General features: G+C 69.5%; 199 protein-coding genes, 1 tRNA gene, 2 pseudogenes and 2 riboswitches (2 of these 204 running past the window's edge). Of the genes and pseudogenes, 107 read left to right on the forward strand and 95 right to left on the reverse strand.

Features of this window, described 5'->3' with window-relative positions; all coding sequences use genetic code 11:
• From PQV94_RS03540 to pntB, 5 genes are all read left to right on the forward strand, one after another.
• Nucleotides 1-717, forward strand: the 3' portion of a protein-coding gene (locus PQV94_RS03540; RefSeq protein WP_274287423.1) for an ABC transporter ATP-binding protein. 231 nt of this gene lie to the left of the window's left edge; 717 of the gene's 948 nt are visible here — the last part of the coding sequence; the start codon falls outside the window, past its left edge; the stop codon is at nucleotides 715-717.
• Nucleotides 714-1,757, forward strand: a complete 1,044-nt coding sequence (locus PQV94_RS03545; protein ID WP_274287424.1) for an ABC transporter permease — start codon at nucleotides 714-716, stop codon at nucleotides 1,755-1,757. The genes PQV94_RS03540 and PQV94_RS03545 overlap by 4 nt, the downstream gene beginning before the upstream one ends.
• A 34-nt stretch (nucleotides 1,758-1,791) precedes the next feature.
• On the forward strand, nucleotides 1,792-2,757 hold the full coding sequence (locus PQV94_RS03550) for an arsenic resistance protein (RefSeq protein ID WP_274287425.1): 966 nt from the start codon (nucleotides 1,792-1,794) through the stop codon (nucleotides 2,755-2,757).
• 110 nt (nucleotides 2,758-2,867) lie between these two features.
• Nucleotides 2,868-4,406 (forward strand): Re/Si-specific NAD(P)(+) transhydrogenase subunit alpha, encoded by a 1,539-nt coding sequence (locus PQV94_RS03555; protein WP_274287426.1) that lies wholly within the window; start codon nucleotides 2,868-2,870, stop codon nucleotides 4,404-4,406.
• Nucleotides 4,403-5,803: a Re/Si-specific NAD(P)(+) transhydrogenase subunit beta gene (pntB, locus tag PQV94_RS03560; protein ID WP_274287427.1), complete on the forward strand. Its 1,401-nt coding sequence runs from the start codon at nucleotides 4,403-4,405 to the stop codon at nucleotides 5,801-5,803. Before PQV94_RS03555 ends, pntB begins: the two co-directional genes overlap by 4 nt.
• On the opposite strand, the gene PQV94_RS03565 is transcribed toward pntB, so the two are convergent.
• Nucleotides 5,804-6,787, reverse strand: a complete 984-nt coding sequence (locus PQV94_RS03565; protein ID WP_274287428.1) for a GTP-binding protein — start codon at nucleotides 6,785-6,787, stop codon at nucleotides 5,804-5,806.
• Between the two features lie 77 nt (nucleotides 6,788-6,864).
• On the opposite strand from PQV94_RS03565, the gene ykgO reads away from it, so the two are divergent.
• The gene (gene ykgO, locus PQV94_RS03570) at nucleotides 6,865-6,987 is read left to right on the forward strand and encodes a type B 50S ribosomal protein L36 (RefSeq protein WP_137416250.1); all 123 of its coding nucleotides are present in this window, start codon (nucleotides 6,865-6,867) and stop codon (nucleotides 6,985-6,987) included.
• Nucleotides 6,988-7,014: 27 nt separating this feature from the next.
• Here ykgO and PQV94_RS03575 read toward each other — a convergent pair whose 3' ends face one another.
• Nucleotides 7,015-7,827, reverse strand: coding sequence for an SDR family oxidoreductase (locus tag PQV94_RS03575; protein ID WP_274287429.1), 813 nt, complete (start codon nucleotides 7,825-7,827; stop codon nucleotides 7,015-7,017).
• Between the two features lie 82 nt (nucleotides 7,828-7,909).
• On the opposite strand from PQV94_RS03575, the gene PQV94_RS03580 reads away from it, so the two are divergent.
• Nucleotides 7,910-8,551 (forward strand): TetR/AcrR family transcriptional regulator, encoded by a 642-nt coding sequence (locus tag PQV94_RS03580; RefSeq protein WP_274287430.1) that lies wholly within the window; start codon nucleotides 7,910-7,912, stop codon nucleotides 8,549-8,551.
• A gap of 57 nt (nucleotides 8,552-8,608) precedes the next feature.
• On the opposite strand, the gene PQV94_RS03585 is transcribed toward PQV94_RS03580, so the two are convergent.
• Nucleotides 8,609-8,684 (reverse strand) — tRNA-Met (locus PQV94_RS03585).
• A 292-nt stretch (nucleotides 8,685-8,976) separates the two neighbouring features.
• Here PQV94_RS03585 and PQV94_RS03590 point away from each other — a divergent pair.
• From PQV94_RS03590 to ligD, 3 genes are all read left to right on the forward strand, one after another.
• Nucleotides 8,977-11,403: an ATP-dependent helicase gene (locus PQV94_RS03590; protein WP_274287431.1), complete on the forward strand. Its 2,427-nt coding sequence runs from the start codon at nucleotides 8,977-8,979 to the stop codon at nucleotides 11,401-11,403.
• Between the two features lie 44 nt (nucleotides 11,404-11,447).
• On the forward strand, nucleotides 11,448-12,476 hold the full coding sequence (locus tag PQV94_RS03595) for an SseB family protein (protein ID WP_274287432.1): 1,029 nt from the start codon (nucleotides 11,448-11,450) through the stop codon (nucleotides 12,474-12,476).
• A gap of 77 nt (nucleotides 12,477-12,553) precedes the next feature.
• On the forward strand, nucleotides 12,554-13,576 hold the full coding sequence (gene ligD, locus PQV94_RS03600) for a non-homologous end-joining DNA ligase (protein ID WP_274287433.1): 1,023 nt from the start codon (nucleotides 12,554-12,556) through the stop codon (nucleotides 13,574-13,576).
• 4 nt (nucleotides 13,577-13,580) lie between these two features.
• Here ligD and PQV94_RS03605 read toward each other — a convergent pair whose 3' ends face one another.
• The 3 genes from PQV94_RS03605 to PQV94_RS03615 all read right to left on the reverse strand — a co-directional run bounded on the left by PQV94_RS03605 (nucleotide 13,581) and on the right by PQV94_RS03615 (nucleotide 17,092).
• A complete protein-coding gene (locus PQV94_RS03605) occupies nucleotides 13,581-14,612 on the reverse strand; it encodes an ATP-dependent DNA ligase (RefSeq protein WP_274287434.1) in 1,032 nt (343 codons plus the stop codon).
• 9 nt (nucleotides 14,613-14,621) lie between these two features.
• Complete coding sequence (locus PQV94_RS03610) at nucleotides 14,622-15,797, reverse strand: AI-2E family transporter (RefSeq protein WP_274287435.1); 1,176 nt, start codon at nucleotides 15,795-15,797, stop codon at nucleotides 14,622-14,624.
• Nucleotides 15,798-15,868: 71 nt separating this feature from the next.
• On the reverse strand, nucleotides 15,869-17,092 hold the full coding sequence (locus PQV94_RS03615; protein ID WP_274287436.1) for an acyl-CoA dehydrogenase family protein: 1,224 nt from the start codon (nucleotides 17,090-17,092) through the stop codon (nucleotides 15,869-15,871).
• A 94-nt stretch (nucleotides 17,093-17,186) separates the two neighbouring features.
• Between PQV94_RS03615 and PQV94_RS03620 the strand changes: the two genes are divergently transcribed.
• Complete coding sequence (locus PQV94_RS03620; RefSeq protein ID WP_274287437.1) at nucleotides 17,187-18,335, forward strand: pyridoxal phosphate-dependent aminotransferase; 1,149 nt, start codon at nucleotides 17,187-17,189, stop codon at nucleotides 18,333-18,335.
• Between the two features lie 136 nt (nucleotides 18,336-18,471).
• Here PQV94_RS03620 and PQV94_RS03625 read toward each other — a convergent pair whose 3' ends face one another.
• Nucleotides 18,472-19,140 carry a TetR/AcrR family transcriptional regulator gene (locus PQV94_RS03625; RefSeq protein ID WP_274287438.1) on the reverse strand — a complete coding sequence of 223 codons (669 nt, stop codon included), beginning with the start codon at nucleotides 19,138-19,140 and terminating at the stop codon, nucleotides 18,472-18,474.
• A 100-nt stretch (nucleotides 19,141-19,240) separates the two neighbouring features.
• Between PQV94_RS03625 and PQV94_RS03630 the strand changes: the two genes are divergently transcribed.
• From PQV94_RS03630 to PQV94_RS03645, 4 genes are all read left to right on the forward strand, one after another.
• Nucleotides 19,241-20,770: an FAD-dependent oxidoreductase gene (locus PQV94_RS03630; RefSeq protein ID WP_274287439.1), complete on the forward strand. Its 1,530-nt coding sequence runs from the start codon at nucleotides 19,241-19,243 to the stop codon at nucleotides 20,768-20,770.
• Between the two features lie 100 nt (nucleotides 20,771-20,870).
• The gene (sucC, locus tag PQV94_RS03635) at nucleotides 20,871-22,037 is read left to right on the forward strand and encodes an ADP-forming succinate--CoA ligase subunit beta (protein WP_274287440.1); all 1,167 of its coding nucleotides are present in this window, start codon (nucleotides 20,871-20,873) and stop codon (nucleotides 22,035-22,037) included.
• Between the two features lie 27 nt (nucleotides 22,038-22,064).
• Nucleotides 22,065-22,967, forward strand: a complete 903-nt coding sequence (gene sucD / locus PQV94_RS03640) for a succinate--CoA ligase subunit alpha (protein WP_137416260.1) — start codon at nucleotides 22,065-22,067, stop codon at nucleotides 22,965-22,967.
• An 83-nt stretch (nucleotides 22,968-23,050) separates the two neighbouring features.
• Nucleotides 23,051-23,491, forward strand: coding sequence for a nitroreductase family deazaflavin-dependent oxidoreductase (locus tag PQV94_RS03645; protein ID WP_274287441.1), 441 nt, complete (start codon nucleotides 23,051-23,053; stop codon nucleotides 23,489-23,491).
• 102 nt (nucleotides 23,492-23,593) lie between these two features.
• Here the strand turns inward: PQV94_RS03645 and PQV94_RS03650 are convergent, their stop codons facing one another.
• Nucleotides 23,594-25,042 carry an NCS2 family permease gene (locus PQV94_RS03650; protein ID WP_274287442.1) on the reverse strand — a complete coding sequence of 483 codons (1,449 nt, stop codon included), beginning with the start codon at nucleotides 25,040-25,042 and terminating at the stop codon, nucleotides 23,594-23,596.
• A gap of 111 nt (nucleotides 25,043-25,153) precedes the next feature.
• Here PQV94_RS03650 and PQV94_RS03655 point away from each other — a divergent pair, with 111 nt between their 5' ends.
• Genes PQV94_RS03655 through purH form a run of 3 tightly spaced genes read left to right on the forward strand, consistent with a single transcriptional unit; the run spans nucleotide 25,154 to nucleotide 28,701 of the window.
• A complete protein-coding gene (locus tag PQV94_RS03655; RefSeq protein WP_274287443.1) occupies nucleotides 25,154-26,461 on the forward strand; it encodes a cell division protein PerM in 1,308 nt (435 codons plus the stop codon).
• Between the two features lie 9 nt (nucleotides 26,462-26,470).
• A complete protein-coding gene (gene purN, locus PQV94_RS03660) occupies nucleotides 26,471-27,061 on the forward strand; it encodes a phosphoribosylglycinamide formyltransferase (RefSeq protein ID WP_274287444.1) in 591 nt (196 codons plus the stop codon).
• Between the two features lie 32 nt (nucleotides 27,062-27,093).
• Complete coding sequence (gene purH, locus PQV94_RS03665) at nucleotides 27,094-28,701, forward strand: bifunctional phosphoribosylaminoimidazolecarboxamide formyltransferase/IMP cyclohydrolase (RefSeq protein WP_274287445.1); 1,608 nt, start codon at nucleotides 27,094-27,096, stop codon at nucleotides 28,699-28,701.
• Between the two features lie 87 nt (nucleotides 28,702-28,788).
• On the opposite strand, the gene PQV94_RS03670 is transcribed toward purH, so the two are convergent.
• Complete coding sequence (locus PQV94_RS03670; protein WP_274287446.1) at nucleotides 28,789-30,213, reverse strand: dihydrolipoyl dehydrogenase family protein; 1,425 nt, start codon at nucleotides 30,211-30,213, stop codon at nucleotides 28,789-28,791.
• A gap of 511 nt (nucleotides 30,214-30,724) precedes the next feature.
• Here PQV94_RS03670 and PQV94_RS03675 point away from each other — a divergent pair.
• From PQV94_RS03675 to PQV94_RS03690, 4 genes are all read left to right on the forward strand, one after another.
• Nucleotides 30,725-32,215, forward strand: coding sequence for an AlkA N-terminal domain-containing protein (locus PQV94_RS03675; protein ID WP_274288213.1), 1,491 nt, complete (start codon nucleotides 30,725-30,727; stop codon nucleotides 32,213-32,215).
• Nucleotides 32,212-32,703: a methylated-DNA--[protein]-cysteine S-methyltransferase gene (locus PQV94_RS03680; protein WP_274287447.1), complete on the forward strand. Its 492-nt coding sequence runs from the start codon at nucleotides 32,212-32,214 to the stop codon at nucleotides 32,701-32,703. Before PQV94_RS03675 ends, PQV94_RS03680 begins: the two co-directional genes overlap by 4 nt.
• A gap of 292 nt (nucleotides 32,704-32,995) precedes the next feature.
• The gene (locus PQV94_RS03685) at nucleotides 32,996-34,804 is read left to right on the forward strand and encodes an ABC transporter ATP-binding protein (protein WP_274287448.1); all 1,809 of its coding nucleotides are present in this window, start codon (nucleotides 32,996-32,998) and stop codon (nucleotides 34,802-34,804) included.
• The gene (locus PQV94_RS03690) at nucleotides 34,801-36,612 is read left to right on the forward strand and encodes an ABC transporter ATP-binding protein (RefSeq protein WP_274287449.1); all 1,812 of its coding nucleotides are present in this window, start codon (nucleotides 34,801-34,803) and stop codon (nucleotides 36,610-36,612) included. The genes PQV94_RS03685 and PQV94_RS03690 overlap by 4 nt, the downstream gene beginning before the upstream one ends.
• Nucleotides 36,613-36,647: 35 nt before the next feature.
• Here PQV94_RS03690 and PQV94_RS03695 read toward each other — a convergent pair whose 3' ends face one another.
• Nucleotides 36,648-37,613 (reverse strand): acetylxylan esterase, encoded by a 966-nt coding sequence (locus PQV94_RS03695; RefSeq protein WP_274287450.1) that lies wholly within the window; start codon nucleotides 37,611-37,613, stop codon nucleotides 36,648-36,650.
• Nucleotides 37,614-37,742: 129 nt separating this feature from the next.
• Here PQV94_RS03695 and PQV94_RS03700 point away from each other — a divergent pair, with 129 nt between their 5' ends.
• Nucleotides 37,743-40,457 carry a cation-translocating P-type ATPase gene (locus PQV94_RS03700; RefSeq protein WP_274287451.1) on the forward strand — a complete coding sequence of 905 codons (2,715 nt, stop codon included), beginning with the start codon at nucleotides 37,743-37,745 and terminating at the stop codon, nucleotides 40,455-40,457.
• A 103-nt stretch (nucleotides 40,458-40,560) separates the two neighbouring features.
• Here PQV94_RS03700 and PQV94_RS03705 read toward each other — a convergent pair whose 3' ends face one another.
• Nucleotides 40,561-41,403: an endonuclease domain-containing protein gene (locus tag PQV94_RS03705; RefSeq protein WP_274287452.1), complete on the reverse strand. Its 843-nt coding sequence runs from the start codon at nucleotides 41,401-41,403 to the stop codon at nucleotides 40,561-40,563.
• A 236-nt stretch (nucleotides 41,404-41,639) separates the two neighbouring features.
• The gene (locus tag PQV94_RS03710) at nucleotides 41,640-42,092 is read right to left on the reverse strand and encodes a GNAT family N-acetyltransferase (protein WP_274287453.1); all 453 of its coding nucleotides are present in this window, start codon (nucleotides 42,090-42,092) and stop codon (nucleotides 41,640-41,642) included.
• Between the two features lie 180 nt (nucleotides 42,093-42,272).
• On the opposite strand from PQV94_RS03710, the gene PQV94_RS03715 reads away from it, so the two are divergent.
• On the forward strand, nucleotides 42,273-44,489 hold the full coding sequence (locus tag PQV94_RS03715) for an NADP-dependent isocitrate dehydrogenase (protein ID WP_274287454.1): 2,217 nt from the start codon (nucleotides 42,273-42,275) through the stop codon (nucleotides 44,487-44,489).
• A 56-nt stretch (nucleotides 44,490-44,545) separates the two neighbouring features.
• Here the strand turns inward: PQV94_RS03715 and PQV94_RS03720 are convergent, their stop codons facing one another.
• A complete protein-coding gene (locus PQV94_RS03720; protein WP_274287455.1) occupies nucleotides 44,546-45,991 on the reverse strand; it encodes a L,D-transpeptidase family protein in 1,446 nt (481 codons plus the stop codon).
• A 176-nt stretch (nucleotides 45,992-46,167) separates the two neighbouring features.
• Here PQV94_RS03720 and PQV94_RS03725 point away from each other — a divergent pair, with 176 nt between their 5' ends.
• The 6 genes from PQV94_RS03725 to nagB all read left to right on the forward strand — a co-directional run bounded on the left by PQV94_RS03725 (nucleotide 46,168) and on the right by nagB (nucleotide 52,325).
• On the forward strand, nucleotides 46,168-47,367 hold the full coding sequence (locus PQV94_RS03725) for an ROK family transcriptional regulator (protein ID WP_443192701.1): 1,200 nt from the start codon (nucleotides 46,168-46,170) through the stop codon (nucleotides 47,365-47,367).
• A gap of 62 nt (nucleotides 47,368-47,429) precedes the next feature.
• Nucleotides 47,430-48,698, forward strand: coding sequence for an extracellular solute-binding protein (locus PQV94_RS03730; protein ID WP_274287456.1), 1,269 nt, complete (start codon nucleotides 47,430-47,432; stop codon nucleotides 48,696-48,698).
• Between the two features lie 136 nt (nucleotides 48,699-48,834).
• The gene (locus PQV94_RS03735; RefSeq protein ID WP_274287457.1) at nucleotides 48,835-49,791 is read left to right on the forward strand and encodes a carbohydrate ABC transporter permease; all 957 of its coding nucleotides are present in this window, start codon (nucleotides 48,835-48,837) and stop codon (nucleotides 49,789-49,791) included.
• On the forward strand, nucleotides 49,788-50,630 hold the full coding sequence (locus PQV94_RS03740) for a carbohydrate ABC transporter permease (protein WP_274287458.1): 843 nt from the start codon (nucleotides 49,788-49,790) through the stop codon (nucleotides 50,628-50,630). Before PQV94_RS03735 ends, PQV94_RS03740 begins: the two co-directional genes overlap by 4 nt.
• Nucleotides 50,627-51,553 carry an ROK family protein gene (locus tag PQV94_RS03745; protein ID WP_274287459.1) on the forward strand — a complete coding sequence of 309 codons (927 nt, stop codon included), beginning with the start codon at nucleotides 50,627-50,629 and terminating at the stop codon, nucleotides 51,551-51,553. The genes PQV94_RS03740 and PQV94_RS03745 overlap by 4 nt, the downstream gene beginning before the upstream one ends.
• Complete coding sequence (gene nagB, locus PQV94_RS03750; protein WP_274287460.1) at nucleotides 51,546-52,325, forward strand: glucosamine-6-phosphate deaminase; 780 nt, start codon at nucleotides 51,546-51,548, stop codon at nucleotides 52,323-52,325. The genes PQV94_RS03745 and nagB overlap by 8 nt, the downstream gene beginning before the upstream one ends.
• A 108-nt stretch (nucleotides 52,326-52,433) precedes the next feature.
• Here the strand turns inward: nagB and PQV94_RS03755 are convergent, their stop codons facing one another.
• The 4 genes from PQV94_RS03755 to PQV94_RS03770 form a co-directional block, all read right to left on the reverse strand.
• Complete coding sequence (locus PQV94_RS03755; RefSeq protein WP_274287461.1) at nucleotides 52,434-53,798, reverse strand: FAD-binding oxidoreductase; 1,365 nt, start codon at nucleotides 53,796-53,798, stop codon at nucleotides 52,434-52,436.
• The gene (locus tag PQV94_RS03760; protein ID WP_274287462.1) at nucleotides 53,795-54,169 is read right to left on the reverse strand and encodes a YrdB family protein; all 375 of its coding nucleotides are present in this window, start codon (nucleotides 54,167-54,169) and stop codon (nucleotides 53,795-53,797) included. The genes PQV94_RS03755 and PQV94_RS03760 overlap by 4 nt, the downstream gene beginning before the upstream one ends.
• A 199-nt stretch (nucleotides 54,170-54,368) precedes the next feature.
• Entirely contained in the window at nucleotides 54,369-55,520 is a 1,152-nt protein-coding gene (nagA, locus tag PQV94_RS03765) for an N-acetylglucosamine-6-phosphate deacetylase (RefSeq protein WP_443192717.1), read from the reverse strand.
• Nucleotides 55,517-57,004, reverse strand: coding sequence for a family 20 glycosylhydrolase (locus PQV94_RS03770; RefSeq protein WP_274287464.1), 1,488 nt, complete (start codon nucleotides 57,002-57,004; stop codon nucleotides 55,517-55,519). The genes nagA and PQV94_RS03770 overlap by 4 nt, the downstream gene beginning before the upstream one ends.
• A 96-nt stretch (nucleotides 57,005-57,100) precedes the next feature.
• Nucleotides 57,101-57,184: riboswitch (ZMP/ZTP riboswitch) on the forward strand.
• A 36-nt stretch (nucleotides 57,185-57,220) separates the two neighbouring features.
• Here PQV94_RS03770 and glyA point away from each other — a divergent pair.
• Entirely contained in the window at nucleotides 57,221-58,495 is a 1,275-nt protein-coding gene (glyA, locus tag PQV94_RS03775) for a serine hydroxymethyltransferase (protein WP_234073474.1), read from the forward strand.
• Nucleotides 58,496-58,633: 138 nt separating this feature from the next.
• On the forward strand, nucleotides 58,634-59,518 hold the full coding sequence (locus PQV94_RS03780) for a bifunctional methylenetetrahydrofolate dehydrogenase/methenyltetrahydrofolate cyclohydrolase (protein ID WP_274287465.1): 885 nt from the start codon (nucleotides 58,634-58,636) through the stop codon (nucleotides 59,516-59,518).
• 19 nt (nucleotides 59,519-59,537) lie between these two features.
• Here the strand turns inward: PQV94_RS03780 and PQV94_RS03785 are convergent, their stop codons facing one another.
• Nucleotides 59,538-60,668, reverse strand: a complete 1,131-nt coding sequence (locus PQV94_RS03785; RefSeq protein ID WP_274287466.1) for an adenosylhomocysteinase — start codon at nucleotides 60,666-60,668, stop codon at nucleotides 59,538-59,540.
• A 197-nt stretch (nucleotides 60,669-60,865) separates the two neighbouring features.
• On the opposite strand from PQV94_RS03785, the gene PQV94_RS03790 reads away from it, so the two are divergent.
• The gene (locus PQV94_RS03790; protein WP_274287467.1) at nucleotides 60,866-62,176 is read left to right on the forward strand and encodes an amidohydrolase family protein; all 1,311 of its coding nucleotides are present in this window, start codon (nucleotides 60,866-60,868) and stop codon (nucleotides 62,174-62,176) included.
• Nucleotides 62,177-62,191: 15 nt separating this feature from the next.
• Here the strand turns inward: PQV94_RS03790 and PQV94_RS03795 are convergent, their stop codons facing one another.
• A complete protein-coding gene (locus PQV94_RS03795; RefSeq protein ID WP_274287468.1) occupies nucleotides 62,192-63,169 on the reverse strand; it encodes a PDR/VanB family oxidoreductase in 978 nt (325 codons plus the stop codon).
• A 118-nt stretch (nucleotides 63,170-63,287) separates the two neighbouring features.
• Between PQV94_RS03795 and PQV94_RS03800 the strand changes: the two genes are divergently transcribed.
• The 4 genes from PQV94_RS03800 (at nucleotide 63,288) to PQV94_RS03815 (ending at nucleotide 67,384) form a co-directional block, all read left to right on the forward strand.
• Nucleotides 63,288-64,502 (forward strand): amidohydrolase family protein, encoded by a 1,215-nt coding sequence (locus PQV94_RS03800; RefSeq protein ID WP_274287469.1) that lies wholly within the window; start codon nucleotides 63,288-63,290, stop codon nucleotides 64,500-64,502.
• Nucleotides 64,503-64,638: 136 nt separating this feature from the next.
• Nucleotides 64,639-65,961: an FAD-binding oxidoreductase gene (locus PQV94_RS03805; RefSeq protein WP_274287470.1), complete on the forward strand. Its 1,323-nt coding sequence runs from the start codon at nucleotides 64,639-64,641 to the stop codon at nucleotides 65,959-65,961.
• Nucleotides 65,958-66,743: a creatininase family protein gene (locus tag PQV94_RS03810; protein ID WP_274287471.1), complete on the forward strand. Its 786-nt coding sequence runs from the start codon at nucleotides 65,958-65,960 to the stop codon at nucleotides 66,741-66,743. Before PQV94_RS03805 ends, PQV94_RS03810 begins: the two co-directional genes overlap by 4 nt.
• The gene (locus PQV94_RS03815) at nucleotides 66,740-67,384 is read left to right on the forward strand and encodes a pyridoxamine 5'-phosphate oxidase family protein (protein WP_274287472.1); all 645 of its coding nucleotides are present in this window, start codon (nucleotides 66,740-66,742) and stop codon (nucleotides 67,382-67,384) included. Before PQV94_RS03810 ends, PQV94_RS03815 begins: the two co-directional genes overlap by 4 nt.
• Nucleotides 67,385-67,509: 125 nt before the next feature.
• Here the strand turns inward: PQV94_RS03815 and PQV94_RS03820 are convergent, their stop codons facing one another.
• Together PQV94_RS03820 and PQV94_RS03825 are read right to left on the reverse strand one after the other, a co-directional pair.
• The gene (locus PQV94_RS03820; RefSeq protein ID WP_274287473.1) at nucleotides 67,510-68,184 is read right to left on the reverse strand and encodes an NAD(P)H-dependent oxidoreductase; all 675 of its coding nucleotides are present in this window, start codon (nucleotides 68,182-68,184) and stop codon (nucleotides 67,510-67,512) included.
• Nucleotides 68,181-68,618: a MarR family winged helix-turn-helix transcriptional regulator gene (locus PQV94_RS03825; RefSeq protein ID WP_274287474.1), complete on the reverse strand. Its 438-nt coding sequence runs from the start codon at nucleotides 68,616-68,618 to the stop codon at nucleotides 68,181-68,183. Before PQV94_RS03825 ends, PQV94_RS03820 begins: the two co-directional genes overlap by 4 nt.
• 279 nt (nucleotides 68,619-68,897) lie before the next feature.
• Between PQV94_RS03825 and PQV94_RS03830 the strand changes: the two genes are divergently transcribed.
• Nucleotides 68,898-70,370 (forward strand): NAD-dependent succinate-semialdehyde dehydrogenase, encoded by a 1,473-nt coding sequence (locus PQV94_RS03830; protein ID WP_274287475.1) that lies wholly within the window; start codon nucleotides 68,898-68,900, stop codon nucleotides 70,368-70,370.
• A gap of 104 nt (nucleotides 70,371-70,474) precedes the next feature.
• Here PQV94_RS03830 and PQV94_RS03835 read toward each other — a convergent pair whose 3' ends face one another.
• The 4 genes from PQV94_RS03835 to PQV94_RS03850 all read right to left on the reverse strand — a co-directional run bounded on the left by PQV94_RS03835 (nucleotide 70,475) and on the right by PQV94_RS03850 (nucleotide 74,761).
• Complete coding sequence (locus tag PQV94_RS03835; RefSeq protein ID WP_274287476.1) at nucleotides 70,475-71,452, reverse strand: type IV toxin-antitoxin system AbiEi family antitoxin domain-containing protein; 978 nt, start codon at nucleotides 71,450-71,452, stop codon at nucleotides 70,475-70,477.
• 250 nt (nucleotides 71,453-71,702) lie between these two features.
• On the reverse strand, nucleotides 71,703-72,545 hold the full coding sequence (locus tag PQV94_RS03840) for a carbohydrate ABC transporter permease (RefSeq protein ID WP_274287477.1): 843 nt from the start codon (nucleotides 72,543-72,545) through the stop codon (nucleotides 71,703-71,705).
• Nucleotides 72,538-73,455: a carbohydrate ABC transporter permease gene (locus PQV94_RS03845; protein ID WP_274287478.1), complete on the reverse strand. Its 918-nt coding sequence runs from the start codon at nucleotides 73,453-73,455 to the stop codon at nucleotides 72,538-72,540. The genes PQV94_RS03840 and PQV94_RS03845 overlap by 8 nt, the downstream gene beginning before the upstream one ends.
• Entirely contained in the window at nucleotides 73,448-74,761 is a 1,314-nt protein-coding gene (locus PQV94_RS03850) for an ABC transporter substrate-binding protein (RefSeq protein WP_274287479.1), read from the reverse strand. Before PQV94_RS03850 ends, PQV94_RS03845 begins: the two co-directional genes overlap by 8 nt.
• Before the next feature lie 207 nt (nucleotides 74,762-74,968).
• Between PQV94_RS03850 and PQV94_RS03855 the strand changes: the two genes are divergently transcribed.
• From PQV94_RS03855 to PQV94_RS03865, 3 genes are read left to right on the forward strand one after another with little or no spacing between them, the layout of a single operon-like run.
• Nucleotides 74,969-76,390, forward strand: coding sequence for an LLM class flavin-dependent oxidoreductase (locus PQV94_RS03855; RefSeq protein WP_274287480.1), 1,422 nt, complete (start codon nucleotides 74,969-74,971; stop codon nucleotides 76,388-76,390).
• Between the two features lie 12 nt (nucleotides 76,391-76,402).
• Nucleotides 76,403-77,629 (forward strand): acyl-CoA dehydrogenase family protein, encoded by a 1,227-nt coding sequence (locus PQV94_RS03860; protein WP_274287481.1) that lies wholly within the window; start codon nucleotides 76,403-76,405, stop codon nucleotides 77,627-77,629.
• Entirely contained in the window at nucleotides 77,626-78,912 is a 1,287-nt protein-coding gene (locus tag PQV94_RS03865) for an acyl-CoA dehydrogenase family protein (RefSeq protein WP_274287482.1), read from the forward strand. Before PQV94_RS03860 ends, PQV94_RS03865 begins: the two co-directional genes overlap by 4 nt.
• A 70-nt stretch (nucleotides 78,913-78,982) precedes the next feature.
• Here PQV94_RS03865 and PQV94_RS03870 read toward each other — a convergent pair whose 3' ends face one another.
• The gene (locus PQV94_RS03870) at nucleotides 78,983-80,419 is read right to left on the reverse strand and encodes a helix-turn-helix domain-containing protein (RefSeq protein ID WP_274287483.1); all 1,437 of its coding nucleotides are present in this window, start codon (nucleotides 80,417-80,419) and stop codon (nucleotides 78,983-78,985) included.
• Nucleotides 80,420-80,543: 124 nt separating this feature from the next.
• Here PQV94_RS03870 and PQV94_RS03875 point away from each other — a divergent pair, with 124 nt between their 5' ends.
• Complete coding sequence (locus PQV94_RS03875) at nucleotides 80,544-82,424, forward strand: phosphoenolpyruvate carboxykinase (GTP) (protein WP_274287484.1); 1,881 nt, start codon at nucleotides 80,544-80,546, stop codon at nucleotides 82,422-82,424.
• Between the two features lie 187 nt (nucleotides 82,425-82,611).
• On the opposite strand, the gene PQV94_RS03880 is transcribed toward PQV94_RS03875, so the two are convergent.
• From PQV94_RS03880 to PQV94_RS03925, 10 genes are all read right to left on the reverse strand, one after another.
• Entirely contained in the window at nucleotides 82,612-84,507 is a 1,896-nt protein-coding gene (locus tag PQV94_RS03880; protein ID WP_274287485.1) for an ABC transporter ATP-binding protein, read from the reverse strand.
• A gap of 213 nt (nucleotides 84,508-84,720) precedes the next feature.
• A complete protein-coding gene (locus tag PQV94_RS03885) occupies nucleotides 84,721-86,160 on the reverse strand; it encodes an MFS transporter (RefSeq protein ID WP_274287486.1) in 1,440 nt (479 codons plus the stop codon).
• 197 nt (nucleotides 86,161-86,357) lie between these two features.
• On the reverse strand, nucleotides 86,358-86,711 hold the full coding sequence (locus tag PQV94_RS03890; protein WP_274287487.1) for a Fe-S protein: 354 nt from the start codon (nucleotides 86,709-86,711) through the stop codon (nucleotides 86,358-86,360).
• Nucleotides 86,712-86,761: 50 nt separating this feature from the next.
• On the reverse strand, nucleotides 86,762-87,235 hold the full coding sequence (gene ribH / locus PQV94_RS03895; RefSeq protein ID WP_274287488.1) for a 6,7-dimethyl-8-ribityllumazine synthase: 474 nt from the start codon (nucleotides 87,233-87,235) through the stop codon (nucleotides 86,762-86,764).
• Complete coding sequence (gene ribA / locus PQV94_RS03900; RefSeq protein WP_274287489.1) at nucleotides 87,232-88,503, reverse strand: GTP cyclohydrolase II; 1,272 nt, start codon at nucleotides 88,501-88,503, stop codon at nucleotides 87,232-87,234. Before ribA ends, ribH begins: the two co-directional genes overlap by 4 nt.
• Entirely contained in the window at nucleotides 88,500-89,129 is a 630-nt protein-coding gene (locus tag PQV94_RS03905; protein WP_274287490.1) for a riboflavin synthase, read from the reverse strand. The genes ribA and PQV94_RS03905 overlap by 4 nt, the downstream gene beginning before the upstream one ends.
• The gene (gene ribD / locus PQV94_RS03910) at nucleotides 89,129-90,184 is read right to left on the reverse strand and encodes a bifunctional diaminohydroxyphosphoribosylaminopyrimidine deaminase/5-amino-6-(5-phosphoribosylamino)uracil reductase RibD (RefSeq protein WP_274287491.1); all 1,056 of its coding nucleotides are present in this window, start codon (nucleotides 90,182-90,184) and stop codon (nucleotides 89,129-89,131) included. Before ribD ends, PQV94_RS03905 begins: the two co-directional genes overlap by 1 nt.
• A gap of 67 nt (nucleotides 90,185-90,251) precedes the next feature.
• A riboswitch (FMN riboswitch) is annotated at nucleotides 90,252-90,399 on the reverse strand.
• 64 nt (nucleotides 90,400-90,463) lie between these two features.
• Nucleotides 90,464-91,327, reverse strand: a complete 864-nt coding sequence (locus tag PQV94_RS03915; RefSeq protein WP_274287492.1) for an Fpg/Nei family DNA glycosylase — start codon at nucleotides 91,325-91,327, stop codon at nucleotides 90,464-90,466.
• A 31-nt stretch (nucleotides 91,328-91,358) separates the two neighbouring features.
• Complete coding sequence (locus tag PQV94_RS03920; protein WP_274287493.1) at nucleotides 91,359-91,925, reverse strand: GNAT family N-acetyltransferase; 567 nt, start codon at nucleotides 91,923-91,925, stop codon at nucleotides 91,359-91,361.
• A gap of 21 nt (nucleotides 91,926-91,946) precedes the next feature.
• Nucleotides 91,947-93,203: an alpha-hydroxy acid oxidase gene (locus PQV94_RS03925; protein WP_274287494.1), complete on the reverse strand. Its 1,257-nt coding sequence runs from the start codon at nucleotides 93,201-93,203 to the stop codon at nucleotides 91,947-91,949.
• A gap of 134 nt (nucleotides 93,204-93,337) precedes the next feature.
• On the opposite strand from PQV94_RS03925, the gene PQV94_RS03930 reads away from it, so the two are divergent.
• On the forward strand, nucleotides 93,338-94,069 hold the full coding sequence (locus tag PQV94_RS03930) for a FadR/GntR family transcriptional regulator (RefSeq protein ID WP_274287495.1): 732 nt from the start codon (nucleotides 93,338-93,340) through the stop codon (nucleotides 94,067-94,069).
• 752 nt (nucleotides 94,070-94,821) lie between these two features.
• Nucleotides 94,822-95,316, forward strand: a complete 495-nt coding sequence (locus PQV94_RS03935) for an endonuclease domain-containing protein (protein WP_274287496.1) — start codon at nucleotides 94,822-94,824, stop codon at nucleotides 95,314-95,316.
• Between the two features lie 488 nt (nucleotides 95,317-95,804).
• Here the strand turns inward: PQV94_RS03935 and trpS are convergent, their stop codons facing one another.
• From trpS to sdhC, 7 genes are read right to left on the reverse strand one after another with little or no spacing between them, the layout of a single operon-like run.
• Nucleotides 95,805-96,809 (reverse strand): tryptophan--tRNA ligase, encoded by a 1,005-nt coding sequence (gene trpS, locus PQV94_RS03940; RefSeq protein WP_267955102.1) that lies wholly within the window; start codon nucleotides 96,807-96,809, stop codon nucleotides 95,805-95,807.
• Between the two features lie 41 nt (nucleotides 96,810-96,850).
• Complete coding sequence (locus PQV94_RS03945; protein WP_274287497.1) at nucleotides 96,851-97,699, reverse strand: exodeoxyribonuclease III; 849 nt, start codon at nucleotides 97,697-97,699, stop codon at nucleotides 96,851-96,853.
• Between the two features lie 36 nt (nucleotides 97,700-97,735).
• Nucleotides 97,736-98,968, reverse strand: a complete 1,233-nt coding sequence (locus PQV94_RS03950; RefSeq protein ID WP_274287498.1) for a YihY/virulence factor BrkB family protein — start codon at nucleotides 98,966-98,968, stop codon at nucleotides 97,736-97,738.
• Nucleotides 98,969-99,009: 41 nt separating this feature from the next.
• Nucleotides 99,010-99,789 (reverse strand): succinate dehydrogenase iron-sulfur subunit, encoded by a 780-nt coding sequence (locus PQV94_RS03955; protein WP_274287499.1) that lies wholly within the window; start codon nucleotides 99,787-99,789, stop codon nucleotides 99,010-99,012.
• 2 nt (nucleotides 99,790-99,791) lie between these two features.
• On the reverse strand, nucleotides 99,792-101,621 hold the full coding sequence (gene sdhA / locus PQV94_RS03960) for a succinate dehydrogenase flavoprotein subunit (protein WP_274287500.1): 1,830 nt from the start codon (nucleotides 101,619-101,621) through the stop codon (nucleotides 99,792-99,794).
• A gap of 46 nt (nucleotides 101,622-101,667) precedes the next feature.
• Nucleotides 101,668-102,111, reverse strand: a complete 444-nt coding sequence (locus PQV94_RS03965) for a succinate dehydrogenase hydrophobic membrane anchor subunit (protein ID WP_274287501.1) — start codon at nucleotides 102,109-102,111, stop codon at nucleotides 101,668-101,670.
• On the reverse strand, nucleotides 102,111-102,545 hold the full coding sequence (gene sdhC, locus PQV94_RS03970) for a succinate dehydrogenase, cytochrome b556 subunit (protein WP_274287502.1): 435 nt from the start codon (nucleotides 102,543-102,545) through the stop codon (nucleotides 102,111-102,113). The genes PQV94_RS03965 and sdhC overlap by 1 nt, the downstream gene beginning before the upstream one ends.
• A 229-nt stretch (nucleotides 102,546-102,774) precedes the next feature.
• Between sdhC and PQV94_RS03975 the strand changes: the two genes are divergently transcribed.
• The 9 genes from PQV94_RS03975 (at nucleotide 102,775) to PQV94_RS04015 (ending at nucleotide 113,473) form a co-directional block, all read left to right on the forward strand.
• Entirely contained in the window at nucleotides 102,775-103,890 is a 1,116-nt protein-coding gene (locus PQV94_RS03975; RefSeq protein WP_274287503.1) for a mannose-1-phosphate guanylyltransferase, read from the forward strand.
• A 173-nt stretch (nucleotides 103,891-104,063) separates the two neighbouring features.
• Nucleotides 104,064-105,188, forward strand: coding sequence for a BMP family lipoprotein (locus PQV94_RS03980; RefSeq protein WP_443192702.1), 1,125 nt, complete (start codon nucleotides 104,064-104,066; stop codon nucleotides 105,186-105,188).
• 103 nt (nucleotides 105,189-105,291) lie between these two features.
• Nucleotides 105,292-106,806, forward strand: coding sequence for an ABC transporter ATP-binding protein (locus tag PQV94_RS03985; protein WP_274287504.1), 1,515 nt, complete (start codon nucleotides 105,292-105,294; stop codon nucleotides 106,804-106,806).
• The gene (locus PQV94_RS03990) at nucleotides 106,803-108,116 is read left to right on the forward strand and encodes an ABC transporter permease (protein WP_274287505.1); all 1,314 of its coding nucleotides are present in this window, start codon (nucleotides 106,803-106,805) and stop codon (nucleotides 108,114-108,116) included. The genes PQV94_RS03985 and PQV94_RS03990 overlap by 4 nt, the downstream gene beginning before the upstream one ends.
• On the forward strand, nucleotides 108,113-109,417 hold the full coding sequence (locus PQV94_RS03995) for an ABC transporter permease (RefSeq protein WP_274287506.1): 1,305 nt from the start codon (nucleotides 108,113-108,115) through the stop codon (nucleotides 109,415-109,417). Before PQV94_RS03990 ends, PQV94_RS03995 begins: the two co-directional genes overlap by 4 nt.
• Before the next feature lie 30 nt (nucleotides 109,418-109,447).
• Entirely contained in the window at nucleotides 109,448-109,849 is a 402-nt protein-coding gene (locus PQV94_RS04000) for a cytidine deaminase (RefSeq protein ID WP_137416324.1), read from the forward strand.
• Nucleotides 109,846-111,138: a thymidine phosphorylase gene (locus PQV94_RS04005; protein WP_274287507.1), complete on the forward strand. Its 1,293-nt coding sequence runs from the start codon at nucleotides 109,846-109,848 to the stop codon at nucleotides 111,136-111,138. The genes PQV94_RS04000 and PQV94_RS04005 overlap by 4 nt, the downstream gene beginning before the upstream one ends.
• Before the next feature lie 31 nt (nucleotides 111,139-111,169).
• The gene (locus PQV94_RS04010) at nucleotides 111,170-112,285 is read left to right on the forward strand and encodes an adenosine deaminase (RefSeq protein ID WP_274287508.1); all 1,116 of its coding nucleotides are present in this window, start codon (nucleotides 111,170-111,172) and stop codon (nucleotides 112,283-112,285) included.
• Between the two features lie 273 nt (nucleotides 112,286-112,558).
• Entirely contained in the window at nucleotides 112,559-113,473 is a 915-nt protein-coding gene (locus tag PQV94_RS04015) for a hypothetical protein (protein WP_274287509.1), read from the forward strand.
• A 336-nt stretch (nucleotides 113,474-113,809) separates the two neighbouring features.
• Here PQV94_RS04015 and PQV94_RS04020 read toward each other — a convergent pair whose 3' ends face one another.
• The 7 genes from PQV94_RS04020 to PQV94_RS04050 all read right to left on the reverse strand — a co-directional run bounded on the left by PQV94_RS04020 (nucleotide 113,810) and on the right by PQV94_RS04050 (nucleotide 120,388).
• Nucleotides 113,810-114,577, reverse strand: a complete 768-nt coding sequence (locus tag PQV94_RS04020; protein WP_443192703.1) for an alpha/beta hydrolase — start codon at nucleotides 114,575-114,577, stop codon at nucleotides 113,810-113,812.
• An 87-nt stretch (nucleotides 114,578-114,664) separates the two neighbouring features.
• The gene (locus PQV94_RS04025) at nucleotides 114,665-115,810 is read right to left on the reverse strand and encodes a mannitol-1-phosphate 5-dehydrogenase (RefSeq protein ID WP_274287510.1); all 1,146 of its coding nucleotides are present in this window, start codon (nucleotides 115,808-115,810) and stop codon (nucleotides 114,665-114,667) included.
• The gene (locus tag PQV94_RS04030; RefSeq protein WP_243226955.1) at nucleotides 115,807-116,238 is read right to left on the reverse strand and encodes a PTS sugar transporter subunit IIA; all 432 of its coding nucleotides are present in this window, start codon (nucleotides 116,236-116,238) and stop codon (nucleotides 115,807-115,809) included. Before PQV94_RS04030 ends, PQV94_RS04025 begins: the two co-directional genes overlap by 4 nt.
• 117 nt (nucleotides 116,239-116,355) lie before the next feature.
• Nucleotides 116,356-118,044, reverse strand: coding sequence for a PTS mannitol transporter subunit IICB (locus PQV94_RS04035; RefSeq protein ID WP_274287511.1), 1,689 nt, complete (start codon nucleotides 118,042-118,044; stop codon nucleotides 116,356-116,358).
• 36 nt (nucleotides 118,045-118,080) lie between these two features.
• Nucleotides 118,081-119,760 (reverse strand): phosphoenolpyruvate--protein phosphotransferase, encoded by a 1,680-nt coding sequence (ptsP, locus tag PQV94_RS04040; protein ID WP_274287512.1) that lies wholly within the window; start codon nucleotides 119,758-119,760, stop codon nucleotides 118,081-118,083.
• Nucleotides 119,761-119,771: 11 nt separating this feature from the next.
• Nucleotides 119,772-120,047 carry an HPr family phosphocarrier protein gene (locus PQV94_RS04045; protein ID WP_274287513.1) on the reverse strand — a complete coding sequence of 92 codons (276 nt, stop codon included), beginning with the start codon at nucleotides 120,045-120,047 and terminating at the stop codon, nucleotides 119,772-119,774.
• A 17-nt stretch (nucleotides 120,048-120,064) separates the two neighbouring features.
• Nucleotides 120,065-120,388 (reverse strand): PTS sugar transporter subunit IIB, encoded by a 324-nt coding sequence (locus PQV94_RS04050; RefSeq protein WP_274287514.1) that lies wholly within the window; start codon nucleotides 120,386-120,388, stop codon nucleotides 120,065-120,067.
• A gap of 159 nt (nucleotides 120,389-120,547) precedes the next feature.
• Between PQV94_RS04050 and PQV94_RS04055 the strand changes: the two genes are divergently transcribed.
• Nucleotides 120,548-122,458 carry a BglG family transcription antiterminator gene (locus PQV94_RS04055; RefSeq protein ID WP_274287515.1) on the forward strand — a complete coding sequence of 637 codons (1,911 nt, stop codon included), beginning with the start codon at nucleotides 120,548-120,550 and terminating at the stop codon, nucleotides 122,456-122,458.
• Nucleotides 122,459-122,793: 335 nt separating this feature from the next.
• On the opposite strand, the gene PQV94_RS04060 is transcribed toward PQV94_RS04055, so the two are convergent.
• From PQV94_RS04060 to PQV94_RS04070, 3 genes are read right to left on the reverse strand one after another with little or no spacing between them, the layout of a single operon-like run.
• Complete coding sequence (locus tag PQV94_RS04060) at nucleotides 122,794-123,387, reverse strand: GNAT family N-acetyltransferase (RefSeq protein ID WP_274287516.1); 594 nt, start codon at nucleotides 123,385-123,387, stop codon at nucleotides 122,794-122,796.
• Nucleotides 123,384-125,057, reverse strand: a complete 1,674-nt coding sequence (locus tag PQV94_RS04065) for a phospho-sugar mutase (RefSeq protein WP_274287517.1) — start codon at nucleotides 125,055-125,057, stop codon at nucleotides 123,384-123,386. The genes PQV94_RS04060 and PQV94_RS04065 overlap by 4 nt, the downstream gene beginning before the upstream one ends.
• Nucleotides 125,054-125,887: a purine-nucleoside phosphorylase gene (locus PQV94_RS04070; RefSeq protein ID WP_274287518.1), complete on the reverse strand. Its 834-nt coding sequence runs from the start codon at nucleotides 125,885-125,887 to the stop codon at nucleotides 125,054-125,056. Before PQV94_RS04070 ends, PQV94_RS04065 begins: the two co-directional genes overlap by 4 nt.
• An 89-nt stretch (nucleotides 125,888-125,976) precedes the next feature.
• Between PQV94_RS04070 and PQV94_RS04075 the strand changes: the two genes are divergently transcribed.
• Nucleotides 125,977-127,437, forward strand: a complete 1,461-nt coding sequence (locus tag PQV94_RS04075; RefSeq protein WP_443192704.1) for an NAD(P)H-quinone dehydrogenase — start codon at nucleotides 125,977-125,979, stop codon at nucleotides 127,435-127,437.
• A gap of 178 nt (nucleotides 127,438-127,615) precedes the next feature.
• Here PQV94_RS04075 and PQV94_RS04080 read toward each other — a convergent pair whose 3' ends face one another.
• Both PQV94_RS04080 and PQV94_RS04085 read right to left on the reverse strand, forming a co-directional pair.
• Entirely contained in the window at nucleotides 127,616-129,382 is a 1,767-nt protein-coding gene (locus PQV94_RS04080; protein WP_274287520.1) for an acetyl/propionyl/methylcrotonyl-CoA carboxylase subunit alpha, read from the reverse strand.
• Between the two features lie 99 nt (nucleotides 129,383-129,481).
• Complete coding sequence (locus PQV94_RS04085; RefSeq protein WP_274287521.1) at nucleotides 129,482-130,135, reverse strand: Maf family protein; 654 nt, start codon at nucleotides 130,133-130,135, stop codon at nucleotides 129,482-129,484.
• Nucleotides 130,136-130,226: 91 nt separating this feature from the next.
• Here PQV94_RS04085 and PQV94_RS04090 point away from each other — a divergent pair, with 91 nt between their 5' ends.
• From PQV94_RS04090 to PQV94_RS04105, 4 genes are read left to right on the forward strand one after another with little or no spacing between them, the layout of a single operon-like run.
• Nucleotides 130,227-131,504, forward strand: a complete 1,278-nt coding sequence (locus PQV94_RS04090) for a class I SAM-dependent RNA methyltransferase (protein WP_274287522.1) — start codon at nucleotides 130,227-130,229, stop codon at nucleotides 131,502-131,504.
• Between the two features lie 4 nt (nucleotides 131,505-131,508).
• Entirely contained in the window at nucleotides 131,509-132,171 is a 663-nt protein-coding gene (locus PQV94_RS04095; protein WP_274287523.1) for a response regulator transcription factor, read from the forward strand.
• Complete coding sequence (locus PQV94_RS04100) at nucleotides 132,161-133,399, forward strand: sensor histidine kinase (protein ID WP_274287524.1); 1,239 nt, start codon at nucleotides 132,161-132,163, stop codon at nucleotides 133,397-133,399. The genes PQV94_RS04095 and PQV94_RS04100 overlap by 11 nt, the downstream gene beginning before the upstream one ends.
• Nucleotides 133,396-134,442 carry a hypothetical protein gene (locus PQV94_RS04105; RefSeq protein ID WP_274287525.1) on the forward strand — a complete coding sequence of 349 codons (1,047 nt, stop codon included), beginning with the start codon at nucleotides 133,396-133,398 and terminating at the stop codon, nucleotides 134,440-134,442. Before PQV94_RS04100 ends, PQV94_RS04105 begins: the two co-directional genes overlap by 4 nt.
• Nucleotides 134,443-134,694: 252 nt before the next feature.
• Here PQV94_RS04105 and PQV94_RS04110 read toward each other — a convergent pair whose 3' ends face one another.
• Nucleotides 134,695-134,922, reverse strand: a complete 228-nt coding sequence (locus PQV94_RS04110; RefSeq protein WP_274287526.1) for an acyl-CoA carboxylase epsilon subunit — start codon at nucleotides 134,920-134,922, stop codon at nucleotides 134,695-134,697.
• The gene (locus tag PQV94_RS04115) at nucleotides 134,919-136,508 is read right to left on the reverse strand and encodes an acyl-CoA carboxylase subunit beta (RefSeq protein ID WP_443192705.1); all 1,590 of its coding nucleotides are present in this window, start codon (nucleotides 136,506-136,508) and stop codon (nucleotides 134,919-134,921) included. Before PQV94_RS04115 ends, PQV94_RS04110 begins: the two co-directional genes overlap by 4 nt.
• A 159-nt stretch (nucleotides 136,509-136,667) precedes the next feature.
• On the opposite strand from PQV94_RS04115, the gene PQV94_RS04120 reads away from it, so the two are divergent.
• From PQV94_RS04120 to PQV94_RS04170, 11 genes are all read left to right on the forward strand, one after another.
• Entirely contained in the window at nucleotides 136,668-137,462 is a 795-nt protein-coding gene (locus PQV94_RS04120) for a biotin--[acetyl-CoA-carboxylase] ligase (protein WP_274287528.1), read from the forward strand.
• 72 nt (nucleotides 137,463-137,534) lie between these two features.
• The gene (locus PQV94_RS04125) at nucleotides 137,535-138,092 is read left to right on the forward strand and encodes a PH domain-containing protein (protein WP_274287529.1); all 558 of its coding nucleotides are present in this window, start codon (nucleotides 137,535-137,537) and stop codon (nucleotides 138,090-138,092) included.
• Between the two features lie 74 nt (nucleotides 138,093-138,166).
• Nucleotides 138,167-139,303 carry a 5-(carboxyamino)imidazole ribonucleotide synthase gene (locus PQV94_RS04130; RefSeq protein WP_274287530.1) on the forward strand — a complete coding sequence of 379 codons (1,137 nt, stop codon included), beginning with the start codon at nucleotides 138,167-138,169 and terminating at the stop codon, nucleotides 139,301-139,303.
• A 109-nt stretch (nucleotides 139,304-139,412) separates the two neighbouring features.
• Nucleotides 139,413-139,880: a 5-(carboxyamino)imidazole ribonucleotide mutase gene (purE, locus tag PQV94_RS04135; protein WP_274288217.1), complete on the forward strand. Its 468-nt coding sequence runs from the start codon at nucleotides 139,413-139,415 to the stop codon at nucleotides 139,878-139,880.
• Nucleotides 139,877-141,355 (forward strand): LCP family protein, encoded by a 1,479-nt coding sequence (locus tag PQV94_RS04140; RefSeq protein WP_274287531.1) that lies wholly within the window; start codon nucleotides 139,877-139,879, stop codon nucleotides 141,353-141,355. The genes purE and PQV94_RS04140 overlap by 4 nt, the downstream gene beginning before the upstream one ends.
• Before the next feature lie 60 nt (nucleotides 141,356-141,415).
• The gene (locus tag PQV94_RS04145) at nucleotides 141,416-142,522 is read left to right on the forward strand and encodes a glycosyltransferase (protein WP_274287532.1); all 1,107 of its coding nucleotides are present in this window, start codon (nucleotides 141,416-141,418) and stop codon (nucleotides 142,520-142,522) included.
• Nucleotides 142,523-142,544: 22 nt separating this feature from the next.
• Complete coding sequence (locus tag PQV94_RS04150) at nucleotides 142,545-143,471, forward strand: glycosyltransferase family 2 protein (protein WP_274287533.1); 927 nt, start codon at nucleotides 142,545-142,547, stop codon at nucleotides 143,469-143,471.
• 53 nt (nucleotides 143,472-143,524) lie between these two features.
• Nucleotides 143,525-145,750: a glycosyltransferase family protein gene (locus PQV94_RS04155; protein WP_274287534.1), complete on the forward strand. Its 2,226-nt coding sequence runs from the start codon at nucleotides 143,525-143,527 to the stop codon at nucleotides 145,748-145,750.
• The gene (locus PQV94_RS04160) at nucleotides 145,747-146,991 is read left to right on the forward strand and encodes a glycosyltransferase family 9 protein (protein ID WP_274287535.1); all 1,245 of its coding nucleotides are present in this window, start codon (nucleotides 145,747-145,749) and stop codon (nucleotides 146,989-146,991) included. The genes PQV94_RS04155 and PQV94_RS04160 overlap by 4 nt, the downstream gene beginning before the upstream one ends.
• A gap of 49 nt (nucleotides 146,992-147,040) precedes the next feature.
• A complete protein-coding gene (gene rfaE2 / locus PQV94_RS04165; protein ID WP_274287536.1) occupies nucleotides 147,041-148,525 on the forward strand; it encodes a D-glycero-beta-D-manno-heptose 1-phosphate adenylyltransferase in 1,485 nt (494 codons plus the stop codon).
• 27 nt (nucleotides 148,526-148,552) lie between these two features.
• Complete coding sequence (locus PQV94_RS04170; RefSeq protein ID WP_274287537.1) at nucleotides 148,553-149,134, forward strand: D-sedoheptulose-7-phosphate isomerase; 582 nt, start codon at nucleotides 148,553-148,555, stop codon at nucleotides 149,132-149,134.
• Here PQV94_RS04170 and PQV94_RS04175 read toward each other — a convergent pair.
• The 8 genes and pseudogenes from PQV94_RS04175 to PQV94_RS04200 form a co-directional block, all read right to left on the reverse strand.
• A complete protein-coding gene (locus PQV94_RS04175; RefSeq protein WP_274287538.1) occupies nucleotides 149,131-149,655 on the reverse strand; it encodes a D-glycero-alpha-D-manno-heptose-1,7-bisphosphate 7-phosphatase in 525 nt (174 codons plus the stop codon). The two genes, PQV94_RS04170 and PQV94_RS04175, sit on opposite strands and share 4 nt — an antisense overlap.
• Before the next feature lie 98 nt (nucleotides 149,656-149,753).
• A complete protein-coding gene (locus PQV94_RS16170) occupies nucleotides 149,754-150,140 on the reverse strand; it encodes a sugar 3,4-ketoisomerase (protein ID WP_443192718.1) in 387 nt (128 codons plus the stop codon).
• Nucleotides 150,141-150,206: 66 nt separating this feature from the next.
• Nucleotides 150,207-150,356: pseudogene (locus PQV94_RS16175) on the reverse strand (DapH/DapD/GlmU-related protein); the annotation flags it as partial.
• Nucleotides 150,357-150,419: 63 nt separating this feature from the next.
• Nucleotides 150,420-150,668, reverse strand: a pseudogene (locus PQV94_RS16180) (WxcM-like domain-containing protein); the annotation flags it as partial.
• Complete coding sequence (locus PQV94_RS04185) at nucleotides 150,661-151,065, reverse strand: GtrA family protein (protein ID WP_274287540.1); 405 nt, start codon at nucleotides 151,063-151,065, stop codon at nucleotides 150,661-150,663. The pseudogene PQV94_RS16180 and the gene PQV94_RS04185, both read right to left, overlap by 8 nt.
• The gene (locus tag PQV94_RS04190; RefSeq protein ID WP_274287541.1) at nucleotides 151,062-151,991 is read right to left on the reverse strand and encodes a glycosyltransferase family 2 protein; all 930 of its coding nucleotides are present in this window, start codon (nucleotides 151,989-151,991) and stop codon (nucleotides 151,062-151,064) included. The genes PQV94_RS04185 and PQV94_RS04190 overlap by 4 nt, the downstream gene beginning before the upstream one ends.
• Nucleotides 151,988-153,100, reverse strand: a complete 1,113-nt coding sequence (locus PQV94_RS04195; protein ID WP_274287542.1) for a DegT/DnrJ/EryC1/StrS family aminotransferase — start codon at nucleotides 153,098-153,100, stop codon at nucleotides 151,988-151,990. Before PQV94_RS04195 ends, PQV94_RS04190 begins: the two co-directional genes overlap by 4 nt.
• Nucleotides 153,101-153,337: 237 nt before the next feature.
• Nucleotides 153,338-155,113 carry a hypothetical protein gene (locus PQV94_RS04200; RefSeq protein WP_274287543.1) on the reverse strand — a complete coding sequence of 592 codons (1,776 nt, stop codon included), beginning with the start codon at nucleotides 155,111-155,113 and terminating at the stop codon, nucleotides 153,338-153,340.
• Nucleotides 155,114-155,267: 154 nt separating this feature from the next.
• Here PQV94_RS04200 and PQV94_RS04205 point away from each other — a divergent pair, with 154 nt between their 5' ends.
• The 5 genes from PQV94_RS04205 (at nucleotide 155,268) to PQV94_RS04225 (ending at nucleotide 161,092) form a co-directional block, all read left to right on the forward strand.
• Complete coding sequence (locus PQV94_RS04205) at nucleotides 155,268-155,822, forward strand: hypothetical protein (RefSeq protein ID WP_274287544.1); 555 nt, start codon at nucleotides 155,268-155,270, stop codon at nucleotides 155,820-155,822.
• Between the two features lie 5 nt (nucleotides 155,823-155,827).
• Nucleotides 155,828-158,503 carry an LGFP repeat-containing protein gene (locus PQV94_RS04210; protein WP_274287545.1) on the forward strand — a complete coding sequence of 892 codons (2,676 nt, stop codon included), beginning with the start codon at nucleotides 155,828-155,830 and terminating at the stop codon, nucleotides 158,501-158,503.
• 190 nt (nucleotides 158,504-158,693) lie between these two features.
• On the forward strand, nucleotides 158,694-159,002 hold the full coding sequence (locus PQV94_RS04215) for a hypothetical protein (RefSeq protein WP_274287546.1): 309 nt from the start codon (nucleotides 158,694-158,696) through the stop codon (nucleotides 159,000-159,002).
• On the forward strand, nucleotides 158,999-160,126 hold the full coding sequence (locus PQV94_RS04220; RefSeq protein ID WP_274287547.1) for a glycosyltransferase family 2 protein: 1,128 nt from the start codon (nucleotides 158,999-159,001) through the stop codon (nucleotides 160,124-160,126). Before PQV94_RS04215 ends, PQV94_RS04220 begins: the two co-directional genes overlap by 4 nt.
• Nucleotides 160,127-160,228: 102 nt before the next feature.
• Nucleotides 160,229-161,092, forward strand: a complete 864-nt coding sequence (locus tag PQV94_RS04225; protein ID WP_274287548.1) for an NAD-dependent epimerase/dehydratase family protein — start codon at nucleotides 160,229-160,231, stop codon at nucleotides 161,090-161,092.
• 50 nt (nucleotides 161,093-161,142) lie between these two features.
• Here the strand turns inward: PQV94_RS04225 and PQV94_RS04230 are convergent, their stop codons facing one another.
• The 5 genes from PQV94_RS04230 to rfbA form a co-directional block, all read right to left on the reverse strand.
• Complete coding sequence (locus PQV94_RS04230) at nucleotides 161,143-162,372, reverse strand: ABC transporter ATP-binding protein (RefSeq protein WP_274287549.1); 1,230 nt, start codon at nucleotides 162,370-162,372, stop codon at nucleotides 161,143-161,145.
• Between the two features lie 4 nt (nucleotides 162,373-162,376).
• The gene (locus PQV94_RS04235) at nucleotides 162,377-163,288 is read right to left on the reverse strand and encodes an ABC transporter permease (RefSeq protein ID WP_274287550.1); all 912 of its coding nucleotides are present in this window, start codon (nucleotides 163,286-163,288) and stop codon (nucleotides 162,377-162,379) included.
• A gap of 72 nt (nucleotides 163,289-163,360) precedes the next feature.
• Entirely contained in the window at nucleotides 163,361-164,770 is a 1,410-nt protein-coding gene (locus PQV94_RS04240; RefSeq protein WP_274287551.1) for a bifunctional dTDP-4-dehydrorhamnose 3,5-epimerase family protein/NAD(P)-dependent oxidoreductase, read from the reverse strand.
• Nucleotides 164,771-164,775: 5 nt separating this feature from the next.
• Entirely contained in the window at nucleotides 164,776-165,774 is a 999-nt protein-coding gene (rfbB, locus tag PQV94_RS04245) for a dTDP-glucose 4,6-dehydratase (RefSeq protein ID WP_274287552.1), read from the reverse strand.
• Nucleotides 165,774-166,643 carry a glucose-1-phosphate thymidylyltransferase RfbA gene (gene rfbA / locus PQV94_RS04250; protein WP_274287553.1) on the reverse strand — a complete coding sequence of 290 codons (870 nt, stop codon included), beginning with the start codon at nucleotides 166,641-166,643 and terminating at the stop codon, nucleotides 165,774-165,776. Before rfbA ends, rfbB begins: the two co-directional genes overlap by 1 nt.
• 108 nt (nucleotides 166,644-166,751) lie before the next feature.
• Between rfbA and PQV94_RS04255 the strand changes: the two genes are divergently transcribed.
• From PQV94_RS04255 to PQV94_RS04270, 4 genes are read left to right on the forward strand one after another with little or no spacing between them, the layout of a single operon-like run.
• A complete protein-coding gene (locus PQV94_RS04255; protein ID WP_274287554.1) occupies nucleotides 166,752-168,695 on the forward strand; it encodes a DUF6541 family protein in 1,944 nt (647 codons plus the stop codon).
• A 22-nt stretch (nucleotides 168,696-168,717) separates the two neighbouring features.
• Nucleotides 168,718-169,464: a glycosyltransferase family 2 protein gene (locus PQV94_RS04260; protein WP_274287555.1), complete on the forward strand. Its 747-nt coding sequence runs from the start codon at nucleotides 168,718-168,720 to the stop codon at nucleotides 169,462-169,464.
• Nucleotides 169,461-169,862, forward strand: a complete 402-nt coding sequence (locus PQV94_RS04265) for a DUF2304 domain-containing protein (RefSeq protein WP_274287556.1) — start codon at nucleotides 169,461-169,463, stop codon at nucleotides 169,860-169,862. Before PQV94_RS04260 ends, PQV94_RS04265 begins: the two co-directional genes overlap by 4 nt.
• Nucleotides 169,859-170,791 carry a glycosyltransferase gene (locus tag PQV94_RS04270; protein WP_274287557.1) on the forward strand — a complete coding sequence of 311 codons (933 nt, stop codon included), beginning with the start codon at nucleotides 169,859-169,861 and terminating at the stop codon, nucleotides 170,789-170,791. The genes PQV94_RS04265 and PQV94_RS04270 overlap by 4 nt, the downstream gene beginning before the upstream one ends.
• A 3-nt stretch (nucleotides 170,792-170,794) precedes the next feature.
• On the opposite strand, the gene PQV94_RS04275 is transcribed toward PQV94_RS04270, so the two are convergent.
• Nucleotides 170,795-172,021, reverse strand: a complete 1,227-nt coding sequence (locus PQV94_RS04275) for an oligosaccharide flippase family protein (protein ID WP_274287558.1) — start codon at nucleotides 172,019-172,021, stop codon at nucleotides 170,795-170,797.
• Between the two features lie 32 nt (nucleotides 172,022-172,053).
• On the opposite strand from PQV94_RS04275, the gene PQV94_RS04280 reads away from it, so the two are divergent.
• Complete coding sequence (locus PQV94_RS04280; RefSeq protein WP_274287559.1) at nucleotides 172,054-172,824, forward strand: glycosyltransferase; 771 nt, start codon at nucleotides 172,054-172,056, stop codon at nucleotides 172,822-172,824.
• On the opposite strand, the gene PQV94_RS04285 is transcribed toward PQV94_RS04280, so the two are convergent.
• Genes PQV94_RS04285 through PQV94_RS04295 form a run of 3 tightly spaced genes read right to left on the reverse strand, consistent with a single transcriptional unit; the run spans nucleotide 172,794 to nucleotide 175,947 of the window.
• Nucleotides 172,794-173,885, reverse strand: a complete 1,092-nt coding sequence (locus PQV94_RS04285) for an acyltransferase family protein (RefSeq protein ID WP_274287560.1) — start codon at nucleotides 173,883-173,885, stop codon at nucleotides 172,794-172,796. The two genes, PQV94_RS04280 and PQV94_RS04285, sit on opposite strands and share 31 nt — an antisense overlap.
• Entirely contained in the window at nucleotides 173,882-175,018 is a 1,137-nt protein-coding gene (locus PQV94_RS04290) for an NAD-dependent epimerase/dehydratase family protein (protein WP_274287561.1), read from the reverse strand. The genes PQV94_RS04285 and PQV94_RS04290 overlap by 4 nt, the downstream gene beginning before the upstream one ends.
• Nucleotides 175,019-175,056: 38 nt before the next feature.
• Nucleotides 175,057-175,947 carry a glycosyltransferase family 2 protein gene (locus tag PQV94_RS04295; RefSeq protein WP_274287562.1) on the reverse strand — a complete coding sequence of 297 codons (891 nt, stop codon included), beginning with the start codon at nucleotides 175,945-175,947 and terminating at the stop codon, nucleotides 175,057-175,059.
• Nucleotides 175,948-176,035: 88 nt separating this feature from the next.
• Here PQV94_RS04295 and glf point away from each other — a divergent pair, with 88 nt between their 5' ends.
• The 3 genes from glf to PQV94_RS04310 are packed head-to-tail and all read left to right on the forward strand — an operon-like array spanning nucleotide 176,036 to nucleotide 178,737.
• Entirely contained in the window at nucleotides 176,036-177,172 is a 1,137-nt protein-coding gene (glf, locus tag PQV94_RS04300; protein WP_274287563.1) for a UDP-galactopyranose mutase, read from the forward strand.
• 30 nt (nucleotides 177,173-177,202) lie between these two features.
• Nucleotides 177,203-177,994 (forward strand): ABC transporter permease, encoded by a 792-nt coding sequence (locus PQV94_RS04305; RefSeq protein ID WP_274287564.1) that lies wholly within the window; start codon nucleotides 177,203-177,205, stop codon nucleotides 177,992-177,994.
• Nucleotides 177,994-178,737 (forward strand): ABC transporter ATP-binding protein, encoded by a 744-nt coding sequence (locus PQV94_RS04310; RefSeq protein ID WP_274287565.1) that lies wholly within the window; start codon nucleotides 177,994-177,996, stop codon nucleotides 178,735-178,737. The genes PQV94_RS04305 and PQV94_RS04310 overlap by 1 nt, the downstream gene beginning before the upstream one ends.
• Here the strand turns inward: PQV94_RS04310 and PQV94_RS04315 are convergent.
• From PQV94_RS04315 to PQV94_RS04330, 4 genes are all read right to left on the reverse strand, one after another.
• Nucleotides 178,722-179,699: a glycosyltransferase family 2 protein gene (locus PQV94_RS04315; protein ID WP_274287566.1), complete on the reverse strand. Its 978-nt coding sequence runs from the start codon at nucleotides 179,697-179,699 to the stop codon at nucleotides 178,722-178,724. The genes PQV94_RS04310 and PQV94_RS04315 overlap by 16 nt on opposite strands.
• Nucleotides 179,696-181,606: a glycosyltransferase gene (locus PQV94_RS04320; RefSeq protein ID WP_274287567.1), complete on the reverse strand. Its 1,911-nt coding sequence runs from the start codon at nucleotides 181,604-181,606 to the stop codon at nucleotides 179,696-179,698. The genes PQV94_RS04315 and PQV94_RS04320 overlap by 4 nt, the downstream gene beginning before the upstream one ends.
• Nucleotides 181,607-181,695: 89 nt before the next feature.
• A complete protein-coding gene (locus PQV94_RS04325; protein ID WP_274287568.1) occupies nucleotides 181,696-183,003 on the reverse strand; it encodes an O-antigen ligase family protein in 1,308 nt (435 codons plus the stop codon).
• Nucleotides 183,000-184,409 carry an O-antigen ligase family protein gene (locus tag PQV94_RS04330; RefSeq protein WP_274287569.1) on the reverse strand — a complete coding sequence of 470 codons (1,410 nt, stop codon included), beginning with the start codon at nucleotides 184,407-184,409 and terminating at the stop codon, nucleotides 183,000-183,002. Before PQV94_RS04330 ends, PQV94_RS04325 begins: the two co-directional genes overlap by 4 nt.
• A gap of 41 nt (nucleotides 184,410-184,450) precedes the next feature.
• Between PQV94_RS04330 and manA the strand changes: the two genes are divergently transcribed.
• The 4 genes from manA (at nucleotide 184,451) to PQV94_RS04350 (ending at nucleotide 190,462) form a co-directional block, all read left to right on the forward strand.
• A complete protein-coding gene (manA, locus tag PQV94_RS04335; RefSeq protein ID WP_274287570.1) occupies nucleotides 184,451-185,614 on the forward strand; it encodes a mannose-6-phosphate isomerase, class I in 1,164 nt (387 codons plus the stop codon).
• A 170-nt stretch (nucleotides 185,615-185,784) separates the two neighbouring features.
• Entirely contained in the window at nucleotides 185,785-186,111 is a 327-nt protein-coding gene (locus PQV94_RS04340) for a WhiB family transcriptional regulator (protein WP_274287571.1), read from the forward strand.
• Nucleotides 186,112-186,185: 74 nt separating this feature from the next.
• The gene (locus PQV94_RS04345; protein WP_274287572.1) at nucleotides 186,186-189,056 is read left to right on the forward strand and encodes a glycosyltransferase; all 2,871 of its coding nucleotides are present in this window, start codon (nucleotides 186,186-186,188) and stop codon (nucleotides 189,054-189,056) included.
• Nucleotides 189,053-190,462, forward strand: coding sequence for a DUF5719 family protein (locus tag PQV94_RS04350; RefSeq protein ID WP_274287573.1), 1,410 nt, complete (start codon nucleotides 189,053-189,055; stop codon nucleotides 190,460-190,462). Before PQV94_RS04345 ends, PQV94_RS04350 begins: the two co-directional genes overlap by 4 nt.
• Before the next feature lie 6 nt (nucleotides 190,463-190,468).
• Here the strand turns inward: PQV94_RS04350 and PQV94_RS04355 are convergent, their stop codons facing one another.
• On the reverse strand, nucleotides 190,469-190,906 hold the full coding sequence (locus PQV94_RS04355; protein WP_274287574.1) for a metallopeptidase family protein: 438 nt from the start codon (nucleotides 190,904-190,906) through the stop codon (nucleotides 190,469-190,471).
• Nucleotides 190,907-190,964: 58 nt separating this feature from the next.
• Between PQV94_RS04355 and PQV94_RS04360 the strand changes: the two genes are divergently transcribed.
• On the forward strand, nucleotides 190,965-191,174 hold the full coding sequence (locus tag PQV94_RS04360; protein ID WP_137416377.1) for a DUF3499 family protein: 210 nt from the start codon (nucleotides 190,965-190,967) through the stop codon (nucleotides 191,172-191,174).
• On the opposite strand, the gene PQV94_RS04365 is transcribed toward PQV94_RS04360, so the two are convergent.
• Nucleotides 191,171-191,995: an RDD family protein gene (locus tag PQV94_RS04365; protein WP_274287575.1), complete on the reverse strand. Its 825-nt coding sequence runs from the start codon at nucleotides 191,993-191,995 to the stop codon at nucleotides 191,171-191,173. The two genes, PQV94_RS04360 and PQV94_RS04365, sit on opposite strands and share 4 nt — an antisense overlap.
• Nucleotides 191,996-192,011: 16 nt before the next feature.
• On the opposite strand from PQV94_RS04365, the gene PQV94_RS04370 reads away from it, so the two are divergent.
• From PQV94_RS04370 to katG, 3 genes are all read left to right on the forward strand, one after another.
• A complete protein-coding gene (locus PQV94_RS04370; RefSeq protein WP_274287576.1) occupies nucleotides 192,012-193,007 on the forward strand; it encodes a stage II sporulation protein M in 996 nt (331 codons plus the stop codon).
• A gap of 82 nt (nucleotides 193,008-193,089) precedes the next feature.
• Nucleotides 193,090-193,521, forward strand: coding sequence for a Fur family transcriptional regulator (locus PQV94_RS04375; RefSeq protein ID WP_274287577.1), 432 nt, complete (start codon nucleotides 193,090-193,092; stop codon nucleotides 193,519-193,521).
• A gap of 20 nt (nucleotides 193,522-193,541) precedes the next feature.
• Nucleotides 193,542-195,785: a catalase/peroxidase HPI gene (katG, locus tag PQV94_RS04380; protein ID WP_274287578.1), complete on the forward strand. Its 2,244-nt coding sequence runs from the start codon at nucleotides 193,542-193,544 to the stop codon at nucleotides 195,783-195,785.
• Between the two features lie 122 nt (nucleotides 195,786-195,907).
• Here katG and PQV94_RS04385 read toward each other — a convergent pair whose 3' ends face one another.
• From PQV94_RS04385 to PQV94_RS04405, 5 genes are read right to left on the reverse strand one after another with little or no spacing between them, the layout of a single operon-like run.
• Nucleotides 195,908-197,215: a DUF58 domain-containing protein gene (locus PQV94_RS04385; protein WP_274287579.1), complete on the reverse strand. Its 1,308-nt coding sequence runs from the start codon at nucleotides 197,213-197,215 to the stop codon at nucleotides 195,908-195,910.
• A gap of 1 nt (nucleotide 197,216) precedes the next feature.
• Nucleotides 197,217-198,176 carry an AAA family ATPase gene (locus tag PQV94_RS04390; RefSeq protein ID WP_274287580.1) on the reverse strand — a complete coding sequence of 320 codons (960 nt, stop codon included), beginning with the start codon at nucleotides 198,174-198,176 and terminating at the stop codon, nucleotides 197,217-197,219.
• Nucleotides 198,173-199,315: a DUF4350 domain-containing protein gene (locus tag PQV94_RS04395; RefSeq protein WP_274287581.1), complete on the reverse strand. Its 1,143-nt coding sequence runs from the start codon at nucleotides 199,313-199,315 to the stop codon at nucleotides 198,173-198,175. Before PQV94_RS04395 ends, PQV94_RS04390 begins: the two co-directional genes overlap by 4 nt.
• On the reverse strand, nucleotides 199,312-199,947 hold the full coding sequence (locus PQV94_RS04400; RefSeq protein WP_274287582.1) for a DUF4129 domain-containing protein: 636 nt from the start codon (nucleotides 199,945-199,947) through the stop codon (nucleotides 199,312-199,314). Before PQV94_RS04400 ends, PQV94_RS04395 begins: the two co-directional genes overlap by 4 nt.
• Nucleotides 199,944-201,221, reverse strand: a complete 1,278-nt coding sequence (locus PQV94_RS04405; RefSeq protein ID WP_274287583.1) for a glycerophosphoryl diester phosphodiesterase membrane domain-containing protein — start codon at nucleotides 201,219-201,221, stop codon at nucleotides 199,944-199,946. The genes PQV94_RS04400 and PQV94_RS04405 overlap by 4 nt, the downstream gene beginning before the upstream one ends.
• Nucleotides 201,222-201,370: 149 nt before the next feature.
• Between PQV94_RS04405 and mtrA the strand changes: the two genes are divergently transcribed.
• The 5 genes from mtrA (at nucleotide 201,371) to hpf (ending at nucleotide 206,859) form a co-directional block, all read left to right on the forward strand.
• Complete coding sequence (gene mtrA, locus PQV94_RS04410; protein ID WP_274287584.1) at nucleotides 201,371-202,051, forward strand: MtrAB system response regulator MtrA; 681 nt, start codon at nucleotides 201,371-201,373, stop codon at nucleotides 202,049-202,051.
• Between the two features lie 2 nt (nucleotides 202,052-202,053).
• Nucleotides 202,054-203,736, forward strand: coding sequence for an MtrAB system histidine kinase MtrB (gene mtrB, locus PQV94_RS04415; RefSeq protein WP_274287585.1), 1,683 nt, complete (start codon nucleotides 202,054-202,056; stop codon nucleotides 203,734-203,736).
• Nucleotides 203,733-205,397: an LpqB family beta-propeller domain-containing protein gene (locus tag PQV94_RS04420; RefSeq protein ID WP_274287586.1), complete on the forward strand. Its 1,665-nt coding sequence runs from the start codon at nucleotides 203,733-203,735 to the stop codon at nucleotides 205,395-205,397. The genes mtrB and PQV94_RS04420 overlap by 4 nt, the downstream gene beginning before the upstream one ends.
• A gap of 92 nt (nucleotides 205,398-205,489) precedes the next feature.
• Nucleotides 205,490-206,134 (forward strand): ComF family protein, encoded by a 645-nt coding sequence (locus PQV94_RS04425; RefSeq protein WP_274287587.1) that lies wholly within the window; start codon nucleotides 205,490-205,492, stop codon nucleotides 206,132-206,134.
• A gap of 65 nt (nucleotides 206,135-206,199) precedes the next feature.
• Nucleotides 206,200-206,859, forward strand: coding sequence for a ribosome hibernation-promoting factor, HPF/YfiA family (hpf, locus tag PQV94_RS04430; protein WP_274287588.1), 660 nt, complete (start codon nucleotides 206,200-206,202; stop codon nucleotides 206,857-206,859).
• Between the two features lie 65 nt (nucleotides 206,860-206,924).
• On the opposite strand, the gene PQV94_RS04435 is transcribed toward hpf, so the two are convergent.
• Together PQV94_RS04435 and PQV94_RS04440 are read right to left on the reverse strand one after the other, a co-directional pair.
• A complete protein-coding gene (locus PQV94_RS04435) occupies nucleotides 206,925-208,244 on the reverse strand; it encodes a hypothetical protein (RefSeq protein WP_274287589.1) in 1,320 nt (439 codons plus the stop codon).
• A 56-nt stretch (nucleotides 208,245-208,300) separates the two neighbouring features.
• Nucleotides 208,301-208,873, reverse strand: a complete 573-nt coding sequence (locus PQV94_RS04440; protein WP_274287590.1) for a PadR family transcriptional regulator — start codon at nucleotides 208,871-208,873, stop codon at nucleotides 208,301-208,303.
• Nucleotides 208,874-209,093: 220 nt separating this feature from the next.
• Here PQV94_RS04440 and secA point away from each other — a divergent pair, with 220 nt between their 5' ends.
• Complete coding sequence (gene secA / locus PQV94_RS04445; RefSeq protein WP_274287591.1) at nucleotides 209,094-211,880, forward strand: preprotein translocase subunit SecA; 2,787 nt, start codon at nucleotides 209,094-209,096, stop codon at nucleotides 211,878-211,880.
• Nucleotides 211,881-211,920: 40 nt separating this feature from the next.
• On the opposite strand, the gene PQV94_RS04450 is transcribed toward secA, so the two are convergent.
• Nucleotides 211,921-212,379 carry an Lrp/AsnC family transcriptional regulator gene (locus tag PQV94_RS04450; protein ID WP_243227036.1) on the reverse strand — a complete coding sequence of 153 codons (459 nt, stop codon included), beginning with the start codon at nucleotides 212,377-212,379 and terminating at the stop codon, nucleotides 211,921-211,923.
• A 140-nt stretch (nucleotides 212,380-212,519) separates the two neighbouring features.
• On the opposite strand from PQV94_RS04450, the gene PQV94_RS04455 reads away from it, so the two are divergent.
• Nucleotides 212,520-213,746 carry a pyridoxal phosphate-dependent aminotransferase gene (locus tag PQV94_RS04455; protein WP_274287592.1) on the forward strand — a complete coding sequence of 409 codons (1,227 nt, stop codon included), beginning with the start codon at nucleotides 212,520-212,522 and terminating at the stop codon, nucleotides 213,744-213,746.
• A gap of 65 nt (nucleotides 213,747-213,811) precedes the next feature.
• Here PQV94_RS04455 and PQV94_RS04460 read toward each other — a convergent pair whose 3' ends face one another.
• Nucleotides 213,812-214,246: an Rv3235 family protein gene (locus PQV94_RS04460; protein ID WP_243227037.1), complete on the reverse strand. Its 435-nt coding sequence runs from the start codon at nucleotides 214,244-214,246 to the stop codon at nucleotides 213,812-213,814.
• 116 nt (nucleotides 214,247-214,362) lie between these two features.
• On the opposite strand from PQV94_RS04460, the gene PQV94_RS04465 reads away from it, so the two are divergent.
• On the forward strand, nucleotides 214,363-214,959 hold the full coding sequence (locus PQV94_RS04465) for a hypothetical protein (RefSeq protein ID WP_274287593.1): 597 nt from the start codon (nucleotides 214,363-214,365) through the stop codon (nucleotides 214,957-214,959).
• A gap of 5 nt (nucleotides 214,960-214,964) precedes the next feature.
• Here the strand turns inward: PQV94_RS04465 and PQV94_RS04470 are convergent, their stop codons facing one another.
• The gene (locus PQV94_RS04470; RefSeq protein ID WP_274287594.1) at nucleotides 214,965-215,246 is read right to left on the reverse strand and encodes a helix-turn-helix domain-containing protein; all 282 of its coding nucleotides are present in this window, start codon (nucleotides 215,244-215,246) and stop codon (nucleotides 214,965-214,967) included.
• A 114-nt stretch (nucleotides 215,247-215,360) separates the two neighbouring features.
• Between PQV94_RS04470 and PQV94_RS04475 the strand changes: the two genes are divergently transcribed.
• Genes PQV94_RS04475 through PQV94_RS04485 form a run of 3 tightly spaced genes read left to right on the forward strand, consistent with a single transcriptional unit; the run spans nucleotide 215,361 to nucleotide 218,767 of the window.
• On the forward strand, nucleotides 215,361-215,987 hold the full coding sequence (locus PQV94_RS04475) for an SAF domain-containing protein (protein WP_274287595.1): 627 nt from the start codon (nucleotides 215,361-215,363) through the stop codon (nucleotides 215,985-215,987).
• Complete coding sequence (locus PQV94_RS04480; protein WP_274287596.1) at nucleotides 215,984-217,264, forward strand: AAA family ATPase; 1,281 nt, start codon at nucleotides 215,984-215,986, stop codon at nucleotides 217,262-217,264. Before PQV94_RS04475 ends, PQV94_RS04480 begins: the two co-directional genes overlap by 4 nt.
• Nucleotides 217,265-217,273: 9 nt before the next feature.
• Nucleotides 217,274-218,767, forward strand: a complete 1,494-nt coding sequence (locus tag PQV94_RS04485; protein WP_274287597.1) for a sensor histidine kinase — start codon at nucleotides 217,274-217,276, stop codon at nucleotides 218,765-218,767.
• A 75-nt stretch (nucleotides 218,768-218,842) separates the two neighbouring features.
• Here the strand turns inward: PQV94_RS04485 and PQV94_RS04490 are convergent, their stop codons facing one another.
• Nucleotides 218,843-219,091, reverse strand: coding sequence for a WhiB family transcriptional regulator (locus PQV94_RS04490; RefSeq protein WP_121060093.1), 249 nt, complete (start codon nucleotides 219,089-219,091; stop codon nucleotides 218,843-218,845).
• Between the two features lie 245 nt (nucleotides 219,092-219,336).
• On the opposite strand from PQV94_RS04490, the gene PQV94_RS04495 reads away from it, so the two are divergent.
• The gene (locus PQV94_RS04495; RefSeq protein ID WP_274287598.1) at nucleotides 219,337-219,726 is read left to right on the forward strand and encodes a histidine kinase; all 390 of its coding nucleotides are present in this window, start codon (nucleotides 219,337-219,339) and stop codon (nucleotides 219,724-219,726) included.
• 3 nt (nucleotides 219,727-219,729) lie between these two features.
• On the opposite strand, the gene bcp is transcribed toward PQV94_RS04495, so the two are convergent.
• From bcp to aroA, 3 genes are read right to left on the reverse strand one after another with little or no spacing between them, the layout of a single operon-like run.
• Nucleotides 219,730-220,200, reverse strand: coding sequence for a thioredoxin-dependent thiol peroxidase (gene bcp, locus PQV94_RS04500; protein WP_274287599.1), 471 nt, complete (start codon nucleotides 220,198-220,200; stop codon nucleotides 219,730-219,732).
• Nucleotides 220,201-220,217: 17 nt separating this feature from the next.
• Nucleotides 220,218-221,261 (reverse strand): ribosome small subunit-dependent GTPase A, encoded by a 1,044-nt coding sequence (gene rsgA / locus PQV94_RS04505; RefSeq protein ID WP_274287600.1) that lies wholly within the window; start codon nucleotides 221,259-221,261, stop codon nucleotides 220,218-220,220.
• Nucleotides 221,258-222,589 carry a 3-phosphoshikimate 1-carboxyvinyltransferase gene (aroA, locus tag PQV94_RS04510; RefSeq protein WP_274287601.1) on the reverse strand — a complete coding sequence of 444 codons (1,332 nt, stop codon included), beginning with the start codon at nucleotides 222,587-222,589 and terminating at the stop codon, nucleotides 221,258-221,260. The genes rsgA and aroA overlap by 4 nt, the downstream gene beginning before the upstream one ends.
• Before the next feature lie 110 nt (nucleotides 222,590-222,699).
• On the opposite strand from aroA, the gene PQV94_RS04515 reads away from it, so the two are divergent.
• The 4 genes from PQV94_RS04515 (at nucleotide 222,700) to PQV94_RS04530 (ending at nucleotide 227,402) form a co-directional block, all read left to right on the forward strand.
• Nucleotides 222,700-223,296, forward strand: coding sequence for a sigma-70 family RNA polymerase sigma factor (locus PQV94_RS04515; protein WP_192900669.1), 597 nt, complete (start codon nucleotides 222,700-222,702; stop codon nucleotides 223,294-223,296).
• Nucleotides 223,293-223,538, forward strand: coding sequence for a zf-HC2 domain-containing protein (locus PQV94_RS04520; RefSeq protein ID WP_274287602.1), 246 nt, complete (start codon nucleotides 223,293-223,295; stop codon nucleotides 223,536-223,538). Before PQV94_RS04515 ends, PQV94_RS04520 begins: the two co-directional genes overlap by 4 nt.
• A 76-nt stretch (nucleotides 223,539-223,614) precedes the next feature.
• Nucleotides 223,615-226,104 (forward strand): bifunctional lysylphosphatidylglycerol flippase/synthetase MprF, encoded by a 2,490-nt coding sequence (locus PQV94_RS04525; protein ID WP_274287603.1) that lies wholly within the window; start codon nucleotides 223,615-223,617, stop codon nucleotides 226,102-226,104.
• On the forward strand, nucleotides 226,101-227,402 hold the full coding sequence (locus PQV94_RS04530) for an alpha/beta hydrolase (RefSeq protein WP_274287604.1): 1,302 nt from the start codon (nucleotides 226,101-226,103) through the stop codon (nucleotides 227,400-227,402). Before PQV94_RS04525 ends, PQV94_RS04530 begins: the two co-directional genes overlap by 4 nt.
• 60 nt (nucleotides 227,403-227,462) lie before the next feature.
• Here the strand turns inward: PQV94_RS04530 and PQV94_RS04535 are convergent, their stop codons facing one another.
• Nucleotides 227,463-229,670: the 3' portion of a multifunctional oxoglutarate decarboxylase/oxoglutarate dehydrogenase thiamine pyrophosphate-binding subunit/dihydrolipoyllysine-residue succinyltransferase subunit gene (locus PQV94_RS04535; protein WP_274287605.1), read on the reverse strand. The gene runs 1,476 nt beyond the window's last position; 2,208 of the gene's 3,684 nt are visible here — the last part of the coding sequence; its start codon lies beyond the right edge, outside the window; its stop codon occupies nucleotides 227,463-227,465.

Here is a 229,670-nt window from a genome sequence, read left to right on the forward strand (position 1 = left end):
AGCGTCCTCGGCTGGATGCCGGATGCTCTGGGCGCGTGGGGCGCGTTGACCGCGCGCGAGACGCTCGTCATGACGGGCAGGCTCTACGGCATGACGAAGGCGGATGCGGCCGCCCGCGCCAGTGCGCTTCTCGACCACGTCGGGCTCGGGCCGCTCGCGAGCGCGCCGGCTCGGGTGCTCTCGCGCGGACAGAAGCAGCGCCTCGGCCTTGCCCGCGCCCTGGTGCACGACCCACAGGTGCTGCTTCTCGACGAGCCGGCATCCGGACTCGATCCGCAGGCGCGTATCGATCTGCGGCGGCTACTGCGCGGTTTCGCCGCGGCGGGGCGCACCGTGCTCGTCTCGAGCCACGTTCTGGCCGAGCTCGAGGAGCTCGTGGACGACGCGGTCTTTCTCCGCGACGGAGCGTCCGTCGCCGCGCCGAGCGCATCGGCGGCGGTGCGTCCCTGGCGTCTGCGCGTGTGGGGGGAGCCGCCGACGCCCGTCGCGTTCGCTGCGGCGCTCGGCCGGCGCCCGCAGGACATCGGGCGGGACCGGGACGCCTTCGTCGTCGGGTTCGCCGGCGAACAGGACGCCGCGCAGGGGCTGCGCGCCATCATGGATGCCGGCATCGCCGTGACCGAGTTCGCCCCCGCCGTCGGTCGTCTCGAGCAGGCGTTCATGGATCTCTCCGACCCGGCGACCACTCGCCCTGCATCCGAGGAGGAGGGCGCATGAACGCGTCGCGACTGTGGACGATCACCGTCCTGGAGCTGACCCAGCGGGTGCGGTCTGTGGCCTGGTACGTGCTGCTGGGCGTCTTCGCCGTCATCCTGCTGGGCGTGACGGTGCTCTCCTTCCTTGCCTTCGGGATGTGGTCGGGCAGCGACGGGCCCGGCGGCGCGATCTACTCGGTCATCGTCTACATGGTGCTGCTGCTGGTACTGCTGGTGGCGCCGACGGTTGCGGGCAACGCCGTGAACGGCGACCGGGAGTCGGCGACCCTGGCGGCCGTCCAGGTGACGCGGGCCACGACCGGCGAGATCGTGTTCGGAAAGCTCCTCGCCGCTTGGATCACAGGCCTCGCCTTCCTCGCCGTCGCCGTCCCGTTCCTGATCGCCGCGACGGTCGCCGGCGGGGTCGCACCCGTGTCGCTCGTGGTCTCGTTGCTCGTGCTCATCCTCGAGATCGGCATCTTCGCCGCGATCGGCGTGGGGCTCAGCGCTCTGCTGGCCCGGCCGCTGTTCTCTGTGGCGTCGACCTACCTGGTCATGGCCGCGTTCGTGGTGGGCACGCTCATCGTCTTCGGTCTCGGCGGTATCGCCACGCGCACCGAGGTGACTCACTCGACGCGGTGGGGCACGGAGTACGACGCGAGTGGCGGGGTCGTCTCGTGCAGCCCGTGGGAGACCTATACGACCGAGGTGCCGCGCTTCGATCGGGTGTGGTGGGCTCTGGCTGCCAACCCGTTCGTCGTGATCGCCGACGCGACCCCGACGGTCTACGACCGCAACGGGTATCCGCAGGACCTCTTCGGGCAGATCGCCTCGGGCGTGCGACTGGCCCAGATCGCCCCGGAGACCGAGGTGCGCACCGACGGGTGCGAGAACCCCGAGCAGCCCTACCCGAGCACCGAGGAGCAGACGGCGGGACTCGCGCCGAGTTGGATGGTGGGGCTCGGCGTGCAGCTGCTGGTGGCCGGTCTGCTGTTCTGGGGCGGCTACCGCCGCACACGGACGCCGGCGCGGTCGCTGCCGCCGGGCACCCGCGTCGCCTGATCGGGGCGCCGCCGCGATACGGCAGGCTTGTCTCGTGCGCGGATGGGGGGAGTGGGCCGAGCGGCACCAGGTCGTGCTCTACCTGGCGGCGATCGCGGTCGGTGCCGTCGTCGGCCTGACGTCGCCCGCGAGCGCACCGGTGCTCGAAGCGGCGATCACGCCCGCACTGGCCGCGCTCCTGTACGCGACGTTCCTCGCGGTCCCCTTCGCGCGCATCGGGCAGGCGCTGCGCGACCGGCGCTTTCTCGTGGCCGTCCTCGCGCTGAACTTCGTGCTCGTGCCGATCGTGGTCTTCGCCCTCTCGCGTCTCGTCGCGCACGACGCGGCCCTGCTCGCGGGGGTGCTCCTCGTGCTGCTGACCCCCTGCGTCGACTACGTCATCGTCTTCGCCCACCTCGCCGGCGGTGCGAGGGAACGCCTGCTGGCGGCGACGCCGCTGCTCATGCTCGCCCAGCTCGTGCTCCTGCCGGGCTACCTCTGGATCATGGCGGGTCCCGACCTCGTCGGTGCGGTCGAGCCCGGTCCGTTCGTCGAGGCGTTCGGGCTGCTGATCGCGCTGCCGCTCGCGCTCGCCGCGCTCACCCAGCTGCTGGCGCGCACCCTCCGGCCGATCCGCCTCGTCGAGACCGGAGTGCTCGGGGCGATGGTGCCGTTGATGATGGTCGTTCTCGCGATCGTCGTGGGCTCGCAGGTGCACGCCGTGGGGGAGCGCCTCAGCAGCCTTGCCGGCGTCGTGCCCCTGTTCATCGCGTTCGCCGCGCTCGCCGCCCTGCTGGGACTGTTCACGGCGAGGTCCGTAAGGATGCGCAGACCCGAACGGATCGCGACGATCTTCAGCGGGGTGACCCGCAACTCGCTCGTGGTGCTTCCCCTCGCGCTCGCGCTGCCCGCATCCCTCTCGCTCGCCCCGCTCGTCGTGGTGACGCAGACGCTCGTCGAGCTCTTCGTGATGGTCGTGCTCGTGGCGCTGTTGCGGCGGCGCGCGGCTCGCGCACGGTGACCGCGACGGATTTCGCACGGTCGTGATGCTGGTGCGAACCGGGGTCCGCATGCTCGGATGAGTGCAGCGGCCCGCCGCGTCCCCACCGCCCCCGCACGAGGAGTCGCCCCATGACCCGCATCGGCATCGTCTCGGAGGGTGACGGTGAGAACCGTGTCGCCGCCACCCCGCAGACCGTCGGCAAGCTCATCGCGCTCGGTTACGAGGTCGTCGTCGAAGCGGATGTCGGCTCGCGCGCGTCGTTCCCCGACGCGGCCTACCGCGACGCGGGCGCGGTGATCGGAGACGCAAGGGAGACGTGGGGCGCCGACGTGGTGCTCGGCGTCGACGCACCGCGGGAGGACGAGATCGCGCGGCTGCGTTCCGGCGCGGTGCTCATCACGCAACTCTCGCCGGCGTTGAACCCCGCATTGGTCGACCGCTTGGCGGCGCAGGGCGTGACGGCCCTCGCGATGGACGCGATCCCCCGCATCTCGCGCGCGCAGTCGATGGACGTCCTCAGCTCGATGGCCAACATCTCCGGTTACCGCGCGGTGGTCGAGGCGGCGAACGAGTTCGGTCGCTTCTTCACCGGTCAGGTCACCGCTGCGGGCAAGGTGCCGCCGGCCAAGGTCCTCGTCGCCGGTGCGGGTGTCGCGGGCCTCGCGGCCATCGGGACCGCATCCAGCCTCGGCGCCATCGTGCGCGCGACCGACCCGCGCCCCGAGGTCGCCGACCAGGTGCGCTCGATCGGCGGGGAGTACCTCCCCGTGACGGTGTCCGCGCAGACGGTCTCGAGCGACGGCTATGCCCGCGCGACGAGCGAAGAGTACGACCGTGCCGCGGCGGCGCTCTACAGCGCGCAGACGGCCGAGGTCGACATCGTCATCACCACCGCACTGATCCCCGGGCGCGCCGCGCCGCGGCTGATCACGGCCGCGGATGTGGCCGGGATGCGGCCGGGCAGCGTGATCGTCGACATGGCCGCAGGGCACGGTGGCAACGTCGAGGGCTCGGTCGCCGATCAGCGCGTGGTGACCGAGAACGGCGTCGTGATCCTCGGCTACACCGACCTGGCGGGGCGCCTGCCCGCACAGTCGTCGCAGCTCTACGGCACGAACGTGCTCAACCTGCTGCGCCTGCTCACGCCCGGCAAGGACGGCGCTTTCGTCCTCGACCTCGACGACGTCGTGCAGCGTTCGGTGACCGTGGCTGCGGGAGGCGAGGTGCTCTGGCCGCCGCCGCCCGTCGCCGTATCCGCGGCACCCGTCGCGTCGCCGGCGCCGGCCGCATCCGTCGCCGAACCGCCGCCGCCGCGGCGCGGGCGGAAGCTCCTGCTGCTCGCGCTCGCCGCGCTCGCCCCGTTCGCGGTTGTGACCTTCGCACCTGCCCCGCTCCCGCAGCACATGACCGTGCTCGCGTTGTCGATCGTCGTGGGCTACTACGTGATCGGCAAGGTGCATCACGCTCTGCACACCCCGCTCATGAGTGTGACCAACGCCATCTCGGGAATCATCGTGGTCGGCGCGCTCACACAGCTCACGGTCCCCGAGCCGGTCGTGCAGATCCTCGCCGCTGCCGCCGTGCTGCTGGCGAGCATCAACATCTTCGGCGGCTTCGCTGTCACCCGTCGCATGCTCGCGATGTTCTCGAAGGGGACGAACCGATGACCGCTGCCGCCGTCGCCGGTGCCGCTTACCTCGTCGCGGCACTCCTTTTCATCCTCAGCTTGGCGGGGCTGAGCCGTCATGAGACGGCGCGCGCCGGCGCCGCATCCGGCATCGCCGGCATGGCGATCGCCCTGGTCGCGACGGTCGTCGTCACCGTCACGGGTGCGTTCTCGTCCGGTGCCGCAGCCCTCGGGCTTCCCTTATTGGTGGCAGCGGTCGCGGGGGGAGCGGCGATCGGGCTCTGGCGCGCCCGGTCGGTGGAGATGACCGGTATGCCCGAGCTCATCGCTCTGCTGCACAGCTTCGTGGGCCTCGCTGCCGTGCTCGTGGGCTGGAACGGGCACCTGCACGACGGCGGACTCACCGGCGCGCTGCGCGACATCCACCACGGCGAAGTGTTCGTCGGGGTGTTCATCGGCGGGGTGACCTTCACCGGGTCGCTCGTCGCGTACCTCAAGCTCTCGGGCCGGATGCCGTCGAAGCCCCTCATGCTGCCGGGGCGCAACGTGCTCAACCTCGGCGCGCTGCTCGTGTTCGCCGCACTCACCGTCTGGTACGTCATCACCCCGACGCTCGTGCTGCTGGTCGCGGTGACGGTCCTCGCTCTGGCGCTCGGCTGGCACCTCGTCGCCTCCATCGGCGGCGGCGACATGCCCGTGGTCGTCTCGATGCTCAACAGCTACTCCGGCTGGGCCGCAGCCGCGGCGGGATTCCTCCTCGACAACGACCTGCTGATCATCACCGGTGCTCTCGTGGGATCGTCCGGTGCGTACCTCTCGTTCCTCATGTGCAAAGCGATGAACCGCTCGCTGCTGGCTGTGATCGCGGGTGGCTTCGGCGCCCCGACCGCATCCGGACCGGCCGCCGAGGCGGGCGAGCATCGCGAGACGGATGCGGAGTCGGTGGCCGAGATGCTCGCCGACGCCGACAGCGTCGTGATCGTGCCGGGGTACGGCATGGCCGTCGCGCAGGCGCAGTACCCGGTCGCCGAGCTCGTCGAACGGCTCCGGGCGAAGGAGATCGAGGTGCGATTCGGCATCCATCCCGTCGCCGGGCGCCTGCCCGGACACATGAATGTGCTCCTCGCGGAGGCGAAGGTGCCCTACGACATCGTGTTGGAGATGGACGAGATCAACGACGACCTGGCGCAGACCTCGGTCGTGCTCGTGATCGGCGCCAACGACACCGTAAACCCCTCCGCAGCCGAGGATCCCTCGAGCCCCATCGCGGGGATGCCGGTGATCCGTGCCTGGGAGGCGCGCCAGGTCGTCGTCTTCAAGCGCTCGATGGCATCCGGCTACGCGGGCGTCGAGAACCCGCTCTTCTTCCGTGAGAACACGCAGATGCTGTTCGGAGACGCGAAGCAGCGCGTGGAGGACATCCTCCGCGCGCTCTGATCACGCCTGGACCGGCCACGACGGCAGGGGGTCGGCGAACCGCTCCCAGGCTTCGGGGCCCGCATCCATCTCCGCATCCGTCAGCGCGGCGGCGTCGAGTGCTCGCGCCACCGCGCCCGCGTTCAGGTCGAGTCCGGTGATGGCGATCTCCTGCCCGATGCAGCTGTAGGCGTCGCGCGTGTGGAGGGGGTCGAGCCACATGGCGGAGCCGACCTGTTCCCAGCGCGCGAGCATGCCCTGGCGGGTCGCCAGGCGGCAGAAGCCGACCGAGCGCAGGACGAGTCCCCAGCGGCGGGCGTCGATCTCGTCGTCGAGCGCGCGAACGAGGCGCTCCGGGTGGAAGGGGCGGAGCTGCTCGTAGCGGAAGGTTGTCACGCGGCGATCCGTCATGTGCGGATCGTGCTCGTCGTCCAGCATCCGCACCCATCCGGCGCGTTCGCCGGCGGGGATGCCGGTGTCCATCGTGAGCGCCGCGCGCACATCCTCGTGCGGCTCCCGTGTGAGACGGATGCGGGCGAGGGGGTTGAGGTGAGAGGCGAGCGCCATGAGCATCGCGAGCCTCGCCGTGTCTACGCCTTCCCAGTTGACGAAGGCGATGAGGTGCGCACTCTCGATGAAAGCCGCCGCCTGCCGCGCACGGGCGCCGTGGTCGCCCCGGTCGTCGCCCGGCGGCGCGTCGTCGCGCAGCGCCGAGCCGTCGCGCAGGTCCTGGATCATGTGCGGCGCGTCGATGACGCACACCAGCACGGGCGGGATGTCGAACGCGCCGCTGAAGTGCAGCGGGTCGAGGTCGGTCGCGCAGTCGAAGAGCGCGAGCTCGTCGCGCCCGCCGGCCCAGAAGCCCTGGGGGCGATGCGACGTCGTGTGCCTCGGTCCGCCGTACGCCCAGACCAGGCGGCGGCCGAGTGTCGCGGCGGCACGTTCGGCGAAAAGGTGGCGTTCGGGTGCGCACACCCCGGTGACGGCGACAGGGATCGATTCCATGCCGGTCCTCTCCAGTTGCTCGGGCGGAGCACCCAGCATAACCTGTTGTTGAGAACCATTATCAATAAGGAGTCGCTGTGAAAGTGCGTGCCTCGCTCAAATCCCTGAAGAACCAGCCCGGCGCCCAGGTGGTGCGTCGGCGCGGAAAGGTGTTCGTCATCAACAAGCTGAATCCGCGCTTCAAGGGGCGGCAGGGCTGAGGGGCGGGCGGGGCGCGTCTGCGCTCGTCAGGCGCGCATCGACGCGACGGTACCGCCGTCTACGAGCAAATCCGTGCCGGTGATGAATGTGGCATCCGGTCCGAGGAGGAAAGCGACGGCGGCGGCGATGTCATCGGGCGTGCCGATCCTGCCCGTCCCCGACCCCTCGATCATCGCCCGCATCCCGTCACCCGCGGGGCCGGCCAGTTCCTGCTGGCCCATCGGGGTCGAGATGATGCCGGGGCTCACCGTGTTGACCCGGGCTCCCCTGTGACCCCAGGTCACGCTGGCCGCGTGCATGCGGGTCTGGTTCGCGCGCTTGGCGAAGCTGTAAGCGTCCGTCGGGGTGATCCCCGAAAGGAAGGGCAATGAGCCCAGGCGATCCGTCGGAGTTTCTTCGAGCGCGCGATCCTGCTCGGGTGTGATCTGCGCCAGCTGGCCGGCCATGCTGGCGATGACCACGCCCGCGCCGCCGGGGGCGATCACCTCGCCGAAGGCGTCGAGGGTCATCGCGACCCCGACGAGGTCGACGGCAATGATGGCCGGGGCAGATGCCTGCACAGGGGAAAGGCCTGCGGTGTGCGCGAGCTGCATGATGGGGCCCATCTCCGCCGCGGTCGCGGCCAGCGCCCGCACCGAGGCGGCGTCGGACACGTCGACCGCACGGGTCTCCACGGAGAAGCCGTCACCGCGTAGCTCTGCGGCGACCGCATTCAGTCCCGCCTCGTTGAAGTCCGCCAGAAGTACTCGCTTTCCGCTTCCGAGTCGACGGGCGATTGCTCTGCCCATGCCGCCGACGCCGACGACGACCAGTACTGGCATTCCACTCGACTCGATCATGCGTGTACTCCTTGGATCAGCGATTACGAGACGAGCGTCTCGTAATCGATCATCGTAGTCCTCCCGCTCATAAGCTGGGGCTGTGAATCACGAGTCGGGAAGCGGCCCGATCGAGACCGCCGGGTCGGTCTCGGGAGTTCCTCGGCGCGTCGGACGGCCGCGGAGCGAGAAGGCTCACAGAGCGATCCTGGAGGCTGCGGCGGCGTTGGTCGCCGAAGTCGGATACGACCGACTGTCCATCGAAGGCGTCGCGCAGCGAGCGGGCGTCGGCAAGCAGACCATCTACCGACGCTGGCCCTCGAAAGGCGCGCTCGTCGCGGCCGCGACGCTGGAGGGAGTCGTGTCGCCGCGGACCACGCCGGTGCCCCATACGGCGGACATCGCGTCCGACCTGCGGAACTGGCTGGATGAGCGCGCTGCCTCCTGGGCCACCTCGCACGAGGCATCGTTGATCCGCGCGTTGGCGGCGGCCGCGGCGGACGATGCCGAGACCGCAGCGCAGCTCTACCGCCGCCTGACGGGGCCCGAGCGCGACGCCGTGATCGCACGGCTGCGGGTTGGTCAAGAAACGGGCGAGATTCGAGCGGATGCGTCAATCGACGCCGCGGCCCTCGCATTGATCGGCGGATTGCTCTATGTCGTCCTCGCGCAACACGAACCCGTCACGCTCGAGACGGGAAGCGCTCTGCTCGCTGTGGTCCTCGACGGGATCCGGGCCGTCTGAGCGGGAGCATTCCTGCGCATCCGTTCTCGGTCGTATCGATGCTCATGGCCCGGAAAGTGGACGCGACGGCGGGAGTCGAACCCGCAACGCTTCCGGGTATGAACCGGAGCCCGGGACCACCCGGATCGCCGCGATGCCTCGACGCTAACCCGGGGCTCCGACCCGCGCCAGTGGATGTCGCAAGATGACCCTGTGCGTCACCGCGTCACGCGACCGCGGGGGCGGAGCACGGCCCTCGGCGCCGCGCGGACTGCGACATCTGCACGATCGGTGGGGCTGGTGTTGCGGGCTGAGGCGGATGTGGCGACCCGCCCGTGATCGGCCGTGCAGATGTCGCAGCTCCGGCGCGGGTAGCCCTGCCGAAAGGGCAGGCGCGACCGTTGGCCCGGGCGGGTGTCGGCGGTCGCGCCTAGACTTGGAGGGACATGACCGACGCCTCCACGCCCCTCATCATCGGCGGTGACGGCGCTCGCCCCGCCGGCGATTCCGCACGTCCCGACGCCGACCTCCTCGCCGGCCTCAACGGCCCGCAGCGGGAGGCCGTGATCTACCGTGGGCCGGCGCTGCTCATCGTCGCCGGCGCCGGCTCCGGCAAGACCCGCGTGCTCACCCACCGCATCGCCTCGCTGCTGCGCTCGCGCGAGGCGTGGCCGAGCCAGATCCTCGCCATCACCTTCACCAACAAGGCGGCGGGCGAGATGCGCGAACGCGTCGAGCAACTCGTCGGCGACAGTGCGCGCGGCATGTGGATCTCGACCTTCCACTCCGCGTGCGTGCGCATCCTCCGCCGCGAGGCGCAGCAGTTCGGGTTCACGAGCTCATTCACGATCTACGACTCCGGCGACTCGCGGGCGCTCATCAAGCGGCTTGTGAAGGAGCACGAGGCCGACGCGTTCGGTCTCACGCCCGCCGCCGTCCAGAGCCGCATCTCCAAGCTCAAGAACGAGCTGCAGGATGCGGAGGGGTACGCGCGTCAGGCGAACATGAGCGACCCCGCCGAGCGGGTGTTCGTGGAGGTCTTCGGCGACTACCAGCGCGCACTCCGCCGGGCCAACGCGTTCGACTTCGACGATCTCATCGCGCAGACCGTCTTCCTCTTCCGCGCGTTCCCGCAGGTGGCCGACACCTACCGCCGCCGGTTCCGCCACATCCTCGTCGACGAGTACCAGGACACCAACCACGCGCAGTACTCGCTCATCCGTGAGCTCACGCGCCCTGTGTCGGGCGAGGGGGAATCGTATTCCGCGGGCGGCATGATGATCTTCGAGCCCGACAAGGCGCCCGAGGTGGAGGCCGCATCCCTCACCGTGGTGGGCGACTCCGACCAGTCGATCTACGCCTTCCGCGGCGCCGACATCCGCAACATCAGCGAGTTCGAGCGCGACTTCCCGGGCGCGAAGGTCGTGCTGCTCGAGCAGAACTACCGTTCGACCCAGAACATCCTCTCCGCCGCCAACGCGGTCATCCGCAACAACTTCGACCGACAGGACAAGAAGCTCTGGACGGATGTGGGTGCGGGCGAGCTCATCGTCGGCTTCACCGGCTACTCGCAGCACGACGAGGCCCAGTTCGTCGCCGACGAGATCGAAAAGATCCACCGCGCAGGCACGGCCTACTCCGACATCGCCGTCTTCTACCGCACCAACTCGCAGTCCCGTGCGCTGGAAGAGATCTTCATCCGGTCGGCGCTGCCCTACAAGATCATGGGCGGCACGAAGTTCTACGAGCGCGCCGAGATCAAGGACGCACTGGCCTATCTGATCGCCGTCGCCAACCCCGCCGACGAGATGGCGGTGCGCCGCATCCTGAACAAGCCGCGTCGCGGCATCGGCGACGTCACGGAGACGGCCATCGCGCGCTTCGCGGAGGACAACCAGATCACCTTCCGCGAGGCCCTCGCCTCGCCGGAGGCGCTGGGCGTCGGACCGAAGATCCAGGCGGCGATCGCGCAGCTCGACCGGGTGCTCATCGAGGCGACGGCGCTGCTGCTGCCCGAAGGGCAGGATGCGCCGCCCACCGCGGTCGCCGAGGCGCTGTCGCTGCTGCTGAGCAAGAGCGGCTACTCCGACGCGCTGCGTGCCAGCCGTGACCCGCAGGACGAGGCCCGCCTCGAGAACCTCGACGAGTTCGTCGCCGTGGCGCGCGAGTTCGCCCGCAACAACCCGCAGGGCACCATCAGCGACTTCCTCACCGAGGTCGCGCTGGTCGCGGACGCGGACGACCTCGACGACGCGTCCGGTTCCGTCTCCCTCATGACGCTGCACACCGCGAAGGGTCTCGAGTTCGACGCGGTCTTCCTCACGGGGGTCGAAGAAGACCTCATTCCGCACCGTATCTCGGCGAACGAGCCCGGCGGCCCCGCCGAGGAACGTCGCCTGTTCTACGTGGGCGTCACCCGGGCGCGCAAGCTCCTCCACCTCACCCTCGCGATGACCCGCGCGCAGTTCGGCGAGGTCACGGTCGCGATGCCGAGCCGGTTCCTGCAGGAGATCCCGACCGAGCTCATCGACTGGCGCCAGTCTCCCGGCGACGTCAACTCGCGCGGCGGCTCGCAGTCGCGCGCCCTCAACGCCCGCCGTCCCGGCGGGTGGGGCTCGCGCCGCGACGACAACCCGCCGCTGCTGCCCAAGTCGACCTCGCTCGAGCGCTTCGCGAACAAGATCCCCGCGAAGGTGCGCGACAACAGCGAGCTCGAGCTGGCGGCGGGCGACCGCATCCGGCACGAGGACTTCGGCGAAGGACGCATCGACGCGGTCACGGGCGAGGGGGCCAAGCGCATCGCGCACGTGCGCTTCGACAGCGCCGGGGCCAAGAAGCTGCTGATCAAGATCGCACCGATCGAGAAGATCTGAGTCACACCCCGGCGCGCGCGGCGCCGCGCGGTTAGGCTGGCCCGATGGCACTCTTCTCGCGCCGACCCAAGCCCTCCGAAGAACCCGAACGGGATGCGGCCGCGTCCGCTGCGCCCGAGGCGACCCCGGAGGCGCCCGCCGAGAACGTCCCCCACGTGCCGATCTCGGTCAGCACCTTCGGTGAGAACCGGACACCGGACGCAGCTCCCGCCCTGCCGGAGGGCGTTTCTGCCATGGCCGCCGCCAGGCCCCCGCACCTCGCTTCTCCCGCTGCCGAGGCGTCCAAAGATCTCGAGACCGTGCCGGGTCTGCGCGACAACGTCCTCTTGCGCGACGCACTCGCAGCGCTGCCCGAGAAGGCGCAGCCGATCGAGCTCATGAACGTCGCACGTCAGCTGCTGCAGGGGCACGTCTACATCCGCGTGCAGGGCGACGCCCGCGAACTCCTCGCCAAGGGCGACAATCTGCCCACCTCGGTGATCACGTACCAGGAGCAGAAGTACATGCTCGTGTACTCCAGCGGACGAGCGCTGCAGGATGCGGTGCGCGCCGACGGCGACGCGTCCACCTCTGCTCTGGCCCAGCCCGTCATCAGCCTCCTGCGCCAGATCGTCGCGGGCGAGTTCGGCGGCATTGCCGTCGACCACGCGTCGCGTCCCGGCTCCGCCATCCTGCCGAAGCCCCTGATCGAGAAGGCTCTCGCCGACCTCGACCCGCACCTGGCAGTGAAGACCCTGCTCGCCGCCGACCGCACCGATGAGACGGCCGGCGACATCGCCGACGCGCTCACGTACGCGCCGGTATGGGTCGCCGCCCGCCGCGGCGAAGGCGACCGCATCGGCATCGCGGAGCTCCGCACGACGGAGGGCGAGCGCATCCTCGAGCTCTTCTCCCATCCGCTGGAGCTCGTCGCCCTCGGTCGTGGAGATCAGCCGGCCAAGGTCACGCCCGAACAGCTCGCCCGCGCGCTGCGCTCCGACGACGGCATCTCCGGGGTGATCGTGAACCCCGCCGGGCCCTGGATCCGTCTCAGCCGCGCGCAGCTCGCGCCTGTGCTCGCCCTCGGCGCCTGACACCCTCATCCATGGGGCGCACATATCCCGTGCGCAAGGGGATGCGGGGTGCGAGCGTGCGCCCCTAGGGTCGGGTCATGGCGAGCGAACGCACCACCGTGATCGTCCCCGGGCCCGACGGCGACCGGGAGATCTCCGTCTCGAGTCCGTCCCGCGAGGTGTGGCCGGCGGTCGGGATCACGAAGCGCGAGCTCGTCGACTACATCCTCGCCGTCGCCGAACCGTTCCTGCGGGCGAACGGGCACCGTCCGGTCTCGCTCGAGCGGTTCCGCGACGGCATCGACGGCGAGGCGTTCTTCTCGAAGAACCCGCCCAAGGGCACCCCGGATTACGTCGATGCGGTCACCGTCACCTACAACAGCGGGCGCAGCCATCCGCAGGTCGTGCTCACGGAGCCGGCAGCGCTGGTGTGGGCCGTGCAGATGAACACCGTGGTCTTCCATCCGTGGGCCTCGCTCGCCGCCGACCCCGATCGACCCGTCGAGCTGCGGATCGATCTGGACCCCCAACCCGGTACGGATTTCTCGGATGCGGCTGCCATCGCCCCTCTCATGCGCGATGTCCTCGCGGAGGCAGGCCTCGAGTCCTGGATCAAGACGAGCGGGAACCGCGGCATCCACCTCTTCTGTCCGATCGAGCCGACGCACGAGTTCCTCGACGTGCGCCACGCGGCGATCGCCGCGGGCCGGGAGCTCGCCCGGCGCGAGCCGGAACGGGTGACGATGAACTGGTGGAAGGAGGAGCGCGGGCAGCGCATCTTCGTGGACTTCAACCAGACCAACCGCGATCGCACGATGGCCGGCGCCTACAGCCCGCGGGCGCTGCCCGATGCCACGGTGGCCACCCCCATCTCGTGGGACGAACTGCCGACGGTCGATCCCCACGCCTTCACCGTGCGCACCGTGCCGCGCCGCCTCGCGGAGATCGGCGACCCGTGGGAGCACATCTCCCGCAACCCCGGACGCATCGACACGCTGCTCGAGTGGTGGCAGCGCGACCTCGACGACGGCCTCGGAGAGCTGCCGTTCCCGCCCGAATTCCCGAAGATGCCCGGCGAGCCGCCGCGCGTGCAGCCCAGTCGCGCGCGCTCGGAGGAGTGATCGATCAGTCGAGCACGTCGCCGAGGTCGTAGGCCGACACCTGCTCGAGCTGCGAGAAGGTGCACGAGCGTGCATCGCGGTCCGGGCGCCACCGCTCGAACTGCACGGTGTGACGGAATCGCATCCCCTCGAGCTGGTCGTAGCGCACCTCGAGCACCCGTTCCGGACGCAGGCGCACGAAGGAGACGTCCTTGGATGCGGCGAATCTCGACCGCTCGGTCTCACCCCTCACCGCGTCGCCCGACTCGTCGCGCACCACCAGGGGAGCCAGCTCGTCGACGAGCTCCCGGCGTCGCACATCCGTGAACGCCGAGACGCCGCCGACATTGCGCAGCGTGCCGTCGTCGTCGTAGAGGCCGACGAGGAGCGATCCGACGCCGACACCGCTCTTGTGGATGCGGTAGCCGAGCGCGACGACGTCGGCGGTGCGCGCGTGCTTGATCTTCAGCATGGTGCGCTTGTTCGGCTGGTAGGCGTCGTCGAGACGCTTGGCGACGACACCGTCGAGACCCGCGCCCTCGAACTCCGCGAGCCAGCGTCGGGCGGTTGCGGGATCGTCGCTCGTGCGGGTCAGGTGCACCGGCGGCTCGACGCCCGCAAGGAGGTGCTCGAGCTCGGCGCGACGGCGGGCGAACGGAGCATCGCGCAGATCGCGGTCGCCGCGCGCCAGCAGGTCGAAGGCGATGAGCAGGGCGGGCGTCTCGTCGGCGAGCTTCGTGACCCGGGAGGCGGCGGGGTGGATGCGTTGGCTCAGAGCTTCCCAGTCCAGCCGTTGCGCGCCCCGAGGACCCGTCGGGATCACGATCTCACCATCGATGAGACACGGCTCCGGCAGCACGCGCGGCAGCGCCTCGACCAGTTCGGGGAAGTACCGGGTGAGCGGCTTCGCGCCGCGCGATCCCAGTTCCACGCTCTCCCCGTCCCACGCGGCCAGCACCCGGAAGCCGTCCCACTTGGGCTCGAAGCTCCAGCCCGCCGCATCCGGAACGTCCTTCACGGCCTTGGCAAGCATGGGGGCCGGGATGTCGTAGCGCATGGTGAGCCCTCAGGCCGTCTTCTCGCCCGCGGCGACCTGCCGCTCGCGCTTCTTGGGCCTCGCCCACTTCGCCGGGGTGTCGGGGCCGTCCCAGACCTGGATGATGCCCCAGACGACAGCCGTCAGCGGGACGGCGAGGAGCGTGCCGAGGATGCCGCCGATCGCGGTGCCGCCGGCCAGCGCCACGAGCACGACGAAGGAGTGCAGCTTCATCGACCGGCCCATGAGCACCGGCTGCAGGAAGTTGCCCTCGAGCTGGTTGACGGCGACGACCACGCCCACGACGATCAGGGCGATGACCGGCCCGTTGGCCACCAGCGCCACGAGCGCTGCGAGTGCACCCGCCGTCACGGCGCCGACGATGGGGATGAAGGCGAGCAGGAACACCAGCACCGCCAGCGGGATCGCCAAGGGCACCTGCAGGATGAGCAGGCCGATCAGGATCCCGACCGCGTCCACGAACGCCACCGCCGCCGTGCCACGCACGTAGGACCCGAGCACCTGCACCGACTTGTCGCCGATACGGCGCGCGCGCACGTAGGAGGCGCCGTGGAACGGGCGCAGCAGGAACTCCCACATCCGCGGGCCGTCCTTGAGGAAGAAGAAGAGGATCACGACCATCAGAACGAGACCCGTGACGAAGTTCGCGACGGCACTGACTCCCGCAAGAGCGCCGCTACCGAACTGCGCACTCGTCACGAAGTCGCCCAGCTGCCCCATCCAGTCGTCGATCTGCGCCGAGGTCGGGGCGAACGGCAGCGTGCGCACCCAGTCGAGCAGCTGCTGGAAGCCGCCCTGCGCCTGCGACGACAGGTCGTCCCACTGGTCACGGATCGCCCACACGATGAGCCACCCGAGCCCGGTCAGCAGCACGACGACGGTGAGGAGCGTCAGGAGGGTGGCCAGGATCGACGGCACGCCTCGGCGCCGCATCCACGTCATGACCGGCGCGAAGGCCGAGGCGAAGATGAGCGCGAGGATGAGCGGGATGACGACGACCGTGACCTGACGGATGCCCCAGATGGCCCCGGCCAGGATCGCGACGATGACGATGATCTGCAGTCCGCGGATTGCGAGGCGTCCGAAGGCGTCGCCCCAGAGGCTCCACGGAGCCCGGTGTGCGGTGAGCTCCACCTCGCGGGAGGTGAGCGTCACCTCCTGCGGTGCGCGGCGGAACAGTCCCATGCGACGACCGTATCGGCCGCATCCGACCGGCGTCTGCGTCTTGACGCGCGGATGCCGGGGCGACAGGGCGCTCAGACGAACGCGCCGGTGCCCGTGACGTCGCGTCCGATGAGCAGCGCCTGCACGCTCTCGGTGCCCTCGTAGGTGTGGATGGCTTCGATGTCGGCCATGTGCTGGATCACCCGGTTCTCGAGCAGGATGCCGTTGCCGCCCATGAGGTCGCGCGCGGTCTGGGCGATGCGGCGTGCGGCGCGGGTGTTGTGGTACTTCGCGAGGGAGGCCTGGGTGGGTCGCAGTGCGCCCGCGGTCTCGAGATCCGCCATGCGGCGGCAGTAGAGCTGCATCGCCGTCAGCTCGTCGAGCATCTGCGTGAGCCGCTCCTGCACCATCTGGAACTTCACGAGGGGCTTGCCGAACTGCACACGCTGCTGGGCGTACGACAGCGCGGCCTCGTAGCACGCCGTGGCATGGCCGAGCGCCGACCACGCCACGCCGGAGCGGGTGGAGTACAGCACCGTCGACGCATCCTTGAAGCTGCGGGCGCCGGGCAGCACCGCATCCGCGGGCAGGCGCACGTCGTCCAGCGCGATGTGCGCCTGGTGGATGCCGCGCAGCGACGCCTTGCCGGCGATCACCGTGCCGGTGTAGCCCGCGGTGTCCTGCGGGACCAGGAAGCAGCGCACCGCGCCGTGCTCGTCGGCGGAAGGGTCGTCCACGCGCGCCCACACGAACGTGATGCCCCCGGACGCACCGTTGCCGATCCACTTCTTCGCGCCGCGCAGGACCCATTCGTCGCCATCGCGCCGAGCGACGGTCTCGAGCGAGACGGAGTCGGATCCGTGATCGGGTTCCGTGAGCGCGAAGGAGCCCAGCACCTCGCCGCGGGCGAGCGGCTCGAGCCACCGCTCCTGCTGCTCGGCGGATCCGAAGAGAGCGAGGGTGCGAAGCGCGAGGCCGCCCTGCACCGCGATCACCGTGCCGAGCGAGCCGTCGCCCCGCGACACCTCCATGTTGACCAGGCCCGCGGCCAGCGGGGAGAAGTGGGTGAGTCGAGGGTGGTCGATGCCGTCGTTGTACAGATCGAGCTCGCCCAGACGGGTGACGAGATCCAGCGGGTAGGAGCTGTCGTCCCAGGCGGCGACCATGCGATCGCCGACCTCGTCGACGTAGGCCTTCGCGCGGTCCCAGACCGCCCGGTCGGCGGCGGGGATGTCAGCGAACACGGCGTAGTAGTCGGTGTCCAGCCGCGCGGTCACGTCGTAGGCGGCGGCGGTGTCGCCCGGCAGAGAAGTCATGCGCACACGATAGTCGCGTGGGACGCTGTGCCGCCAACTCTGGCACTCAGTTTCACCGCGCGGATGCGGAGCCGTGACGCGTTAGCCTGAGCGGGTGCCGGCCCTCAGCGACCACCTGCGATCCGTTCCTCCCAGCGGCATCCGTCGCATCTTCGAGATCGCGCTCACCCTCGACGACGTCACCATGCTCGCGGTCGGCGAGCCCGATGTGCCGGTGGCGGGGCACATCATCGAGGCGGCCAGGCGTGCCTGGGAGGCGGACGAGACCGACTACGTGGCCAACGCCGGCATCCCGGCGCTGCGCCACGCCTTCGCCGATCGTTTCGCGGTGAACCATGGCGTCGACCTGTCGCCCGAGCGGGTCTGGGTCACTGTCGGCGGCACGCAGGCGCTGCACCAGGCGATGGGTCTCGTGCTGGGCCCCGGCGACGAGGTGCTCGTGCCCGACCCCGGATACACGACGTTCTCGATGAGCCCCAGGATGCTGAGCGCGGTGCCGGTGCCCTATGCGCTGCGTCCGGAGGTCGACTTCCTGCCGGAGCTCGAGGCGATCGAGGCGCTCATCACACCGCGCACGCGGGCGATCGTCGTGAACTCGCCGTCGAACCCGCTCGGCACGGTCATCGACGGCGGGCTCGCGCAGGGGCTTCTCGAGCTCGCGCGCCGCTACGACCTCTGGATCATCAGTGACGAGGTGTACGCGGAGCTGACCTGGGGCGATCCGCACGTGAGTCTGACCGCCCTCGATGCGCGAAGCGACGAGCCGAGGGTCCTGGGCGTGTTCTCCCTCTCGAAGTCCTACGCCATGACGGGAGTGCGGGTGGGCTTTCTCATCACCCCGCTCGGCATGGATCAGACCCTGCGCACGGTGCAGGAAGCGATGATCGCGTGCGTAGCCGCGCCCGATCAGCGCGCGGGCGTCGCGGCGCTCACCGGCGACCAGAGCAACATCGCTCTCGCGCGCGCTCATTACCGTCGGAACCTGGATGCGGCGATCGCGCTGCTCGACGAGCGCGGCATCGCCTACCGGGTGCCCGACGGCGCGTTCTACCTGTGGATCGATCTGCGCCACGCGACCGGCGGCGACGTCGGGGCGTGGGCGGAGGAGTTCCTGCGCACCCAGCGCGTCGCCCTCGCACCCGGTTCCGCCTTCGGCGCCTCGGGCGAGGGATGGGTGCGCGTGTGCGCGGCCGCCTCGCGCGGCGATCTGCTCCACGGGCTGTCCCTGCTTCCCGCGCCCTGAGCCACGCGGGCCCGCGGCGCGGGTGCGGCGACGTGTGCACGGCGGATGCGGGATCCGGCGCCGCATCCGTCACGTCACGTGACTCCTGCACCACGGGTCGTGCAGATGTCGCACCGCACGGCGCGGGAACGTGTGCTCAGCGCAGGCTGTCGCCCAAGCGCCGGGCCACCTCGGCGGCCGGCATGCGGCGGGGGAAGACGGCTACCACGACGTCGTCGGGCGCCTGCGATGCGCGCGAGCCGACCCCGAACTTGTCGAGGCAGTCGTCGAGGGCCCGACGCAGCGCCGAGGCCGGCACCTTTTTGGGGCCGCGCAGGAGGCGGCGCAGCACATGGTTGTGCACGGCCGTGACAAGGGCCGCGAAGCTCACCGCATCCAGCGGGTCGAGGCCGGGCAGGGCCGTGCGCAGGTACTCGTCGAACAGCCGTTCGTAGCGGAACACGGTCACGATCTCGCGGTCGCGCAGCGCCGGCACGTCGCGCACCACCGTGTAGCGGCGTCGGGCGAGCTCGGGGTCGGCCGCGAAGTGGCGGTAGACCTGCATCGACGCCTCGCAGACCGCCTCCCACGGGTTCTCGTGGGGCCGAGCGAGGTAGGTGCGGAGCTTGTCGAGCAACAGCTCATGGTCGGCGAAGACGACGTCGTCCTTGCCGCCGAACTGGCGGAAGAACGTGGAGCGCGAAATACCCGCGGCCTGGGCGATCTGGTCGACCGAGGTCGCCTCGAAACCCTGCCGTGCGAACAGGTCGAGGGCCGCGGCGACGACATCGTCACGCGCGGCTGAGGGGGAAGCTGTCTCACTCATCTGCGGAGCAAGCCTAGACCTGCCGCGGCGTGCGCCCGTGGACTCCGTCGCCGTGTCAAGCCCCGCGGCCATCTGCCGCCGAACGCGTTGACTGCGCCGCATGGATCCCCTCTGGAAGCAGCACGCTCGCACCGTACCCGCGACGCCCTTCGTCCCCGGCGAGCACGAGGTCGTCGTGGTGGGGGCGGGCATCACCGGGCTCGCGACGGCGCTGCTGCTCGCCGAGTCCGGGTACGAGGTCGTCGTGCTCGAGGCGCGCGAGGTCGCGGGGCTCGCCACGGGTGCGAACACGGGCAAGGTGTCGCTGCTGCAGGGCACGCAGCTGTCCACGCTGCGCGCCCACCACTCGCCCGCCCTCGTCCGCGCGTACGTGGAGGCGAACCTCGACGGACAGCTCTGGCTGCGCTCGTTCGCCGATCGTGCGGGCCTCGCCTACGAGGTGCGCACGGCATTCACGTACGCACAGCACGATGCTGGCCGCTCCCGCGTGCGTGAGGAGTTCGAGGCCGCGCGGAAGGCCGGCCTGCCGGTGAGGTGGGCCACGGCCGACGAGCTCGATCTGCCGTTCCCCGCTCGCTCCGCCGTCGCCTTGGACGGCCAGCTGGGGATGGATCCGGATGCGGCCGCGCACGCTCTCGCGCTCGCCTTCCTCGCCGCGGGCGGCACGCTGCACACCGGCGTGCGGGCGACGGGGGTGTCCACCTCGAGCCGGCCGACGGTGCACACAGCCCGCGGCGACCTCGTCGCCGAGAACATCGTGCTGGCGACGGGCGCGGCCGTGCTGGATCGCGGCCTGTACTTCGCGAAGGTCTCCGCGATGCGCTCTTACGCCGTCGCGTTCGCCGTGCCGGACGAGGTGGCGCTCCCGGACGGGATGTTCCTCTCTGCGGACGCGCCGAGCAGATCCGTGCGCACCGTGTCAGACCGCGATGGGCGGTGGGAGCAGACGCGGCTGATCGTCGGCGGCGGCGGACACCCTGTGGGGCGCGCCGCATCCGAACGGGCGCGGGTCGCGGAGCTGATCGCTTGGACGAGGCGCCACGTGCCGGATGCGGTACCGACGCACCGGTGGTCGGCCCAGGACTACACCTCTCACAACCTCGTCCCGTTCGTCGGCGTCATGCCCCGCACGGGCGGGCGCGTGCGCTTCGCGACGGGATACGCGAAGTGGGGCCTGACGAACGGCCCCGCGGCCGCGCTGCGGATCGCCGCAGAGATCGAGGGCATCGGCGAGGGCGGGCGGGCGGAGTGGATGCGGCGGCTGGGCACCCGCATCACCGTGCCGGCCGATGTGGCCAAGGGAGCGGCGGAGAACGCCAAGGTCGGCGCTCGTGCGGTCCAGGGCTGGGCGGGGGCGCTCCGGCATCCGCCTCGCATCCCGTCGGAGGGGAAGGGCGTCGTCGGTGCGGATGCGGGGCGCCCCGTCGGCGTCTCGCGGGTCGACGGCGAGGTGCGAGCGGTCTCCGCGGTCTGTCCGCACCTGGGAGGCGTGCTGAATTGGAACGACGCCGAGTGCACGTGGGACTGCCCGTTGCACGCCTCGCGCTTCGCGCCCGACGGGCGCCGCATCGAGGGCCCGGCGCTGTCGGATCTGCGGCGCGTGCGGCCGCCCTCGTCTGCACAGGCGTGAACGGAGCACTCCCGCACGGGGAGTAGGCTGGGGGACTGGTCGATATCTCGACGTCGAGACGTTTTGCGTCACCCTCCCTCGGACCAGCGAAGGAAGCCCAGTGGATCTGTACGAGTACCAGGCACGAGACCTTTTCGAGAAGTACGAGGTGCCGGTGCTCGCCGGTATCGTCGCGGACACCCCCGAGGAGGTGAAGGCGGCAGCCGAGAAGCTCGGCGGCGTCGTGGTGGTCAAGGCGCAGGTCAAGACGGGCGGTCGCGGCAAGGCCGGCGGCGTCAAGGTCGCGAAGACCCCCGACGAGGCGTACGAGGCGGCGAAGGCGATCCTCGGCCTCGACATCAAGGGCCACGTCGTCAAGCGGGTCATGGTCGCCGCAGGTGCCTCCATCGAGAAGGAGTTCTACTTCTCGGTCCTGCTCGACCGCTCGAACCGCTCCTACCTGTCGCTCGCCAGCGTCGAGGGCGGCATGGAGATCGAGCAGCTCGCGGTCGAGAAGCCCGAGGCTCTCGCGCGCATCGAGGTCAACGCACTCACCGGCATCGACAAGACGAAGGCCATCGAGATCGCCCGCGCGGCGAAGTTCCCCGAGGAACTCGTCGAGAAGGTGGCCGACGTCTTCGTCAAGCTCTACGCCGTCTACACGGGCGAGGGTGCGACCCTCGTCGAGGTGAACCCCCTCATCCTCGACGGAGGCGGCAACATCATCGCCCTCGACGGCAAGGTCACCCTCGACGACAACGCGACCGAGGTGCGCCACCCCGAGCACGAAGAGCTCGAGGACAAGGATGCGGCCGACCCGCTCGAGGCCAAGGCGAAGGCAGCCGGCCTCAACTACGTCAAGCTCGACGGTCAGGTGGGCATCATCGGCAACGGAGCGGGCCTGGTCATGTCCACGCTCGACGTCGTCGCCTACGCCGGCGAGAACCATGGCGGCGTGAAGCCCGCCAACTTCCTCGACATCGGCGGCGGCGCCTCCGCCACCGTCATGGCCGCGGGTCTCGACGTCATCCTGGGCGACCCGCAGGTCAAGAGCGTCTTCGTCAACGTCTTCGGCGGCATCACCTCGTGCGTGGCGGTGGCAGAGGGCATCGTCAAGGCGCTCGAGATCCTCGGCGACGCCGCGACCAAGCCGCTCGTCGTGCGTCTCGACGGCAACCAGGTCGAAGAGGGTCGCGCGATCCTCGCGGCCGCGAACAACCCGCTCGTGACCCTCGCCGCAGGCATGGACGAGGGCGCCGACAAGGCCGCCGAGCTGGCCGCCGCCTGATCGCCCGCATCGGATAAGGACACAGACATGTCGATCTACCTCAACAAGGACTCCAAGGTCATCGTCCAGGGCATCACCGGCGGCGAGGGTACCAAGCACACCGCCCTCATGCTGAAGGCGGGCACCCAGGTCGTCGGCGGCGTCAACGCGCGCAAGGCCGGCACGACCGTCTCGCACACCGACAAGGACGGCAACCCGGTCGAGCTGCCGGTGTTCGCCAGCGTCGCCGAGGCCATCGAGGCCACGGGCGCGGACGTCTCCATCGCCTTCGTTCCGCCGGCCTTCACGAAGGACGCCATGATCGAGGCCATCGACAGCGAGATCCCGCTGCTCGTGGTGATTACCGAGGGTGTGCCGGTCGGCGACTCCGCCGAGGCGTGGGCGTACGCGATCGAGAAGGGCAACAAGACCCGCATCATCGGACCGAACTGCCCCGGCATCATCACCCCGGGCGAGTCGCTCGTGGGCATCACGCCCGCCAACATCACCGGCAAGGGCCCGATCGGACTCGTCTCGAAGTCGGGCACGCTGACCTACCAGATGATGTTCGAGCTGCGCGACCTGGGCTTCTCGACCGCGATCGGCATCGGTGGAGACCCGATCATCGGCACGACGCACATCGACGCGCTCGAGGCGTTCGAGGCCGACCCCGAGACCAAGGCGATCGTGATGATCGGCGAGATCGGCGGCGACGCCGAGGAGCGCGCGGCCGACTACATCCGCGCGAACGTCACGAAGCCGGTCGTCGGCTACGTCGCGGGCTTCACCGCCCCCGAGGGCAAGACGATGGGCCACGCCGGCGCCATCGTCTCGGGCTCCGCGGGCACCGCGCAGGCCAAGAAGGAAGCGCTCGAGGCGGCAGGCGTGAAGGTCGGCAAGACGCCGTCCGAGACCGCCGCGCTCATGCGCGAGATCATCCAGGGTCTGTAAGGCCCCCTCGCGACGGGCGGATGCGGGCGGCCGAGGCCCCCGCATCCGCCCTTCGTCGTATCCGGCCGCAGTAGCCTGGACGCATGCCGCTGACAGGGGAGTACAAGCCGAGCACGTCCGAGTGGGCAAGGTCGCAAGCCGAGCTCTACGAAGCCACCAACGGCGCGGAGGGCGGTGAGCTGCGCGGTGTTCCGATCATCGTGCTGACCACGGTCGGCGCCAAGAGCGGTGGCCTGCGCAAGACCGCGCTCATGCGCGTCGAGCACGACGGGGACTACCTCGTCGTGGCCTCCAAGGGTGGGGCGCCCGAGGAGCCCGCGTGGGGCAACAACATCCGAAAGCACCCGCACGTGGAGCTGCAGGACGGCGCCGTCAAGCGCGACTACACCGCGCGCGAACTCGAGGGCGAGGAACGCGAGCTGTGGTGGGACCGTGCGGTCGCCGTGTGGCCCGACTACGCGGTCTACCAGACCAAGACCGACCGTCAGATCGCGATCTTCGTGCTGGAGCCGCGCGAGGCCTGAGCGCCGCCCGCACACGCGCGAACGAGCATCCGTTCGCCGAGTGAGCACCACATCGGGTGCTCGTTCGATGAACGGATGCTCGTTCGGCGTCGAGGCGGGGGCTCAGCCGCCGAGGGCCGCCTCGATCGGACCGCGCACGAAGAACACGACGAAGCCGGCGGCGACGATCCACAGCAGCGGGCTGATGCGGCGGGCGTGTCCCGAGAGCGACCGGATCACGACCCAGCTCACGAAGCCCGCGCCGATGCCATTGGCGATCGAGTACGTCAGCGGCATGACCGTGATGGTCAGGAACACCGGGATCAACACCGAGACGTCGGTGAGATCGACGTGGCGGATCTGGCTCATCATCAGCGCGCCGACCGCGACCAGCGCCGCCGAAGCGACCTCGCTCGGCACGATGGTGGTCAGGGGTGTCACGAACATCGCCAGCAGGAAGAGCGCGCCGGTCACGAGGTTCGCGAGGCCCGTACGAGCGCCCTCGCCGATGCCGGTGCCGGACTCGATGAACACCGTGTTGGACGACGACGAGGTGAGTCCACCCGCGACGGCGCCGATGCCCTCGACCACGAGGGCGGAGCGCAGGCGCGGGAAGTTGCCCCGCTCATCGGCGAGGTTCGCCTCGCGCGAGAGGCCCGTCATGGTTCCCATCGCGTCGAAGAAGTTCGTGAACAGCAGCGTGAACACGAGCATCGCGGCCGCGAGCACGCCGATGCGGTCGAAGGCGCCGAAGCTGACCTGACCCACGAGGCTCAGGTCGGGCAGGCTGAAGATGGATGCCGGGATCTCCGGCACGCTGAGGCCCCACCCGCCGGCGTGACCGTCTGCCCGCGCGCCGAGGTGCCAGATCGCCTCGACGATGACCGCGACGACGGTGCCGCCCGCGAGGCCGATGAGGATCGCGCCCTTGACCTTGCGGGCGAGGAGGATCGCGATGGTCACGAGCGTCAGCACGAACAGGAGCGTCGGGACGGTGGCGATCGAGCCGTTCACGCCGAGGCCCACCGGCGGCGAGGGCAGGCCGGTGCTCTGAACGAGTCCGCCGTCGACGAAGCCGATGAAGGCGATGAAAAGACCGATGCCGACCGTGATGGCGGTCTTCAGTGCCATCGGCACGGCGTCGAAGATGAGTCGGCGCAAGCCCGTCACAGCCAGCAGCACGATGAGCAGGCCATTGATGAGAACCAGGCCCATCGCCTCGGGCCAGGTGACCTCGCCCACCACGCTGACGGCGAGGAACGAGTTGATGCCGAGACCCGCCGCGAACGCGAACGGCAGTCGGGCGACCAGCCCGAACAGGATGGTCATGGCGCCGGCGGTGAGCGCGGTGGTCGCGGCGACCTGGGCGAAGCCGAGGGCGTTGCCGGCCACATCCGTTCCGCCGGACAGGATGATCGGGTTCAGCAGGACGATGTAGGCCATCGCCACGAAGGTGACGATGCCGCCGCGGATCTCGCCTCCGACGGTGGCGCCGCGCGCCGTGATGCCGAAGAAGCGGTCGAGACGGCCGGGGGAGGAGGACGAGGCGCTGGTGGTACGGGGGTGTTGCACTCGACGAGAGTAGTCGGATGCGGCCCGCTGCGCGACGCGGAGGAGCCGTGGCAGATGCCGGCGGCGTGGCCGACGGTCGTGCAAAGATCCGCTGGGTAGGGTCAGGGGGCCATGCAACGCGTCCTCGTCCTTCTCCTCTCCGCCCTCGACGCTCTCGTCGCGGTGGCCGTCGGCCTCGCCGTCGCCGGTGCCCCGCTGATGGTGTTCTGGTTCGTCGCGTTCGGGTCGGGAGATCTCGCCGCCATATGGCAGAGCGCAGGGACCATCTGGCAGTTCGGGCACTCGGTTCCCGTCGCGATCACACTCCCGGACATCTACGTCGCCGAGCTGGGCATCGATCCGTCGCTCGCGAGCTTCACGCTCTCGCTCGCTCCGCTGGCCTTCGCCGCGTTCACGCTGCTCTTCGGCGGGCGCTCAGGTGCGCGCGCCGGGCGTGCCGGGGCGCCGTGGAGCGGCGCACTCACCGGAACGCTCGTGTTCGCCGTGCTCGCCGCCGGCATCGCCGTCACCTCGCAGGCGCCGCTGGCGGGCACCGATCTATGGCGCGCGATCTGCTACCCGACGGCGTACTACGCCGCTGGCGTGTTCGCGGGTGCCCTTCACCGCGCGTGGATCGACGGCGATGACGGGCCCGTCGACGCCCTGCGGGCCCGGCTCGACCGGTCCGGGGGCGCCTGGCCCGAGGTGCCGGAGCTCGCCGTGCGCGGCGGGGCGATCGCCGTGACGGGCCTGGTCGCCGTGGGCGCGGCCGTGCTCGGGGTCGCCCTCATCGTGCGCGCTCCGAACATCGTCGCGCTCTCACAGGCGGGCAACCTGGATGCGGGCGGCGCGGCGGTCCTCGCGCTCGCTCAGCTGCTGTACCTGCCGACTCTGCTCGTCTGGGCGCTCTCCTTCGTCGCAGGGCCCGGTATCGGGCTGGGTGCCGGAAGCGTGGTCTCGCCCGCGGGCACGCAGCTGGGTGTCCTGCCCGGTGTGCCCGTCCTGGGCGTGCTGCCCGAAGGCGCGAGCAGCTGGTTCCTGCTGTTCGCCCTGCTCCCGATCGCGGTGGGAGTCGTCGCGGGGTGGGCCACCCGATCCCGCCTCGGTCCCCGGGGTTCGACCGCGGATGCGGAGAGCACCGGCATCCTCGTGACCCTCACGGTGTCGATCGCCGCCCTTGCCGCTCTCGCCGCCGCCCTCATGGCGGTTCTGGCCAGCGGGAGCATGGGGCCCGGGCGACTGTCGACGGTCGGGCCGGATGCGGTCGCGGTGGGCGTGGCCGTCGGTATCGAGGTGGGGCTGGGTGCGGCGATCCTCCTGCTCTCCCCGCGCCGACGCGGCGAGGAGACGCTCGTGACCGAGCCGGGGCTGTTCGCCCGTCTTGCGGGTGCGCGCGGCACGGACGACGTCCCCGAGCGGACGGATGCGGCGCGCGACTAGACTGTGCGGGTGCTCACGGTCGCCGTTCTCATCTCCGGCACCGGCTCGAATCTGCGAGCCCTGCTCGAGGCCGCGGCGGAAGCCGATTTCCCCGCCCGCGTGATCGTGGTCGGCGCCGACCGCGAAGCCTCCGGCCTCGCGCACGCCGAGGAGTTCGGGATCCCGAGCTTCGTCGTGCCCTGGCAGGGCGCCGACCGCCGCGAGATCTGGGGGGAGGAGCTCGACCGGCAGCTGCGTGTCTGGCAACCCGACCTCGTGGTGCTCTCCGGCCTCATGCGCCTGCTGCCACCCGCGGTCGTCGCCGCGTGGAGCCCGCGCCTGATCAACACCCACCCCGCTTACCTGCCGGAGTTCCCCGGCGCCCACGCGGTGCGCGATGCGATCGAGGCGGGCGCCACCGAGACGGGTGCGAGCGTGATCGTCGTCGACGACGGCGTCGACACGGGGCCGATCCTCGCCCAGGAGCGCATCCAGGTGCGCCCCGGCGACGACGAGTCCGCGCTTCACGAACGCATCAAACCCGTCGAACGACGTCTGCTCATCGACGTCGTCCGCCGCATCGCCATCGGCGAGCTCGACCTCACCGCATCCGCCGTCTGACCCACCGCAACCGCCCCACCCCGAGGAGTCCCATGGCCGGGCCCAGCCACGATCCGTCCCTCTACCGCGACCGCGATGTCGTTCCCGTCCGCCGCGCGCTCGTCTCGGTCAGCGACAAGACCGACCTGCTGCGTCTGGCCGAAGCGCTCGTCGCCGCCGGCGTCGAGATCGTCTCGACGGGCTCGACCGCGCAGACCATCCGTGACGCCGGGTACGACGTCGTCGACGTGTCGAGCGTGACCGGATTCCCCGAGTCGCTCGACGGGCGCGTGAAGACCCTGCACCCTGGCGTGCACGCGGGCCTTCTCGCAGACCTCCGCCTCGCGCACCACGAGGAGCAGCTGACAGATCTCGGCATCTCGCCCTTCGAGCTCGTCGTCGTGAACCTCTACCCGTTCGTAGAAACGGTGGCATCCGGCGCATCCGGCGACGCCGTGGTCGAGCAGATCGACATCGGCGGGCCCGCGATGGTGCGCGCCTCGGCGAAGAACTACGCCAACGTCGCGATCGTCGTCTCGCCCGAGTCGTACCCCGCGATCATCGACGCGATCGCCGCCGGCGGGACCTCGCTCGCCCAGCGCAAAGAGCTCGCGGCGCGCGCCTTCGCTCACACGGCCAACTACGACCGCGCGGTGGCGACCTGGTTCGCCGACGAGACCCTCGCCGAGGGCGAGCAGCTGCCCGCGCACCTGACGATCAAGGCCGAGCGGCTCGCGACCCTGCGCTACGGCGAGAACTCCCACCAGCGCGCGGCCATCTACACCCGCACCGGCGGACACGGCATCGCGCAGGCGCTGCAGCTGCAGGGCAAGGAGATGTCGTACAACAACTACGTCGACGCGGATGCGGCGCTGCGGGCCGCCTTCGACATGGTCAAGCCGGCCGTGGCGATCATCAAGCACGCCAACCCGTGCGGCATCGCCGTGTCGGCGCCCAACGCGCTCGATGAGATCGCCAGCGCACACCTGCGGGCCCACGAGTGCGACCCCGTTTCGGCTTTCGGCGGTGTGATCGCGGCCAACCGCACGGTCACGCTGAAGATGGCGGAGAACCTGCGCGACATCTTCACCGAGGTGATCGTGGCCCCCGCCTTCGAGCCGGAGGCGCTGGAGCTGTTCCGCCTGAAGAAGAACTTGCGCGTGCTGCAGCTGCCGGCCGACTGGCAGCAGGAGCGCATGGATGTGCGGCTCGTATCGGGCGGTCTGCTGCTCCAGGACGCCGACCGTTTCCCCGACGACATCGAGTCCGTCGCGACAGACTGGGAGCTCGTCGCGGGCGAGCGCCCCGCCGGCGAGGAGATGACGAACCTCATTTTCGCGTGGAAAGCATGCCGCGCCGTCAAGTCGAACGCGATCGTGCTCGCGAAGAACTCCGCCACCGTCGGCATCGGCATGGGGCAGGTCAACCGTGTCGACTCGTGCCGCCTCGCCGTCGAGCGCGCGGGCGAGCGCGCGGTCGGCTCCGTCGCCGCATCCGATGCCTTCTTCCCGTTCTCGGACGGACCGCAGGTGCTGCTGGATGCGGGTATCTCCGCCATCGTGCAGCCGGGCGGATCGGTGCGCGACGACGAGACGATCGCCCTGGCGCGCGAGCGCGGCGTGACCATGTTCTTCACGGGAGAGCGCCACTTCTACCACTGAGTCCCGCCGCTGTCGCAGGACATCACCGCCCCGCAGGACGATTCCGACCGGATCGCCTTGCGGGGCGGTTGTTTCCTGTCGGGAGCCTCAGGCGCTCGGACGCCCGTACGCCTCGAGCAGCCGCAGCCACACCTCGCTGAGCGTCGGGTACGACGGCACGGCGTGCCAGAGGCGCGCGATCGGCACCTGGCCCACGACGGCGATCGTCGCCGAGTGGAGCAGCTCGGCCACATCCTCGCCGACGAACGTGGCGCCGATGATCGTGCCCGCATCCTCGTCGACGATCGCGCGCGCCTGGCCGCGGTAGTCGTCGGCGCGGGTGGCGGCGCCGGCGATCCACGAGAGGTCGTAGTCGAGCACTCGGATGCGGCGGCCCGCCGCTTTCGCTGCGGCCTCGGTGAACCCGATGGAGGCCACCTCGGGATCGGTGAAGGTCACCTGCGGAACGGCCTCGTGGTCGGCCGTCGCGACGTGCACGCCCCAGGGTGCATCGTCGACGGGGCCCCCGGTCGCGCGTGCGGCGATGACGTCGCCCGCGGCGCGCGCCTGGTACTTGCCCTGATGGGTGAGCAGAGCCCGGTGATTGACGTCGCCGACCCCGTACAGCCAGTCGGTGCCCGTCACGAGCATGGTGTCGTCGACGGCGAGCCACTCGCCCGGGACCAGTCCCACCGCATCCAGTCCGAGATCCTCGGTACGGGGCACGCGCCCTGTCGCCACGAGCACTTCGGCCGCACGGATACGGGTGCCGTCCGACAGCTCGAGCTCCTTCTCGTCGCCGACCCGCTGTGCCGACACGACGTTGGTGTGGCGGAGGATGCGCACGCCCCGCTCCTCGAGGGCGCGGCCGACGAGCTCGCCCGCGAAGGGCTCGTTGGCGGCCAGCAACGTGCCCCGGACGACGAGGGTGACCTCGGCGCCGAGGTCCGCGTAGGCGGTGGCCATCTCCGCGGCGACCACGCCGCCGCCGATGATCGCGAGGGATGCGGGGATCTCCTGCGCACTGGTCGCCTCGCGGCTCGTCCAGGGTGCGATCTCGGCGAGGCCGGGGGTATCGGGGAGGAGAGCTGCGGTGCCGGTGCAGACGGCGACCGCGTGGCGAGCGGTCAGGCGGGTGATGTTGCCGTCCGCATCCGTCACCTCGACCTGCTTGACGCCGACGAGACGGCCGTGGCCGCGCACGAGGTCGATGCCCGCGCTCGAGAGCCACTCGACCTGCGAGGAGTCGTTCCAGTCGTGGGTGAGCGTGTCGCGACGACGGAGGACCCCGGCGACGTCGAGGGGACTCGATACGGCCTGCTTCGCGCCGTCGACGTCGCGCGCCTCGCGCAGCACCGCCCCCGCGCGCAACAGCCCCTTCGACGGCATGCACGCCCAGTACGAGCATTCCCCGCCGACGAGCTCGCTTTCCACGATGACGGCGGACAGTCCGCCTTGTACGGCGCGGTCGGCGACGTTCTCGCCCACGGGGCCGGCGCCGATGACGATGAGGTCGTAGGTCTGCTCGCTCATGCTGCGACGCTACTCCGTCACATCCTTCCCAGGGCCCCCGGTTGCGCCCCCAGCCTCACGGGTGTGCGTGTTCCGCCGGTGCCCTGCCCCGATGCCCTGTTGCCCGAGTTGCGTCGCTCATGCGCAAGTGCGCCACTTTCACGCAGGTGCGCCAGGGAATGACCGGCGCATCTGCGTGAAAGTGTGGCCGAAGTGGTGACGGATGCGGGATCATCGCCCCACCGCTTCCGTATCCGCCACACCAGGCTCCCGCATCCGCGGGGGTGTGGGTAGGCCCCGCTCCCGCATCCGCTACACCTTCACGCAGATGCGACAGTGAACGTCTGTCGCGGATGCGGAAACCTGTCGCATTTGCGCACATGCGACGCAACTCGGGCAGGAAGAGACAGCATCCCGCGCAGCACGGACGCCGCCTCGGACGGGAGCCAGAGGGGCACCGCGCTGTGGTGTCCGAAAACCGCGAGCCGGCGTCGGTGAGGCGTGACAGGCTGGGGACGTGCCCACCCCCGCGATGACCTTCGACGAGCGCTACCGCGCGATCGACGCCCGGGATGCGCGCTTCGACGGACAGTTCGTCACCGCGGTGCACACCACCGGCATCTACTGCCGTCCCAGCTGCCCCGCCCGCACTCCACGGCCAGAGAACGTCACGTTCTACCCCACGAGCGCCGCCGCCCACGAGGCGGGCTACCGCGCCTGCAAGCGCTGCCTGCCCGAGGCCGCCCCCGGCTCGCCGGAGTGGGACCTCCGCGGCGACGTCGCCGGGCGCGCCATGCGCCTCATCGCCGACGGCGTCATCGAGCGCGAGGGTGTGCCGGGGCTCGCCCACCGGCTCGGCTACTCGTCGCGGCAGCTCGGACGCATCCTCACGGCCGAGCTCGGCGCGTCGCCTCTCGCGCTCGCTCGCGCCCACCGTGCCCACACGGCGCGAATGCTCCTCGTCGGCACGGACCTTCCCGCCGCGGACGTCGCCTTCTCCGCCGGCTTCGCGAGCGTGCGGCAGTTCAACGACACCGTCCGCGAGGTGTTCGGGATGACGCCGCTCGCGCTGCGCGCCCGCCGGAAGTCCGAGAATCGCGCCGCCCCCGGCGAGATCGACCTGCTGCTCGCGCATCGGCGCCCCATCGACGACGGCGGCATCTTCGCCTGGATGACGGCCCGCGCGCTCCCGGGAGTGGAGACCGTCACCGCGACGACCTTCGCGCGCACCCTGCGTCTTGCCGGTGGCTCCGCGTGGTTCGAGGTGCGCCGTGACGGCGAGGCGCTCCGCCTCCGCGCCCGCCTCTCCCAGCTCGCCGATCTGCCGCAGCTGGTCACGCGGGTGCGCCGGCTGTTCGATCTGGATGCGGATCCGCTCGCCGTCGACCAGGCACTCGCAGCCCATCCCGAGCTCGCCGCCCGGGTGGCCGCTCTTCCCGGCATCCGGGTCCCCGGCGCCGCCGACCCGCACGAGATGCTCATCCGCGCGATGGTGGGCCAGCAGATCACCGTTGCCGCGGCCCGCACGGCCCTCGCTGCTCTCGCGCAGCACCTGGGGGAGCGGGTGCCCGCCCACGAAGGCACCGACCTGCTCTTCCCGACGATGGCGGCGATCGCCGATCGCGGCGCCGAGGTGCTGCGTGGACCCGCGGCCCGCATCCGCGCCATCGTCGGCGCTGCCGGAGCGCTCGCCGACGGCGCTCTCGTCCTCGACGCCGGAGGCGACCCGCACGAGCAGCGCGCGGCACTTCTCGCGATGCCCGGGATCGGACCGTGGACCGCGGATTACGTGCGGATGCGGGTCACGGGCGATCCCGACGTGTTCCTTCCCGGTGACGTCGCCGTGCGCACCGGGGCCGCCCGGCTCGGACTTCCCGCGGAACCGCGGGCGCTGACAGCCTGGTCCGTCCGCGCGGCGCCGTGGCGCAGCTACCTGACCGCGCATCTCTGGGCGGCCGTCGCAGCCGTGCCCGCGCAGATCCCGCATCCCGCCCACCTCCCGAACGAGAGCCGCATCGCATGACCGCGCACATCGCCACCATCGACACCCCCGACGGCGCCTTCACGGCGCTCGTGGACGAGCATCAGCGCGTGCTCGCCTCCGGTTGGAGCGCCGACCACGACGTCATCGTGGCTCGCCTGCGCCCCGCCGACCGGCCGGTGCAGATCTCGGAAGGCCCCGTTCGCGCCATGGATGCGGTCGCCGCCTATTACGGCGGAGACGTGCGGGCCATCGACGAGGTCGAGGTGCACCAGACCGGCACCGCGGGGCAGCTCGCGGGCTGGCGGATGCTGCGGCGTATCGCGCCGGGGGAGCCTCTGACGTATGCGGAGTTCGCGGCAGCGCTGGGAAGCCCGCGCGCGGTGCGCGCCGCCGCATCCGTTTGCGCGCGGAACGCACCGGCCCTGTTCGTGCCGTGCCATCGCGTGCTGCGCACCGGGGGCGCGATGGGCGGCTTCGCATGGGGTGTCGAGGTCAAGCGCAGTCTGCTTGCGCGCGAAGCCGCCTGATCCGCGCGCGCGGGAATGCCCGCGCAGAACTGATCGTTGCACTCAGCGAACACACAGCATAGGCTGGAGGGCTGTCGCGCGCACTCGCCGCGGCATCCGTGCACTCGAGGAGGACGATATGACTCAGGCATTCGCCATTGCGGTAATCCCCGCCGTCCTCGCGGTGCCCGCGCGCTTCGCGTAGCTGCCGCCCGCCGCCAGTGAGCGGCCTCCTCCCTCTCCGAGCCGCCGCACCTCTGCGTGCGAGCTCATCCTTCTGCGGCACAGCTGTCGCACGCTCTCCTCGAGGATCATGAGTTCCACACCCTCTCGTTCGTCCACCGAACCGTCCACGCTCCGCGCCCTCGCGAGGCTTCTGCCGTTTGTGCGTCCCGTGCTGCGTCCGTTGGCGCTCGGCGCCATCAGCGCGCTCGCCGCCAGCGTCGTCGCCCTGATGATCCCGCTCGTGCTCGAGGGCGTCGTCGCGGGTCCGATCGCCTCCGCGGACCCGACGCAGATCCTCTGGGGCACGCTCGCCGTCATCGGGCTCGGGCTCGCCGAGGCCGCCCTCGTGTGGGGTCGGCGCTGGTTCGTGCTCGCGCCCTCGACCAAGGTCGAGTACGCGTTGCGCACCGGCTTCGCCGCGCGTCTGCAACGACTCCCCGTCGCCTTCCACGACCGGTGGCAGTCGGGACAGCTGCTCAGCCGCATGATGCAGGACATCAGCCTCATCCGTCGCTGGCTCGCCTTCGGCGTCATCCTGCTCGTCGTCAATGTGCTGACGATCGCGCTCGGCACGGTGCTGTTGTTTCAGTGGCACTGGGCGCTCGGCACGATCTTCCTGCTGTGCTCCGCCCCGCTCTGGTACGCCGGATACCGCTTCGAGAAGCAGTACGGGGTGTTGGCGCGACAGAGTCAGGACCAGGCGGGCGATCTCGCGACCGCCGTCGAGGAGAGCGTGCACGGCATCCGCGTGCTGAAGGCCTTTGGTCGTGGGTCCCACGCGCTGGCTAAGTTCGCGCGTCAGGCCGAGACGCTGCGCCAGACGGAGCTGCGCAAGGCCACAGCCATCGGCCTGATCTGGTTCTGGCTGGTGCTGCTGCCCGAGATCGCGTTCGCGCTGTGTCTGGCGGCCGGGATCGTCCTCGCCCAGCTCGGCCAGCTCTCGGTCGCTCAGCTGTTCGCGTTCTTCGCGATGGCGACGGTGCTGCGCTGGCCCATGGAGTCCATCGGCTTCCTCTTCTCGTTCCTTCTGGATGCGCGTACGGCCACCGACCGCGTGTTCGAGGTATTCGACGAGCACATCACGATCGACGACCCGGAGAACCCGGTCTCGCTCGGGAACCCGCGGGGACGGCTCGTGTTCGAGAACGTGCACTTCCGCTATCAGGATGCGCCGGATGCCCAGCGCGACCTGCTCGACGGCATCGACCTCGCCCTGGAACCGGGCGAGACGATGGCGCTCGTGGGACTCACCGGCTCGGGCAAGACGACGCTGACCACCCTGCCGACGCGTCTGTACGACGTGACCGGAGGACGCGTGACGCTGGACGGCGTCGATGTCAGAGAGCTCACGCTGACCGAACTGCGCACCCACATCTCGATGGCGTTCGAGGAGGCGACGCTGTTCTCCTCCTCCGTCCGCGAGAACGTGCTGCTCGGACGCGACGACCTGGATGCGGCCTCACCCGAGGGCGAGCGCGTGCTGCGTGAAGCGCTCGACGTGGCTCAGGCGGAGTTCGTGGAGCGTCTGCCCGACGGCGTCGACACCGTCATCGGAGAGGAAGGGCTGAGCCTGTCGGGAGGTCAGCGGCAGCGTCTCGCGCTCGCGCGCGCGGTGGCCGCGAGGCCGTCGGTGCTCGTGCTCGACGACCCGCTGTCGGCGCTCGACGTCGACACCGAGGCGCGCGTGGAGGAGGGTCTGCGCCGGGTGCTGGCCGACACGACCGCCCTCATCGTCGCCCACCGGCCCTCGACCGTGGCTCTCGCGGATCGGGTCGCGCTCCTCGAAGACGGTCGGGTCACCGCCGTCGGCACGCACAGTGAGCTGATGCGCTCCTCGGCGCACTACCGGCACGTCATCTCGAGTCTGGACGAGCAGGAGAAGGAGGAAGCGCGATGAGCACCGTCACGGGAACCAGCGGCGAAGACCGCTCCGACTACACACGTGTCGAGAGCCGCGAGATCCGGCGTCGCTCGATGCGGCTGCTCGGCTCCCTCATCCGCCCGCTGCGCGCGAAGCTCGTGCTCGCGGCCGTCGTGCTCGTCGTCTCGACGGCCCTGCGGGTCGTGGGTCCGGCGCTGATCGCGTTCGGTATCGACAACGCGCTGCCGGCGGTGCTGAACGAGATGGACTGGCTTCCCACGATCGGTGTGGTGGCCGTCTATCTCGCATCCGGGCTGCTCGGGGCGGCCCTCATCGGGTGGTACGCCGTGGTCGCCGCGCGGCTGACGCAGGCGGTCATGCTCGACCTGCGCACCCGCATCTTCCGTCACACGCAGCGGCTGAGTCTCGAGTTCCACGAGTCGTACACGTCGGGGCGAATCATCTCGCGCCAGACGAGCGACCTGGACACGATCCGGGAGCTCCTGGACGGCGGGCTCAACGAGCTGGTCTCGGGTGTGCTCTTCGGCGCGTTCACGCTCATCGCGCTGCTGCTGGTCGACTGGCAGAGCGGCGTCGTGCTCATCGTCATGGGCATCCCGCTGGCACTTCTCATGCGGTGGTTCTACCGCCGCTCGCAGATGGTCTACCGCGAGTCGCGCGTGATCAGCGCGAAGGTCATCGTGCACTTCGTGGAGACCATGACCGGCATCCGCGCGGTCAAGGCGTTCCGCAAGGAGAAGCGCGGCGACGTCGAGTTCGGTGAGCTGAGCGAGCAGTACCGCGACGTCAACATGCGCTCGATCCGGCTGTTCGGCACATTCGAGCCCGGGCTGATGGCGATCTCGACGCTCAGCCTCGGCGCCGTGCTGCTCTTCGGCGGGATCCGCGTCGCCGGCGGCGCGCTGGAGATCGGCGTGCTGCTGGCCGCCGTGCTGTACGTGCGCAACTTCTTCTCGCCCCTGCAGGAGGTGGCGATGTTCCTGAACTCCTACCAGTCGGCAGCGGCGGCGCTCGAGAAGGTGTCGGGCGTGCTGGAGGAGGAGCCCACGGTTCCCGAGCCCGCGCATCCGGTGGCTCTGGAGCGGCCGCGCGGAGCGATCCGTTTCGACGACGTGGCGTTCGGCTACGGCGATGGACGCGTCGTGCTGCCCGACTTCTCGCTGGACGTTCCGGCGGGTCAGACGATCGCCCTGGTCGGCACGACGGGGGCGGGCAAGTCCACGCTGGCCAAGCTCGTCTCCCGTTTCTACGATCCGACCCGCGGCTCCGTGACGCTCGACGGCGTGGATCTGCGGACGCTCGGCTCGGCGGACCTGCGCCGTGCGATCGTCATGGTCACGCAGGAGGCGTACCTGTTCAGCGGCACGGTCGCCGACAACATCGCGCTCGGAAAACCGGATGCGACCCTCGACGAGGTGCGGGATGCGGCCATGGCCGTCGGTGCGCACGCGTTCATCGAGGCGCTTCCCGACGGCTACGACACCGATGTGAACAAGCGCGGCGGGCGTGTGTCAGCGGGACAGCGTCAGCTGATCTCGTTCGCGCGCGCGTTCCTCGCAAACCCGGCGGTGCTGATCCTCGACGAGGCGACCGCCTCGCTCGACATCCCGAGCGAGCGTCAGATCCAATCGGCTCTCGGGACGCTCCTCGCCGATCGAACGGCCATCATCATCGCGCACCGCCTCTCCACGGTCGCGATCGCGGACCGCGTGCTGGTCATGGAGCACGGCCGCATCGTCGAGGACGACGCTCCCGAGGCGCTCATCGGCGGCACCGGCACGTTCGCGCGGCTGCACGCTGCCTGGCGCGACTCGCTCGTGTGACGGTTCGGGATGCGGCGAAAGGCCGCATCCCGAACTCACACGCGTGCGGCGAGGAACTCGGCCTGCGCGAACCATTGGTACATGAGACCACCCTCGTGCTGATTGTGGGGGTACACCTCGATGTCCGCCTCGCCCGCATAGTGGTTGCGGGCGGCGAAGACGGTCGAGGGCGGGCAGGTCTGATCGTGCAACGCTGTCGAGAACAGCGCGGGTGCATGGGAGCGGCGCGCCATGTTGACGCCGTCGAAGTAGGACAGCGTGGTGAACACCCGCTCCTCGGTGTGGCGGTGCACAGCGAGGTAGCGCACGATCTCCTGGTAGGGATCCGCGTCCGTGAGGCCGACGGCGCGTTCGAAGTGGCAGAGGAACGGCACGTCGGGCATGACCGCGATCAGCCCGTCGGACAGGGCTCCCGCCGCGAGCGCGATTCCGCCGCCCTGGCTGCCGCCGCACACCGCGACGCGGTCGGCGTCGACGATGTCGAGCGTGCGCGCCGCATCCACCAGGCGCACCGCATCCGTGAACACGCGGCGGTAGTAGTACTGCGCGGGATCCTCGATGCCGCGCGTCATGAAGCCGCTGACGGACGGGCCGGTACCGTGCGGATCGGGGGTGTCGCCTCCGGTTCCCCACATCGAACCCTGACCGCGCGTGTCCATCAGCAGGTGCGCATAACCGGCGTTGGCCCAGCCGAGTCGTTCGCCCGCGAGTCCGCGGCCGCCGCCGTAGCCGTTGTACTCGACGACCGCCGGCAGCGGCTCGTCGGCGCCCGCCGGCACGGTCAACCATGCGCGCACCGGCTCGCCCGCATAGCCGCTGAACGTCACGTCGTAGACGTCGACGAGAGTGAACGGCGTCGCGACGCGCGCGTAGCGCACCTCCTCGCCCGCGGCGCGGGAGGAGGCGATCGTCTCGGCCCAGAAGGCATCGAAGTCGGCGGGCTCGCGCACCTCGGGCCGATACTCGCGGAGGGCGTGCGGGTCCATGTCGAAGCGCGGCATGTGCATCACGATAGGGGCATCGGGGTTCTCGACGCGGCACCGCGGCCGGAGAATCGGCCGGCCACGGCATCGGCGGTGCCGTGGCCGCATCCCGCCCCGTCGCTATGATCGCGATCGGGGAGGTGGTCCATGAGCGGCACACAGACACCGGTTGGCGCGCAGTCCGAAACGGCGGCCTGGTGGGCGATGGGTGCCGACCAGGTGGCGGCCGAGCTCGGTACGGACGCCGCGGAGGGGCTGTCGGACGAGCAGGCCGCCAGACGACTGGCGGAGCAGGGGCCCAATGCCATCGCCGCGCCGCCGTCACCCCGCGCGGTGACCATTGCGCTGCGACAGCTCGCCGACCCGATGAACCTCATGCTCATCGGTGTCGTCGTGGTCAGCATCCTCATCGCGCAGCCCTCCGTGGCCGTCGTCGTGGCGTTGCTCGTGGGGCTGAACGTGGTGCTCGGTACGCGGCAGGAGCTCGCGGCGCGTCGCAGCGTCGACGCCCTCTCCCAGTTGCAGATCCCCCAGGTGCGGGTGCTCCGCCAGGGCACGCTGCGTCAGATCGACGCGACGGACGTCGTCGCCGGGGACATCGTCCAGCTGGAGGCCGGCGACCTCGTCCCGGCGGACGGCCGCATCCTGCGCAGCGCGACGTGCGAGACGCAGGAGTCGGCGCTGACGGGGGAGAGCGCCCCGGTGCCGAAGGATGCCGGAACGCTCGCCGACGCCGACGTCGCACTGGGCGACCGCGAGAACATGCTCTTCCAGAACACGAGTCTCACGCGCGGGACCGCCGTGATGGTCGTGACCGAGACCGGCATGCAGACCCAGATGGGTCGCATCGCGGGGATGCTCACGGCCGTCGTCGGCACGCGGAGCCCCCTCCAGCGGGAGCTGGACGGGCTCACGAAGGTGCTGGGACTCATCGCGTGGGGCGCCGTCGCGATCATGATCGTGCTGGGCTTCGCCCGCGGGGAGTCGATCCAGACGGTCCTGCTCGTGGGCATCGCCATGGCCGTCTCGGCCATCCCGTCGGGGCTCCCGACCTTCGTGCAGGTGATGCTCTCGTACGGCGCCAAGCAGCTCGCCGAGCACCGGGCGGTCGTCAAGAACCTGAGCGATGTCGAGACGCTCGGTGCCACCTCCGCGATCAACTCCGACAAGACGGGAACGCTGACGCTCAACCAGATGACCGCTCGCCGGCTCTACGCCCGCGGCCAGTGGTTCTCGGTCGAGGGCGAGGGATACCGCAAGACCGGGGCCTTGCGTCACGCCGCGGGGCTCGAGGTGCCCGACTTCACGGCGCTCGCGTACGGGCTGTGTCTCAACAGCGATGCCACGGCGTCGGATGCGGGCACGGTGGTGGGCGACCCGACCGAGGCGGCCCTGGTGGTGCTCGCGGCGAAGCTCGGTGCCGACGCGGAAGAGACGCGGCGGCTGTATCCGCGCGTGGCCGAGGTGCCCTTCGACTCGGCGTACAAGTTCATGGTGACCTGCCACGACGTGCCGTGGGACGGCGCCAGTGCCTTCGTCGCGACCATCAAGGGAGGACCGGATGTGGTCCTCGATCGCTGCACGCAGGTGCTGACGGGGGAGGGGGTCGTGCCCATCGCCCACGCGCGTGACGACATCCTCGCGGCCAACGCCCGACTCTCGGGCGAGGGGCTGCGCGTGCTGGCGTTCGGCTACCGCATCCTGAATGACGAGCGGGATGCGGCGATCGCCGATCCGATGGCCTTCTCGGACGACTTCGTGTTCGTGGCCCTCGTCGGCATCGTCGACCCGCTGCGGCCCGAGGCGATCGAGGCGGTGCGGATCGCGGCGGGTGCCGGCATCGAGGTGCGCATGATCACGGGTGACCACGCCGTCACGGCGGCCGCCATCGGCGACGAGCTCGGCGTCGGCCCCGGCGCCATCAGCGGCTCGGAGCTGCGCGAGCTGAGCGATGCGGAGCTGTCGGCACGCCTCCCCGAGTTGCACGTGTTCGGCCGCGTGACTCCGGAGGACAAGCTGCGGGTGGCTCGCCTCCTGCAGGAGCGCGGTGAGATCGTCGCGATGACCGGCGATGCGGTCAACGACGCCGCAGCCCTCAAACAGGCCGACATCGGTGTCGCCATGGGCTCCGGGAGCGAGGTCACGAAGCAGGCGGCGCGCATGATCCTGACGGACGACGACTTCGGCACCCTCGTCGAAGCGATCCGGCTGGGTCGCGGCATCTACGAGAAGATCGTCGGCTACGTCCGGTATCAGATGTCGACGCTGTTCTCGCTCGTTCTGCTCTTTCTCGCCGCCAGCATCTTCGACATCAACAACGGTGTGCCCCTCACGCCGCTCATGGTCATCTTCCTCAGCACCTTCATCACGTTCTTCCCCGTTCTGACCATCACGTTCGGGCCCGACCCCGACGGCATCATGTCCAGGCCTCCCCGCGACGTGCGCCAGACGCTCGCGAACCGCGGCTCCATCACGCAGTGGCTCGTGTACGGCGGCGCCATCTTCGCCACCGCGCTCGCCGCGCTTTTGCTGGCGCCGGGCGAGGCGCGCACCGCCGAGGCGTCGGTGCCGGTCACGATGGCCTTCGTCGTGATCAGCCTGGGATCGGTCGTGGCGGGGATGGCGATGCGGCGGGATCCCGCATCCGGATTCGCGGCGCCGTGGGCCGACGCGCTCAAGTGGATGTGGATACCCGTCGTGTTGACCGTCGTGTGCGTCGAGGTCGGGTTCGCCCAGAACCTGCTGATGACCACGAGCCTGAGCGGCAGCGAGTGGCTGCTGGCACTCGCGCTGTCGGTGATCCCGGCCGTCGTGGTGGAGGCGGACAAGGCCCTGCGACGCGCCCGCGCCCGGCGCGCCTGACTCGCGCGGTGCCCATGCACCTTTCTCGGAGATCGGCGCGTTTCTCGGAGGATGCGGCTGTAAACCTCCGAGATTCGCGCGCATCTCCGAGATCAGGATGCTGTCAACAGGCGAGGTGGAGGCCGGCGGCGATGGCGCGCGCGATTGTGCGCTCGACGCTCGGCCAGTCGTACACGACCTGCGCATAGTCGAAGCGCAGCACGGTGAACCCGCGCAGGCGCAGTTCGGCGTCGTGGGCGATGTCCTTGCCCCGCTGCGCGGACGTACGGTGATGGGTGTAGCCGTCGATCTGCACGACCAGGCGCTCGCCGATCAGGATGTCGACGCGGCGGCCCGCCACGACCGCCTGCTGCGTCATGGGCACGCCCCAAGGACTCAGCCGCACGATGACCTGCGTCTCGAGACCGGAGTCGGAAAGGCCGCGGACCTCGCGCGCGAGCGCGACGGCCTCGGGGGAACGCCAGCGCACCCGTCGCAGCGTGTCCAGGGAGATCCCTTCCGTGCGGACCGCCGACTCCCATACGACACGCGCGGCCTCGGGGGACAGGCAGCGTGCGATATGGCGCAGCGCGTCCTCGGTCGACTCGAGCAGACTATGCGCAGCCGGCGGTGCGAGCGGAATGCTCCAGTGGGCGACCGCATCCGCGGGCACGCCGTCGGATGCGGCGTGCGGCCGTAGATGCAGGTGGGGTCGATCGGTGAGCAAGGGCGGCAGCCACCAGCCGCGATGCCGCGCGACCGAGACGCACGCCAGTCGTGCTCCCGCCTGCGCCGCCGCCAGCAGGTCCCGCGGTGCGGATGATGTGGCGATCCACGACCTCCGGACGATGCGGATGCGGCCGGCGGCCGCCTCGGCGCGGACGGCGCGCACGCCGAATCCGGCCTCGGCGGCGACCGCGCGATGGGCGAGCCCGCCCTGTGCGGCGAGCCAGGGAGTGAGGGACATCCCGCCATCCTGCGTCGGCGTCCGCATCCCTGCTCTCCGGGGAGCGACGTCTGTGGCAGACCCGCCGCGCCGCTCGGGTGGGGGAGGAGGTGCCAATGTTCTCGGAGATCGGCGCCGAGCTCGGAGAATTCGGACCGAAACCTCCGAGAAGTGCGCGGAACTCCGAGAACCGCGCGACGAGCAGGCGGCTCAGACGAGCAGAGAGCTCAGGCCGGCGCGCTGCGCGCGCGGCCGCGTCAGAGCGCGATGCGGGCGACGACCTCGCCGAACTCGGTTTCGCCGACGGGTTCGAACCCTACGCGGCGGAAGAACGCCTCAGGGCCGCCCTCGCCCGCCTCATAGATGACGTCGACGTGATCCATGCCGCGCTCGCGGGCCTCGTTCACGAGGCCTTCGATGGCGAAGCGCCCGATGCCCTGGCCCTGGTCGTCGGCGTCGACGTTGATGCGCCAGAGCACGGAACGGAACCACTCCTGCGTCTCGTGCGGATCGAAGTTCGCGCTGACGAACCCGACGACATCGTCGCCCGCGAGCACGACGCGCTGCCAGCTGGTGCGAGGGTCGATCACGGTCGCCGCCACCCCGTAGCTGACCGGGGCGAGGAACTGTTCCTGCCCGGGTTTGAGTGACATGTTGTTCACGGCGACGATCGTCGCGGCCGACAGCTCTTCGAGGCGCAGTTCGGTCATGGTCACAGGCTAACGCCTGGCGCCCGCCCGCGGGGAGGGATGCGGGCCGTGTGAACTCCCGCATCCGGATGTGGTCAGATGCGGCCGTGCGGCGGGGGAGATATCTCGACATCGAGATAACCGGACCGGGTGCGATAGGCTGGCGGCTGACCCTCGACGCCTCTATGGAGAGACAAATCCGTGCCTGATTCCACGATCATCTACACGCACACCGACGAGGCTCCGGCGCTCGCCACCGCATCCTTCCTTCCCATCGTCCGCGCCGTCGCCGGCCAGGCGGGGGTCGAGATCGCGACGCGCGACATCTCGCTCGCCGGCCGCATCCTCGCAGCCTTCCCGCAGCAGCTCACCCCCGAGCAGCTCGTCGGCGACGCGCTCGCCGAACTCGGCGCGCTCGCGACGCTGCCGGAGGCCAACATCATCAAGCTGCCGAACATCTCGGCATCGATCCCGCAGCTCAAGGCCGCCATCGCCGAGCTGCAGTCGCAGGGCTACGACATCCCGAACTACCCCGACGAGCCCAATGGCGTCGAGGAGGAGAGCGTCCGCGCGCGCTACGACAAGATCAAGGGCTCGGCGGTCAACCCGGTGCTCCGCGAGGGCAACAGCGACCGCCGTGCCCCCGGCGCGGTGAAGAGCTACGCGCGCAAGCACCCGCACCGCAACAAGGCGTTCGCCGAGGGCTCGAAGACCCGCGTCGCAACCCTCGGACACGACGACTTCCGCTCGAACGAGATCTCCTGGGTCTCGCCCGATGACGACACCCTCACCATCCGCCACGTGGATGCGGCGGGCGCCGAGACGGTGCTGAAGTCCGGCCTCAAGGTGCTTCCGGGCGAGATCGTGGACGCGACGTTCCTCTCGGCTGCGGCGCTGGACGCTTTCCTCGCCGAGACGCTGGCTGCGGCCAAGGCCGACGACGTGCTGTACTCCGTGCACCTCAAGGCGACGATGATGAAGGTCAGCGACCCGATCATCTTCGGCCATGTCGTGAAGGCGTTCTTCGCCGACGTGTTCGCACGCTACGGCGACCAGCTCGCCGCCGCGGGGCTCACGCCGAACGACGGTCTCGGCGCGATCCTCTCCGGGCTCGCGGGTCTGCCCGACGGTGCCGAGATCGCCGCCGCCTTCGAGCAGGCGATCGCCTCGGGTCCGCGCCTGTCGTACGTCAACTCGGACAAGGGCATCACCAACCTGCACGTGCCCTCCGACGTGATCGTCGACGCATCCATGCCCGCGCTCATCCGCAACGGCGGAAAGCTGTGGGGTGTCGACGGCGGCGAGGACGACACCCTCGCGGTCATCCCCGACTCCTCCTACGCCGGTGTCTACCAGGCCGTGATCGAGGACGTCATCGCGCACGGCCCGCTCGACCCTGCCACGATCGGCACCGTCCCGAACGTGGGCCTCATGGCGCAGGCGGCCGAGGAGTACGGCAGCCACGACAAGACCTTCGAGATCTCCAGCGCCGGCGTCGTCCAGGTCGTCACCTCCGCGGGCGAGGTCGTGCTCGAGAGCGCGGTCGAGGCCGGCGACATCTGGCGGGCCACGCAGACCAAGGACATCGCCGTGCGCGACTGGGTGAAGCTCGCCGTCACCCGCGCCCGCGCCACCGGCGTGCCCGCCGTGTTCTGGCTCGACGAGGGCCGCGCGCATGACGCGCAGCTCATCGCCAAGGTTCGCACCTACCTCGCCGAGCACGACACCGAGGGTCTGCAGATCGAGATCCTCGCGCCGACCGACGCGACGCTGTTTTCGCTCGAGCGCCTGCGCGCGGGTCAGGACACCATCTCGGTGACCGGCAACGTCCTGCGCGACTACCTGACCGATCTGTTCCCGATCCTCGAGGTGGGAACGAGCGCCAAGATGCTCTCGATCGTTCCGCTGCTCGCCGGCGGCGGACTCTTCGAGACGGGTGCCGGCGGCTCCGCGCCCAAGCACGTGCAGCAGCTGCTGGCCGAGAACTACCTGCGCTGGGACTCGCTCGGCGAGTTCTTCGCGCTCGCCGCATCCTTCGAGCACTTCGCGACCTTCACCGGCAACGTCCGCGCGCAGGTGCTCGCGGACACGTTGGATGCCGCGACCGGCACGTTCCTCGAGAACGACAAGTCGCCCGGTCGCGCCCTCGGCACGATCGACAACCGCGGCAGCCACTTCTACCTCGCGCTCTACTGGGTGCAGGAGCTCGCCGCGCAGTCGGCGGATGCGGAGCTGGCCCGAGCGTTCGCACCGATCGCGCAGGAGCTCGCGGCTGCCGAGGAGACGATCGTCGCCGAACTGCTCGCGGTACAGGGCGCGTCCGTCGAGATCGGCGGTTACTACCACCCCGACATCCGACTGGTCGACGAGGTCATGCGTCCGTCTGCGACGCTGAACCGCATCATCGACGCCATCTGACATCGCACGCAGAAGGGGCCGGATGCGGATGCATCCGGCCCCTTCTGCGTTGCGGCTCAGTAGTGGACCGAGACCTCGGACCCCTTGGAGAGGAACTCGTAGGCCCATGCCGCCTGGTCGATCGGCATGTTGATGCAGCCGTGGCTCATCGGGTTACCGAAGTTGTTGTGCCAGTAGGTGCCGTGGAAGCCGATGTCCGGGGCGAAGTACGTCACCCAGGGGACGTCCTTGGTGCAGTACGTCGATGTGGGCGTGCAGCCCATGTCCTGCATGCGGACGTGCGCGAAGACGGTGAAATTGCCCGTCGGCGTTGCGTTCTCGCCGAGCCCGGAGGAGATCGGCCAGCTGTTGACGACCTGGCCGTTCTCGTAGAACGTCGCCTGCTGCGTGCTGAGGTTCACGTCGGAGTAACGGTGGAGTGAGGTCGTCGCGAACGGTGCCTCGGTCACGGGGAGCTGGTACGCGGCGTCGCCCGCGGCGAGCTGAGCCGCGAAGTCGTCGGCCACCTTGGAGGTGTCGCCGAGTGTGCGTCCGACCGCACCGGGCGTCAGGTCGCGAAGCACCTCGCCCGCGGCGTTCGTGACGACGGTGGCGTCCACCGGCGCGCGGTTCACGAGCGGCGCCAGCGTGTCGACGGTCTTTTGGATGGCGTCGGCGTCGGCCGAGAGCGTGAGCTTGCCGTCCTCGGTGCCGAGCTTCAGCCACGAGGCGGCCAGTGCGCGGTCCACGGGCACGGTGCGTTCGTCGCCGACGTAGAAGCCGATCGTGTCGAGGATGCCGTTCAACCGCGTGACGGAAGCGTCGGCATCCGTTGTCGTGATGGCCGCGTCCACCGGGATGATGGAGGCGTCGATCGTGGTGCGACCCTCGCCGGAGGAGAACGCCTCGCTGAGAGCGGTGCGCACCTGATCGAGGTCGATGCCCTCGCCGGCCTCCGCGGGGGTGGACACATAGGACGCGGTCGCGGAGTCGAACGTCACGGTCGCATCGGTGGGGTCGGTGTAAGCGCCCGGAGCCGCGTCGCGAAGAGCGTCGGTGGCGACGACGGGGTCGAGTGTCACGTCGGCGACGAGCGGCGCGGAGTTCCACTGGGTCACGTTCCACAGCGGGTGGGCATCGAATGCCTGCTCTGCGATCGTGCGCGCGTCGATCGACGCTCCCAGGTCGGCGCCGGTCACGGTGACGTCGCCGTCGGGCGTGTTCAGCACCACGGTCGCGCCGGCGAGGCGGGCCGACAATGCGTCGGCGGCGCCGCCCACCGTCATCCCGCCGATCGGAACGCCGGCGACGGCGGTCCCGGGCGCGATGAGCACGAGGGATGCCGTGACCGCCGCGACCGCGAGGACGGCGGAGGGGATGCCGATCCAGAGGCCGAGGTGGCGCTTGCGAGGCTTGGGCTCTTCGGGGGCCCACGCGTAGACGGGCGTCGTGCCGTCGCCGGACCCGGCGTCTTCCGCCGGCGTGTCGTGCTGCGCGTGCGGTCCGGTTGCCAGATCCGTCACACTCTCACCCCCGTGCTTCGTGTGCTGTGTCTTCCCAGGGTACGCGAGCAAGTCTGATAAAGGCGTGGTCAGAGTCCGATCTCCGACAACGTTCCGATCACGGCGTCGTGTAACAGTCGTGTGACGAGCGCGCGGAATGCTTGCATCATGTTTGTTCGTAAGGTGTACTAACAAACATGACTGCATCGGAAGTGCAGCGCGGCGCTTCCCTCTCCGAGCCCGCGCACACCCACATGACCTCTCGCGGAGGCGCCTTCGCTCCCGGCCGCGCACTGCGCGCCGGAGTGAAGGTCCTGCCCGAGCACGCTCGCGGGCACAACCGGTCGCTCGTGCTGCAGACGCTCTTCCACCGCGGCGCGATGAGTCGCGCCGATCTCTCGCGCGAGACCGGACTGACGCGCGTCACGATCTCCGACCTGGTCGCCGAGCTGATCGGCGACGGATTCGTGGTCGAGAAGGGGATGCGCGAGGGCAGCCGCCCCGGCAAGCCCGCCATGCTCGTCGACGTCGATCGGGCCGGTCACCGCATCATCGGACTGGACCTCTCGGGAAGCGACGTCTTCATCGGCGCGGTCCTGACCCTCGACGGCGACATCGTCTCGCGCGCCGAGACACCGCATCCGGCCGCCGCATCCGATGTGCTCGCCGCCGTCATCTCGCTCGCCCAGCGACTCGTCGCCGAGGCGAAGGCCCCCGTGCTCGGCGTCGGTGTGGGCACTCCCGGCGTCATCGATGACCGCGGCATCGTGCTCACGGCCCCGAACATGGGGTGGGCCGGTTTCGATCTCGAGGGCGTGTTGAGCGAGGCGCTCGGGCTCGAGGTGCTCGTCGCGAACGACGCGAACGCCGCCGTGCTGGCGGAGTACACGTTCGGCGGCTCAGGCGACGACGTGCTGCTGGTCAAGGTCGGCAGCGGTGTCGGATCGGGCCTGCTCGCGGGCGGCCAGCCCATGCGCGGCAGCCGCTTCGCCGCGGGCGAGATCGGTCACGTGACCGTCGGCACCGACGGCGGCCCGCTCTGCGCGTGCGGCAAGGTCGGCTGCCTCGAGGCGTGGCTGTCCGTGCCGGCGCTGACCGCCAGAGCGGATGCGGCCGACCCGGACGAGCGCGACACGGTGCTCCGGGATGCCGGAGAGCGCCTCGGCATTGCGCTCGCCCCCGTCGTCGGCGCCCTCGATCTGTCGGAGATCGTTCTCTCCGGCCCTCCTGAACTCCTCGGCGGTGTGCTTGCGCAGGCCACCGCCGAGGCCCTCCGCACGCGGACACTCGCCCCTTTCCACGAGGGCGTCCGGGTGCGGATGACGGAGCAAGGCCAGGACATCGTCCTGCGCGGTGCGGCCGTCATGGTCCTTTCGGCGACGCTCGGCGTCTCCTGACGGGACCTCCCGTGCGCGCCGCCGGCGCTCACGGTCTCATCATCGAGAACAGAGGACAGCACATGAAGAAGTTCCTCCCAGCCGTCGCCCTGATGGGCGCATCGGCGATTGCGCTTGCCGGATGCGCGGGGACAGGAGGCGGCTCGTCGAGCGGCGGCAGCGCGCAGATCCGTGTCTGGCTCGTCGGCACCGACACCCCTCAGGACGCCCGCGACTATCTCGTGAAGACGTTCGAGGATCAGAATCCCGGTTCCACGCTGGTCATCGAGGAGCAGCAGTGGACCGGACTCGTCGACAAGCTCACCACGAGCCTGTCGTCCAACGACAGCCCCGACGTCGTCGAGATGGGCAACACGCAGGCCCCGGCGTTCACATCGAGCGGCGCGCTGCTGAGCCTGGGCGACATCAAGGACGAGCTCGGGGGATCGGACCTGCTCCCTGGGTTCGTCGAGGCCGGCAGCTGGGACGGCGACCTTTACGCCGCCCCCTACTACTCGGGCTCCCGTGTCGTGTTCTACAACACGGCGCAGTACGCGCAGGCCGGCGTCTCGGTGCCCACGACCCTCGACGAGTACGTGTCGAACGGCGTGACCCTCGCGACGGCGTTGCCCGGTGTCTCGGGCGTGTACTTCCCCGGCAAGGACTGGTACAACGGGTTGCCCTTCATCTGGGAGAACGGCGGCGAGGTCGCCGTTCAGGACGATGACGGCAGCTGGGATGCCCAGTTGTCGAGCCCGGAGTCGATCGCAGGGCTCGAGCAGGTGCAGGAGCTCATGACGAAGGCGTCTCTCGCGCCCAAGGACGGCGACGAGACCGAGGGATGGGTGCCCTTCCGCACACAGCAGGCCGCGACCTACTCCGCGCCCAGCTGGGCCTATTGGTCGATCGTGGCCGACGAGGACAAGCAGCCGACCGCTGTCGCCGAGACGACCGGCGAGTTCGCTCTGCCCGGCGCCAAGGGCGGTGCGGCACAGGTGTTCGCCGGCGGCTCCAACGTCGGCATCGCGGCCAAGTCGAAGAACCCGGAGCTGGCGAAGTCGGCGCTGGAGATCATGCTGAGCGACGAGTACCAGACGATCCTGGCCGAGGCGGGTCTCGTGCCCGCCAAGACGTCGCTGGGCGACAAGGTCGCCGCCGCCACGCCGGAGCTCGCATCCGTCATCGCGTCGGCTGCAGCCAACGCCAAGCTGACGCCGGCATCGCCGAAGTGGGCGGATGTGGAGGCGCAGGGCATCATGCAGGACCTGTTCGTCAACATCGCCGGCGGAGGCGACGTCGCCTCGCTCGCGGCTGCTGCCGACGAGCAGATCGAGTCCATCCTCAACGGCTGATCCGTCCCGCAGCGACGAGTCGAATCGTCTCGGGTTCCGACTCCGCGTTTCGACTCGTCGCTGCGCTCCTCGCGGGGCGACCGGCTCGTTCCGGGCGTTGGGCGGGGAGCACCCCCATCCGTTCTCAGGAGTCACCATGGCTGTCGCCACCCAGCTGCCCGTCGACGCGGTCATCGCGTCCGGGCCCCCGCCCGTACGGCGCCGCCGTCGCCGGGCGCTCACCCCTCTTCTGCTGCTCTCGCCCGCGCTGGTCATGCTCGCCGTGTTCATCGGCTGGCCGCTCGTGCAGATGGTGGTCATGTCGTTCCAGGAGTTCGGCCGTGCGCAGATCTTCGGCGCACCGCCGTCCTTCGTCGGACTCGACAACTACATCGCCGTGCTCACGGACTCGGGATTCTGGCAGGTGCTCGCGCGCAGCGTGCTGCTGTGCATGGTCTGCGTCGCGGCGACGATGGTCCTGGGTGTCCTGATCGCGCTGCTCATGACCAAGCTCGGCCGCATCATGCGCACCGCCGTCTCGGTCGCGCTCCTGCTGGCCTGGGCGATGCCGGCGCTGACCGCCACGATCGTCTGGGGCTGGATCTTCGACACCCAGTACGGCCTCGTCAACTACGCGCTCACCCAGCTGACCGGCACCGACTGGACCGGGCACAGTTGGTTGATCGACCCGCTGAGCTTCTTCGCCGTGGCGGCCATCATCATCACATGGGGCGCGATCCCCTTCGTCGCCTTCTCCGTCTACGCCGGGCTCGGTCAGGTGCCCGACGAGGTGCTGGAGGCCGCCCAGCTGGACGGTGCGGGCGCCTTCTCGCGCTTCCGTCTCATCGTCTTCCCCTACCTGCGCTCGATCCTCGTCGTGCTGCTCATCCTCCAGGTCATCTGGGATCTGCGCGTGTTCGCGCAGATCTACGCCCTGCAGACCATCGGCGGCGTCCGCGCCGACACCAACACGATCGGCGTCTACATCTACAGCGTCTCGATGGCCTCGGGTGACCTCGGCTCGGGCGGCGCGATCTCGGTGATCCTCGTGGCGATCATGCTCGTGATCTCCGGCTACTACATCCGCTCGATGCTCCGTCAGGAGGAGGCATGACCACGCGCGCACGCACCCGCACCGGCCGGGTCCTGCTGAATCTGGCCGCCCTCGTCGTGATCGTCTGTGCGGTGTTCCCCGTGTACTGGATGATCAACACGTCGCTGCTGCCTGCATCCGCCGTGCGAGGTGAGACGCCGCACTTCTGGCCCGACCAGTTCACGCTGCGCAACTACGCCACAGCCCTCGGCGAGGGCGGGTTCCTGGGCGCGCTCGGCACGTCGGTGACGGTGACGGGCATCACCCTCGTCGCAGCCCTGCTGTTCGCGTTCCTCGCGGCCGTCGCGCTCTCGCGCTTCCGGTTCCGCAGCCGCAAGAGCATCGTCGTTGCGATCCTCGTCGTGCAGATGATCCCCGCGGAAGCCATGATCATCTCGACCTTCCGCGTGCTGGACGGATGGGCCCTCGTCAACACGATCGCCGGCCTCAGCCTCGTCTACATCGCGATCGTGCTCCCGTTCACCATCTGGACCCTGCGCGGCTTCGTCCAAGGCGTGCCGGCGGAACTGGAGGAAGCGGCGATGATCGACGGCTGCAGCCGCACGGGTGCCTTCTGGCGGGTCACCTTCCCGCTGCTCGCGCCGGGCCTCGTCGCCACGGGGGTGTTCGCGTTCATCCAGGCGTGGAACGAGTTCGTGTTCGCGCTCGTCATCCTCACGCGTCCCGATCCGCAGACCCTTCCGATCTGGCTGCGCGCCTTCGTGCAGGTCACCAAGGCGACCGACTGGTCCGTGGTCATGGCCGCATCCACCCTGATGGCCCTGCCGGTCGTCGCGTTCTTCCTGATCGTGCAGCACCGCATGACCGGGGGACTTGTCTCGGGCGCGGTGAAGGGATGAGGGTCGGACTCGACGTCGGCGGCACCAAGACCGATGCGGTGGTCGTCGACGCCCGGGATCGAGTGCTCGCCTCCGTGCGGCTCGCGACCCTCTGGGGGCCGGTGGGTGTCGTCGAGACCGTCGCCGACGCGGTGGCGGCCCTTTCCAGCCTGCCGGGCATCGACGCCGCACAGTTCACGTCGGTGGGGATCGGCATGCCGGGTCAGGTGCGCCGAGGCTCCGGACGCGTCACCCACGCGCTCAACCTCGGCGTCTCGGATCTGGATGTGGCGGCCGCCGTGGCGCCCCGGGTGGGTCTGCCCGTGCACGTCGAGAACGACGTGAAGGCGGCAGCCCTGGGCGCCGCCGCCCTCGAACAGCCCGGCACGAGTCTCGCGTTCCTGAACCTCGGCACCGGTGTCGCCGCGGGCATCGTGCTCGACGGTGCGCTGTGGCGCGGTGCGGGCGGCTCCGCCGGGGAGGTGGGCCACATCAGCATCGATCCCGAGGGCCCGCTCTGCCGTTGCGGCGGTCGCGGATGCATCGAGGCGCTCGCCGGGGGAGCGGCCATCGCCGACCGATGGGGACGCCCCGCAGCCCTCCCGGTGCGCGACGTCTTCGACGCCGCCGACGCGGGAGATGCGCTCGCCACCGCCATCCGCCGCGATCTGGCCCGGGCTGTCGCTGCGGCCGTGCGCATCCTCGTGCTGACGGCCGATGTGGAACGTGTCGTCCTCGGCGGCGGCCTCACCGCGCTCGCCGACCGGATGCTCCCGGAGGTGCGTGCGGAGCTCGAGCGCAGCGTCGCCGCATCCCCCTTCCTGCGTTCTCTCGGGCTCGCGGATCGGATGCGGGTGCTGCCGACCGGTTCGCCGGCAGCGGCGGTCGGGGCGGCGATCGTGGGAGGAACAGCAATCGAGCAGGAGGTGAGCGCACGTGGCTGAAGTGGTCATCGTCGCATCGAAGGAAGAGGGCGGCGCGATCGTCGCCGACGAGATCGTCCGGCTGATCCGGATGCGGGAGGACGCCGTTCTCGGGCTCGCCACGGGCTCCACGCCGCTGCCCGTGTACGAGGCGCTGCGCGAGCGCATCGGTGATCTCGACGTGTCGCGGGTGCGCGGCTTCGCGCTCGACGAGTACGTCGGCTTGGATCCCTCGCACCCCGAGAGCTACCGCTCGGTGATCGCCCGCGAGGTGGTCGAACCGCTGGGCCTGGACCCTGCCCGCATCCACGTGCCGGACGGCCGCGAGGCGGGGATCGCCACGGCGGGCGAGGAGTACGAGCGTGCGATCCGGGACGCGGGCGGTGTGGACCTGCAGATCCTGGGGATCGGCACCGACGGGCACATCGGGTTCAACGAACCCGGCTCGTCGTTCGCCTCCCGCACCCGCGTGAAGACCCTGACCGCGCAGACCAGGGAGGACAACGCCCGCTTCTTCGCGGATGCCTCCGAGGTGCCGCGGCACTGCATCACGCAGGGTCTCGGCACGATCCTCGAAGCCCGGCACCTCGTGCTCCTCGCCTTCGGGCAGGAGAAGGCGGATGCGGTCGCCGGGGCTCTCGAGGGACCGGTCACGGCGATGGTTCCCGGGTCGGCGGTCCAGCTGCATCCGCACGTCACCGTCGTCGTGGACGAGGCCGCCGCATCCCGTCTGCGCCTTGCCGACTACTACCGCGCCAGCTGGGAAGGAAAGCCCGACTGGCAGGGTCTGTGACCCCTCCATGTCCCACTTCCCGCAAGGCATGTCCCACTTCCCGCAGGGCATGTCCCACTTGCCGCAAAAAACCGGGGTGAAAGTTGCGGCAAGTGGGACATGGTCGCCTCAGTCGGCGAAGACGACGCCGGGATTCAGGATGCCGGTGGGATCGAACAGCCGTTTGATGTCGCGCTGCAGCTCCCACTGGCGTGCGCCGAGCTCGTCGCGCAGCCATCGTCGCTTGAGAACACCGATGCCGTGCTCGCCGGTGAGTGTGCCGCCGAGCCGCAGCGCGGAACGGAACAGGTCGTCGGCCGCGCGCCAGACGACGTCGGGCACCTCGGGGCCCTCGAAGACGAAGTTCGGGTGGAGGTTCCCGTCACCCGCGTGCGCCACCGTGGGAATCGTGAGTCCGTAGTCGCCCTCGATCCGCACGATCTCGTCGAACATCGCCGGCAGTGCGGATCGCGGCACCGAGACGTCTTCGATGAGCGTCGTGCCGAGGCGTTCCATCGCCGGATGCAGCGACCGCCGCACGTGCAGCAGTGCCTCGCCCTCCGCCTCGTCCACGGCCACACGCACCCGGCCGCCCACCCGCTCGAGCACGTGTGCGATCTGCGCGGCGTCGTCGGCGGCCGTGGGGCCGTCGGTCTGCACGGTCAGCAGGCTCTCGGTACCGGCGGGCGCGCGAAGGGAGAGGAGGGCGTGGACGGCGGCGAGGCTCGCCGCATCCATGAGCTCCATGATCGCCGGTTGCACGCCAGAGGCGGTGACGGCGGCCGCGCCCGCGGCTGCGGCGCGCACGTCGGTGAAGGATGCGGTGAGCGTGCGCGTCTGCCCGGCGACCAGACGCCGCAGCTTGAGCGTGGCGCCCACGACGACCCCGAGCGTTCCCTCCGATCCGATCATGAGCGAGGTCAGATCCAGGCCGGTGACGCCCTTCACGCTGCGATGGCCGAGGCGCACGAGCTCGCCGTCCGCGAGGACGACATCGACGCCGAGGACCGCATCGCGTACGACGCCGTACTTGGCGCACAGCAGCCCGCCTGCACCGGTGGCGATGTTGCCGCCCACGGTCGAGATCGCGCGGCTGGCCGGGTCGGGGGCCCACCACACGCCGTGGCGGGCGAGCTCGGCGTTGAGGTCGGCGTTGACGATGCCCGGCTCCACGATGGCGAGGAGGTCGTCGGGGCGGATCTCGAGGATGCGGTTCATCCGCGCGAGCGACAGGGCGATCCGGCCGTCGCCCGCGTTCGCGCCGCCCGCGAGGCCGGTACCGGCGCCGCGAGGCACGACCGGGGTGCCGGTGGCGTGCGCGATGCGCAGCACGGCCTGTACGTCCTCGATGCACTCGGCGTGCACGACGGCGAGGGCGCGGCCTTGGGCTGCGTGCCCGGACTTGTCGGCGCGGACTGCCTCGAGCGCGGCCTCAGTCGTGTCGACCCGGTCGCCGAGCGCCTCGCGCAGCAGGTCGACGACCGACGCGGTCATGCGAAGCGGCGGCGTCCGACGACGAGGCCCACTGTGACGGCGACGACCGCGTACGCGATGCCGATCCAGGTGAGACCGAGCGACCACAGGGCGGCAGTCGCGGCGGCGTAGACGAGCAGTTCCGCGATGGCGCGCACGAAGGGGTGCACCGCGAAGACGGCGCGCGGCGAGACGAACAGCGCCCACAGCACGATGGCTGCGGCGGGGGTCAGGATGCCCACCACGAGGTTCCAGGGGAACTCCCACGTCGCGAAGCCCCAGATCGCCAGGGCGACGATGCCGCCGATCTCGCACAGGAACGCCACCACGTCGAGGGCGGACAGTGCGGGGCGCGTGCCCGCGGGCAGGGGCGCGGACGAAGGGGTGCTCACTCCGCCATTCTACGCGGGCGCCCAGAGCGGGCCTTTCCCGTCGCTTCGTCCACGAGACAGTCCCCACAGCCCCTCCACGCCCGCCGCGCGGACGCGGAGCCTCCGGCTGCGAAACTGCATCTCCCGCACGAGATCACGGGTGAACACCGTGATCTCGTGACCAAGATGCAGTCTCGCGGAGAAGCAGGGCGGGCGGTGGTCAGGCCGGTTCGCCGGCCAGCCACACCCTGGCGACGCGCAGGTCTGCGGTCAGCAGCACCGCGTCGGCGAGGCGCCCCGGCTCGAGGGTTCCGAGATCCTCCCGTCCGAGCACGCGCGCGGGGGTCTCGGTGAGCGCCCGCACGGCCACCGCCAGAGGAACCCCCGCCCCGACGGTGACGCGCAGCGCTGCATCCTGGGTGAGAGTGGAACCGGCGATCGTGTCGGTCCCGACCACATGCGCGACGCCGCCCGCGACCTCCACATCGAGCGCGCCCAGGCGGTACGAGCCGTCGGCGGCACCGGCGGCGGCCATCGCGTCGGTCACGAGCGCGACGCGCCCCGCGGCAGCGGATGCGGCGATGCGCACGATGTCGGGATGCAGGTGCACGCCGTCGGCGATGATCTCCAGCACGACGCGGTCGTCCGCGAGCGCCGCCCCCACCGGCCCGGGGGAGCGGTGGTGGAGCCCCGGCATCGCGTTGAACGCGTGCGTCAGCACGCTCGCCCCGGCATCGAAGGCCGCGGTTGCGAGGGCGGCGTCGGCTGCGGTATGACCGACGGCGGCGACGACACCTGCGTCGACGATCCGCCGGACGGCGTCGAGGCCGCCGGGAAGCTCGGGCGCGAGCGTCACCTGGCGCACCGTGCCGTCGCCGGCCGCCAGCAGCATTTCCAGCGATTCCGGGTCGGGCGCGCGCAGCAGATCCCCGGCGTGCGCACCCCGGTGGCTCGGCGCGAGGAACGGGCCCTCCAGATGCGAGCCCAGGATGTCCGGATCGGTGCGGGTGAGCTTCGCGATCGTCTCGAGCCGGTCGGCGAGGTCGCTGAGCGTCGCCGTGGCGAGCGACAGGACGGCGCGAGTCGTGCCGTGCGCGAGGTGCAGTGTCCGGGCGGCGCGGACCGCATCCGGTCCGTCTTCGTAGGAGTGGCCGCCGCCGCCATGCCCGTGCAGGTCGATGAATCCGGGTGTGAGCACCGCGTCCGGGCCCGCCGCGGCGCGCGCATCGACCAGCACCTCGTCGCCCGAGCGCTCCCGCCAGCCCTCGCCCGTGCCCCGATGGGTGATGCGGCCGGCCTCCCACCTCACCCAGCCGTCCGGCGTCTCGCGGCCGCCGTCGACGATCCGCGCCGAGTGCACGATCACGCTCACCGCCACGGCACGCCGTCGATCCGGCGATAGGTGAGCCCGTCGGCTTCCCACCGCGTCGCGAGATCCGCCAGGCGCTCGCGGAAGCTCTCCCACGACCGGGATGCACCCGGCGACCACGCCACCTCGGCGGCGGCGGCGAGGCGAGGGAACACCATTTGCTGGATGTCCTCCTCCGTGCGGATCGTCTCCGTCCACAGCGCTGCCTCGACGCCGAGGATCTCCTCCTCACGGATGCCGGAGACGACCTCGCTCGGCTCCCAGTCGTACGCGCGCCGCAGCGGGGTCGGGCCGTTCGCCCAGGTGAGACCGAGGGGGCAGTCGGCGCTGTCCTTCATGTCGAGGTACACCGCGTCGGCGGGGGAGAGGATGAGGCGTCCGCCGCGCTCGACGAAGCCGCGGGCCTTTTCGTCGGCGCCGTCCACGGGGCGCAGGAAGCCCCAGTACTGCCCGATCGTTCCGCCCGCGAGGTGCGTGGCGCTGCCCGCTTCGTGCCAGGCGACGGGGGTCTTGCCGAGCGAGGTCACGAGCGCGGTCACCTCCGCGATCGCCGCGTCGTAGTCGTCGCGCGAGGTGCCGAGGGCCTCGTCGCCGCCGATGTGCAGGTAGGGGCCGGGAGTGAGCTCGGCCAGCTCGGTGAACACGTCGCGCAGGAACGTGCTCGTCTCGGCATCGCCGATCCGCAGGGACGAGAAGCCGACGCCGAAGCCCGTGTAGGGCTGCCCCGCGACGGGCAGGCCGCCACCGAACTCCGCGGCCGTCTCCTCGAGCTCGGGGGTGAGGGCGGGAGGCCGGGCGATCTCGGGGTACGCGAGCCCCACGGCGTGCGTGTGTCCAGGCACGTCGAACTCGGGAATCACCGCGATGTGACGCGAGGCCGCCGCATCCAGGATCCGCTGCCAGTCGGCGCGCGAGTAGCAGCCGCCCGCATCGCCCAGGGTCGCCGAATCGGAGGCGTGCTCGGCCAGTCGCGGTCGCGAATCGAGCGCGAGTCGCCACCCCTGATCGTCGCTGAGGTGCAGGTGGAGCACGTTGAGTTTGAGCTCCGCCATCCGATCGAGGAGGCGCTCGACGACGTCGACGGCGAAGAAGTGCCGGGCGACGTCGAGCATCAGCCCGCGGTGGGCGAAGCGCGGTGCGTCATCGATTACCACGGCCGGCCACACCCATCCCTGCCGGGTCGGCGCCAGCAGTTGCAGCAGGGTGTGGACGCCGTGCTGCAGGCCTGCGGCATCGGATGCGGTGAGTTCCACCGCTTCGGTATCGATGGCCAGTCGATAGGACTCCGCGGCGCCTTCGCCATCGATGCGCAGGCGGATGGGGGCGTCAGTGGCCTGGGCGATCGAGAAACCCGTGCGTCTGTGCAGTCGCGAGATCAGGAGGGCGACCGCATCCGGGTCGCCGGTGATCGAGACCGCATCCGTCACCGCGAACGCGCCGTTACCGAGGGCCACGGACGTCGGTCGCGGGACGAGGCCGGTTGACATGTAAGGAACCTTAACAAACTGCTCCGCAGCGCACCACGCGTTCGCCCGCCGAGCACCGGGCGTTCAGATGTGTCCGGCGTCCGCGTCGGGTATGCTCGATGCCGTCGCGACTGGCGTTGAGGTGGATGACCACCGGGGAGCGACCGACACGGTATTCGGCCGTACGCCTGGGCCGATACGGAACCCATTTGTCCGAAACCGTCGTCAGGGAGAGTCATGACCGACCCGTACTTCAACGCCCCGCTCGCAGAGGTCGACCCCGAGATCGCCCAGGTGCTCGAGCGCGAACTCGAGCGCCAGCGCGGCTACCTCGAGATGATCGCGTCCGAGAACTTCGTGCCCGTCTCGGTGCTGCAGTCGCAGGGCTCCGTGCTCACCAACAAGTACGCCGAGGGCTACCCCGGTCGCCGATACTACGGCGGCTGCGAAGAGGTGGATGTCGCGGAGGAGCTCGCGATCGCTCGCGCCAAGTCGCTGTTCGGCGCCGGCTTCGCCAACGTGCAGCCGCACTCCGGTGCCTCCGCCAACGCGGCGGTGCTGCACGCGATCGCCCGCCCCGGCGACACGCTGCTGGGTCTCTCGCTCGATCAGGGCGGTCACCTCACGCACGGCATGAAGATCAACTTTTCCGGCCGGCTGTACAACATCGTCGCCTACGGCGTCGACCCCGAGACCAGTGTCATCGACATGGACGAGGTGCACCGTCTCGCCGTCGAGCACAAGCCGAAGGTCATCATCGCCGGCTGGTCCGCCTACCCGCGCCAGCTCGACTTCGCGCGCTTCCGCGAGATCGCCGACGAGGTCGGCGCGTACCTCTGGGTCGACATGGCGCACTTCGCTGGCCTCGTCGCCGCGGGTGTGCACCCGAACCCGGTTCCGCACGCGCACGTCGTCTCCTCGACCGTGCACAAGACGATCGGCGGCCCCCGCTCGGGCTTCATCCTCACGAACGACGAGGATCTCGCCAAGAAGATCAACACCGCGGTCTTCCCCGGCCAGCAGGGCGGTCCGCTCATGCACGTGATCGCCGCCAAGGCGACCGCGTTCAAGCTCGCCGCGACCCCCGAGTTCAAGGAGCGCCAGGAGCGCACCGTCCGGGGTGCGGCGATCCTGGCCGACCGGCTCGCGCAGCAGGACGTGAAGGATGCCGGCATCGCGGTGCGCTCGGGCGGCACCGACGTGCACCTCGTGCTCGTCGATCTCCGCGAGGCGGCCATCGACGGCAAGCAGGCCGAGGACCTCCTGCACGACATCCACATCACGGTCAACCGCAACGCGGTGCCCAACGACCCGCGTCCGCCGATGGTCACCTCGGGTCTGCGCATCGGCACGCCGGCGCTCGCCACCCGCGGGTTCGGCGACGCAGAGTTCACCGAGGTCGCCGACATCATCGCGCTCGCGCTGCTGCCCGGCGCCGACGTCGAGGCGCTGCGCACCCGCGTCGCAGCTCTGACCGCCGCGTTCCCGCTGTACCCCGACCTGCAGCAGTGATCGGAACGGATGCGGCAGCACAAGGTGTTGCCGCATCCGTATCCCTACGTGCATAGTGATTGAGTACCCTCGGTCGCGACGCTGCGCTCATCGCGCAGATCGGCGCGTGCTCGGGGCGGGCTCGAAGAGGAGACGACAATGACCGCGATCACACTCGACGGCGTCCGCACCGCGGCCGCGATCAAGGAAGAACTCACCGCGCGCGTGGCGACGCTCGCCGAGCGTGGGGTGGTTCCCGGCATCGCCACGGTGCTGGTGGGGGCGGACCCCGCCTCGCAGCTGTACGTGGGCATGAAGCACAAGCAGTCCGTCGCGATCGGGATGAACTCGATCCAGCGGGAGCTGCCGGCGGACGCCACGCAGGAGGACGTCGAAGCGTTGATCGACGAGCTCAACGCCGACCCGACGTGCCACGGCTACATCGTGCAGCTGCCGCTGCCGAAGCACCTCGACACGGATCGCATCCTCGAGCGGATCGACCCCGACAAGGATGCCGACGGGCTGCACCCGACGAACCTCGGCCGCCTGGTGCTGAACGTGAACACCCCGATCACCTCGCCGCTGCCGTGCACGCCGCGCGGTGTGATCGAGCTTCTGCAGCGCAATGGCTACAACCTGGCGGGCAAGCATGTCGTGGTCGTCGGTCGTGGCGTCACGATCGGCCGCTCGATCGGGCTGCTGCTGACGCGCCGCGACATCAACGCCACAGTCACCCTGACCCACACCGGCACCGAAGACCTTCCCTTCCACCTCGCCCAGGCGGACGTCGTGGTCGCGGCCGCTGGCGTCAAGCACCTCGTCCGGGCGGAGCACCTGCGCGCCGGCGCCGCGGTGCTGGATGTCGGCGTCACGCGTGAGACGCATCCGGAGACGGGCAAGAGCATCGTCTACGGCGACGTGCACCCGGACGTCGTGGAGGTCGCCGGTTACGTGTCGCCGAACCCCGGCGGTGTAGGGCCCATGACCGTGGCCCTGCTGCTCACGAACGTCGTCGAGGCTGCGGAGCGCGCGGCGGGGCTCTGACCCACCCCACGCGCGGGACTCAGGCGGTCCGCACAGCGAGGAAGTCGCGAGCCACTCGCCGATCGATGTCCTCCGGGACGCCGTGCACGCCGTTCTCGGCGAGACCCTGCGCCACGGCCGCGAGGGAGCGCGCCTGCAGAGTGAGGCCGAGATCCATCGCCTCGATCGGGTTACCGAGCCCGGCGACGAGATTCACCATCCGGTTGTCGGCGATGACGTGGATCGTCCGACCGTCGGCTGTCGCGTAGCTCGCGTGGTACGCCTCCGACGCCACGGGTGAGCCGAGGGCTGCGAGCTCCATCTCCCAGGCGTGGTGGCCGACGCCCGCGATGCACACGCCGTCGGGCAGCTGCGCGATTTCGGCGGCGCCCACCACCCCGGGAGCGCCGGTGGCGAGAAAGAGCAGCTGCGCGTTGGACAGTGCGCGAGGCGTGTCGGCGACGATGAATCCCTCGAGCGACGCCTCCAGCGCTCGGTAGGGGTCGGTATCGACGACCGTCACGAGCGCGCCGAGCTGGCGCAGCGTCTGGGCGGTGCCCCGGCCGCACGGGCCATAGCCGAGCACGGTGGCTCTCGCCCCGGGGATCATGAGGTTCGTGGCGTTCATGAAGCCCTGAACGACCGACTGGCCGACCCCGAATCGGTTCTCGACGAGCAGCTTGAGTGGGCTGTCGTTGATGACGATGACCGGATGGCGCACAGCGTCCGCGCGGCGGCGCAGGAGGATGCCGCCTGTCGTGGTCTCCTCGGTGCCACCGATGAGGCTCGGGGTGGGGTATCCGTCGAGCACGGCGAGGAAGAGGTCCCCGCCGTTGTCGAGGATGAGGTGGGGGTCGTGTGCAAGCACATCGGCGACGCGGGGAGCTGCGTCATCGCGCGCCGCGTGTACGGTGACCCCCGCGCGGCGAAGGTCGTCCACCGTGTCGTCGCGCGTCGTCCCGGGGGAGCCGGTGAGGGAGATGTCCGCCCCGGCGGCGGCGAGCAGCCGGACGAGGGCGGCGGTCTTGGGTTCGACGTGCAGGCACATCGAGATGCGGAGCCCGCGGAACACGGGTGCGAGCTCGTGGACGGCGGCGCGGGTCAGGGGCATGTGCGTCTCGGCCCAGTCGAGGCCGGGCGCGGGCATGGTGGGGTAGCGAGAAGAAGACATGGGGGTTCCGATCGATCGAGTGAGAAGAGGGCGTGCGGCGTCGACCGCACGCGTCACTGATACAGATCGGCTCGGTACGAGTGATCACCGAAGAGCACCGCGCCGCGGGGAGCGCCGGAGACCGGGATCGTCATGGCGGCAGCCTAGAGCATCGCCGCGGTAACGTGCCGGTGATCTCGGGCTGAGACGATCGGGCCATGCTCACCCTGCACGGCGCTCGCCGCATCCTCATCGATCGTCGGACCGAGCGCGACGGCGACCTCGTGCTCGACGACGGCGCAGTATCGTCGTCATCCGACGCGGCCGGCGAGCGGCTCGACGTGTCGGGCTGCGTCGTGACGCCGGGGCTCATCAATGCGCACCACCACCTCCTGCAGACGGGCTTTCGCACGCTGCCCGCGACCCGCGGCGTGCCGATGCGGGACTGGCTACCGGCCATGGCCGCCGCCTACGCGGACGCTGGGATCGACGCGTCCCTCACCGCCGCCACGGCGGCCGCGGGCATCGCCGAGTCGTTGCTGAGCGGGGTGACGACGGTGGCGGACCACCAGCTGAACTGGCCGGATCCGCGGCGCTCGCCGCATCCCGTCGACGACACGGTCGCGATCGCGCGGTCGGTGGCGGATGCGGCCGCCGCGCTCGGCGCCAGGCTGGTCTTCGTGCGCGGCTCGGCCCGCGACGCCCCCGATGCGGCGGAAGCGAGCGCGCGTGCCATCGCCGCTCACTTCCTCGCACCGGATGCGGGCGGGGTGAGCGCCGACGGCATGTTGCAGCTCGCGGTGGGGCCCGCGGGCGTGCACTCGGACGGTGAGGAGACTTTTCGGGCACTGGGCGCGGTCGCTCGCGAGTACGGCCTCCGCCGTCGCACGCAGGCGAACGAGCAGGTCGATACCCAGATCGCACTCGAACGGTACGGTCGGCGACCCTTGGAGCTGCTGGAGGAGTGGGGCTGGCTCGCGCCCGATGTCACGATCGCGCACCTCTGCGATGTGACCGAGGCGGAGATCGAGCGGCTGGCGGCGGCGGGCGTCACCGCGACCCACGCCCCCGGGTGCGATGTGCAGATGGGGTGGGGCATCGCGCCGGTGGCGCGGATGCGGGATGCCGGCATCCGCGTGGGCCTCGGAACCTCCGGCGGCGGCTCCAACGACGCCGGACACCTACTGGCCGACGCGCGACTGGCCCTGCAGGTGTCGGCGCTCGTGGGCCCGCAGCTCGACGCGCGCGACGTGCTCGAGATGGCGACGGCCGAGGCGGCGGTAGGTCTCGGCCGGTCTGAGCTGGGTCACCTGCGGCCGGGAGCGGCCGCGGACGTGTGCGTCTGGGATGTGGACGCGGTGGCGGATGCGGGTGTCGCGGACCCCGTGGCGGGATTGCTCTGGACGAGTCCCGGGCGCCGGCCTCGGCACGTCATCGTCGCGGGTCGTGTGGTCGTGCGCGACTACCGCCTCGTGCAGGGCGACGAACGCGAGATCGCGGCACGGCTGCGCGGACGGGTCGGTCGCTGAACAGCGCACCGGCGGTCAGAGATCGAGGACGATCCGTTCGCACGCCGCGCGCGAGACGCAGACCATCATGACGGTCGAGTCGCGCTGCTCGATCGGCGTGAGCACCGAGTCCCGGTGCTCGATGTCGCCCTCCAGCACCGGCACCTCGCACGTGCCGCAGGTGCCGCGTCGGCAGCTCGAGAGCACGAGCGTGTCGGGTGACTGCTCGCGGATGGCATCGAGCACGGACTGCTCGGGCGTGACCTGGACGACGTCGCCGCTCATGGCCAACTCGACCTCGAACGGCCCGGGCCAGACCGGCTCCCCGAACTCCTTCGCCTCGAATCGCTCCACGTGCAGTGCGCGCTCGTCGACACTCGCATCCAGTGCGTCCAGCATCCGCTTCGGACCGCACGCGAACACGGCCGTGCGCCCGTCGAGGGATGCCGCGAGCGCGTCGATATCGAGGCGGGCACCCTCGTCGCCGGCGTGGATGCGCACGCGGTCGCCGTACGTCTCGGCGAGTTCCGCCGCGAACGCCATGCTCTGCCGCGAGCGCCCCGCGTAGTCGAGCTCCCACTCCGCTCCGGCGGCCTCCGCCGCGGCTGCCATCGCCCGGATCGCCGTGATACCGATCCCGCCCGCCACGAACCGGTAGCGCGTGCCGGGGGAGACCTCGAACGGGAAGTGATTGCGGGGGCCGCGGACGCGCACACGCGCACCGACCTCGAGCTCGTCATGCACGCGTATCGATCCGCCGCGACCGCCCGTCTCACGCAGCACGGCGATGCGCCATCGCCCGCGCTCGCCAGGGTCGCCGCACAGGGAGTACTGGCGTTCCGCGGGGCCGGTGCCGTCGGCATCCGGCAGGATCACGTCGAGGTGGGAACCGGGGGTCCAGGCGGGCAGGTCGCGCCCGTTCGGGGATGCCAGATCGAAGGCGACGATGTCGTCGGCGAGCGCGGTGCGCTCCACGACGACGAGGTCGCGTTCGACGTCGCTGAAGTAACTCACAGCGCGTCACGCTAATCGGCCCGTGTGACGAGCAGATGACGACAGGCGCGTTACCGGCGGGAAACGCGCGCCGGATACCGTCGGCGCTGGCGCCGGGCGGCGCCGGAGAAGGAGCACCATGGACGACCTGCCGCAGCCCGCGACGATCGATCGGATCGCGGGCGCCACGCTGGCTGACGGGTCTCGCGTCGACGTCACGATCGAGAACGGCCGGGTCTCCGCGGTGACGCCCGCCGCGCCGGCGCCAGCGGCCGGCACGCTCGATCTCTCCGGATACGTGCTGCTCGCCGCGGCCGCAGAGCCGCACGCGCACCTCGACAAGGCGCTGAGCTGGGACGCCATCCGCTCGCCCATGGGCGATCTCCGCGCGGCGATCGCGGCCTGGCGCGTCTACGCCGAGACGATGACGGTGGCGGATGCGGCAGCGCGCGCACGTGCGCAGGTACTGCGGATGCTGCGGCACGGCACGACCGCCATCCGCACGCACGTCGACGTGCTGCTGGGCGATGCGCCCCTTCGCGGGGTCGAGGCGCTCGTCTCGGTGCGGGAGGAACTGGCCGCACTCGTCGACATCGAGATCGTCGCCCTCGCCGCTCCTGACGTGCCGACCGCGCACCTCGAGGCGGCGCTGGATGCGGGCGCCGACGTCATCGGGGGAGCCTCGCATCTCGCCGACGATCCGATCGCCGACCTGCACCGGCTACTCGATGTCGCCGAGCGGCGGGGTGTTCCGGTCGACCTGCACACGGATGAGGGTCTCGCGGCCGCCGTGACCCTCGACGCCTACGCCCGACGCACCCTCGGATGGCCGCAGAACCGCTCCGCGGGGCACTGTGTACGACTGGGCACGCTCGACGAACCCGCGCGCGATGCCGTCATCGCAGAGGTCGTCGCGTCGGGCGTGGGCATCATCGCCAACCCCATGACGAACCTCTCGTTGCAGGGGTGGGGAGTCGCTGTCGCGACCCCGCGCGGCATCGCGCCGGCCCGCGCGCTGTTGGCCGCGGGCGCGCGGTTCGCCGCCGGTGCCGACAACGTGCGCGACCCGTTCAATCCGCTCGGCCGCGGTGACGCGCTCGAGACCGCGATGCTCCTCGTCGTCGCCGCGCACCTCACCGCCGACGAGGCGTACACCGCGGTGTCCACCGGAGCGAGGGAGGTCATGGGACTGCCCGAAGCAGGGGTCGTCGTCGGTGCCCGCGCCGACCTGCTCGCCGTGCGGGCGGACTCGCTCGTGCAGGCGATCGCCGAGGCGCCGGCCGACCGGCTCGTGATCCGCGGTGGGCGCATCGTGGCGGCCACCGCGACCGAGGGGTGGGTCGCCGCCCCCTGATCGCAAACCGCGTGTTGCGTGCGCGAAACATGGACGGCGCATGATGATCGCGGGCCACGGCCTCTGCGCGGCGAGTGACTCATCACCCGGCTCGTCGCGCTCCTTCGTCGGGAGATGCACGCGAAGGAGGATTCCTATGACCGAACCCGATTACGCCGCCCTCGAGGCAGAGCTGCGCGACCTGCTGGGCCCGCGCGGCGTCTCCAGCGACATGCGTCAGCGCGAGAAGGCGTCCGTGGACGGCGCGCGGATGTCGCCGATCATCGCCGAGATGCTGCCGTTGGGCATCGCCGACCTCGTCGCCTTCCCGACGACCGCGCAGGAGATCGCGGACGTCGTCGGCCTCGCCGCGCGTCACGGTGTGGCCATCACACCGCGTGGCAAGGGAACCGGCAACTATGGGCAGGCGATCCCCATGCCGGGCGGACTCGTGCTCGACACCTCGCGCGCCCGCACGATCGTCGAGGTGGGCGAGGGGTGGATCACGGCGGATGCGGGCGCGCCCATGAACGCGCTCGAGGCCGCCGCCCGCGCGGCCGGTCAGCAGCTGTGGATGTATCCCTCGACCGTGCACACCACGATCGGCGGATTCCTGGCGGGCGGCTCCGGCGGAACGGGAACGATCGCGCACGGTTCGAACGACATGGGGTTCGTGCTCGCGCTGGACGTCGCGACGCCCGCATCCGGCGGCACGCTGCGGCACGTCGAGGGTGATGAGGCGCAGGGGTACGTGCACAACTACGGCACCGCGGGCGTCATCGCCCGAGCCACCGTGCGTCTCGAACCGCTGCAGGACTGGCGCGGCCTCTACGCCTCGTTCCCCGATTTCTCCGGAGCGCTGTCGGTGCTGCGTACGCTCGGCCGGATGACGCCCTCGCCGCGACTCGTGTCGGCTGATACCCCGCACATCACCGCGCAGCTGCCGCCGGACGAGGCGTTCAGCGAGGGGCACAGCTCGCTGCGCATGATCGTCGACGCCCGCATCCTCGACGAAGCGGTCGCCGTCATCGAGCGGGCCGGCGGGCGGGTCGAGGATGTGCGCGAGGGTCCGGGCGTCAGCGCCGCCATCTCCGTGCTCAGCTACAACCATCCGATCGAGTGGCTGCAGAAGTCCGAGCCGGGCGTGTACTTCCACGTCGAGGTGTCCGGTGACGCGCTGGTGGAGCGTATCGACGAGGTCCACGCCGTCTACCCCGGCGGCCAGTTGCACATCGAGGCGGGTCACACCGTTCCGATCGGGATGCTGGCGGGTGTCTACGAGAGCCCGGAGGCCGTCTACGCCGGCATCGAGCGCCTCGGGCAACTGGGCGTCGGCGTGCACAATCCGCACCAGTGGAACGTCGACTTCCGCCTCGCCGAAACGGTGGAGCTGGCGCGGCGCACCGACCCGCAGGGCCTGCTGAACCCGGGCAAGCTCAACCCCGACTACGCCGGTCCGACCAAGGGAGCGATCCGATGACGGCGGCGACGAGGCGATGGGACGACCTCTCGGGGCCCGCACTGGTCTCGGCCACGAGCGACCGGTCGATCGCCGTCGTGCCGATCGGGGCGATCGAGCACCACGGTCCGCACCTCCCGTTGCGGACCGACACGCTGATCGCAGAGGCGGTCGCGACCGCTGCCGTCGAGCGCGTCGCGGCGCAGGGAGTCGACGCGTGGCTGCTCCCGACGCTCGCCTACGCCAAGTCTGACGAGCACTACTGGGCGCCGGGGACGCTCTGGATGGAGGGGACGACCCTGTTGCAGCAACTCATCGAGATCGGCCGTGCCATCGCGCAGACCCCCGTACGCACGGTCGCCTTCGTCAACGGCCACGGAGGCAACGTCATGCTCCTCGGCTGGGTCAACCGGGAGCTCCGGCGCCGATTCGGGCTCCGCTCGTTCTCGATGGGTTCGGGTGCGGGTGTCGCGGGCGACGGATGCGACGGCCGTCCTGACGAACTCGGGCAGGGCATCCACGCGGGATGGGGCGAGACCTCGGTGGTCATGCACCTGGCGCCGCACCTGGTGGCGAAGGAGCTGCCGCCGCGCAACTTGCCCGAGCGCATCGCGGCGCTGACCCACATCGGCTTCAACGCCAAGCCCGTGATGTTCGGTTGGACGAGCGACGACTTCGGTCCCGACGGCGTGATCGGCGACCCCACCGGTGCCAACCCTGAGGACGGCCGTCGGATCTTCGAGGCCGGTGTCGACTTCGTGGCGGAGGCCCTCACCGAGATCGACGGATTCGAGTTCGCATGACCGCCCCTCCCGCATCCGACGTCGTCGCCCTCCGGGTGCCGCGCATAGACGTGGCCACCGATCCGGTGCACGCCGACGAGCCGCCGCGCGATCCGCTCGCGCTCGCGGCGTCGTGGCTGCCCGGCGATGGCGAGGAGCGTGCGCTGATGACGCTCTCCACGGTCGACGAGGACGGCTTCCCCCGCGCGCGCACCGTCATGCTGACGGAGTTCGACGGGGAGCGTTTCTTCTTCCATACGGATGCGGCGAGCCGGAAGGTGCGCGAGCTCAGCCTCAACCCGAGGGTCGCGTTGACCGTGCTGTGGCCCGGCTTCACGCACCAGCTCGTTGTGCAGGGGACGGCGGCCGTGGCGGACGAGGACGAGATCGCCCGAGCCTACGGCGGCCGTTCCGACTACCTGCGCCAACTCGCCTGGCTCAACACCGCCGAGTACGCCCGCCAGCCGCGTGCGCGCCGGGAGCGGCAGTGGGCCGCGTTCGCGGCGGCGAACCCGCATCCGGCGCAGCCCGACGGCTGGATCGGTTACGCGGTGCGCCCGCGGCGGATGCTGTTCTGGACGTCGCATCCCGCCGCCGCCAGTCGCCGCCTCGAGTATGTGCGCGAGGAGGGCGGCTGGATCTGTCGGCACCTGCCGGGCTGAGTCAGCCGGTTCGCGCCGGTCGGGCCGGTCGGGCCGGTCGGAGAATGTGCTCAATCTCGGAGGATTCGCGCCGTATCCTCCGAGATTCGCGCGAATCTCCGACCGGGGGAGAATGCCCAGGTCGATCAGACGCCCGCCCCGGCGCCCGCGCCCGCCCCTGCTCCGGCGCCCACGGGCCCGCGGTGCCGGATGCGGCGTCCCGCATCCCTCGCGCCCAGGCGCGCCGTCTCGGCGATCCACGTCCGCCGGGTCTCGTCGCTGCGGTGGCGCACCTGGTCGAAGCGGGTCACCCCGATCGTGCGCACGCCGCAATAGCCGAGCACCGCGTTTCGCAGACTCGTCTCCGCGGCGTGCCGGTACACGATCGCGTTCCACACGCGCGGCGAGTCCATCGTCATGACGATGCGGGCGGTTCGTCCGGTCAGCAGCTTGTCCCACAGCGGACCCGTCGGGCGGTAACGGAAGGCGAACCCCGACAGGAACACGCGGTCGATGAAGACCTTGAGGGCGCCGGGGTACGTACCCCACCACTGCGGGAAGAAGAACACGAGATGCTCGGCCCACGCGATGTCCTCGATCGCTCGCGCCGCGACCGCATCCAGCGGTGCGTCGTCGGACGTGCGGGGCATCCGCACCTGGCCCGGCGTGCGCGGATGCGCGGGAGCCTCTTCGACCGCGAGGTCGATCACGCGGACCTCCGCCCCCGCGGCACGGGCCGCATCCGCGTACGAGGCTGCGAGGGCGTGGTTGAGGGTGTCGGGCAGCGGGGTGCCGACGATGACGACGATCCTGGTGCTCACGGTGTCTCCTTCTCTCGGACGAGCTCCGTCAGCACCTCCAGCTGGCGGGCGAGCACAGCGCGATCGACTCCGGTGTCGATCAGGCGCTGATCATCGAAGAGGTCCATGAACTCGGCGTCGAGCTCGCTGCCCGCGCGCTCGACGAGGCTCGCGCCCGCATCCGTCAGCCCGACGAGGATGCGTCGCCCCGGACCGTTCGAGGTACGCACCCACCCGGCCTCGGCCAGATGCGGCATCCGCTTGCTGACGGCGGCCTTCGTGACCATGAGGCACCGCGCCAGGGAGGTCAGATCGAGCGGCTGCTGATCGGAGATCGTGGCGAGGTAGATGAAGTCGCCGATCGAGATTCCGTAGCCGCTGCGCAGACGTGCATCCGCGAACGCGTCGACGGTCGCGACGAGCTCGTGCAGGGTGAAGGAGATCCGGTCGGCCACAAGTCAAGTCAACCAGTTGACACCACGCGAGTCAACCGGTTGACACGGTTTGTCTGTGCGCGGCCGTCGGAGAATATGCGTCCCGTCGGAGCATGCGCGCCAGCGCCTCCGACATCCGCGCGAGACTCCGACCGGCGACGCGGATGCCGGCGCCAAGGGCCTGTACACGGTGGCGAGTCGGATGCGGGGGCGCGCCGTGCGGGCGAATGCTCGGCGCTCCGCGGCGGATGAGAATGGGCAGGTCCCGACGGCGGGATGACCTGACCGAGGAGAGCCGAGATGACCGCACTCACCGAGACCGACCTGCTCGCCCGCGTCCGCTCGCAGCTGTTCATCGGCGGCGAGTGGCGCGACGCATCCGACGCCCAGACGCTCGAGGTGCGTGACCCCGCCACCAACGCGGTCGTGAAGACGATCGCGAGCGCGACGGTGGCAGACGGCACCGCGGCGCTGGATGCTGCCGTCGACGCGTTCGAGTCGTGGTCGCGGACCCCGGCACGTGAGCGGGCCGAGCTGCTGCGCCGTGCGTTCGATCTGCTGCAGGAGCGCAAGGAGGAGTTCGCGCTGCTCATGACGATCGAGATGGGCAAACCGCTCGCGGAGGCCCGCGGCGAGGTCGTCTACGGGGGCGAGTTCCTGCGGTGGTTCAGCGAAGAGGCCGCCCACGTGCAGGGCCGCTACGGTGCCAACCCCGAGGGCACCGGTCGCATGATCGTCTCGCAGCACCCCGTCGGTCCGTGCTACCTCATCACTCCCTGGAACTTCCCGCTCGCGATGGCGACGCGCAAGATCGCCCCCGCGCTCGCCGCGGGCTGCACGGTGGTCATCAAGCCGGCCGAGCTCACCCCGTTGACGACGCTGTACTTCGCTCAGCTGCTGCAGGATGCGGGGCTGCCGGACGGCGTGGTCAACGTGATCACCACGTCGCACTCCGGCGCCGTGTCGGAGCCGATCATCCGCGATCCGCGCCTGCGCAAGCTGTCGTTCACGGGCTCCACCCCGGTCGGTGTGAAGCTGCTGGAGCAGGCGGCCGGCGGGGTGCTCCGCACATCGATGGAGCTCGGCGGCAACGCGCCCTTCCTCGTCTTCGACGATGCGGATCTCGACAAGGCCGTGGAGGGCGCGATGGCGGCGAAGTTCCGCAACATCGGACAGGCCTGCACTGCCGCGAACCGCTTCCTCGTGCACCGCAGCGTCGCGGAGGAGTTCACGCGACGCGTCACGGAACGGGTTCAGGCGATGCGGGTCGGCCGCGGCACCGAGGACGGCGTGGCGATCGGCCCGCTCATCGACGAGCGTGCCGTCGCGAAGGCTGCGGCTCTGGTGTCGGATGCGGTCTCGCGCGGCGCGAGCGTGCGCACGGGCGGGTCGGCGATCGAGGGTGAGGGCACCTTCTTCGAGCCGACGGTGGTCTCCGATGTTGCGGCGGGAAGCGACATCTTGCGCGAGGAGATCTTCGGACCGGTTCTGGCGATCGTCCCCTTCGATACCGAAGACGAGGCCGTCGCGCTCGCCAACGCGACCGAGTACGGCCTGGTGTCCTACGTCTTCACCGAGAACCTTGCACGCGGGCAGCGCATGATCGAGCGCCTCGAGACCGGGATGATGGGGCTCAACATGGGGGTCGTCTCCAACGCGGCAGGGCCCTTCGGCGGGTGGAAGTCCTCCGGCCTCGGCCGCGAGGGCGGCGCCGAAGGGATCCACGAGTACCTCCAGACCAAGTACACGCTCACCCCCAACCCCTTCGGCTGAGCGGCGGCGGGCCCGCGCTGCTGTCGCCGAGCGAGCATCCGATTGCCGAATGAGCACTCCATTGGGTGCTCATTGGATGAACGGATGCTCGCTCGGTGCTGTCGTCACGAGGCCGAGTGCACCGGGTGCACGCCACAGGCCGCGAGGTGGTGGCGGAAGGCCGACGCCGTGGCGAGGTGAGCCATCTGCCAGCGCACGATCCGCTTGCCGGTCACGCCGCGGATCCAGTCCTCCCGCTCCTTCTCGTCGGCGAGCACGCGAGCCGGCGTGCGGCCGTTCAAGAAACGCGGATCGGTGTACTTGAGGGCACCGTCGAACTCGCCCCAGACCGGACCGAGGTCGAAGTCGACGAGGTAGTCGGCGCCGTGCGGGCCCATGACCGGGACCTGGAGCCCCGGGTCGGCGAAGCCGAGCTGCCGCAGCAGAAGACGACTCACGCTCTCGCCGGGCAGCTGCGCGCGTGCATCCGCGAACTCCGTGACGAAGCGGGCCGCACGGATGCCCCGTCGCCCGGTTCGACGACGAAGGTGCTCCGCGACCGCCGCGCGGAGGTCCTCGGCACGGTCGAGATCGATCCCGCTCGTCCCTTCCGCGGCAGCCTTACGCAAGGCGGCATCCGCGAGGGACACCGCGGTTTCCAGCGGCACCGAGGCGATGACATCGGCGACCGTCCGAGCCAGGTTCGTCACGCCGACTCGACCGGGCTCGAGCCACTCCACATCCTCCGACGGGAGCGGCAGCCGGTGACGGAAGACCTGTGGGGTGGACCTCGCCGGCCCGTCGACCGTGACGTGTGCACGCGTGGCTCGAACGCGGAAGAGCGGCAGCGCCCAGAGCGCGGCCGCGCTCAGGTGCGAGAACACGATCGGTGCACCTCTGCCCGCCTCGTGCGCAGCAGCGGCCACCCAACGCGCGCGCTCCTCGGATGTGAGGCGCTCCCACGTCGGGGCAGAGGCGTAGACGCCTGGCCGCACCTGGTCGAGGTTGCCGCGATCGCGGTCCACGCGGAGCCTCGTGTCCGATGCGCCGCGTGCCAGCGCATCCCGGCGGGTGAAGACGGCGTCGTCGAACGAGGGCAGCATCCGACAACCCTCAGCGAAACAGCGGCGAGCCGTGCCGAGTGCCGCCTGACGTGTGCACGGCTCGCCGCAGACGAGGGATGCGGGAGGAGCGGTCGGTCGCCGCATCCGCCACCGCCTACGCGAACCCGCACCCGGGGTGCGACCGCCGAGCGAGCATTCATTCATCGAGTGAGCACCTCATTGAATGCTCGCTCGGCAATTGGATGCTCGCTCGGCGGGGCGGCGGGCCGGAGCGCCAGCGAGGAACGCGTCAGCGCACCGCGCCGGAGGTGAGGCCTCCGACGAGCCAGCGCTGCAGGAACACCGCGGCGGCGAAGACGGGGATCACGCCGATGACGGATGCGGCCGCGATCTTGCCGACGTGGGGAGTGCGCTCGCCGTAGAACAGCGAGAGCACGACGGGCAGGGTTCGGGCATCCGGCGACTGGGTCAGGAAGGTCGCGAGCAGGAACTCGTTGTAATTGAGCACGCCGGCGATGATGCCCACTGCGACGAGCGCCGGCGCGACCAGCGGTGCGACCACAGATACCAGCACACGGACGGAGCCGGCGCCGTCGATCCGTGCCGCCTCCTCGATCTCGATCGGGAGCTTGCGGAGGAACCCCTCGAGCAGCCAGATCGCGACCGGCACGTTGACGAGTGCGTAAACAAGGGTCAGTCCCCACAGCGTGTTGTTCGCGCCGATCAGGCGCAGCAGGGTGAACAGCGGCACGACGGCGACGATCGGCGGCAGGAGCCACGGACTCATGATCGTGCCCGCGAGTGTTGCGCCGCCGGTGCGGAAGCGCACCATGGCCCACGCGCCCGGCAGCGCGATCAGCAGGGACACGACGGCGCCGCCGATCGCGGCGATGAGCGAGTTCGCGATGCCGTGCAGCAGATCGGACTGCGTGAGCACCTCGGTCCAGTTCGCGAACTGCGGCACCGCAGGGAGGAGCACGCCCTGCCCCGTCTCGTTGCGGCCCATGAACGACACCGACACCAGGTACAGCAGCGGCACCACGAAGAACAGCACGAGCGCGGCTAGCACGACGGTGGACAGGATGCTGCGACGCGACGCGCGGGGTCGCCGAGGGGTGAGGAGCTCACTCATGGTTGACCTGCAATCTGCGCGCCACGAGGGCGAAGGGAAGGGTGGCGACGGTGACGAGCACCGCCAGCAGCAGGGTGATGACGGCCGCCTTGCCGAGGTCGAACTCCCGCAGGGCAGCCTGATAGATCAGGTAGGACGTCGTGGTCGTCGCCTGGCCCGGGCCGCCCGAGGTCATCATGAAGACGAGATCGAACACCTTGAACGCCAGCACGAGGCGGACGAAGAACGCCGCGGCGACGACCCCCGAGATCGCCGGGAGCGTGATGTACCGGAACAGGGCGAACCCGTGCGCGCCGTCCAGGCGCGCGGCCTCGAGCGTCTGCGCGTCCTGGGCGAGCAGCGCCGTGAACACGAGCAGGGCGACCAGCGGGGTCCACTCCCAGACATCCGCGAGGGCGATGCCGGGCAGCGCCCAGGTGGTGGACGACAGCGGCGCGATCGCGTCGCGGGGCGCCCCGAAGAAGCCCAGCACGGTCGCGAGGAGCCCGCCGCCGGGGTTGTAGACGAGCTTCCACAGCGTGCCGACGATGACCGGCGGCGTGATGAGCGGCAGCAGCAGGAGCGTCCGCACGAACGAACCGCTGCGCACCGCGCCGTGAAGCGCGAGCGCGGCCACGACACCGAGCGCGAGGCTCGCCGCCGACACCCCGAGGGCGTAGACGAGGGTGCGACCGAGGGTGGCGACCGCATCCGCATCCCCGAGCACCTTCTCGATGGTCTCGGTGCCCACCCACTCCTGGAAGGGCCGACCGAGCGAGGAATCGGTGAACGCCGCGCCCGCGATGAACAGCAGCGGATACAGGCCCAGCACGACGAGGGCCAGCACGCTCGGTGCGACGAACAGGCGATGCGCCCACGCCGGACCCCGAGGGGCACGGCGCGGGCGCGCGGGCGTGAGGGCGTCAGCCAAGGAGCTCTTCCCACTCCGCCTGAGTGGCGTCGAGGGCTTCCTTCGCGGTGACCTCGCCCGCGACCAGCTTCGCCAGTTCGTCCGTGAGCACCTCCGCAGCCTGCGTGGCGTTCTTGCCGGTCGGCCATGCGAGCGCGCCGTCGAGCGTGGCGCGGTTCACACGCTGCAGGTCGGGGTATGCGGTGCCGTACGCCTCACTCTCGAGCGACGAGATCCGGTTGGGATCGATGCCCGTCTGCGGGTCGGCGACCAGCAGTTCCTCGTTCACCTCGCTCGAGGACGCCCACGCGATGAAATCACGCGCGAGATCGGTCTTGGCGGTGTTGGCTGCGACCACCCACGTGAATCCCGCGACGAGCGACGCGCGGGAGGTCGTGTTGTCCCCGCCCACCGGCAGAAGCGTCACGCCCCAGTTGTCCTTGACGGTCGAATCGGGGTTGGTCTGGGACCCCACGCCGAGGTCGGTCCAGTTCTCGATGAAGGCCGCGTTGCCCGCGTACCAGGCCGAGTTTCCTTCGCCGAACGCGGTCTCGGCGGGAGTGGGGTAGGCGGAGGGCAGGGCGTCGGCGAGTGACTGGGCGGCAGCGATCGCCTCGGGCGAGTTGATGACGGGCTTGCCGTCGGCGTCGACGAACTCGCCGCCGAAGCCGGCGAGACGGTTCGCGAAGCTCGCACCGAGGATGAGCGGCGACTTCTGGCCGAAGATCACGTTGCCGTAGACGCCGTTCGCGCTCTCGTTCGCCGTGATCGTGCGGGACTGCTCGATGTACTCGTCCCAGGTCGCGGGCGGCTGGGTGAAGCCGTTCCGCGCCAGGATCTCCTTGTTGTAGAACAGCACGTGCGTGTCGCCGTCGAACGGGAGCCCGTAGCGGCGTCCATCGACGAGGCTGTACGGATCGTAGATCGACGGGATGAAGTCGTCCGTCTTCAGGTCGGCGTCGCTGTCGATCCAGTCCGTCAGGTCCTGGATGGCGCCGGCATCGGCCAGATCGCCGATCGACACGTACCAGGGCGCAGCCACGTCGATCGTGTTCGCACCCGACTGCTGATCGAGTGCGAGGGTGTTGCCGATCTCGTCGTAGGGGACGATGACCGGGTTGATCTTCACCCCGGTCTCGGCCTCGTAGCGCTCGGCGAGGAGCTTCGACGCGCCCTCGTGCGAGGAGATCAGCAGGACGGTCAGCTCCTTGTCGCCGCCGTCCGCCGCGGCGGATCCGCCCGCGCAGGAGGCGAGCGTCAGGGCACCCACCGCGAGAGCGGCGGGGAGGGCGATCCGGCGCAGGATGCGGCGGGTGGATGCGGGCATTGCGGGACCTCTCGGTGGGAAAGAGTGCGGGCTGTGCCCCGCACGGTCCGTCATCCTGCAGCGCCGGATCGCCGGTGCGCACGGCCGGTCGTAAGGAAACGTCATGCAGTCGCCGCATGAACGCGTGTGTCGGGCCGGCGTGGGCGGGCCCGAACCGCACTGCTAGTTTTCCGGCCGTACGGCGCCCGCCGGCAGGAAGGACGGATGATGAGCAAGCCCCTCATCCTCAACGCGTTCGAGATGAGCTGCGTCACACACCAGGCCCCCGGGCTCTGGCGTCACCCGGACAACCGCGCCGACGAGTACAACCGGCTCGCGTACTGGACCGAGCTCGCGCAGCTGCTCGAGCGCGGTGGCTTCCACGCGATCTTCCTCGCCGACGTGCTGGGCGTGTACGACGTCTACCGGGACTCGGCAGCTCCGGCGCTCCGCGATGCTGCGCAGATCCCCGTGGGCAACCCGCTCCTGCAGATCCCGGCGATGGCCGCCGTCACCGAACGGCTGGGCTTCGGCGTCACGATCGCCTCGACCTACGAGCATCCCTACTCGCTGGCGCGCACGCTCACCACGCTCGATCACTTCACGGGTGGGCGGGTGGGCTGGAACGTCGTGACCTCGTACCTGAACAGCGCGGCACGCAACCTGGGCCTGGGGGACCAGATCGCCCACGACGACCGTTACGGCATCGCCGACGAGTTCCTCGACGTCGCCTACAAGCTGTGGGAGGGGTCGTGGGAGGACGGCGCCGCCGTTCGCGATCGCGAGGCCGGTGTCTTCACCGACCCCGAGAAGGTGCACCCGATCCGCCACCACGGCACCCACTTCGACGTCCCCGGTATCCACCTCGGCGAGCCCTCTCCTCAGCGCACGCCCGTGATCTTCCAGGCGGGTGCGTCGCCGCGCGGGCAGGAGTTCGCCGCCCGGCACGGTGAGGCGATCTTCATCAACGGCCTCACCCCGGAGCTCACCCGCCGGACGACCGACAGCATCCGTGACAAGGCAGCGGCGATCGGGCGCCCGCGCGACTCGGTGAAGATCCTCACGCTCGCCACGGTGATCGTCGCCGAGACCGACGAGCTGGCGCAGGAGAAGTACGCCGACTATCGCTCCTACGTCTCGCTGGAGGGAGCACTCGCGCTCTACGGCGGCTGGTCGGGCATCGACCTGTCGACCCTCGATCCGGACGAGCCGCTCACCTACGTCGACACGGATGCGGCGCGCTCCGCCCTGTCGATCTTCACGAAGGCGGACCCCACACGCGCGTGGACGCCGCGCGACATCGCCGAGTACGTCGGGATCGGGGGCATCGGCGCCGTGATCGTCGGCAGCCCCACGACCGTCGCCGACGAGCTCGAGCGCTGGATCGAGGTCGGCGGGGTCGACGGGTTCAACCTCGCCTACGTCGTGACGCCGGGCACGTTCGAGGACATCGTCGAGCTGCTCGTGCCGGAGCTGCGGCGACGCGGACGCCTCGATGACGGCGGTCGAATCGGTGGAACACTCCGCGAGCGGCTCACCGGCGACCCCGCCGTCGCCGCGTGGCATCCCGCCCACGCCTACCGCGGAGCGTACGTGGGCGCCCCCAGCGCCGCCGACAGCTCCGCATCCCTCGTCTCCACTCCCGATTGAGAAGGAACAGCCATGACGACACCGACTCTCACCCCTGCCCGCACCCACTTCCACGGCACCGCGGATGCGGCCGAACTCGCGCACTGGGATGCGGTCGCCGCATCCGTCGCCGAGCGCCTCGCTCTCGACGCGCTCGCCCGCGACCGCGCGAACGCGCAGCCGTTCGCCGAGGCGCGGCTGCTGAAGGATGCGGGGCTCACGACCCTGCTCGATCCCGCGGACTACGGCGGCGGTGGGGCGCACTGGGAGAGCGCGCTGCGCGCGGTGCGCATCCTCGCCCGCAGTGATGCCTCCATCGCACAGGTGCTCGGCTACCACTATGTGAACGAGGCCAACATCGCGCTCGTCGCACCGCCCGCCGAGCGTGAGCGGTGGTTCCGTGCCTCGATCGCCGGTCGCTGGATCTGGGGCGACTCGGTGAACCCCGTCGACCCGAACCTCTCGCTCACGGTCGACGGTGACGGGTATCGGCTGAACGGCTTCAAGCGGTACTCGACCGGCTCGGGCGTCGGCGAGGCGTTGCTGATCAACGCCGTCGTCGAGGACGGCCCGGATGCGGGCGCCTTCGCGTTCGTCGTGCTGCCGTACGGGCACCCGGGCGTCGAGCTCGTCGACGACTGGGACAACCTCGGCCAGCGGCTGTCGGCGAGCAACACGGTCACCTACCGCGATGCCCGGGTGGAACCGGAGCACCTCCTCGGCTTCGGCACGGACGAGCCGATCCAGAGCTTCGTGACGCCCGCGATCCAGCTCGTGTTCGGCAACCTCTACCTCGGGATCGCGCAGGGCGCCCTCGCTCAGGCCCGCGAGCTGACCAACGCCCGTCCCAACTCGTGGTTCCTCTCGGGCGTCGCGACCTACAGCGACGACCCGTTCGTGCGGCGGCTGTACGGCGAGCTCGTCTCGCGCACCGCCGCCGTCGAGGCGCTCGCCGACCGCGTCAACCGTCGCTTCGACGAGGTCATCTCCCGGGGCGCCGACGTCACCGCCGAGGACCGCGCCGCGATCGCGATCGAGATCGCGCAGCTGAAGGTCGTGGCCAGCGACACGGCGACCGACGTCGCCCACCGCGTCTTCGAGGCCACCGGAACCAGCTCGACGGCGAACCGTGTCGGGCTCGACCTGCACTGGCGCAACATCCGCACCCACTCCCTCCACGACCCGGTCGACTACAAGAAGCTCGAGGTGGGGGCACACTTCCTCACCCGCGCCGTGCAGCCGATCTCCCTGTACACATGAGCACCGCATCCGTGGCGGCCGAAGTCCGCACGCACATCGACGACCAGCTCTGGGCGCGGCTGCCCGCAGAGATCGAGGCGCGGTTCCGTCCGATCGTGGACGCCGCGGCCGCCGGCGCAGGAGGGCGCGACCTGGCGCGACAGCTTCCCCGCGATGCCGTCGCCGCACTCCGCGACGCGGGGCTCGGACGCGCCCGGCTGCCCCTCGCCGACGGCGGGCTGGGGCTGGACTGGCCCACCTTCACACGGTTGCTCGTGGCGATCGCCGCGGCCGACGCCAACATCCCGCAGATCCTGCGCGGCCATATCGCGCTCGTCGAGCAGGCCCTGACGACGACGGATGCGGGCTTCGCCCGGCGGTGGCTCGACCGCATCGCCGGGGGTGAGATCAGCGGCAACTCCTGGAGCGAGGCCGCCGGGTCGACCACCTCGCGAGCGAGTGCGGAGCTCTCGGCGGATGCAGACGGCGTGCTGCGCCTGACGGGCCGCAAGTTCTACACGACCGGCAGCATCTTCGCCGAGTGGACCGACACCGTCGCGCACCGTCTCTCCGACGGGGTGGATGTCGCGGCGCTGGTGCGCCTCGACCAGCCGGGTGTCACGGTGATCGACGACTGGGACGGCTTCGGCCAGCGCCTCACCGGAACGGGGACCATCGTCTTCGAGAACGCTGTCGTGGACCCCGTGGACGTGCTGCCGGTGGCCGACCGGTTCGCGTACCAGACCGGGCTCTACCAGCTCGTCCTGCTGGCGGTGCTGGCCGGGATCGCGCACGCAGCCGTCGCCGATGCGGCCGCGGCTGTGCGGGCCCGTTCCCGGGTGTACAGCCACGGCACGGCCGCCCGGGTGCAGGACGACGCGCAGATCCAGGCCCTGCTGGGCGAGCTCGCCGCATCCGCCTTCGCCGTCGATGCGAGTGTCGCAGCCGTCGCCGCCGCGATCGAAGACGCCTACGGGGCCGCGCTCGAGGCGCGCGAACGGCCCGACGATGAGGTGGCCGTCGACCGCGCTCGTCGGGTGGCGGGTCTCGCGGAGATCCGAGCAGCGCAGGCGCAGTCCTTCGCGACCGGCGCGGTGCAGCAGCTCACCTCGCGGTTGTTCGACGCGCTGGGAGCGTCGGCCACGGCGCGCGGTGCGCATCTCGACCGGCACTGGCGCAACGCCCGCACCGTGTCCAGCCACAATCCGGTGCTGTACAAGAACCGCTGGGTGGGCCAGTGGGTGCTGCACGACCGGCTTCCCCAGGCACTCTGGGCTGTCGGCACACCATCCCCCGCCGAGTGAGCATCCGTTCGTCGAGTGAGCACCCCATCGGATGCGCACTCGGCGAACGGATACTCGTTCGCGCCGTGGGTCAGGCGTGCCGATCGAGGAAGTCGTACACGTCGTTGTCGTCGACGCCGGGGAAGGCGCCGCGCGGCAGCGGGGTGAACATCTGCATGTGCACGCGGGCGCTCGGCCACGCGCGACCCTGCCATCGTTCGGCCGCCTCGCTCGAGGGGCGCCGGCAGCACGCCTCATCCGGGCATTGCGACGTCGCCCGCTTCGACGTCTCGCGGCCGCGGAACCATTTCGCATCGTCGAACGGCACGCCCACCGTGATCGAGAACTCCCCGTCGTGGGTCGTGCCGGTCTGTGTCGAGCACCAGAACGTGCCCGAGGGGGTGTCGGTGTACTGGTAGTGCTCCGTCGTGCGGTTCTGCTCCGCGAAGGCTGCGCGGGCGGCGAACTTGCGGCACACGATCTGCCCCTCCACCGCGCCCGTCACATCCATCGGCAGCGGCAGGTCGTCGTTCTCGTAGACACGTGAGATCGCGCCGTCGCCGGCGACCCGCAGGAAGTGCAGACGGATGCCGATGTGCTCGGTCAGCAGGTTCGTCATCCGCATCCCGGCCGCCTCGTGCGTGACACCGAACGCGTCGCGGAAGTCCTCCACGGCGAGGTTGCGGTCCTTCTTCGCCTGCTGCAGGAACGCGACCGCGGGCGCCGGCGGCATGAGGCAGGCCGCGGCGTAGTAGTTGATCTCCAGCCGCTGCTGCAGGAACTCGGCGTAGTCCTTGGGTGGCTGGTGCCCGAGGAGCCGGTGCGCCATCGCCTGCAGCGCCATCGATCGGAGTCCGTGACCGCCGGGGATGGAGGCGGGCGGCAGGTAGATCCGCCCGTTCTCGAGATCGGTGATCGAGCGGGTGGATGCGGGCAGGTCGCCCGCGTAGATGAGCTCGAAGCCCAGCTGCTCCGCCATGATGCTGACCGTGCGGTGGGTCAGGGCGCCGGAGGTGTGCCCCGCCGCCTTGAGCTGCTTCTCCGCCAGCTTCTCGATGTCGGGGAGGTAGTTGTTCATCTCCCGCATCCGCAGTCGCATGTCCGTGTTGGCGCGCCGGGCCTCTTCGGGCGTGGCGATCGCCTCTCGCTCGCGGCGCTGCAGTTCACGGTGCAGTCCGAGCACGGTCTCGATGGTCTCGTCGCTCAACGCCTTCGTGACCCGGATCGGCGGCAGCCCCAGTTGCCGGAACGCGTGTGAGGTCTGCGCCCGCTCGAGCTCGATCTCGAGCGCCGCCCGCCGGTTCGGGGGCTCGGTCGACAGCAGCTCGGCCAGCTGGGTACCGGTGGCCGCCGCGATCTCCTGCAGCAGCGACAGCTTCGGCTCGCGCTTGCCGTTCTCGATGAGGCTCAGATGGCTGCCGGCGACACCGACGGCAGCGCCGAGCTCGTCGAGGGTGAGTCCCGCCGCCGTGCGGAAGTGACGGATGCGGTGGCCGAGGGTGGCCAGTTCGATCGTGGTCGAAGGCATGTTTTGAGAATAGCGAAAGAACCGGGACTCTTTCGACGTCCTTCTTCTGAAAAGGGGGATGAGGGGGCGCCATTCTTGCAGGGAACCCACGTTCTGAACGCCGCTGATGCCGACTGGAGTGATCATGGCCCTTGCTGAGAGCTACACCTCGAGCGCCCCCGGGCGCCCCACCGCCGCACGCCCTTCGGCGTCCTACGGTGCTCGGCCGACCGCATCCGGTCCCGGCATGGCCGCGCTGACCAGGTGGGTCGACGAGATCGCCGCCCTCACACAGCCCGACCGCATCCACTGGGTCGACGGATCGCAGGCCGAGAACGACATGCTGCTGCGGTCCATGGTGGAGGCGGGCTCCCTGATCAAGCTCAACCCCGACTGGCGACCGGGCTCGTACCTCGCGCGCTCCCACCCGAGCGACGTCGCCCGCACCGAGGGGCGCACCTTCATCGCCTCCGAGAAGGAGGAGGATGCGGGGCCCACCAACAACTGGGCGGACCCCGCCGCGATGCGCAGCAAGCTCGATGCGCTGTTCGCCGGCTCCATGCGCGGGCGGACGATGTACGTCGTCCCGTTCTCGATGGGCACGGTCGGCGGTCCGCTCTCGCACATCGGCGTGCAGGTGACCGATTCGCCCTACGCCGTCGTGTCGATCAACATCATGACCCGCGTCGGAACTGCCGTTCTCCAGCAGATCGCGGACGGCGCCGACTGGGTGCGCACCGTACACTCGGTGGGCGCTCCGCTCGAGCCGGGCCAGGCGGACGTCGCGTGGCCGTGCAACGACGACAAGTACATCGTCCACTTCCCGGACACGCTGGAGGTCTACTCGTACGGCTCGGGCTACGGCGGTAATGCGATCCTCGCGAAGAAGTGCTTCGCTCTGCGCATCGCGTCGGTCATCGGGCGCAACGAGGGCTGGCTCGCCGAGCACATGCTCCTCATCCGCATCATCAGCCCGGAGGGCAAGCGTTACCACGTCGCTGCGGCGTTCCCGTCGGCGTGCGGCAAGACGAACCTCGCGATGCTGCGTCCCACCATCCCGGGATGGCGCGTCGAGACGCTCGGCGACGACATCGCGTGGCTGCGGCCGGGGGAGGACGGGCGTCTGTGGGCGATCAACCCGGAGGCGGGATTCTTCGGTGTGGCGCCTGGCACGGGTATCTCGACCAACGCCACGGCGGTCGAGACGCTCTGGGGCAACACGATCTTCACGAACGTGGCGCTGCGCCCCGATGGCGACGTGTGGTGGGAGGGGCTGACCGACGAGGCGCCCGCTGAGCTGATCGACTGGGAGGGCAACCCCTGGACGCCGGACTCGGGACGACCCGCCGCGCACCCGAACTCGCGTTTCACGGTCGCCGCCGCGCAGTGCCCGCAGGTCGCCGAGGACTGGGAGACGCCGGAGGGTGTCCCGCTGGACGCCATCCTGTTCGGCGGCCGCCGCGCGACCAACGTGCCGCTGGTCGTCGAGGCCACGGACTGGACGCACGGCGTGTTCCTCGGGGCCACGATCTCGTCCGAGCGCACGGCCGCCGCCGAGGGCACCGTCGGAGAGCTGCGCCGGGACCCGTTCGCGATGCTGCCCTTCTGCGGCTACAACATGGCGGACTACTTCGCGCACTGGATCAAGGTCGGCTCCTCGCTGCGTTTCGACCGCGCACCGCGCGTGTTCCAGGTGAACTGGTTCCGTCGCGGCGCCGATGGGCGGTTCCTCTGGCCGGGCTTCGGCGACAACGTCCGTGTGCTGGAGTGGATCGTGCGTCGCCTCGAGTCCGAGGTGCCGGCCGAGCCCAGCCCGATCGGACGGCTGCCCCGTCCCGAGGACCTCAACCTCGAGGGCCTCGAGGTGACCGACGCGGACCTCGCAGAGCTGTTCGCGATCGACCCGCAATCGTGGCTGGCGGAGGCGGAGCTGACGGAGGAATTCTTCGAGACCTTCGGCGACCGCATCCCCTCGGCTCTGCGCGCCGAGCTCGCCTCACTGCGCTACCGCCTCACGCGCGCCTGACCGCTCGCCCGGGGGCGCGGCTCCCGCCCGCGGGCGCGGGCCCGCGATCGAGAGACCCGAAACGCGGGCGTACCAGGCGTGGGCCCGCGTTTCGCGTCCCTCCAGCGGGGTGTTGGGGTGTTGGAGGGACGCGGGATGTCGCGCGGTGGCGCGATCGGCCGCGTTTCGGGTCCCTTAAGCGGGGGCGTCAGACCAGGAGCTGGTGCTTGGCGAGGTCGCGGTAGAGGGGCACCCCGGCGACGAGTTCGGAATGCGTTCCCGCGCCGACGACTCGGCCGTGGTCCATCACCACGATCAGGTCGCTGTCCACCACGGTCGACAGCCGGTGCGCGATCACGATGAGGGTGCGTCCCTCGGCGACGGCGTCGATCGCTTCCCGCATCCGCTGCTCGTTCAATCCGTCCAGCGACGAGGTCGATTCGTCCAGGAGCAGGATGGGGGGAGCCGCCAGAAGGGCGCGAGCGATCGCCAGACGCTGGCGTTCACCGCCGGAGAGCATCACGCCGCCCTCGCCCACGGGCGCGGCGAGTCCCTCGGGAGAGCGGTCCAGCACCTCGCCGAGGTTCACCGCGCGGAGCACCGCCTCGCACGCCTCGTCGCTCGCGTCGGGCGAGGCGAGGCGCAGGTTGTCGCCGAGGGTGCCCGCGAGGGTCGGGGCATCCTGCTCCACGTACCCGAGCTGAGCGCGCAGTTCTCCGCGATCGAGGGTTCGGATGTCGCGGCCGCCGAGCAGGATGGCTCCCGCCGTCGGGTCGTAGAAGCGCTCGATGAGGGCGAGAGTCGTGCTCTTTCCCGCGCCCGACGGGCCCACGAGTGCGACGCGGGAGCCCCGCGGCACGCGCAGTGAGACACCGCGCAGCACGTCGCCCTCTTCGTCAGCGACCGCCTCCAGCGCCGAGGTGTCCACGCGGGCCACCTCGAGGAGCGCACGCGCCTCCGCCTCGGTCTTGGCGCGGGCGGCGGCGACGGCCGCGGGGTAGCGGAAGTGCACGTCGCGGAACTCCACCGCGATGTCGGCGGCGTCCGCATCCGTCACCGGGGCCGCGTGGGCCGCGATCCGGGCGTCGTCCTGCGTCTCGGTCGGCAGGTCCAGAACCTCCTGGATGCGGCCGAGCGCACCCAACGCCTGGCTCACCGACGTGATCGCCCCGAAGAACGAGCCCAGCGGCTGCACGAGGAAGAAGAGGAACATCACGAAGGTCACGAGGCTCGCGATCGTGATCGCGCCCGAGGCGACGCGGAAACCGCCGACGCCGAGGACGACAAGCAGGGAGAGCTGCAGCGCGACCCCGGCGACCGGCACCACGAGGGCGGAGGCCTTCGCGACACGCACGCCGCTGCCGTACGCGCGCTGGGCCACGCCTTCGAGGCTCGCCTGCTCGCGGTCGCCGGCGCCGGCGGCGCGCACGGTGCGAATCGAGCCCACGGCGCGCTCCACGCCCGAGGCGAGCTCGCCCACCGTCTCCTGTTGTTCGCGGGTGGCGCGGCGGATGCGTCCGCTGAGCACGCCGACCACGGCGATGGAGGCGCCGATCACGACGAGGATCAGCAGGAGCAGCAGCGGATCGATCAGCAGCATCGCAATGACCGCGCCGACGAAGATCAGCACGTTGCCCACCGAGTCCGCGAGCCCCTGCGTGAGAACCGCGTAGAGCAGCGTCGTGTCGGTGCCCACCCGCGACACGAGGTCGCCGGTGCGCCGGGCGTCGAACTCGCGGATCGGCAGGTGCAGGATGCGGGCGATCAGGCGGCGGCGGCTGGAGAAGACGACCGCGGTGCCGGTGCGCTGCAGCAGGTAGTGCTGATACCCGGAGACCAGCGACGAGCCGACGACGAGCGCGACCAGGCCCCACACCAGCAGCCCGAGGGCCTCGTTCGCCTGCACGCGGGCGATCAGCTCGCCCACCAGCAGCGGCTGCGCGAGCGTCGTGATCGCGGCCACGATGCTGAGCACGGTGACCACCACGAGCACCCTCTTGTGCTCGAAGAGGAACGGCAGCAGCTGGCGCAGGCTGGCGCGCGGTCCGTCATCCTTCTTCAGGCGCGCGAACGGACTGCGGCGGGCGGGGGCGGGGCTGGACATGGGCGACCTCGATCGGCGGGATGTGCTCCCTCGACCGTACCTCCGCTTACCCGCCCCGGTCGCCGCCCCGGCGCACCACATCCGCCCCTCTCCCGCATCCGTCGCCCCCAGGACCGCGAGACTGCATCTATTGCACGAGATCACGGGGTTTACCCGTGATCTCGTGACGAAAGTGCAGTCTCGTGGAAGAGGGAACCGAGAGGATGCGGCGGGCTACAGCGACGCGGTCTCGCCGAGGCCGAGGTTCTCGTCGTAGTCGATGTCGCGGGTCTCCTTCGACAGGATCAGCGCGATGAGCGTCAGCACGGCCGACCCCGACAGGTACAGCCCCACGAGCCACGGCTGACCGCCGGCGGCGGCCCACAGTCCGAGTGCGATCGAGGGTGCGACGGCCGCGCCGAGGATCGAGGCGACGTTGTACGAGATCGCGGAACCCGTGTAGCGCACGTTCGTCGGGAAGAGCTCCGGCAGCAGCGCGCCCATCGGCCCGAAGGTCGCGCCCATGAGCATGAACCCGAACACGAGGAAGGCTTGCGTGAGCGCGCCCGTGAACTTCGGGTCGGTCATCGGCAGCAGGAACAGGTTGAACGTGAGTCCGAACACGATGATCGCCGACGTGATCCAGATGAGGAGCTTGCGGCGTCCGATGGCGTCGGCGACCGGTCCCGACAGCAGGGTGAACACGCCGAAGAACACGACGCCGATGATCTGCATGATCACGAAGTCGATGTACCCGAAGCCCTGCCCTGCGACGTACACGCCGGCGTCGAACGCCGTGCCGGATGCCTGCGCCGCCGCCTCCGCGCCCGCGAGGGTCGGCTTGGTGCCGTAGGTGAGGGTGAAGTTCGTCATCAGGTAGAACAGCACGTACGTCGCCAGCATGATGAACGTGCCCAGGATCAGGGGACGCCAGTGACCGCGGATGACCTCGCCGAGCGGGAACTTGCGCAGCGCGCCCTTCTTCTCCGCCTTCTGGAACGTGTCGGACTCGACCAGGCGCAGGCGTACCCAGAGGCCGATGATCACCATGACGGCCGAGAACAGGAACGGCACACGCCATCCCCAGGCCAGGAACGCTTCGGAGCGCTGCGCGGTGCCGTCCGGATGCGGCAGGGCGAAGTTGATCGCGAGGAAGATCGTGTTCGCGATGATGAAGCCGATCGGCGCACCGAGCTGCGGGAAGGTGCCGTACCAGGCACGTTTGCCCTTCGGCGCGTTCTCGGTCGCGACCAGTGCCGCCCCCGACCACTCGCCGCCGAGCGCGAAGCCCTGAGCCAGCCGCAGGACGAGAAGCAGCAGCGCCGCCCACCAGCCGACCACCTGATACGTCGGCAGGCATCCGATGAGGAAGGTCGCGACCCCCATCGTGAGCAGGGACGCGACGAGGGTGGCCTTGCGGCCGAAGCGGTCGCCGAAGTGGCCGAAGACGAATGCACCGATGGGGCGGGCGATCATCGCCGCGCCGAAGACGCCGAACGAGGCGAGCAGCGAGGTGGTGTCGTCTCCGGTCGGGAAGAAGAGGATCGGAAAGACGAGAACGGCAGCGGTCGCGTAGGCGTAGAAGTCGTAGAACTCGATGGTGGTTCCCACGAGGCTCGCGGTGATGACGCGGGCGCGGGAGTTCGCGGGAGCCGTTGCGGTGGCAGAAGACATGGGGGAGGACAGACCTGTCGGAAGAGCGAGAGGCGTCCTCGTGGGAACGCACCGGCGGCGAGTGCTCGGGCGGGGGTGGTGCACCGGGCGTCACATCGCTGGGTCACCGGGGCGTCGGCGGTGTCGCCGGCGCGCGAACACTCAGTTTACGCCCAGGTTCGCGTCCCGGCGCCGTGGCGGGCCGGGACGCGAACCTCTCAGCGCCAGATGACGGCGATGGCGGCGTTGGCGAGGGTGAGGATGCCGATCGGCCAGAAGATCGCCGCGGGCAGCGAGTCGGTGCGACGCTGGCGGGCCGAGCTGATGCCGATCAGGGCGCCGATGACGAGCAGCACGATGAGCTTGACGCCGATCTTCACGTAGTTCAGCTCGTAATCGATGCCCCAAGGGGCGGCCAGGGCCAGGCCGGCGACCGCGGCGATGGTCATGCCGAGGCTCATGAGGCGGGTGACGCGGATGCGGCGGCTCGCGGCTTCCACGACCCATGCTCCGAAGAGGATGGCGAAGCCGACGAGGTGCACGAGGACGACGATGTGACGCAGGATCTCCATGCCCGCCACCATACCTTATGTATTACTGAAGGTTGGCTCGCTGACCCCGCTCAGCCGCGGAGTTCGCGCAGGGTGAGAGCGGTGCGCAGTGCCGCATCCGCCGCCTCCGCGCCCTTGTCCTCCTTCGAGCCGGCAAGACCGGCGCGATCGAGCCCCTGCTTCTCGTCGTCGAGGGTCAGCACCCCGAAACCGACCGGCTTGCCCGTGTCGAGGGCGACGCGGGTGAGCCCGTCGGTTGCGGCGGAGGAGACGAACTCGAAGTGGGGCGTGCCGCCGCGGATGATCACACCGAGGGCGATGACCGCGTCGGCGCCGGCCTCCAATGCCGCTTTGGCCACGACGGGGAGCTCGAAGGATCCCGCGACACGCACGAGCGAGTAGTCGGCACCGGATGCGGTGAGCACCCGCTCCGCGCCGGCGATGAGCCCGTCGCTGATCGTCTCGTGCCAGGTTCCGGCGACGATGACGACCCGCAGGCCGCGGGCGTCGATCTCGGTCTGCTGGGGGGCGCCGTGGCCGCTCATCGGTTCTCCTTCATCTGCGCGAGCGCTTCGGTGAGGTCCTCGTCCGCGATGATGTGTCCCATCCGGTCGCGCTTGGTGGCGAGGTACTGGTGGTTGTTGGGGCCGACGCCCACGAGCAGGGGCACCTGCTCGACGACGTCGAGACCGAGGGCGCGCAACTGCGTGACCTTGTCGGTGTTGTTGGTCAGCAGACGCACCCGCTCGACCCCGAGGTCGGCGAGGATGCCCGCGGCGGCGGCGTAGTCGCGCGCGTCGGCGGGAAGACCCAGCGCCAGGTTCGCGTCGACCGTGTCCAGGCCCCGCTCCTGCAGGTTGTACGCGCGCAGCTTGTTGATGAGCCCGATGCCGCGGCCCTCGTGGCCGCGCATGTAGACCACGACGCCGCCGTCCTTCTCGATGCGGTCGAGCGCCGCATCCAGTTGCGGGCCGCACTCGCACTTGAGCGAACCGAACGCCTCGCCGGTCAAGCACTCGGAGTGCACGCGCACGAGGGGCGCGTCGTCCAGCTCTCCCTTGACGACGGCCAGGTGATCGGTGCCCGTCACGCGGTCCTTGTAGGCCAGGAAGCGGAACTCGCCGTGCGAGGTGGGCACTGTCGCCTCGGCGCGCAGGCTCACGCGCCGACGGTGCGACGCAGCGGCCGAGGGCTCCTCGCGCGGGTCCACCTCGTCGAGGTAGCCGACGAGCTGTTCGATCGTGATGACCGGGATGCCGTCGCGCTCGCCGAGGGCCATGAGACCGGGAAGGCGCATCATGCTGCCGTCCTCGTCGACGATCTCCGCGATCGCGCCGACGGGCTCGAGCCCCGCCAGGCGCATGAGGTCGACAGCCGCCTCGGTGTGGCCGCCGCGCTCGCGCACGCCGCCGTCCACCGCGCGCAGCGGCAGGATGTGGCCCGGCCGGTTCACCGAGGAGGGTGCGGAGGCGGGATCCGCCAGCACGTTCAGCGTGTGCGCCCGGTCGGCGGCGCTGATGCCTGTCGTGACGCCGGATGCGGCGTCGACGCTCACGGTGTACGCGGTGCCGCGGGCATCCTGGTTCACCTCGACCATGGGAGGAAGATCCAGGCGGTCCGCCCACTCCGCGGGCATGGGAGCGCAGATGAACCCGCTCGACCAGCGCACCGTCCACGCGATCCACTCGGGGGTCGCGAGCTGCGCCGAGAGGATCACGTCGCCTTCGTTCTCACGGTTCTCGTCGTCGGCGACGATCACCGGGCGACCGGCGGCGAGGGCCTCGAGGGCCTCGGGGATGGAACTCAGACTCATCGCGAGCCACCTTCCGTTGCGGGAGCGAAGGCCAGCAGTCGCTGCACGTGGCGCGCCAGGATGTCGGTCTCCAGATTGACGATGTCGCCGACCGCGCGCTCGCCGAGGGTCGTGGCCGCGAGCGTCTCGGGGATGAGTGAGACCTCGAACCAGGGCTCCTGCTCCGACGGGTCGCTCGCCGCGCTCACGGTGAGAGAGACGCCGTCGAGGGCGATCGATCCCTTGTCGACCACAAGTGGTGCCAGTTCGGCCGGCAGCGAGATGCGGATCACGCGCCACTCGGTGCCGGGGCGCACCTCGAGCACGCGACCCGTGCCGTCGACGTGGCCCTGCACGATGTGGCCCCCCAGGCGTCCGCCGGCGGCCGTCGCGCGCTCGATGTTGACGGGCGTGCCCGCGGTGACGCCGCCGATCGCGGTCACGTCGAGCGTCTGACGCATGACGTCGGCGGTGAACCAGTCCTCGCCCTGATCGACCACCGTGAGGCAGACGCCGGAGACGGAGATCGAGTCGCCGTGCGCCGCATCCGACACCGCGCGCGGCGCGGTCACCGTGAGGCGCACGCCGTCTCCCGAGGGCTCCGTGCGGGTGACGGTGCCGATCTCTTCCACGATCCCGGTGAACATCAGTGGGCTCCTTCTGTGTCGGAGGGTGATTCCGCAGCGGATGCGGCGGGCCGCGAGATCAGCAGCAGATCGTCGCCGAGCCGCCGGGTCTCGCGCAGCTCGAGGCGCCGCGCCTGGGAGATGTCGGCCACGCCGAGGTCGTCGAGCGCGACGCGGTCGCCGCCCAGGAGCACGGGGGCGACGTAGGTCAGCAGTTCGTCGACGAGCCCCTCGCGCAGCAGAGCGCTCTGCAGATGCGGGCCGCCCTCGACGAACACCCGCTGGATGCCGCGCTCGTGCAGGGTGGCCAGGGCTTCGTGCAGATCCCGCGTGCGCAGGTGCCAGAGCTCCTTCGGATGGCGGTGCACGGCAGCGTCGGCGGGGATGTCGCGTTCGCCGATCACGACGGGTCGCGGCTGCGTCGGGCGCAGAGCGCCGTCAGGAGTTCGAGCGGTCAGTGCCGGATCGTCCGCGAGGACGGTGCCGGTGCCCGCGACGATCGCGTCCGCGCTCGCGCGCCGACGGTGCACGTCCTCACGTGCTTCGGAGCCGGTGATCCACTGGCTGGAGCCGTCGGCCGCGGCTGCGCGGCCGTCGAGGCTCTGCGCCCACTTCAGGGTGACATGCGGGCGGCCCAAGCGCTGCGCCTCCGTCCATGAGGCGAGCAGTTCCTGCGCCTGGTCGGCGAGCACGCCGGACTCGACCTCGACGCCGGCCGCGCGCAGCCGCTCGGCGCCACCCGATGCGGTCGGGGTGGGATCGCTCATCGCGTAGACCACCCGGGCCACCCCCGCTTCGATGAGCGCGAGCGCGCACGGGCCGGTGCGGCCGGTGTGGTTGCACGGCTCGAGGGTGACGACGGCGGTCGCGCCCCGCACCGCATCCGGATCGGCCTGCGACAGCGCATCGACTTCGGCGTGCGCGGTACCGGCGCCGTGGTGCCACCCCTCGGCGATCACGTCGCCGTCGGGGGAGAGGAGCACGGCACCCACCTGCGGGTTGACCCCGACGGGCCCGCGCCGGGCAAGCTCCAGCGCTCGCGCCATGGCGCGTTCCTCGGTCTCGCTCACCGGCATGTCTCGGGCCTCCTGATCGGCGGGCTCCGGGTAGCCGTCGCGGCGCTCGCGGGCACGCCGCCGAGCGCTCGTGCGCCTCCCATCCGGACTCGCGACCTGTGTCGCATCACCGTCGGTCCCGGAATTCCACCGGATCGGCGATCCCCTCCTCGCGGAGGATCACGCTCGCGGACTGTCACCGCCGGTTCGGATTCTCACCGACCCCGGAGCACGTTCTGCACTGAGTGTAGTCAACGCCGGATGGTCCGTTTCATTCCCGGACATGCACCGACACGCGGCTCACTTCAGCAGGCGCGACAGCCGCCGGTCCGCCAGTACCTTGCCGCCGGTCTGGCACGTCGCGCAGTACTCGAGCGAGTTGTCGGCGAAGAACACCGAGCGCACGACGTCGCCGCACACCGGGCACGCCTCGCCCTGGCGGCCATGAACCCGCATCCCGCGCCGTTTGGCGTCTTTCAGCTCGGCAGGAGGTCTGCCGGATGCGGCCTCCACGGCGTCGCTCAACGTCTCGATCGTCGCGGCGTACAGGGTGTCGATCTCGGCGTCATCGAGGGTTGCGGCGAGGGCGTACGGCGAGAGCCTCGCGACGTGGAGGATCTCGTCGGAGTAGGCGTTGCCGATTCCGGCGACGACCGATTGATCCCGCAGAACCCCCTTGATCTGTGTGCGGCGACCCGCCAGGAGCTCCGCCAGCGCATCGCGGGTGAAGGCGGGATCGAGCGGGTCGGGACCGAGCCGGGCGATCCCGGGAACCTCGTCGGGCCCGCGTACGACCGAGACCGCGAGCGACTTCTTGGTGCCGGCCTCGGTGAGATCGAACCCGGAGCCGTCGGCGAACCCCACGCGCAGCGCGATGGGGGAGCGGCCGGGCTTGATCACCGTCGTCGGCAGCGCATCGTGCCAGCGCAGCCATCCCGCCTTCGCCAGATGAAAGACGAGGTGCGCGCCCGCATCCGTCGCGATGTCGACGAATTTGCCACGCCGCACGACGGACTCGACGTGAGCGCCGACGAGCGCGTCGATGGGTGGGTCGTATGTCTTCAGTGCGGAGATCGCGCTGATGCGGGCCTGCGTGATCGCAAGGCCCGTCAGGCGCGCGCCGAGGAAGTCGACGAGTCCCTGGACCTCCGGCATCTCGGGCATGGCGCCATCCTGCCACGCACCGCCGACGGCGTCAGAGGGCTATCGGCCACTCCTGCGGCGTGCGATCATCCGTCGCGAGCAGGCTTGCGATCCAGCCGTCGCCCCGCTCGCCATGGCCGTTGCGCAAGACGCTGCGCAGAGTCCCTTCGAACCGGAAGCCCAGTGCCCGCGCGGTGCGGGCGGACGCAATGTTGCCCACAGCCGCGCGCCACTCCAGGCGCACGAGCTCGAGCTCTTCGGTCGAGAAACCCCATTCGATGACCGCCTCCGATGCCTCCCGCGCGATGCCTCGACCGCGCGCGGGAGCGGACACCCAGAAGCCGAGCTCCGCGGATCCCGTCTCCCGCAGATCGTGCAGGCCGATCATTCCCGCGAGTGCACCGTCGAGCCGGATCGCCCATGTCGCGTGCGAGAGCTCGTCCCAGCGTGCGGCGGTCTGCGTCACGAACTCGTCGGCGTACTCGCGCAGATACGGCGCGGGGACGGTCGTGAAGTGCGCGATCGCGGGATCCTGGCACGCGTCGTAGATGGCCTGGGCGTCGGATGCGGTCGGGATCGACAACTCGAGCCGTGCGGTGTGAAGGACGACGGGCAGCATCCCGTCACGCTACCCTGCGCGTCAGACCCGCACGTCGCCCGTGGCCCGTGGCGTGAGGCGCTGCAGCTGGGTCACGTGAGCCGGGGTCAGCTCGGCGAGCTCGCGCACCTGGAGCAGCTTCATCGTGCGCTCGACCTGCTCGGCCAGGATGGCGATCGCCCGGTCGACGCCGGCCCGCCCGCCGGCCATCAATCCGTAGAGGTAGGCGCGGCCGATGAGGGTGAACTTCGCGCCCATCGCGATCGAGGCGACGATGTCGGCGCCGTCCATGATGCCGGTGTCGATCGCGATCTCCGTGTCGCGTCCGACCTCGCGCACCACCTCCGGCAGCAGATGGAACGGGATGGGCGCGCGGTCGAGCTGCCGGCCGCCGTGGTTCGACAGGACGAGTCCGTCGACGCCGAGATCGACGAGCTTGCGCGCATCCGGAACGTTCTGCACGCCCTTGATGACGATCTTGCCGGGCCACAGCGAGCGGATGATGTCGAGGTCCTCGAAGGAGATGGAGGGATCCATCGCGTTGTCGAGCAGTTCACCGACAGTGCCGCCGGTCGTGGTCAGCGACGCGAACTCGAGCTTCGGCGTGGTGAGGAAGTCGAACCACCACCAGGGGCGGGGGATCGCGTTGACGATCGTCCCGACGCTGAGCTGCGGCGGGATGGAGAAGCCGTTGCGCTTGTCGCGCAGGCGAGCGCCCGCGACGGGGGTGTCGACGGTGAAGAAGAGCGTGTCGAAGCCCGCCTTGGCAGCCCGCTCGACGAGACCGTAGGAGATGTCGCGGTTTCGCATGACGTACAGCTGGAACCAGTTGCGCCCGTGCGGATTGGTCGCCTTCACGTTCTCGATCGACGTCGTCCCGAGGGTTGAGAGGGTGAACGGGATGCCGGCGGCGCCGGCGGCAGCGGCGCCCGCGTACTCGCCCTCCGTCTGCATGAGCCGCGTGAAACCGGTCGGTGCGATGCCGAAGGGGAGGGCGGAGGGACCGCCGAAGATCGTCGTGCTGGTGTCGACCTGCGAGACATCGCGCAGGATCGACGGATGGAACTCGATGTCGCGGAACGCCTGGCGGGCTCGCTGCAGCGAGATCTCCCCATCCGCCGCGCCGTCCGTGTAGTCGAAGGCGGCTTTCGGTGTCCTGCGCTTGGCGATGCGCCGGAGGTCGTCGATCGTGAGCGCCGCGGAGAGCCGGCGGCGCGTGGCGTTCAGATCCGGCGTCTTGAACTGCATGAGTTCGAGAAGTTCGCGCGGGTTGGGAAGCTGTCGGCTGACGGGACTCATCGGTGTCCTTCGAGAGGGGAGCGCGCGGCGCAGAGGGCGTATCAATTGGTCTGACCTCTGCGGTACAGTAGACGCCGGCCTCGGCGACGTCAACCCGCCGGGTGCGTTCGGCTCGACGGCGAGAGGATACCCCGGTGACAGATCAGCGCACCCCGGAATGGGCACCCGTGCAGCGCAGCCGCGCGCACGAACTCGTCATCCAAGCGATCGAGGACCAGATCATGGCCGGGTCGCTGCAGGTCGGAGATCCGCTTCCCTCGGAGCGCGACCTCGCCGCGCGCTTGGGCGTGAGCCGCGCCGGCGTCCGCGAGGCCGTGCGTGTTCTCGAGGGGCAGGGCGTGCTCCGCGCCCAGGTCGGAGCGGGCGCGGATGCGGGCACCTTCGTCGCCGCGCTGCCGGATGCCGCGCTCACCCGCTTCCTGCGGCTGCACGCGGCTCTCGCGAACTACCCCTACCCCGATGTCATCGAGGCGCGCATCGTGCTCGAACGATCGAGCGCCGAGCTCGCCGCGCGGAACGCGGATGCCGCCGCGCTCGCCGCGATCCGCGCAGCTCTCGACGCCGGTGCGGTCGCAGGGCTCGGTCCCGCGGAGTACAACGACACCGACACGGCCTTCCACGTCGCGATCGCGCAGGCCGGCGGCAATCGGCTCGTCGCATCGATGACGGTCGCGATCCGGGAGTCGCTGAGCAGCCGCATCCTCGACGCACTTCGTGACTATGCGGACTGGGAGGGGCTTGCCGCGACGCTGCACGCCCAGCACGTCGAGCTCTTCGACGCCATCGAGCGGCGCGACGGTGCGGCGGCCGCCGACCTCGCCGAGCGCCACATCCGCTTCGCCGTCGACGCCCTCGCCGGCGGCTGATCCCCGCGGGCGGCTGATCCCCGCCACGTCTACCGGCCTGGTCGGGCATGCGTCGCTCGCGGCGCCGGATCGCGACCCGAACTCCTGCACATCCGGCGTCGGCTGCTCCCGCCGGCCCCGCGCGGAGGGTTTTGCAGGAGTTCGGGCCGAGCGGGCTCCTATGGGTGCGCGTTCGGTGCCGCCGTCCCTTCCGCTCCACTGCTGCGTACCGAACTCCTGCACATCCGGCGTCGGCTGCTCCCGCCGGCCCCGCGCGGAGGGTTTTGCAGGAGTTCGGGCCGAGCGGGCTCTGCGATCGAGTCGGTTCCGCGCGGGGAGAGTCCTCCACCGGCCGAGGCTCACGGCGAGTTGCTCGCGCCGGCTCCTCTTCTCGCGGATGGGTCTGTCAGCTCCGTGAGGCTGTCGGCATGCTGCTGGCCTCGCCGTCATACCTGCGCACCGCGGAGCTTCGCCTCCGTGGCTACACCCGTGCGACGATTCGGCACGCGCTAGACTGCGGCGACCTCATCCGGGTGCGACGGGGTCGGTACGTCTGGGGCGGTCTGCATGAGTCGCACCTCCTCGCTGCCCGCTGGGGCGGCCGTCTCGACTGCGTGTCACTGCTGGGCGCTCTGGGTGTTTTCACCCTGTCTCCTGATGAAACCCACTTGCAGTTCGACCGTACGGACTCGCGCCTGCCACGTCGTCACCGCGGTATCCGGGCGCACTGGCGTGAGTCCACGTGCGCGCGGGGGGATCTCCAAGCCGATCTGGTGGAGGCGCTCGCTCAGGCATGCCGCTGTCAGTCGCCCCGGGTCGCCGTCGCGAGTCTCGACAGCGCGTTGCACCTGGGCTTGATCGACGCGGTCGATCTCGACGCCGTTTTCGACCGACTTCCCCGCAGCCACCGATCACTGCGCAAGCTCATCGACGCGCGGGCCGAAGCGGGCTCAGAGACGCTCGTGCGGTTGATGCTGCGGAGCTTGGGATACCGTCCTGCGCTGCAGGTCAGTCTTCCGGGCGTGGGGAGGGTGGATCTGCTCGTCGACGGTTGGCTCATCGTGGAGTGCGACAGCCGCGCGTTCCACGGCGACCTCTCGCAACAGATCAGAGACCGGCGCCGCGACCTCGCTGCGGCCGAGTTGGGTTACGTGACGATCCGCATCCTGGCGGAGGACATCTTCCACCGTCCGGATGCGGTGCGCGCCGCCCTCCGCGCGGTACTCGCTCGTCGGCGGGGCGGGGGTAGCAGCAGAGCGAGCGACTGAACGCCATTGCTCGTGGTGCGGCGGCCGCGACAGACTGTGCCGTCGCCCGCATCCACCGCTCGACGCCGTGAGGTGTCCGAACTCCTGCAATCCGTCACTTTCGGTGGTTCAGCCGGGCCCGCGGCGCGGTTCTGCAGGAGTTCGGGCCGGATGCGGCCGTCGGCGGCGCTGTGCGTGCGACGACGAGCGCGTGCCCGCTCCGGTTACCCGGGGCTTGCCGCCATCGGTCCGAACTCCTGCAATCCGTCACTTTCGGTGGTTCAGCCGGGCCCGCGGCGCGGTTCTGCAGGAGTTCGGGCCGGATGCGGCCATCACGGCGCTGGGCATGCGGCGACGAGCGCGTGCCCACCCCGGTCACCCGCGGCTCGCCGCCGTCGGCCCGAACTCCTGCAATCCGTCGCTTTCGCCGGTTCAGCCGGGCCTGCGGGGCGGTTCAGCAGGAGTTCGGGCCAGCGGACCACACGGCCGCCCGGGCGGGGCGGCAGGGGTCAGCTGCGGCGGAGGAGGCCGATGCGGTCGTAGACGTCGCCAAGGGTCTGCTCAGCGACGGCCGAGGCCTTCTGCGCATTGACGGCCAGGGCGCGGTCGAGTTCGGCGGGGTCGTCGAGCATGGCCAGGGCGCGCTCGCGCACCGGGCCGAACTCCGACACGACGACCTCCGCCAGCGCCTTCTTGAAGTCGCCGTAGCCGCGGCCCGCGAACTCGTCCTCGATCGAGGGGATCTGCCGGCCCGTGAGCGCGGCGAAGATCACGAGCAGGTTCGACACGCCGGGCTTGGTCTCGCGGTCGTACCGCACGACGCCTTCGGAGTCGGTCACCGCGCGCATGATCTTCTTCGCGTTGACCGCCGGGTCGTCGAGCAGCCACAGCACACCCGCGTCGGACTCCGCCGACTTCGACATCTTCGAGGTCGGATTCTGCAGGTCGTAGATGCGGGCCGTGTCCTGTCGGATCACGGGGGTCGGCACGGTGAAGGTCTCGCCGTACCGCGCGTTGAAGCGCTCTGCGAGGTCGCGGGTCAGCTCGACGTGCTGCTTCTGGTCGTCGCCGACGGGCACGACGTTGGTCTGGTACAGCAGGATGTCGGCGGCCATCAGCACCGGGTAGGTGAACAGGCCGACGTTGGTCGCGTCGCTGCCGTACCGCTGCGACTTGTCCTTGAACTGCGTCATGCGGCCTGCCTCGCCGAAGCCGGTGATCGTCGACAGGACCCAGGCCAGCTCGGCGTGCGCGGGAACGTGCGACTGCACGTACAGCGCCGACTTGGAGGGCTCGATGCCGGCCGCGATGTACTGGGCGGCCGTGCGCCGGGTCTTCGCGCGGAGCTCTGCCGGGTCGTTGGGCTGCGTGAGCGCGTGCAGGTCGACGACGGAGAAGAACGCGTCGTACGACTCCTGCAGGTCGCGCCACTGCAGCAGTGCCCCGATGTAGTTGCCGATCTGGAGGGAGTCGGCCGAGGGCTGCATTCCGGAGTACAGGCGCGCTTTGCTCACCCGTCGATTCTACGGACCCGGATGCGGTGCGCCGTCGCCTCTCAGACGCCCAGACGGTAGTCGGCTACCACGGGAGCGTGGTCGCTCCACCGTTCGGCGTACGAGGCAGCCCGCGCAACCCGGTAGTCGGCAACGCGCGCCGCGAGGGCGGGAGTGGCCATGTGGTAGTCGATGCGCCAGCCGGTGTCGTTGTCGAACGCCTGTCCGCGGTTGGACCACCAGGTGTAGGGGCCGTCGACCTCGCCGGCGAAACGGCGACCCACATCCACCCAGCCGAGCCCGACGCCCTCGACTCCATCGACGCCCGTCACGAGAGCGCCGGCATCGCCGAAGAAGCGGTCGAAGTAGGAGCGCTCGCGGGGGAGGAACCCCGCCTTCTTCTGATTGCCGCGCCAGTTCTTGATGTCGAAAGGGCGGTGCCCGACGTTGAGGTCGCCGGTGACGAGCGCGAGCGCGTCGTTCTGAGCCAGCTCGGGCAGCCGCACGCTCATTGCGTCGAGGAACCCGTACTTCGCGTCCTGACGGGGAGTTCCGTCTTCACCGGAGTGCACATAGGCGCTGACCACCGTGAGGCGCTCGCCGTCGACCTCGACGTCGGCCTCGATCCACCGCCCGCGGGAATCGACGCTCTCGTCGCCGAGCTCGATGCGGGATGCGGTGATCGGGATGCGGCTGGCCACAGCCACCCCGGAGCGCCCCTTCGTCAGCGACTCGTCGTGGACGAGCTCCCAGCCCGGAAGCGCGCTCTCGAGATGGGTCAGTTCGCCGCGCACCTCTTGGAGCGTCAAGATGTCGACGTCCGCGCTGTCGAGCCAGCCGGCCATGCCGTTTCTCACCGCAGCGCGGATTCCATTGACGTTGACAGAGGCGATGCGAAGGGTTCGTGACACGCCTTTCAGCGTATCCGGCACCACCGACACACCCGCTCAGTCGAGGAAGTGCCGGAACCGCGGCCGAGCGGTCAGGGCTGCGACGGCCGCGGCGGCCGCATCCCGCTCCTTCGTCGCGCGTTCCACTCGTCGGCGGGCGGCGGGGCGCTGCCACCACGCTGCATGACGCGCGCGCTCGCGGGCCTCGCGCAGGCGCACCTGCGCGGCGACCGAAAGCGCGTGCACTTCGAGTGCCTCACGCTCGGCGTCGGTCAGCTCGACCAGCGGCAGATCGCGGTCGGCGGTGGAGACGGCGATCCACGCCGCGGCCACGAGGATCACGACACCGGTGATGCGGAACCAGAGAAGAAACCCGATGAAGATGGCGAAGGTGGCGATGAGCGGGTTGCTCGGCGTGTATCGCAGCAGGAGCCCCGCCCCCACCTGCAGCAGCGCGAGAGCTGCGCCGCCGAGGATCGAGCCCGGCCAGATGCGGCGCCAGCGCAGCGACGTGCCGGTGAGGAAGCGGAAGAGCAGCGCGAGTGCGACGGCGTTGACGAGGAACGCGACCACGAGGCTGAGCGCGCGTGCGAGGATCGTCGACCAGGTCGAGTCCGGCTGCCACTGCAGGACGGTTGCCAGCAGATCCAGCGCCCAGGTGGTGATCTGCACGAGCACCCAGCCGGCGAGCAGCGCGATGCCGAACAGTGCTGCTGCCAGGAGGTCGCGGGCCTTCAGCATCACATAGCTGCGCGAGTCGAAGGGGAGGCCGAAGGTGTCGCGCACGGCGCGGCGGGTGAAGGTAATGAACCCGATGGCTGTCCAGATGACGACCACGAGCGCGATCGCTCCGGTCGTCGGCAGCAGGCCGCCGCTGCTCTGGGAGGCGACGGCCTCGACCTGGCTCGGCTTGACCAGCCCGCTCTCGCTGATGAGGGCGGGGATGTAGCTGTTGACGATGTCGATCAGCTGATCCACGGCCGCGTCGTCGCCGCCGAGCCAGATTCCGACCGCTGCGGCGGCGAGATAGATGCCGGCGAAGATCGCGAACAGCGACTGGTAGCTCACTCCCGCGGCCAGGAGGAAGCCGTTGTGCTGGAGGAAGTGCCGCCATACCCGGATGGGGAACCAGGCCAGGGTCCGTCTGGTGAGCGCCGTCGCCTTCTCGATGGGTTCGTCGAGGCGCTCGCGCAGGCTCGCCTGCGCGGCATCCCATCGATCGCGCAAGGTGTTCTCGTCTTCGGGCAGTACGAATCGCACGTCGGCGTCGTTCTCCCGGGCTCGCCTCACGCCCTCACCCTAGCGAGATCGGGCAGCGGCTCCGCATCCGGTCAGCCGCGCAGAACCGCCTGCTTGACCTCGGCGATCGCCTTGGTGACCTGGATGCCGCGCGGGCACGCCTCGGTGCAGTTGAAGGTGGTGCGGCAGCGCCACACGCCTTCCTTGTCGTTGAGGATGTCGAGACGCACATCGCCGGCGTCGTCGCGCGAGTCGAAGATGAAGCGGTGCGCGTTGACGATGGCAGCGGGGCCGAAGTACTGGCCGTCGGTCCAGAACACGGGGCACGACGAGGTGCACGCGGCGCAGAGAATGCACTTGGTGGTGTCGTCGAAGCGCTCGCGGTCGACGATGGACTGCACGCGCTCCTTGCCCTTCTCCGGCGTGGAGTTCGCGATGAGGAACGGCTGCACTTCGCGGTAGGACGCGAAGAAGGGCTCCATGTCGACGATGAGGTCCTTCTCCAGGGGCAGGCCCTTGATCGCCTCGACGTAGATCGGCTTCGAGATGTCGAGATCCTTGATCAGCGTCTTGCAGGCGAGGCGGTTGCGGCCGTTGATGCGCATGGCGTCGGAGCCGCAGATGCCGTGGGCGCAGGAGCGGCGGAAGGCGAGCGATCCGTCGACCTCCCACTTGATCTTGTGCAGCGCGTCGAGCACACGGTCGGTGGAGTACACCTCGACGTCGTAGTCAACCCAGCGCGGCTCTTCGTCCAGCTCCGGGTTGAACCGGCGCACGATGAAGGTGACCAGGAACGCCTGGACGCCGGAGTCGTTCGTCTCCTGCACCTCGGGGGCCTCGGTGGTGGTCTCGGCGATGGCGGTGGCGGCCATGCTCAGTACTTCCTCTCCAGCGGCGGGTAGCGCAGTTCCCCGGCCTCGTTCTTGGTGAAGACGACCGGCTTCCAGTCGAGGCGGATGTGGTCCTCCGGGTGGGAGGAGTGCGCATCGCCCGACAGGTAGGACATCGTGTGCTTCATGTAGTTCTCGTCGTCGCGCGTCGGGTAGTCGTCGCGCATGTGGCCGCCGCGGCTCTCCTTGCGGTTGCGTGCGGCGACGGCGACGACCTCGGCGATGTCGAGGAGGAAGCCGAGCTCGACGGCTTCGAGAAGATCGGTGTTGTACCGCTTGCCCTTGTCGTCGACGTGGACGTTCTTGTAGCGCTCGCGCAGCTCGGCGATGACGAGCATGACCTCACCGAGGGACTGGTCGGTGCGGAACACCTGAGCCTTACGGTCCATCTCGTCCTGGAGCGTCTTGCGCAGTACGGCGATGCGCTCGGTGCCGGTGTTGTTGCGCAGACCCTCGATCATCTCGCGCACCTCGCGGGCCGGGTCTTCGGGCAGCGGAACGAACTCGGCGCCGCTCTGGACGTACTTCACGGCGTTGCGCCCTGCGCGCTTGCCGAACACGTTGATGTCGAGCAGGGAGTTGGTGCCGAGGCGGTTGGAGCCGTGCACCGAGACGCACGCGCACTCGCCCGCGGCGTAGAGACCGGGAACGACGGTGTCGTTGTCGCTGAGGACCTCGGCCTCGATGTTGGTCGGGATTCCGCCCATCGCGTAGTGCGCCGTCGGCATGACCGGGACGGGCTCGACGACCGGGTCGACGCCGAGATACGTGCGGGCGAACTCGGTGATGTCGGGCAGCTTGGTCTCGAGAACCTCCGCCCCCAGGTGCGTGCAGTCCAGAAGCACGTAGTCCTTGTGGGGGCCGGCGCCGCGACCCTCCTCGACCTCCTGCACCATGCAGCGGCTGACGATGTCGCGCGGTGCGAGGTCCTTGATGGTCGGCGCGTAGCGCTCCATGAAACGCTCGCCCGAGGCGTTGCGCAGGATGGCGCCCTCGCCGCGCGCTCCCTCGGTCAGCAAGATGCCGAGACCGGCGAGGCCGGTCGGGTGGAACTGGAAGAACTCCATGTCCTCCAGCGGGAGCCCCTTGCGCCAGACGATGCCGACGCCGTCGCCGGTGAGAGTGTGGGCGTTGGAGGTGGTCTTGAAGATCTTGCCGAAGCCGCCGGTGGCGAACACGACGGCCTTCGACTGGAACACGTGCAGGTCACCGGTCGCGAGCTCGTAGGCGACGACGCCGGCGACCTTCGTGGCGCCCTCGTCGTCGACCGTGATCAGGTCGAGCACATAGAACTCGTTGAAGAAGTTGATGCCGAGCTTCACGCAGTTCTGGAACAGCGTCTGCAGGATCATGTGGCCGGTGCGGTCGGCGGCGTAACAGGCGCGACGCACCGGGCTCTTGCCATGGTCGGCGGTGTGGCCGCCGAAGCGACGCTGGTCGATCTTTCCGTCGGGCGTGCGGTTGAACGGCAGGCCCATGTTCTCGAGGTCGATGACCGCGTCGATGGCCTCCTTCGCGAGGATCTCCGCCGCATCCTGGTCGACGAGGTAGTCGCCGCCCTTGATCGTGTCGAAGGTGTGCCACTCCCAGGAGTCCTCTTCGACGTTGGCGAGCGCTGCGGCCATGCCGCCCTGTGCCGCACCCGTGTGCGAGCGGGTCGGGTAGAGCTTGGAGATGACGGCCGTCTTCGCGCCGGGGCCGGCTTCGATCGCCGCCCGCATCCCGGCGCCGCCGGCGCCGACGATCACGATGTCGAACTGGTGGTAGTAGACACCGTCCTTGACGACGGTGTCCGCGGTGGAGTGAGTGCTCACAGGTGGGATTCCTCTTGTCTGTTCTGATCCGTGGGACGCGGCGTGCCTACTGGCACACTTCCCACATCACGCTGTCGCTGGTCACGCCGAGGCAGGGGTCGAAAGTGAAGACGACGAGCGTGCCGAGCAGGATCAGGAAGCCCGACACGATCCAGATCGCCCAGACGAGAACGCGTCGCGTGGTGGCGTGCGTGACGTAGTCGTTGACGATCGTGCGCATGCCGTTGCCGCCGTGGATGAGGGCGAGCCAAAGCATCGCGACATCCCACCACTGCCAGAACGGCGAGGAAAGCTTGCCGGCGACGAAGGCGAAGTCGATCTGGTGGATGCCGTCGCCCGTCAGGAGGTTGACGAAGAGGTGTCCGAAGATCAGCACCACGAGCACGAGGCCGGAGGCGCGCATGTACACCCAGCCCCACTTCTCGAGGTTGGGGCCACGGCGCCGCGGCGCGGAGAAGGGACTGCGGGGATCGGCGATCGTCGCGCTCATCAGTGACCGCCTCCCGTCGCAGCGAAGACGTTCATGAGGTGGCGGGGGGCGAAGCCCAGCATCGTGACGGCCCACAGGCCCAGCACGATCCACCAGAGCTGACGCTGGTAGCGCGCGCCCTTGGACCAGAAGTCGACGACGATGATGCGCAGGCCGTTGTAGGCGTGGTACGCGATCGCGGCCACGAGCACGACCTCGCCGATGCCCATCACGGGGTTCTTGTAGGTGCCGATGACCGCGTCGTACGCCTCGGGGGAGACGCGGATGAGGGCGGTGTCGAGCACGTGCACGAGCAGGAAGAAGAAGATCGACACACCTGTGATGCGGTGCAGCACCCAGGACCACATGCCCTCATTGCCGCGATACAGCGTTCCGCGCGGCGTCTTGGACGTCGTCTGAGCGAGCGATGGTGTGACGCGTGCCGTTGCAGCCACGGTCGTCCTCCCTGATCGAACACGGTGGGGCAGGCGTTGCCCTTCGGGGTTTTTGCTGGTCCCCTGCGTCACGCGGGCGCTGCCGACAGTGTATTCGCCGCAGCGGAACGGCGCCCTTTAGGCGAACCTAACAATCTCGACGTCGAGATAAATGCTCAGATGGACTCCGACCGCGAAGCGTCCCCGCGACGACATTCGCCCGACATACGCGGCGGATAGGGTGGCGGGTATGGGGAATGAGATCGAGGGTTTCTACGCCGTCATTCCGGCCGGCGGTATCGGCAGCCGGCTCTGGCCGCTTTCCCGGGCCGACGCTCCGAAGTTCCTGCACGATCTGACCGGCTCCGGTCAGACGCTGCTGCGTGACACCTGGGATCGTCTGGAGCCGCTCGCGGGCCACGACCGGATCGCGGTCGTGACCGGGCGTGCGCACCGGGCCGCGGTCGAGAAGCAGCTGCCCGGCATCCCGGACAAGAACGTCTTCCTCGAGTCAGAGCCGCGCGACTCCACCGCCGCGATCGGTCTCGCCGCGGCCATCCTGGTGCGGCGCGAGCCCGACGTCGTGATCGGCTCCTTCGCAGCCGATCATGTGATCCAGGGATCGCGGGTCTTCGACTTCGCGGTGCGTCAGGCGGTCGCCGTGGCCCGTGCCGGGTACATCTGCACGATCGGCATCCAGCCGTCGGAGCCCTCCACCGGCTTCGGGTACATCAAGAAGGCCGACGAGCTGATCATCGACGGCGCTCCGGAAGCGGCGCTCGTCGAACGTTTCGTCGAGAAGCCCGATCTGGCTACGGCCCGCGAGTACTTCACCGACCGTGCCTACTCCTGGAACGCCGGCATGTTCATCTCGCGCGCCGATGTGCTGCTCGCCGAGATCGAGGCGAACGAGCCCGAGCTGCATGCCGGTCTCATCGAGCTCGCCGAGGCCTGGGACGACCGCGATCGCCGCGGGCCCGCGGTCGATCGCATCTGGCCGGGCCTGAAGAAGATCGCGATCGACTACACGGTCGCGGAGCCCGCGGCCGCCAAGGGCAAGCTCGCCGTCATCCCCGGTCACTTCGACTGGGACGACGTGGGCGACTTCGCGAGCCTCACGAAGCTCGTCTCGAACGGTCGGAAGAACGACCTGGCCGTGCTCGGCGAGCACGCACGCATCCTCTCCGACGCGTCCAGCGGCATCGTGGTGACCCAGACGCAGCGCGTGATCAGCCTCATCGGCGTGCAGGACATCGTCGTCGTCGACACCCCTGACGCCCTCCTGGTGACCACGACCGAGCACGCGCAGCGCGTCAAGCAGGTCGTCGACGCGCTGAAGCTCAACGGCCGCGGCGACGTGCTCTGAAACCGGATGCGGGCGCCCGCCCGGGTCGACGAAACACGCGCGTCACAAGCCGTTTGTAACCATTGGGTTGCGGCCTGCCGATCGGCCCGTTGTGGGCGCGTCACATTAGGTAACGTTGCCGCATCCGTCCCCGGAACTGCCGGGGCATTCCCACGTCTCTTGATGGAGGACTCGTGAAGAAGACGACGACCAAGGCGCTGCTCAGCGGCCTGGCGATCGCGGCCACCGCGGCGCTGCTGGCCGGCTGTGGCTCCGCCCCCACGACCGAAACGACGAGCGGTTCCGCATCCGACGTCGTCGACGGCTTCAAGCCGTGCCTGGTCTCCGACGCGGGCGGCTGGGACGACAAGTCGTTCAATGAGTCGGCCAAGAACGGCATGGACAAGGCGGCCAAGGAACTCGGTGTCACCCCGCTCGAGTTCGAGTCGACCAACGACAACGACTACGCGCCGAACATGCAGACCGCCATCTCCGAGGGCTGCACCCTCGTGATCTCGGTGGGCTTCAAGCTGAGCGCGGCCACCGTCGAGGCGGCCAAGGCGAACCCCGATCTCGACTTCGCCATCGTCGACGACTTCGCCGACACGGACTTCGACAACAAGACCGACGCGCCGAACATCAAGCCGCTGGTCTTCAACACGGCTGAGGCCGCCTACCTCGGTGGCTACGCTGCAGCAGCCTGGTCCGCCAAGGACGGCGTGAACAAGGTCGGCACCTTCGGCGGCATGCAGATCCCGTCGGTCGCCGTGTTCATGGACGGCTACGCGCTGGGCGTCGACAAGTACAACGAGGACAAGGGCGCGAACGTCCAGCTCTTCGGCTGGAACGTGGACACGCAGGAGGGCTCGTTCACCGGTGGCTTCGACGCCAACGACACCGCGAAGCAGACGGCTCAGGGTGTGCTCGACCAGGGCGTCGACGTGATCCTGCCCGTGGGTGGTCCGATCTACAAGAGCGCCGCAGCGGCGATCGCCGACAGCGGCAAGAACACGCTCATGCTCGGTGTCGACAGCGACCTCGCCGTCGCCGACGACAGCGTCGCCGACATCACGCTGGTCTCGATCATGAAGGCGATCGATGTCGCCGTCTACGACGCGACCGTCGCTGCGTCCAAGGGCGAGTTCGACCCGGCACCGTACGTCGGCACGCTGAAGAACGAGGGCGTCAAGCTCTCGAGCTTCCACGACTTCGAGTCGCAGCTGCCGGAGGGCCTGACCGACGAGCTGACCAAGCTCCAGGACGACATCATCGCGGGAACCATCACGGTGACCTCGAAGAACTCTCCCGCCGGTTCGTGATCTGAACCGCACCACCTCGGGGCGAGCGGCTTTCCAGCCGCTCGCCCCGAGTCCCGTTCCGATGCCTTTCGACAGGCATTTTCGACCCAGGTAGGGTGCATCTATGAAGCTCGAGCTCCGCGGGATCACCAAGAGATTCGGCAGCCTCGTCGCCAACGACCACATCGATCTGGTGGTCCGCCCCGGCGAGATCCATGCGTTGTTGGGGGAGAACGGCGCAGGCAAGTCGACCCTCATGAACGTGCTGTACGGCCTGTATCGCGCCGATGAAGGCGAGATCCTGCTGGACGACGTCGTCCAGAACTTCCGCGGCCCCGGCGACGCCATGGCCGCGGGCATCGGCATGGTCCACCAGCACTTCATGCTCATCCCCGTCTTCACCGTCGCCGAGAACGTCATGCTCGGCCACGAGAGCACGAAGGCGCTCGGACGCCTCGACTTGAACGCCGCCCGCACGCACGTCCGCGAGGTCGCGCAGCGCTTCGGGTTCGAGATCGACCCCGACGCCCTCGTGGGGGATCTGCCCGTGGGCGTGCAGCAGCGCGTCGAGATCATCAAAGCTCTCTCGCGCGACGCCAAGGTGCTCGTCTTCGACGAGCCCACCGCCGTTCTGACGCCGCAGGAGACCGACGAGCTGATGGCGATCATGCGTCAGCTGCGCGACGAGGGCACCTCCATCGTCTTCATCACCCACAAGCTGCGCGAAGTCCGCGAGGTCGCGGACCGCATCACCGTGATCCGGCTCGGCAAGGTCGTGGGCGAGGCGTCGCCGACCGCCACCAACGCCGAACTGGCCTCCCTCATGGTCGGTCGTGCCGTCGAGCTCACCGTCCAGAAGGAGCCGCCGACGCTCGGCGAGGGCGGGCTGAAGATCAGCGGACTGCGTGTCCTCACTTCCACCGGTGCGATCGTTGTCGACGGCGTCGACTTCGATGTGCGTCCCGGAGAGATCCTCGCGGTCGCAGGAGTCCAGGGCAACGGTCAGACCGAGCTCGTCGAGGCCATCGTCGGACTCGCGGCGCGGGTCGAAGGCTCGATCAGCCTCGACGGCACCGAGTTGGTCGGAAAGAGCGTGCGGGCGATCCTCGACGAAGGCGTCGGGTTCGTGCCGGAGGACCGCAAGGAAGACGGCCTGGTCGGCGGTTTCTCGGTCGCCGAGAACCTCGTGCTCGACCGTTCCTCCGATCCGGCCTTCGCCCGCGGCGGCACGCTGCGCCGCCGCGCGCTGGATGCTTTCGCGCGCGACCGCATCCAGGAATACGACATCCGCACCCGCGGTCCGGAGACGCCCGCAGGCACTCTGTCGGGAGGAAATCAGCAGAAGGTGGTCATCGCGCGCGAGATGAGCCGGGACCTGCGTCTGCTGGTCGTCGCGCAGCCCACTCGCGGCGTCGACGTCGGCTCGATCGAGTTCATCCACAAGCGCATCATCGAGACACGGGATGCGGGTATCCCGATCGTCGTCGTCTCCACCGAGCTCGACGAGGTCAGCGCCCTCGCCGACCGCATCGCCGTCATGTATCGCGGCAGCATCGTCGGAATCGTGCCCGGCGACACGTCCCGTGACACTCTCGGCCTCATGATGGCCGGCGCAACCGACCCGGAGGTGGCCGCATGAGCGGTTCGACGCCCACGAGCGACCCAGGCGCACGCAAGAGCGACGGCGACGCCGAGCTCCCGCGCGCGACCGGTCCCCTGACCGGCGAGGAGTTCGCCCCCACCCGTTCCGGCATCTTCCTGCGCGAACTGATGCGCGGCAGCGCCGTGGCGACGCTGCTCGCGATCGTGCTCGCGATGATCGTCGGCGGCATTCTGATCGCCGTCACCAACGAGAACGTGCAGGCCGCATCCGGGTACTTCTTCGCGCGCCCCGGCGATACCTTCGTCGCCATCTGGCAAGCCGTTTACAACGGCTATGAGGCGCTGTTCCGCGGCGCGATCTTCAATGCCCGCGGCGCCGACTTCGCGGCGCAGATCCGGCCGCTGACGAACGCCCTCGGCTTCGCTACGCCGCTCATCGCCGCGGGCCTCGGCGTTGCCCTCGCCTTCCGCGCGGGACTGTTCAACATCGGTGCGCGTGGTCAGATGCTCATCGCGGCCATGTTCGCCGGGTTGTTCGCCTTCAACCTCGACCTGCCGCTGTGGCTGCACCTGCCGATCACCTTGATCGCCGGCATCGTCGGCGGTGCGCTGTGGGGCGGCCTGGTCGGCCTGCTGAAGGCGCGCACAGGGGCGCACGAGGTGATCCTCACGATCATGCTCAACTACGTGGCGTACTACCTGCTGCTGTGGATGCTGCGCACGCCCGGTCTGCTCCAGATGGAGGGCACCAACCAGCCCATCACGAAGCCCACGCCGGAGTCAGCGCAGTTCCCCGACCTGCTGGGGCCGCAGTTCCCGCAGCTCAACTGGGGCTTCGTCGTCGTGATCGCGGCGACCGTCTTCGTGTGGTGGCTGATCGAGCGCTCCAGCCTCGGCCTGCGTCTGCGCGCGGTGGGGGAGAACCCGCACGCGGCGCGTGCGGCGGGCATGAGCGTCGATCGCCTCTACATCTACGCCATGCTCTTCGCGGGCGGCCTCGCGGGCCTCGCGGCGATGAACCAGATCCAGGGCACCGTGACAACCGGATTCGGCGCCACGATCGACGCCGGCATCGGCTTCGACGCCATTACCGTGGCCCTGCTCGGACGCAGCCGCGCGTGGGGGACGTTCGCCGCCGGCATCCTGTTCGGTGCGCTGAAGGCCGGGTCCTTCTCGATGCAGGCACAGGGCATCCCGGTCGACATCGTTCTGGTCGTGCAGTCGCTCATCGTGCTCTTCATCGCGGCGCCTCCGCTGCTGCGCGCGGTGTTCTTCCTGCCCAAGTCCGATGCCGAGAAGGCGGCCAAGGCGCGAGCCAAGGCCGCGAAGAAGGCGGTGGCCGCGTGAGCGCTCCGATCCAAGACAACGCCACGGCGCAGCTCGAGCAGAGCGACGGCACCATCCAGCTGGCCGTCGTGAGGCAACGGCACTTCAAGGCCCCGATCGTGCTGGTCGCGGTCGTGGCCCTGCTGGCCGCGCTGTTCGGCCTCTCTCCGCGCGACGGAACGTCTTCGTTCCGCCTCGGCGACCCGTCGCAGGCCTTGGCGCTGCCGGATGTGGGCGTTCCCACGGCCGTCACCTCGTGGCTGGTGTGGGCCGTGCTGGTGGTTCTGACGCTCGTCGCCTTCTGGTTGGCCTGGTCGTACCGTCGCCAGCCGCTGTGGCTCACCATCGCTTTCAGCGTCCTGGGTGTCTTCGCCTTCCTCGTATGGGCCGGTGCCGAGGGACTCGTTCCCGTTCCCAGCCTGCTCTTCGGCGCGGTGTCGCTGTCGGTCCCACTCGTCTTCGGCGCGCTCGGTGGCGTGATCGGCGAGCGTGTAGGCGTCGTCAATGTCGCCATCGAGGGGCAGCTGTTGCTCGGGGCGTTCTCCGCCGCGCTTCTGTCGAGCATCACCGGAAACCCGTTCATCGGGCTCATCGGCGCGATGGTCGGCGGCGTTCTGGTGTCCTTCGTGCTGGCCGCCTTCGCGATCAAGTACCTCGTGGACCAGGTCATCGTCGGTGTGGTGCTCAATGTGCTCGTGTCGGGTCTGACCGGCTTCCTCTACGGTGCCCTGTTGGCGCCGAACGAGGATGCACTGAACCGTCCGGAGCGCTTCACGCGTATCCAGATCCCCGGTCTCAGCGAGATTCCCATCGTCGGACCGGTGCTGTTCAACCAGACGTTCATCGTGTACCTGATGTTCATCACGGTCGCGCTCGTCGCGTGGGGTCTCTACCGCACGCGTTGGGGACTGCGCCTGCGCGCTGTCGGAGAGCACCCGCAGGCCGCCGACACCGTGGGCATCAAGGTCAACGCCTCGCGGTTCTGGAACGTCTCGCTGGCGGGCGCCATCGCCGGCATCGGCGGTGCGTACTTCACGCTGGTCTCGGTGCCGCAGTTCGGCAAGGACATGACCGCCGGCCTCGGCTTCATCGCCCTCGCGGCCGTCATCTTCGGCCGGTGGGATCCGATCCGCGCGACTCTCGCGGCGCTGCTGTTCGGGTTCGCGACGAACCTGCAGAACCTGTTGACGGTGCTGAAGACCCCGATTCCCAGCGAGTTCATGCTCATGCTGCCCTACGTCGTGACGATCCTCGCCGTTGCCGGGTTCGCTGGGCAGATCCGGGGCCCCGCCGCCGCCGGCAAGCCGTATATCAAGGGCTGAGGCCCGCATCCGCTTTTTCGAAAGGACACCGTGACCGACATCGACTGGGATGAGCTGCGCACCGCCGCGACAGAGGCCATGCAGCGCGCCTACGCGCCCTACTCCCGTTACAAGGTGGGAGCCGCCGCCCTCGTCACCGACGGGCGGATCGTCTCGGGCTGCAACGTCGAGAACGCCTCCTACGGTGTCGGACTCTGCGCGGAGTGCGGACTGGTGTCGGAGCTGAACATGACCGGCGGCGGCCAGCTCGTGGCGTTCGTGTGCGTGAACGGCGACGGACAGACGATCATGCCGTGCGGGCGCTGCCGCCAGTTGCTGAACGAGTTCGCGCTGCCAGGGATGCTGCTGGAGACCGTGTCGGGTATCCGCACGATCGACGAGGTGCTGCCCGACGCGTTCGGTCCCCGTGATCTCGAGGAGTACCGCCGATGAGCACGGTCGAGCCCTTCGACGCCGTCGATGTGATCCGCGCCAAGCGCGACGGCCGTCCCGTCGATGAGCCGGCCCTGCGGTGGATGATCGACGCGTACACGCGCGAGTACGTGACGGATGCGCAGATGTCCGCCTTCGCGATGGCTGTGCTGCTCAACGGCATGAGCCGTGACGAGATCCGCGTGATGACCGACGCCATGATCGCCTCGGGTGAGCGGATGAGCTTCACCGCGCTGTCGAAGACCACGGTCGACAAGCACTCCACGGGAGGCGTCGGAGACAAGATCACCCTCCCGCTGGCGCCCCTCGTGGCGGCGTTCGGCGTCGCCGTGCCGCAGCTTTCGGGACGCGGCCTCGGTCACACCGGTGGCACGCTCGACAAACTCGAGTCGATCCCGGGCTGGCGCGCCGCCCTCTCCAACGACGAGATGTTCGCGCAGCTCGACGACGTGGGCGCGGTGATCTGCGCCGCGGGATCCGGGCTCGCCCCGGCCGACAAGCGCCTGTACGCGCTGCGCGATGTCACGGGCACGGTCGAGGCGATCCCTCTGATCGCATCGAGCATCATGTCGAAGAAGATCGCGGAGGGCACGGCATCCCTGGTGCTCGACGTGAAGTTCGGTTCGGGCGCCTTCATGCAGGACATCGACAAGGCTCGCGAGCTCGCCCGCACGATGGTCGCGCTCGGCAACGACTCGGGCGTCGCGACCACCGCGCTGCTCACCGACATGAACAGCCCGCTCGGGCGAGCGATCGGCAACGCGAACGAGGTGCGCGAATCGGTCGAGGTGCTCGCGGGCGGGGGCCCCGCGGATGTCGTCGAACTGACGGTGGCACTCGCCCGAGAGATGCTGACGCTCGCCGGTCAGCCCGACGCGGACGTCGAGGCGGCGCTGAAAGACGGGCGCGCCATGGATGTCTGGCGGCGCATGATCCTGGCGCAGGACGGCGACCCGGATGCGGCGCTGCCGGTAGCGCGGGAGACGCACACGGTGCTCGCGCCGAGTTCCGGCGTCGTCACCCGCCTGGAGGCGCTCCCGTTCGGCATCGCCGCGTGGCGCCTGGGCGCCGGACGCGCGCGTCCGCAGGACGCCGTCGTGCACGCGGCGGGCATCGACCTGCACGCGCAGCTCGGGGAGCGCATCGAGGCCGGTCACCCGCTGTTCACCCTGTCGGCGGAGGATGCTGCCCGCTTCCCGCGCGCCCTGGAGGCGCTCGAGGGGGCCTGGGAGATCGGCGAGGCGGCACCTGCCGCATCCGCCCGCGTCGCCGAACGCATCACCGCCTGAGTCCACCGCTATCCGCGAGGAGCACCCCCTCATGCCCATCGATCAGCACGGTGACGCCACCCTCGACGGAGTGTCGCTGCGAAGCCTGCCGAAGATCTCCCTGCACGACCACCTCGACGGTGCCGTGCGCCCCGACACGATCGTCGAGCTCGCCGACGCCGCGGGCCTTCCCGTGCCCGAGAGCGACGGCGACGACCTCGCCGACTGGTTCGCGGAGTCGAGCGACTCGGGCTCGCTCGTCGAGTACCTGAAGACCTTCGACCTCACGACGTCGGTGATGCAGACGCGCGAGAACCTGACGCGGATCTCCCGCGAGTTCGTCGAGGATCTGGCCGCCGACGGCGTCATCTACGGCGAAGTCCGCTGGGCGCCGGAGCAGCACCTGTCCGGCGGGCTCTCGCTCGAAGAGGTCGTGGAAGCGGTGCAGGAGGGTATCGAGGAGGGTGAGGATGCGGCGGCGGATGCCGGACACGACATCCGCGTCGGGCAGCTCATCACCGCGATGCGCCACACCGATCGTTCGCTGGAGATCGCCAAGCTCGCCGTCGCCTTCCGCGATCGCGGCGCTGTCGGCTTCGACATCGCGGGGCCCGAGGACGGCTTCCTGCCGTCGCGCCACCGTGCCGCTTTCGACTATCTCGCGGCGCAGTTCTTCCCGGTGACCGTGCACGCCGGGGAGGCGGCGGGACTCGACTCGATTCGTTCCGCGCTGCTCGACGGGCGTGCGCTGCGTCTCGGGCACGGCGTGCGTATCGCGCAGGACCTCGAGGTCGTCTCGCGCGAGGGCGATGTCGTCGAGGTCGTGTTCGGCGATCTCGCGCGCTGGGTGCGCGACCGGGAGATCCCGCTGGAACTCTCCCCGAGCTCCAACCTGCAGACCGGCGCGATCGCGGCGTGGGGCAACGAGATGGCGGATCACCCCTTCGATCTGCTGTATCAGCTCGGCTTCGCCGTGACCGTGAACGTCGACAACCGCACGCAGAGCCGCACCTCGCTCACGCGCGAGCTTGCCCTGCTCGCTGAGGCCTTCGATTACGGCCTCGACGACCTCGAGACCTTCCAGATCAACGCCGCCGCGGGCGTGTTCCTGCCGGTCGAGGAGCGCGAGGAGTTGATCGACCTCATCAGCGACGGCTTCGATCGCTGAGGCAGGCGGGCAGACCCGCGCCTGCGCCGGCCTCGGTCGGGCGCCGCGGGTAGGTCGCTCCGGCTCTCGGTGCGGTCGGTTGGGTCCGTGCTGTCCCCGCGGTCCCATCCGTTTCTCAGTCGCGCAGGTTTTTGGGGCGCGGGACATGAACGTGTGGGACACGGAAGGGTATCGGCCCTTTCGGGTCCTCCCCAGGCGCCCACGCTCGGCGGGTCGCCGACGGTGACCACGGGCGCCGCGGAAGCAGACGGGCGGTCGTGATGGGATGCCCCGATGACCGACGCAACGCATCCGCCATCCGGCTTTACGTATCGGGCGGCGCGCGAAGCAGGCATCGGACGCGGTGTGCTGCAGGGGACGCGGTTCCTCGCACCGTTCCACGGCGTTCGCGCGGAGCGGTACGAGCGGCATCCGGACGTCGACGAGTTGCTGCGTCGTTGCCTCTGGTATCTGCCCCGACTGCGCGAGGGTCAGTTCTTCAGCCACGCCACGGCACTCGCTCTCTATGGCGCCACGGTCCCGCCGCGTGAGGAGCGAGCGCTCCACGTCTCGGTGCATCGGCCGTCCTCTCCGCCACGCACGCGCGGGGTGTCCGGCCACCGACTGCAGCAGCGTGATCCCGACGTTCACCTGCTCGGCGAGCTCCCTGTCGAGGCGCCGGAGAGAGCGTGGGTGCAGGCGTCTCGAGACTGGACGACAGATGAGCTCGTCGTCGCCGCAGACCACCTCGTGCGACGTGACCGCCCGCTCACGACCATCCGGGCGCTGACCGCGGAGGCGCTGCGCATGCGGGGCGACGTCCTCGGTGAGCCGCTGTCGCTCGTGCGGGAGGGCTCCGAGTCGGCGCGCGAGACGCTGCTGCGTCTGGTGCTGGTGCGCGCGGGACTGCCCGAACCCGAGCTCAACGTGCCGCTTCGAGACACGCAGGGACGCACCATCGCCCGTCTGGATGAAGCGTTCCCCGCATATCGCGTGGCGGTCGAGTACGACGGGCGTCAACATGCCTTCAGCGTTTCGCAGTTCCGCCGCGATGCGGATCGCTGGGACGCCATTCGGGATGCGGGATGGCACCTCGTCCGGATCCTCGATCACCACCTCTCACCCGATCCTGGGATCGCTGTCGCCAAGGTGCGTGCAGCGCTCATCGCGCGGGGCTGGAAGGACCACGGTCGCCGGTTCACGCTCTGACCCCGGTGCGGCCGATGCGTGTCTCGGTTGTGCACGAGCGCGAGCCCTGGAGCCTGAATGAGTGAGACACGGAGGCGATCGAGCGCAGTGCGTGTCTCAGGGGTGCACCCCTTCGTGGCGCGGAGCGTGAATGAGTGAGACACGGAGGCATCGGGTGAGCTGCGTGTCTCAACCGTGCACGACTTTGGGTCGTCCCGTGTGAATGAGTGAGACACGGAGGCGATCGAGCGCAGCGCGTGTCTCAACCGTGCACGAACCTGAGCCCTGGGGCGTGAAGGAGTGAGACACGGGATGCCGGATGCAGCGCCCGACGCTGGGCCGGCACGCGGGCGGCCGTCAGCGGGGGAGGGAGGCGGCGAAATCGGTGACGAGCTCCGTCACGCGCGCGGTCATCTCCGCCTCGCTGATCGTGGGAGTGCCGTCGCCCGCCTGGGGTCCGTAGGCGCCGAAGGATGCGTGCGACGCGCCGTCGATCTCGACCACCTCGGCGTCGGCTGGCAGGAGGGGCGCCGCGTCCCGGATCTTCTCCGGCGTCGACAGGCCGTCCTCACTGCCTCCGATGCTGAGCACGGGGAGCTCCGCGGCGGAGATGTCGGTCGCGCAGTACGAGGCGAAGAGCACGAGCGCGTCCGCATCCGTCGCGAGCTGACACGCACGCACCCCGCCCAGCGAGTGGCCGCCCACCATCCACGTATCGATGCTGGGGGCAAGGGAGGTGAACGCGTTCAGGGGGCGCGGGTCGAGGAATGCCAGGTTGTACCAGGGGCGGGTGATCACGACGGTGATGCCGTCGTCCACGAGCCCCGAGAGCGTGGCTGCATACGCGATCGGCTCGACCTTGGCGCCGGGGATGAACACGAGCCCCACCTCGGACGATCCGGATGCGGGCGAGAGGACGATGGCGCCGGCCTGTTCGTCGACCGTGACGGCAGCGTCGGCGCGGACCGCCTCGAGAGGGCCGGGCTCGGCGGCCATGACGCCCACCTGCCCCCAGATGAGCACGCCCAGGACAGCGGCCACGACGAGTGCGCCCAGGCCGCCGAACGACCACCCCAGAACCCGTCGGATGCGGCGGCGAGGACGAGAAGGCGCGGGATCGGTCACCCGTCCAGGCTAGAGGGCGCCGACGGTGAGAACGCCGCGAGCCCCACGCCCCGTCATGGCCGACGGGGGCGGGGCTCGCGCGGATGCTCAGGCCGGCTGATGGGCCGCCACGACATCGCGTACAGCAGCGAACAGCGGATGCTGCGGGTCGAGGCCGGTGACTTCGGTCGTGAACGCCGCGGCGCTCTTCGTGCCGAGCAGGCGCTGCAGCTCGATCGACTCCGGGTCCTCGGGGGAGGAGAAGGAGAGCGCCGCCCCCATCGTGGCGACGAGCGCCTCGGTGGGCAGCCCGCGCTCCGCCGCCTCTGCGGCGGGTCCGACGAAGCGCTCGTGACGTGAGAGCTTGCGCAGCGGTTGTCTCCCCACGCGCCACACCGTGTCGGGGAGGGCCGGGTTGCGGAAGCGGGCCAGGATCGTCTCCCGGTAGCGGGCGAGCTCGTCCGGCGCGAACTCATGCTTCGCGATGAGCACAGCTGAGGTCTCTTCCAGCGTCGCCGAGACGGCCGCGGCGATCTCGGGGGAGGCGAGCGCGTCCGAGATGCGCTCGATGCCCGCGCGAGCGCCGTAGTAGGCGGTCGCGGCATGTCCGGTGTTCACCGTGAAGAGCTTCCGCTCGATGTACGGCGCAAGATCGTCCACAAAATGCGCGCCGGGGATGCGGGGCAGCTCGCCATCGAAGGGCGCGCGTTCGATCGCCCACTCGTAGAACGGTTCGACGACCACGTCGACCCCCGCATCCGCCGGCTGGCCCGGCACGATCCGGTCGACGGCGGTGTTCGCGAACACGGCGCGTGCCGACAGTGCCGGCCAGTCGTCGCCGGCCTGCTCCTCGATGTGCGCGCGCAACTGGTCAGTGGCCCCGATCGCGTTCTCGCACGCCATCACCTGCAGCGGCGCGAGTGCCTCGTCGCGCTGAGCGAGACCGGCGCGGATGAGAGGAGCGACGAACTTCAGGATCGTGGGGCCGACGGCGGTGGTGACCACGTCCGCGGATGCGATCTCGTCGACGACGGCCTGCGGGTCCTCGGCGCTGTTGAGGGCGCGGAAGCCGGTGACGACGACATCCGTCCCGCCGTCGCCCACCTCGTGCACCGTGTAGCTGTCGACCGCGTTGATCGCGTCGACGAGCCCGGCCGACACATCGGAGAAGACGACCTCGTAGCCGCCCTCGTGCAGGAGGAGTCCGACGAAGCCACGGCCGATGTTGCCGGCGCCGAAGTGGACGGCTTTCATGCGTTCACCGAGGCGAGCAGCTCGTAGAGCTCCTCGGGCGTCGACGCGGCCTTCAGGCGCGCGACGTCGTCCTCATCGGAGAAGAGCAGGGCGATCTGCGACAGGATGTCGAGGTGCTCGTCGCCCTTTCCGGCGATGCCGATGACGAAGGAGACGGGGTTGCCGTCCCAGTCGACGCCGCCGTCGTAGCGGACGACGGAAAGACCGGAGGCGAGGATCTCGTCCTTGGTCTCGTTGGTGCCGTGCGGGATCGCGAGCTCGTTGCCCATGTAGGTCGAGACGGCCTGCTCGCGCTGCTGCATGGCGTCGAAGTACCTTCCCGTGACCGCACCCGCGGACTCGAGGATGTCGGCGGCTTCGCGCATCGCCTCATCGCGGCTCGCGCCGCCGGAGTGGATGCGCACCTGTCCGATGCCGAGAACTGCCATGATTCTTCCTTTCCCGTTTCTGCCGCGAGCGGCGAGCGTGCGACGCCGCGCGGGCACCTCGTGTCCGATGGACACGGATGCGGGCCGCACGAGGTGTGCGACCCGCATCCTGTGGGGTCAGCCCTGCTGACCATCCTTCTGCTGATCGACGACCAGGTCCACGACCTCTTCGTACTTCGGAGAGTTCATGAAGTTGTCGACCGAGACGTGCACAGCTCCCGGCGTCTGCTTGCGCGCGCGGTCGGTGAGCTGGTTCTGCGTGATGACCAGGTCCTCGCTGCCGTCGAGGTTCGCGATCGCCTTGTTGGTGACCGTGACGCCTTCGACGCCCGCCTTCTTGATCTTGTTGCGCAGCACGCTCGCGCCCATGGCGGACGAGCCCATGCCGGCGTCGCACGCGAACACGATGTTGGTGACCTTCGTCGTGGTGAGCAGGCCGCCGTCGGCCAGGCCGCCGGTCTCGGCCTCGGTCTCGAGCTTGTCGAGCGCCTCGTTGGCGTCACGCGCGGCAGTGGCGTCCGAGGAGCCTGAGGCGCGCAGGGCGTCCATCGCGGCGGAGGACTTGCCCTTGTTCGCCTCGGTCTGAGCGATCGCCGCGCCGAAGGTGTCCGCCTCGGCCTCGAGATCGCGCTTGCGGGAAGCGCGCAGGATGATCGCCGTCAGGATGAAGGTGACCGCTGCGGCGATGAGCACCGAGAGGAACACGATCAGCAGGTTGCCGACGCCCGGGCCGATCGCTGCGGCTCCCACGGCGATGATGCTGCCGGGGGCCGCGGGGAAGGCGAGACCGCCGCCGAGCACCATGTTGGTGGTGACACCGGCCGCGCCGCCCGCGATGAGCGCGAGGATCGTGACGGGCTTGCTCAGCGCGTACGGGAAGTAGATCTCGTGGATGCCGCCGAAGAACTGGATGATCGCGGCGCCCGGAGCCGAGGCCTTGGCCATGCCCACTCCGAAGAACGAGAAGGCCAGCAGCAGTCCGATGCCGGGGCCGGGGTTGGCCTCGATGAGGAACAGGATGCTCTTGCCGACCTCATCCGCCTGCTGGATGCCGAGCGGGGTGAAGACGCCGTGGTTGATGGCGTTGTTGAGGAACAGCACCTTGGCCGGCTCGACGATGATCGACACGAGCGGCAGCAGGTTCAGCGAGACCAGCCAGTTCACCGCCTCGCCGAGGCCGTCGCTGATGGCCAGGAAGACCGGGCCGAAGGCGAAGAAACCGATGATCGCGAGGATCATGCCCAGGATGCCAGCGGAGAAGTTGTTGACCAGCATCTCGAAGCCGGGCTTGATCTTGCCGTCCCAGATCTTGTCCATCTGCTTGGTGATCCAGGCCGCGATCGGGCCCATGATCATCGCACCGAGGAACATGGGGATGTTGGTGCCGAGGATGACACCCATCGTGGCGATGGTGGCCACCACGCCGCCGCGCTCGCCGTAGACCATGCGGCCTCCGGTGTTGGCGATCAGCAGCGGCAGCAGGTAGGTGACCATGGCGCCCACCAGGCCCGCGTAGGCCTGGAAGGTGCCGCCGTCGCCCTGGGCGAGCGCGGTCATGGCGCCGTTCCAACCGATGATGGCGGAGTCGCCGCCGCCGCCGATGATCTCGGAGACGGGGTACCAGTGCCAGCCGAAGGGGCTGTCCGCGCCGAAGAACCCGGCGGGGATGAAGAGCATCGTGATGAAGCCCCACGCGATGAAGGCCGCGATGTTGGGCATGATCATGCCGGAGAGGAACGTGCCGAATCGCTGGACTGCGACCCGGGCTCCTCCCGGCTGCTTGACGGGAGCTGACGTCGTCGTCATGAGACTGTCTCTTTCTACTCTTTGTGGGAAGGGGTGTTACGGGGCGGGGGTGGCGGCCGCGCGTGCCGCATCGCGCGCGGATGCGGCGTCGTCGGCTGCCAGGGCGGCCTCGGCGATGCGGCGGGCATCCTCGAGGCTGTACTGCAGGAGGGTGGCGCGCACGTCCGCCAGGGCCGTCGGGGCCATCGAAAGGCTCGTTGCGCCGAGGCCGACCAGAACGACGGCCAGCAGCGGGTCGGCTGCCGCCTCGCCGCAGATGCCGACGGGCTTTCCGAGTTCCTTTCCGGCGCGACCGGTCGTGCCGATGAGTCCCAGAACCGCGGGGTGCCACGGATCCTGGAAGCCGGCGACGGAGCCGAGCAGACGATCGGCGGCCAGCGTGTACTGGGTCAGGTCGTTCGTTCCGATGGAGGCGAAGTCCGCGTGCTTGAGCACCCGGTCGGCGAGCAGCGCGGACGAGGGGACCTCGACCATGACACCGGCCGTCTTGATGCCGAACTCGCGAGCGAGCTCGACGAAGTAGGTCGTCTCCTCGACGGTGGCGACCATCGGTGCCATGACCCACAGGTCGGCGGGCTCCCCGGATGCGGCGACGGCCGCATCCGCTTCGCTCAGGGCCGTGAGCTGCTCGCGCAGGATATCCTCGTTCGCGCGGAGGGCGCGCAGGCCACGCAGCCCCAGCGCCGGGTTCTCCTCGTGCGCATCGTTGAGGAAGGCGAGCGGCTTGTCGGCGCCCGCATCCAGGGCGCGCACGACGACCTTCTTGCCGCGGAATGCGGAGAGCAGACGCGTGTACGACTCCCGCTGCTGCGCGACCGTGGGGGCGTTGGCAGAGCTCAGGAAGAGGAACTCGGTGCGGAACAGGCCGACGCCTTCTGCGCCCAGCGCGACGGCCTCGGCAGCGCCCTCCGGGTTGCCGAGGTTGGCCAGCAGCGGCACCGCGGTGCCGTCGGAGAGAGCACCGGCGGTGATCGGGGCGGATGCGGCGGCGGCGCGCGCGTCGGCACGGTTCTGCGCGCGACGCAGTTCCTCTTCGGTCGGGTCGGTGGTGACGACGCCGGCGGCGGCGTCCACGATGACCACCTGGTCGTCCACGAGGTCCGAAGCGCCGGCGGCGCCCACGATCGCGACGATGCCCTTCTCACGGGCCAGGATCGCGGTGTGCGAGGTGGGACCGCCCTCGCTCGTGACGAGCGCGAGCACCTGGTCGAGATCCAGCAGCGCGGTGTCGGCGGGGGCGAGGTCGGTCGCGACCAGCACGTAGGGGTGGCCAGGCTCGGGCAGGCCCGGGGCTGCGACGCCCTGCAGGCGTGCGATCACGCGCTGGGCGACGTCGTCGAGGTCCGCGGCGCGCTCGCCGAGGTAGCCGCCGACCGCGACGAGAGTGTCGCGGAAGCTCGCGAAGGCGTCGTACACGGCGCGCTCGGCCGTGGCGCCGGTGGCGAGGCGCGTGTCGACCTCGGACTCCAGTGCCGGGTCCTCGGCCATCATCGCCTGAGCCTCCAGAACGTCCTGTGCGGCTCCGCCGGCGGTGGCGCCGCGCTGCTCCAGCTCGCGGGCGACCGCGGCGACGGCCTCTCGCACGCGGGCCGTCTCCGCCGCGACATCGAGGGTCGACGGCTCGTCAGCGGGTGCGGGAAGCGGCGCGGCCATGCGGGCGACGGGGCCCTGGGCGACGCCGAGTCCGATACCGACTCCGGGAATGGTGGTGCTCATGGTGTCTCTCCTCAGGCGGCGTCGTGGTCGGTGGTCAGCAGGTCCGCGAGGCGGTCGAGGATGGCCTCCGCATCCCCGCCGTCGACGGTCAGGGTCACGTAGTCGCCGTAGTCCAGTCCCAGCGAGATGACGCCGAGGATGCTCGCGGCGTTCGTCGCGGCCCCCGAATCCTTCGCGATCGTGACCGGGACTCCCGCCTCCTTGGCCGCCTGAGCGAAGAGCTTCGCGGGTCGGGCGTGCAGGCCGTGCGACGAGCCGATGCGCACGGTACGGGTTGCGAGGGACATGTGGGTGCCTTTCCTTCTCAGGCCGTGGGGCCGGGCAGCGACGCTGCCTGATTCGTGATCAGGTCGAGCGTTCGTCGACCGTCTCGATCCGTGAAGATGTCCTCGGGCAGGACGATCACGGAGACTCCGTGGCGCGCCGCATCCTCTCGGATGCTGTCCGCCACCTGCGTCAGGTGCGGTCCGATCAGCACGAGCTCCGCCTCGCCGATGCGCGCCGTCAACGCGACGTGCGGTACGGCTTCGGCCTGGAGATCGAGCCCGGCGGACACCGCCGCTCGCTGCAGCCGCTGTGCCACGAATGTGCTCGACGCACCAGCGCCGCACACCACCAGGATCCTCATCGACCCGCCTCCTTCCTCTCCATCCTGTGAACCGGCCGTGAGTGCGGCAACCAGAGGTTCTTCCGCCCCGAGCGGAAATCGCCGCGGCAGGGCGGGCCGGGCCTGCCGCCCACGTGATGGAATGGAGTGCCGGTGCCAGCCGGGATCTCGGAGGGTGACGTGACGCGAGCGCGACAGGACAGGGTGCTGGGCATCCTGGTCCGCGAGCGCGATTGGATCACCGCCGGCACCCTCGCCGATCTCCTCGGTGTGACGCCGCGCAGCATCCGCAGCTACGTCACCGCGTTGAATGCGCGCGCTGCGGGAGCCGTTGAATCGGGCCCGCTGGGCTACCGTGCCGGTGCCGAGGCAGCCGCCACGTTGCGCGACCATCCGACGGATGCGGGAACTCCCCGTGATCGGCTCCACACGATCGTGCGGGCTCTGCTCGCCGGCGACGAGGGCATCGACGTCTTCGAAACGGCCGACCGTCTCTTCGTCAGCCCGGCGACGCTCGAGTCCGATCTCGCCCGCGTACGAGGCCTCTTGGGCGGCACGGAGCTGGTGCTGGAGCGCTCCGCGTCCCGAGCGCGGCTCGTCGGTTCCGAAGCCGCGCAGCGCAGGCTCCTCAGCCGTCTCGTGCACGACGAGATGGATGAGGGCGCGTTCGACCTCTCCGCGCTGCGACGAACGCTCGGCGAGGAGTCCGTCGCGCCGCGCGCGTTCGGCCAGTTCAAGGCGGAGCTCGTCGCTCGCTTGAGCGAACTGGGCTACTACGTGAACGAGTTCGGAATCGCCGATGTGCTGATGCACATCGCCATCTCGGCCGACCGGGTCTCGCTCGGTCGCGCCCTCGACGAGGCCGCGACGACGCCGACCGACGCGCAGGCGGCGATCGGCAGGGTCATCGACGAGCTCGCGCGGGAGCACCTGGGTGTGCGCCTGGGCACGGGAGACACCATCCACCTCGCGACGATCGTGCTGACGCGCATCGTCGCCCCCGGTGCCGCCGATTCGGCGCGGACACCGCTGGACGCCGAGGTGGAACAGGTGGTGAGCGAGGTGGTGGCGGAGGCCGCATCCGAGTTCCTCGTCGACATCCTCGCGCCCGAGTTCGTGCAGCGTCTGAGCCTTCACGTGCAGAACCTGCGGCTTCGCGCCCGGGAGAACGCGTGGTCGCGCAACCCCCTCACCCGATCGCTGAAGTCGACGTATCCGATGATCTTCGACGTCGCCGTCTACATCGCGAGCCGGCTGCAGGAACGCCTCGATATCCCGCTGCTGGACGACGAGATCGCCTACATCGCGATGCACGTCGGCGGGCAGCTCGAACGAAGCCGTCGCTCCGACAACCTGTTGACCGCCACCATCGTGTGCCCCGGCTACTACGAGCTCCACGAACTGCTGCGCTCGAGCGTGGACCGCTCGCTCGGTCAGGCGATCGAGGTCGTCGACGTCGAGACGCGAGTCGACCCCGACTGGGCAGGGATCGACACCGATCTCGTGCTGACCACGATCGACGCGCCCGTCTCGGGGGAGCGCTTCGTGCGGATCCAGCCGTTCCTGACCCCCAGCGACATCGAGCGTGTCCAGGCCGTCGCCGGCCGCATCCGCCGTGGCCGACGCCTCGCGCGCCTGCGCGCCGAGCTCGAGCGCTACTTCGATGCCGCGTCGTTCGTCCGCGGTCTCGACGCATCGAACGGCGAGGAGGGCGTCATCCGTCAGCTCGGGGGGATGCTCGTGGAGCGCGGCGTCATCGATGCGGGCTACATCGAACGGGCGATCGAGCGCGAGCACCTCTCATCGACCGCGTTCACCGACGCCCTCGCCGTGCCGCACGCGATCGGGATGACCGCGGTGCGCACGGCGATCGCGATCGGCATCGCCGATCCGCCTATGCCCTGGGGGGACTCGCGGGTGCAGGTCGTCGCGCTCGCGGCATTCTCCGAGACCGACCGCGAAGCCTTCCAGACCGTGTTCGAGCAGTTCGTCGAGGTGTTCAGCGAGCGCGACTCCGTGCAGCGCATCGTGCGTCGCGGCACCGACTTCTCCGCCTTCCTCGACGAGCTCGTCGCCGTGATCGACGGCTGAGGCCTTCGCCTCGTGCGGCGTGATGCCGCCTGCGGATGTGGTCGCCGCCTGGTGCGGCGTGCGCCTGCCAGCCTGCCTGCTCCCCGCGCTCGACTCATGCGTTCGACCCCTGGTGTGCTCCTGCGCGTCTCAATCGTTCACGTACCCGGGGCGATTCGCGTGAACGGTTGAGACACGGATGCGGCGCGGGTGATGCGTGTCTCATTCGTGCAGGTCGTACGCCCCCGTCGCGTGAACGATTGAGACACGGATGCTGTGACGAGCGGATGCTGTGACGAGCGGATGCGACGACGGGGCGGGGTGCGCGGCGACGCGCGAGACGCGGATGCGGCGGGTCAGCGGTGGCGGAGGCGCGCGGTCAGCGCAGCGCGCACCGTCGGCCACTCGCCGTCGATGATCGAGAAGACGACGGTGTCGCGTATCGTGCCGTCGGCCCACACCGTGTGGTTGCGCAGTACGCCGTCCTGCTTGGCGCCGAGTCGGGCGATCGCCGCGCGGGACTGATGGTTGTGCCAGTGGGTACGGAACTCGACCGCGCCGCATCCGAGCACATCGAAGGCGCGCTCCAGCAGCAGGAGCTTCGCGGCCGGGTTGATGCCGATGCCCTGGGCGGCGCGCCCCATCCAGGTCGAGCCGATCTCCAGGCGACGGTTGGCCTCGTCGAGGTTGAGGTACGTCGTCATGCCGACCGCACGGCCGTCGCGCACGGATACGATCGCCCACGGCGCGACGAGCCCTGCGCGCTGCCGATCGAGACGACTCTCGATCTCATCCCGCATGCCGTCAGGCGAAGGGATGCGGGTGTACCAGGTGCGCCAGAGCTCGTCGACCGCGACGGCCGCCGCGAGATCATCCGCGTGCTCGGGCGCCAGCTGCTCGAGACGCACGTGGGCGTTCTCGAGCAGCGGCGCGTCGGACCAGCTGTTCACGAACGGGCGTCCAGCAGCGCCCGCACTCCGTCGCCCAGGGCAGCGATGCGCTCAGCGGCATCCGCTGCCGATTCCCCGCGGACGTCGAGGTACGCCTTGAGCTTGGGCTCGGTGCCGGAGGGACGAACGATCACGCGCGAGCCGCCCTTGAGGGTGTAGCGGAGCACGTCGCTCGCGGGCAGCGCCTCGGACCCCTCGCTGAGGTCCTCGACCGCCTTCACCTTCACGTCGCCGATGCGCGCGGGAGGATCCGCTCGCAGGCTCGACATGATCGTGCCGATGATGGAGAGATCCTGCACCCGCACCGAGATCTGATCGCTCGCGAAGAAGCCGAATGTCCGGTCGAACTCGTCGAGCAGATCCTGCAGCGTCCTGCCGTTGGCGCGGGCCTCGCTCGCCAGTTCGAGCGCCGCCACGGCGGCCGAGATGCCGTCCTTGTCGCGCACCGTCTCGGGGTTCACGAGGTATCCGAGCGCCTCTTCGAAACCGAAGATCAGCCCGGGCGCGCGCGAGATCCACTTGAAACCGGTCAAGGTCGCGGTGAAGCCCAAGCCGTAGTGCTCGGCGACGGTCTGCAATCCCGGGGAGGAGACGAGCGAACAGGCGAGCGTGCCGGATGCGCCGGCCTCCGACGCCTTGCGCGCCGCGCGCCAGCCGAGCAGCAGCCCGATCTGGTTGCCCGTCAGCCGGCGCCAGCCGCCGTCCGCATCCGCGTCGGGTACGGCCACCGCGAGACGGTCGGCGTCGGGGTCGTTGGCGATGATGAGCTCCGCACCCGCGTCGCGCGCCGTCTGGAAGGCGAGGTCCATCGCGCCGGGCTCTTCCGGATTGGGGAAGGCGACGGTCGGGAAGCGTCCGTCGGGCTCGGCCTGCGCCGACACCTGAACGGGCTCGGGGTATCCGGCGGCGGCGACGATGCGCCCCAGGGCCTCCCCACCCACGCCATGCATGGCGGTGTAGACCCAGCGCAGCCCTTCGGCTCCGGCCGGTGCGGGCCCGACCGCGGCGGTGGCCGAGACATAAGCCTCGACGACCTCCTCGGATGCGGTCCGGTACCCCAGCGAGCGGGGGATCTCGCTCGCGGAGACCTCCGCGGCCACGCGGGAGATCTCCGCTGCGATCTCGCCGTCGGCAGGCGGCACGATCTGGGACCCGTCGTCGGCGCCGCCGAGGTACACCTTGTAGCCGTTGTCGTTCGGCGGGTTGTGGCTCGCCGTGACCATGACGCCCGCATCCGCATCCAGATGCCTGACGGCGAAGGCGAGGACGGGGGTGGGCAGGAGTCTGGGCAGCAGCACGGCGTCGAGGCCGGCTCCCGCGAAGATCTCCGCCGAGTCGCGCGCGAAGACGTCCGAATTGCGTCGCCCGTCGTAGCCCACCACGACGCGAGGCGTGCGCCCGTCGGTCGCGGTGTTCATGAGGTAGGCGGCAAGGCCAGCGGCGGCCTGTGCCACGAGGACCCGGTTCATGCGGTTGCTTCCCGCGCCGAGTTCGCCGCGGAGGCCCGCTGTGCCGAAGGCGAGGCGGGTGCCGAAGCGGTCCTGCAGTGCGGCGAGAGCGGATGCGTCGCCCGCATCCGCGGCGGTGAGGATGCCGGTGAGTTCCTCGCGCGTCTCGGGATCGGGGTCCTGCGCGAGCCAAGCGCGCGCCGCCTCGAGGCTGTCGTTCACAGCTGGCCGATCACGCGGGCGAGAAGGTCCGAGATCACCGGCTCCGCCTCGCGGCCTGCCTCGATGACCTCGGCGTGGCTGAGCGGAGTGGGCGAGATTCCCGCGGCCAGGTTGGTGATGAGCGAGAAGCCCAGCACCTCCATCCCGGCCTGTCGGGCCGCGATCGCCTCGAGAGCGGTCGACATGCCGACGATGTGTCCGCCGATGATCTTGGCCATCTGCACTTCGGCGGGCGTCTCGTACTGCGGACCGCGGAACTGGCAGTAGACGCCCTCGTCCAGGCTCGCATCGACGGTGCGCGCGAGATCGCGCAGGCGCGAGGAGTAGAGATCGGTGAGGTCGATGAAGGTCGCGCCCTCGAGCGGGGAGTCGGCGGTGAGGTTGATGTGGTCGCTGATGAGCACGGGCGTTCCCGGCTTCCAGTGCTCCTTGATACCGCCGGCGCCATTGGTGAGCACCATGGTGCGCGCACCTGTCGCGGCGGCCGTGCGCACGCTGTGCACGACGCGTCGGGTGCCGTGGCCCTCGTAGTAATGCGTGCGTGCGCCGATGACCAGCACGTGCTTGCCCGAGGGCGTGCGGACGCTCCGGAGCGTCCCGACGTGACCCTCCAGTGCGGGCTTGCTGAAGCCCGTGACCTCCGGCGCGTCGATGGTCGCGACGGTCTCACCGATGAGATCCGCGGCCTTGCCCCAGCCGCTTCCGAGCGTGAGGGCGATGTCGTGCTGGGCGACGCCGGTGAGGCGCGCGATGTCGTCGGCGGCGCGGCGGGCGATCTCGAAGGGATCGGCTGCCGGGTCGTCGAGCGGGTTGAGGGGGGTCGTTGCCATGTCCCCACCTTATGAACCCGAGGCCCCGCGGGCCACATCGACGCTCGCCGCATCCTCCGATTCGTCGGCGCGCGCTGTCGCGGGAGAGAATGAGCACCATGTCTGCGAGCTTCGAGAGCGCCCAGCGCGTCGCGATCATCGGTGGTGGCCCGGGCGGCTACGAGGCGGCGCTGGCGGCGGCGCAGCTCGGGGCCGAGGTGACCCTCGTGGAACGCGCCGGCGTGGGCGGCTCGGCGGTCATCACGGACGTCGTTCCGTCCAAGTCGCTCATCGCCACGGCCGACGCCGCGGTCGCCATCGCTGGAGCGAGCGATCTGGGCGTGCAGCTGTTCGCGAAGGACGGCACCGGCAAGCCCCTTCAGCCGCAGGTGGCGATCAACCTGGCCGCCGTGAACAAGCGCCTCCTCTCGCTCGCCCGCCAGCAGTCCGACGACATGCGCGCCTCGCTCGTTTCCGCGGGCGTCCGCATCATCTCGGGCCACGGCCGCCTCGACGGCCCCGGCGCGGTGGTCGCCTCGACCGGCCCCGGTGGCACGGACTTCGACCGGGTGGAGGCCGACACGCTCGTCGTCTCCGTGGGTGCCTCGCCGCGTCAGCTCGCCAGCGCCAAGCCCGACGGCGAACGCATCCTCACGTGGACCCAGCTCTACGACATGAAGACGATTCCCGAGCACCTCATCGTCGTGGGCTCCGGCGTCACGGGCGCCGAGTTCGCCTCCGCCTACATGAACCTCGGCGCGAAGGTGACGCTCGTCTCCAGCCGCGACCAGGTGCTGCCCGGCGAGGATGCGGATGCCGCGGCGGTGCTCGAGAAGGTTTTCGCGCGCGGGGGGATGACGCTGCTGGCGAAGGCGCGCGCCGAGCGCGCCGAGAACACTGGCGACGGCGTCCGCGTGACCCTCGCCGACGGCCGCACGATCGAGGGCAGCCACTGTCTGATGGCCGTGGGATCCATCCCGAACACGGCGGGCATCGGCCTCGAGGAGGCCGGGGTCGAGACGACCGAGTCGGGCCACATCCGCGTCAACCGTGTCGCGCGCACCTCCGTGCCCAACATCTACGCCGCGGGGGACTGCACGACCTTCGTCCCTCTCGCCTCGGTCGCCTCCATGCAGGGTCGCACCGGGATCTTCCACGCGCTCGGCGATGTCGTCATCCCGCTCGAGCAGCGACGTATCGCCGCCAACATCTTCACCGCGCCCGAGATCGCCACGGTCGGTTGGCAGGAGAAGGACATCCGCGACGGCGCGATCAACGGAGTGGTCTGCAAACTGCCGCTCGCGGCCAACCCGCGGGCGAAGATGATGGGCATCAAGGACGGCTTCGTCAAGATCATCGCGCGCGAGGGCAGCGGAACCGTCATCGGCGGCACGATCGTCGGCCCGCGCGCATCCGATCTCATCTACCCCATCGCCATCGCCGTGGAGCGCCGGCTGACCGTCGACCAGGTGTCGCGCGTGTTCACGGTCTACCCGTCGCTGTCGGGATCCGTGACCGACGCGATGCGCGCGATGCACGTCATCGAGCCGGCCACCGAAGACGAGGACTGATCCGGATGCGGTGCGTCGCCGCATCCGGAGCGAGGTCGCGGATCGTGCCGTATCCACCCGGCGTAACCGCGACACTCCTGCGCGACCGCTACAGGAGATGACTGTGGCATGTGCGCAGAAGTGGTTCATCTGCGCACATGCGACGCAACTCGGGCACCGGGCCGGCGGCCCGAGTGGGTCAGTTGATGGTCAGGAGCTGGTGGCCCGCGGAGACCGTGGTCCCGGCGGCGGCGTTGATCGCCCCGACCACGCCGTCCTTGTGGGCCTGGATGGGCTGCTCCATCTTCATCGCCTCGAGGACGACGACGAGATCTCCCTTGACGACCTGCTGGCCCTCCGAGACCGCGACCTTGACGATCGTCGCCTGCATCGGCGCCTTGACCGCATCGCCCGCGGCGCCCGCGTTTGCCGTCGTCTGGTGCGAACGGCGCGAGGGCGGCACCGCGGCGGGGCGACCGGTCTGTGCCGGGGCCGCCGCGATGCGGTCGGGAAGACTCACTTCGAGACGCTTGCCGCCGACCTCGACCACGACCGTGTGTCGCTGCTCGGGCTGCGCGATGTCGCTGAGCTCGCCATCCCACGCGGGGATCTCGTTCACGTACTCGGTCTCGATCCAGCGCGTGTAGACGCCGAAGACGCCGTCTTCGGCCGTGAAGGCCGGCTGACGCACGACGTCGCGGTGGAACGGGATGACGGTGGGCAGGCCCGCGACCTCGAACTCGTCGAGGGCGCGGCGGGCGCGTGCGAGCGCCTCCGCGCGGTCTCGTCCTGTCACGATCAGCTTCGCCAGGAGCGAGTCGAACGCTCCCGAGACGACATCGCCCGCGGTGACGCCCGAGTCGAGACGGATGCCGGGGCCGCCGAAGGTCTTGAAGACCTTGACGGGGCCGGGCTGGGGCAGGAAGCCGCGTCCCGGGTCTTCGCCGTTGATGCGGAACTCGATCGAGTGGCCGATGGGCGCCGGGTCGTCGTAGCCGATCAGCTCGCCCTCGGCGATGCGGAACTGCTCGCGGACGAGGTCGATGCCGGTGACCTCTTCGGACACCGTGTGCTCCACCTGCAGGCGCGTGTTGACCTCGAGGAAGGAGATCGTTCCATCCGCCCCGATGAGGAACTCGCAGGTTCCGGCGCCGAGGTAGCCGACCTCGCGCAGGATGGCCTTGGAGGACTCGTAGAGGATGCGGTTCTGCTCCTCGGTCAGGAACGGCGCGGGGGCCTCCTCGACGAGCTTCTGATGGCGGCGCTGCAGCGAGCAGTCGCGCGTGGAGATCACGACGACGTTGCCGGCGGCATCCGCCAGGCACTGGGTTTCGACGTGGCGCGGCTTGTCGAGGTACTTCTCGACGAAGCACTCGCCGCGCCCGAACGCGGTGATCGCCTCACGGGTCGCGGATTCGAAGAGTTCCGCGACCTCGTCGAGCTCACGCGCGACCTTGAGACCGCGACCGCCGCCGCCGTAGGCGGCCTTGATCGCGATGGGCAGTCCGTACTGCTGGGCGAAGGCGACGACCTCGTCGGCGCCCGAGACGGGGCCTGGGGTTCCCGGCGCGAGCGGCGCTCCGACCTTCTCGGCGACGTGGCGGGCGGTGACCTTGTCTCCGAGCGCCTCGATGGCGTCGGGCGAGGGACCGATCCAGGTGGCGCCGGCGCCGATGACCGCGCGCGCGAAGTCGGCGTTCTCGGCGAGGAAGCCGTAGCCGGGGTGGACGGCGTCGGCGCCCGCGCGTCGGAGCACGGAGAGGATCTTCTCGATCGACAGGTACGTCTCGGCGCTCGTCGTGCCCTCGAGGGCGTACGCCTCGTCGGCGAGACGCACGTGCAGAGCATCCCTGTCCTGGTCGGAGTAGACCGCGACGGAGGCGATACCGGCGTCACGGGCGGCGCGGATGATGCGTACGGCGATCTCGCCGCGGTTCGCGATGAGGACCTTGGCGATGCGAGGCATGAGTGCCAGCCTAGCGAGAGGTTGCCGTGTCTTTTTGACCGAACTCCACAAGAACAAATAATTCTGTTCGGGATAACCTACAACCGTCCCGACGCGGGTTCAGCTGGTGGAGGGTGCCCACAGATCCGTCCACACCACATCGAGCTCGCGGCACAAGCTCCGCAGGGTGGACAGTGACATTCCGACCACCGTCGACGGGTCGCCCTCGACGCGCGTGATGAAGGGTCCGCCGAGGCTGTCGACGGTGAAAGCGCCCGCCACGAGCAGCGGCTCGCCCGTGGCGACGTAGGCGGCGATCTCCTCGTCCGTGACGTCCTCGGCGAAGCTCACGGACGCCGCGGCGACGGCGTGCGCCTCGACGGGAGCGGCGCCGGGGGAGAGGCGGATCACACTGTGCCCCGAATGCAGCACACCCGTGCGGCCGCGCATGTCGTGCCACCGGGCCGTCGCGGCTTCCGGCGTGTAGGGCTTGCCCAGGATCTCGCCGTCGAGCTCGAACATGGAGTCGCCGCCGATCACGATGCCGTCGAAGTCCTCGCCGTCCTCTTCGAGCGCCGCGACGACGGCCGCGGCTTTGCGTCGCGCGAGCAGCAGCACGTGCTCGGTGGGGGTGAGGGTGCGCCCCTCCGCGGCCTCGACGGCGGCGATCACCGCCTCCTCATCCACATCGGGAGCTGTCGTGCGCGGCTCGATCCCGGCCTGTCGAAGCAGCATGAGTCGGGCGGGCGATGTCGAAGCCAGGAGCACGCGCATTCCTCCACGCTAGACCGTCGCCCGCCCGCGACCGCCGAGGGCGCAGGGCGGTGCCGGGCGTGCGCGGTCCGGCGTGTGCGAAGCTCGAAGGATGGATGCCGGAACGCACCTCGAGCTCGAGATCACCGACGTCGCCCACGGCGGCGTCTTCGTCGCGCGGCACGGTGACGAGCGACGCGTCGTGTTCGTGCCGGACACGGTGCCGGGCGAGCGCGTGCGGGTGCGCCTGACCGATACCTCGAAGAAGTCGTTCTGGCGAGCGGAGGTCGTCGAGGTGCTCGATGCGTCGCCGCACCGGCAGCCGCATGTGTGGGCCCAGGCCGACCTCTCCGTGCCCGCCGAGAACCGTCCAGGCGGCGCAGACTTCGGCCACATCGTCCTGCGGGAGCAGCGGGCGCTCAAGCTCCGTGTGCTCGAGGACGCTCTGGCACGCATCGGGCGACTGTCGCTGCCGGCGACGATGGAGCCGGCGCACGCGAGTGCGACCGGCGAGGCCGAGAGCATGGACGGCACCGGCTGGCGCACGCGGGTGAGCCTGCACGTCGACGCGGAGGGGAAGATCGGTCCCTTCGGCGCCCGCAGTCACCGGGTCGTGCCCGTGCGTGAGATGCCGCTGGCGACCTCGGCCATCGCGGATCGCGCGGCGGGGCTGTCGGGTGCGCGACCGGGGCGCGTCGATCTCGTGCAGCCCGCCGACGGCCGCGTGCGGGTGATCGCACGGCCGGACGCGCGTGAGCGCGTCGCGCGCCCCGAGGTCGTCATCGAGCGGGTGGGCGAGCGTGCGTTCCGGGTGGATGCGGGCGGCTTCTGGCAGGTGCACCGCCTGGCGGCGAGCACCCTCACGATCCTCGTGGGCGATGCGCTCCACGACGTCGGTGTCGACCCGGAGGGGTGGCACCTGGATCTGTACGGCGGCGTCGGGCTGCTTGCGGCGGCGATCGGGGACGCCGCAGGGCCCTCCGCCCGCATCACCAGCGTGGAGTCCAATGCCCGCGCCACTGAGCACGCCGGGCACAATCTGGCGCAGTGGGTGGGCGCGCGGGCCGAGACGGCGCGTGTGGAGCGATGGGTGTCCGACCTCGCGAGCACCGCGGGCACCGAGCAGCGCGCGAGACTCGCGCGGGGCGTCGTCGTGCTCGACCCGCCTCGTTCGGGTGCGGGCAAGGACACCGCGCGGGCGATCGCCCGCCTCGAGCCCCATGCCATCATCTACGTCGCGTGCGACCCTGTGGCCCTTGCACGCGACCTCGCGGAGTTCCGGCTGCACGGGTATGAGGCGCAGACGGTACGCGCGGTCGACCTCTTCCCGAACTCCCATCACGTCGAGGCGGTCGCCGCTCTTCGGCGGACGGGCGCACGGCTAGCATGAGCGCATGACGCGCGTCGCCTTCATCGACGACCACGAGTCGGTGCGGCTCGGGGTGGAGGCCGCCTGCGCGCGCACCGGCACGACCGATGTCGTGTACTCCGGAGCATCCGTGACCTCCTACCTCGCCTGGCGTGCGGACGGAGGCGAGCGGGCGGATGTCGTGGTGCTTGATCTCACGCTCGGCGACGGCACCACGGTCACCGAGAACGTCACCCGGCTCACCGGCGACGGCTCTGCGGTGATCATCTACAGCGTCGCCGACCGGCCCGCATCCGTGCGCGAGGCGCTGCTCGCGGGAGCTGCCGGCGTCATCAGCAAGGCCTCGCCGATCTCGGACGTCGTCGGAGCGATCGCGACGGTGGCGAGAGGGGACGTGCTGAACACGGTCGAGTGGGCGAGCGCCATCGAAGGCGACCGCGCCTTCGCCGACGCTCAGCTCTCGACGCGCGAACGCGAGGTGCTGAAGCTCTACGCCGCGGGACTCCCGCTGAAGATCGTGGCCGATCGCCTCGGTATCGCCTTCTCCACCGCGAAGGAGAACATCACGCGCATCCGCGTGAAGTACGTCGAGGTGGGCAGACCCGCCCCCACCAAGGTCGACCTGCTGCGGCGCGCGCTGGAAGACGGGCTGCTCACGGAGCAGTCGGTGGGCGCCCATGACCGATAGCCGACCGTTACGGGTCCTTCGCGAAGAGCTCGAGAGCACCGGTATCCCCGGCATCGCCTCGTTCACGCGGGAGCGCGTCGAGCGTGTCATGGCGGTGTCGGTGGCGCTCGCCTTCGGTGCGCTCGGTGCGCAGGCGTTCTTCGCGGCGCTGGGTGCGCAAGACGTCCAGGAGGGATGGGGGCTCGCCCTCATGCTCGTGGTCTTCGTCCCCTTCGTGGTGATGGAGCTCACGTTCTTCACCGGCCGCTTCACGCTCTTCGGCGGGCGCTTCTTCGTCGTCGCGTACACCGCGGCCCTCGTCGTCTGGCCGTGGGCGACGGCCGGGTCCGAAACGGAGATCACGTATCAACCGTGGATCTACTTCCTGGTGACCGTCGCCACGGTGGCCAGCGTCATCGTCTTCCCCCGAGCCGTGCACGTCGCGATCACCGTGCTGCTGCCGTTCGCGTACGGACTCGTGCGCATGATCGAGCTGCGCTTCGTCGCCGATGCCTGGATCGCGGTGTCGTTGGACACTTCGTTCTCCCTCATCCTCGGTAGCGTCCTGATGATGCTGGCGTGGACGTTCCGCACCGCGTCCTCGACGATCGACGAGCGGCGCCTGCGGGCCGTGAGCTCGTATGCGCAAGCCGCTGCCGTGAACGCCACGGAGCGCGAACGGGTCGCGGTGGCGGCGCTCATGCACGACAGCGTGCTGGCGGCACTGCTGGCGGCGGAGCGCGCTCGAACGCCGCGTGAGAGCGACCTGGCGGTCTCGATGGCCCGCGAAGCCCTGACCCGGCTGGCCAACACCGATCGCGATGTCGGCGAAGGCAGCGACGCGCCCGTGTCGGCCGAGGCGATCGTGGCGGACATCCGGCAGACGATCGACGACGCGCAGTGTCCGGCGCAGCTGTCCGTCGATCTCGACCCCGACACTCCTGAGGTGCCCGGCCGCGTCGCGCGAGCGCTGGCGCTCGCGGCGGCCCAGGCGATCTCCAACGCGGTGGAGCACGCCGCGGGCGTGGGCCTCGAGGTCCGCGTGAGCGGAAGCGCGGAGCCCGGTCGCGTGGTCATCGTCGTCGCCGGCCGAGGCCCCGGCTTCGACATCGACGAGGTGCCGGCCGATCGGCTCGGCATCCGCGCGTCCATCCTCGCCCGCGTGAGCGCCTTCGGCGGGAGCGCAGAGGTGGTCTCCTCGAAGGAAGGCACCCAGGTGACGATGGCATGGCAGGCGGTGCGCCCGTGATCAGCATCCGCTTCGTCGTCATGATGCTCGGCGTCGCCTTCACCGGCTTCCTCGTCGCGCGCGCCTCGTGGATCACCGGTCCCGTCCGCGAGCCGCTGTTGCTATGGACCGCGCTCATCCTCTTCCTCGTCGTCGCGTGGCTCTGCATCTTCTGGGGGATGACCTCGGGGCTGCGCACGCGCAGCCAGGAGATCACCGTCGCGCGAGGCAGCGACCGGTTGCCCATGTGGCTGTGCGTGGCGGCATTGCTGGTCTCGATGGTGCTGCCGCCGCTGATCTCCGCGGCGATCCCGCCCGAGGGGCGCACCGAGCAGTACGCCACCTGGTACATCGGTGGTCTGGGTGCGCTGATGACCATCCTCGTCATCCGTCGGCGGCCGTGGGCGGCGTGGAGCGGTACTGCTGTGCTCGCCGGGTGGTCGATGGTGCTCCTGGGTCCGATCCCTGCGCTCGGTCTGGGTCTGGTCGGTTCGGTGGTCTGGGTCACCGGTGCCCATTTCTTCACGTTCGCCCTGGACCGCGCGGCGCGCGACACCGAGCGGCTCGGCGAACTGCAGCGCACCGCGTCGGCTGTGCAGGCGGCGCAGGGGTCCCAGCAGCGCGAGCGCCGCATCCAGGTACAGCGCGCACTCGCTGTCGCCGGTCCCGTGCTTGCGCGCACGATCGCGACGGGCGGGCGGCTCTCGGAGGACGAGCGCACCGATGCCCGCATCGCCGAGGGCCGTTTGCGCGACGAGCTGCGCGGACCGCGCCTGCTGGATGCCGACGTGCGCGAAGCGCTGGATGCGGCGCGCCGACGCGGCGCGATGGTCACCATGTTCGACGAGGGCGGTCTCGATGGCCTCGCCGAGGAGCAGCTGCACGTCATCCGCGCCGAACTCGCCCAGACGCTGCGCTCCGCGCGGTCCGAACGCCTCTACATCCGCACATCGCCCGACGAGCGGGTCGCCGTCACCGTCGTGGGGCGCGCGTCGTCGACGCTCGGCCTGTCCGACGAGGACAGCGTCGACCTCTGGCGTGAGATCGAGCACCCGGCGGGCTGAAACCCTCGATCCTGCAGCCGGCCGCGTATGCGCGGAGGCAAAAGGAAAGGAGACGAGGGGCGGCGAGTCGCTCGCCCCTCGTCTCCGGGCGAGTGGTTACCCGAAAACCACCCGCAAGATCGAACCCGGTTGGTGCACCCTGACGGTCAACGGGCCGATCGAACGCGAAGATGCGTTCCAGCTCTTCAAGTATGCGAACGGGGTGCGAGCAGTGTCTGTAGGTACTTTGGGGGACACCTTCGACGGCGCTTCTCAGCCGCTGTATCCACCCCATCCGGCCTCGCGCCGCAACGGCTGACGGAGCCCGCGCTGCGACAGCGACCACGCGGAGCGCCGGGCCGGCTCCGCGGCCACGGCGCCCTGTTCCTCCTGCCGGTAGGCAGCGGCGACGACCGCGATGGCCGCGGCCAGTTCCACGTCGTCGGGGTTTCCCCTGCGCACCTCGATCCGCAGCGCGTCGCCGGGTTCCTCGAGGGTCATAGCGGGATGTTTCCGTGCTTCTTCGGCGGCAGGCTGGCGCGCTTGCCGCGCAGGGAGCGCAACGCCTTGGCGATCGCGACGCGGGTCTGAGCGGGTTCGATGATCCCGTCGAGCTCGCCGCGCTCGGCCGCGAGGAAGGGCGATGCCACGTTGTAGGTGTACTCGTTCGCGAGGCGTGCGCGCACCGCGGCCACGTCCTCGCCTGCCTCCTCGGCGCGCTTGATCTCGCCGCGGTAGAGGATGTTGACGGCGCCCTGCCCGCCCATGACGGCGATCTCCGCGGTGGGCCAGGCGAGGTTGACGTCTGCGCCGAGCTGCTTGGAGCCCATCACGATGTAGGCACCGCCGTAGGCCTTGCGCAGGATCACCGTGACGAGGGGGACCGTCGCCTCGGCGTAGGCGTACAGCAGCTTCGCGCCGCGGCGGATGACGCCCGTCCACTCCTGGTCCGTCCCCGGCAGATAACCCGGCACGTCGACGAGCGTCACGATCGGGATGGAGAACGCGTCGCAGAACCGCACGAAGCGGCTCGCCTTCTCGCCCGCGTCGATGTTCAGCGTGCCCGCCATCTGCGAGGGCTGGTTGGCGATCACGCCGACCGTGCGGCCCTCCACGCGGCCGAAGCCGATCACGATGTTCGGGGCGAACAGCGGCTGGACCTCGAGGAACTCCCCATCGTCGACGACGTGTTCGATGACCTGGTGGATGTCGTAGGGCTGGTTGGGAGAGTCGGGGATGACCGTGTTCAGGAAGCGGTCCGCATCCGTCGTCTCGAACTCGAAAGCGCCCTCGTAGCCGGGGACCTCGGACATGTTGTTGTCGGGGAGGAAGCCGATGAGAGTACGGGCGTAGTCGATGGCGTCGTCCTCGTCCTCGGCGAGGTAGTGCGCGACGCCGGAGCGGGTGTTGTGCGTGAGCGCACCGCCGAGCTCCTCCATCCCGACGTCCTCGCCCGTGACGGTCTTGATGACGTCGGGGCCGGTCACGAACATCTGGCTGGTCTTGTCGACCATGATGACGAAGTCGGTGAGGGCGGGGGAGTAGACGGCGCCGCCGGCGGCGGGGCCCATGATGAGCGAGATCTGAGGGATCACGCCGGATGCCGCGGTGTTCAGGCGGAAGATCTCGCCGTACTTTCCGAGTGCCACCACCCCTTCCTGGATGCGGGCGCCGCCCGAGTCCAGGATGCCGATGCAGGGGCAGCCCGCGCGCAGTGCGAACTCCATGATCTTGATGATCTTGTCGCCCGCGACTTCACCCAGCGAGCCGCCGAAGGTGGAGAAGTCCTGCGCGTACACCGCCACAGTGCGGCCGTGAATGGTGCCGGTGCCGATCACGACCGAGTCGCCGTAAGGGCGCGAGCGTTCCATCCCGAAGGCCGTCGTGCGATGGCGCACGTACTCGTCCATCTCCACGAAGCTGCCGTGATCGACCAGCAGCTCGATGCGCTCGCGCGCCGTGAGCTTGTCCTTCGCGTGCTGCTTCGTCTGGGCGTTCTTCTCCGCGTCGACGACCGCTTCCTGATAGCGCTGGCGCAGGTCGGCGATCTTGCCTGCGGTGGTCGAGAGGTCGGGGCTGTCCGTCACGCGTTCCACCCTATCGGCGCGGCCTCCCCTGACGTTGGAGGGTGTCGACAGGTGTGTACCGCATCCGCTGTCGTCTGTCTCCGAGGTCGCCACTGCGAGGCACGAGTCTCGGCTGTCAACGGGGGAGCGCGATCCGGGGTCACGGGTAGGGTGTGGCGCATGCCGATCCCCGCCGATGGATATCCGCTCGCCGCCGCCATCAGCCCCCGGGTGCAGGTGGTGGAGACGACCGACTCGACGAACGCGGATGTGGTCGCCGCCGTCATGGCGGACGACGCCGGGTGGCCGCATCTGTCCGTGCTGGTGACGACCGACCAGCGCCGGGGTCGCGGGCGGCTGGACCGCACCTGGGTCACCCCCGCGGGCACGGCGCTGGCCGCCTCGGTCGTGGTGCGCGTGGGCGCGCTCCCCATCCACGCGAGGGGGTGGATCCCGCTCATCGCGGGCGTCGCGATGACGCGCGCGATCGCCGCACAGCTGCGTGGCATCCCGCAGGCGGTGGGGCTCAAGTGGCCCAACGATGTGCTGGTCGAAGGGCAGAAGATCTGCGGCATCCTGGCCGAGGCCGTGCCCGGGGAGTTCGACGCGGTGGTCGTCGGGGCGGGTGTGAACACCAGGATGCCGCGGGTCGATCTGCCGGTTGCGACGGCGGTGTCCTTCGCTGCTCTCGGGCAGGAGGCCGATGAGGACAAGCTGCTCGCGGATTATCTGAGCGTTCTCGACGAGTTGCTCGCGGCTCTCATCGCAGCCGACGGCGACGCCGTCGCGGCCGGTGTGCAGTCGGCCGTGGAGAGCGCGTGCACGACTCTGGGCGCGGACGTCGCGGTCTCGCTGCCCGACGGTACGACGCTCGAAGGCCGCGCCGAACGCATCGACGCCGAAGGGCGTCTGGTCGTCTCCGTCGGCGGTGCGGAGGTGCCGGTCGCGGCGGGAGACGTCACGCACGTGCGTTAAGCGGCGCGCTGCGTCGCGTGACGGCGGGCGTGGGAGCAACGCATGCGCGACGCCAGAGGGCACAATGGGAGCGTGACGCAGCCGACCGGATTCGGGGTCCGCCCGCCGACGCCCGCACCGGGCGTCGCGGCGCCGGAGCGTCGTATCGTGCGCACCCGACGACACGCTCGTCGGCTCTTCTGGTGCGCGCTCGTGCTCATCGGCGTGGCCGGCGCGGTCGGCTACTTCCTGGGCAATCTGCCGGCGCCGTTCGAGGACTGGATGCTGCTGCTGGCCGCGGGCGGTGTCGTCCTGGTGCTCGTGGTCATCCCCTATCTCGCCTGGCTCTCGCACACCTACACCGTCACGACGCGTCGCGTCATCGAGCGCTCTGGCGCGTTCGGCCGCCGCTCGCGCGAACTCAGCCACGTCCGTGGTTATCGCATCACCGTGCGCAGGGGTCCGCTGCAGCGCCTCTGGCGCACCGGCACCTTGATCCTCGACGACGGCGTGGAAGAGCCTCTCGTGATCCGCCGCATCCCGCAGGCGCAACTCGTGCACGAGGTGCTCGTCGACCAGGTCGAGGTCAACCAGATCCTCGCGCACCGCGACGCCCAGCCGCTGCCCGCACCCCCGACCGCGACCGCCTGAACCACCGCCGCCCACGCCCGGCCTGCGACGGGTGCTCGCGTGGGGAAGAATGGTCAGCGTCCGGAAGGGGAATCATGGCGGTGCGCGTGGGAGTCGTGGGCGGCGGACAGCTCGCCCGGATGATGATCGCTCCGGCAGCGGAGCTCGGGCTCGAGATCCGTGTGCTGGCCGAGTCCGAGGGGATGAGCGCGGCACTCGCTGCGACGGCGGTGGGCGACTACCGGGACCTCGAGACGGTGCGTGCGTTCGCGCGCGACGTGGATGTGCTGACCTTCGACCACGAGCACGTGCCGCAGGACGTGCTGCGCGCGCTCGTCGCCGACGGCGTCGCCGTGCATCCCGGTCCCGACGCGCTGCGGTTCGCGCAGGACAAGCTCGAGATGCGTGAGCGGCTGGCGGAGCTCGGCATGCCCCAGCCCGACTGGGCGCGCGTGGAGAACACCGACCAACTGCAGGAGTTCCTCGACGATCACGGTGGCCGGGCGGTCGTCAAGACGCCACGGGGCGGCTACGACGGCAAGGGCGTGCGCGTCGTTTCTGCCGCGACCGAGGCGCAGGACTGGTTTGCCGCACTCGCCGAAGATGCCCGTGGGGGAGCCCTCCTCGTCGAGGAGCTGGTCGACTTCCGGCGGGAGCTGGCCCAGCAGGTCGCGCGGCGTCCGTCGGGCGACATCGCCGCCTACCCGGTGGTCGAGACGGTCCAGCGCGACGGCGTCTGCGCCGAGGTGGTGGCCCCGGCGCCCGGTGCTGGGGCACGGCTGGCGGCCGAAGCCGAGCGGATCGGCGTCGCGATCGCGGACGGCTTGGGTGTCACCGGAATGCTGGCGGTGGAGCTCTTCGAGACCACCGATGAGCGACTCCTCGTCAACGAGCTCGCGATGCGGCCGCACAACAGCGGTCATTGGAGCCAGGACGGCGCGGTCACCAGCCAGTTCGAGCAGCACCTCCGCGCGGTGCTCGACCTGCCGCTCGGCGCCTCGAGCCCCCGCGCCGCGTGGTCGGTCATGATCAACATCCTGGGTGGCCCCGTCGAAGGCACTCTGGAGGACCGCTTCGAGGCGGCGATGGCGGCGCACCCGGCGGCCAAGGTGCACACCTACGGCAAGGCCCCGCGACCCGGTCGCAAAGTGGGGCACGTGAACGTCGCCGGCGACGACCTCGACGACGTGGTCTACGAGGCGAGAGCTGCCGCGGCGCACTTCGCGGATTGAGCGGACGGGGCCTCGCGCGCCGTTGCGGTGATCTTCCAGTGATGCCGCCTAGCCTTGACGGGTGACCCGGCCGCTGCATTCCTCCGAGGCGCCCCTGGTCGGCGTCGTGATGGGCTCCGATTCGGACTGGCGTGTGATGAACGAGGCCTCGGCCGCGCTCACCGAGTTCGGCATCCCGCACGAAGTCGAGGTCGTCTCGGCTCACCGCACCCCCGCGAAGCTGCACCGCTACGGCGTCGACGCGCGCTCGCGCGGGCTGCGGGTGATCATCGCGGGTGCGGGTGGAGCGGCGCACCTGCCGGGAATGCTCGCATCCGTCACCCCGCTCCCGGTGATCGGAGTCCCGGTCCCGCTCGCGACGCTGGACGGACTGGACTCATTGCTGAGCATCGTGCAGATGCCGGCGGGGATCCCCGTCGCCACGGTCTCGATCGGCGGGGCACGAAACGCCGGCCTGCTTGCGGCGCGGATCCTCGGGGCATCCGATGAGGGCATCGCCGATCGGCTGGAAGCGTACGCGCGGGAGCTCGAGCAGATCGTCGAGCAGAAGAACCAGCGGCTGAAGGACTCTCTGTGAGCGCGGTGAGCCCGCCCCGCCCCGACCGGCGCCAGGCGGCCGCCGCCCCCGTGGTGAACCCCTACCCGCTGCGGTACCCCGACAGCTCTTCGCGCGCCGTCATGACGCGTCGTGCCTGGTGGCTCATCGCGCTGAACTTCCTGGTACCTGGCTCCGCCCAGGCGCTGGCGGGCAACCGCCGACTCGGACGGTTCGGCCTCGGTGCGACACTGCTGCTCTGGGCGCTCGGCCTGATCTGCGGCGTGATCGCGCTGGTCGATGTCGGTACGTTCGTCGATCTGGCCACGGGCGCCTGGGTTCCGGGGTGGCTCGCTCTGCTGCGACCGGTGCCCATGCTCATCGTGCAGGGGATCCTGTTCCTCTATGCGGGGCTGTGGATCATCCTGACCATCGACACGCTGCGTCTCGTCCGACTCGTCAAGGTGCAGCCGTGGGCGCGGCTGGCGACCTCGATCGTCGCCATCGGAGCGCTCGTGCTCGCAAGCTCGGGAGCAGTCTGGGCGTCGAACTCGGTGGGTGCCGCACGCGACGCGCTCGGCGCGGTCTTCACTCAGACCGGGCCCGCCGTGGAACCCGTCGACGGGTACTACAACATCCTCCTGCTCGGTGCCGACAGCGGCGAAGGCCGCGACTCCATGCGTTTCGACAGCATCTCGGTCGTCTCGATCAATGCCGAGACCGGCGCGACCACGATCTTCGGGATCCCGCGCGACATGCCGAACTTCCCGTTCGCTCCGGGGCCGATGCAGGACAAGTATCCGAACGGCCACGAGTCGCACCCCAGCGCGACGTGCGGATGGGGCAGCGGCATCAACCAGCTGCGCACCGAGGTCGAGGTCTGCCAGGACGGCAATTCGATCTATCCGGATGCGGTCGCCAACGGCTCGGAGCCGGGGGTCGAGGCGACGAAGGACGCCGCCGAGGGGATCCTCGGCATTCAGATCCCGTTCTACGCGTTCATCGACATGGATGGTTTCGCCGCCCTGATCGATGCCCTGGGCGGTGTCGACATCAACGTCACCGAGCGCCTTCCGAAGGGCGGCGGCCCCGCCTACGAGGGTCAGAGTGCCGAGGAGTGGGCGACCGGCTGGATCGAGCTCGGCCAGCAGCACATGGACGGCGACACCGCCCAGTGGTACGCGCGCTCGCGCTATACGACCAACGACTGGGATCGCATGCTGCGTCAGCGTCAGCTGCAGGAGGCGATTCTCGCGCAGTTCACTCCGGGTAACGTCCTCAGCCGGTTCCAGGATGTCGCCGCGGCGGGCACGCATCTCGTGAAGACCGACATCCCGCAGACCATGCTCGGCTATTTCGTCGAACTCGCCATCAAGGCGAAGGAGCAGCAGGTCACGTCGATCGAGTTGACGCCGCAGGGCGGCATCGACGATCGTCACCCCGATTACGACAAGGTGCATCAGATCGTGCAGCAGGCGCTGTACCCGCCCACGCCCTCCCCGACCACCGGGGGCTGACAGCGTACCGGTGCGGCGTCCTTCCAGAAGCAGGCACGAACGGATGGGTAGTCTCGAAGGATGACCGTCACCCTCCGTCTCGTGCTCGACCAGCTGGTCGATGTGGTGGACCCGGATGCGGCCGAAGCCGCGCGCGAGATCGCTGCTGCTCTCGTGAAGACCGCGCCGCGTGGATGCGCGGTGGGCGCGATCGTGCCCGCCGGCGCAGAGACCGCCGCAGCCGAGATCCCGGGGCTCGCGGACGTCTGGCGCGCGCCTCTGGCGCGCCCCGCCTTGAGCGTGTCATGGCAGCTCGGGATCACGCCGGGGATCGGCGGAGGGCTCATCCATGCGCCGGGTCCGCTCGCGCCGTTGGTGCGCCACGATCGCGTCAACGACAACGACCAGACCGTCGTGACGCTGTGGGAACTGTGCGCCTGGGAGGTTCCGGGCGATCTTCCGCGCGCCATCGTGGCCTCGCAGCGTGCGCTGCTGCGCCGTGCAGAGAAGTTCGCCGACGCCGTCGTCGTTCCCACCCATGCACTCGCGGCCAAGCTCGCCGAGATCGCGCCGCGGCTGGCGGGGCGTGTGCGGGTCATTCCGGGGGCGGCGCCCCGCGAGTTCGCCGTGCCCTCGGATGCGGTCGGTCGACGCCGCGAACTCGGCGTCGGGGAGGAGGTCATCGTCGTCGCCGGATGCCGGTGCGATGACGCCGCCTTCGCCACCGCGTTCTCGGCGATCGGCTCGCACGGCTGCGATCGCGGTGTCGTGGTGATGGACGCGCTTCCCGGGTCGGAGCAGCGGGTCCTCGACCTCGCCGCTGCAGCGGGGCTGTCCGCCGAGCGCGTCCGTGTGCACACGCACCTCGACGCGCCCGACCGCGCATCAGTGCTCGACGCGGCGACGGCGATGATCGCGCCCTCGGCGCTCAGCGCCTTCCCGTGGCGAGCGGTCGAGGCGCTGACGCTCGGCGTGCCTCTCGTGGCGATGGCCTCGGACGTTCACGAGGAGGTGCTCCTCGATGGTGCGCTGATCGCCCCGGTCGAGTCCTTCTCCGACGCGCTCGGGCAGGTGCTCGCTTCAGACGAGAGCCGCAGGCGGTATGCGGTCCGCGCCGCGGACCGCGGCCGCGCCTTCTCCTGGCGTGACCACGCGGAGCGGGTCTGGGCGCTTCACTCGGAGCTGTAGTGGCGCTGGATAGGCTGAGGACGTGAATCCGCGCGTCGCTGTCATCGTCCGCACGAAGGACCGTCCGGAGTTCCTCGCCCGTGCGCTCGCCGATATCGCCTCGCAGACGTATGCCGACGCGGAGATCGTGGTCGTGAACGACCAGGGCGCTGCTCGCCCTGTCTCCGACACCGTGGCTGCCTCGACGGTGGCCGAGCGCGTCCGCGTGGTGGAAACCCTGGCCCCCGGAGGGAGATGCGCCGCGGCGAATCTCGGTCTTCGGAGCACGGACGCGGAGTTCGTCGTCCTCCACGACGACGACGACCGTTGGGCGCCGACGTTCCTGGCGCAGACGGTGGCGCACCTCGACGCGCATCCAGTGGATGCGGGGGTGATGACGGCGACGGAGATCGTCTACGAGCGCCGCGACGGCGCACGCTGGGTCGAGTACGGGCGCGAGCCGTTCTGGCGGGGGATGACCTCCGTGACCTTCTCGAGCCTGCTCGAGGTCAACCGTGCGGTGCCGATCTCCTTCCTCTACCGCCGCGCGCTGCACGACGAGGTGGGCTACTACGACGAGAGCCTCGAAACGGTGGAGGACTGGGAGTTCTATCTGAGGGTGACGGCGGTGCGTCCGCTCGGATTCCTGGCCGGAGAGCCGCTCGCGTTCTGGACGCAGCGGCCGGGCACCGTCGGCGCCGAGGCCAACAGCATGTTCGAACTGTCGGGTGCGCATGCGCGCGATGATGCGGCGGTGCGGGATGCGGCGCTGCGGGATTGGGTGGCGCGCAACGGGGCAGGGCTGCCGCTGTACCTCGCAGCGATGGAGCGGCGTCTTCGTGAGGAGTTCGCGCGTGAGCTGGAAGACCGGCTCGCCCGTCAGCGCGAGGAGATCGTCACGGCGATCTACGATCGGCACCCGGTGTGGCGGCGGCTGCGGCACCTGCGTCGCGGGCGCAAGGGACGTTGAAAGTGCTGAAGCCCCGTCTGCGTCGCCTTGTTCGGGCGCTCCGAGATGTGCCGGTGCTCGGACCCGCCGTCCGGGCTGGCGACCGGTTGTGGTGGTGGCGCGTCATTCGGCGTTCGAATCTCGTCGACGCAGGCTTCTACGCTGCGCAGCTCGGCGTCAGCGCGCTCCCGCGGGATGCGGCGATCGCGCACTATATCGTCATGGGCTTTCGCCGGGGGCTGAGCCTCAATCCGCTGTTCGACGAGATCCACGCAGGTGGGACGCTGCCGGAGGTCTTCCGTGTGCCCGCCCTTTACGCGTACCTGCTGAGCGACCGCCCGACCGTCCAGGTGCACCCGCTGTGGGATGCCGTGGCCTACGCACGAGCGAACCCGGGCGACCAGCAGGGGGCGCTGGAGGACGTCTGGCAGGCCCATGACACCCGCATCCTGCTGTCTGCGCCGGGAGCACGTCGCGAACTCACCGTCGCGCAACTGCGGCGCGAGGCGATCGGCGCTGCACGCGGGTGGCGCCGGGGTCGCTTTCCCCGCACGGCCGAGCTGGGATCGGAGAGCGAGATCGATCTCGTCCGTGTCGTGCAGGGCCGCGATCGAGGCTACGCGCGAAAGCTGGCTCAGGTCGCGGGTCTGGTCGCTGATGAGCGCCTCGCTGCGACGATCGCTCTGGTCGATGTCGATGCATCCCAGTGGGTGACGTCCGCTCTGATGGCAGGGGTGCAGCCGCGTGTCCGTTTTCGCTCGTATCCCGCGAAGACGATCTGGTCACGAGTCGTCGCCGATGCGACCGAGGGGGGGAGTGCTCCGCTTGTCGCCGTCCTTGATGCCCGCGGCTCGGTGACGGACGAGGAACTCGCGAAGCTGGTCGGGCGCGCCGAGACCGGCGTGTGCGTCGTCCCCGTGCACCGGGAGAGCGACGGTACCTCGTGTGGAGTGGGCATCGGGCGTGTGGACCTCGCTGGCGGCGACTGCGTCGTGCTCGGCGGTCACCCCCACGAGGACGTGTTGCGCCTTGGCGATCAGGTCGAGGTTCCGCGGCCATTGGGTCGCTCGTTCGTCATGCCTCGCGCGGCGACGCGGGCCGCTTTCGCCCGCCGATCGGTCGACGACCTTTCGGGCATCGCGTGGCAGAACATGCCCCGGTGCATCGCCCTTCCCGCCGTCGCTCCTGTGCTCGATGAACCCGAGTACGCGTTCCGACGCGGTCGGGGTAACGGGCGCCCGGTGCCCGTGCGCGTGTCCAGCGATGATCACCAACGGGTCGAGCACATCCTCGCCGAGGCCGGCTTCTCGGTACGTGGATGGCGCCTTGATCGGAGCACCGCCGTCCCCGTCCTCGAGGTACGCCGTCGTGACGTGTCGCAGCAGAGGTGGGCCATCAAGATCTGTTCGCCCGCGGGCAAGCGCGGCGAGGTGTGGGGAGACACACATTTCGCTCACGGTCTCGCCGCCGCACTTCGTCGTGCCGGACACATCGTCGTCATCGACGCTTTCGGCGCGGCTCGAAGGTCCACGGCCTACCTCGATGACGTCAACGTCGTCGTGCGTGGCCCGTACCGCATTCAGCCGCCGGCGACGGGAGTCAACCTGGAGTGGATCATCAGCCACCCTGATGAGATCACCCGGGCGGAGCTGGAGCAGTTCGACCGTGTCTTCGCCGCCTCCGAGCCGTGGGCCGAACGAGCAGGCGAGCGGTGGGGCATCGCGGTGGAGCCGCTGCTCGAGTGCACGGACACCGACAAGTTCACGCCCCGAGGGCTCGCGCGCGGTGACGACATCGTCTTCGTTGGCACGGCGCGGGGCATTCCGCGGCCCAGTGTCGTGGCGCCCGTGCGCGCCGGCATCGACGTGAAGGTCTACGGCCCCGACTGGCGTCCCTTCGTTCCCGCATCAGTGATCACTGCCGAGTCCATCGACAACGAGGATCTGCCCGCCCGGTACGAGACAGCCTCGATCGTGCTGAACGACCAGTGGCCCGCTATGCGTCGCGAGGGGTTCATCGCGATGCGACCGTTCGATGTCGTCGCCGTCGGCGGGCGCGTGATCTCCGAGCAGGTCTATGGCATCGAAGAGCTCTTCCAGGGGGCAGTCGTGACGTATCGCGACCCCGAGCATCTCGTCGAACTCCTCCGCGCCGATGCGGACACGCTCTTCCCGAACGCCGACCGGCTGAAGGAGATCAGCGAGTCCGTGAGGCGCGAGCACTCGTTCGACGCCCGCGCCGCCGTGCTGGCCGAGGCGGCGAAGGCGTCGCGCTCCGGCGTCGATAGAATCGATCGGTGAGGCCACGTAACCTGCTCCGACGGATCGTGTGGACGGCGAACGCCATCCGCCACCGGGACCCGCTGTCCCCGCGGTTGTTTCTCCGGCTGTTCGGCTCCTGGCGCCGACGCCCCTGGGACTCAGCGAAGGCGCCGCGCCGCGTCGTCATCCTGCGCAGCGACGAGATCGGGGACACGGCCACCACGCTGGCGCTGCTGGCGGCGATGCGTCTGCAGTGGCCGAAGGCCGTGATCCACCTCGTGGTCAAGCCTGGGCCGGCGGCGATGTTCCACGCGGCATCGACAGTGGACCGGGTCATCGAGTGGACACCGATCACCGAAGGATCGGCGCCCAAGCGGCAGATCCTCACCGCGAGACAGGCGCTGCGACGCTTCCGGCTGCGCGGCTACGACCTTGCGGTCCTTCCGCGGTGGGACTTCGACGACACACCCGTGCGCTACCTCGCCGCAGCCTCCCGCGCCCGTTCGATCGTCGGCTTCGCGCCCGTGCCCGAAAGGGAGCCGGTGTGGTTCGGCGACCAGTCCCAGTTGCTGACCGATGAGATCGAACGGGGAGACACCCCGTTGCTGACCGTCGGGCAGCTGCGCAGGGTCGCCCAGCGCCTCGGACTTGACTGGCCGACGGCTCAGAACCCGTCGATCGGGCACGAGCTCTTCGACGATCGCGACGCCAAACGCGTCGCCGAGATGGCGCCGTTGCCGTCCGCGCCGGGACTCATCGTTGCCGTGGGGATCGGCGCACGCGACGCCAAGCGTCAGTGGCCCGTGGAGGATGTGAGCGAAGCGATGGGCGCACTCGCCGAGGCGGGTCCCGTCACGGTGCAGATCCTCGGTGGTGCGGTCGATGCGCAGCGTGCGGAACGTCTCGCGCAACTCTTGCGCCAGCGTGGCATCGCCGCCTTCGACCTCGCGGGCGGATTGACGCTCAGCGAGAGCGCTGCGGCGATCGCCCGATCGGATCTGTTCCTGGGTAACGATTCGGGCCTCCAGCACATCGCCAGCGCGATCGACCTTCCGATCGTGGTCGTGACCTGTCATCCCGCGAGCGGTTCGCCGTGGAGCGACAATGCGCCCGAGCGATTCGGGCCCTGGTCTGCCCGGAACGTCGTGCTCCAGCCGGCTACGCCGTCGCCGGACTGCACCGAGGAGTGCGTCGCGGGCAAGCCGCACTGCATCCGACAGGTGCGGGCCGCCGACGCCGTCGCGGCGATCACGGGATTGCTCCAGGGTGCCGCGAGCTGAGTCGGATAGTCTCGTTCGGTCCTCCTCGAATCAAGCTCTGGAACCATCCATGCTCTCTTCGTCATCGATCACCCCGCGTCATCTCCTCGAGTTCGAGGACACGCACGTCATCGTGATCGGCGACGCCATGCTGGATCGGTACGTGGAAGGCGTCGTCAACCGCATCTCGCCGGAGGCGCCGATTCCCATCCTCCAGGTGCATCAGGACCGCAGCGTCGCAGGCGGCGCGGCCAACGCTGCCATGAACATCGCGGCGCTGGGTGCGCGTACGACCTTGATCGCGTCCTGGGCGCTGGATGCGTCCGGTCGTGAGTTGGAGCGCATCTTGGAGCACGCGGGGGTGTCGACCGTGCGGGTGCAGCGGGGCGACGCGCCCACCATCGAGAAGCTCCGTGTCGTGGCGGGTCAGCAGCAGATCGTCCGCCTCGATCGCGAGGACACGGCCGCGCTCGAGGCCGTCGGCGCCGACGAGGTGGTCGGAGCGCTGCAGGACGCACTGGAAGGGAACTCTCGAGCCACAGCGGTCGTGATCTCCGACTACGCGAAGGGACTTCTCGACGCGGCCCTGGTGGCCAGGATCGTCGCGGTGGCGCAGACGTACAGCGTTCCGGTGATCGCGGACCCCAAGTCGGACGACATACGGAAGTACCGGGGTGCGACCGTGGTGAAGCCCAATTTCGCCGAGGCTTCGCAGATGGCGGGCCTCACGGCATCCGCCCCGGATGAGGCGAGCCTCGACACGATCGCGCAACGACTGCTGGTGGAGGGCATTGGCGCTCTCGCCGTGTCGTTGTCGGCGATCGGCGTCGAAGTCATCGAGAAGCACTCCCGCACCCGCATTCCCACCCGCGCTCGACTCGTCTCCGACGTGTCCGGTGCCGGGGACTCGATGATCTCGGGCATCGCCGTCGGCCTCGCGAGCGGGATGACGATCCTCCAGGCCGTGCAGGTGGGCAATATGGCGGCGGGAATCGCCTGCGGGCGTCCCGGAACCGCCGTCGTCACCGCCGCCGATCTCCTCAACGAGCTGCTCGTGGAGTCCGCTCCCGAGGACCGCCCCGGAACGATCGAGGACTGGGCCGAGCTGGCGCAGCTGGTTGCGGTCGAGAAAGCGGCGGGCAAACGGGTCGTCTTCGCCAACGGTGTGTTCGATCTGCTGCACGCCGGCCACGTCAGCCTCCTGAAAGAGGCGCGCTCGCTCGGCGACGTGCTCGTGGTGGGGGTGAACTCGGATGCGTCCACGGCGAGGTTGAAGGGGCCGTCCCGACCGCTGCAGCCCCAGGCCGACCGGATGGCGGTGCTCGATGCCGTCCGATACGTCGACTTCGTCACGGTGTTCGAACAGGACACGCCCCGCGACCTCATCCGCGCCATCCGCCCCGATGTGATCGTCAAGGGCTCGGATTACCGACCCGATGAGGTGGTGGGGGGCGACGACGCCAAAGCCTGGGGTGGGACGGTGCACATCGTCTCGCTGCTCGACGGCGTCTCCACGACAAGGCTGTCGCAGGGGCAGCAGGTGCGCCGCGACTGACGCGGCGAGAACGGGAAGGTGAACGGCATGGGTGTCGTCGCAGACAATCTCCTCGAGAACGCGGCGCGTATGACGGCGCTTGCGAATGACGAGAACTTCGGGCTCGCGTTCGAGCGCGCCTCCGAGCTGATGGTCACGAGTCTCAAGAGCGGGGGCACTCTCTTCGCGTGCGGCAACGGCGGTTCCATGACCAACGCGCAGCACTTCGCGGAGGAGTTGACGGGGCGATTCCGTGCCAGCCGTCCGCCGCTGCGTGCGATCGCGATCTCCGACCCCTCGCACCTGACGTGCGTGGCGAACGATTACGGCTACGAGTACGTGTTCTCGAAGTTCATCGAGGCTCTCGCACGTCCCGGAGACGTGCTGCTCGCGCTGAGCACGAGCGGGAAGTCTGCCAACGTCTTGCGTGCAGCCCAGGCGATGAAGGCCGCCGGCGGGACCGTCGTGGCTTCCTCGGGTCCCGCCCAGACCGCGATCTCGGAGGTGGCCGACGTGTCATTCGCCCTGGGGGAGAGCCGCTGGGCGGACCGCATCCAGGAGTCAGAGCTCGTGGTCATCCACTCGCTCATGCAGGCGATCGAAGACGGCTTCGGCTACTCGACCAATTAAGACCTACGCGCCGCGTCGACGGCGGCGGCGAACTCCGTCAGACCGATGAACGTCAGGTCTGCACACGGGTCCTGCGCGCCGTCGATGCGCACGGCGACGCAGCCCCCGGTGATGGCACCCAATCGCCGCGCCATTTCGATGTCGGAGTCGGTGTCGCCGACCATGATGCTCAGTGAACCGTCGATGTCGGGGTGCGCGTCCAGATAAGCCGTCGCCATTCCCGGCAGGGGTTTGCGGCACGCGCATTCCTCGGACGCCAGATGCGGGCAGAAGTGCACGGCGTCGATGCGCCCGCCCGCCTGCGCCACGGCGCTGACCATCTGGCGGTGGATGTCCTCTAGCGCATCCACGCTCATGAGTCGCTTGCCGACCCCCTGCTGGTTCGTCACGACGACGATGCGCGGCGCCCACGCCGCGAGCGACCGAAGCGCGTCGAGAACGCCGGGGAGGAAGTGAAAACCGTCCCATGTACGGACGTAGCCGTCGCGGATCCTCTCGTTGATGACGCCATCGCGGTCCAAGAAGAGGCACCACGTTCTGCCAGAGCGGTCGCCCAGCAGGGAGGCGATCTCGGAGCCGGGATGGTTCGTCCCCCCCGCACGCCGTCCCGCATCCGCATTCAAGAGTTCGCCAATTCCCGGAACTCCTCGTAGTCGCGGATGTAGTCGCCATCGTCGTACGGATGGGATGCGAAGACGATCAGCACAGCATCGGGGCTGTAGTCGTACTGGGTGCCCCATGTCATCTTCGGCATGTACAGGCCGAGTGACGGATCGTCGAGCACGTAGGCGCTTCGGTCCTTGCCGTCATCCACGATGCACGAGACGCTACCGGTCAGGCAGACGAGGAACTGTTCACACTGCCGGTGCGCATGTTCACCGCGCACCTCCTTCGACGGAACTCCGTAAACGAAGAACACCCGCTGCGCCTCGAACGGAAGATCGCCGGGAAGATCGATCGGGAGAAGCGCTCCGCGGATGTCGCTCACCGTCCGCAAACGCGTCAACCCCGCAGTCGTTCCCGCGACGGGGGCCGTCTCGGGAACATGACCTCCTGCTGTCTCGGTGTATCCGACGATACGAGCGGGATTCCCGACGACGATCGCGTAGGGCGGCACATCCTTCGTCACGACGGCGCCCGCTCCCACCATGGCCCTCCGTCCGACGCGGATGCCAGGAAGGATCACCGCTCCTCCGCCAAGTGATGCGCCGTCTTCGATCACTGTCGTGGCGAAGGAATCGGGGTACTGCTTGCTGCGGGGGAATCGGTCGTTGGTGAAGGTGACATTGGGGCCGACGAAGACGTCATCGCCCAAACGGATTCCGTCCCAGATCTGGACGCCCGACTTGAGCGTCACTCGGTCGCCGATTCGGACATCGTTCTCGACGAAGACGTGATCATTGACGTTGACGTCGTCACCGATCACGGCACCGGGGAGCACGTGTGAGAACGCCCAGATCCTGGTGCCGTTGCCCACCGTCGTGCTCTCGCAGATTCCGTTCTCGTGTACGAAGTAGCCTGCCGTGTCAGTCATGTCGACCTTTCTCACGCTCTGCAAAAACAATCCGACCCGCCACGAAACCCAAAGGTGCGGTGACCACGACGCTCAGGGCGTTCGCGAACGCAGGCCACGCCAGGGCCTCGATACCCGCGATGACAACGAGCCCGACCAGGAAGATGACGACGTAACAGAGCGCGTATGCGATCGCTGCGCGCGGGGAGCCGTCGCGCGTGAACACCCACCTCGCGGCAAACACGGTGGAGTACACCAATCCCAGGCCGAAAGAGATCGTATAGGCCAGCCACCCGGGCATGACATAGCTGAGCCCGACCAATACGGCCGTGGTCACGAGCGTGTTCGTCGCACCGATCACGAGGAACCGCCACGCCGCTTGGCGCGTGGTGCGGCGTCCATTCGGAACGGCTGTCACCACTCCTCGCGCTTCATCACGATGGCCGTGGGGCGTTGTTTGGTGTTGTCGAAGATTCGCCAAACGTATGCGCCGACGATCCCAATCGAGGTGATCGTGAGGAACGTCGAGAACAAGATCGTCAGCATAAGGGGCACGTATCCGGGTTCATTGATCTGTCCGGCGAGGTAGTAGCCGAGGATCACCATCGCGACGATCACGACGAGGAAACCCCCGAGCACGCCGCCGACCAAGAGCACGTCCAAAGGAATGTTCGTGAAAGCGAACACGCTGTCGAGGAGGTACTTGAGACGCTTGCGCAGAGTCCAACGGCTCTTTCCCTCTTGGCGCGGTTGGCGTTCGTAGGGGATCTCGGCTCGGCGAAAACCCACCCAATACAGTTGAGCAACGAGACTCGAGTTCGCCTCGGTCATCTGGACCAGCTGTTGCGCAACAGCCCGGGTGCATCCGAAGACGTCGACGCCCCCGGGCGGCATGTCACGAGCGATGAATCGACGGTACATACCCCAGAACGTCCGCGCACCGATGCTCGACAACGCGGGGTCGTTGCGAGCTGTCCGGCGGCCCACGACGACGTCGAGCGCGCCCGTCGACAAGGTGCGGGAGAACTCGATCATCAGCTCTGCGGGCTCTTGCAGGTCGGCGGCCATGACGCCGATCGCTTCCCCCCGTGCCGCGGCGAGGCCAGTGCGGATCGCCGCGAAGGAGCCGAAGTTACGCGAGTGCTGAAGCAGCTGAGAGTGGAATCCCGCATCGGGTAGGGCGGCGACAAGCGCTTCGTAGGAGCCATCGGGTGAACCGTCCACGACGAACACCACCTCGGTGTCCGCGGGGAGATCGCGCATGAGCTCGTTGAGACGGGCGACGAGGGAAGGGATGTTCTCCTCGTTGCCGTACACCGGGATGACGATCGAGAAGGCCGTCACGCGACGCTCCTCAGCGTCGCGCACACGCGCTCCACCTCGGCCTCGGACAGTTCCGGAAAGAGTGGCAGGCTGAACACCTCATTGCACGCTGCCTCGGTGTGCGGGAGTGGCGCCGAAGGGGCGTACCGAGCGAACGCCGCTTGCGTCCAATCGGGGAGGGGGAAGTGCACATCGGTGGCTATGCCCGCTTCGCGCAGTCGCGCACGAACGGCGTCCCGCTTGCGGCTGCGACAGATGGCGAGGTGGGCGCCGTGGCCGCCGAGGGCAGGCAAGACGGCGAGCGCCTCCGGGGCGACGCCGGACGCCGCGGTTCCATACCGCGCGATGATGTCTCGCCGACGCTGATTGAAGCCGTCGACCAGGGGGAGGCGAACCCTCAGGAAGGCAGCTTGCATCTCGTCGAGGCGCGAATTGGTTCCCCCGGACAGTGCCGCGTCGTACTTGGTGCTCCACCCGTACTGACGTAGCTGCCGCACGCGGTCGGCCACGTGCTGAGAGCGTGTGACGACCGCACCACCGTCCCCGACCGCACCGAGGTTCTTCGTCGGGTAGAAGCTGATTGTCGCCGCGTGACCGAATGTTCCGGCTCGGCCCGAGGGTGAGTCTGCCCCGATCGCCTGCGCACAGTCCTCGACAAGGGCGATTCCTCTGGTGTCGCACAGCGCGCGCAACGCAGAAACCTCGCCGACGTGTCCATAGAGATGAGTGACGACGACGACGCCGACCTCGTCGTCGATCAGGTCGCGTACCGTGTCCGCTGTCAGACACAACGTCGTGGGGTCCACGTCCGCATACCGGGGGGTCAGGCCGGCGCGCACGACGGCGGTCGAGGTGTATCCACCAGCGTTTCCAGCGGTGATCACCACGGAGCGGTCAGCGGGGCGAACCGCTTTGATCGCAAGTTCGAGCGCGTCCGTGCCATTGGCGACACCGACCGCGTGGTCCACACCGACGTACGCCGCGAGTTCGGACTCGAACGCCCGATGCTGGGTGCCGTGGACTGCGTACCCTGAATCGATGACCTCCGCCGCAGTGCGCAACAGGCTCTCGCGATCACGCTGCAACCCGCGCGACAGATCATTGAACGGGATCGCAGGATGTTCACTCATGAGATTCCTTCTGACGGAGGACCCACTGGCGTTCGCGGCCACGGCCCCGCACCGCGCGGACGAGACGGGGCGCGCCGTCCTCCATCGGTGTTGTCGCTGCGCGACGGCATCGATTCGTTGTCTTCCCCACCAGTGTACTGTCGCGGTCTGCGAGACACCGTCCGCCTGCGCTGGGAAACTGGGGGAACTCGGCGCTTCGCCCTACCGATGTCTCGGAGAGGTCTCGCGTGCTGATCGTCAGTCCCCTTCGCGCGGAGTCGGAGAGGGGACGATGTCGCCGACGATCACGGAATCGACACACATCGCATTGCCCTGGGTGCTGATCTGCAGGTCGCCGTCGATGGGACCCGGAATGTACACGGCGACCGTCCCGGACTGCTCCGGGCGCTCGATCGTCGTCCAACCATCGTCGAACAGGAAGGCAACCGTGCTGCCGGTGGCGCGGGAGAAGTCCAGAATGACGAACGAACGCCCGTCGCTCTGAGCTCGAGGCACGGCGATGTTGGTGCTTCCATCGCTGCACTCGCTTTCCGAGAGCGCGACGTGAGGGTTCGCGATAGTCGCGGGGCCCGCGGAACCATCGGGCCCGACAACCCAGGCTCCCTCGAGCGATGTCGTCGTGCGGACATCTTTCCAGCCCAGGCTCGGCAGGGCGGCCGCCACCATGTCGTAGGGGTGGAGCGGGGGGAGGCCGAAGGACTGGGGCAACGGCGAGTCGATGAGCGGAGGTGGCGGCTGTGGCAGGCTCTCGCGGAGCGCCTCGGCCCACGCGCGTGCTTCGCGGCCCTCGTTTCGTTCGATCGCGTGCGCGAGGCTCTGCGACCACGACGCCGTCGACAGGGCGAACACCAGGATGCCGACAGCTGCGACGCCGATGCTCGCGAGGCGGTTACGTCGGGCCGTTGCGGTCTCGACGCTCGGCATCCCCGCACGCAGAGTCACCACGACCACCACGCCGACCGCCAGCCACAGCAGAGCGGTGCTCTCCAACAGGTAACGCAGGTTCCGTCCGCCTGTGATGCCGAGCACGTCCGCGCGGCGAGAGACGGCAACCACGTTCGCGAGGGTGCCGATGAGAGCGAACGCCCAGACTCCCATGTTTGATCGCACACGAACGATGGTCCAAATGATGAACGCGATGAACACCGCCGCCGCCACCACGATCCGCGGATCCAGGAGAGAAGAGACGACCTTCTCCATGTCCAGTCCGAAGACCGACGGGATCAACCCGCCCGCGACGCTGTCGACGATGAACGCGAGCGACACGGAGAGGGACGGTGATGTTCCGGACTCCTCGATGTAACCGCCGGTCATGAAGACGACGACCTCGACGAGAGAAATCACCAGCAGACCCGCCCAGAGGGGCCACGTGCGCAAGACCTCTCGGGCACGTTCCGCCAGCGGTCGCCCGCGCCAGATGACGAGTGCGCACCACATGGCGATGTGCAGGGAGAACAAGAGGTTCTTCTCGCTCATCGCCAAGGCGACAACGTAGAGGGCGAGCGCGGCGACGAGATGCACGGCGCGGCGGTGGATCACCCAGCGCGTGGCGCAGCCGAGGACCGCCAGGCCCAGCGCGAGGGCGAGCATATTGGTGAGCGTTGCCGCCCACCAGAGCCTCGAAGCCAGGGGACCGATCGACAGGCTGAAGGCGAGGCCGGCGATCACGTTGAAACGGGCCTTGCCGACCACCGCGTCGAGCGCGCGTGTGATGGCGACGAACGCGCCCACATTGATCGCGGCGGTGAAGGCGAGTGCCGCGGGCCAAGACAGCCCGAACACGGACAGGAACGCGGTGAGGAAGGCGATGTAGCCAGGCACGAAATGGCCGAACCACGAGCGGAGGAAGACCTCGGGCGTCAACGCGTTGAGCTGGAAGAACTCGGCGTAGACGAAATCGTCGCGGTGGAAGAACGATCCGCCTGCGATGAGCACCGTGACCACCGCGATCAGCAGGGCGCCGTAGAGCAACTCCCACCGCGTCCGGTCGTTCACCAATAGACGAGCGATCACGCCGCAGAACCTCCTCGCACCCGCAAGATCCTATCCCGACGTTTCCGTGGACAAATGTGAGGACAGCCCGCCGAGTGAGCGCAGCGAGTGAGGGTCGGCGGTTCACGCGGCGAGGCTACGGACGCACGCGCTGCCTTTCGCTCATACTGGTGGCATGGCGCGCCGTGAACGAGGGAAGTCCAAGACGACGAGTCGGCACACGTTGTGGAGGCGGCTCTCCGTCTTCGCGGCGGCAATCGCGATCGTCGCCGTTCCTCTGAGTGCGTGCGCCACCCCGCGCACAGGTGCCGGCGCCGCGCCGCTCACGTCGTCGTCGCCGACCGTCACGGAGACGCCGAGCGAGACCCCCGCGACGGAGGCGACGGATGAGCCCACCCCGGGCCCGACGGCCTCCGACTCGCCTGCTCCGTCGGCGTCTGCTCCGACCATCACCGTCACGATCGCCAACTCCGGTGCCGATGACCGAGGCGTTTTCGCCTCCGGGCTGGTCACCGGCGCCACCGGTTCTGAGGGGACGTGCACGCTGACGGCCACCGCTGCCGACGGACGCGTTCTCGAGGCGCAGGCCGCCGCGCACGCGACGCCGGCAGCGCTGAACTGCGGCATCATCCGGATCGCCGCAGGGTCGGGTGACTGGAGCCTCGTGCTGAGTTTCGCATCCGAGGCATCGACCGGTTCATCTGATCCTGTCGCGGTGCATCGATCGTGAGGTCGATGACCCGACGCACGCGGGAGCGGCGCTTCCTGGCGGTGTTCGTCGTCCTGGCCTCGGTCATCGCGGGGCTGGTCACGGTCGTCGCTCCGAGCCAACCGCCCTCGGCCTCGGCGGCGGATGCTTCCGACTTCCAACCGGGTTACCTCATCTCGGACGCGAACTTCTTCGACGCGGGGGCGATGAGCGCCGGCGACATCCAGAGCTTCCTGAACGCCAAACTCGCTACCTGCCGACCGGCGAACGGCGTTCCCTGTTTGAAGGACTACTCGCAGGCGACCCCTGCCCGCGCTGCGGACGCCTACTGCAGTAGCTTCCCTGGCGGGCAGATGAGCGCGGCGCAGTTGATCGCGGCCGTATCCAAAGCGTGCGGCATCAGCCCGCGCGTCATTCTCGTGATGCTCCAGAAGGAGCAGGGGCTCATCACCGAACCGACGCCGAGCGCCCGCCAGTACTCAGCTGCTCTCGGCCAGGGTTGCCCTGACGGTGCCCCGTGCGATCCCGCATTCGCGGGGTTCTTCTATCAGGTCTACGGTGCCGCCCGGCAGATGCAGGTCTACATTAAGAATCCCAACTGGTTCGGGTACCAGCGCGGCTGGAACAACATCCTTTATCAGGCGAATCCTCCTGACCGCTCCGGCGTCTGCGGGACCAAGCGGGTCTTCATCCAGAACGACGCCACCCGAGCCTTGTACATCTACACGCCGTACACCCCGAACGACGCTGCGCTCGCCAATCTGTACGGAACAGGTGACTTCTGCTCCGCCTATGGAAACCGGAACTTCTGGCGTCTCTACACGGACTGGTTCGGCGACCCGACCGTCGGTCAGGTGACAGGGGAGTACGCCACCGTCTGGAACTCGCTCGGGGGTTCGTCTGGCGTGCTCGGCTCGCCGACGGGCACGGTGGTCTGCATCAACAGTCGTTACTGCCAGCAGTCCTTCACCGGAGGCACGATTTTCTGGTTCCCCGGGAGGGGAGTCTTCGGAGTCCCAAGTGTCGTCGAGGCGATGTGGCGCAATCTCGGGTTCATCGATGGTAAGCCGGGATTGCCGACCGGCGTCCCCGTGTGCGTTTCGGATGGGACCTGCGCGCAGTCCTTCGACGGCGGCGTCATCTCCGCAGACGGTGTGGGCGGATCGCTCGTCGGGCTTCACATCCAGTACACGTGGCTTGCGGCCGGTGGAGTGTCGCTCGGAGGTGCGCGTGGCCCCGAGGTCTGCACGAGCACCGGCCAATGCGCGCAGACGTTCGCACGAGGTGCCTTCTTCTCCGGGGGGCCGGCGACGGCCGTCGTGGGTGGTGTGTTCGCGGCGTGGAGTGCGTCGGGTATGTCGGGGGGTGCGTTGGGTTACCCCGCCGCAGACGCGGTCTGCGTAAGCGCGGGATGCACCCAGCAGTTCGGCGGCGGAATCATCGTCGCGTCTGGCGCGAATGCTCAGGCGATCCCGACCTTGCTCGCGCAGCCTTACCTCGCTGCGGGCGGCGTGAGTGCGCTCGGCGCGCCTCTGGCACCGGCTTCCTGCGCGACGTCCGCAACCTGCTACCAACTGTTCGAACGCGCTCGGATCGATGTCATCCCGTCCCGTGGAGCGATCGTCACGACGGGCGGCTTCCTCGACTCGTGGCGGGCGCTGGGATTCGAACAGAGCGGTCTCGGCCTGCCTACCGCGAACGCGAAGTGCTCGGCGGTGACCTGTTCGCAGGCGTTCGAGCGAGGAACGCTCGTCGGCTCGCCGTCGAACGGCGTCGTCGCCGTCAACGGCCAGTATCGGGATGTGTGGACCGCAGCGGGAGGGGCCACCGGTGCGCTGGGCCTGCCCCTTTCAGGCGACTCCTGCAACGGTCGAAACTGCTCTCAGATGTTCCAGCGCGGTGCGCTGGTGTGGACGCCCACCTACGGCATGGTCACCGTCGGAAACCCCTTCCTACAGGCTTGGCAGGCGCGAGGAGCAGGATCTGGCGTCCTGGGCGCGCCGACCGCCGCAGCGACCTGTACCGCCATCACGTGCTCGCAGCCTTTCGAAGGCGGCACCCTGGTCGGATCGCCGTCGAACGGTCTCGTCGTCGTCTACGGGCAGTACCTCACCGTCTGGCAGGCGGGCGGCGGAGGCGCCGGTACGCTCGGCCTTCCTCTCGCGGACGACTCCTGCAACGGGCGCAACTGCGCGCAGCCGTTCCAGAACGGAACCCTCGTCTGGGCCCCGGCGTCGGGCATGGTCTCCGTTTCGGGGTGGTTCCTGCAGCCGTGGCAAGCGCAAGGCTCTGGCAGTGGTCCGCTCGGGGCGCCGACCGCGGCGCCGACCTGCTCGTCCGTGACCTGCTGGCAGAACTTCGAGGGAGGCGTGCTCTCGGGCTCACCCTCCAACGGCGTGGTGCCCCTGTACGGGCAGTATCGCGACCTTTGGATGGCGGCCGGCGGTCCCGGTGGTGCTCTCGGACGCGTCCTAGGTCCCACCTCGTGCAACGGTCGGTGGTGTGAGGCGAAGTTCGATCACGGTTCCATCCTCTGGTCTCCCGCCACGGGTGCGGTCGTGGTCGCTGAGCCGATTTACGGGCGTTGGCAGGCGGAGGGCGGGCCGTCCGGGCGTTATGGTCTGCCCACCGCGGCGTCTCGGACCGTGGGCGCCATCACCACCCAGGACTTTCAGTTCGGCAACATCAACTCTGGATCCTGAGGGTGCCGGTGGTGACGGCAGCGATGTCTCCGATGCGGGGGTGCTACCCTTTTTTGACGATGCATGTCACGTTCAATCACTCTCGGATCTGCGGATTTCGATCGGGGAGACGAACGTTTTCACGGCTCAGGCGAGTTCCGTCGGAGCCCTCGAGTGAGGGGCGTCCGTCGAGAGCGATGAGACGACGAGTGTGGCACTGAGCGCGGCGAACGACGACGAGAGGTATCCCCGAGTGAGCGACGATCAGGTTCTATCGCCGGCAGCTGTGGAGGCCGTTTCGCTGGAACGGGCATTGAAAGACGCCGAGGTGGCGAACGCGCGGGTGATCACGCTCACTCGGCAGCTTCTCGAGCATGAGCAACGCGTCGCCGAACTCGAGTACGAGGTCGTGCAGCTAAAGCGTCTTCTCGACCCGCGGCGGAAGATGGAGCACCTCTTCCGCAAGAACCACTCGCTCTATGTGATCGGTCGGCAGGCGAAGCGGATGCTGGGTCGGTGAGCCCGGCGCCCGAACCGCGGGTCCTTCTCGCGGTCACGTTCTACAATGGGCGGGAATTCGCTCGTCGCACGATGGAGTCCATCAGTCGACTCGATCACGAGGGTTTCGTTCTCGACGTACTCGTGCTCGACGATGCGAGCCCCGAGCCCGGGTTCAGTGAACATCTCGCTGAACTCGCCCGCGAGGTAGGAGCGATCTACTACCGAAGCCCTCGAAACCTCGGTATTCCTCGCAATGTGAACCTCGGGCTGGCGACCGCGCAGAGTCTCGGATACGACTATGTCGTGATTTCCAACTCGGACGTGATCTACTCCGAGAACTCGGTCCGGCTTCTCCTGGATGCACTGAGGAGCTACCCGCAAGCGGCGTCGGCCACGGCCTGGTCCACCAACGTTGAGCCGTACTCGTTGCCGTGCGGCGCGGAGCTCTATCTTGAGACGCAGCCCGTGGCGGATCTTATCGGTGCTGCGCTCGAGCAGCGATTCGGCCCCGAGATCATCGACATCCCGGCGGGAATCTCCTTCGCGATGATGGTCCCCGTTGCTGTGCTTCCTGCGGTCGGCCTGATGGATCCCGTCTTCGGGCGCGGCTACGGCGAGGAGTCGGACTGGTCGGCTCGAGCTTCGAATGCGGGATTCCGGCACCTGCTGGTGAAGGGCTCCTATGTCTTCCACGCGGGGCGTGGATCCACGCTTGCGGCCGGACTCGTCTCACGAACGGACATCGCGGATTGGACGAATCAGCACATCGTCGAACACCGCTCGCCTATGTTCCGCTGGGACGTCGATGGGTTCCTTCGTTCGGGAGTCCTCGACGACGTCAAGCCTGAGGCTGTCTCCGCAATCATCCGCCGGGCCGCGGCTCACAACGGGTATGTCCTCCTCGACGGCTCACGCGACTGGGAGGACATCGACCCGTCGCTGGTGCAGGTCGTGATCAGGTCGCAGACCGACGAGATGTGCACCGCCCACTGGTCCGGTTTCACCACCGAGATCGACACCGACACCGGGCGCACAGTGGCGGCCGTCTCCGCGTACTTCGCAGGAGAAGCTCCGGTTTATACGAACATTCCCGCCGCCACGTGGGAGGGTGCCGCGCAGTTCGGGTATCCGGCCGGGCTGTGAGGCTGCGGTGACCGCATGCGGCTCCGCGCATACCCTTGGGTGGCGACCACGGCCCTCATCGTCATCGGTGCCGTGCGCAGTGGGGATAGGAGTTAGTTCATCGTGAAGAATCTCGTCGTGATCACCGGAGCCGGTGGATATGTGGGCCGGCACGTGACGGCGGCCGTTACGCAGCTGGGTTACCAACCGATCGCTGTTGTGCGTCGCCGTCGCGAGGGAGACTTCGATGACGCGTCGCACGTCGTTGTGGCCGATGTGCTCGACCCCGGATTCGACGTCGCCTCGGTCGCGGACCCGGATCACATCAAAGCCGTGATCCACCTCGCGTGGGAGGACGGCTTCGTCCACAACGCACCGTCGCACATGGCGCGTCTATCGGCCCATTACCGCTTCCTCAACACGCTCGTCGAGTCCGGGGTCGGGCGGATTGCGGCGCTCGGATCGATGCACGAGATCGGCTACTGGGAAGGGGCCGTGACTGCGACCACCCCCACGAATCCCGTGACGTTGTACGGCATTGCCAAAGACGCTCTCCGGCGCTCCGCGATGCTGTCCATCGGCGATAGAGCTGAGTTCGTATGGCTCCGGGCGTACTACATCCTCGGCGATGACCGCCGCAATAGTTCGATCTTCGCCAAGCTTCTCGATGCCGCCGATCGCGGGGAGACGCTTTTCCCGTTCACCACTGGACGTACGCTCTATGACTTCATCGATGTCGCTGACCTGGGGCTGCAGATCGCTGTGGCGGCAACGACCGATGGGGTCTGCGGCGTCCTGAACGTGTCCTCCGGCGAGCCCGAGTCGCTCGCGAATCGTGTGGAGCGATTCATCATCGAGAACGATCTCGGCATCACCCTGCAGTACGGGGCCTTCCCCGATCGTCCCTACGATTCTCCGGGTATCTGGGGCGATGCGTCAGAGATCCGCGCCCTGGTCGCGGGCTCCCGCGTTCACGGGACGGGGTAGGCCGAACGCTCCCGCGGACGGCAGTGTCGACGGACACCTGAACGTTCTGCTCAGCGCGAGGCTGAAGCACTGCCTTCGACCTCGATGCGCAGGTAGCCGGCGGCGCGAGGATCGAACTCGACGTTGAACGACGTCGCTTGCATGATGTTATGCACGTCGTTCCCCTCGCCGTCGATGAGCGTCGCGTTGACGAAGTACTTTCCTCCTCCCAACGCGGGCTTTTTGAGGACGAAGACGACTTCCCCTTCACCAGAGAGCGGCGGCACCGGAGTGTCCAGCCAGTCCGTACCGGTGACGAACATCTTCTGGCCCATCGTGTCGTCGATCTGTACTCGGCATCCCCATGTCTCTAATCCGGTAGAGGCGACGGTGAGACGAAGCTCCAGGTCGTCATCGGGATGAAGGGGTGCCGCTTCGTCCTTGCCCACCACACGTGCGGTTACGCTCGTGACGGAGCTCTGATGCTTCAGCGCCCCTGGTGCGGCGGCGACTCGCTCCGCGATACGGCGTTCCTCGAGCAGGTCACGGAAACGTGCGACGGCGGTCGACGGCTTTCCATCGAAGAGAACTTCTCCTTGGTGCAGGAGAACGCAACGCCCGCACAGTTCGACGACCTGGTCGAGAGAGTGGGTGACGAGGATGATGGTCCGGCCCTGTTGCTGGAACTCCCGGATACGATCCATGCACTTGCGCTGGAACGCCTCATCGCCGACGGCGAGGACCTCGTCGACCAGGAGAACGTCGGGATCCGTGTGGACGGCCACGGCGAACGCTAGTCGGACGTACATGCCCGACGAGTAGAACTTGACTTGAGTGTCGATGAAGTCGCCGATCGAGGCGAACGCAACGATGTCGTCGAACTGAGCTTCGGTCTCTTCTCGGCTGAGACCCAGAACGGAGGCGTTGAGGAAGACGTTCTCGCGGCCGGTGAGGTCCGGATGAAACCCTGCGCCGAGTTCGAGGAGCGCCGCGAGACGACCGCGTTCCTCCACCGTGCCCGACGTCGGATCCAGGATGCCGCCGATGATCTTGAGGAGGGTGCTCTTGCCCGACCCGTTGTGACCGATCAGCCCGATCGTCTCGCCGGCGTAGATGTCGAGGTCGACGTTTCGTAGCGCCCAGAACTCCTTCTTGTGACGACGCCCGGCGCGGCCGAGCGTAACGACACGTTCCTTGATCGAAGAGTCCTTGCGGATCGTGAACTTCTTCGAGACGTCACGGATGCGCGCGACCTCCGGGCGTGCGTCGTCGTCCGGAAGAAGGGAGGGGAGAGTAGGCATCGGGTTACAGCTCCTGGGCGAAGTTGCCCTGCAGGCGGATGAAGGTGCGATGGCACACGAGGAGGAGGACCATGCCGACAAGCAGAGCTATTGCCATGCGGAGCAAGAGTTCGCCCGGCCACTCGGCGGTATCGCCGGCCACCCAGAACGCTCGCTGGAAGCCCAGTACCGCGAGGGTGAGTGGATTGTTGGTGTAGATCTCGAGCACCACAGGTGAAGGGATGAGCGTCTTCGCCATCTGCCATGAGTACACGATCGGGCTTGCCCAGAAGAGGAGCATCGTCACGACCTCGACGAGGTACTGCACATCGCGCAAGTAGACGTTGACGGCGCTGAACAGGAGGGCGAGTGCGGTGCCGTAGACGACGATCAGCGCGACAGCCGGAACCGCGTACGCGAGTTGTGCATGCAACGGAGGCTTCACCACGATGAAGGTCGCAGCGATCAATACGACAAGCTGGATGCCGAAGTTGAAGAGCGCAGATCCGACGCTCGAAAGGGGGAACACCTCGCGCGGTAGGTAGACCTTCTTGACCAAACCCGCGTTGGTGAGTACCGATCCTGTGCCGCCGACGACGATCTCTGTGAACAGGCCGACAGCCGACAATCCCGCGAAGACATACACGGCGAAGTCGGGGATGTTCCGCGCGGCACCGAGGAACTGTCCCATCACGATGAAATAGACGGCGAGCAGGATCAGAGGACGAATCAGCGACCAGAAGAATCCGAGTGCCGAGTCCTTGTATCGTGCCTTCAGGTCTCTCCGGACGAGGAGGTTCAGCATCTCCCGGTGGGAGAAGATAGCGCGGACAGCTCCCCACCATGCTCCCCGACCGCTCACCGCTCCGACCGGCTTCAGCGGCGTCGCCGCAAGCCGCTCCATCCGCAGCGCGGCCTGTTCATTTGCACGTGACATCGCCATGATCTTACAGGGGGTTGCTCGGAGACTCGCGGGCGCCGACGGCTCCGCCGAGCCCGCTCATTCGGGCTAGGAGCGCTGCTGAGCGAGGTAGTCCGCAAGGCGCTGCTGCCAGGTGGCATCCAGTTCCGATGTGGCGAGGACGCTGTTGCGAGGCCGAATCAACGCCGGCCCGGAGGAAGCGGCGTAATAGCCGTGCGTGCTCACGGGCTTCACCCGGTCGGGGTCGTGTCCGGTGAGGCGAAAGACCTCACGCGCGACGTCGTACCAGGTAGCCGGGTCGCCGATGCTCGTCACGTTGTAGATGCCGAACGGCGCACGCGAATGCAGGAGTCGGCGTATGGTCAGGGCGATGTCGGAGGCCAGCGTGAGTCTGCCCGTCTGATCGTCAACCACCTCGGGGTCGACACCACGCTCCGCGAGCGCGGCCATGGTGCGAACGAAATTCTTGCCGTCGCCGACGACCCAGCTCGTACGGAGGATGTAGTGGCGGGGGACGACCGAAACGACCGCGTCGCCCGCCGCCTTGGTCTGCCCGTACACGCCGAGGGGTGATACCGCGTCGCTGCTGGTGTACTCGCTGTCTTTGCTTCCATCGAAGACGTAATCGCTCGATATGTGAACCAGGGTGATCCCGTTAGCGACCGAGACCTGAGCCAGAGCCGCCACCGCAGTGACATTCGTCGCCCAGGCGTCGACACGTCCAGCGGGTGTCTCTGCGCCATCGACGTCGGTGTATGCCGCGGCGTTGATGATGGTGTCGTAGTCCCGCCACCGGCGTGCCGAGTGCAGTTCCGGAGAGGTCAGGTCGAGGTCTGCGCGGGTGGCGTATTCCATCGACGGCTGATCGCCGAACACGTGGCGCAGCGCGCGTCCGACCTGGCCGTTCGCGCCGAGGATGAGGGTCTTCTTGGGTGGCATGGGGGTGACGTCTGCAAGACGCGGGTGATCCCGGTCCTTCGCGCTGATCTCCACCTGGTCGAGGGGGATGGGCCAGTCGATCGCGGCGGTCTCGTCGGCGAGGTTGAGGAAGGTGTATGTCGCGGTGGGCGACCAGTGGTCGTTGACGAGGTAGGTGTACGCGGTGTCGGGCTCGAGGGTCTGGTAGGAGTTGCCGACCCCGCGGGGCACGAAGATCGCCGTCGACGGGTCGAGTTCGGCGGTGTAGACGGCGCCGAAGGTGGGGCCTTCGCGCAGATCGACCCACGCGCCGAAGATCCGCCCGGTGGCGACGGAGACGAACTTGTCCCACGGTTCGGCGTGGATGCCGCGGGTGGTGCCGACCGCATCGTTGAAGGAGATGTTGTTCTGCACGGGGCCGAAGTCCGGCAGGCCGACGACTGCGGAGGTCATCTTCTCTCGTTGCCAGTTCTCCTTGAACCAGCCGCGGGCGTCGCCGTGCACGGGCAGATCCAGCAGGATGAGACCCGGGATGGGGGTCTCACGCACCGACAACGGCTTGCCGAACTCAATCGACATCGGGGCTACTGTCCTTTGCTGGCGTAGAAGGCTTCGACGCGGTCTTTGGTGGGTGCCCACCAGGTTTCGTTGTTGCGGTACCAGTCGATGGTGTTGGCGAGACCGGTTTCGAAGTCGCTGTAGGCGGGCATCCAGCCGAGTTCGGTGCGGAGTTTGGTGGAGTCGATCGCGTAGCGCAGGTCGTGTCCGGCGCGGTCGGTGACGTGGTCGTAGGCGTCGCGGGGCTGGCCCATGGTCTCGAGGATGAGTTCGACGACGTCCTTGTTGTTCTTCTCCCCGTCGGCGCCGATGAGGTAGGTCTCGCCGATGACGCCCCGTTCGAGGATGGTGAGCACGGCGGAGGAGTGGTCGTCGGCGTGGATCCAGTCGCGCACGTTCTCGCCCGCCCCGTACAGCTTGGGGCGGATACCGCGGATCACGTTGGTGATCTGGCGGGGGATGAACTTCTCGACGTGCTGGTAGGGGCCGTAGTTGTTGGAGCAGTTGCTGATCGTGGCGCGCACCCCGAACGAACGCACCCATGCCCGCACCAGCAGATCCGAGCCGGCTTTGGTGGAGGAGTAGGGGGATGACGGGTTGTAGGGGGTGTTCTCGGTGAAGCGTGCGGGGTCGTCGAGTTCGAGGTCGCCGTAGACCTCGTCGGTGGAGATGTGGTGGAAGCGCTTGTCGTGTTTGCGGGCGGCTTCGAGCAGTGTGTAGGTGCCGATGATGTTCGTGTCCAGGAACGGACGCGGATCGTGCAGGCTGTTGTCGTTGTGCGACTCGGCCGCGTAATGCACCACCGCGTCCACCTGCGAGAACAACTCGTCCACCAGGGTCGCATCAGCGATATCACCGACCACCAGACGCACCCGGTCCGCGGGAAGACCCGCCAGCGACGCCTCGTTACCCGCATAGGTCATCTTGTCGAGCACGATCACCTCGTGATCGGTGTTCCCCACCACATGGTGCACGAAGTTGGACCCGATAAACCCGGCGCCACCGGTGACGAGGAGCTTGGACATCAACGTCCCCTTTCCAGGGTTTCGAGCAGATAGGTTCCGTAGCCGGACTTCACGAGCTTCTCGGCGCGCGAGCGGAGCTCGTCGTCGTTGAGGAATCCCTGACGCCACGCGACCTCTTCGGGCACTCCGATGCGCAGCCCGGTGCGACGTTCCATCGTGCGCACGTAGTCGGCGGCGTCGGTCATCTGGTCGAACGTTCCCGTGTCGAGCCACGCGGTGCCGCGCGGGAGAACCTCGACCTGCAGCTTGCCGCGTTCGAGATACTCGCGATTCACGTCGGTGATCTCGTACTCTCCACGAGGAGAGGGCCGCAGCGAGCGCGCGATCTCGACCACGTCGTTGTCATAGAAGTACAGACCGGGAACCGCGTAGTTGCTCTTCGGCTCGGACGGCTTCTCCTCCAGCGACACGGCCTTGCCGTCGGCGTCGAACTCCACGACACCGTATGCGCGGGGCTCTGCGACCCAATACGCGAACACGGCTCCGCCGTCGACGTCGGTGTAACGCTTAAGTTGCGTGCCGAGGCCCGGCCCGTACAACAGGTTGTCGCCGAGGACGAGAGCCACCTTGTCGGAGCCGATGAAATCGGCGCCGATCGTGAACGCCTGCGCCAACCCGTCAGGAGCGGGCTGCACCGCGAACGTGATCGACACGCCGAACTGAGAACCGTCACCCAACAGCCGCTCGAAGAACGGCGCATCGTGCGGAGTCGTCACGATCAAGATGTCCCGGATGCCCGCGAGCATCAACGTCGACAACGGGTAATAGACCATCGGCTTGTCGTACACCGGGATCAGCTGCTTGGAGACGCCGAGCGTGATCGGGTGCAGACGCGTGCCGGAGCCCCCGGCCAAAATGATGCCCTTCACGCGGTCTATCCTGCCATGAGCCTTCGCGGGTCTGCGGGCTCCCAGCAAGAGCGGCCGTCGGCCTCGTTATCCTGGACGCGACCGTGTCGCGCCGCGAGTGGAGTACCTGTGACCTGGCTAGACCTCATAGGCGCCGTCGGCGTCCTCCTCGCCATCACTGCCGTCATCGGCGGGGCGGTGGCGTGGGCGGTGGGACTGCGGGGGCTCTGGCTCCTCGCTGCCGCGCCGGCGTTTTTCGCCACGATAACGGCGGGTGCAGCCGTCGTCGCGCCATGGTTGGGCCTGGGCTGGTCGCTTCTGCCGGTGGCGATTGTCGCCGTGCTGATCGGCGGTGTCTCGGCCGCAATCCGAGTCGTCGTCGGCAGGCGTCGGCCTCGTACGCCCGTGCCCCCGCGCCGGTTCGACATATGGGTTCTCATCGCGCTCGCGCTCCCCGCGGCCGTTCTCGTCTGGCGCTGCGTGGAGATCCTCGGCGCGCCCGGGAGCTTCTCACAGACCTTCGACAACATTTTCCACCTCAACGGCGTGCGCTATGTGCTCGACACCGCCAACGCCTCGTCGTTGCACCTGGGCTTCATGACGAGCCCGAGCGGAAGTCTCGCGTTCTATCCAGCGGCGTGGCACGGCGTCGTCGCTCTGATCGTCCAGTTAACCGGCGTCACGATCCCGGTCGCCACGAACGCGATGATCATCGTCGTGTCTGCCGGTATCTGGCCCGTCGGCGCGGTGCTGCTTGCACGTACCCTCGCCGGGGCTCGGCCGGCCGTAGCGATCGCGGCGGGCGCGGTCGCCGCGGGCGTCCCGGCCTTTCCGATCCTGCTGCTGGACTACGGCGTGCTGTACCCGCTGATGTACGGGCTGGCCCTGCTTCCGTTCGCTCTGGCGGTGGGGGTCGGCATGCTCGGCGTCGCCAAGGATTCCCCACATTTGGACGCCGGGTGGTGGATACTTGTCTTCGCCGGCGCGATCGGAGGGATGACACTCGCACATCCCGGCGCGTTCGTCGCGCTTCTAGCACTGTCCGCGCCGATGGTCTGCGCCGTGGTGGTGCGGGCACTGCGTCGACGCGGCTGGCGTCGCCGCGCGCTGACGATCGCCGGGTTCCTGTCGTACCTGGTCGCGGGCGTCCTGCTCCTCAAGGTGCTGCGCCCGCCCTTGGGAGCGCGGGGATGGCCGCTGTCTCAATCGATGGGCGACGCGGTCCTCACCGCCCTCGCCGGCTCGATGTGGTACCAGGTTCCGGCGTATGCCGCCGCCGTCCTCGTCATCTTGGGTATCGTCTGGACGCTGATAGACCGCACCAGGGAAGCCTGGCTCATGCTGGCCATGTATGTGATCGGGGCGTGGCTCTACGTCGTCGTCGTCGCGCTGCCCATCCCCAATCTGCGTGATGCGTTCACCGGCAGCTGGTACAACAACGCACCTCGACTGGCAGCGATCTTCGTCGTGGCGTTGTTGCCGCTCGCCGCCTATGGCGCGGCGCGGACATGGACGTGGCTCCGCGCCCGGATCCCCGCAGACACGAGGCAGCGAGTCCCGCGCGGCGGGGCGATCGCCGCTGGTGTGGCCGCCGCCGTGGCTCTCGTGGCTGTGGCTCAGATCGGGGCCGTCCCGCGCGCCGTCGAGTGGGCATCGTCGACGTATCGGATGACGGCGGAGTCCGCTCTCGTCTCGAGCGACGAGTATGCGCTCCTCACCCGCCTCGACGAGGAGGTGCCCGAGTCGGCGGTGGTGGCAGGCGATCCATTCGCCGGAGCTGCGCTGGCCTATGCACTGGCCGATCGTCGTGTGCTTCTGCCGCACGCGCTCGTCGAGATGGACGACGCGCGCACACGGATCGTTGCGGCGCTGCGCGAGGGGCGCTTCGACGCCGCCGCGTGCCGAGCCGCCAACGAAGACGACGTGCGCTACGTCCTCGATTTCGGGACGGCGGGCGTCCACGGGCCGATCGAGGGATATTCGGGCCTCGGCGACTCGTCGCAGCTCACGCTCATCGACGAGCAAGGCGATGCCCGTCTGTACGAGCTGACCGGATGCTCGCTGGCCGGATGAGGCGGCCTCTAGAATGGCGGTGATGGGTTCTTCGGGTGCGCGTGTTCTGGTGATCGTTCCCGCGTGGAACGAAGAAAGAAGCGTCGGCACCACCGTGAGCGAGATCAGGTCGGCCTCGCCGAACTACGATGTCGTCGTCATCGACGACGGCTCGACGGACGACACGGTCGCCGTGGCTCGTGCTGCGGGCGCGACGGTGCTCAACCTGCCGTTCAACCTCGGCGTCGGCGGCGCGATGAAGACAGGATTCACCTACGCCCAGCGCCACGGGTACACGCAGGCGATCCAGGTCGACGCGGATGGCCAGCACAACCCCGCTGACATCGCACGGGTGCTGGCTGGGCTTCAGGGCGCTGACATCGCGATCGGCGCGCGCTTCGCGGACGTCGGCGACTACGAGGTGCGCGGACCGCGGCGATGGGCGATGGTGTTCCTCGCCAGGGTGGTCTCCCGAGCCGCTGGTACGCGACTCACCGACGTCACGAGCGGGTTCCGGGCGGCCAACGGCAGAGCGATCGACCAGTACGTGAGCTACTACCCCGCGGAGTACCTCGGCGACACCCTGGACTCCCTGGTCGCGGCCGTGCACGCCGGGCTGAAGGTGACACAGGTTCCGGTCGCAATGCGCCCCAGGGCTCACGGCCGGCCGAGCCAGGGCCCGATCGGCTCGACCGTGTACCTGCTGCGTTCCGTTTTCGCCCTCGGGCTGGCTCTGCTCCGCGGCTCCCGGGCCATCCATCCCAGCGAGCTGCAGGGGGCGCCCTCATGATCGTCTTCGCCGCCATCGCCCTCGCTCTGCTGATCATCGTCGTCGTGATGTGGCTCCTGCTCACACGGCGACTGCGCGAGAAGTACGCGGTCCTCTGGCTCGTGATCGGCGTGGTCGTGCTGGTCCTGGGGATCTTCCCCCAGCTCCTGCTGTGGCTCACGGCCGCGCTGGGTGTCCAGCTGCCCGCGAACCTGATGTTCGCCCTGGCGATCGTCTTGCTGCTCGGTGTCGCGCTGCATCTGTCGTGGGAGCTTTCCCAGGCGGAGGAGGAGATCCGTCGACTCGCCGAGGAGGCCGCCATCAGCCGAGCCGAGTTGACCGCCCTCGCCGCGCGGATCGAGTCGCTCGAGGCACGAGCACGCGATGACGGCGACCCGACGCCGGATACGTCGTCGTGACGCAGACCTGGATCGTCTTCTCGGCATTCCGTCCTGATCCCGACCTCGTGGATGCGGTTCGCGCGGCGGTCGCCGAGGTGGCGCAGCAGGTCGTCGTGGTCGATGACGGCAGCGGTCCCGGCTGGGAGCCGCTCTGGGCACAGGCGGAGTCGGTCGGCGCGCGTGTGCTGCGCTCGGATGAGAACCGCGGGATCGGCGCGGCGCTGAATCGTGGCATCCGGCACGCTCTGGATGCGGGCGCATCCGCCGTGCTCACCTTCGACCAGGATTCGACCATCTCTCCGGGCTTCGTCGAGGCCCTGCGTGACGTGATCGCCTCGGCGGAGAGTTCCGGCGTTCGGGTCGCCTTCGCCGTGCCGGAGCGCTTCGCGGGCGTAAGCCAGGTGCATAGTCGCGAGGGGGGAGTGCTTCGCACTCGCCACTCGATCCAGTCAGGGATGCTCGTGCCGCGGACGACGTGGGAGCAGGTGGGGATACTGCGTGAAGACCTGTTCATCGACCTCGTGGACACCGAGTTCGAGCTGCGTTGCGCGGCGGCCGGACTCGTCGGCGTCGCAGCGCCGGGACTGGCCCTGGGGCACGCGCTCGGGCGGCAGTACGCCCGGGAGCTGTTCGGTCGACGGGTCCGGATTCCGGGCATCCCGGATGTGGTCACCCTCAGCGCTCCGTTCCGGTACTACTACCGGGTGCGAAACCGCCGGGTGGTCAACAAGCTGTACCTGCGCACCGCCCCGGGGTGGGTTCTGCGCGACACGGCGCTGGAGATCATCCACTTTGTCAACGCGTTGATGCTCGCTCGTCCGCGTCGCGCACTTCTCGCGCTGTACCGGCGCGGCTGGCGCGACGGGGGACGGGGGCGAGGAGGGCCGATGCCGTCCGAGCTGCGGCCGGTGGCAGCGCAGATCACCTGGAGCGCCCCCGACGCGTGACGTTCAGGGCGCGACGTGCGCCTCTCGGCGGAACTGGCGCCATGCCGGCGTGATCAGGATCATCACGGAGACCGCCTCGGCGACGGCGACGCCAAGGGCGACCCCGACAACCGATCCCTGAGCCGCCCCGATCAGCATCGTGGCCACACCCGTGATCGCGGAGCAGACCGTGGCGGCGAACACGAGTCGGAAGCGCCCCGCGGGGATCAGCAGGTTCCGGATCAGAGGCGTGCCGCAGGAGATGAAGAAGAAGGCTGCGCCGAAGAGGAGGCACGGCAGCGGGGCGGCGGCCACCGCTGCCCCGAACACCAGCCCGGTGGCCCAGGGGCCGAGAACAGCGATCGCTGCGCCGCCGACGGCGCCGAGGCCGCCGAGCGCGGCGAAGGCGATCAGGTGGCGGCGCGCACGGTCCTCGGCGCGAGGATCGAGTACCCAGGCTTGGAAGGCATTGCCCACGGCGATGACCGCCAGCAGTCCGATGCGGTAGACGCGGTCGGTCGAAGCGAAGGAACTCGCCGCCGAGGCGGAGAGACCGACCGTGGCGATGGGGATACCTGTGGAGCCGTAGACGTTTCCCGCGGCGTCGATGGCGGCCGTCGGCACGAGCGAGCTCAGCACCTGTCGGGTCGGTCGCGCGGGGACGCCCGCCGGGTCGTGGCCGGTGCGCACCAGACGTGCATGGATGGCGAAAGCCGGAACGGTGAGCAGAACGAGAAGGACCGGATACCAGAACACCTGACCGGTCAGGAGCAGGAACGGCAGCGAGAGCGCGGAGGCTGTGAGCTTGGGGACACCGTCGAAGAGCATCAGCGCCCGCGGGTTGCCCTCGCCGATGCAGAACCATGCCGGAGTGAACCCGCCGAGCGCCATCGCCACCGCGATCATGACGGACTCGGTGCGGTAGTCGGGGGAACAGACGAAGTACGTCACCACGCCGGCGAGCGGAACGACGAGAAGCGCCGTCCACGCGCGGGAGCGAAGGCTCTCCGCGAGGATGACCGCCCTCTCGTGCGCATCGGTCGCGCGTGCCACCCGCACCGGCCCGATGACGCTCCAGCCGAAGAGCACCCCCACCATCGCGAGCATGCCGATGGCCTGCCCGGAGTTGACGTTCGCCCAACCGCTGTCTCCGACGAACCGCGAGATCACCGGAAGTATGATGAAGGGTGCGAGCGCCGAGATGATCGGTGCGCCCGCGAATCCCGCGAGGCGGAGAATGAAGGACCGCATCGTCAGCAGTCTATTCGCGGATGGAACGAGAGATGAGCGTCGACATGGCCACCGTGAGTGTTTGCATGGCGACCTACAACGGAGCCGCGTACGTCGCGCATCAGCTCCGATCCATCCTCGCCGAGCTGGGACCCGACGACGAGGTGGTCGTGGTCGACGACGCGAGCAGCGACGACACCGTGCAGATCGTCCGCGGCCTCGAGGACGACCGCATCCGCGTGATCGCTCAGGAGCGCAACGCCGGCTACGTGGCGAGCTTCGCGCGAGCGCTCGCGGAGGCGCGGGGTGACGTGCTCATGCTGTCCGACCAGGACGACGAATGGGTTCCCGGTCGTCGCGACCTGCTCGTCGCGGCACTCGATGACGCCGACGTCGTCGCATCCAATCTGGAGCTCCTCGACAGCGGTGCACCGCTGACCTCCCCGCTGACAGGCAAGCCCTGGGTTCTCTCGCGTGCCGGCTCTCCGACCGGACGCCAGCTGGCGATCTTCGCCGGAGTGGCGCCGTACTACGGGTGCGCCATGGCCCTACGGCACTCCGCGCTCGACTATCTGCTCCCTTTCCCCGAGGGGCTTCGCGAGTCGCATGACCTGTGGATCGCGACGGCGGCCAACGTGCAGCGCCGTCTCGCGCATGTCGACCGCGTCACGGTGCGCCGACGGGTGCACGAGTCCAACGCGTCGACCTCCTCGCCTCGTGGCGTGCGTGCGGCGCTGGGCTCGCGCCTGCTCATGCTGCGGCTGTGGCGCGAGGCCCGGCGTCGGCGCGCCGTTCAGGCGGGTGGGGGTGCGGTCGGCGCCTGAATGTCTCCCGCACGAACGGCGCGGGGTCGCACGCGCGCCATGGCAGGGCGCTCCACGAGAACCCAGCTCGCCCACGCGAAGGCGAACGTGATCACGACGGTCACAGCGACATACGGCCAGAAGCCGAGTTTCATCCCCCCGGCGAGGAACGTGAGTTGTTGTACCGGCCAGGCGTAGATGTAGAACCCGTATGACACGTCGTTGCGTGCGATCCACCCCGGTTGCGGGATCACGGTGGACAGGTACAGCAAGGCGTAGGCGAGCAGCGGCGCGCCGAGCTGGCCGCCGATATCCGGCACGAAGACGATGCAGACGGCGGCCAGCGGGATGCTCGCCAGACCGATCCAGCGATTGAGCCCCCAGCGGTCGATGATCATGAACGCGAGCGCGCCAGCGGCGAAGAACGAGAAGAGTCGCGCGAACTGGAAGAAGTCGTTGTCCAGACCTCCCGTCGTCCACAGCACGGTGATCGCACGCACGACGACACTGCCCACCCATACCGCGCTGACGGCCACGATCGACCTGCGGTAGATCGCCAGTGCTCCGAGGAGCCAGGTGATGATGTAGCAGAGGAACTCGAAGTAGAGCGTCCACAGCGAGCCGTTCCACACATCCGGATACGGCGCACCGCTGAGCGTGGTGCCGATCCCGTACACGCGGATGTAGAGCGTGATGTTGCTCCACACGTACTCGAGAGGGTTGGGTGCTGTCGAGAGCAGGCCCCCGAGGTTTCCCTGTTTGATCATCAGAGCCAGTGGCGCGAAGAGCACGGCGATGACGAGCAGGCAGACGATGTAGGCAGGGAAGATGCGCGCGACGCGGTGCAGAAGATAATCGCCGGCGCGAGTGCGGAAGCGGCTCCGAGTGATCAGGAATCCGCTGATGACGAAGAACCCGGCGACAGCCCAGCCGCCCAAGTTCTCGCCGTTGAAGCTCGGGCCGCTGCCGACGCCCGCGATGTAGTAGGCGTGGGCCACCAGAACGAGCGCCGCGAGCAGGAGCCGGAACAGGTTGAGGGAGTTATGGCGGTAGGGGAACGCGCCGGTCGTTGCGGCGCTCACTTCAAGAGACTCCGCGCCGACATCTCGTCGAGCGATCGTTGGTAACCGTCGCCGTCGATGGGCTCGCTGCGAACCCAATCCACGAAGCGTCCCACACCCTCCGTGAAGGACGTCAGCGGGCTGAACCCGAGGGTCTGCGAGATGTGTGAGGTGTCCGCGACGTTGTGGCGGATGTCACCCAAGCGATAGTTGCCGGACAGGCGCGTGGGGACGCGGGTGCCGAAAGCCGCGAAGAGGGTCTCGATCACGTCGTTCACGGTCGTGGCGACGCCCGAGCCGACGTTGAAGGTCTCGCCGGCAGCACGAGGGTCTGTCGCTGCGAGGTACGTCGCCTCCACCACGTCGTCGACGTAGACGAAATCCCGGGATTCCTGGCCGTCCTCGAAGACGTTGATCTCCTTTCCCTGACGGATGAGGGTGGAGAAGATCGAGAGGATGCCGGTGTACGGGTTCTTCAGGGATTGACCGGGACCGTACACATTCTGATAACGCAACGAGACGGGTTCGACGCCGATCGTCGGGGCCACCGTCATCACGAGTGCCTCCTGCGTCTGTTTGGTGATGCCGTAGACCGAAGACGGATGGAGCTTCGCGTCTTCCGCCGTCGGGACGAGCTCGAGGGTGTCCTCACCGGGCAGATGCACGTCGAAGTCCCCACGCGCCATGTCACGGTCGGCGCGGTGTGGCGGATGGACGATGCGTCCGTCCGCCGTGCGATACGACCCCTCCCCGTAGATGGAGCGGGACGAGGCGATCACGATGCGGCGCGTCGAGTGCCGGTCGTTGGCGAGGATGTCGAGCAGCTTCGCGGTGCCGCCGACGTTGGTCTCGCAGTATCGGTCGATCTCGTACATCGACTGACCTGTGCCGGTCTCCGCGGCGAGGTGGACCACGACGGTCGCCGGCGCGAGGGCCCGGCGCAGATCGGACTCGGAGGTGACGCTGCCGCGGATGACCGTCGCGATTCCGTCGAGCGACCGCAGCATCGGTGACGTCGTGTCGGGATCGTCGCCGTGGACCTGCGGGATCAATGCATCGAGAACGCTGACCTCGTGGCCGGCTTTCGCCAGTCGCGCCGCCAGACGCGATCCGATGAAGCCCGCACCCCCGGTGATGAGGACGTGTTCAGACATCGGTGCTCCCGGAGACGGTCGATAGGAACGGGCTGGAGTCACAGCGAAAACACATGAGACAGCGTCGATCTTATCCCGGAGGGCGAAACGCTCCGGATCACACCGGGAAGCTCGGTCACCGCGTGCAGACGCGAAATCGTCCGCAGCCGCGCAGCGCGCGCGGTGCGTTCCCAGCCTCTGGCGGCGGCCAGATCGTGAGCCTGTCGGTAGTACGTGCGTTCGTCGCGGAAGCGGGTGCCGTCGAGGATCGTCCGCTGGGACGCCGAGTCGCCATGCCGACGGTAGGAGAAGGCCACTGTCGGGGTGTAGGCGAGAGTTCCTCCGGCGAAAGCGAGATCCATCAGCAGGGCGAGGTCCTGGATGATCGGCAGGCCTTCGCGGAAGTCCGTCTCCTTCAGGGCCGCGGTGCGGAAGGTCAACGACGGCCAGTACAGCCAGTCGCCGCGGATGAGGCTGGTCGCCATCGCTTCGCCCCGCAGCACCGCGACTCCTTCGCCCCGTCGCGGGGCGAGCAGGCGCTGCTTCACACGATCCGCCAACGGCTTCACGAGTGCGCCGTCCTCGTCGATGACGTCGACGCCGGGCTGGATGACATCCGCATCCGGCACGGCGCGGACCGTGCGCGCGATGAGACCGACATAGTCGGGATGCAGGAGATCATCGGAACCCAGCAGCATCATGTAGGGGTCGGTCGCGAGACGCACCGCCTCGCGGTAGTTCTCGGTGATCCCGAGGTTCGTGTCGTTGCGCAGATACCGGACGCGCTCGTCCGTGATCTGTGCGAACCACTCGGCGACCGAGGCGTCCGGGTAGCAGTCGTCGATGACGGTGAGGTGCCAACGCGGATCGCGTTGCGCGAGGACGGATGCGACCGTCTGCTTCAGCAGGGCGGGATCCCCCCAGTAGGGGACGAAGATGTCGAGCGTCATGGCGCCCTCAGCCTACGCAACGACCCCGGATAGGATGGAGAACCCGTCCTCCGCCGCGCGCAGCGCCCGCCCAGAAACCGGTGACCCCATGGATCTCCTCATCGTCGGCTCCGGCTTCTTCGGCCTCACGATCGCCGAGCGCGCCGCCGCAGCGGGCCGGAAGGTCACCGTGATCGAGCGCCGTCACCACATCGGCGGCAACGCGTACACCGAGGACGAGGCGACCACGGGCATCGAGGTGCACAAGTACGGCGCACACCTCTTCCACACCTCGAACGCGACGGTGTGGGAGTACGTGAACCGCTTCACGGCTTTCACGAACTACGTGCACCGCGTCTACACGACGCACAAGGGCGTCGTGTACCCGCTGCCGATCAACCTCGGAACGATCAATCAGTTCTTCCAGGCCGCCTACAGTCCGGATGAGGCGCGTGTGCTCGTGCAGGAGCTGGCGGGGGAGTTCGACCCGAAGAAGGCGCAGAACCTCGAGGAGCGCGCGATCGGCCTCATCGGGCGCCCCCTCTACGAGGCGTTCATCCGCGACTACACGGCCAAGCAGTGGCAGACCGACCCGCGCAACCTGCCCGCCGAGGTGATCTCGCGCCTTCCGGTGCGTTACACCTACGACAACCGCTACTTCAACGACACGTGGGAGGGGCTGCCCGTCGACGGGTACACGGCGTGGCTCGAGCGCATGGCCGACCACCCGAACATCGAGGTCAAGCTCAGTTGCGACTTCTTCGACGAGTCACAGCCGCTCCACAAGCGCGCCGTCGTCGGCCAGGTGCCGATCGTGTACACGGGCCCGATCGACCGCTACTTCGACGACGCCGAGGGGGCCCTGTCGTGGCGGACGCTGGACTTCGAGCAGGAAGTGCTCGACATCGCCGACTTCCAGGGCACCAGCGTCATGAACTATGCGGATGCCGACGTCCCTTACACCCGGATCCACGAGTTCAAGCACTTCCACCCCGAACGCGCCGAACGCTACCCGAAGGACCGCACCGTCATCGTCCGCGAGTTCTCCCGGTTCGCTGAGCGCGAGGACGAACCGTACTACCCGGTGAACACCCCGCAGGATCGCGCGGGACTGCTGGCCTACCGCGAGCTCGCCAAGGGGGAACGCGATGTGCACTTCGGCGGGCGTCTCGGCACCTATCAGTACCTCGACATGCACATGGCCATCGGCTCGGCGCTTTCCATGTGGAACAACACGCTCGCCTGAGCGCGCGTCGCCCGTTCGTAGACTTCTCTGATGACGACGACCACGGTCGGAGCCCCCGGGTCGCCCCGGCGCTACCTCCACTCCCTGTGGCTGCTGTCGGCGCGCGACTTGAAGGTGCGCTACGCCACCAGCGCGCTGGGATACCTCTGGTCCGTCCTCGATCCGCTCGTCATGAGCGCGATCTACTGGTTCGTGTTCACCCAGGTCTTCGGGCGGGATGTGGGCGAAACTCCCTACATCGTGTTCCTCATCACGGCCCTGCTGCCGTGGGTGTGGTTCAACGCCGCTGTCAGCGACTTCACCCGGGCCTTCAACAAGGACGCCCGGCTCGTGAGGTCTACCGCGATCCCTCGATCGATCTGGGTGAATCGCATCGTGCTCAGCAAGGGCGTGGAGTTCCTCTGCTCGATCCCCGTACTCGTGCTCTTCGCGGTTTTTGGTGGCGCGACGGTGGGGTGGGGGCTGTTCTTCTTCCCGCTCGCCATCCTGTTGCAGACAGCGCTACTGGTCGGACTGGGGCTGATCGTCGCACCGCTGTGCGTGCTCTGGGGGGATCTGGAGCGGACGACCCGCCTCATCCTGCGCGCATTGTTCTACGCGTCTCCGATCATCTACGGCGTCTCCGACCTTCCCGTCGGCTTCCGAGAGGTGGCCGCGCTCAACCCGCTCGCGGGCATCTTCACGTTGTACCGGGCGGGGTTCTTCCCCGATCAGTGGGACACCCTCTCGGTGGTGACCGGCGCGGTCGTGAGCCTCGTGGTGCTCGGCGTCGGAATCCTCGTCTTCCGGCGGCTCGAGCGTCCCGTGCTGAAGGAGCTGTGATGTCCGCGGAGCTGGCGATCGAGGTCGACGGGCTGGGAGTCCGGTTCCGGCGCAACAGGAGGGGGCGTCGCAGCCTGAAGGATCTCTTCGGCGGGGCATCCCGGCGCGCCCGACCGGGCGAGTTCTGGCCCCTGCGAAACGTCAGCTTCACCGTCCGGCCCGGCGAGTCAATCGGGGTCGTCGGACGCAACGGCCAGGGCAAGTCGACGCTGCTCAAGCTCGTCGCCGGTGTGCTGCTTCCCGATGAGGGTGCCGTGCGCGTGAACGGAGGCGTCGCTCCGCTCATCGAGATCACGGGCGGGTTCGTGGGGGACCTGACGGTGCGCGAGAACGTGCGCCTCACGGCAGGGCTCCATGGGATGAGCCGGGCCGAGGTAGCGCGGCGCTTCGACTCCATCATCGACTTCGCCGAGCTCCACGACTTCGTCGACACCCCCTACAAGCATCTGTCGAACGGCATGAAGGTGCGTCTGGCATTCGCCGTGGTCTCTCAGCTCGAGGAACCCATCCTCCTCGTGGACGAGGTGCTCGCTGTGGGCGACAAGGCCTTCCGGGAGAAGTGCTACCGCCGCATCGACGAGTTGCTCGCCGCGGGACGGACCCTGTTCTTCGTCAGCCACAACGAAAAGGACCTGCGCCGGTTCTGCACGCGGGGTCTCTATCTCGACAAGGGGGCGCTGACGATGGATGCGCCCATCGCAGACGTATTGGAGCGGTACAACGCCGACTACGCGGCGGGCTGAGTCTGCACCAGCGGCGGCATCGGCCGCCACGAGCGGTCGCGCGCGATCTTGCGCCCGTCGCGCAGGCCGCGCACCAGATGGCCCGTGCCGCGCACCTTCCGCTCGACGACGGCGAGGCGGATGAGCTCCTTCGCGAAGGTCATCACCGTGCCCAGTCCGAACAGGACGGGGTTGTAGACGCCCAGCTCGCGGTAGTAGCGCTTGATGTACGCGCGGTTTCGCATGATGTAGTAGCGGTAGGCGTCGCTGGACGCGTTCATGTGCCGGATGCCCATGTCCCACTGCTTGATCTCGCGCGTGCGGCGCAGCACGAACTCGTCGACGATGACGGAGGTCGTCACGCGGGAGGCGAGCCAGCCGTACAGCTGATCGTCCCAATAGATGAAGAAACGCGGGTCGGGGAGACCGATCTGCCCCACCACGTCCCGGTGGATGAACATCCCCTCGAAGCAGCCCGAGTTCATCTCCTTGTAGCCGGAGGCGTCGAAGCCGGCGGGGGCGAACGGGATCGGGATGCCCATGCGATCGGCGACGCGGTACTGCCAGTAGAACTCGCTCCCGTCGTAGTCGTAGCGCCGGCCCTGGATGCTCTTGAAGCGCGGCGCCCAGTTCCCCATGCGGGCGAGGCCGTCGGGGAGCACCTCGACATCGTCGTCCATCAGCCAGATCCACGTCGAGCCGAGCTCGTACGCGACCCGCATCCCCTCGCTGAACCCGCCCGAGCCGCCCGTGTTGGTCTCCAACCGGCGGTAGACGAGCTCTGTGCCGATGCGCGATCGGAACGCGTCGATGACGGCACCGGTGTCGTCCGACGACGCGTTGTCGACCACCACGACGTGCCCAGGCTTCGGGTCCATCGCTTCGATGCTCGTCAGCAGCTTCGTCAGGAGAGCAGAGCGGTTGTAGGTCACGATCGTGATCGTGGCGGCGGCGGGGTCGAAAACCTGGCTGGAGACGGTCATGTGTTGTCCTCGAACACGGTGCGCCAGCGCTCGACGCTGGTCAGATCGGATGCGGCGGCACGGTAGCGGCGTGAGAGCCCAGGCCACTCGCGGCGCAGGCGTCGGTGGAGGCGCACGCTGTCCATGAGCATGCGGCGGAAGGTCGTTCGGTCGCGCACGTAGACGTTCTTGCCGGATCCGTTCGCCGCACTCACGATGGCGCTGTCGACCAGCGGCACGCGCCACCAGAGAGCGTCCTCTTTGCCATACTCCACCTCGGGAAGCGCGGAGCGGTCGCCTGAGGTGGGCCGCAGCCAGTGCGAGGCGAGCGTGGATGCGGTGAACCATCGCAGGCGCCAGCCGGTCGGGTTGTCGTACTCGTGACGCCGGCGCAGCGGAAACACCTGCCGGCCCCGTCGCGAGCGCAAGGGCACGCCGGTGTCGGTGTGCACGACCGTCTCGGGGTAGTCCGCTGCGAGCGCGCGAGCTGCCGGCATCGCCGTGGCGAGATTCGCCCACATGTGCTCGGGACCCGAGAGGAGGTCCCGGATGGCTTGATGCCGCAGGGCGACGGGGTAGTACTGCATCATCATCAGGTGCTTGAGGTCGAGGCGCCGGCTGTGACGCAGCAGTGTCCCTCCGCCGGGCAGCGAGGAGTGCAGGAGCGCCGCGACGATCCGGTTGCGAGCGTGGAAGTACGCCTGCCAGTCGATCGAGTCGTCCTTGCCGACCCAGGAGACGTGCCAGAGGGCGACCCCCGGCACCGACACCGTCGGAAAACCCGCCTCGCCCGCCCGGAGGCAGAACTCCGCGTCGTCCCACTTGATGAAGGCGGGCAGCGAGAGGCCGACCTTGCGGATGATCTCGAGCGGGATGAGGCACATCCACCATCCGTTGTAGTCCGCGTCCATGCGCATGTGCAGCATGGGGGACTGTCGGAGGTTGGCGACGCTGAAGTCGTGCGGGAGCTTCTCCTGGTACAGCGCGCGCCACATGAACGGCGCCTCGTCGACGACCTCGGCCCAGGCGTGCAGCTTGGGTCGATCGAGCAGGTCGAACATGTGCGCGCCGACGATCGTGGGTGTCGATGCGTACCGGCCGAAGACGACGGAGCGCCGGACCGATTCCGGCTCGATGCGCACGTCGTCGTCCAGCAGCTGGATGAAGTCGCTCTCCGGCCGGGCCAGCGTCTCGCTCATGGCGCGCGCGAAGCCGCCGGATCCGCCCAGGTTGGGCTGGGTCAGTATGGCTAGGGTCTCCCCGAGCGCGGCGGCGACGTCGGTGTACCCGTCCTCGTCCGCGACACGCTGTGTGCCCTGGTCGATCACGAAGACGCGATCGATCAGTTCCAGCAGGTCGGGGGCGTCGGAGAGGCTCCGCAGCGTCTCGACGCAGTAATCGGGCTTGTTGTATGTCGTGATGCCGATCGAGGCCTTGCCGTGGCGGACCGGAGCGGTCTCGGTGGTCCACTCTGCGCCTTCGAAGGTCATCGCCTTCTCGTCCGCCGCGATGTCGAACCAGATCCAGCCGCCGTCGCTGTACTGGTCGAGTGTGACGTGGAAGGTGCTCGTCGCCTCGCCGTCCACCTCGCGCGTCTCGATGCGCTGCTTGGTGCCGCTGCCATTCGATCGGTAGAGCAGGATCGTCGCGGGTCCCTGGGTGCGCACGGTGAGTGCCACGTCGCGAACCGGAGTCCAGTGCTGCCAGTACGACGCCGGGAAGGCGTTGAAGTATGTGCCGAACGACACGCGGCGGCCGCTGACGACACGCGCACGGTTGCGGCCCAGGATGTTCGTCAGCTGAGCTCGATTGGAGACCCGCACGGGTTCGTCGTCGATGACCGACCAGGTCTCGGGATCCGCGTAGAGCGGCAGGAGGTCGGGGTCGCGGTCGAGCGGGAACACGACCTTCTGTAGGACATGCGGCACGGGTGGATCTCCGGTTCGGTCGGCGGCGCGCTACGTAGAGCCGGAGCACGATCCTACCGGCTCGACCTCGTGAACCACCCTGAGGGGGCTCAGCGACCAGGCTCCTCCGGGAGGACGGTGGGGACCGGGTCCCCGCTGTCGAGGCGGTCCCGCCACGACCGCGACTGCCCCGCGCGGCTGGCGCACACCACCAGAAGGAGCCATCCGTACCCGAACAGGGTGAAGCTCTCGAACACGGAGTCGATGAGCAGCGCCGTCAGGATGAGGGGAGTCCAGGTGTACACCACGGCGCGTCGGTTGCTGGCCTCGAGCCACGACCGCACCAGCGCGATGACGCAGAAGCCCGCGAACAGCAGCAGCCCGAACCATCCCACCTGCAGGAGGATGTCGAAGTAGGCGTTGAGCGCCGACGCGTGGCGCTCGCCCAGGTTCACGTTGATGGACAGGAACGGGAACTCGGTCGTGGACCATGTGCCGTACCAGCCCCATCCCTGCACCGGGTGATAACGGACGTAGTCGAGGATCGTGTTCCACAGATCCGCGCGCGTCGAGAAGTCGCTGCCGGCGCCGAGCATGGCGATGATGGGGCCGCGCGCGGCGTACGCCACCGCGAGGGCGACCACGACGATGCCGGCCAGCGTCGCCTGCAGCATGGGCCTCGACTCGGGCCGGGTGTGGCGCACGACCATGAGCGTGAGGGTCGCCAGCCCCACGATGAGTGCGATCACGATCACCGTGGGGGAGTCGCTCAGCACGGCCAGACCACCCGCGAGGATCACGGAGAAGACCGCGACGCCGGGACGCACGGATGAGGTGCGCCACTCGACGAGGAAGGTGATCAATGCGAGCACGGCGACGAAGCCGAGCGCATTGCGGGTGCCGAAGATCCCCTGCACGGGCCCGAGCTCTGCGATGAGGCCCTGCACGCCCAGCAGGGGGAAGGGCATGTCGATGAGGATCCCGAAGAGGATCTCGACGCCCAGCGAGACCGCGAGCAGCCACCGCATGACGTCGCCCAGCGCCCGCGCGGTCTGCAGGGTGTCGCGCACGTGGGCGATCGTGACCCCCAGCAGCGAGAGCGCGGCCAGCGCCACCCAGCCGATCAGGGACTTCGGTTGATCGGTCGACCAGAAGACGCTCACCGCCGTCCACCCGAGGAAGAGGGCGAGGGTCGCGGATGCCAGCCGCAGCGGCGACAGCTCTCCGCGGCGCGCGACGAGCATGGCCACGGCGAGGGCGCACAGCCCCGCGACCATCGTCACGTAGGTCACCCGGCCCATGAGGCGTTCGATGGCGAAGGCTCCGAACGTCGTGCCGAACACGAGAAGGGTGAAGGCGCGCGCCATGCGGGCCGAGAGTAGGAGTTCGCCGATGCCGGACGAAGCGGCGGCGTTCATGCCTGATCCGTCACGGGGTCGCCGCGCTCGATACGCCACGAGGTCTCCGCGGGACCCACGCCCAGCAGCGGCGACTGTCGCACCTTGAGCCCGAGCAGCACGATGAGCATCCAGCCCCACACCACCAGCGGGCCGGATTCCGCGAGGCCCTGCACGAGCAGAACGGTGGCGACGAGCGTGGGCAAGAGCGTCAACGGGGAGTACGGGCGGTCGTCGCGCAGATCCCATCGCGGGCGGTCGATGGCGAAGAACCAGGCGCGCCAGATGAAGGTCGCGTAGACGCCCGCCATGAGCAGCACGCCGATCACGCCGAGTTGCAGGAAGACGTCGATCCACATGTTGTGCGCCTGCATGACCGTCTCACCGTGGTCGACGATCCAGCCGTCGAAGTGGCTGTCCCAGGGCAGCCACGGCGAGGCGAAGCCCCATCCGATCACGGGATGCTCGCCGGCTCGCGCCAGCACCTGCTCCCAGATGCCCTCGCGTCCGGTGAGATCCGCAGACCGGCCGAGGGCCGTGAAGAGCGTGTCGCGCGCGAAGAAGAGGATCCCGGCCCCGGCGAGAGCCACGCCGGCGTAGGCGGCGTAGTAGCCCGTGCGTCCGCCGGGCCTCGTGACCGTCCGCATGAGCAGAACCGTTACGAGCACGACGATGACGGCGGCCGCCGAGAGGTAGGCGGTCGCGGAGCCGGCGTGGACGAACAGCAGCGCTGCGATCGAGATCCAGACGATCGCGGATGCCCGTCGCTCGGCGTGCGCGGCCCACCGGATGGAGAAGACGATCAGCCCGAGCAGTGCGACGACGGCGAGGAGGTTGGCGTTGCCCTGGATGCCCTGGATGCGCCCGTCGAGATCGAAGAGGTTGTTGCGGGACCAGTAGACGATCGGGTCGTACTTCACGCCCCGCTCCGGAAGCACCCACCCCGGCAGAATGGGACGCCGGACGAACAGCGACACGACGAGCTCGAAGACGAGCGACAGTCCCAGTGACCACTTCAGTGCGGCCGAGATGGCGGCGACGATCTCGCGCCAGGTGAGAATCGCCGCGACGAACAGGCCCTGGCCTGTCGTGATCAGCCACAGGGCGAGCGTCGTGCCGGTCGTCGCGGGCCACGCCGACCAGATGAGCGATGCCGCCGCCCAGACGCCGTACGCGAGCACGAACCACGGGAGGCGCCGCACGTCGATCGGCGGTCGCATGAGAAGCCACACGACGAGGGACACGACCGCGGTGGCGACGACGATCACGGTCGAGGCGGCGACTCCGAAGGCCAGCGTCCACGCGGTGCCGGCGATCGCCTGGAAGACGACGAAGACGCACCACGCGCGCAGCAGCAGATGTCCCGTGCGCTCGCGCAACGGCGGCGCGGGTGCGGGACCTGCCGGGTGTTGGGTTCGGACGGCCATGATGCCCCCAGATTATCCCGGGACCCTTCTAGGCTGGGGGTGTGCTGGCCGAGCTGACCAACGTCCCCCGTGACTACTCCTGGGGCTCTTCCCATCTCATCGCAGACCTGCAGGGACGCGAGCCCTCCGGAGCGCCCGAAGCCGAGGTATGGTTCGGCGACCATCCGGGATCGCCCGCCCTGCTTCCCTCCCTCGGGATGACGCTGGATGCCTGGTTCGACGCGCAGGATTCGGGTGCGGACCACGCCAGGCGACTGCCGTATCTGCTCAAGCTGCTCGCCGCAGGCTCGCCCCTCTCGATCCAGGTGCACCCGTCGAAGCAGCAGGCCGTCGAGGGCTTCGCCCGTGAGGAGGCCGCCGGGATCCCACGGGATGCGGCCCACCGCACCTATAAGGACGACAACCACAAGCCCGAGGTCATCGTGGCGGTGAGCGAGCGCTTCGAGGCGCTCGCGGGACTCCGACCCCTGGCCGCGACGCGGGGCATCCTCGCCGCGCTGCCTCAGAACGATGGCGTGACGGCCCTCGGCCGGGCGCTTGAGGGCTCCGATGAAGCCTCCGCGCTGCGAGACGCGCTCGGCTGGCTGTTGTCGGGCCGGGCTCAGGACGTCGTCGACGGGGTGATCGCCGCCGTGCGAGAGGCCGCGCAGGCGGCGCCCTCCGACCACTTCGCCGCGCTGACCCGGGTCGCCGACGCGTACCCGTCGGATCCCGGTGTGGTGGTCGCGCTGCTCATGAACCACGTGGTGCTCGCGCGGGGCGAGGCGATCTTCGTTCCGGCCGGTGTCCTGCACGCCTACCTCTCCGGCCTCGGCGTTGAGATCATGGCGGCCAGCGACAATGTGCTGCGCGGCGGTCTCACGCCCAAGCACATCGACGTCGACGAGCTGCTCCGCATCCTCGACACGACACCCGGCGAGGCGCCGAGACTTCCGGCGATCGTGGGGGAGCCGGGCGTCGACGTCTTCGCGCCGGGGATCGCCGACTTCGAACTGCTGCGGGTGACGGTGGACGAGGGTGAGGTGCGTCGCGTGCGCCTTCGCGGCCCCGCCATCGCCGTGGCGACGATGGGTGCGCCGATCGTCTCGGCAGCGGGAACGCGGGTGCAGCTCTCACCCGGTGCCGCGGCGTTCGCCACGCCCGACGAGCAGCACCTCGAGGTCACGGGTGCGGGGGAGCTGTTCCTCGCGATGCCGGGACGCTGAATCCCCGCCGCGTAACGAATCCACTCCATCGACACGCCGTCGGCGCGTCGCGAAGATTAAAGCGCGGGTTGAGGGTTTACGATCAGCGACTTGCTTTCCTCGAATCACACCTGTGTAATTTAGGCACCCGCCCACCGCGGGGCGTGGAATCGAGATCGTGGGGAGAGCACATGGCGAGCGCACCGTACCGCTCAGGCGTTCCCGACAACTGGCATGTCGATCCCGTCTTCCTCGGGGTCCCCGGCGTTCGCCGCGAAGCTCCCGTCGACGACGACAATCCGCTGGCGTGGCAGACGGACGCGCTGTGCGCGCAGACCGATCCCGAGGCGTTCTTCCCCGAGAAGGGCGGCTCCACCCGCGACGCGAAGCGCATCTGCACGACCTGCGATGTCCGCGACGAATGCCTCGAGTACGCGCTGCGCAACGACGAGCGGTTCGGCATCTGGGGCGGGCTCAGCGAGCGCGAGCGTCGCAAACTCAAGCGTCGTGTGAGCTGAACGCCCTATCGACATCACCGATTGCGGCGCGTGCACCTCGCGTGCCGCGAACTCGTGCTTAGGCTGACTCAGTCATGTCGGCCCGTGTCCACGCTCTCCTCGTCGTGCGCCCTGAAGGGCGTACGGCCGCCGCGGCGCATCTCGAGCGCACGCTGTCCGCCCTCGCCGCCCAGACCCGCCAGGTCGACGCGCTCACCATCGTGCTCTGCGGTGGGGACGCCGCTCTCACGCAGCTCGTCACCGCATCCGGCGCCGAGGGCGTGATCACCGCCGGCGCCTCCACATCGTTCGCCGATGCGGTGCGCCTCGCCTCCGTGCGCATCAGCGGCGAGTTCGTATGGCTTCTCGCTCAGGACACCGCACCCGAGCCGGAGGCCTTGCAGCGCCTGCTGGCCGGCCTCGAGCGTGCTCCCTCGGTCGCCGTGGTCGCGCCCAAACTGGTGGAGTGGGACGAGCCGGCCCGCATCGTGTCGCTCGGCGTGACGATGACGCCGTTCGGTCGTTCCGTCGAGCTGGTGCAGGACGAACTCGACCAGGGTCAGCACGACGGTGACGATGACGTTCTCGGGGCCGATGTGCGTGGCGTGCTCGTACGCGCCGATCTGTGGCGCACTCTCCGCGGCGTCGACCCTGCGCTCGGTGGCGCCGATGAGGGTCTCGATCTCGGTGTGCGCGCCCGACTCGCGGGCCACCGGGTGAGTCTGGTGCCCACGGCGCGGGTGGCGGTCGCCGGCGACGGTGTGGCCGGGCTTCCCGCCGCTGCGACCCGGCGCGCCCGCCGTCGTCGCGCCTACGCGCGTCGGCTCGCGCAGATCCACCGCCGCCTGTCGTACGCGCCGGCAGCGTCCGTGCCGCTGCATCTGCTGTCTCTCATCCCGCTCGCGCTGTGGCGCGCGGCAGCGCTGCTGGTGGCGAAGCAGCCCTCTCGGGTGCTGCCCGAGTGGGGCGCCTCGATCGTCGCCTTCTTCCGGTGGGGCGCGATCGCCGCATCCCGCGGTGTCATCCGTCGCTCGCGCAGCGTCGCATGGTCGCAGCTCTCCCTCCTGCGCATCACCCGGTCCGCGCTCCGGCAGCGCTTCGACGCGGATGCCGACGCCGACGCGATGAATCGACCGGTGCGCGGCGAGCTGCACTTCTTCACGGGCGGCGGCGCCTGGCTCGTGCTGGCGGGACTGGTCGTCTCGGCGGCCGCGTTCCCCGCTCTCCTGGCATGGCCGGCTCTCGGTGGCGGCGCACTCGAGCCGCTGCGGGCGACGCTCGGCCAGCTCTGGACCGACGCGGCGTTCGGCGCCCGAGCGACCGGCCTGGGCGTGGCGGGACCGGCCGATCCGTTCGCCGCCGTGGTGGCGCTGCTCGGTTCGCTCTGGCCGGGAGACCCCTCGCGCATCCTCATCGTTCTGTGGTTGGCTGCCCTGCCCCTCGCCGTGCTCGGCGGCTGGTTCGCGGCCACACGCCTCACCTCCCGGTCGCTGCTGCGCAATACCGCCGCCGTCGCCTGGGCGCTTGCCCCGACGTTCTGGAGCGCGCTCGTCGACGGCCGCCCCACGGGCGTCATCGTGCACCTGCTGCTGCCGTGGCTGTTCTACGCCGGCGCGGTCGCGCATCGGTCGTGGGCTGCCGCCGGGGCTGCGTCCTTGCTGCTGGCCGGGGTGCTCGCGTGCGCTCCGTCTCTCGCGCCCGCTCTCATCGTCGTATGGATGCTGGCGATGATGCTCGTCGTCGTCGCGCGCGGCGGACGCGGAGCGGGACAGATCGTCTGGACCGGCGTCCCGGCGCTGGCGCTGTTCGCCCCTCTCATCTGGGCGCAGCTGCACGGCGGCACGGTATGGGGTCTGCTCGCCGACCCCGGACCGGTGTGGGCGGGACCGCAGGCGGGCGCCGACGCCGCGGGGCGCTTCGCGCTGGCGGCGGGCTTCCCGACCATGGATTTCGCCGGGTGGGCGGGCCTTCTCGGCTCCACGACCATCGGGCCGTTCGTCACCGCGGTGGTCGTCCTGGTCGCACCGCTCGCGGTTCTCGCGCTGCTCTCGCTGCTCACCCCGCGATGGATGGTCGCGGGCGTGCTGCTGGTGGTCGCGCTTCTGGGTATCGCCACGGCGTTCGCGGCTGTGGGCTTCGCCGTCTCGGTCGACACGCGCGGCACGCCGGTGGCGCTCTGGCCGGGCGCCGCGCTGAGTCTTGCGTGGCTGGGGATCGTCGCGGCGGCCACCGTGACCCTCGACTCGGGGGTCCCGGCGCGCGCCGGCGGGCTGCGCGTCTTCGGCGCCGTGGCCGTCATGGGCACGCTCGTGCTTCTCGCCGTGCCCTCGGTGTCGGCGGTCGGCAGGGGGCAGAGCGGCCTGCAGAGCGGCTCGCCGTCCACGCTGCCTGCCTACGTGGCGGCGCAGGGGCGCGACGACTCGAACGTCGGCACGATCGTGCTCTCACCGCTGGCCGACGGCTCCGTCGCCGCCCAGGTCGTCTGGGGCGGGAGTGAGACCCTGTCCAGCACCTCCACGCTGGATGCGACCCGAACCGTCGCCTCGGACTCCGATCGGGACGTGGCCGAGCTGACCGCAGACCTCGTGACCTCGACCTCGGAGGACGTCGTCGCGCGCGTCGCGGCGGCCGGCATCCGCTTCATCGTGGTCGCCCCCGAGACCTCCGACGAGAGCGACGCGGCGCGTGCGCTGCGACTCTCGGCACAGACGGCGCTCGACCAGCGCGACGACCTCGACGTCGTCGGTGCGACGCCCAAGGGCACGCTGTGGCGGGTGACGACGGATGTGGCAGAGCGCCCCGCGCCCAGCGCCGAGATCGTGCGCCAGGGGTGGACCGTCGCGGCGGTCCAGCTCGTGGTCGTCGCGATCGCGCTGCTGCTCTCGTTCCCCACCGCGGCGTCGCGCCGCGAGGCTCGTCGTACCCCGCGCACCGTCGGTCCGCGTTCGCGGGAGGAGCAAGCATGAGCAGGCAGCGGATGTGGCGCTGGGCGGCCACGAGCACGCGGCTCGTCGTGGGCGCGGCGCTCGCCGTCGGCATGGTCGGCGCTGTGGGTGTCGGCGTGGCGGCGAACTGGCCCACCCACACTCACGAGCCGCTCGCAGTCGGCGTGACGCCCACGCCCGCAGACACGGTGCTCGCCTGCGCCGGCCCTCTGCTCGCCCTCGGTCGCGACGCCACACAGGCCGGTCAGATCGTGAGCGCGGCGCCGACGGCGACGGTGTCGGGATCCGATGGTGCGTCGCTGAAGCAGCTCACCGAGCCGACGGCACCCGTCGTCATCGGCTCGGACGGGCACCCGGTGTTCGTGGCGCCGCCCGTCGACGAGACACGATCGGATGCCGCCGCGTCCGCGAGCGGCACGGTCGGAGCCGAGGATCTTCGCGGCTTCGCCGCCTCCGCCTGCCAGCCGCCGCTCATCGAGTCCTGGCTCGTCGCGGGGGCGACCACCACGGGTTCGGCGGACGTCATCCTGCTCTCGAACCCGTCGGACGTGGCCGCAACCGTCGACCTCACGCTCTACAGCGCGACCGGCGCCTCCACCCCGCCCTCGGGCAGCGGGCTCCGCGTCGACGCTCACAGTCAGCGCCTCGTGCCGCTGGCCGCGCTGGCCGTCGGTGAGGGAGCGCCCGTCGTGCGTGTGACCGCCTCCGGCGCGCCCGTCGCCGCCGCGCTGCAGTCGAGCCTGTCCCGGACTCTGCTGACCGGTGGCGTCGAGCAGAGCGGCGCGATCGTCGGTTCCGCGACGCAGCAGGTGATCCCCGGCCTCCGGGTTCCGCAGAGCGCGGTGGATGCGGCCTCGGCCGGCGCCACGACGCTCCTGCGGCTGCTGGCTCCTGGCGCGGATGCGACAGCGACGGTCACCGTGCAGGACGACACCGGGCGTACCGCGTTGACGCAGAGTGTCCCCCTCGGCGCGGATCTTCCCACCGAGCTCGACCTCGCCGGACTGCCGGCCGGTACGTACACGGTGCGTGTCGATGCCACATCGGCCGTCGTCAGCGCGGTCTGGCAGACGACGAACTTCAACAACGGCGCGGACTTCGCCTGGTACACGGCGGCCGAGGCCATCGTCAACCCGAGTGTGGTCGCCGTCGCGGACGGTCCCTCCCCGCTGCTGGTGATCGCCGGGTCGACCGCCGGGGCAGCCGATGTCGTGCTGAAGCCGCTCAGCGGCGCCACCGAGACGGAGCGAGTGAGGGTCGCCGCCGGTGACACCGCATCCGTGCCGGTCGAGCCGGGAGCGGTCTACCGTATCGAGACCTCCAACCCGATCCGGGCGTCGGTGAGCTACCTCGCGGACGGCGCGATCAGCGCGTTCCCGGTCTGGCCGGCGGATGCGGCGGCGGCGGAGATCATCGTCCGTCCCTGAGTCCGGTCAGAGGAAGCGGAAGCGATCGGGGCCCAGGTCCCACGGGTCGCGTCCGAGGAACTCGGCGGCCGCCCGGAAGACGCAGCTCTCGATCATCATGCGCCGATGGGCGTCGTCGTTGCGGTGCAGGTGTGCGAGGCGTTCGATGGGCAGCCGGTACAGCACGATCCGCTTCTCGTCGGCAAGCACGCTCCAGCGGGGGATGCCGTCGGCATCCGCGGCCGGGGGCATGTCGGCCATCTCGAAGCGCACCTCGCGCAACTCGGGCCAGGCGCCCCGGAGGAACTCCGCGACGGAACCGACAGCGAGATCGAACCGGTCGACGCGCGTCTCCAGGGGCGGCAGCGGTGGGCGCACCACGGCGCTGCGACCCTGCCTGCCGTGACGCCCGTGGCGTTCAGGACGCGGGGCTGCGGGTGCGGGGCGCGACCGGCGGCGGATCATCTGACCATCCTAGGCGCGGCGCGCGAACCGCGCCCCGACTGCGGGTTAGGGTCGCACCGTGCAGGAACGTCAGTGCTCCAAGGTCGCGTGCGCGCGTGAAGCGGTGGCGACGCTCACCTACGACTACGCCGACCAGATGGCAGCGGTGGGTCCGCTGGGCCGGGCGGGAGACCCCCACGCGCACGACCTGTGCCAGGTGCACACCGAGCGACTCTCGGTTCCGAAGGGCTGGCTGGTCGTGCGTCACGAGACGCTCCGCGCCTCCTAGACCCGGCCAGTTCCGGGGGCGGGCAGCAGCGTCGCCGCGCGTGCGTCGCGTGCGCGAATGGCAGACAGCTCGCGTTGGAAGCGCAATGCAGCCACGGCCCGGACGAACAGCTCGGGGTCCGCGGATGGAACGGGGGAGACCGAGGCGGCCGCCTCCGCGGCCAGTTGCGCCGCCAGCATCCGTCTCGCCGCCGGCTGCAGTTGCTCCGCCTGCCGGACGAACCGGGCGAGCCGCCGCGCGACGGGTGCGGGCAACGGTGCGACGTCCGCGATACGGGCCCACTCGACGAGGGGAGCCGGGACCTGCGGTTCGAAGGAGGGGAGACGGCCGGTGCGCGTGCGCTGACTGAACGTGCCGGCCATGAGGTCGCCCAGCCGCTGTGCGCGCGGCGTGAACATCCCGGTGAGGGCCGCCACCGCACCCAGAGTGAACCAGATCTCCAGCACCCCGACGAGCGAGCGGATCAGGGCCTGCCGGAAGCCCGCCGCGCCGCCGTCGGCGCGGACGATGCGCGCGCCGACGATCAGCTTGCCGAGGCTGCGGCCGCGCGTGGCGGTCTCGATCGTGGTGGGGGCGATGACCAGCAGCAGTACCGCCAGCAGGATCGAGAGGATGGTGCCCAGCCCCGACGCCGCGGAGAGGGCGCCCGTCAGCCCGAGCGCCAGGAGCACGACGAGGGCGGCGGCCACGGTCACGACCATGTCGATCGCCGCTCCCGCAAGTCGCAGGAAGAACCCCGCCGGCTGGACATCGAGCGCGACGGCCTCGCCGGTGAGGATCTCGTCTTGGCCGATCTCGACCAGCGTCACGGCGGAGGACATGGCTACAGTGAAACACATGGACCTCGACGCGCTCACCGCCGCCCACAGGTCCGAGTGGGAGCGTCTCGACGAGCTGGCCGGCCGTCGACGTCTGAGCGGTCCCGAGGCGGATGAGCTCGTGATGCGCTACCGGGCGGCGTCCGCCGATCTGGCCGAGCTCAAGACCGCCGCGGGGCGCAGCCCTCAGGCCGATCACCTCTCGCTGGTGCTCGCCCGTGCCCGCCTGCGGCTGACCGCGGGCGACGGAAACCTGCTCCGCCGCATCCCTCAGTTCTTCCTCGACCAGTTGCCCGCAGCGCTGTACCGCGTTCGCTGGACCACGCTGGCCGTCGCGGGCGCATTCATCCTCGCGGCGGCGCTGGTGGCGTTGTGGATCTCGTCGGATCCCGCCCTCGTGGCGACCCTCGGCTCCGAGGCGCAGCTCTCCTCGTATGCGAACGACGAGTTCGTCGCCTACTACTCCGACAACCCGGCGGCGGTGTTCGCCGGCACCGTGTGGACCAACAACGCCTGGATCGCCGCGCAGTGCGTCCTGTTCGGCATCACCGGCATCTGGCCGGTCTCGGTCGTGATGCAGAACGCGGTCGGTCTCGGTACGGCCGCCGCCGTCATGGGCTCCTTCGACCGGCTCGACGTGTTCTTCGCCTACATCCTTCCCCACGGTCTGCTGGAGCTGACGAGCGTGTTCGTCGCGGCGGCGGCGGGGCTTCACGTGTTCTGGGCATGGGTCGCCCCCGGCGCCCGGTCTCGTCGTGAGTCGCTCGCCGCCGCGGGCCGCTCGCTCGCCACCGTCGCGATCGGCCTGGTGCTCGCCCTGGCGCTGTCCGGAATCGTCGAGGCCTACGTCACGCCGCAGCCGTGGCCGTGGCCCGTGAAGCTCGTGCTCGGCGCCCTGGCGCTCGGCGTCTTCCTCTTCTACATGCTCGTCGTCGGGCGCCGCGCTGCACGCCGGGGCGAGACGGGTGATCTGGGCGAGGATGACATCGGCCAGGTCGAGCTCGTCGCGGGCTGACCCGCACCGGTTCAGCGATCGTTCACCTGCCCGTGGGCGTGTCGTATTTTTGAATAGATCAAAAAAATGACAGGATGCGGGAGTGGCCCCCGCATCCGTACAGACAGAGAACGCCCTGCGTCACGCGGGTCTTCGTGTCACCCAGACGCGTCGCGGGGTCTACGACGCGCTGCACGCGTTGCCCCACGCCCGAGCGGACGAGGTGTTCGCGCGCGTGCGCGAGCGGCTGCCCGCCACGAGCATGCAGTCGGTGTACAACGCCCTCGGCGATTTCGTCGACGCGGGGCTGGCCCGGCGCATCGAACCCGCGGGGCACCCCGGGCTGTTCGAGCTGCGCGTCGCGGACAACCACCATCACCTCGTGTGCCGCGGCTGCGGGCGCGTCGAGGACGTGGACTGCGTCGCGGGAGCGGCGCCGTGCATGCACCCTCAGCAGACGCATGGCTTCTCGGTCGAGGCTGCCGAGGTGACCTTCTGGGGCATGTGTCCGGCATGTGCCGCCCAGAGCGAATGATCCCCCACGAAAGGAAACAGATGTCCGACATCACGACGGGATGCCCTGTACCCCACGACGGTGCCGACGAGACGCGGCTGCCGGTCGGCCCCTCGCCGCTCGACGCCGAGCCGGACGGTGCGCTGCCGCATCCCACCGCAGGCTCCGCGAACCGCGTGTGGTGGCCGAAGAAGCTGAACCTGCGTCTGCTGGCGAAGAACCCTGTGGTGGGCAACCCCCTCGGTGAGGACTTCGACTACAAGGCCGCCTTCGAAGCGCTCGACCTCGCCGCCGTCAAGCAGGACATCCTCGAGGTCCTTACGACCTCGCAGGACTGGTGGCCGGCCGACTTCGGCCACTACGGTCCGCTGATGATCCGCATGGCCTGGCACAGTGCCGGCACCTACCGCGTGACGGACGGACGCGGCGGCGGCGGGCAGGGTCAGCAGCGTTTCGCGCCGCTGAACAGCTGGCCGGACAACGTGAACCTCGACAAGGCGCGCCGCCTGCTGTGGCCGGTCAAGAAGAAGTACGGCCAGTCGATCTCCTGGGCGGATCTCATGATCCTTGCCGGCAACGTCGCGCTGGAGTCGATGGGGTTCAAGACCTTCGGGTTCGCCGGTGGACGTGCCGACGTCTGGGAAGCCGACGATGACGTGTACTGGGGGCCCGAGACCACGTGGCTCGGTGACGAGCGCTATTCGGGTGATCGCGAGCTGGAGAAGCCGCTCGCGGCCGTCCAGATGGGTCTCATCTACGTCAACCCCGAGGGCCCCAACGGCGAGCCCGACCCGCTGCGCTCGGCGCGCGACATCCGTGAGACCTTCGCCCGCATGGCGATGAACGACGAGGAGACGGTCGCCCTCATCGCCGGCGGCCACACCTTCGGAAAGACCCACGGCGCGGCATCCGACGAGAACGTCGCCGAGGACCCCGAGGCCGCGGGCCTCGAGGACCAGGGGCTCGGCTGGAAGAACGCGCACGGCACCGGCAAGGGTGACGACACCATCACGAGCGGGCTCGAGGTCACCTGGACCTACCACCCGACGCGTTGGGACAACGAGTTCCTGCACATCCTCTACGCCTACGAGTGGGAGCTGTTCAAGAGCCCCGCGGGTGCATGGCAGTGGCGTCCCGCGAACGGCGCGGGCAGCGACATGGTGCCCCTGGCGCACTCCGACGGACGCCGCGAGCCGCGCATGCTCACGAGCGACATCGCCCTGCGCGTCGACCCGGAGTACGGCAAGATCACCAAGCGCTTCCTCGAGAACCCCGAGGAGTTCCAGGACGCCTTCGCCCGCGCATGGTTCAAGCTGACGCACCGCGACATGGGACCGAAGGTGCGCTACCTCGGCCCCGAGGTGCCCGAAGAGGACCTCATCTGGCAGGACCCGGTGCCTCCGGTCGATCACGAGCTGATCGATGCGGCTGACGCGGTCGCGCTGAAGTCCCGCATCCTCGAGTCCGGGCTGAGCGTGTCGGAGCTGGTCTCGACGACGTGGGCGGCAGCATCGACCTTCCGTGGCAGCGACAAGCGCGGCGGCGTGAACGGCGCCCGCATCCGTCTGGCGCCGCAGAAGGACTGGGAGGTCAACAACCCGCCCCAGCTGCAGAAGGTGCTCGCTGTCCTCGAAGAGGTCAAAGCCGAGTTCGAGGCGGCGGGTCGGCGGGTCTCGCTCGCGGATCTGATCGTCCTCGCCGGCAACGCCGGTGTCGAGCGCGCCGCCGCCGACGCGGGAGTGATCGTGGAGGTGCCGTTCCGTCCGGGACGCACCGACGCGACGGCGGAGCAGACCGAGGAGCACTCGTTCGCGTTCCTCGAGCCCGCCGCCGACGGCTTCCGCAACTACCTCAAGGGGCGCCCTTCGCTTCCCGCCGAGTACCTGCTCGTCGACAAGGCCAACCTGCTGACCCTGAGCGCACCCGAGATGACGGTGCTCGTGGGCGGTCTGCGCGTACTGGGCGCGAACTGGGACGGCTCGCGCTACGGCGTGCTGACCGATCGTGTGGGCGTGCTCACGAACGACTTCTTCGTGAACCTGCTCGAGCTGGGCAACACGTGGAAGCCGCTCGACCCGGGCTCCCACGCGTTCCAGGGTACGAAGGATGCCACCGGAGAGCTGGTCGGCATCGGCACGCGCGCCGACCTGGTGTTCGCCTCGAACTCCGAGCTGCGCGCGCTCGCCGAGGTGTACGCCTCTGACGACGCGACGGAGAAGTTCGTGACGGACTTCGTCGCAGCGTGGACGAAGGTCACCGAGCTCGACCGCTTCGACCTCGCCTGACCCGCAACGCAGAACGCCCCTCCGCCCGGTGCGGAGGGGCGTTTCGCGTTCTCCGCGCGGCGCGGTCGTTCGCCTGTCCGAGGGGGTGACGTCCGCGTGCCCGAGTTGCGTCGCATATGGGCTCAGAGCAGGCCGCGCAGCTTGAGGGCGAGGTAGTGGTCGGCGACGCGCGGCGGGAGGGATGCCGCATCCGTCGTCACGGCGACGGCGCCCGTGCGCGCGATGGCCGTCCCGACGCGCGCGCCGCCCTGACGCGCGTGCTCGGTCGCCGCCCATGCGTAGGCGGCATCCGCATCGGTCACGGCGGGCTCGTCATCGGCGTCGCCGACAGTGGATGCGGAGGCGACGAGCACTCGGGACCGTGAGGTCAGCGTGGGAAGGGCCGCCAGGAAGCCGCGCGCCGCGGCGGGGTCGTCCTGCGCCGTGAGCAGCACCACGAGGGCGGGGCGCACCGTCAACCTGCGCACCAGGGACGCGACCTCGCTCCAGTCCGTGTCGATCAGCTGGGCCTCGACGGGTGCCATGGCATCGACGAGCGCAGGCACGAGCGCAGCGCCGTCGACGCCGCTCACGCGCGCCCGCACGACGCGATCCATCATCACCAGGTGCACATGATCCCCGGCGCGTGCGGCGAGAGCGCCGAGCAGCAGAGTGGCCTCCATCGCGGCATCGAGTCTCACACCGTCGTCGACGCGGGTCGCGGCGGTGCGCCCCGTGTCGATCACCACGACGATGTGCCGGTCGCGCTCCGGCCGCCACGTGCGCAGCATCGTCGTGCCGGAGCGCGCCGTGGCGCGCCAGTCGATCGAGCGGACATCGTCGCCACGGACGTACTCGCGCAGGCTGTCGAACTCCGTGCCGCGCCCGCGCACCTGGACGCTCGTCTCGCCGTCGAGCTCTCGCAGGCGCGCCAGACGGGACGGCAGATGGCGGCGCGACGAGAACGGAGGCAGAACACGCAGCGTTCCGCGCGCGTCGATGCGCTGCTGCCGACCGGCGAGGCCGAGAGGGCCGAGTGAGCGCACGACGACGAAGTCGCTCGTGAGCTCACCGCGCCGACGCGGAACGAGCGACGCGCGGAGCGTGACGGCGCCCCCGGCGGGGACGTCGACGCGCGCGCGAGTCGTAGGAGCCCCGGCGGTCGGTTGCCAGGCGTCTCTCACCCACCCCCTCACCGTGCGGCTGCCGGGGTTCGTCAGGCGCAGCTCGCTCAGCGCGACCTCGCCGCGCCGGGCGCGCGCGGGGAGGGACCGCGCCACGCTCAGGTCGGCGGGGCTGGGCGCGAGCGCGGTGTCGACCGCGACTGCCGCGACGACGAGGGCGAGCCATACGCCGAACACCGCCCACGGCGGCACTCCCACGGCCGACAGCAGCACCAACGGGAGGAGACCGCCGGCGACGACGATCGGAAGACGGCCGGTGACGAACACGTCAGATCGGAACCCTCGTCTGGGCGAGGACCGAGGTGAGCACGCCGTCCACGGTGACGCCCTCGAACTCCGCTTCGGGGTTCAGGCGCAGCCGGTGGCGCCAGGTCGGGGTGAGCATCGTCTGCACGTGATCCGGAGTGATGGCCGGGTAACCGCCCAGCCAGGCCCACGCCTTCGCGGTGGCCAGCAGCGCGGTCGCGGCGCGGGGGCTCGCGCCCAGCTGCACCGACGGAGCGTCGCGGGTCGCCCGCGCCAGATCGACGATGTATCCGAGCAAGTCGTCGGAGGCCTCGACGGATGCGGCCGCGCGCTGGGCGGCGGCGATGCCCGCCGCATTCGTGGCAGGCACCACCGCGTCGAGCGCGCGCGGGTCGAACCCGTCCGCGTGACGGCGCAGCACCTGCACCTCTGCGTCGCGCTCGGGCACGTCGACGCGGAGCTTCAGCAGGAATCGATCGAGCTGCGCTTCGGGCAGATCGTAGGTGCCCTCGTGCTCCACGGGGTTCTGGGTCGCCGCCACGAGGAACGGTGTCGGCAGTGGACGGGTCACGCCGTCGGCGGAGACCTGGCGCTCCTCCATGGCCTCCAGCAGTGCCGACTGGGTCTTGGGGGGTGTGCGGTTGATCTCGTCCGCGAGCAGCACCTGAGTGAACACCGGACCCTCACGGAACTCGAACTCGCCGGAGCGGGCGTCGTAGATGAGCGATCCGGTGACGTCTCCCGGCATGAGGTCGGGGGTGAACTGCACCCGGTGCGTGTCGAGCCCGAGCGCGCGGCTGAACGCGCGCACGAGCAGCGTCTTCGCGACGCCGGGCACACCCTCCAGCAGCACGTGGCCGCGAGCCAGGAGCGCGACCAGAAGCCCTGTCACGGCGCCGTCCTGTCCCACCACGGCCTTGCCGATCTCGGTGCGCACGCCGTGCATCGCCATCCGCAGAGCGTCGTCGGAGTTCTCGGTCATTGCGGTTCCTTTCGCGGGCCGGACGGGGTCAATCGCGCCTCGAGGGCGCGGAGGTCTGCGGCGAGGCGGGCGAGCGACCGGTCGTCGGGGACAGGCTCGTCGCCGAGCAGGGCACGGCTGCGCGCGGGCGGGATGCCGGTGGCGGCAGCGACGGCATCGGCGATCGCCGTGGCGTCGGCGCCATGCGGCACGGACAGTGCGACGGCCGCGCGCCCGCGGGCGCGCTCTCGCAAGAGCGCCGCAGCATGATCGCGCGCGCCGGCGCGGGCATAGAGCCGGCCGAGACCGCGCGTGGTCTCGTCGGCGCGCACCGTCACCGGGAGCCGCTCGCGCACGAGCGGACCGAATCTGCGGCCGCGCCAGATCGCCGCGGCCAGAGCCGTCGCGCCCAGCAGCACCATCGCGGGCGTCACCCACGGCGGGGTCAGCTCTCCCAACGTCGCGCCGGACGTACCGGAACCGGCCGAGAGAGCCGGTACGAGCCACACCAGGCGATCGTGCGCGCCCAGCAGGCCGAGCGCCAGAGCCGCATTGCCGTCGGAGGCGAGGTGCTCGTTGGTGAAGAGAACCGACCCGTCCACGGCGGCGAGGGTCGAGTCCCCTCGCTGCTCCCAGAGCAGCCCGAACGCGTCATCGACCGGGTAGCAGCCGACAGCATCCGGTGCGGCGAACGTCGCCCCGACGCTGACTGCTCCCGCGCGCCGTGCCACGGGCAGATCGCATTCGGGTTCCACGGCAGCGGCGGTGCCGTATCCCTGGACCCTGCCGTCGAAGAGAAGCCGGATCGAACGGGCGCGCGGATCCGACACGACCACCGAGTCCGCGGCCGTCGCCAAGGAGGTCAGCTGCGTGTCCGACAGCAGCGGCGAGTCGGGCAGCACGAGGGTGCTCCCGCCGTCCCGGAGAGCGGCTTCCGCTGCGGCGACGTCGCGCGTCACCACGACGTCGATGCCCTGATCGGACAGGATGCGGGCGAGTGCGCGCATCCCGTCGGGGCCGGGATCCTCCGGGTCGTATCTGTCGTATGCACCGAAGCGCATGTTGGCGGAGATGACCGCGCCGATGATGCCGACGACCACGATGACGGCGCCGATCACGGCCCAGGTGCGGGCGCGGGCGAGGCGGGGTCGAACGCTCATCGGTGCGCCGCCGAGGCGCGGGAGAGCCGATCGTCGAGAGCGCGAACCCGCTCGTAGGCGTCGCGGCTGCCCGGCCGACGCAGATAGCGGACGTCATCGAAGTCGTGTGCGACCTCGATGAGCGAGGCAGCCTCCTCCGGGAACACGGCCCCGGCGGATCGCGCGAAGGACGTCACCGTCGCCCCGGGTGCCACAGTGACGCGCTGCTGCTCCTCGAGCCCGCGAGCGAGTGCTCGCACGGCGGCCACGGTCGCCGCCTCCCAGTCGTCGCGCTCGGCGAGGGAGGCCGCCGTGCGCCGCAGTTCGCCTGACCCTGCGGTCACGGCATCGCCGAAAAGCTCCCCCCGGGCGGCGCGGACCAGGCCTCGGGAGCGCGGTCGTCCCCAGATGACGATGGCGAGCACGACGAGGAGCACGACCAGCAGCAGCGCGCCGATCGCCACCAGCGGCGCCCAGGCCGCATCCACGTCGCCGGTGAACAGCTTGGCGATGCCGTCGCCGATGGCGCGGGCGATGCGGTCGAACGGGGTCGGCTCGGCCGCGCGATAGCTCGGGTCTGCGAGCTCCCGTTCGGCGAGACGTCTGGCCTCGTCGCCGTCGGGGATCAACGGCGCGGCCGCGGCGAAGATCACCGCTGTTCCGGGCCCGCCTGCGGCGGGGCCCAGTCGGTCGCGGCGGGCGGCCCTGCCGGCGGATGCTCGCTCGCGGGCAGACCCGCGGCAGGCGGCACATCGGCGGCGGTCGGTGCGGGTGTATCGACCCCGGGCGGCGTGTACGCGGGAGGCGGGCCGTAGCCGTACGCCTGCGGGGCCGGGGAGGGGCCCGGCCATGGAGCGGGTTGCGGCGGCCACGCGACGGGCGGCGCAACCGTCCGGCCGACGTGCCACCGATAGGGATCGGCGACGCCCGCGCCCATCTGACGCTGATCGACGTACGACTGCAGGTCCAGATCGAGGCCCTCGGTGCGCATGCGCGCGTCCACGTAGACGAGGCACGCCGCCGTGGCGTTCACGACGAGCGCGATCGACTGCACCAGCAGCGACACCATCTGCACCACAAGGCTGACACCGACGGTGCCAACGACCGCGGTGACGTTCGGGTCGCCCGTAGGGGAGAGCACGCCGACGAACATGCCGCTGAAGAAGTTCAGCGGCACCACGACGATCTGGGTGATGATTCCGAAGCCGGTCTGGATGACGAACCATGTCGCGAGGGTGCGCCAGAACCTGCCGCGGGTGAGGCGCCAGGAACGGGCGATCGCCGCGAAGACGCCCGTATCCTCGAGCACCAGGATCGGCGTGACGAGGTACAGCCGCGTCGTCAGCCAGAAGGCGAGGGGGATCGCGGCCAGGAAGAACAGGATGGCGACGATGATCCCCGCGGCCAGGGCGAGCAGGCCGAGCGCGAAGGCGGCGGCGGCCAGGATCGCGACGGCGACGAGCACGGCGCCCGAAGCGAGCAGCGTGTAGCCGAACAGGCGCCAGAACGCGGGCCGGATCCGCCGCCACAGCGCGCCGACCGTCAGCTTCTCCGCCACGACGCCGTGTGCCACATCTGCCACGACCACGCCCTGGACGATGACCGTCAGCGCGGAGCTCGCGATGCCGAGTACGAGGCTGGAGATCACCGTGATCGCCGTCGCTCCAGCGAACAGGTCGGGGTAGTCGGGGCTCGACACCGGCACGGTGGCCAGCCGCGAGAAGCTGGCGAAGGCGATGCCGCCGACCGCGACCAGCAGCACGAGATACGTCGCCATCTGGATGCCCAGTGCGAACCCCAGCAGCACGCGCGGGTTCTGCCGCAGGGCGACGAAGGAGCGCCCCAGCACGGTTCCGAACGTGAGCGGATGCAGCGGAACGATTCCCGCGCGCGGAGCGGGCGTCCATCCGGGTTGCGCCGTCGTCATGATCTCCTCGCGGTCGTCATCGTCTTCATCGTGACACACCTGGGCGGGCGCTCGTGGGCCCCGGCCGCCGTGTGGACTACTCTGAAGGGGCGCACGGGGGCATCGGTGGAACCCGGCCGCCGAGCGGACGCAAAGGAAGAACGCGTTTCATGACATCACGCATTCTCGTGGTCGACGACGACACGGCCCTGGCCGAGATGATCGGGATCGTGCTGGACACCGAGGGCTTCGAGACGGTGTTCTGCGCCGACGGCGCCCAGGCGGTCGATGCCTTCCGCGCCGAGCGGCCCGATCTGGTGCTGCTCGATCTGATGCTGCCGGGCATGGACGGCATCGAGATCTGCACGCGCCTGCGTGCGGAATCCGGCGTTCCGATCATCATGCTGACGGCGCGTACCGACACCGCCGACGTCGTCGCGGGGCTGGAGTCGGGCGCCGACGACTACATCGTGAAGCCCTTCAATCCCAAGGAACTGGTCGCCCGCATCCGTACCCGCCTGCGTCCGGCCGCGACGGATGCGGGGGAGAGCCTGCGCATCGGCGACCTGACGGTGGATGTGGCCGCCCACGAGGTGCGCCGGGGATCGACTCCCATCCCGCTGACGCCGCTCGAGTTCGAGCTGCTCGTCGCTCTCGCCTCGAAGCCCCAGCAGGTCTTCTCGCGCGAGATGCTCCTGGAGCAGGTGTGGGGCTATCACTACAAGGCGGACACGCGACTCGTGAACGTGCACGTCCAGCGGTTGCGCGCGAAGGTCGAGCTCGACCCCGACAACCCCAAGATCGTCACGACGGTGCGCGGCGTCGGATACCGCGCCGGCGCCGTGGGCTGAGGATGTCCGCCACGACCGCCCCCCGGCCGGCCGTGCGGCTGCGGCGCGAGCTGCGCGCCTGGCGCACGTGGCCGTCGCGGGTGCTGGGTTCGTGGCAGCGCTCGCTCCGCTTCCGCACGCTCGTGCTCACGATCGCGCTGTCGACGCTGGCGATCCTCGTGGCCTGTGTGTGGATGGCCCTGGCGATCCAGAACGATCTGTTCCAGTCCCGTCGCGACCAGGTGCTGGGCGATGCGCGCCGTGCCACGACGGCGGCACAGGCCACCCTCGACTCGGCGCTGCAGGGCGACAGTGCGCAGGTGCGCAATGTGGTCGACAGCGTGATGGCCAGCCTCGGGCGTCAGTCCGACTCGGACCTGGTGGCGATGTTCCGCGTCGATCAGACCCCCTCGGCGACCGCGCCGCAGGACTTCGTGCTCGGCGGCGGCAACTGGGACGGCCAGATCACGGACGCGTTGCGCGACAAGGTCCGATCGGACGCCGACGTGCAGTGGTGGCAGTCGATCGCCCTCACGGATGCTTCCGGGCGTGTGGTGCCCGGCATCGCGGTCGGTCAGCAGCTGAACGTCGCAGGCGTCGGCGCATACGAGCTCTACATCGCCTACGACCTGGCCGCGGCCGATCAGACCCTCGGGTTCGTGCAGGGGACCCTCTGGGTCGTGGGCCTTGCGCTCATCGCGATCATCGCGGGGATCTCGTGGTTCGTCCTGAGGTCGGTGACCGTGCCGATCGGTGAGGCGGCGCACACCTCGGCGGAGCTCGCGGCGGGACGACTAGACGTGCGGCTGGACGTGCACGGCGAGGACGAGATCGCCACCCTCGGCCGTTCCTTCAACGCGATGGCCGACAGCATCCAGGCCCAGATCAAGGAGCTGGCGGAGCTCTCGCTCGTGCAGCAGCGCTTCGTCTCGGACGTCTCCCATGAGCTGCGCACGCCGCTGACCACGATCCGCCTCGCCGCCGACGTGCTCAACGATCACCGGGAGGCCTTCGACCCGGTGAGCACCCGCGCCGCCGAGCTGCTGCACGCACAGGTGCAGCGCTTCGAGACGCTGCTGACCGACCTTCTGGAGATCAGCCGCTACGACGCCGGATCGGTGCAGCTCGAGCTCGAGCCCACGAGCCTCGCGCACCTCGCCGAGGATGTCGTCGCCCAGATGCACCAGCTCGCCGAGCAGCACGGCAGCGACGTGCGCCTCGTCGCGCCGGGCGGCTACTCTCCCGTCGAGATGGACCCCCGCCGGGTGCGCAGGATCGTTCGCAACCTCCTGGGCAATGCGATCGAGCACGGCGAGGGCCGGCCCATCGTCGTGACCGTGGATTCCGATCAGGATGCGGTCGCGGTCGGTGTCCGCGACTATGGGCTGGGCATGAGACCCGAGGACCAGGAGAGGGTCTTCGACCGGTTCTGGCGCGCCGACCCGTCGCGCAAGCGCACGATAGGCGGCACCGGGCTCGGGCTCGCCATCGCCCTGGGAGACACGCGTCTGCACGGCGGAACGCTGGGCGTCTGGTCGTCGCCGGGTATCGGCACGAACTTCGTCCTGACGCTGCCGCGTCGTCCCGGTGCGGAGCCGGCATCCTCGCCGCTGTCGCTGGCTCCCGACGCGGACGGACTCGACGATCTCGGGCTCACGCAGCCGATCGATGTCGACAGCGCGCTGCGAGGCAAGGAGTCATCATGAGACGGATGCTCATCGCCGTGCTGGGCGCCTTGGCGCTCGTGCTGACGGCATGCGCCGGTCTTCCGACCACGGGGACGGTGCAGCCGGGGCCGCAACTGGGCTCCGACTCCACGGCGCCCGACGTGATCTACCGGCCGGACGGCCCGCAGCCCGGCGCGACGGCGCGACAGATCGTCGACGGCTTCGTGCGCGCCGCATCCGGACCGCAGGACAACTGGCAGGTCGCCCGCCAGTTCCTCGCGGAGGACTACCGCGATCAGTGGAAACCGGAGGCGGGAGTCATCGTCGATGTGCTCGCCGACCGCAGCTACGCCGAGATCGACGACGAGATCGTGCTCGATGTCACCCCGCAGGCGACGATCGACGAGGCCGGCACCTACACGCTGTCGGATGAGGGAGCGAGCGTTCCCCTCCCGTTCTCCCTCGCCCAGGACGCCGACGGCGAATGGCGCATCACGCACGCGCCGGACGGGATCGTGCTCGACGAAGACCTCTTCCGCAACGTGTTCCGCTCGTACGACGTCATGTACTTCGACCCCACCTGGCGCTACCTGGTTCCGGACGTGCGCTGGTTCCCCACCACGAACGCGCTGACGCGCATCGCCGCCGCCGTCGTGAACGGCGAGCCCTCGCCCTGGCTGGCCGCATCCGTCGTCTCCGCCTTCCCCGACAACGTCACGCTCGTCCCGTCGGTGCCGTTGACCAACGGAGTCGCCCAGGCGCAGCTGAGCGAGCAGGCGCTCGGACTGGATCAGGTCACGCTGGACCGGATGCAGACCCAGCTCTCCGCGAGCCTGGTCACCGCTCAGGTCACCGCGGTCGAGATGCAGGTCGACGGCGCACGGGTGAATGCGTCGAGGATCCCGACACGGTCGACCCTCGTCGACTCACGGGCGCTGGTGCGCGACGCGGACGGGTTCGGATACCTCCTGTCGGGGGAGCTCACGCCGCTGCCCGGACTGTCCTCCGCGCTCATCGAGGCCGAGCCGACCGCCGTGCAGCTCGGCGTCGGCCGGACTGTTGCGGCAGTCCTGCTTCCGGACGGCTCGGCGGCGGAGGTCACCGACGACGGCGTCAGCCGCGTCGTCGACGAGCGCGCGGGAGTCCTCGCCCCCACGATCGATCCGTTCGGCATGATCTGGACCGTTCCCGCCGCCGATCCGTCCCGCGTCCGCGCGACCGGGACCGACGGCACCGTGCTCGAGGTGCCATCCGCGTGGGGTGCGAGTCGCATCGACGCGATGCAGATCTCCCGCGACGGCAGTCGGATGGCGGCGGTGCTGACAGCCGGCGGTCGATCGCTGCTGGTCGTCGCCGGCGTCGAGCGGGACTCGGCCGGGGTTCCCAGTGCCCTCGGACCTGCCGTGTCGCTGGCGACGCTCGACGCGCCCACACGTGGGTTGGCGTGGCTCGACACGACGACGATCGGCGTCGTGTCGGGGGATGCGGCGGCCCCCGTGTTCGTGCAGCAGGTCGTCGGGGGAGCAGCCACGGTCGTCGACGCGCCCGTGGATGCGGTGGCCTTGTCCGGCGCGAACTCGCCCGCGGCGGTGCGCATCCTCGCGGCCGACGGCACCCTCTTCGTTCGCCGCCAGTCCAACTGGGTGCAGACGGCCACCGGAGTCCAGGTGCTCGCCACGCAGCAGGGCGACGCCGACTGAACCATCCTCCCCAGGAGGCCTTCATCGGCGCGTCGCGCTCGCCGGCGACGTGAAGGCACGCGGCCATGCCTCGCGCGCGGCACCGTGGTCAGGTGATCGCCGCACTCGCCCTCATCCTGCCCGTCGACTGCGCGGGGTGCGGCGCCTGGGACACCGCGCTGTGCGAGACGTGCGCCGGGATCCTGGCCTCGCCCAGGCCCCGGCGCCATGAGCTGGCGTCCGGTCTCGTCGTCCACGCGGCCTTCGACTTCGCCGATCGACCGGCCCGGGCGCTGCGCGCTCTCAAGGAGGAAGGACGCACCTCGCTCGTGCGTCCCTTCTCCGCCGCGCTCGCCGCCACTGCGCGGGCCGGTGTCCCCGATGCGGAGGCGGTGTTCGTTCCCATGCCCACCTCCGCCGCGGCGTTCCGGCGACGCGGACACCGCGTGGTGGAGGCGATCCTCGCTCGCAGCGGCCTCCCGGCGCTGGCGGTGCTCCGCCGCACCCGGAGCACACGGGATCAGCGCGAGCTCGGCCGTGCCGAGCGGGCTCACAACGTCGCGGGAAGCCTCAGCGCACGGCGGCGCCTGGATGGCCGACGCGTCGTCATCGTCGATGACGTCGTGACGACGGGAGCGAGTGTCGGCGAGGCTGCGCGAGCGTTGCGGGAGGCGGGCGCCGATGTCATAGGCGTGGCTTCGGTCGCTCATACACGGCGCTCCGGATTCGTTCGTGACACGGACATGAACCCGGGCTAGCGTGGGGGTGACAAGGCGACGAAGGTCCGCCCTTGACCGGGTGGACCGGAACAAGGAGGTCAAGGATGGAAACCAACATCGTCGGCGTGGGCGTCGGCATCTCGGACCGTTTCCGCTCTGTCGTGGACGAGAAGTCCAGCCGCATAGAGAACATCGCGCCCCGAGCCGCTGGGCTCGAGGTGAAGGTCACCCACCGGGCGTACCGAAACGGTGCTCACGAGGACTCCACCGTCGAGTTGACCCTCACCGGCAAGGGGCCGGTCATCCGTGCTGAGGCGGTCGACGGCGACAAGTTCACCGCCCTCGACCTCGCCGTCGACAAACTGTGCGAGCAGGTGCGCCGGGCCAAGGACAAGCGCGTCGACGCCCGAAACCACCCGCGCGGGGCCCACTACGAGAAGGGCACGGGCGAGATCGCCGGAATCGATGTGCAGCCCGCATCCGTCGACGTGCTCAAGGCCGTCGCCACGGGCGAGGTGCCCGTGCTGACCGGGGCCGAGGACGAGCAGGACTACACGCCCGTGGTCATCCGCTCCAAGCAGTTCGACGCCGAGTGGATGAGCGTCGAGGACGCCGTCGACCGGATGGAACTGGTCGGACATGACTTCTTCCTGTTCATCGACGCTCGCACCGACCAGCCGAGTGTCGTGTACCGCCGCAAGGGATGGGACTACGGAGTCATCGCCCTGGACACGCTCGCGCAGCCCGCACGCGTCGCCTCCTGACGACAGATACGCAAAGGGGCCGCCTCCGTCACGGAGGCGGCCCCTTCGCGGTGTCACCGAGAGCGTCAGTCGAACATGTCGCCCAAGAGGCCGCCGATGACGAGACCTCCCAGGATGCCGCCCATCGCATCGCCCATGCCGCCGCCGCGACCGCCGCGGCCGTAGCCGCCACCCCAGTCGTCGTGCCGCGGGCGGGAGGAGTCGATATCGCGCTGGGCCAGCTGCAGTGCATCGCTGGCGAGCTGTCCGCTGCGGCGCGCGAGCTGCAGAGCGCTCTCGCGAGAATCCTCCTCGTCGGGGAGGGCGTCGATCTCGAGGCGGGTGCGCTCCGCCTCGGCGAGACGCGTGCGAGCGTCGGCGCCGATCCAACCGCTGTGCCCGTTGATGAGACTGCGGGCGACAGCGATCTGGCGCTCGGCGTCGTCGACCGCATGGCGCACCTGTGCGGGGCTCGGCAGGGGATGCTCGGCGCGGCGGCGCGCCTTGGCGACCGCCTCGTCCAGCGCCGTGTTCGCGGTGCGCAGCTGCGACAGCTGGGTGAAGGGGTCGGCGGGGCTGCCTGCCGGCGGGAGCGCTGCCAGTGCCCGCTCCAGTTCGATCATGGCCTGCTGGATCTCGGGGTTGGTCGGCAGCGACCGTGCGCGGATGATGTCGTCGCGTGAGTCCGCGATGACCTCGGCGAGGGTCGACTCGGCGCGCAGTGCCTCGATCTCGAAGTCCTCGACGCCGTCCAGAAGGGATTCGGCCCGTCGCACGGCCTCCGTCGCGGCTTCGAGTGCCATGTTGGCCTCCTCGGCGCGATGAGCCTCCCGACGGCGCACCGACACCTCTGCGCTGTGAGCGGCGAATGTCAGCACCTGTTCCGCTTCGGCGGGGGCGTTCTCGATCTGACTGAGAGCGGCGGGAGAGTAGCGCTGGCGGAGACGCTCGACGACCGCACGCGCTCCGGGCACGCGCTCGCGCAGCCTCTCTGCATCCGCTCGGACACCGGCGAGAACCTGCGGCGCCTGTCGGATGCGGGCGACCGCGCCCGCCAGCGCGGAGGTGCGGTCGTCGAGGAGGTCCTCGGCCCACTCGCACAGCTGCACGATGCGCGCGTTGCGGGTACGCAGCTCCTCGGGCGTGTCGGGGATCTCGTCGTGATTGAGCTGATGCAGCTGGAAGGCCTCGCCGAGGTGGGTGCGCACCGCCTGCAACGCCTCGCGCAGCTCCTTCGTCGAGCGCTCTCCGAGCTCCGCCTCTGCGAAGGCGAGCTCTTCCGTCGTCGCGCGGATGCGCTCGTCCGCGGCGACGAGACTCTGCTGTGCGCGTCGGGCGAGATCCGCGTCCTGCGCGTCGATCTCGGCCTGCTGCTCGCGCTTGCGCTTACCCCAGAAACCGGCCATGGCTCGATCCTAGGCGCGCTGGATGTGCCTGTTCTCAGCGTGGATGGATCGGACGTTCACGCGATCCGCGCGGGGCGTCCCCGGCGCGGGCGGGACTGCGAGATCGGCTGGACGCGGGAGGCTTCGGGGGTGGCCGCCAGCCGCTCCAGGACACGCTCCAACCACCGCAGCTCCGCCTCCGCCCCCGCCACGCGCGCCTCGTGCGCGATCGAGCGCGCCAGGTCGTGCTCCTCGACCGCGGCCTCGCGTGCGCGCGCGAGCCGGTCGGCGGCCGCATCCCGTTCGGCGCGGGCCGCTGCTTCCGCATCGACTCCGGGCAGGGTCGCCGCCAGGGCGATCTTGGTCGCGATCTCGTCTCGCCCACCGCTCGCCGTCGGAAGGGGGCGCAGCAACCATCCCGAGGCGGACGCCACGCCCGCCTCGGTCGCGGCGTAGTAGACGTGGCCCTGTGGATCGACGGCGCCCTTGACCACGAGGCCGTCGCGCTCGAGCCGATCGAGGGTGTTGTAGATCTGCCCGACGTTGACGCTCCAGTCCGACCCGCTGCGCCGCTCGAGTTCGGCGCGCAGCTGGTAGCCGTAGCACGCGCCCTGCGCGAGGATCGCGAGCAGTGACTGCCTGACCGACATGGGGCTCCTTCGGAGGTGCGGGGGACGCATATATGCATACTCGGAAACGTCCGGGGCGTCCTCACGGCGCGCCGCGCGGCGGTGGCTGGGTGGGCAATGGCTTTGAACCCGTCGTTCGTCGTGCTCTCAGAGGTCACAGACGGATAACATGGGGGCGGTGTGCCCGGACTCCGGGCGCGACTGGGCAGAAGCACGCCCACCCGACAGATGGAGATGCCACGTGGCCAACCCTCTCGAGAAACTCCTCCGCGCCGGCGAAGGCCGCGTCATCCGCCGCCTCCAGCAGGTCGTGAAAGCCGTCGGCGCACTCGAAGAGGAGTACACGCAGCTCACGGACGAGGAGCTCCGCGGCGAGACGGCGGAACTGCGCGCGCGCTATCAGGCGGGCGAGACGCTCGACGAACTCATGCCCGAAGCCTTCGCCGCGATCCGCGAGGCCGCCAAGCGCACGCTCGGCCAGCGGCCCTACGACGTCCAGATCATGGGTGGCGCGGCGCTGCACCTCGGCAACATCGCCGAGATGAAGACCGGTGAAGGAAAGACCCTGACGGCGACCTTCGCGGCCTACCTGAACGCCATCGCGGGCGAGGGCGTGCACGTCATCACCGTGAACGACTTCCTCGCCAGCTATCAGGCCGAGCTGATGGGTCGCGTGTATCGCGCGCTGGGGATGACCACCGGCACCATCGTGTCCGGCCAGACGCCCGAGGTCCGCCGCGAGCAGTACAACGCCGACATCACCTACGGCACGAACAACGAGTTCGGCTTCGACTACCTGCGCGACAACATGGCATGGCGCAAGGAAGACCTCGTGCAGCGCGGCCACTTCTTCGCCATCGTCGACGAGGTCGACTCGATCCTCATCGACGAGGCTCGCACGCCGCTCATCATCTCCGGGCCGTCCTCGGGCGAGGCCAACCGCTGGTTCGCGGAGTTCGCGAAGATCGCGCGCACCCTCGAGGCGGGCATCGACTACGAGGTGGACGAGAAGAAGCGCACGATCGGTGTGCTGGAGCCCGGCATCGAGAAGGTCGAGGACTACCTCGGCATCGACAACCTGTACGAGTCGGCCAATACGCCCCTCATCTCGTTCCTGAACAACTCGATCAAGGCCCTCGCGCTCTTTAAGCGCGATACCGACTACGTCGTCATGAACGACGAGGTCATGATCGTCGACGAGCACACCGGCCGAATCCTCGTCGGACGCCGCTACAACGAGGGCATCCACCAGGCGATCGAGGCCAAGGAGGGCGTCCCGGTCAAGGCCGAGAATCAGACGCTTGCCACCGTGACGCTGCAGAACTACTTCCGGCTCTACGACAAGCTCTCCGGCATGACCGGTACCGCCGAGACCGAGGCGGCCGAGTTCATGTCGACCTACAAGCTCGGTGTGGTCCCCATCCCGACGAACAAGCCGATGATCCGCAAGGACCAGCCCGACCTCGTCTACAAGAACGAACAGGCCAAGTTCGCCCAGGTCGTCGAGGACATCGCGGCTCGCCACGAGAAGGGCCAGCCCGTTCTCGTGGGAACGGTGAGCGTCGAGAAGAGCGAGTACCTCTCGCGTCTGCTCGCCAAGAAGGGCGTCAAGCACGAGGTCCTCAACGCCAAGAACCACGCCCGAGAGGCGGAGATCGTCGCCCGGGCCGGGCGCCTGGGCGCTGTCACGGTCGCGACCAACATGGCCGGTCGAGGCACCGACGTCATGCTCGGCGGCAACGCGGAGTTCCTCGCGGTGCAGGAGATGAAGAGCAAGGGCCTGGATCCGGTCGAGACTCCCGAGGAGTACGAGGCCGCGTGGGATGAGGTCTACCAGCAGGTGCGCGACACCGTCGCGGCAGAGGCCGCGAAGGTCGTCGAGGCCGGCGGTCTCTACGTGCTCGGCACCGAGCGCCACGAATCCCGGCGCATCGACAACCAGTTGCGCGGTCGTTCGGGCCGCCAGGGCGACCCCGGTGAGAGCCGTTTCTACCTGTCGTTGACCGACGACCTCATGCGTCTGTTCCAGTCGGGTGCCGCGGAAGCGATCCTCGCGCGCACCAACTTCCCCGATGACGTCGCGATCGAGTCCGGGATGGTCTCACGCGCGATCAAGAGCGCGCAGGCCCAGGTCGAGGCCCGTAACGCCGAGATGCGCAAGAACGTCCTGAAGTACGACGACGTCCTCAACCGTCAGCGTGAGGCGATCTACACGGACCGCCGCCAGATCCTTCACGGCGACGACATCCAGGAGCGCGTCGCGAAGTTCATCGAGGACGCGATCGACGCGATCGTCGACGACCACACCGGCAGCGGGCACACCGAGAGCTGGGATTTCGATGCGTTGTGGACCGAGCTCAAGACGGTCTACCCCGTGGGCGTGACGATCGACGAGGTCGTCGCCGAAGCGGGCGAGAAGGGGCGAGTGACCCCCGCCGGTCTCAAGCGGGAGCTGCGCAGCGACGCGGCCATCGCGTACGCCGCGCGCGAGGAGCAGCTCGGCGAGCAGGCGATGCGCGAGCTCGAGCGTCGCGTGGTGCTGCAGGTTCTCGACCGCCGCTGGCGCGACCACCTGTACGAGATGGACTACCTGAAGGACGGCATCGGACTTCGCGCGATGGCCCAGCGTGATCCGCTCATCGAGTATCAGCGCGAGGGATACGAGATGTTCCAGGCGATGATGGGGCAGATCAAGGAGGAGTCCGTCGGGTTCCTCTTCAACCTCGAGGTCGAGGTGCGGCGTCCGGACGGTGAGCACACCGAGGTGGAGGCCAAGGGACTCGTCGCCCCCTCGGTCGAAGGCCAGCGCCTCGAGTACAGCGCCCCCACAGAGGACGGCGACGTCGAGGTGCGCAACGACCGCGGTCAGGTCCAGAAGGCGGCCACGGGTCGCGCGCGTCAGGCCGCTGCGCCCGCCGCCGCAGCGCCGCCCGCCGCAGAGGCCCCGCGCGGGGCCTTCGGCCAGCGCACCGAGGCTCCCCAGCCCGAGGCGCAGAACCGCGCGCAGCGCAGAGCGAAGAAGAAGTGAGATCGGCGAGCGCCCCGCAGGATGCGGGGCGCTCGCTCGTTCAGGGCGTTCCCCAGTCGAAGGACTGCTTGCGCACCTCGAGGTACACGAAGGTCTCGGAGGAGATGACGCCCGGGATCGTGCGGATGCGGGCGTTCAGCAGGTCGGCCAGATCCTGATCGGAGGCGCAGACGACCTCGATGAGGATGTCGAAGCTGCCGGCGGTGAGTACGAGGTAGTCGACGGCGGAGATCTGCTCGAGCTCGGCGGCGACGGCACGGCTGTCACCGCTGACGCGCAGACCTACCAGCGCCTGGCGGTGGAAGCCGAGGCGCATGGGGTCGGTGACGGCGACGACCTGCATGATCCCCGAATCCGTCAGTCGCTGCACCCGCTGTCGTACAGCGGCCTCGCTGAGCCCCACGGCCTTGCCGATCTCGGCGTAGGAGCGCCGCCCGTTCTCCTGAAGCTGTTCGATGATGCGTTTGGAGGTGTCGTCGAGGTGATCGCGCGCGGCCATGGGAGTCCTTCGGGTAAGGGGTGTTACCCCTTCACCGTATCGGCGGCGATTGTGTGAGAACCGTCGAATGACGTGCGGGAACCGCCAGTCGTGCCAGCGGATGCGGATTGGCCCGCCCGCGCCCGGACTATCCTGATCGGATGAGCTCGCTGCGCCCCCTCGACCAGTCCCGGAAGCTGAAGGATGTCCTCTACGAGATCCGCGGCGAGGCCCTGGTGGAGGCCGACCGGCTCGAGGCCGAGGGGCACACGATCCTCAAGCTCAACACGGGCAACCCCGCGGTCTTCGGCTTCGATGCGCCGTTCCAGATCGTTCGCGACATGATCGACGCGATCCCTTCCGCGCACGGCTACAGCGAGAGCAAGGGCATCATGTCCGCGCGCCGCGCCGTGGTGTACCGGTATGAGCAGGAGCCGGGCTTCCCGGCCTTCACACCCGACGACGTGTATCTCGGCAACGGCGTCTCCGAGCTGATCACGATGACGATGCAGGCGCTGCTCGACGAGGGTGACGAGGTTCTCATCCCCGCGCCGGACTACCCCCTGTGGACGGCGATGACGAGCCTCGGCGGCGGAACGCCGGTGCACTACGTCTGCGACGAGCAGAACGGCTGGCAGCCCGATATCGAGGACATCCGTTCCAAGATCACCGATCGCACCAAGGCGATCGTCGTCATCAACCCCAACAACCCCACCGGGGCCGTCTACACGCGAGAGGTGCTGACTCAGATCGTGGAGCTCGCGCGTGAGCACTCGCTCCTGCTGCTGGCAGACGAGATCTACGACCGCATCCTCTTCGACGGCGCTCGCCACATCCCGCTCGCGACGCTCGCGCCGGATCTGCTCTGTCTCACGTTCAACGGCTTGTCCAAGACCTACCGCGTGGCCGGCTACCGCAGCGGCTGGATGGTCATCACGGGGCCTCGTCACCACGCGCGAGGCTTCTTGGAGGGAATCAACCTGCTCGCATCCACGCGGTTGTGCCCGAATGTCCCTGCACAGCACGCGGTTCAGGCGGCGCTGTCGGGTGTCCAGTCGATCGACGCGTTGATCGCCCCGACCGGTCGCCTGCACGAACAGCGGGATGCGGCGTGGGAGGGTCTGGAGGCGATCCCCGGCGTGTCCTGCGTCAAGCCCGCCGGTGCGCTGTACGCCTTCCCGCGCCTGGATCCGGAGGTGCATGAGATCCGCGACGATGCGAAGCTCGTGCACGACCTCCTCGTGGCCGAGCACATCCTGCTCGTGCCGGGGACCGGGTTCAACTGGCCGACGCCCGATCACCTGAGGATCGTGACGCTGCCCGAGGCCCGCGTGATCGCGGAGGCCATCGAGCGGCTCGGCAACTTCTTGTCGTCCTACCGCCAGTAGCCCGCTCGTCGGCGATCCGCGGCGGGCGGCGGGCGGTCAGTGAGGCTCAGGCGATGAGAGCATTCTCACAGGAGAGCGAGCGACGTGGCCCGCCAGCGCCGGTCCATGCCCTCCAGGCGGACGGCCACCGCGCGGGTGCGCGCGGGGCCGGCGACGACCACGACAGCCTCGACGACACCGTCGGCGGGCTCCGAGTGGTGCACGCTCAGGATGGAGTGCACGGGGCGGGCGGCGGCGACGCCGCGCGCGCTGCGGGCACGGGTGGCGAGGTTGACGCGCGTGAGAAGCGCGCGATAGGTGTCCTCGGTCATCCACCGCGCGAGCTGATCGATGTCGCGGACACCCGCGAGCGCCTCGAGCACGCCGTTGGTGAGATTGCGCACCAACGGCACCGGATCGGGCAGCTCGGACGAGGATGTCGGCTGCGGCGCGAAGAAGTCCGCGGACAAGCGCATGAAGCTGCGTTCGGGGCGCGTCGCGCCGGTGGCGATCTGAACCATCTGGGCCTCACATGAACGGGGATCCTGAGCGGGATCAGTAGAGCAGTTCGGCCAGGTCAGAAACGGTTTGTGGAAAACTTCTCATGATTGCGGGGGTATCGGTCTAATCTCGCGGCGTGCGCTGGGAACGCTTCTTCGAAGACCTGCAGGGGCAGTTCGATGCCGAGTGGGAAGCGGAGCGCGCGGTCCTGGATACGGAGGCCGAACGGCTGCGACTCTCACGCGTCACACTGCGCGAGAGGCTCCTCGTGCTCGCACACGCGGATGAGACCCAGCGTCCCGACCTCGGGGTCGACCTCGTGGCCGCCGACCCACTCACCGGGGTCCTGACCGCCGTCGGCGCCGATTGGATGGGGCTCGAGACGCAGCGGCGCAGCGTCCTGGTCCCGATGTCGGCGGTCGCGGCCGTAGGAGTGGGGGAGGGTGATCTGCTTCGCGCGGCGCGACCGCATCCTTCGCCGCGGGTCGGGGTCTCGGAGCGCATGGGAATCGGGTTCGTCCTGCGCGATCTCGCGCGTCGGCGTGTGCCGGTCACGATGCAGGTGGGAACGCGGGCCGTGTCGGGCACGATCGACCGTGCCGGCGCGGACCACCTGGATCTCGCGCTGCACGACATCGACGAGCCGCGTCGCTCGGCGAGCGTCCGCGGGTACCGGCTCGTCCCGTTCGCCGCGCTGTCGTGGGTGCGCTGGGAGGGCGCCGACGTGCTGTGAGGCTCTCAGTCGGGATTACGGACCCGACCGTGCCCCCAGAGCTCCGGAAAGCTGGCCGCGTTGGACTGCCGCCACAGCGCCATCCGGCGAGCCTCCTCGGCCTCGTCGTCGAGGTAATCCGAGACGCTCGCCTCCTCGATGCGCCACTGACGGCTCTCGCCCACGCGCATGCCGCGCAGCCTTCCCTCCATCACCAGTGCGATGACCTCGTCGACCGACACCGACAGCGCCTCGGCAACGGATGCCGGGGCGAGGAGGCGGCCCTCGGGCGGGGTCGTGTCGGGCATGCCCTCAATTATGCGGTGCCGTTCCGACACCTCGGCGCGGTGACGCGTGATGTGGATAAGCGCGCTGTGGATAAGATCCGACGACCGGACGTGGCCTCGGTCAGCATGTACGCCATGACAGCTCAGGTCACGCCCCGCCAGCGTCCCCGCGCACTGTGGGCGGACGCGCGCTTCCTGATCGGAGTCGTGCTCGTCCTCGTCTCGATCGCGGGCGTCTGGTTCGTCGTCGCATCGTCGCGTCAGACGGTCCCCGTCTACGCCGCCACGCGAACCATCGTCCCCGGTGAGAGCATCTCGCCCTCGGAGCTGCGCGTCGTCGACGTCGCGCTGGGCTCGCTGGAGGGCGCCTACGCATCCGGGGACACACTGCCCGCCGATGCCGTGGCGACTCGCACGATCCCCGCCGGCGAGCTCATCCCCGCCGCTGCGGTGGGTGAAGCCTCCGACGTCCGCACCACCACGATCGTCGTCCCCAGCAGCACCGCGATTCCCGCCTCCATCGACGTCGGCACACCCGTGGAGGTCTGGGCCGCCCCACTCGACGACCAGGGCGTGCGACAGGCTCCCCGCATCCTGGTCGCGGACGCGGCGGTCGCGGCGCTGGCGAGCAGCGACTCCGTCATGGCGACTAACGCGCCCTCCATCGAGCTCGTCGTTCCCCGGGAGTCCGTGGCGGATGTGCTCGCGGCGCTGGCGGGTGAGGCGACGCTCTCGGTGGTGCCCGCGCAGGGGGCGTCGTGATCTCGCGCGCGGTGCTCGTGCTCCCGCAGTCTGCGGCGCTTGCGCTGCGTGAGCAGCTGCTGTTGGAGGGCGCAGCCGACGTGGCGATCCACCCTCCGGAGCGATTCGCCGCGACCGTCGCGTCGGGCCTTCGGCCGGATGCGGAACTCGACGCGCTTCTCACCGGCGCCGACAGCCTGGTGGTCGCTGCGCGCGTCGATCAGCTCACGGCTCACACCGTCGCCTTCGCAGATGCCCGTGGCGTGCGCGTCCTGCCGCTCGGCGACGATGCTGCCGGCGCGCGTCTGGCCGCAGCCTTCGGACTCGCCGCTCCCATTCCTGCAACCGGATCGGCGCGAGAGGTGGCGGTCGCGCTCGCCACCGCGTCCGCGTCGTCGCGCACCGCTCGGCCCGCCGTCACAGGTCCCCGCCTGATCGCCGTCTGGGGGCCGCACGGCGCCCCGGGGCGATCCACCGTCGCCGTCGGCCTCGCCACCGAGCTCTCCCGCGGAGGTCGCCACGTCGCCCTCGTCGACGCAGACGCCCATGCGCCCTCGCTGGCCATTGCTCTGGGGCTTCCCGACGAGGGGCCCGGCTTCGCGGTCGCATGCCGCCAGGCCGAGCTGAATGCTTTGGACGAGGTCGAGCTCCAGCGCATCTCCGTGCCACTCGGAGGCGCCGACGTCGACGTGCTCACCGGCATCAACCGGCCGTCGAGGTGGCCCGAGCTCAGCGAGAAGCGCGTGCGTGCCGCGCTCACCGCCTGCGCCGGATGGGCCGAGCACACCGTGGTCGACGTCGCCGCATCCTTGGAGCGGGACGAGGAGATCGTGAGCGACGTGATCGCGGGCCCCCGCCGCAACGCCGCGACGCTGGCCGCGCTCGAGACCTCGGATCACGTCGTGGCGGTCCTGGCCGCCGACCCGGTCTCCGTCGCGCGCTTCCTGCGCTCGGTGGGGGAGTTGCGTGCGGTCATCGCGACGACGCCGTTGACCGTCGTCGTGAACCGGCTCCGTCGCGGCGGAGTAGGAATCGACGCGCGTGGACAACTCCGTCGAACGCTCGAGCGCTATGCGGACATCCGCGACATGTGGTTCGTGCCCGAGGATCGCAGGGCGGCGGATGCGGCGATGCTCGCCGCCCGGCCCGCCGCGGAGGTGGCGGGGAGATCCGCGATGGTGTCCGCCATTCGGCGCATCGTCGGGGAGGCGCTGCTTCCGCCGGTTCCGCTCGCAGCCGGCCGGCGCGAGCGCCGCGGCAGCCGGAGTCCGCACGAGCGACTGGTCGCCTCCGCATAGGGTGGAGGGGTGTCGACCCTCAGCGATCTCGTCTACGCGCACGGCTTCTCCGATCCCGCCGATGTGGAGTGGCTGCACCGGCTCGCCGGGGACGGACAGCTCCTCGCGGATCTCGCCTTCGCGGACATCGTGCTGTGGGTTCCCACCGAGGACGACTCCTTCATCGCCGTCGCGCATACGCGTCCCTCCGGCGCGGCGACCCTCTTCTACCGCGATATCGTGGGCGACCGTGTGCGGCCGCAGTGGCGCGCCCAGGTGCGTGAGGCCTTCACCACCGGCCGGATCGTCGACTCCGCGTCGCCGGACTGGTTCGAGGAGACTCCCACCCGCGTGCGCGCCGTCCCCGTGGTCCGCGCTCGCGCCGGGGCCGACTCGCCGGCCCGCATCCTCGGCGTGCTGACCCGCCACACGAACCTGGGTGAGGCCCGCACGCCTTCCCGTCAGCAGATCACCTTCAACGACTGCGCCGACGACCTGTTCGGGATGGTGGCGACGGGGGAGTTCCCCGACGTCGCCGCACCCGCGTCGCCACGCCGGGGCGCACCGCGCGCATCGGACGGCCTCATCCGGATCGACGTGGACGGGCTCACCACGTTCGCGAGCCCCAACGCGCTGTCGGCCTTCTACCGGATGGGATTCGAGGACGAGCTCGAGGGTGAGCCACTCGTGGAGGTCATCACGCAGATCCTCCCCGAGAAGCGGCAGTTCGACGAGTCCCTGCCCGTCGTCGCCACCGGCCGGGCTCCGTGGCGGGTGGACATCGAGGCCAGGGGCGTCACCGTGGCGCTGCGCGCCATTCCGCTGCGCGACCACGGCAACCGCATCGGCGCGATCGTGCTGTGCCGCGACGTGACGGAGCTCCGCCACCGGGATCAGGAGCTGATCACCAAGGACGCGACGATCCGCGAGATCCATCACCGGGTCAAGAACAACCTGCAGACCGTCGCCTCGCTCCTGCGGATCCAGGCTCGTCGCACACACTCGGATGAGGCGCGCGACGCGCTCACCCACGCGACGCGGCGAGTGTCCGCGATCGCCGTGGTGCATGACACCCTCTCGGAGGGACTGACCCAGAACGTCGACTTCGACGAGGTGTTCTCACGCGTCCTGAAGCTCGTCGCCGAGGTGGCCGCCGCACCGACGACGCGTGCTCGCACGCGCAAGACCGGCTCGTTCGGGACGCTGCCCAGCGAATACGCGACTCCGCTGGCGCTCGCTCTGACCGAACTCGTCACCAACGCCGTCGAGCACGGGCTCGCGGGTCAAGAGGGCGAGGTCGAGATCGCCGCCGAGCGCTCCGAGGACAACCTGGAGGTGCGCGTCCGTGACACCGGGGTGGGCCTGCCCGAAGGCCAGGTGGGCCGGGGCCTGGGGACACAGATCGTGCGCACCCTGATTCAGGGGGAGCTGGGCGGAACGATCGACTGGCACACGATCATGGGCCGGGGCACCGAGGTCACGATCGACATCCCGCTTCGCTACATCGACCGCGGCGAGCTCTGAGAACGACGCATCCGCCGCACCTGGCGCCGTGGGCGCCGGAACGGCGGATGCGGAGTCTGACGGGTGTCGGAGCGCTCAGGAGGCGCGACGGGCGCGCGCGGCGCGGCGCTTGAGGGCACGACGCTCATCCTCGGAGAGGCCGCCCCACACGCCCGAGTCCTGGCCGGTCTCGAGGGCGTACTGCAGGCAGATCTCGGTGACGGTGCAGCGTGCGCACACGGACTTGGCCTTTTCGATCTGGTCGACCGCCGGACCGGTGTTGCCGACCGGGAAGAACAGCTCCGGGTCTACGGTCAGGCAGGCTGATTTGTCGCGCCAATCCATGTGATGTTGCTCCTCAGGCGTCGGAAAAAGGTGAGAACGGGTGGGTTGTGAAAGAGCCCGGATCGGGGTCCGGTACCCTGTGTGATGTGCGAGCTTCAGCTCGCCCCACGCCGCTGTGGGAGCACACGACGTCGTCAATGGTTCCACAGTGCCCAGGGTGAATCAAGGGTTCACCGGTTGTTTTGTGTCCCGTCACCAACTTCATGCGTCCGAATACTGTCCAATCCCACAACTCCGGAGATGCCATGCGCAACGACCTGCTGAGCCTGGTAGCGGGCGGTCTGGTGGTCCTCGAGGGTGTCGCGCTCGCGGGGCTCGCGCTCTGGCAGCTCATCGCGCTCTGGCAGGGAGACACCGCATCCCAGGCGACGGCCATCGCCCTGATCGTTCTGACCCTGGTGGGGGCCGCGCTCGTGGTGGCTTTCGGCGTGGCCGCCGCACGCGGCAGATCGGGCGGTCGCTCGGGCGGCATCGTGGTGCAGCTGCTGGTGCTGGCGGTTGCCATCGGCGCGGTGACCGGGACGTACGGACACCCGCTCAATGGTCTGCAGCTGGGCGTTCCGGCGCTGATCGTGCTGGTGCTGCTGATCTCGGCGGCGCGCCGGGGTGCTCACAGCGCCCGGCGCGAGGACTGATCCTCAGCCCTCGATGCCGAGGAGCTTGCGCAGCCGCGCCACGTGGCCGGTGGCCTTCACGTTGTACAGCGCCTGCTCGATGCGGCCGTCCGCGTCGATCACGAACGTCGAGCGGAGCACGCCTTCGACGGTCTTGCCGTAGTTCGTCTTCTCGCCCCACGCGCCGTAGGCGTCGTGTACGGCGTGATCGGGGTCGGACAGCAGCGGGAACGTGAGGCCGTCGCGCTCGCGGAACGACCGAAGCTTCTCCGACGAGTCGCGGGAGACACCGAGCACCGTGTATCCGGCAGCCGTCAGCGAGGAGAGGCTGTCGCGGAAGTCGCATGCCTGCGTCGTGCATCCCGGCGTCATCGCGGCGGGGTAGAAGTAGAGGATGACGGGGCGGCCGCGGAACTCCTGCAACGAGACGGCCGTGCCGTCCTGATCGTGGAGCGTGAAGTCGGGGGCGATGTCGCCGGGCTGCAGCTGAGTCATGATTCCAGCGTAGGCGCTCAGCGGCCGCCGAACGTGGTCAGCAACCGCTGCAGCGAGTCCAGGCGTGCCGCGCCGCTCGGGCCGAGCTTGCCCTCGGCGACCGCGGCGATGATCGCGCAGTCCGGAGCATCGGGCAGATGGGTGCAGCCGCGGGGACAGTCCTCGGCGACGGTGGCCAGGTCGGTGAAGGCGCGCAGGATGTTGGCGGGATCCACGTGGCCGAGGCCGAAGGAGCGCACGCCGGGGGTGTCGATCACCCAGCCCGAGCCCCCGTCGCCCCGATAGCGCAGCGACACCGTCGAGCTCGAGGTGTGGCGTCCGCGTCCGGTGACCTCGTTGACGTGACCTGTCGCACGCCCTGCGCCCGGCACGAGCGCGTTCACGAGCGTCGACTTACCGACCCCCGAGTGACCGACGAAGACCGTGGAGTGACCGATCAGGGCTGCGCCGATGCGTTCGACCGGCATCTCGCCTCGCGCGCTGGTGAAGACCTCGATATCGATGCCGTCGAAGTGCGACAGGAACGGCGCCGGGTCGGCGAGGTCGGTCTTGGTCACCACGAGAAGCGGTCGTATCCCGGCGTCGAGCGCGGCGATGAGGTACCGGTCGACCAGGCGTGCACGCGGCTCGGGGTCGGCGGCGGCCACGACGACGAGCATCTGGTCGGCGTTGGCCACCACGACGCGCTCCACCTGGTCGGTGTCATCGGCGCTGCGTCGAAGCAGGGTGGTGCGATCCTCGATGCCGACGATGCGCGAGAGCGTTCCCTCGGTGCCACTCACATCCCCCACGACGCGTGCCCGGTCGCCGGTGACGATGGGGGTGCGGCGCAGCTCCCGCGCACGCGTGGCGACGATCTCTCGTTCGGTGGGCTCGTCCTCGTCGACGAGCACCTGGTAGCGTCCCCGATCCACGCCCAAGACGCGCGCGATGTGTGCGTCGGCGTGGGCTGGTCGGCGTTTCGTGCGCGGTCTGTTGGCCTTCGGGTTCGGGCGAGCGCGGAAGGTGGACTCGTCGTAGGCGAGGTCGTCCTCGTCGTCGTCCGGGGGCAGCCAGCTCACCCGGACGGCTCCGTGCCCGCGAGCATCCGCGCCCACAGCTCGGGGAACTCGGGCATGGTCTTGGCCGTCGTCCCGATGTCGTCGACGACGACCCCTGGAACGGCCAGCCCGACGAGTGCGCCGGTGGTGGCCATGCGGTGATCGTGGAACGCACGCCACAGCCCGCCCGTGAGAGGCCGTGGTGTGACGCGGATGCCGTCCTCCAGCTCTTGCGCATCTCCGCCGAGGGCGCGGACGTTGTGCACGAGCGCGGCGAGCCGGTCGGTCTCGTGCCCGCGCAGATGACCGATGCCGACGAAGGTCGACGGTGCATCCGACAGCAGAGCGAGCCCCACGAGGGTCGGTGCGAGCTCACCGACGGCGGAGAGGTCGAGATCGACACCGGTGATGGCGTCGCCGCCGGTGACGGTCAGGCTTCCGTGTCGACGGCTGCTTCGCGCGCCGAAGGCGGCCAGCAGCTCGGGCAGCTGAGCGCCCGGCTGCGTGGAGTGGGCGGGCCAGCCGTCCACGGTCACCTCGCCGCCGGTGATCAGCGCCGCCGCGAGGAACGGGGCTGCGTTGGAGAGGTCGGGCTCGATCGCGATGTCCTTCGCGCGGATCGGTCCGGGAGGCACGATCCACTCGCCCGGTGCCGGGCGCTCCACATGCACGCCGCGGTGCGCGAGGGACTCCACGGTCATGTCGATGTGCGGGATCGAGGGCAGGCGCGCCCCCTCGTGGCGCAGGTGAAGCCCCACGTCGAACCGCGCCGCCGAAAGCAGCAGGCCGGAGACGAACTGGCTCGACGCGCTGGCATCGATCGTGACCTCGCCGCCGCGCACATGCCCGCGTCCGCGCACGAGGAAGGGGAGGGACCATGTGCCGGCGTCATCGATGTCGACACCGACCTCCCGGAGGGTGCGGATCATCTCGCCCATCGGCCGGTGCAGGGCGCTTTCGTGGGCCGTCACGGTCACGTCGCCCCGCGCGAAGCCTGCCAGCGGCGTCACGAAGCGCATCACGGTGCCCGCTTGGCCGCAGTCCACGACGACATCCGCCGGTGCTGCGGCGGCTTGGGGCGTGATCCTCAGGTCGTCGCCGAAGGGACCCGACCCCTCGATGCGCTCGATGCCCACGCCGAGGGCGGTGAGCGCCTCCAGCATCCGCGCCGAGTCGTCGGAGTGCAACGGCGCACGCAGGATGCCGGGGCCGTCGGCCAGCGCCGCCAGGACGAGTTCACGGTTGGTCAGCGACTTGGAGCCGGGCACCTGGACCACCGCGCGCACGGCCTCGAGCGCGCTCGGTGCGGCCCAGCCGGCGAGATCGGGGGAATAGCGCTCGTCGCTCATCGGTTCCACCCTACTGAACCGTTCCGATCGACGGTGAAGGAAGGACGCGCATGAACGCCGTGCTCGAGCGCCCGAAAGTCGCTCGCGGGCAACGCGTAGGATTGCCCACGATGGACGACACCAGCTCTGCCGTGGACACCCGCTCTCAGTTCGAGGAGCAGGCGTTGCCGTTCATGGACCAGCTGTATGCGGCAGCGATGCGCATGACGCGCAATCCCTCCGATGCAGCCGATCTCGTGCAGGAAACCTTCGTCAAGGCGTTCTCCTCGTGGGCGACGTTCACCCAGGGCACCAACCTCAAAGCGTGGCTCTACCGCATCCTGACGAACACGTACATCAACGTGTACCGCAAGAAGCAGCGCGAGCCCTACCAGGGCGCCATCGATGATCTCGAGGACTGGCAGCTCGGCGGCGCGGAGTCGACCACCGCCACCAGCACCCGCTCCGCCGAGGCGGAGGCGATCGACCACATGCCGGCGTCGATCGTGAAAGAGGCGCTGCAATCGATCCCCGAGGACTTCCGGCTGGCGGTGTACCTCGCCGACGTCGAGGGCTTCGCCTACCAGGAGATCGCGGACATCATGAAGACCCCTATCGGCACGGTCATGAGCCGCCTGCACCGCGGCCGGCGCATGCTTCGTGACCTGCTCGCCGACTACGCGAAGGAACGGGGCATCGCCCCGTCTGCACCCAGGAGCAAGAAATGACCGACTGTGGCTGCGAGAAGGCCCGACGCGATCTCGAGGAGTATCTGCGCAACGAGATGTGCCACGTCGAGCACAGCGATATCCGCGAGCACCTCGAGACGTGCGCGGAGTGTCGCGACGAGGCGCTCGTGGCGACGACGCTCACCGAGGTCGTGGCCAGGGCGTGCAAGGAGACGGCACCCGATCAGCTCCGCGATCAGGTGCTGCAGCGGCTTCGCGCGGCACAGGCGACTCATCACTGACACACAGAGTTCTGCTCCCGCGCACCAACCCTGATCGATAGGGTGACGGCGGCACTCTGAGTCCGTGGGAGGTCGCGTGTCACAGGCGGGCTCGTCGCGCACCCGGCGCCACGTGATCACGGCGGCGCAGTTGCGTCGATATGCGGTGCGCCATCCCGTCGCCCTGGGCCTCGCCGCGCTCGTCCTGGCAGCCTCAGTCGCCACCGGCTCGCTCTGGGGTGCGGACGCGACGATGTGGGGCAGCGGTGCGGCTGCGCTCGCCGACGGCAGATGGTGGTCTGTCGTCACCGCCCTGGTCGTGCCCGACTCGACGGTCGAGGTCTTTCTCAGCGTCCTGCTCGCGCTCACGGCGTTCGCCTACGCGGAGTCGCAGCTGGGCCACCTGCGATCCGCGATCGTCTTCGTGTCGGGCGGGGTCGTGTCGATCCTCCTCGGCGCGCTCGCGCACGCCGCCCTGTGGGGGCTGGATGAGCTGCGTCCCCTCGAATCGAACGACCCCGTGCTGGATCCATCGATGGGGATCTTCGCCGCGGTGCTGGCCGCATCCGCGCTCGCCTCGGCGCTCTGGCGGCGGCGCATCAGGCTCGTCGCGCTCGCGACCGTCGTCATGTTCGCACTGTACGCGGGCGATGCCGACTCCTGGTACCGGTTGATCGCAGCCCTGCTGGGCCTCGCCGCGGGCTCGCTCCTGGCCCGGCGCAGGCCGCGGTTGGACTGGCATCGATCCTCCTCCCGCGAGGTGCGCGCGCTCATGTCGGTGCTCGTCGCGATCACCGGTCTCGGGCCGCTCGCCGCGGTCATCGCCGGCGGCGGCCGGGGTCCGTTCTCGGTGGTGGCGTCGTCCTTCCTCGCCTACGACGAGCACCTCGTCGAACGGTGCGAGGTGAGCTATCGGCCCGTGTGCGATCACGAGTTCGCGCTCGTGCTCACACGCGGTGTCGGGCCCGTGCTGCTCGCGCTCGTGCCGCTGGCGCTGCTGATCGTGGCAGCGCTCGGCCTTCGACGCGGACGCCGGGCGGGCCTGGTCCTGGCCGTCTGCGTCCAGGCCGCGCTGGCGGTCCTCGCCCTCTACGCGCTCGTCAGCGGCGAGCTCGCCATCGAGCCCTGGGCGGACGGATCCGGACTCGAGTACGTGCTGTGGGCGGTCGCCTCGATCGGCGTGCCCGTCGCGAGTGCGTCCGCGCTCGTCGCGGTACGCCGACGGTTCCCGGTGCGCGCGACCCGTCACGCCGCCCGAATCTTCGCCGCGACGGTGCTGGTGGCCTTCCTGGCCTGCGGTGCGGTCTTCGTGGCGAGCGAGACCCTGCTGCGGCAGTCGTTCGATGTGACTCCGACGCTCAGCGATATCGTGGCCGAGTCGTGGCGTCGGTTCGTCCCTCCCGCGTTCTTGCAGGGGATCGGCCAGCCGCCCTTCCCGCGCCACGGCGCGGCGCTCTGGATCTACCAGTGGGTCGGGGTCGTGTTCTGGGCGATCGTCGTCCTCGCTGTCGTGCGGCTCTACCGCAGCGTGCGTCGTCCCGAGGATGCCGATGCCCGCCTGTACCGCGACCTGCTGCGTCGCGGGGGCGGGACCCTCTCGTTCCTCGGGACCTGGCGAGGCACCAGCTACTGGTACAGCGCCGACCGCGCCTGTGCCGTCGCGTACCGCCTCGTGGGCGACGTCGCCCTGGCAGTCGGCGATCCCCTCACACCGGCGGGGGAGCAGGAGCGCGCGATTCGCGGCTTCGTCGACTTCTGCGCGGAGTCGGGGTGGACGGCGGCGTTCTACAGCATCCACGACGATGCCCTGCCGGTCTTCGATGACATGGGTTGGAAGTACGTCTCCGTGGGTGAGGAGACCGTGCTGGCGGCCTCCGAGGTCACCCTCGAGGGCAAGCAGTGGCAGAAGGTGCGCCAGCCGGTCACCCGCGCAGAGCGCGAAGGCATGACGGCGTTCTGGACGCGGTGGGCCGATCTCAGCGCCGCCGAACGTTCGCAGATCCGCGAGATCGACGAGCAATGGGTCGCCGACAAGGCTCTGCCGGAGATGGGGTTCACTCTGGGCACGCTCGAGGAGATCACCGACCCGGAAGTTGCGCTGCTGCTCGCTGTCGATCACGCCGACCGCATCCAGGTCGTGACGAGTTGGATGCCGTCGTGGCGCGACGGCGTGCCGAGCGGATGGACGCTCGATTTCATGCGGCGTCGTGCCGACGGGCCCAACGGACTGATGGAGTTCGCGATCGCGCGAGCGGCTCAGCAGGCCGCCGCCGACGGTGTGGCGGAGCTGAGTCTCTCGGGCGCTCCGATGGCGGTCAAGCCCGATGCCGAGGTGCCGGGCGACACGACGATCCTCTCGGGTGTGCTGGGCTGGCTGGCCCAGACCCTGGAACCCGCGTACGGTTTCGACTCCCTCTTCCGGTTCAAGCGGAAGTTCCATCCTCGGTATCGCACGATCTGGCTGGCATACGGCGACCCGGTCGATCTCCCACGGATCGGCACCGCGATCGGTCGGGCATACCTGCCCGACGCGACGGTTCGTGATGTGCTGACCCTGCTGCGCACCGCTCGAGGAGGAGACAGATGATCCAGTGGCTGCTGACGCTCGAGCTCATCAACAGCCCCGTGCGCTGGGTGATCTGGAGCCTCGTCGTCGTCCTGGCCGTTGCGGTGTTCGTCGTGCCGCCGCGCCGCATCCGCCGTCTGCTGATCGCCGCCGTCGCGGGTGGCATCATCGGCTACGGGGGCGCTCTGCTCCTTGAAGCGGCGGACGTGTTCCAGGGGCCGCTGCCGGGTCACGCCGCGCTGTGGATCGCAGCGGGCATCTCGGCCATCGCGGTGGGGGCGGTCGCGATCGGGCTGCGGCCGTGGTGGCGGCGGATCCTCGCACTGCTTCTTGTCGTCACCGGTGCGCTCGGCATCGGCGCGAGCGTCAATGCCGAGTACGGGCTCACCGGCAACCTTGCGGCGATCCTGGGCATCCAGGCCCTCGACAGTGCTCCGCTGCCGCAGGCGACAGCGGTGCGCAGCGACCCCGCCACCCTCTACGAGACCTGGAAGCCGCCGGCCGACATGCCCTCGAAGGGGCGAGTGAGCGCGCTGTCGGGCGAGCAGAAGATCCCCGCGACGGGGTTCGTCGCTCGCGACGCCGCGCTGTACCTGCCGCCGGCCGCGCTCGTTGCAGATCCGCCGCAGCTGCCTCTCCTGGTCTTCATGATGGGGCAGCCGGGTACCCCCGACCCCACGGTGCTCGCCAAGAGTCTCGATGCCTTCGCCGCGGCCCACGACGGGCTCGCGCCGATCGCGATCGTCGCCGACCAGCTGGGCTCCGTCAACGTCGACCCCGCCTGCGCCGATTCGACGAAGTACGGCAAGGTCTCGACCTACCTCAACGTCGATGTTCCGGCATACGCAGAGAAGCACCTGAACATCATCCAGGACCCCGCCTACTGGGTCATCGGCGGGTACTCGAACGGCGGCGCGTGCGCGTTGACCTACGGCGCAGCGAATCCGCAGACATGGGGCAACCTCATGGACATCTCGGGCAACGAGTATCCGGGATCGGAGCACGTCGACAAGACCGTGACCGAGGTGTTCGGCGGCGACCGCGCCGCCTTCGACGCTGCGAGTCCCGCATCCCTGCTCGCCGCCCACGCCGGCGCCTATGCCGGCCACGTGGCCGTGTTCACCCACGGCGGGCAGGATGCGCAGTTCGGTCCGGGGCAGGTGAAGAACGCGCAGCGTGCGCAGGCGGCCGGCTTCACGGTGCTGACCGAGACGATCCCGGGGGAGGGACACACAGGGCCCGTGCTTCAGAAGGGACTCGACTACGCGATCGGCGCACTGGCGCCCCGTCTCGGTCTCGCGGCGCCCGCCACGGGGTGAGGCTCTGCACACGTGAAGGCGGGCCCCGGAATCCCGGGGCCCGCCTTCACGTGATCCGACTCAGAACGTGAGCGCGCGGCGCAGGAGTTCCGCCTGCTCGATCTGGTGCATCTTCGCCGAGCCTGCCGCGGGGGAGGCGGATGCTGCGCGCGAGACGACGCGGATCGTGCGGTCGTGCAGGTGCTTGACGACCTCGAGGGCGATGAACGGCCACGCCCCCTGGTTCTCGGGCTCCTCCTGGACCCACACAAGCTCCGCGTTCGGGTAGCTGTCGATGACGGCGTTCAGCTCGTCGATCGGTGCGGGGTAGTACTGCTCGAGGCGTACCAGCGCCACCCGGTCGTCGGGGTTCTTGTCCAGCTCAGAGCGCAGATCCCAATGGATCTTGCCGGCGTGCAGCAGCACCCGCGTGACGGCGTTCTTGTCGACGCCGCGCTCGTCGTCCAGCACCGGCTCGAACTTGCCCTGCGTGAACGCCTCGACGGGGCTGACCGCGTCGCGCAGACGCAGCATGGCCTTGGGAGTGAACACGACCAGCGGGCGGCGCGGCTGGGCGTAGGCCTGGCGGCGGAGCAGATGGAAGTAGGACGCGGGCGTCGACGGACGTGCGACCGTCATGTTGTCCTGCGCGCACATCTGCAGGAAGCGCTCTATGCGCGCGGACGAGTGGTCGGGGCCCGCGCCCTCATAGCCGTGCGGGAGCAGCAGGACGACGCTCGACTGCTGGCCCCACTTCTGATCCGCAGACGAGAGGTAGGTGTCGATCACGGTCTGGGCGCCGTTGGCGAAGTCGCCGAACTGCGCCTCCCACAGCACCAGCGCGTCCGGCCGCTCCACCGAGTAGCCGTATTCGAATGCGACGGCCGCATACTCGCTGAGCAGCGAGTCGTAGACGAAGAAGCGACCCTGGCCCTCGCTGAGGTTGGTCAGCGGCAGCCATTCCTGACCGTTATTGCGGTCGTGGAAGACGGCGTGGCGCTGCACAAAGGTGCCGCGACGGGAGTCCTGGCCGGCCAGTCGCACCGGCGTTCCCTCGACGAGGAGCGAGCCGAACGCGAGCAGCTCGCCGAACGCCCAGTCGATACCGCCCGAACGGCTCATGGTGTGCCGCTTGTCGAGCAGCTGCTGCAGCTTGGCGTGCACCGTGAAGCCGTCGGGCTTGTTCACGAAGGCGTCGCCGATCAGCTGCACGACGTCGGTGGACACGCCCGTGGTCTCGGGCTCGCCGACGGCGCGCTCGACCTCGACGCTCTCGGTGACGACCGGGTGAGTGCCGGTCTCGGCCTCGTGCGTCTCCGCGAAGGCCACCTCGAGGCGGTCCTGGAAGTCGCGCTTGGCCTGCTCGTACTCCTCTTCGGTGATGTCGCCGCGACCGACGAGAGACTCCGTGTAGAGGCGGCGCACGGAACGCTTGGCCTCGACGAGGTTCGTCATGAGCGGCTGCGTCATCGACGGGTCGTCGCCCTCGTTGTGGCCGCGGCGGCGGTAGCTGACGAGGTCGATGACGATGTCGCGGTGGAACTCCTGGCGGTACCGGAACGCCAGTTCCGCTGCGCGCACGACGGCCTCCGGGTCGTCGCCGTTCACGTGGAGGATGGGCGCCTGGATGGTCTTGGCCACATCCGTGGCGTAGACCGAGGTGCGTCCGTCGACGGGCAGCGTGGTGAAGCCCAGCTGGTTGTTGATGACGACGTGCACGGTGCCGCCCGTGCGGTATCCGCGCAGCTGCGACATCTGCAGCGTCTCCACGACGACGCCCTGGCCTGCGAAGGCCGCGTCGCCGTGGACGAGGATGGGCAGCCATGCGAAGGTGCCGATGGGCTTGCGGTCCTGCTTGGCGCGCACGATGCCCTCGAGCACACCGTCGACGGTCTCGAGGTGCGAGGGGTTCGCGGCGAGGATCACCGGGAGCTCCGTGCCCGCATCCGACTGGAACGTGCCCTCGGTGCCCAGGTGGTACTTCACGTCGCCCGAGCCGCGCTTGTTGCCGGGAAGGCTCGTGCCCTCGAACTCACGGAAGACCTGGCCGTACGTCTTGCCGGCGACGTTGGTCAGCACGTTCAGGCGTCCGCGGTGCGCCATGCCGATCGCGGCGCCGTCGAGGCCAGCCGAGGCAGCGCCCTGCAGGATCTCGTCGAGCAGCGGGATGACCGACTCGCTGCCCTCGAGGCTGAAGCGCTTCTGCCCGACGTACTTGGTCTGCAGGAACGTCTCGAACGCTTCGGCCTGGTTGAGCTTGGAGAGGATGCGCAGCTGCTCGTCGTGACC

Origin of the sequence: Microbacterium sp. Clip185 (genome assembly GCF_028743715.1) — a bacterium.
Lineage (GTDB): Bacteria > Actinomycetota > Actinomycetes > Actinomycetales > Microbacteriaceae > Microbacterium.

Coding starts and splice junctions, on each gene's coding strand:
- PQV94_RS04130 (WP_274287530.1), top strand. CDS start 138,167: ATGGCGGTGCGCGTGGGAGTCGTGGGCGGCGGACAGCTCGCCCGGATG.
- purH (WP_274287445.1), top strand. CDS start 27,094: ATGGCCGGGCCCAGCCACGATCCGTCCCTCTACCGCGACCGCGATGTC.
- PQV94_RS04420 (WP_274287586.1), top strand. CDS start 203,733: ATGAGACGGATGCTCATCGCCGTGCTGGGCGCCTTGGCGCTCGTGCTG.
- PQV94_RS04235 (WP_274287550.1), bottom strand. CDS start 163,288: ATGTCACGTGCAAATGAACAGGCCGCGCTGCGGATGGAGCGGCTTGCG.
- PQV94_RS04050 (WP_274287514.1), bottom strand. CDS start 120,388: ATGAGGATCCTGGTGGTGTGCGGCGCTGGTGCGTCGAGCACATTCGTG.
- PQV94_RS03955 (WP_274287499.1), bottom strand. CDS start 99,789: ATGGCCGCCACCGCCATCGCCGAGACCACCACCGAGGCCCCCGAGGTG.
- PQV94_RS03675 (WP_274288213.1), top strand. CDS start 30,725: ATGACCTTCGACGAGCGCTACCGCGCGATCGACGCCCGGGATGCGCGC.
- PQV94_RS03835 (WP_274287476.1), bottom strand. CDS start 71,452: ATGCTGCCCTCGTTCGACGACGCCGTCTTCACCCGCCGGGATGCGCTG.
- PQV94_RS03870 (WP_274287483.1), bottom strand. CDS start 80,419: ATGCCTTCGACCACGATCGAACTGGCCACCCTCGGCCACCGCATCCGT.
- PQV94_RS04390 (WP_274287580.1), bottom strand. CDS start 198,176: ATGACCGAGAACTCCGACGACGCTCTGCGGATGGCGATGCACGGCGTG.
- PQV94_RS04095 (WP_274287523.1), top strand. CDS start 131,509: ATGACGCGCGTCGCCTTCATCGACGACCACGAGTCGGTGCGGCTCGGG.
- PQV94_RS03925 (WP_274287494.1), bottom strand. CDS start 93,203: ATGAGTCCCGTCAGCCGACAGCTTCCCAACCCGCGCGAACTTCTCGAA.
- PQV94_RS04295 (WP_274287562.1), bottom strand. CDS start 175,947: ATGACGCTCGACATCTTCGTCCCCTACTGGGGGGATCCCGCCCTGCTG.
- PQV94_RS04330 (WP_274287569.1), bottom strand. CDS start 184,409: ATGGCCGTCCGAACCCAACACCCGGCAGGTCCCGCACCCGCGCCGCCG.
- PQV94_RS04085 (WP_274287521.1), bottom strand. CDS start 130,135: ATGCGCGTGCTCCTGGCTTCGACATCGCCCGCCCGACTCATGCTGCTT.
- PQV94_RS03705 (WP_274287452.1), bottom strand. CDS start 41,403: ATGTCCCTCACTCCCTGGCTCGCCGCACAGGGCGGGCTCGCCCATCGC.
- PQV94_RS03680 (WP_274287447.1), top strand. CDS start 32,212: ATGACCGCGCACATCGCCACCATCGACACCCCCGACGGCGCCTTCACG.
- PQV94_RS03840 (WP_274287477.1), bottom strand. CDS start 72,545: ATGAGTGAGCTCCTCACCCCTCGGCGACCCCGCGCGTCGCGTCGCAGC.
- PQV94_RS03700 (WP_274287451.1), top strand. CDS start 37,743: ATGAGCGGCACACAGACACCGGTTGGCGCGCAGTCCGAAACGGCGGCC.
- rfbB (WP_274287552.1), bottom strand. CDS start 165,774: ATGTCCAAGCTCCTCGTCACCGGTGGCGCCGGGTTTATCGGGTCCAAC.
- PQV94_RS03625 (WP_274287438.1), bottom strand. CDS start 19,140: ATGAGTGAGACAGCTTCCCCCTCAGCCGCGCGTGACGATGTCGTCGCC.
- PQV94_RS04100 (WP_274287524.1), top strand. CDS start 132,161: ATGACCGATAGCCGACCGTTACGGGTCCTTCGCGAAGAGCTCGAGAGC.
- PQV94_RS04015 (WP_274287509.1), top strand. CDS start 112,559: ATGACCGACGCAACGCATCCGCCATCCGGCTTTACGTATCGGGCGGCG.
- PQV94_RS04365 (WP_274287575.1), bottom strand. CDS start 191,995: ATGTCCTCCGCCGTGACGCTGGTCGAGATCGGCCAAGACGAGATCCTC.
- PQV94_RS04515 (WP_192900669.1), top strand. CDS start 222,700: ATGGACGACACCAGCTCTGCCGTGGACACCCGCTCTCAGTTCGAGGAG.
- mtrA (WP_274287584.1), top strand. CDS start 201,371: ATGACATCACGCATTCTCGTGGTCGACGACGACACGGCCCTGGCCGAG.
- PQV94_RS04195 (WP_274287542.1), bottom strand. CDS start 153,100: ATGAGTGAACATCCTGCGATCCCGTTCAATGATCTGTCGCGCGGGTTG.
- PQV94_RS04460 (WP_243227037.1), bottom strand. CDS start 214,246: ATGGTTCAGATCGCCACCGGCGCGACGCGCCCCGAACGCAGCTTCATG.
- PQV94_RS04440 (WP_274287590.1), bottom strand. CDS start 208,873: ATGTCGGTCAGGCAGTCACTGCTCGCGATCCTCGCGCAGGGCGCGTGC.
- PQV94_RS04370 (WP_274287576.1), top strand. CDS start 192,012: ATGGACCTCGACGCGCTCACCGCCGCCCACAGGTCCGAGTGGGAGCGT.
- aroA (WP_274287601.1), bottom strand. CDS start 222,589: ATGAGCGACGAGCGCTATTCCCCCGATCTCGCCGGCTGGGCCGCACCG.
- PQV94_RS03985 (WP_274287504.1), top strand. CDS start 105,292: ATGAAGCTCGAGCTCCGCGGGATCACCAAGAGATTCGGCAGCCTCGTC.
- katG (WP_274287578.1), top strand. CDS start 193,542: ATGTCCGACATCACGACGGGATGCCCTGTACCCCACGACGGTGCCGAC.
- PQV94_RS04010 (WP_274287508.1), top strand. CDS start 111,170: ATGCCCATCGATCAGCACGGTGACGCCACCCTCGACGGAGTGTCGCTG.
- PQV94_RS04075 (WP_443192704.1), top strand. CDS start 125,977: ATGAGCACCATGTCTGCGAGCTTCGAGAGCGCCCAGCGCGTCGCGATC.
- PQV94_RS04030 (WP_243226955.1), bottom strand. CDS start 116,238: ATGGCAGTTCTCGGCATCGGACAGGTGCGCATCCACTCCGGCGGCGCG.
- hpf (WP_274287588.1), top strand. CDS start 206,200: ATGGAAACCAACATCGTCGGCGTGGGCGTCGGCATCTCGGACCGTTTC.
- PQV94_RS04275 (WP_274287558.1), bottom strand. CDS start 172,021: ATGCGGTCCTTCATTCTCCGCCTCGCGGGATTCGCGGGCGCACCGATC.
- PQV94_RS03805 (WP_274287470.1), top strand. CDS start 64,639: ATGACCGAACCCGATTACGCCGCCCTCGAGGCAGAGCTGCGCGACCTG.
- PQV94_RS04080 (WP_274287520.1), bottom strand. CDS start 129,382: ATGCCTCGCATCGCCAAGGTCCTCATCGCGAACCGCGGCGAGATCGCC.
- purE (WP_274288217.1), top strand. CDS start 139,413: ATGGGCTCCGATTCGGACTGGCGTGTGATGAACGAGGCCTCGGCCGCG.
- PQV94_RS03735 (WP_274287457.1), top strand. CDS start 48,835: ATGGCTGTCGCCACCCAGCTGCCCGTCGACGCGGTCATCGCGTCCGGG.
- PQV94_RS04450 (WP_243227036.1), bottom strand. CDS start 212,379: ATGGCCGCGCGCGATCACCTCGACGACACCTCCAAACGCATCATCGAA.
- PQV94_RS03725 (WP_443192701.1), top strand. CDS start 46,168: ATGACTGCATCGGAAGTGCAGCGCGGCGCTTCCCTCTCCGAGCCCGCG.
- PQV94_RS03555 (WP_274287426.1), top strand. CDS start 2,868: ATGACCCGCATCGGCATCGTCTCGGAGGGTGACGGTGAGAACCGTGTC.
- bcp (WP_274287599.1), bottom strand. CDS start 220,200: ATGACTCAGCTGCAGCCCGGCGACATCGCCCCCGACTTCACGCTCCAC.
- PQV94_RS03610 (WP_274287435.1), bottom strand. CDS start 15,797: ATGGGACTGTTCCGCCGCGCACCGCAGGAGGTGACGCTCACCTCCCGC.
- PQV94_RS03815 (WP_274287472.1), top strand. CDS start 66,740: ATGACCGCCCCTCCCGCATCCGACGTCGTCGCCCTCCGGGTGCCGCGC.
- PQV94_RS03880 (WP_274287485.1), bottom strand. CDS start 84,507: ATGTCCAGCCCCGCCCCCGCCCGCCGCAGTCCGTTCGCGCGCCTGAAG.
- PQV94_RS04230 (WP_274287549.1), bottom strand. CDS start 162,372: ATGCCTACTCTCCCCTCCCTTCTTCCGGACGACGACGCACGCCCGGAG.
- PQV94_RS03800 (WP_274287469.1), top strand. CDS start 63,288: ATGGACGACCTGCCGCAGCCCGCGACGATCGATCGGATCGCGGGCGCC.
- PQV94_RS03670 (WP_274287446.1), bottom strand. CDS start 30,213: ATGAGCGAGCAGACCTACGACCTCATCGTCATCGGCGCCGGCCCCGTG.
- glf (WP_274287563.1), top strand. CDS start 176,036: ATGGATCTCCTCATCGTCGGCTCCGGCTTCTTCGGCCTCACGATCGCC.
- PQV94_RS03850 (WP_274287479.1), bottom strand. CDS start 74,761: ATGCCCGCATCCACCCGCCGCATCCTGCGCCGGATCGCCCTCCCCGCC.
- PQV94_RS04455 (WP_274287592.1), top strand. CDS start 212,520: ATGAGCTCGCTGCGCCCCCTCGACCAGTCCCGGAAGCTGAAGGATGTC.
- PQV94_RS03865 (WP_274287482.1), top strand. CDS start 77,626: ATGAGCACCGCATCCGTGGCGGCCGAAGTCCGCACGCACATCGACGAC.
- PQV94_RS04205 (WP_274287544.1), top strand. CDS start 155,268: ATGGCGCGCCGTGAACGAGGGAAGTCCAAGACGACGAGTCGGCACACG.
- PQV94_RS03615 (WP_274287436.1), bottom strand. CDS start 17,092: ATGACTTCTCTGCCGGGCGACACCGCCGCCGCCTACGACGTGACCGCG.
- PQV94_RS04405 (WP_274287583.1), bottom strand. CDS start 201,221: ATGACGACGGCGCAACCCGGATGGACGCCCGCTCCGCGCGCGGGAATC.
- PQV94_RS03855 (WP_274287480.1), top strand. CDS start 74,969: ATGAGCAAGCCCCTCATCCTCAACGCGTTCGAGATGAGCTGCGTCACA.
- PQV94_RS03575 (WP_274287429.1), bottom strand. CDS start 7,827: ATGATCGAGTCGAGTGGAATGCCAGTACTGGTCGTCGTCGGCGTCGGC.
- PQV94_RS03885 (WP_274287486.1), bottom strand. CDS start 86,160: ATGTCTTCTGCCACCGCAACGGCTCCCGCGAACTCCCGCGCCCGCGTC.
- PQV94_RS04240 (WP_274287551.1), bottom strand. CDS start 164,770: ATGTCGATTGAGTTCGGCAAGCCGTTGTCGGTGCGTGAGACCCCCATC.
- pntB (WP_274287427.1), top strand. CDS start 4,403: ATGACCGCTGCCGCCGTCGCCGGTGCCGCTTACCTCGTCGCGGCACTC.
- PQV94_RS03990 (WP_274287505.1), top strand. CDS start 106,803: ATGAGCGGTTCGACGCCCACGAGCGACCCAGGCGCACGCAAGAGCGAC.
- PQV94_RS03790 (WP_274287467.1), top strand. CDS start 60,866: ATGCTCACCCTGCACGGCGCTCGCCGCATCCTCATCGATCGTCGGACC.
- ptsP (WP_274287512.1), bottom strand. CDS start 119,760: ATGAGCACCACCATTCCCGGAGTCGGTATCGGACTCGGCGTCGCCCAG.
- PQV94_RS04435 (WP_274287589.1), bottom strand. CDS start 208,244: ATGGCCGGTTTCTGGGGTAAGCGCAAGCGCGAGCAGCAGGCCGAGATC.
- PQV94_RS04280 (WP_274287559.1), top strand. CDS start 172,054: ATGAGCGTCGACATGGCCACCGTGAGTGTTTGCATGGCGACCTACAAC.
- PQV94_RS04025 (WP_274287510.1), bottom strand. CDS start 115,810: ATGAAAGCCGTCCACTTCGGCGCCGGCAACATCGGCCGTGGCTTCGTC.
- rfaE2 (WP_274287536.1), top strand. CDS start 147,041: ATGCTCTCTTCGTCATCGATCACCCCGCGTCATCTCCTCGAGTTCGAG.
- PQV94_RS04340 (WP_274287571.1), top strand. CDS start 185,785: ATGGCGAGCGCACCGTACCGCTCAGGCGTTCCCGACAACTGGCATGTC.
- PQV94_RS04520 (WP_274287602.1), top strand. CDS start 223,293: ATGACCGACTGTGGCTGCGAGAAGGCCCGACGCGATCTCGAGGAGTAT.
- PQV94_RS03545 (WP_274287424.1), top strand. CDS start 714: ATGAACGCGTCGCGACTGTGGACGATCACCGTCCTGGAGCTGACCCAG.
- PQV94_RS03690 (WP_274287449.1), top strand. CDS start 34,801: ATGAGCACCGTCACGGGAACCAGCGGCGAAGACCGCTCCGACTACACA.
- PQV94_RS04305 (WP_274287564.1), top strand. CDS start 177,203: ATGACGACGACCACGGTCGGAGCCCCCGGGTCGCCCCGGCGCTACCTC.
- PQV94_RS03920 (WP_274287493.1), bottom strand. CDS start 91,925: ATGCTGCCCGTCGTCCTTCACACCGCACGGCTCGAGTTGTCGATCCCG.
- PQV94_RS03645 (WP_274287441.1), top strand. CDS start 23,051: ATGCCGCTGACAGGGGAGTACAAGCCGAGCACGTCCGAGTGGGCAAGG.
- PQV94_RS04530 (WP_274287604.1), top strand. CDS start 226,101: ATGATCCAGTGGCTGCTGACGCTCGAGCTCATCAACAGCCCCGTGCGC.
- PQV94_RS04120 (WP_274287528.1), top strand. CDS start 136,668: ATGCCGATCCCCGCCGATGGATATCCGCTCGCCGCCGCCATCAGCCCC.
- PQV94_RS04470 (WP_274287594.1), bottom strand. CDS start 215,246: ATGCCCGACACGACCCCGCCCGAGGGCCGCCTCCTCGCCCCGGCATCC.
- PQV94_RS03810 (WP_274287471.1), top strand. CDS start 65,958: ATGACGGCGGCGACGAGGCGATGGGACGACCTCTCGGGGCCCGCACTG.
- PQV94_RS03780 (WP_274287465.1), top strand. CDS start 58,634: ATGACCGCGATCACACTCGACGGCGTCCGCACCGCGGCCGCGATCAAG.
- PQV94_RS03605 (WP_274287434.1), bottom strand. CDS start 14,612: ATGCGCTACGACATCCCGGCCCCCATGCTTGCCAAGGCCGTGAAGGAC.
- PQV94_RS04350 (WP_274287573.1), top strand. CDS start 189,053: ATGAGCAGGCAGCGGATGTGGCGCTGGGCGGCCACGAGCACGCGGCTC.
- PQV94_RS03830 (WP_274287475.1), top strand. CDS start 68,898: ATGACCGCACTCACCGAGACCGACCTGCTCGCCCGCGTCCGCTCGCAG.
- PQV94_RS03630 (WP_274287439.1), top strand. CDS start 19,241: ATGGATCCCCTCTGGAAGCAGCACGCTCGCACCGTACCCGCGACGCCC.
- PQV94_RS03770 (WP_274287464.1), bottom strand. CDS start 57,004: ATGTCAACCGGCCTCGTCCCGCGACCGACGTCCGTGGCCCTCGGTAAC.
- PQV94_RS04070 (WP_274287518.1), bottom strand. CDS start 125,887: ATGGCAACGACCCCCCTCAACCCGCTCGACGACCCGGCAGCCGATCCC.
- PQV94_RS04395 (WP_274287581.1), bottom strand. CDS start 199,315: ATGAGCGTTCGACCCCGCCTCGCCCGCGCCCGCACCTGGGCCGTGATC.
- mtrB (WP_274287585.1), top strand. CDS start 202,054: ATGTCCGCCACGACCGCCCCCCGGCCGGCCGTGCGGCTGCGGCGCGAG.
- PQV94_RS04325 (WP_274287568.1), bottom strand. CDS start 183,003: ATGAACGCCGCCGCTTCGTCCGGCATCGGCGAACTCCTACTCTCGGCC.
- ribA (WP_274287489.1), bottom strand. CDS start 88,503: ATGAGTCTGAGTTCCATCCCCGAGGCCCTCGAGGCCCTCGCCGCCGGT.
- PQV94_RS04310 (WP_274287565.1), top strand. CDS start 177,994: ATGTCCGCGGAGCTGGCGATCGAGGTCGACGGGCTGGGAGTCCGGTTC.
- PQV94_RS03730 (WP_274287456.1), top strand. CDS start 47,430: ATGAAGAAGTTCCTCCCAGCCGTCGCCCTGATGGGCGCATCGGCGATT.
- PQV94_RS03745 (WP_274287459.1), top strand. CDS start 50,627: ATGAGGGTCGGACTCGACGTCGGCGGCACCAAGACCGATGCGGTGGTC.
- PQV94_RS04170 (WP_274287537.1), top strand. CDS start 148,553: ATGGGTGTCGTCGCAGACAATCTCCTCGAGAACGCGGCGCGTATGACG.
- ligD (WP_274287433.1), top strand. CDS start 12,554: ATGGCGAGCGAACGCACCACCGTGATCGTCCCCGGGCCCGACGGCGAC.
- PQV94_RS03655 (WP_274287443.1), top strand. CDS start 25,154: ATGCAACGCGTCCTCGTCCTTCTCCTCTCCGCCCTCGACGCTCTCGTC.
- PQV94_RS03785 (WP_274287466.1), bottom strand. CDS start 60,668: ATGTCTTCTTCTCGCTACCCCACCATGCCCGCGCCCGGCCTCGACTGG.
- PQV94_RS04145 (WP_274287532.1), top strand. CDS start 141,416: ATGACCGTCACCCTCCGTCTCGTGCTCGACCAGCTGGTCGATGTGGTG.
- PQV94_RS04495 (WP_274287598.1), top strand. CDS start 219,337: ATGCGCAACGACCTGCTGAGCCTGGTAGCGGGCGGTCTGGTGGTCCTC.
- PQV94_RS03965 (WP_274287501.1), bottom strand. CDS start 102,111: ATGAGCGCGACGATCGCCGATCCCCGCAGTCCCTTCTCCGCGCCGCGG.
- PQV94_RS04345 (WP_274287572.1), top strand. CDS start 186,186: ATGTCGGCCCGTGTCCACGCTCTCCTCGTCGTGCGCCCTGAAGGGCGT.
- PQV94_RS03595 (WP_274287432.1), top strand. CDS start 11,448: ATGGCACTCTTCTCGCGCCGACCCAAGCCCTCCGAAGAACCCGAACGG.
- PQV94_RS04355 (WP_274287574.1), bottom strand. CDS start 190,906: ATGATCCGCCGCCGGTCGCGCCCCGCACCCGCAGCCCCGCGTCCTGAA.
- PQV94_RS03590 (WP_274287431.1), top strand. CDS start 8,977: ATGACCGACGCCTCCACGCCCCTCATCATCGGCGGTGACGGCGCTCGC.
- PQV94_RS03890 (WP_274287487.1), bottom strand. CDS start 86,711: ATGGAGATCCTGCGTCACATCGTCGTCCTCGTGCACCTCGTCGGCTTC.
- sucD (WP_137416260.1), top strand. CDS start 22,065: ATGTCGATCTACCTCAACAAGGACTCCAAGGTCATCGTCCAGGGCATC.
- PQV94_RS03860 (WP_274287481.1), top strand. CDS start 76,403: ATGACGACACCGACTCTCACCCCTGCCCGCACCCACTTCCACGGCACC.
- PQV94_RS03875 (WP_274287484.1), top strand. CDS start 80,544: ATGGCCCTTGCTGAGAGCTACACCTCGAGCGCCCCCGGGCGCCCCACC.
- PQV94_RS03975 (WP_274287503.1), top strand. CDS start 102,775: ATGGGGAATGAGATCGAGGGTTTCTACGCCGTCATTCCGGCCGGCGGT.
- PQV94_RS03710 (WP_274287453.1), bottom strand. CDS start 42,092: ATGACCGAACTGCGCCTCGAAGAGCTGTCGGCCGCGACGATCGTCGCC.
- glyA (WP_234073474.1), top strand. CDS start 57,221: ATGACCGACCCGTACTTCAACGCCCCGCTCGCAGAGGTCGACCCCGAG.
- PQV94_RS04315 (WP_274287566.1), bottom strand. CDS start 179,699: ATGACCGTCTCCAGCCAGGTTTTCGACCCCGCCGCCGCCACGATCACG.
- PQV94_RS04265 (WP_274287556.1), top strand. CDS start 169,461: ATGATCGTCTTCGCCGCCATCGCCCTCGCTCTGCTGATCATCGTCGTC.
- PQV94_RS04005 (WP_274287507.1), top strand. CDS start 109,846: ATGAGCACGGTCGAGCCCTTCGACGCCGTCGATGTGATCCGCGCCAAG.
- PQV94_RS04490 (WP_121060093.1), bottom strand. CDS start 219,091: ATGGATTGGCGCGACAAATCAGCCTGCCTGACCGTAGACCCGGAGCTG.
- PQV94_RS03915 (WP_274287492.1), bottom strand. CDS start 91,327: ATGCCCGAGATGCCGGAGGTCCAGGGACTCGTCGACTTCCTCGGCGCG.
- PQV94_RS04090 (WP_274287522.1), top strand. CDS start 130,227: ATGGATGCCGGAACGCACCTCGAGCTCGAGATCACCGACGTCGCCCAC.
- PQV94_RS03695 (WP_274287450.1), bottom strand. CDS start 37,613: ATGCCGCGCTTCGACATGGACCCGCACGCCCTCCGCGAGTATCGGCCC.
- PQV94_RS04035 (WP_274287511.1), bottom strand. CDS start 118,044: ATGACGACGACGTCAGCTCCCGTCAAGCAGCCGGGAGGAGCCCGGGTC.
- ribH (WP_274287488.1), bottom strand. CDS start 87,235: ATGAGCGGCCACGGCGCCCCCCAGCAGACCGAGATCGACGCCCGCGGC.
- PQV94_RS03905 (WP_274287490.1), bottom strand. CDS start 89,129: ATGTTCACCGGGATCGTGGAAGAGATCGGCACCGTCACCCGCACGGAG.
- PQV94_RS04290 (WP_274287561.1), bottom strand. CDS start 175,018: ATGTCTGAACACGTCCTCATCACCGGGGGTGCGGGCTTCATCGGATCG.
- PQV94_RS03755 (WP_274287461.1), bottom strand. CDS start 53,798: ATGACCGCGTCGGTCGTCGACCTGCTGCGCGAGGCGCTCGGCGACCGG.
- PQV94_RS03740 (WP_274287458.1), top strand. CDS start 49,788: ATGACCACGCGCGCACGCACCCGCACCGGCCGGGTCCTGCTGAATCTG.
- PQV94_RS04110 (WP_274287526.1), bottom strand. CDS start 134,922: ATGACCCTCGAGGAACCCGGCGACGCGCTGCGGATCGAGGTGCGCAGG.
- PQV94_RS04210 (WP_274287545.1), top strand. CDS start 155,828: ATGACCCGACGCACGCGGGAGCGGCGCTTCCTGGCGGTGTTCGTCGTC.
- PQV94_RS03565 (WP_274287428.1), bottom strand. CDS start 6,787: ATGGAATCGATCCCTGTCGCCGTCACCGGGGTGTGCGCACCCGAACGC.
- PQV94_RS04475 (WP_274287595.1), top strand. CDS start 215,361: ATGACAGCTCAGGTCACGCCCCGCCAGCGTCCCCGCGCACTGTGGGCG.
- PQV94_RS04260 (WP_274287555.1), top strand. CDS start 168,718: ATGGGTTCTTCGGGTGCGCGTGTTCTGGTGATCGTTCCCGCGTGGAAC.
- ribD (WP_274287491.1), bottom strand. CDS start 90,184: ATGCCGGTGAGCGAGACCGAGGAACGCGCCATGGCGCGAGCGCTGGAG.
- PQV94_RS03685 (WP_274287448.1), top strand. CDS start 32,996: ATGAGTTCCACACCCTCTCGTTCGTCCACCGAACCGTCCACGCTCCGC.
- PQV94_RS04045 (WP_274287513.1), bottom strand. CDS start 120,047: ATGTCCCTCGCAACCCGTACCGTGCGCATCGGCTCGTCGCACGGCCTG.